Source organism: Candidatus Pantoea floridensis (assembly GCF_900215435.1).
GTDB classification, from domain to species: domain Bacteria; phylum Pseudomonadota; class Gammaproteobacteria; order Enterobacterales; family Enterobacteriaceae; genus Pantoea; species Pantoea floridensis.
Genome location: NZ_OCMY01000001.1, coordinates 3,391,496 through 3,622,181, shown reverse-complemented (window position 1 = coordinate 3,622,181; position 230,686 = coordinate 3,391,496). Strand labels below are relative to the sequence as shown.

208 protein-coding genes, 2 tRNA genes, 2 riboswitches and 1 other annotated feature (2 of these 213 cut by a window edge) are annotated in these 230,686 nt (G+C 53.1%); of the genes, 80 read left to right on the top strand and 130 right to left on the bottom strand.

Translation table 11 applies throughout. From position 1 onward, the window contains the following. The 3 genes from CRO19_RS16865 to CRO19_RS16855 form a co-directional block, all read right to left on the bottom strand. A protein-coding gene (locus CRO19_RS16865) for an ABC transporter substrate-binding protein (RefSeq protein WP_097096864.1) crosses the window boundary here: on the bottom strand, nucleotides 1-436 show its 5' end (the start). 503 nt of this gene lie to the left of the window's left edge; 436 of the gene's 939 nt are visible here — the first part of the coding sequence; the start codon lies at nucleotides 434-436; its stop codon lies beyond the left edge, outside the window. Nucleotides 437-604: 168 nt separating this feature from the next. Then, nucleotides 605-1,588 (bottom strand): ABC transporter permease subunit, encoded by a 984-nt coding sequence (locus CRO19_RS16860; RefSeq protein ID WP_097096863.1) that lies wholly within the window; start codon nucleotides 1,586-1,588, stop codon nucleotides 605-607. A gap of 10 nt (nucleotides 1,589-1,598) precedes the next feature. Then, nucleotides 1,599-3,104 (bottom strand): sugar ABC transporter ATP-binding protein, encoded by a 1,506-nt coding sequence (locus tag CRO19_RS16855; protein ID WP_097096862.1) that lies wholly within the window; start codon nucleotides 3,102-3,104, stop codon nucleotides 1,599-1,601. Between the two features lie 144 nt (nucleotides 3,105-3,248). On the opposite strand from CRO19_RS16855, the gene CRO19_RS16850 reads away from it, so the two are divergent. Beyond that, a complete protein-coding gene (locus tag CRO19_RS16850; RefSeq protein WP_097096861.1) occupies nucleotides 3,249-5,837 on the top strand; it encodes an ATP-binding protein in 2,589 nt (862 codons plus the stop codon). Here the strand turns inward: CRO19_RS16850 and phnE (CRO19_RS16845) are convergent. The 13 genes from phnE (CRO19_RS16845) to phnF all read right to left on the bottom strand — a co-directional run bounded on the left by phnE (CRO19_RS16845) (nucleotide 5,791) and on the right by phnF (nucleotide 16,683). Further along, complete coding sequence (phnE, locus tag CRO19_RS16845) at nucleotides 5,791-6,675, bottom strand: phosphonate ABC transporter, permease protein PhnE (protein ID WP_097096860.1); 885 nt, start codon at nucleotides 6,673-6,675, stop codon at nucleotides 5,791-5,793. The two genes, CRO19_RS16850 and phnE (CRO19_RS16845), sit on opposite strands and share 47 nt — an antisense overlap. Continuing rightward, the gene (gene phnE / locus CRO19_RS16840; protein WP_097096859.1) at nucleotides 6,672-7,535 is read right to left on the bottom strand and encodes a phosphonate ABC transporter, permease protein PhnE; all 864 of its coding nucleotides are present in this window, start codon (nucleotides 7,533-7,535) and stop codon (nucleotides 6,672-6,674) included. The genes phnE (CRO19_RS16845) and phnE (CRO19_RS16840) overlap by 4 nt, the downstream gene beginning before the upstream one ends. Nucleotides 7,536-7,618: 83 nt before the next feature. Beyond that, nucleotides 7,619-8,545 carry a phosphonate ABC transporter substrate-binding protein gene (gene phnD / locus CRO19_RS16835; protein ID WP_097096858.1) on the bottom strand — a complete coding sequence of 309 codons (927 nt, stop codon included), beginning with the start codon at nucleotides 8,543-8,545 and terminating at the stop codon, nucleotides 7,619-7,621. A 26-nt stretch (nucleotides 8,546-8,571) separates the two neighbouring features. Continuing rightward, a complete protein-coding gene (gene phnC, locus CRO19_RS16830) occupies nucleotides 8,572-9,402 on the bottom strand; it encodes a phosphonate ABC transporter ATP-binding protein (protein WP_097096857.1) in 831 nt (276 codons plus the stop codon). A 353-nt stretch (nucleotides 9,403-9,755) separates the two neighbouring features. Beyond that, on the bottom strand, nucleotides 9,756-10,286 hold the full coding sequence (phnN, locus tag CRO19_RS16825) for a ribose 1,5-bisphosphokinase (protein WP_097096856.1): 531 nt from the start codon (nucleotides 10,284-10,286) through the stop codon (nucleotides 9,756-9,758). Then, complete coding sequence (gene phnM, locus CRO19_RS16820; RefSeq protein WP_097096855.1) at nucleotides 10,286-11,422, bottom strand: alpha-D-ribose 1-methylphosphonate 5-triphosphate diphosphatase; 1,137 nt, start codon at nucleotides 11,420-11,422, stop codon at nucleotides 10,286-10,288. The genes phnN and phnM overlap by 1 nt, the downstream gene beginning before the upstream one ends. After that, complete coding sequence (gene phnL / locus CRO19_RS16815) at nucleotides 11,419-12,123, bottom strand: phosphonate C-P lyase system protein PhnL (protein WP_097096854.1); 705 nt, start codon at nucleotides 12,121-12,123, stop codon at nucleotides 11,419-11,421. Before phnL ends, phnM begins: the two co-directional genes overlap by 4 nt. Before the next feature lie 157 nt (nucleotides 12,124-12,280). Further along, nucleotides 12,281-13,042 carry a phosphonate C-P lyase system protein PhnK gene (gene phnK, locus CRO19_RS16810; protein WP_097096853.1) on the bottom strand — a complete coding sequence of 254 codons (762 nt, stop codon included), beginning with the start codon at nucleotides 13,040-13,042 and terminating at the stop codon, nucleotides 12,281-12,283. After that, complete coding sequence (locus CRO19_RS16805) at nucleotides 13,032-13,880, bottom strand: alpha-D-ribose 1-methylphosphonate 5-phosphate C-P-lyase PhnJ (RefSeq protein WP_097096852.1); 849 nt, start codon at nucleotides 13,878-13,880, stop codon at nucleotides 13,032-13,034. The genes phnK and CRO19_RS16805 overlap by 11 nt, the downstream gene beginning before the upstream one ends. After that, the gene (locus CRO19_RS16800) at nucleotides 13,873-14,949 is read right to left on the bottom strand and encodes a carbon-phosphorus lyase complex subunit (protein WP_097096851.1); all 1,077 of its coding nucleotides are present in this window, start codon (nucleotides 14,947-14,949) and stop codon (nucleotides 13,873-13,875) included. Before CRO19_RS16800 ends, CRO19_RS16805 begins: the two co-directional genes overlap by 8 nt. Further along, entirely contained in the window at nucleotides 14,949-15,524 is a 576-nt protein-coding gene (gene phnH / locus CRO19_RS16795) for a phosphonate C-P lyase system protein PhnH (RefSeq protein WP_097096850.1), read from the bottom strand. Before phnH ends, CRO19_RS16800 begins: the two co-directional genes overlap by 1 nt. Next, a complete protein-coding gene (phnG, locus tag CRO19_RS16790) occupies nucleotides 15,521-15,970 on the bottom strand; it encodes a phosphonate C-P lyase system protein PhnG (RefSeq protein ID WP_097096849.1) in 450 nt (149 codons plus the stop codon). Before phnG ends, phnH begins: the two co-directional genes overlap by 4 nt. After that, a complete protein-coding gene (gene phnF, locus CRO19_RS16785; protein ID WP_097096848.1) occupies nucleotides 15,967-16,683 on the bottom strand; it encodes a phosphonate metabolism transcriptional regulator PhnF in 717 nt (238 codons plus the stop codon). The genes phnG and phnF overlap by 4 nt, the downstream gene beginning before the upstream one ends. A gap of 305 nt (nucleotides 16,684-16,988) precedes the next feature. Between phnF and CRO19_RS16780 the strand changes: the two genes are divergently transcribed. Continuing rightward, the gene (locus CRO19_RS16780) at nucleotides 16,989-19,154 is read left to right on the top strand and encodes a putative bifunctional diguanylate cyclase/phosphodiesterase (RefSeq protein WP_097096847.1); all 2,166 of its coding nucleotides are present in this window, start codon (nucleotides 16,989-16,991) and stop codon (nucleotides 19,152-19,154) included. A 183-nt stretch (nucleotides 19,155-19,337) separates the two neighbouring features. Then, nucleotides 19,338-19,712 carry a transposase gene (locus CRO19_RS16775; protein WP_141400248.1) on the top strand — a complete coding sequence of 125 codons (375 nt, stop codon included), beginning with the start codon at nucleotides 19,338-19,340 and terminating at the stop codon, nucleotides 19,710-19,712. Between the two features lie 153 nt (nucleotides 19,713-19,865). On the opposite strand, the gene CRO19_RS16770 is transcribed toward CRO19_RS16775, so the two are convergent. The 21 genes from CRO19_RS16770 to flgB all read right to left on the bottom strand — a co-directional run bounded on the left by CRO19_RS16770 (nucleotide 19,866) and on the right by flgB (nucleotide 40,125). After that, nucleotides 19,866-20,708, bottom strand: a complete 843-nt coding sequence (locus tag CRO19_RS16770) for an oxidoreductase (protein WP_097096845.1) — start codon at nucleotides 20,706-20,708, stop codon at nucleotides 19,866-19,868. Nucleotides 20,709-20,873: 165 nt separating this feature from the next. After that, nucleotides 20,874-21,833, bottom strand: coding sequence for an HTH-type transcriptional regulator Cbl (cbl, locus tag CRO19_RS16765; protein ID WP_008109354.1), 960 nt, complete (start codon nucleotides 21,831-21,833; stop codon nucleotides 20,874-20,876). A 207-nt stretch (nucleotides 21,834-22,040) separates the two neighbouring features. Next, nucleotides 22,041-22,535 carry a chemotaxis protein CheW gene (locus tag CRO19_RS16760; protein ID WP_097096844.1) on the bottom strand — a complete coding sequence of 165 codons (495 nt, stop codon included), beginning with the start codon at nucleotides 22,533-22,535 and terminating at the stop codon, nucleotides 22,041-22,043. Nucleotides 22,536-22,582: 47 nt separating this feature from the next. Continuing rightward, a complete protein-coding gene (cheA, locus tag CRO19_RS16755; RefSeq protein ID WP_097096843.1) occupies nucleotides 22,583-24,514 on the bottom strand; it encodes a chemotaxis protein CheA in 1,932 nt (643 codons plus the stop codon). After that, nucleotides 24,501-25,418, bottom strand: coding sequence for a flagellar motor protein MotB (gene motB / locus CRO19_RS16750; RefSeq protein ID WP_097096842.1), 918 nt, complete (start codon nucleotides 25,416-25,418; stop codon nucleotides 24,501-24,503). Before motB ends, cheA begins: the two co-directional genes overlap by 14 nt. Next, entirely contained in the window at nucleotides 25,415-26,314 is a 900-nt protein-coding gene (gene motA / locus CRO19_RS16745) for a flagellar motor stator protein MotA (RefSeq protein WP_097096841.1), read from the bottom strand. The genes motB and motA overlap by 4 nt, the downstream gene beginning before the upstream one ends. A gap of 83 nt (nucleotides 26,315-26,397) precedes the next feature. Beyond that, on the bottom strand, nucleotides 26,398-26,976 hold the full coding sequence (flhC, locus tag CRO19_RS16740; protein WP_097096840.1) for a flagellar transcriptional regulator FlhC: 579 nt from the start codon (nucleotides 26,974-26,976) through the stop codon (nucleotides 26,398-26,400). Further along, nucleotides 26,969-27,331, bottom strand: coding sequence for a flagellar transcriptional regulator FlhD (flhD, locus tag CRO19_RS16735; protein ID WP_097096839.1), 363 nt, complete (start codon nucleotides 27,329-27,331; stop codon nucleotides 26,969-26,971). The genes flhC and flhD overlap by 8 nt, the downstream gene beginning before the upstream one ends. Nucleotides 27,332-27,684: 353 nt before the next feature. Further along, on the bottom strand, nucleotides 27,685-28,416 hold the full coding sequence (locus tag CRO19_RS16730) for an RNA polymerase sigma factor FliA (protein ID WP_097097683.1): 732 nt from the start codon (nucleotides 28,414-28,416) through the stop codon (nucleotides 27,685-27,687). A gap of 169 nt (nucleotides 28,417-28,585) precedes the next feature. After that, the gene (locus CRO19_RS16725) at nucleotides 28,586-30,223 is read right to left on the bottom strand and encodes a methyl-accepting chemotaxis protein (RefSeq protein ID WP_097096838.1); all 1,638 of its coding nucleotides are present in this window, start codon (nucleotides 30,221-30,223) and stop codon (nucleotides 28,586-28,588) included. A 77-nt stretch (nucleotides 30,224-30,300) separates the two neighbouring features. Continuing rightward, on the bottom strand, nucleotides 30,301-31,194 hold the full coding sequence (gene flgL / locus CRO19_RS16720) for a flagellar hook-associated protein FlgL (RefSeq protein WP_097096837.1): 894 nt from the start codon (nucleotides 31,192-31,194) through the stop codon (nucleotides 30,301-30,303). Nucleotides 31,195-31,204: 10 nt separating this feature from the next. Then, nucleotides 31,205-32,839, bottom strand: coding sequence for a flagellar hook-associated protein FlgK (flgK, locus tag CRO19_RS16715; protein WP_097096836.1), 1,635 nt, complete (start codon nucleotides 32,837-32,839; stop codon nucleotides 31,205-31,207). A 105-nt stretch (nucleotides 32,840-32,944) separates the two neighbouring features. Further along, nucleotides 32,945-33,880 carry a flagellar assembly peptidoglycan hydrolase FlgJ gene (gene flgJ, locus CRO19_RS16710; RefSeq protein WP_097096835.1) on the bottom strand — a complete coding sequence of 312 codons (936 nt, stop codon included), beginning with the start codon at nucleotides 33,878-33,880 and terminating at the stop codon, nucleotides 32,945-32,947. Beyond that, nucleotides 33,880-35,001: a flagellar basal body P-ring protein FlgI gene (locus CRO19_RS16705; RefSeq protein ID WP_097096834.1), complete on the bottom strand. Its 1,122-nt coding sequence runs from the start codon at nucleotides 34,999-35,001 to the stop codon at nucleotides 33,880-33,882. Before CRO19_RS16705 ends, flgJ begins: the two co-directional genes overlap by 1 nt. Nucleotides 35,002-35,008: 7 nt before the next feature. Beyond that, a complete protein-coding gene (gene flgH / locus CRO19_RS16700; protein ID WP_097096833.1) occupies nucleotides 35,009-35,710 on the bottom strand; it encodes a flagellar basal body L-ring protein FlgH in 702 nt (233 codons plus the stop codon). A gap of 59 nt (nucleotides 35,711-35,769) precedes the next feature. After that, nucleotides 35,770-36,552, bottom strand: a complete 783-nt coding sequence (gene flgG, locus CRO19_RS16695) for a flagellar basal-body rod protein FlgG (protein ID WP_097096832.1) — start codon at nucleotides 36,550-36,552, stop codon at nucleotides 35,770-35,772. A gap of 21 nt (nucleotides 36,553-36,573) precedes the next feature. Continuing rightward, nucleotides 36,574-37,311 (bottom strand): flagellar basal body rod protein FlgF, encoded by a 738-nt coding sequence (locus tag CRO19_RS16690; protein WP_097096831.1) that lies wholly within the window; start codon nucleotides 37,309-37,311, stop codon nucleotides 36,574-36,576. 11 nt (nucleotides 37,312-37,322) lie between these two features. After that, nucleotides 37,323-38,561: a flagellar hook protein FlgE gene (flgE, locus tag CRO19_RS16685; protein WP_097096830.1), complete on the bottom strand. Its 1,239-nt coding sequence runs from the start codon at nucleotides 38,559-38,561 to the stop codon at nucleotides 37,323-37,325. 29 nt (nucleotides 38,562-38,590) lie between these two features. Then, nucleotides 38,591-39,289 carry a flagellar hook assembly protein FlgD gene (locus tag CRO19_RS16680; RefSeq protein ID WP_097096829.1) on the bottom strand — a complete coding sequence of 233 codons (699 nt, stop codon included), beginning with the start codon at nucleotides 39,287-39,289 and terminating at the stop codon, nucleotides 38,591-38,593. Between the two features lie 11 nt (nucleotides 39,290-39,300). Continuing rightward, nucleotides 39,301-39,705: a flagellar basal body rod protein FlgC gene (gene flgC / locus CRO19_RS16675; RefSeq protein ID WP_097096828.1), complete on the bottom strand. Its 405-nt coding sequence runs from the start codon at nucleotides 39,703-39,705 to the stop codon at nucleotides 39,301-39,303. 6 nt (nucleotides 39,706-39,711) lie between these two features. Continuing rightward, nucleotides 39,712-40,125 carry a flagellar basal body rod protein FlgB gene (flgB, locus tag CRO19_RS16670; protein WP_097096827.1) on the bottom strand — a complete coding sequence of 138 codons (414 nt, stop codon included), beginning with the start codon at nucleotides 40,123-40,125 and terminating at the stop codon, nucleotides 39,712-39,714. 257 nt (nucleotides 40,126-40,382) lie between these two features. Here flgB and flgA point away from each other — a divergent pair, with 257 nt between their 5' ends. The 3 genes from flgA (at nucleotide 40,383) to CRO19_RS16655 (ending at nucleotide 41,922) form a co-directional block, all read left to right on the top strand. Next, nucleotides 40,383-41,087, top strand: a complete 705-nt coding sequence (gene flgA / locus CRO19_RS16665; RefSeq protein WP_097096826.1) for a flagellar basal body P-ring formation chaperone FlgA — start codon at nucleotides 40,383-40,385, stop codon at nucleotides 41,085-41,087. Nucleotides 41,088-41,159: 72 nt separating this feature from the next. Continuing rightward, nucleotides 41,160-41,453: a flagellar biosynthesis anti-sigma factor FlgM gene (flgM, locus tag CRO19_RS16660; RefSeq protein ID WP_097096825.1), complete on the top strand. Its 294-nt coding sequence runs from the start codon at nucleotides 41,160-41,162 to the stop codon at nucleotides 41,451-41,453. A 22-nt stretch (nucleotides 41,454-41,475) separates the two neighbouring features. Beyond that, on the top strand, nucleotides 41,476-41,922 hold the full coding sequence (locus tag CRO19_RS16655) for a flagella synthesis protein FlgN (RefSeq protein ID WP_097096824.1): 447 nt from the start codon (nucleotides 41,476-41,478) through the stop codon (nucleotides 41,920-41,922). Nucleotides 41,923-42,238: 316 nt separating this feature from the next. Here the strand turns inward: CRO19_RS16655 and CRO19_RS16650 are convergent, their stop codons facing one another. The 3 genes from CRO19_RS16650 to fliD are packed head-to-tail and all read right to left on the bottom strand — an operon-like array spanning nucleotide 42,239 to nucleotide 44,500. Continuing rightward, nucleotides 42,239-42,550 (bottom strand): flagellar protein FliT, encoded by a 312-nt coding sequence (locus tag CRO19_RS16650; RefSeq protein WP_097096823.1) that lies wholly within the window; start codon nucleotides 42,548-42,550, stop codon nucleotides 42,239-42,241. Beyond that, nucleotides 42,540-42,950, bottom strand: a complete 411-nt coding sequence (fliS, locus tag CRO19_RS16645) for a flagellar export chaperone FliS (RefSeq protein ID WP_097096822.1) — start codon at nucleotides 42,948-42,950, stop codon at nucleotides 42,540-42,542. The genes CRO19_RS16650 and fliS overlap by 11 nt, the downstream gene beginning before the upstream one ends. Before the next feature lie 44 nt (nucleotides 42,951-42,994). Next, nucleotides 42,995-44,500, bottom strand: a complete 1,506-nt coding sequence (gene fliD, locus CRO19_RS16640; RefSeq protein WP_097096821.1) for a flagellar filament capping protein FliD — start codon at nucleotides 44,498-44,500, stop codon at nucleotides 42,995-42,997. A 314-nt stretch (nucleotides 44,501-44,814) separates the two neighbouring features. Here fliD and CRO19_RS16635 point away from each other — a divergent pair, with 314 nt between their 5' ends. Continuing rightward, the gene (locus CRO19_RS16635; RefSeq protein WP_097096820.1) at nucleotides 44,815-46,275 is read left to right on the top strand and encodes a flagellin N-terminal helical domain-containing protein; all 1,461 of its coding nucleotides are present in this window, start codon (nucleotides 44,815-44,817) and stop codon (nucleotides 46,273-46,275) included. A 596-nt stretch (nucleotides 46,276-46,871) separates the two neighbouring features. Here CRO19_RS16635 and CRO19_RS16630 read toward each other — a convergent pair. After that, complete coding sequence (locus CRO19_RS16630; protein WP_097096819.1) at nucleotides 46,872-48,047, bottom strand: chemotaxis protein; 1,176 nt, start codon at nucleotides 48,045-48,047, stop codon at nucleotides 46,872-46,874. Between the two features lie 807 nt (nucleotides 48,048-48,854). Here CRO19_RS16630 and CRO19_RS16625 point away from each other — a divergent pair. Together CRO19_RS16625 and CRO19_RS16620 are read left to right on the top strand one after the other, a co-directional pair. Next, complete coding sequence (locus CRO19_RS16625; RefSeq protein WP_097096818.1) at nucleotides 48,855-49,676, top strand: winged helix-turn-helix domain-containing protein; 822 nt, start codon at nucleotides 48,855-48,857, stop codon at nucleotides 49,674-49,676. Further along, nucleotides 49,642-50,166, top strand: coding sequence for a hypothetical protein (locus tag CRO19_RS16620; RefSeq protein WP_097096817.1), 525 nt, complete (start codon nucleotides 49,642-49,644; stop codon nucleotides 50,164-50,166). Before CRO19_RS16625 ends, CRO19_RS16620 begins: the two co-directional genes overlap by 35 nt. 14 nt (nucleotides 50,167-50,180) lie before the next feature. Here CRO19_RS16620 and fliR read toward each other — a convergent pair whose 3' ends face one another. The 13 genes from fliR to fliF form a co-directional block, all read right to left on the bottom strand. Beyond that, nucleotides 50,181-50,960, bottom strand: coding sequence for a flagellar biosynthetic protein FliR (fliR, locus tag CRO19_RS16615; RefSeq protein WP_097096816.1), 780 nt, complete (start codon nucleotides 50,958-50,960; stop codon nucleotides 50,181-50,183). Then, nucleotides 50,960-51,229 (bottom strand): flagellar biosynthesis protein FliQ, encoded by a 270-nt coding sequence (gene fliQ, locus CRO19_RS16610; protein WP_097096815.1) that lies wholly within the window; start codon nucleotides 51,227-51,229, stop codon nucleotides 50,960-50,962. Before fliQ ends, fliR begins: the two co-directional genes overlap by 1 nt. 10 nt (nucleotides 51,230-51,239) lie before the next feature. Then, nucleotides 51,240-51,986: a flagellar type III secretion system pore protein FliP gene (gene fliP / locus CRO19_RS16605; RefSeq protein ID WP_097096814.1), complete on the bottom strand. Its 747-nt coding sequence runs from the start codon at nucleotides 51,984-51,986 to the stop codon at nucleotides 51,240-51,242. Continuing rightward, nucleotides 51,986-52,384, bottom strand: coding sequence for a flagellar biosynthetic protein FliO (fliO, locus tag CRO19_RS16600; RefSeq protein ID WP_097096813.1), 399 nt, complete (start codon nucleotides 52,382-52,384; stop codon nucleotides 51,986-51,988). The genes fliP and fliO overlap by 1 nt, the downstream gene beginning before the upstream one ends. Next, nucleotides 52,384-52,764: a flagellar motor switch protein FliN gene (gene fliN / locus CRO19_RS16595; protein ID WP_097096812.1), complete on the bottom strand. Its 381-nt coding sequence runs from the start codon at nucleotides 52,762-52,764 to the stop codon at nucleotides 52,384-52,386. Before fliN ends, fliO begins: the two co-directional genes overlap by 1 nt. Before the next feature lie 7 nt (nucleotides 52,765-52,771). Beyond that, a complete protein-coding gene (gene fliM, locus CRO19_RS16590) occupies nucleotides 52,772-53,770 on the bottom strand; it encodes a flagellar motor switch protein FliM (protein ID WP_097096811.1) in 999 nt (332 codons plus the stop codon). Nucleotides 53,771-53,775: 5 nt separating this feature from the next. After that, nucleotides 53,776-54,279, bottom strand: a complete 504-nt coding sequence (locus CRO19_RS16585) for a flagellar basal body-associated FliL family protein (protein ID WP_097096810.1) — start codon at nucleotides 54,277-54,279, stop codon at nucleotides 53,776-53,778. Nucleotides 54,280-54,407: 128 nt separating this feature from the next. Continuing rightward, on the bottom strand, nucleotides 54,408-55,514 hold the full coding sequence (locus CRO19_RS16580) for a flagellar hook-length control protein FliK (protein ID WP_097096809.1): 1,107 nt from the start codon (nucleotides 55,512-55,514) through the stop codon (nucleotides 54,408-54,410). Then, entirely contained in the window at nucleotides 55,511-55,960 is a 450-nt protein-coding gene (gene fliJ / locus CRO19_RS16575; RefSeq protein ID WP_097096808.1) for a flagellar export protein FliJ, read from the bottom strand. The genes CRO19_RS16580 and fliJ overlap by 4 nt, the downstream gene beginning before the upstream one ends. Before the next feature lie 4 nt (nucleotides 55,961-55,964). Next, on the bottom strand, nucleotides 55,965-57,329 hold the full coding sequence (fliI, locus tag CRO19_RS16570; RefSeq protein WP_097096807.1) for a flagellar protein export ATPase FliI: 1,365 nt from the start codon (nucleotides 57,327-57,329) through the stop codon (nucleotides 55,965-55,967). Next, nucleotides 57,326-58,048 carry a flagellar assembly protein FliH gene (locus CRO19_RS16565; protein WP_097096806.1) on the bottom strand — a complete coding sequence of 241 codons (723 nt, stop codon included), beginning with the start codon at nucleotides 58,046-58,048 and terminating at the stop codon, nucleotides 57,326-57,328. Before CRO19_RS16565 ends, fliI begins: the two co-directional genes overlap by 4 nt. Continuing rightward, entirely contained in the window at nucleotides 58,035-59,021 is a 987-nt protein-coding gene (gene fliG, locus CRO19_RS16560; RefSeq protein WP_097096805.1) for a flagellar motor switch protein FliG, read from the bottom strand. Before fliG ends, CRO19_RS16565 begins: the two co-directional genes overlap by 14 nt. Continuing rightward, nucleotides 59,018-60,718, bottom strand: a complete 1,701-nt coding sequence (gene fliF, locus CRO19_RS16555; protein ID WP_097096804.1) for a flagellar basal-body MS-ring/collar protein FliF — start codon at nucleotides 60,716-60,718, stop codon at nucleotides 59,018-59,020. The genes fliG and fliF overlap by 4 nt, the downstream gene beginning before the upstream one ends. Before the next feature lie 278 nt (nucleotides 60,719-60,996). Between fliF and fliE the strand changes: the two genes are divergently transcribed. Genes fliE through CRO19_RS16515 form a run of 8 tightly spaced genes read left to right on the top strand, consistent with a single transcriptional unit; the run spans nucleotide 60,997 to nucleotide 67,963 of the window. Then, nucleotides 60,997-61,320 (top strand): flagellar hook-basal body complex protein FliE, encoded by a 324-nt coding sequence (gene fliE, locus CRO19_RS16550; RefSeq protein ID WP_097096803.1) that lies wholly within the window; start codon nucleotides 60,997-60,999, stop codon nucleotides 61,318-61,320. 16 nt (nucleotides 61,321-61,336) lie between these two features. Further along, nucleotides 61,337-62,194, top strand: coding sequence for a CheR family methyltransferase (locus tag CRO19_RS16545; protein WP_097096802.1), 858 nt, complete (start codon nucleotides 61,337-61,339; stop codon nucleotides 62,192-62,194). Then, the gene (locus CRO19_RS16540; RefSeq protein WP_097096801.1) at nucleotides 62,191-63,279 is read left to right on the top strand and encodes a protein-glutamate methylesterase/protein-glutamine glutaminase; all 1,089 of its coding nucleotides are present in this window, start codon (nucleotides 62,191-62,193) and stop codon (nucleotides 63,277-63,279) included. The genes CRO19_RS16545 and CRO19_RS16540 overlap by 4 nt, the downstream gene beginning before the upstream one ends. Further along, nucleotides 63,269-63,655 (top strand): chemotaxis response regulator CheY, encoded by a 387-nt coding sequence (gene cheY, locus CRO19_RS16535; protein ID WP_097096800.1) that lies wholly within the window; start codon nucleotides 63,269-63,271, stop codon nucleotides 63,653-63,655. Before CRO19_RS16540 ends, cheY begins: the two co-directional genes overlap by 11 nt. Next, a complete protein-coding gene (gene cheZ / locus CRO19_RS16530; protein WP_097096799.1) occupies nucleotides 63,655-64,281 on the top strand; it encodes a protein phosphatase CheZ in 627 nt (208 codons plus the stop codon). The genes cheY and cheZ overlap by 1 nt, the downstream gene beginning before the upstream one ends. Before the next feature lie 18 nt (nucleotides 64,282-64,299). Continuing rightward, the gene (gene flhB, locus CRO19_RS16525; protein ID WP_097096798.1) at nucleotides 64,300-65,445 is read left to right on the top strand and encodes a flagellar biosynthesis protein FlhB; all 1,146 of its coding nucleotides are present in this window, start codon (nucleotides 64,300-64,302) and stop codon (nucleotides 65,443-65,445) included. Beyond that, the gene (gene flhA, locus CRO19_RS16520; protein ID WP_097096797.1) at nucleotides 65,445-67,547 is read left to right on the top strand and encodes a flagellar biosynthesis protein FlhA; all 2,103 of its coding nucleotides are present in this window, start codon (nucleotides 65,445-65,447) and stop codon (nucleotides 67,545-67,547) included. Before flhB ends, flhA begins: the two co-directional genes overlap by 1 nt. Continuing rightward, nucleotides 67,544-67,963, top strand: coding sequence for a flagellar protein FlhE (locus tag CRO19_RS16515; RefSeq protein ID WP_320204489.1), 420 nt, complete (start codon nucleotides 67,544-67,546; stop codon nucleotides 67,961-67,963). Before flhA ends, CRO19_RS16515 begins: the two co-directional genes overlap by 4 nt. A 15-nt stretch (nucleotides 67,964-67,978) precedes the next feature. Here the strand turns inward: CRO19_RS16515 and nac are convergent, their stop codons facing one another. The 4 genes from nac to CRO19_RS16490 form a co-directional block, all read right to left on the bottom strand. Then, complete coding sequence (gene nac, locus CRO19_RS16510; RefSeq protein ID WP_097096796.1) at nucleotides 67,979-68,896, bottom strand: nitrogen assimilation transcriptional regulator NAC; 918 nt, start codon at nucleotides 68,894-68,896, stop codon at nucleotides 67,979-67,981. Between the two features lie 591 nt (nucleotides 68,897-69,487). Continuing rightward, the gene (locus CRO19_RS16500) at nucleotides 69,488-70,519 is read right to left on the bottom strand and encodes an ABC transporter permease (protein WP_097096795.1); all 1,032 of its coding nucleotides are present in this window, start codon (nucleotides 70,517-70,519) and stop codon (nucleotides 69,488-69,490) included. A gap of 14 nt (nucleotides 70,520-70,533) precedes the next feature. After that, the gene (locus CRO19_RS16495; protein WP_097096794.1) at nucleotides 70,534-72,018 is read right to left on the bottom strand and encodes a sugar ABC transporter ATP-binding protein; all 1,485 of its coding nucleotides are present in this window, start codon (nucleotides 72,016-72,018) and stop codon (nucleotides 70,534-70,536) included. 32 nt (nucleotides 72,019-72,050) lie between these two features. Further along, nucleotides 72,051-72,974: a sugar ABC transporter substrate-binding protein gene (locus CRO19_RS16490; protein ID WP_097096793.1), complete on the bottom strand. Its 924-nt coding sequence runs from the start codon at nucleotides 72,972-72,974 to the stop codon at nucleotides 72,051-72,053. 507 nt (nucleotides 72,975-73,481) lie between these two features. Here CRO19_RS16490 and CRO19_RS16485 point away from each other — a divergent pair. Next, a tRNA-Asn gene (locus CRO19_RS16485) sits at nucleotides 73,482-73,557 on the top strand. 141 nt (nucleotides 73,558-73,698) lie between these two features. On the opposite strand, the gene proR is transcribed toward CRO19_RS16485, so the two are convergent. Together proR and CRO19_RS16475 are read right to left on the bottom strand one after the other, a co-directional pair. Next, a complete protein-coding gene (proR, locus tag CRO19_RS16480; RefSeq protein ID WP_097096792.1) occupies nucleotides 73,699-74,001 on the bottom strand; it encodes a transcriptional regulator ProR in 303 nt (100 codons plus the stop codon). Between the two features lie 14 nt (nucleotides 74,002-74,015). Further along, nucleotides 74,016-74,360 carry a type II toxin-antitoxin system RelE/ParE family toxin gene (locus tag CRO19_RS16475; RefSeq protein WP_097096791.1) on the bottom strand — a complete coding sequence of 115 codons (345 nt, stop codon included), beginning with the start codon at nucleotides 74,358-74,360 and terminating at the stop codon, nucleotides 74,016-74,018. 212 nt (nucleotides 74,361-74,572) lie between these two features. On the opposite strand from CRO19_RS16475, the gene CRO19_RS16470 reads away from it, so the two are divergent. Next, nucleotides 74,573-77,281, top strand: a complete 2,709-nt coding sequence (locus CRO19_RS16470) for a DEAD/DEAH box helicase (protein ID WP_097096790.1) — start codon at nucleotides 74,573-74,575, stop codon at nucleotides 77,279-77,281. Here the strand turns inward: CRO19_RS16470 and CRO19_RS16465 are convergent. The 5 genes from CRO19_RS16465 to CRO19_RS16445 all read right to left on the bottom strand — a co-directional run bounded on the left by CRO19_RS16465 (nucleotide 77,278) and on the right by CRO19_RS16445 (nucleotide 82,496). Beyond that, the gene (locus CRO19_RS16465; RefSeq protein WP_097096789.1) at nucleotides 77,278-78,579 is read right to left on the bottom strand and encodes an NtaA/DmoA family FMN-dependent monooxygenase; all 1,302 of its coding nucleotides are present in this window, start codon (nucleotides 78,577-78,579) and stop codon (nucleotides 77,278-77,280) included. The genes CRO19_RS16470 and CRO19_RS16465 overlap by 4 nt on opposite strands. Before the next feature lie 11 nt (nucleotides 78,580-78,590). Next, entirely contained in the window at nucleotides 78,591-79,790 is a 1,200-nt protein-coding gene (locus CRO19_RS16460; protein ID WP_097096788.1) for a M20 family metallopeptidase, read from the bottom strand. 95 nt (nucleotides 79,791-79,885) lie between these two features. After that, nucleotides 79,886-80,545, bottom strand: coding sequence for a methionine ABC transporter permease (locus CRO19_RS16455; protein ID WP_097096787.1), 660 nt, complete (start codon nucleotides 80,543-80,545; stop codon nucleotides 79,886-79,888). Further along, the gene (locus CRO19_RS16450) at nucleotides 80,526-81,656 is read right to left on the bottom strand and encodes a methionine ABC transporter ATP-binding protein (protein ID WP_097096786.1); all 1,131 of its coding nucleotides are present in this window, start codon (nucleotides 81,654-81,656) and stop codon (nucleotides 80,526-80,528) included. The genes CRO19_RS16455 and CRO19_RS16450 overlap by 20 nt, the downstream gene beginning before the upstream one ends. A gap of 12 nt (nucleotides 81,657-81,668) precedes the next feature. Next, on the bottom strand, nucleotides 81,669-82,496 hold the full coding sequence (locus CRO19_RS16445) for a MetQ/NlpA family ABC transporter substrate-binding protein (protein WP_097096785.1): 828 nt from the start codon (nucleotides 82,494-82,496) through the stop codon (nucleotides 81,669-81,671). Nucleotides 82,497-82,708: 212 nt separating this feature from the next. Here CRO19_RS16445 and CRO19_RS16440 point away from each other — a divergent pair, with 212 nt between their 5' ends. The 3 genes from CRO19_RS16440 (at nucleotide 82,709) to CRO19_RS16430 (ending at nucleotide 85,653) form a co-directional block, all read left to right on the top strand. Next, on the top strand, nucleotides 82,709-83,350 hold the full coding sequence (locus CRO19_RS16440) for a TetR/AcrR family transcriptional regulator (protein WP_097096784.1): 642 nt from the start codon (nucleotides 82,709-82,711) through the stop codon (nucleotides 83,348-83,350). A gap of 74 nt (nucleotides 83,351-83,424) precedes the next feature. Then, nucleotides 83,425-84,807 carry a D-arabinono-1,4-lactone oxidase gene (locus CRO19_RS16435; RefSeq protein WP_097096783.1) on the top strand — a complete coding sequence of 461 codons (1,383 nt, stop codon included), beginning with the start codon at nucleotides 83,425-83,427 and terminating at the stop codon, nucleotides 84,805-84,807. 18 nt (nucleotides 84,808-84,825) lie between these two features. After that, nucleotides 84,826-85,653, top strand: a complete 828-nt coding sequence (locus CRO19_RS16430) for a glycosyltransferase family 8 protein (RefSeq protein WP_097096782.1) — start codon at nucleotides 84,826-84,828, stop codon at nucleotides 85,651-85,653. A gap of 33 nt (nucleotides 85,654-85,686) precedes the next feature. On the opposite strand, the gene CRO19_RS16425 is transcribed toward CRO19_RS16430, so the two are convergent. From CRO19_RS16425 to CRO19_RS16415, 3 genes are all read right to left on the bottom strand, one after another. Continuing rightward, nucleotides 85,687-86,097, bottom strand: a complete 411-nt coding sequence (locus CRO19_RS16425) for a type II toxin-antitoxin system HicB family antitoxin (protein ID WP_097097681.1) — start codon at nucleotides 86,095-86,097, stop codon at nucleotides 85,687-85,689. Nucleotides 86,098-86,113: 16 nt separating this feature from the next. Next, on the bottom strand, nucleotides 86,114-86,302 hold the full coding sequence (locus CRO19_RS16420; RefSeq protein ID WP_097096781.1) for a type II toxin-antitoxin system HicA family toxin: 189 nt from the start codon (nucleotides 86,300-86,302) through the stop codon (nucleotides 86,114-86,116). 205 nt (nucleotides 86,303-86,507) lie between these two features. Then, nucleotides 86,508-87,530, bottom strand: coding sequence for an LLM class flavin-dependent oxidoreductase (locus CRO19_RS16415; RefSeq protein ID WP_097096780.1), 1,023 nt, complete (start codon nucleotides 87,528-87,530; stop codon nucleotides 86,508-86,510). A gap of 204 nt (nucleotides 87,531-87,734) precedes the next feature. Here CRO19_RS16415 and CRO19_RS16405 point away from each other — a divergent pair, with 204 nt between their 5' ends. Both CRO19_RS16405 and CRO19_RS16400 read left to right on the top strand, forming a co-directional pair. Beyond that, nucleotides 87,735-88,802 carry a fatty acid desaturase gene (locus tag CRO19_RS16405; RefSeq protein WP_097096778.1) on the top strand — a complete coding sequence of 356 codons (1,068 nt, stop codon included), beginning with the start codon at nucleotides 87,735-87,737 and terminating at the stop codon, nucleotides 88,800-88,802. Next, on the top strand, nucleotides 88,699-89,484 hold the full coding sequence (locus CRO19_RS16400; RefSeq protein WP_097096777.1) for a phosphate/phosphite/phosphonate ABC transporter substrate-binding protein: 786 nt from the start codon (nucleotides 88,699-88,701) through the stop codon (nucleotides 89,482-89,484). The genes CRO19_RS16405 and CRO19_RS16400 overlap by 104 nt, the downstream gene beginning before the upstream one ends. Nucleotides 89,485-89,548: 64 nt before the next feature. Here the strand turns inward: CRO19_RS16400 and CRO19_RS16395 are convergent, their stop codons facing one another. The 5 genes from CRO19_RS16395 to CRO19_RS16375 all read right to left on the bottom strand — a co-directional run bounded on the left by CRO19_RS16395 (nucleotide 89,549) and on the right by CRO19_RS16375 (nucleotide 94,972). Then, nucleotides 89,549-90,889: an LLM class flavin-dependent oxidoreductase gene (locus CRO19_RS16395; RefSeq protein ID WP_097096776.1), complete on the bottom strand. Its 1,341-nt coding sequence runs from the start codon at nucleotides 90,887-90,889 to the stop codon at nucleotides 89,549-89,551. A gap of 10 nt (nucleotides 90,890-90,899) precedes the next feature. After that, a complete protein-coding gene (locus tag CRO19_RS16390; protein ID WP_097096775.1) occupies nucleotides 90,900-92,507 on the bottom strand; it encodes a dipeptide ABC transporter ATP-binding protein in 1,608 nt (535 codons plus the stop codon). Continuing rightward, complete coding sequence (locus tag CRO19_RS16385) at nucleotides 92,504-93,337, bottom strand: ABC transporter permease (protein ID WP_097096774.1); 834 nt, start codon at nucleotides 93,335-93,337, stop codon at nucleotides 92,504-92,506. The genes CRO19_RS16390 and CRO19_RS16385 overlap by 4 nt, the downstream gene beginning before the upstream one ends. After that, complete coding sequence (locus CRO19_RS16380) at nucleotides 93,334-94,326, bottom strand: ABC transporter permease (protein ID WP_097096773.1); 993 nt, start codon at nucleotides 94,324-94,326, stop codon at nucleotides 93,334-93,336. The genes CRO19_RS16385 and CRO19_RS16380 overlap by 4 nt, the downstream gene beginning before the upstream one ends. 121 nt (nucleotides 94,327-94,447) lie before the next feature. Beyond that, on the bottom strand, nucleotides 94,448-94,972 hold the full coding sequence (locus tag CRO19_RS16375; RefSeq protein ID WP_097096772.1) for a GNAT family N-acetyltransferase: 525 nt from the start codon (nucleotides 94,970-94,972) through the stop codon (nucleotides 94,448-94,450). Between the two features lie 441 nt (nucleotides 94,973-95,413). Here CRO19_RS16375 and CRO19_RS16370 point away from each other — a divergent pair, with 441 nt between their 5' ends. From CRO19_RS16370 to CRO19_RS16355, 4 genes are all read left to right on the top strand, one after another. Next, nucleotides 95,414-95,929 (top strand): fimbrial protein, encoded by a 516-nt coding sequence (locus CRO19_RS16370; protein ID WP_176519163.1) that lies wholly within the window; start codon nucleotides 95,414-95,416, stop codon nucleotides 95,927-95,929. A gap of 88 nt (nucleotides 95,930-96,017) precedes the next feature. Then, nucleotides 96,018-96,704: a fimbrial biogenesis chaperone gene (locus tag CRO19_RS16365; protein ID WP_097096770.1), complete on the top strand. Its 687-nt coding sequence runs from the start codon at nucleotides 96,018-96,020 to the stop codon at nucleotides 96,702-96,704. A gap of 101 nt (nucleotides 96,705-96,805) precedes the next feature. Further along, a complete protein-coding gene (locus CRO19_RS16360) occupies nucleotides 96,806-99,376 on the top strand; it encodes a fimbria/pilus outer membrane usher protein (RefSeq protein ID WP_097096769.1) in 2,571 nt (856 codons plus the stop codon). Between the two features lie 9 nt (nucleotides 99,377-99,385). Continuing rightward, the gene (locus tag CRO19_RS16355; protein WP_097096768.1) at nucleotides 99,386-100,333 is read left to right on the top strand and encodes a fimbrial protein; all 948 of its coding nucleotides are present in this window, start codon (nucleotides 99,386-99,388) and stop codon (nucleotides 100,331-100,333) included. A gap of 77 nt (nucleotides 100,334-100,410) precedes the next feature. Here the strand turns inward: CRO19_RS16355 and CRO19_RS16350 are convergent, their stop codons facing one another. Together CRO19_RS16350 and fusA are read right to left on the bottom strand one after the other, a co-directional pair. Continuing rightward, entirely contained in the window at nucleotides 100,411-102,024 is a 1,614-nt protein-coding gene (locus CRO19_RS16350) for an ABC transporter substrate-binding protein (protein ID WP_097096767.1), read from the bottom strand. Nucleotides 102,025-102,223: 199 nt separating this feature from the next. Beyond that, nucleotides 102,224-104,320 (bottom strand): elongation factor G, encoded by a 2,097-nt coding sequence (gene fusA / locus CRO19_RS16345; RefSeq protein WP_097096766.1) that lies wholly within the window; start codon nucleotides 104,318-104,320, stop codon nucleotides 102,224-102,226. Between the two features lie 211 nt (nucleotides 104,321-104,531). Here fusA and CRO19_RS16340 point away from each other — a divergent pair, with 211 nt between their 5' ends. Next, the gene (locus CRO19_RS16340; protein ID WP_097096765.1) at nucleotides 104,532-105,443 is read left to right on the top strand and encodes a ketopantoate reductase family protein; all 912 of its coding nucleotides are present in this window, start codon (nucleotides 104,532-104,534) and stop codon (nucleotides 105,441-105,443) included. Between the two features lie 91 nt (nucleotides 105,444-105,534). Here CRO19_RS16340 and CRO19_RS16335 read toward each other — a convergent pair whose 3' ends face one another. Further along, nucleotides 105,535-106,302, bottom strand: coding sequence for a YdcF family protein (locus tag CRO19_RS16335; protein ID WP_097096764.1), 768 nt, complete (start codon nucleotides 106,300-106,302; stop codon nucleotides 105,535-105,537). A 99-nt stretch (nucleotides 106,303-106,401) separates the two neighbouring features. On the opposite strand from CRO19_RS16335, the gene CRO19_RS16330 reads away from it, so the two are divergent. After that, complete coding sequence (locus tag CRO19_RS16330) at nucleotides 106,402-107,466, top strand: LacI family DNA-binding transcriptional regulator (RefSeq protein WP_097096763.1); 1,065 nt, start codon at nucleotides 106,402-106,404, stop codon at nucleotides 107,464-107,466. 114 nt (nucleotides 107,467-107,580) lie between these two features. On the opposite strand, the gene tmaR is transcribed toward CRO19_RS16330, so the two are convergent. The 4 genes from tmaR to dacD all read right to left on the bottom strand — a co-directional run bounded on the left by tmaR (nucleotide 107,581) and on the right by dacD (nucleotide 111,081). Further along, nucleotides 107,581-107,901 (bottom strand): PTS system regulator TmaR, encoded by a 321-nt coding sequence (gene tmaR / locus CRO19_RS16325; protein WP_008110563.1) that lies wholly within the window; start codon nucleotides 107,899-107,901, stop codon nucleotides 107,581-107,583. A gap of 161 nt (nucleotides 107,902-108,062) precedes the next feature. Next, nucleotides 108,063-109,121, bottom strand: coding sequence for an FUSC family protein (locus CRO19_RS16320; protein WP_097096762.1), 1,059 nt, complete (start codon nucleotides 109,119-109,121; stop codon nucleotides 108,063-108,065). A gap of 240 nt (nucleotides 109,122-109,361) precedes the next feature. Next, nucleotides 109,362-109,826 (bottom strand): GyrI-like domain-containing protein, encoded by a 465-nt coding sequence (locus tag CRO19_RS16315; protein ID WP_097096761.1) that lies wholly within the window; start codon nucleotides 109,824-109,826, stop codon nucleotides 109,362-109,364. A gap of 88 nt (nucleotides 109,827-109,914) precedes the next feature. Then, the gene (gene dacD, locus CRO19_RS16310) at nucleotides 109,915-111,081 is read right to left on the bottom strand and encodes a serine-type D-Ala-D-Ala carboxypeptidase DacD (RefSeq protein ID WP_176519162.1); all 1,167 of its coding nucleotides are present in this window, start codon (nucleotides 111,079-111,081) and stop codon (nucleotides 109,915-109,917) included. Between the two features lie 202 nt (nucleotides 111,082-111,283). Between dacD and sbcB the strand changes: the two genes are divergently transcribed. Continuing rightward, entirely contained in the window at nucleotides 111,284-112,705 is a 1,422-nt protein-coding gene (gene sbcB / locus CRO19_RS16305; RefSeq protein WP_097096759.1) for an exodeoxyribonuclease I, read from the top strand. A gap of 118 nt (nucleotides 112,706-112,823) precedes the next feature. Here sbcB and CRO19_RS16300 read toward each other — a convergent pair whose 3' ends face one another. The 5 genes from CRO19_RS16300 to ltnD form a co-directional block, all read right to left on the bottom strand. Continuing rightward, complete coding sequence (locus tag CRO19_RS16300) at nucleotides 112,824-114,176, bottom strand: GntP family transporter (protein WP_097096758.1); 1,353 nt, start codon at nucleotides 114,174-114,176, stop codon at nucleotides 112,824-112,826. 118 nt (nucleotides 114,177-114,294) lie between these two features. Then, nucleotides 114,295-115,074: an HPr family phosphocarrier protein gene (locus tag CRO19_RS16295; protein ID WP_097096757.1), complete on the bottom strand. Its 780-nt coding sequence runs from the start codon at nucleotides 115,072-115,074 to the stop codon at nucleotides 114,295-114,297. Further along, nucleotides 115,074-115,700, bottom strand: a complete 627-nt coding sequence (otnC, locus tag CRO19_RS16290) for a 3-oxo-tetronate 4-phosphate decarboxylase (protein WP_097096756.1) — start codon at nucleotides 115,698-115,700, stop codon at nucleotides 115,074-115,076. The genes CRO19_RS16295 and otnC overlap by 1 nt, the downstream gene beginning before the upstream one ends. Continuing rightward, the gene (otnK, locus tag CRO19_RS16285) at nucleotides 115,697-116,956 is read right to left on the bottom strand and encodes a 3-oxo-tetronate kinase (RefSeq protein ID WP_097096755.1); all 1,260 of its coding nucleotides are present in this window, start codon (nucleotides 116,954-116,956) and stop codon (nucleotides 115,697-115,699) included. Before otnK ends, otnC begins: the two co-directional genes overlap by 4 nt. Before the next feature lie 2 nt (nucleotides 116,957-116,958). Continuing rightward, complete coding sequence (gene ltnD / locus CRO19_RS16280) at nucleotides 116,959-117,867, bottom strand: L-threonate dehydrogenase (protein ID WP_097096754.1); 909 nt, start codon at nucleotides 117,865-117,867, stop codon at nucleotides 116,959-116,961. A 258-nt stretch (nucleotides 117,868-118,125) separates the two neighbouring features. Here ltnD and ygbI point away from each other — a divergent pair, with 258 nt between their 5' ends. Further along, on the top strand, nucleotides 118,126-118,887 hold the full coding sequence (gene ygbI, locus CRO19_RS16275; RefSeq protein ID WP_097096753.1) for a DNA-binding transcriptional repressor YgbI: 762 nt from the start codon (nucleotides 118,126-118,128) through the stop codon (nucleotides 118,885-118,887). Between the two features lie 84 nt (nucleotides 118,888-118,971). On the opposite strand, the gene CRO19_RS16270 is transcribed toward ygbI, so the two are convergent. Further along, nucleotides 118,972-120,330, bottom strand: a complete 1,359-nt coding sequence (locus CRO19_RS16270; protein WP_097096752.1) for an APC family permease — start codon at nucleotides 120,328-120,330, stop codon at nucleotides 118,972-118,974. A 373-nt stretch (nucleotides 120,331-120,703) separates the two neighbouring features. Beyond that, the gene (locus CRO19_RS16265; RefSeq protein ID WP_176519214.1) at nucleotides 120,704-122,122 is read right to left on the bottom strand and encodes a type I glutamate--ammonia ligase; all 1,419 of its coding nucleotides are present in this window, start codon (nucleotides 122,120-122,122) and stop codon (nucleotides 120,704-120,706) included. Nucleotides 122,123-122,332: 210 nt separating this feature from the next. Here CRO19_RS16265 and puuD point away from each other — a divergent pair, with 210 nt between their 5' ends. Then, a complete protein-coding gene (puuD, locus tag CRO19_RS16260) occupies nucleotides 122,333-123,097 on the top strand; it encodes a gamma-glutamyl-gamma-aminobutyrate hydrolase (protein ID WP_097096750.1) in 765 nt (254 codons plus the stop codon). Between the two features lie 74 nt (nucleotides 123,098-123,171). Beyond that, nucleotides 123,172-124,449 carry an NAD(P)/FAD-dependent oxidoreductase gene (locus tag CRO19_RS16255; protein ID WP_097096749.1) on the top strand — a complete coding sequence of 426 codons (1,278 nt, stop codon included), beginning with the start codon at nucleotides 123,172-123,174 and terminating at the stop codon, nucleotides 124,447-124,449. Nucleotides 124,450-124,511: 62 nt separating this feature from the next. Here the strand turns inward: CRO19_RS16255 and CRO19_RS16250 are convergent, their stop codons facing one another. Continuing rightward, entirely contained in the window at nucleotides 124,512-125,339 is an 828-nt protein-coding gene (locus CRO19_RS16250) for an SDR family oxidoreductase (RefSeq protein WP_097096748.1), read from the bottom strand. Nucleotides 125,340-125,515: 176 nt separating this feature from the next. Between CRO19_RS16250 and hisL the strand changes: the two genes are divergently transcribed. The 15 genes from hisL to CRO19_RS16180 all read left to right on the top strand — a co-directional run bounded on the left by hisL (nucleotide 125,516) and on the right by CRO19_RS16180 (nucleotide 138,415). Further along, a complete protein-coding gene (gene hisL / locus CRO19_RS25790) occupies nucleotides 125,516-125,563 on the top strand; it encodes a his operon leader peptide (protein WP_100396937.1) in 48 nt (15 codons plus the stop codon). Continuing rightward, nucleotides 125,539-125,660, top strand: a sequence feature (His leader region). It overlaps the preceding gene by 25 nt. A gap of 53 nt (nucleotides 125,661-125,713) precedes the next feature. After that, the gene (gene hisG, locus CRO19_RS16245; protein WP_097096747.1) at nucleotides 125,714-126,613 is read left to right on the top strand and encodes an ATP phosphoribosyltransferase; all 900 of its coding nucleotides are present in this window, start codon (nucleotides 125,714-125,716) and stop codon (nucleotides 126,611-126,613) included. A gap of 4 nt (nucleotides 126,614-126,617) precedes the next feature. Continuing rightward, the gene (hisD, locus tag CRO19_RS16240) at nucleotides 126,618-127,925 is read left to right on the top strand and encodes a histidinol dehydrogenase (RefSeq protein WP_097096746.1); all 1,308 of its coding nucleotides are present in this window, start codon (nucleotides 126,618-126,620) and stop codon (nucleotides 127,923-127,925) included. Continuing rightward, nucleotides 127,922-128,998 (top strand): histidinol-phosphate transaminase, encoded by a 1,077-nt coding sequence (gene hisC / locus CRO19_RS16235; protein WP_097096745.1) that lies wholly within the window; start codon nucleotides 127,922-127,924, stop codon nucleotides 128,996-128,998. Before hisD ends, hisC begins: the two co-directional genes overlap by 4 nt. Then, a complete protein-coding gene (gene hisB / locus CRO19_RS16230; protein WP_097096744.1) occupies nucleotides 128,995-130,062 on the top strand; it encodes a bifunctional histidinol-phosphatase/imidazoleglycerol-phosphate dehydratase HisB in 1,068 nt (355 codons plus the stop codon). Before hisC ends, hisB begins: the two co-directional genes overlap by 4 nt. Beyond that, entirely contained in the window at nucleotides 130,062-130,652 is a 591-nt protein-coding gene (gene hisH, locus CRO19_RS16225) for an imidazole glycerol phosphate synthase subunit HisH (protein WP_097096743.1), read from the top strand. Before hisB ends, hisH begins: the two co-directional genes overlap by 1 nt. Further along, nucleotides 130,652-131,389, top strand: coding sequence for a 1-(5-phosphoribosyl)-5-[(5-phosphoribosylamino)methylideneamino]imidazole-4-carboxamide isomerase (hisA, locus tag CRO19_RS16220; RefSeq protein ID WP_097096742.1), 738 nt, complete (start codon nucleotides 130,652-130,654; stop codon nucleotides 131,387-131,389). The genes hisH and hisA overlap by 1 nt, the downstream gene beginning before the upstream one ends. Beyond that, nucleotides 131,371-132,147, top strand: a complete 777-nt coding sequence (gene hisF / locus CRO19_RS16215; RefSeq protein WP_097096741.1) for an imidazole glycerol phosphate synthase subunit HisF — start codon at nucleotides 131,371-131,373, stop codon at nucleotides 132,145-132,147. Before hisA ends, hisF begins: the two co-directional genes overlap by 19 nt. Continuing rightward, a complete protein-coding gene (hisIE, locus tag CRO19_RS16210) occupies nucleotides 132,141-132,752 on the top strand; it encodes a bifunctional phosphoribosyl-AMP cyclohydrolase/phosphoribosyl-ATP diphosphatase HisIE (protein ID WP_097096740.1) in 612 nt (203 codons plus the stop codon). Before hisF ends, hisIE begins: the two co-directional genes overlap by 7 nt. Before the next feature lie 118 nt (nucleotides 132,753-132,870). Next, the gene (locus CRO19_RS16205; RefSeq protein ID WP_097096739.1) at nucleotides 132,871-134,187 is read left to right on the top strand and encodes a type II toxin-antitoxin system HipA family toxin; all 1,317 of its coding nucleotides are present in this window, start codon (nucleotides 132,871-132,873) and stop codon (nucleotides 134,185-134,187) included. Beyond that, nucleotides 134,184-134,519 carry a helix-turn-helix domain-containing protein gene (locus CRO19_RS16200; RefSeq protein WP_097096738.1) on the top strand — a complete coding sequence of 112 codons (336 nt, stop codon included), beginning with the start codon at nucleotides 134,184-134,186 and terminating at the stop codon, nucleotides 134,517-134,519. Before CRO19_RS16205 ends, CRO19_RS16200 begins: the two co-directional genes overlap by 4 nt. Next, nucleotides 134,506-134,982, top strand: a complete 477-nt coding sequence (locus tag CRO19_RS16195; RefSeq protein WP_097096737.1) for a YbaK/prolyl-tRNA synthetase associated domain-containing protein — start codon at nucleotides 134,506-134,508, stop codon at nucleotides 134,980-134,982. Before CRO19_RS16200 ends, CRO19_RS16195 begins: the two co-directional genes overlap by 14 nt. 157 nt (nucleotides 134,983-135,139) lie before the next feature. Further along, nucleotides 135,140-136,285, top strand: coding sequence for an acyltransferase family protein (locus CRO19_RS16190; protein WP_097096736.1), 1,146 nt, complete (start codon nucleotides 135,140-135,142; stop codon nucleotides 136,283-136,285). A 107-nt stretch (nucleotides 136,286-136,392) separates the two neighbouring features. Continuing rightward, entirely contained in the window at nucleotides 136,393-137,190 is a 798-nt protein-coding gene (locus tag CRO19_RS16185; RefSeq protein ID WP_097096735.1) for an ABC transporter substrate-binding protein, read from the top strand. Between the two features lie 109 nt (nucleotides 137,191-137,299). After that, a complete protein-coding gene (locus tag CRO19_RS16180; RefSeq protein WP_097096734.1) occupies nucleotides 137,300-138,415 on the top strand; it encodes a succinylglutamate desuccinylase/aspartoacylase family protein in 1,116 nt (371 codons plus the stop codon). Between the two features lie 136 nt (nucleotides 138,416-138,551). On the opposite strand, the gene CRO19_RS26480 is transcribed toward CRO19_RS16180, so the two are convergent. From CRO19_RS26480 to wbaP, 28 genes are all read right to left on the bottom strand, one after another. Next, nucleotides 138,552-138,938, bottom strand: coding sequence for a GtrA family protein (locus CRO19_RS26480; RefSeq protein WP_097096733.1), 387 nt, complete (start codon nucleotides 138,936-138,938; stop codon nucleotides 138,552-138,554). Beyond that, nucleotides 138,938-139,879, bottom strand: a complete 942-nt coding sequence (locus CRO19_RS16170; RefSeq protein WP_097096732.1) for a glycosyltransferase family 2 protein — start codon at nucleotides 139,877-139,879, stop codon at nucleotides 138,938-138,940. Before CRO19_RS16170 ends, CRO19_RS26480 begins: the two co-directional genes overlap by 1 nt. Beyond that, the gene (locus CRO19_RS25880; RefSeq protein WP_141400247.1) at nucleotides 139,876-141,516 is read right to left on the bottom strand and encodes a DUF6311 domain-containing protein; all 1,641 of its coding nucleotides are present in this window, start codon (nucleotides 141,514-141,516) and stop codon (nucleotides 139,876-139,878) included. The genes CRO19_RS16170 and CRO19_RS25880 overlap by 4 nt, the downstream gene beginning before the upstream one ends. A gap of 49 nt (nucleotides 141,517-141,565) precedes the next feature. After that, nucleotides 141,566-142,972: an NADP-dependent phosphogluconate dehydrogenase gene (gene gnd / locus CRO19_RS16160; RefSeq protein ID WP_097096730.1), complete on the bottom strand. Its 1,407-nt coding sequence runs from the start codon at nucleotides 142,970-142,972 to the stop codon at nucleotides 141,566-141,568. Nucleotides 142,973-143,106: 134 nt separating this feature from the next. Next, on the bottom strand, nucleotides 143,107-144,222 hold the full coding sequence (locus CRO19_RS16155; protein ID WP_097096729.1) for a glycosyltransferase family 4 protein: 1,116 nt from the start codon (nucleotides 144,220-144,222) through the stop codon (nucleotides 143,107-143,109). Continuing rightward, the gene (locus tag CRO19_RS16150; protein WP_097096728.1) at nucleotides 144,219-145,385 is read right to left on the bottom strand and encodes a glycosyltransferase family 4 protein; all 1,167 of its coding nucleotides are present in this window, start codon (nucleotides 145,383-145,385) and stop codon (nucleotides 144,219-144,221) included. The genes CRO19_RS16155 and CRO19_RS16150 overlap by 4 nt, the downstream gene beginning before the upstream one ends. Continuing rightward, a complete protein-coding gene (locus CRO19_RS16145) occupies nucleotides 145,361-146,263 on the bottom strand; it encodes a GDP-mannose 4,6-dehydratase (protein WP_097096727.1) in 903 nt (300 codons plus the stop codon). Before CRO19_RS16145 ends, CRO19_RS16150 begins: the two co-directional genes overlap by 25 nt. 1 nt (nucleotide 146,264) lies before the next feature. Beyond that, nucleotides 146,265-147,305: a GDP-mannose 4,6-dehydratase gene (gene gmd / locus CRO19_RS16140; RefSeq protein ID WP_097096726.1), complete on the bottom strand. Its 1,041-nt coding sequence runs from the start codon at nucleotides 147,303-147,305 to the stop codon at nucleotides 146,265-146,267. Nucleotides 147,306-147,347: 42 nt separating this feature from the next. Beyond that, nucleotides 147,348-148,730, bottom strand: coding sequence for a glycosyltransferase family 4 protein (locus CRO19_RS16135; RefSeq protein ID WP_097096725.1), 1,383 nt, complete (start codon nucleotides 148,728-148,730; stop codon nucleotides 147,348-147,350). Continuing rightward, nucleotides 148,723-149,940 carry a glycosyltransferase family protein gene (locus CRO19_RS16130; protein ID WP_097096724.1) on the bottom strand — a complete coding sequence of 406 codons (1,218 nt, stop codon included), beginning with the start codon at nucleotides 149,938-149,940 and terminating at the stop codon, nucleotides 148,723-148,725. The genes CRO19_RS16135 and CRO19_RS16130 overlap by 8 nt, the downstream gene beginning before the upstream one ends. Before the next feature lie 3 nt (nucleotides 149,941-149,943). Continuing rightward, nucleotides 149,944-150,867, bottom strand: a complete 924-nt coding sequence (locus tag CRO19_RS16125) for an FkbM family methyltransferase (RefSeq protein ID WP_097096723.1) — start codon at nucleotides 150,865-150,867, stop codon at nucleotides 149,944-149,946. After that, nucleotides 150,864-152,093, bottom strand: coding sequence for an ABC transporter ATP-binding protein (locus CRO19_RS16120; RefSeq protein ID WP_097096722.1), 1,230 nt, complete (start codon nucleotides 152,091-152,093; stop codon nucleotides 150,864-150,866). The genes CRO19_RS16125 and CRO19_RS16120 overlap by 4 nt, the downstream gene beginning before the upstream one ends. Continuing rightward, a complete protein-coding gene (locus tag CRO19_RS16115; protein ID WP_370659817.1) occupies nucleotides 152,093-152,887 on the bottom strand; it encodes an ABC transporter permease in 795 nt (264 codons plus the stop codon). Before CRO19_RS16115 ends, CRO19_RS16120 begins: the two co-directional genes overlap by 1 nt. Then, nucleotides 152,887-154,266: a phosphomannomutase CpsG gene (cpsG, locus tag CRO19_RS16110; RefSeq protein WP_097096720.1), complete on the bottom strand. Its 1,380-nt coding sequence runs from the start codon at nucleotides 154,264-154,266 to the stop codon at nucleotides 152,887-152,889. The genes CRO19_RS16115 and cpsG overlap by 1 nt, the downstream gene beginning before the upstream one ends. A gap of 9 nt (nucleotides 154,267-154,275) precedes the next feature. Further along, entirely contained in the window at nucleotides 154,276-155,697 is a 1,422-nt protein-coding gene (locus CRO19_RS16105; protein WP_097096719.1) for a mannose-1-phosphate guanylyltransferase/mannose-6-phosphate isomerase, read from the bottom strand. Between the two features lie 537 nt (nucleotides 155,698-156,234). Then, nucleotides 156,235-157,248 (bottom strand): UDP-glucose 4-epimerase GalE, encoded by a 1,014-nt coding sequence (gene galE, locus CRO19_RS16100; RefSeq protein WP_097096718.1) that lies wholly within the window; start codon nucleotides 157,246-157,248, stop codon nucleotides 156,235-156,237. 49 nt (nucleotides 157,249-157,297) lie between these two features. Continuing rightward, nucleotides 157,298-158,191 (bottom strand): UTP--glucose-1-phosphate uridylyltransferase GalF, encoded by an 894-nt coding sequence (gene galF / locus CRO19_RS16095; protein WP_061717729.1) that lies wholly within the window; start codon nucleotides 158,189-158,191, stop codon nucleotides 157,298-157,300. 326 nt (nucleotides 158,192-158,517) lie between these two features. Then, nucleotides 158,518-159,858, bottom strand: coding sequence for an MOP flippase family protein (locus tag CRO19_RS16090; RefSeq protein WP_097096717.1), 1,341 nt, complete (start codon nucleotides 159,856-159,858; stop codon nucleotides 158,518-158,520). After that, entirely contained in the window at nucleotides 159,855-161,078 is a 1,224-nt protein-coding gene (locus CRO19_RS16085) for a glycosyltransferase (RefSeq protein WP_097097680.1), read from the bottom strand. Before CRO19_RS16085 ends, CRO19_RS16090 begins: the two co-directional genes overlap by 4 nt. Nucleotides 161,079-161,082: 4 nt before the next feature. Then, on the bottom strand, nucleotides 161,083-162,345 hold the full coding sequence (gene wcaK / locus CRO19_RS16080) for a colanic acid biosynthesis pyruvyl transferase WcaK (protein ID WP_097096716.1): 1,263 nt from the start codon (nucleotides 162,343-162,345) through the stop codon (nucleotides 161,083-161,085). Nucleotides 162,346-162,571: 226 nt separating this feature from the next. Continuing rightward, nucleotides 162,572-164,782 (bottom strand): phage tailspike protein, encoded by a 2,211-nt coding sequence (locus tag CRO19_RS16075; protein WP_097096715.1) that lies wholly within the window; start codon nucleotides 164,780-164,782, stop codon nucleotides 162,572-162,574. A 57-nt stretch (nucleotides 164,783-164,839) separates the two neighbouring features. Then, the gene (locus CRO19_RS16070) at nucleotides 164,840-165,874 is read right to left on the bottom strand and encodes a glycosyltransferase family 4 protein (RefSeq protein ID WP_097096714.1); all 1,035 of its coding nucleotides are present in this window, start codon (nucleotides 165,872-165,874) and stop codon (nucleotides 164,840-164,842) included. Nucleotides 165,875-166,028: 154 nt separating this feature from the next. Beyond that, a complete protein-coding gene (locus CRO19_RS16060) occupies nucleotides 166,029-166,781 on the bottom strand; it encodes a glycosyltransferase family 2 protein (protein ID WP_097096712.1) in 753 nt (250 codons plus the stop codon). Nucleotides 166,782-166,853: 72 nt separating this feature from the next. Continuing rightward, entirely contained in the window at nucleotides 166,854-167,771 is a 918-nt protein-coding gene (locus CRO19_RS16055) for a glycosyltransferase family 2 protein (protein ID WP_097096711.1), read from the bottom strand. Nucleotides 167,772-168,079: 308 nt separating this feature from the next. Continuing rightward, on the bottom strand, nucleotides 168,080-170,257 hold the full coding sequence (gene wzc / locus CRO19_RS16050) for a tyrosine-protein kinase Wzc (RefSeq protein WP_097096710.1): 2,178 nt from the start codon (nucleotides 170,255-170,257) through the stop codon (nucleotides 168,080-168,082). Between the two features lie 12 nt (nucleotides 170,258-170,269). Next, the gene (locus tag CRO19_RS16045) at nucleotides 170,270-170,704 is read right to left on the bottom strand and encodes an arsenate reductase/protein-tyrosine-phosphatase family protein (RefSeq protein WP_097096709.1); all 435 of its coding nucleotides are present in this window, start codon (nucleotides 170,702-170,704) and stop codon (nucleotides 170,270-170,272) included. Between the two features lie 9 nt (nucleotides 170,705-170,713). Next, on the bottom strand, nucleotides 170,714-171,844 hold the full coding sequence (locus CRO19_RS16040) for a polysaccharide export protein (protein ID WP_097096708.1): 1,131 nt from the start codon (nucleotides 171,842-171,844) through the stop codon (nucleotides 170,714-170,716). Nucleotides 171,845-172,147: 303 nt separating this feature from the next. After that, entirely contained in the window at nucleotides 172,148-173,581 is a 1,434-nt protein-coding gene (gene wbaP, locus CRO19_RS16035) for an undecaprenyl-phosphate galactose phosphotransferase WbaP (RefSeq protein ID WP_097096707.1), read from the bottom strand. A 791-nt stretch (nucleotides 173,582-174,372) separates the two neighbouring features. Here wbaP and CRO19_RS16030 point away from each other — a divergent pair. Beyond that, a complete protein-coding gene (locus CRO19_RS16030; RefSeq protein WP_097096706.1) occupies nucleotides 174,373-175,932 on the top strand; it encodes a TerC family protein in 1,560 nt (519 codons plus the stop codon). A 73-nt stretch (nucleotides 175,933-176,005) separates the two neighbouring features. Here CRO19_RS16030 and asmA read toward each other — a convergent pair whose 3' ends face one another. The 3 genes from asmA to udk form a co-directional block, all read right to left on the bottom strand. Next, the gene (gene asmA, locus CRO19_RS16025) at nucleotides 176,006-177,805 is read right to left on the bottom strand and encodes an outer membrane assembly protein AsmA (RefSeq protein ID WP_097096705.1); all 1,800 of its coding nucleotides are present in this window, start codon (nucleotides 177,803-177,805) and stop codon (nucleotides 176,006-176,008) included. A 144-nt stretch (nucleotides 177,806-177,949) separates the two neighbouring features. Beyond that, nucleotides 177,950-178,531 carry a dCTP deaminase gene (gene dcd, locus CRO19_RS16015; RefSeq protein ID WP_007888946.1) on the bottom strand — a complete coding sequence of 194 codons (582 nt, stop codon included), beginning with the start codon at nucleotides 178,529-178,531 and terminating at the stop codon, nucleotides 177,950-177,952. 72 nt (nucleotides 178,532-178,603) lie between these two features. Continuing rightward, nucleotides 178,604-179,242, bottom strand: coding sequence for a uridine kinase (udk, locus tag CRO19_RS16010; RefSeq protein ID WP_007888949.1), 639 nt, complete (start codon nucleotides 179,240-179,242; stop codon nucleotides 178,604-178,606). A 229-nt stretch (nucleotides 179,243-179,471) separates the two neighbouring features. Here udk and CRO19_RS16005 point away from each other — a divergent pair, with 229 nt between their 5' ends. The 3 genes from CRO19_RS16005 to yegD all read left to right on the top strand — a co-directional run bounded on the left by CRO19_RS16005 (nucleotide 179,472) and on the right by yegD (nucleotide 184,230). Beyond that, nucleotides 179,472-180,086 carry a phosphatase PAP2 family protein gene (locus tag CRO19_RS16005; RefSeq protein WP_097096703.1) on the top strand — a complete coding sequence of 205 codons (615 nt, stop codon included), beginning with the start codon at nucleotides 179,472-179,474 and terminating at the stop codon, nucleotides 180,084-180,086. A gap of 149 nt (nucleotides 180,087-180,235) precedes the next feature. Further along, nucleotides 180,236-182,800 (top strand): diguanylate cyclase, encoded by a 2,565-nt coding sequence (locus CRO19_RS16000; RefSeq protein ID WP_097096702.1) that lies wholly within the window; start codon nucleotides 180,236-180,238, stop codon nucleotides 182,798-182,800. 77 nt (nucleotides 182,801-182,877) lie between these two features. Continuing rightward, nucleotides 182,878-184,230 (top strand): molecular chaperone, encoded by a 1,353-nt coding sequence (yegD, locus tag CRO19_RS15995; RefSeq protein WP_097096701.1) that lies wholly within the window; start codon nucleotides 182,878-182,880, stop codon nucleotides 184,228-184,230. Between the two features lie 74 nt (nucleotides 184,231-184,304). Here the strand turns inward: yegD and CRO19_RS15990 are convergent, their stop codons facing one another. Further along, nucleotides 184,305-185,639 (bottom strand): carbohydrate porin, encoded by a 1,335-nt coding sequence (locus CRO19_RS15990; RefSeq protein WP_176519161.1) that lies wholly within the window; start codon nucleotides 185,637-185,639, stop codon nucleotides 184,305-184,307. A gap of 216 nt (nucleotides 185,640-185,855) precedes the next feature. Continuing rightward, complete coding sequence (locus CRO19_RS15985) at nucleotides 185,856-186,818, bottom strand: aldo/keto reductase (RefSeq protein ID WP_097096700.1); 963 nt, start codon at nucleotides 186,816-186,818, stop codon at nucleotides 185,856-185,858. A gap of 238 nt (nucleotides 186,819-187,056) precedes the next feature. Between CRO19_RS15985 and CRO19_RS15980 the strand changes: the two genes are divergently transcribed. From CRO19_RS15980 to yegS, 8 genes are all read left to right on the top strand, one after another. Further along, nucleotides 187,057-188,289 carry an MdtA/MuxA family multidrug efflux RND transporter periplasmic adaptor subunit gene (locus CRO19_RS15980; protein ID WP_097096699.1) on the top strand — a complete coding sequence of 411 codons (1,233 nt, stop codon included), beginning with the start codon at nucleotides 187,057-187,059 and terminating at the stop codon, nucleotides 188,287-188,289. Further along, nucleotides 188,289-191,411 carry an MdtB/MuxB family multidrug efflux RND transporter permease subunit gene (locus tag CRO19_RS15975; RefSeq protein WP_097096698.1) on the top strand — a complete coding sequence of 1,041 codons (3,123 nt, stop codon included), beginning with the start codon at nucleotides 188,289-188,291 and terminating at the stop codon, nucleotides 191,409-191,411. The genes CRO19_RS15980 and CRO19_RS15975 overlap by 1 nt, the downstream gene beginning before the upstream one ends. Beyond that, nucleotides 191,408-194,476 carry a multidrug efflux RND transporter permease subunit MdtC gene (gene mdtC / locus CRO19_RS15970; RefSeq protein ID WP_097096697.1) on the top strand — a complete coding sequence of 1,023 codons (3,069 nt, stop codon included), beginning with the start codon at nucleotides 191,408-191,410 and terminating at the stop codon, nucleotides 194,474-194,476. The genes CRO19_RS15975 and mdtC overlap by 4 nt, the downstream gene beginning before the upstream one ends. Nucleotides 194,477-194,560: 84 nt before the next feature. Further along, a complete protein-coding gene (gene mdtD, locus CRO19_RS15965; protein ID WP_097096696.1) occupies nucleotides 194,561-195,967 on the top strand; it encodes a multidrug transporter subunit MdtD in 1,407 nt (468 codons plus the stop codon). Further along, on the top strand, nucleotides 195,964-197,349 hold the full coding sequence (gene baeS / locus CRO19_RS15960; protein WP_097096695.1) for an envelope stress sensor histidine kinase BaeS: 1,386 nt from the start codon (nucleotides 195,964-195,966) through the stop codon (nucleotides 197,347-197,349). Before mdtD ends, baeS begins: the two co-directional genes overlap by 4 nt. Nucleotides 197,350-197,358: 9 nt before the next feature. Then, nucleotides 197,359-198,066, top strand: a complete 708-nt coding sequence (gene baeR, locus CRO19_RS15955) for an envelope stress response regulator BaeR (RefSeq protein ID WP_097096694.1) — start codon at nucleotides 197,359-197,361, stop codon at nucleotides 198,064-198,066. Nucleotides 198,067-198,211: 145 nt separating this feature from the next. Continuing rightward, nucleotides 198,212-199,579: a prephenate-dependent tRNA uridine(34) hydroxylase TrhP gene (gene trhP, locus CRO19_RS15950; RefSeq protein ID WP_097096693.1), complete on the top strand. Its 1,368-nt coding sequence runs from the start codon at nucleotides 198,212-198,214 to the stop codon at nucleotides 199,577-199,579. Nucleotides 199,580-199,810: 231 nt separating this feature from the next. Then, the gene (yegS, locus tag CRO19_RS15945; RefSeq protein WP_097096692.1) at nucleotides 199,811-200,710 is read left to right on the top strand and encodes a lipid kinase YegS; all 900 of its coding nucleotides are present in this window, start codon (nucleotides 199,811-199,813) and stop codon (nucleotides 200,708-200,710) included. A gap of 205 nt (nucleotides 200,711-200,915) precedes the next feature. On the opposite strand, the gene CRO19_RS15940 is transcribed toward yegS, so the two are convergent. After that, entirely contained in the window at nucleotides 200,916-202,037 is a 1,122-nt protein-coding gene (locus CRO19_RS15940; RefSeq protein ID WP_097096691.1) for a Gfo/Idh/MocA family protein, read from the bottom strand. 310 nt (nucleotides 202,038-202,347) lie between these two features. Here CRO19_RS15940 and CRO19_RS15935 point away from each other — a divergent pair. The 5 genes from CRO19_RS15935 to CRO19_RS15915 all read left to right on the top strand — a co-directional run bounded on the left by CRO19_RS15935 (nucleotide 202,348) and on the right by CRO19_RS15915 (nucleotide 207,383). Continuing rightward, nucleotides 202,348-202,423, top strand: a tRNA-Asn gene (locus CRO19_RS15935). A gap of 292 nt (nucleotides 202,424-202,715) precedes the next feature. Further along, complete coding sequence (locus CRO19_RS15930; protein WP_097096690.1) at nucleotides 202,716-203,726, top strand: Zn-dependent oxidoreductase; 1,011 nt, start codon at nucleotides 202,716-202,718, stop codon at nucleotides 203,724-203,726. An 83-nt stretch (nucleotides 203,727-203,809) separates the two neighbouring features. Beyond that, nucleotides 203,810-205,093 carry an MFS transporter gene (locus tag CRO19_RS15925; protein WP_097096689.1) on the top strand — a complete coding sequence of 428 codons (1,284 nt, stop codon included), beginning with the start codon at nucleotides 203,810-203,812 and terminating at the stop codon, nucleotides 205,091-205,093. 44 nt (nucleotides 205,094-205,137) lie between these two features. Continuing rightward, nucleotides 205,138-206,598, top strand: a complete 1,461-nt coding sequence (locus tag CRO19_RS15920; protein WP_097096688.1) for a mannitol dehydrogenase family protein — start codon at nucleotides 205,138-205,140, stop codon at nucleotides 206,596-206,598. A gap of 98 nt (nucleotides 206,599-206,696) precedes the next feature. Further along, the gene (locus CRO19_RS15915; protein WP_097096687.1) at nucleotides 206,697-207,383 is read left to right on the top strand and encodes a GntR family transcriptional regulator; all 687 of its coding nucleotides are present in this window, start codon (nucleotides 206,697-206,699) and stop codon (nucleotides 207,381-207,383) included. A gap of 90 nt (nucleotides 207,384-207,473) precedes the next feature. On the opposite strand, the gene fbaB is transcribed toward CRO19_RS15915, so the two are convergent. From fbaB to thiM, 3 genes are all read right to left on the bottom strand, one after another. Continuing rightward, nucleotides 207,474-208,526, bottom strand: a complete 1,053-nt coding sequence (gene fbaB / locus CRO19_RS15910; RefSeq protein WP_097096686.1) for a class I fructose-bisphosphate aldolase — start codon at nucleotides 208,524-208,526, stop codon at nucleotides 207,474-207,476. Nucleotides 208,527-208,673: 147 nt separating this feature from the next. Continuing rightward, a complete protein-coding gene (thiD, locus tag CRO19_RS15905; protein WP_097096685.1) occupies nucleotides 208,674-209,474 on the bottom strand; it encodes a bifunctional hydroxymethylpyrimidine kinase/phosphomethylpyrimidine kinase in 801 nt (266 codons plus the stop codon). Then, nucleotides 209,471-210,256, bottom strand: coding sequence for a hydroxyethylthiazole kinase (thiM, locus tag CRO19_RS15900; protein WP_097096684.1), 786 nt, complete (start codon nucleotides 210,254-210,256; stop codon nucleotides 209,471-209,473). Before thiM ends, thiD begins: the two co-directional genes overlap by 4 nt. 33 nt (nucleotides 210,257-210,289) lie before the next feature. Further along, nucleotides 210,290-210,384, bottom strand: a riboswitch (TPP riboswitch). Between the two features lie 266 nt (nucleotides 210,385-210,650). Between thiM and CRO19_RS15895 the strand changes: the two genes are divergently transcribed. The 12 genes from CRO19_RS15895 to CRO19_RS15845 all read left to right on the top strand — a co-directional run bounded on the left by CRO19_RS15895 (nucleotide 210,651) and on the right by CRO19_RS15845 (nucleotide 224,566). Further along, the gene (locus CRO19_RS15895) at nucleotides 210,651-211,160 is read left to right on the top strand and encodes a DUF4823 domain-containing protein (protein ID WP_097096683.1); all 510 of its coding nucleotides are present in this window, start codon (nucleotides 210,651-210,653) and stop codon (nucleotides 211,158-211,160) included. A gap of 1,739 nt (nucleotides 211,161-212,899) precedes the next feature. After that, nucleotides 212,900-213,874: a hypothetical protein gene (locus CRO19_RS15885; RefSeq protein WP_097096681.1), complete on the top strand. Its 975-nt coding sequence runs from the start codon at nucleotides 212,900-212,902 to the stop codon at nucleotides 213,872-213,874. Continuing rightward, nucleotides 213,868-214,065: a hypothetical protein gene (locus CRO19_RS15880; protein ID WP_097096680.1), complete on the top strand. Its 198-nt coding sequence runs from the start codon at nucleotides 213,868-213,870 to the stop codon at nucleotides 214,063-214,065. Before CRO19_RS15885 ends, CRO19_RS15880 begins: the two co-directional genes overlap by 7 nt. After that, nucleotides 214,055-214,246, top strand: a complete 192-nt coding sequence (locus tag CRO19_RS25875) for a hypothetical protein (protein WP_099686942.1) — start codon at nucleotides 214,055-214,057, stop codon at nucleotides 214,244-214,246. Before CRO19_RS15880 ends, CRO19_RS25875 begins: the two co-directional genes overlap by 11 nt. 148 nt (nucleotides 214,247-214,394) lie before the next feature. After that, the gene (locus CRO19_RS15875; protein WP_097096679.1) at nucleotides 214,395-219,173 is read left to right on the top strand and encodes a hypothetical protein; all 4,779 of its coding nucleotides are present in this window, start codon (nucleotides 214,395-214,397) and stop codon (nucleotides 219,171-219,173) included. A gap of 81 nt (nucleotides 219,174-219,254) precedes the next feature. After that, a complete protein-coding gene (locus CRO19_RS25870) occupies nucleotides 219,255-219,470 on the top strand; it encodes a hypothetical protein (protein ID WP_141400246.1) in 216 nt (71 codons plus the stop codon). A gap of 187 nt (nucleotides 219,471-219,657) precedes the next feature. Then, nucleotides 219,658-220,089: a hypothetical protein gene (locus CRO19_RS15870; protein WP_097096678.1), complete on the top strand. Its 432-nt coding sequence runs from the start codon at nucleotides 219,658-219,660 to the stop codon at nucleotides 220,087-220,089. 36 nt (nucleotides 220,090-220,125) lie between these two features. Next, nucleotides 220,126-220,599, top strand: coding sequence for a hypothetical protein (locus CRO19_RS15865; RefSeq protein WP_097096677.1), 474 nt, complete (start codon nucleotides 220,126-220,128; stop codon nucleotides 220,597-220,599). Nucleotides 220,600-220,698: 99 nt separating this feature from the next. Then, nucleotides 220,699-220,917 carry a hypothetical protein gene (locus tag CRO19_RS15860; protein WP_097096676.1) on the top strand — a complete coding sequence of 73 codons (219 nt, stop codon included), beginning with the start codon at nucleotides 220,699-220,701 and terminating at the stop codon, nucleotides 220,915-220,917. 11 nt (nucleotides 220,918-220,928) lie between these two features. Beyond that, a complete protein-coding gene (locus CRO19_RS15855) occupies nucleotides 220,929-222,764 on the top strand; it encodes a hypothetical protein (RefSeq protein ID WP_097096675.1) in 1,836 nt (611 codons plus the stop codon). Between the two features lie 148 nt (nucleotides 222,765-222,912). Continuing rightward, a complete protein-coding gene (locus tag CRO19_RS25865) occupies nucleotides 222,913-223,128 on the top strand; it encodes a hypothetical protein (protein ID WP_141400245.1) in 216 nt (71 codons plus the stop codon). An 898-nt stretch (nucleotides 223,129-224,026) separates the two neighbouring features. Next, on the top strand, nucleotides 224,027-224,566 hold the full coding sequence (locus CRO19_RS15845; protein WP_097096673.1) for a recombinase family protein: 540 nt from the start codon (nucleotides 224,027-224,029) through the stop codon (nucleotides 224,564-224,566). Nucleotides 224,567-225,032: 466 nt separating this feature from the next. On the opposite strand, the gene CRO19_RS15840 is transcribed toward CRO19_RS15845, so the two are convergent. From CRO19_RS15840 to CRO19_RS15830, 3 genes are all read right to left on the bottom strand, one after another. Continuing rightward, on the bottom strand, nucleotides 225,033-225,695 hold the full coding sequence (locus tag CRO19_RS15840) for a hypothetical protein (RefSeq protein WP_097096672.1): 663 nt from the start codon (nucleotides 225,693-225,695) through the stop codon (nucleotides 225,033-225,035). Between the two features lie 39 nt (nucleotides 225,696-225,734). After that, nucleotides 225,735-225,941, bottom strand: a complete 207-nt coding sequence (locus CRO19_RS15835; protein ID WP_097096671.1) for a hypothetical protein — start codon at nucleotides 225,939-225,941, stop codon at nucleotides 225,735-225,737. Nucleotides 225,942-226,105: 164 nt separating this feature from the next. Further along, complete coding sequence (locus CRO19_RS15830) at nucleotides 226,106-227,380, bottom strand: tyrosine-type recombinase/integrase (protein WP_097097678.1); 1,275 nt, start codon at nucleotides 227,378-227,380, stop codon at nucleotides 226,106-226,108. Between the two features lie 66 nt (nucleotides 227,381-227,446). After that, nucleotides 227,447-227,541, bottom strand: a riboswitch (TPP riboswitch). 235 nt (nucleotides 227,542-227,776) lie between these two features. Between CRO19_RS15830 and CRO19_RS15825 the strand changes: the two genes are divergently transcribed. After that, on the top strand, nucleotides 227,777-227,980 hold the full coding sequence (locus tag CRO19_RS15825; protein WP_097096670.1) for a hypothetical protein: 204 nt from the start codon (nucleotides 227,777-227,779) through the stop codon (nucleotides 227,978-227,980). A gap of 67 nt (nucleotides 227,981-228,047) precedes the next feature. On the opposite strand, the gene ahpF is transcribed toward CRO19_RS15825, so the two are convergent. Then, nucleotides 228,048-229,616 carry an alkyl hydroperoxide reductase subunit F gene (gene ahpF, locus CRO19_RS15820; protein ID WP_097096669.1) on the bottom strand — a complete coding sequence of 523 codons (1,569 nt, stop codon included), beginning with the start codon at nucleotides 229,614-229,616 and terminating at the stop codon, nucleotides 228,048-228,050. Between the two features lie 71 nt (nucleotides 229,617-229,687). Further along, entirely contained in the window at nucleotides 229,688-230,251 is a 564-nt protein-coding gene (ahpC, locus tag CRO19_RS15815; RefSeq protein ID WP_007889514.1) for an alkyl hydroperoxide reductase subunit C, read from the bottom strand. Between the two features lie 314 nt (nucleotides 230,252-230,565). On the opposite strand from ahpC, the gene CRO19_RS15810 reads away from it, so the two are divergent. Next, a protein-coding gene (locus CRO19_RS15810; RefSeq protein ID WP_097096668.1) for a GNAT family N-acetyltransferase crosses the window boundary here: on the top strand, nucleotides 230,566-230,686 show its start. The gene runs 332 nt beyond the window's last position; the window shows 121 of its 453 coding nt (coding positions 1-121); it begins with the start codon at nucleotides 230,566-230,568; its stop codon lies beyond the right edge, outside the window.

The following is a 230,686-nucleotide window of genomic DNA, read 5'->3' as shown; positions in this document are numbered from 1 at the left end:
GGCGATCGGAGATGTATTTACACGCCATCGCCCCGGCGGCGGTGTTATCGGAGGTAATGGTTGCGTTGGCGCCGTCAGCCGCCACGTCGACCGCCACCACCACAATGCCGGCGTCACGCGCACGTTTCACCGCCGGCGCAATGCCTTTGGAATCGGCGGCGTTAAGGATGATCATGTCCACTTTGGCGGCGATAAAGTTATCAATCTGGCCCACCTGCTGGCCAAGATCGTAGCCGCTGGACACCAGCGTCACATTGACCTTGTCGCCCGCCAGCTCCCGCGCCTTGAGCTCTGCGCCTTTGGTGATCTGCACGAAGAACGGGTTGGCAAGATCGCCCACCGTCACGCCGATAGATTTCAGTTCTTTTGCCTGAGCCACGCCAGCACTGAACAGCGTCGCCGCCAGCAGCCCGGTTACAATCGGATTAAAACGCATAGTCGATGTTCTCCTGCTTTTTTTGGTTTTTTACCCTCACCCTAGCCCTCTCCCGCCAGCGGGAGAGGGAATGATTAGGTGGAGCGGACTTTGAAATTTCAGCTTGCTCGGGCGGCCCCCTCTCCCGCCTGCGGGAGAGGGCTGGGGTGAGGGCCAGCACGCACAATCTCAACCCACGTGATGCCGTGTCCGATACTTATCGATCAGCACCGCGATAATGATCACCGCGCCCTTTATCACTAACTGCCAGAAATAGGAGACGCCCATCAGCGTCATACCGTTATTCAACGTGGCAATGATGAGCGCACCAATCAGCGTACCGGTGATGGTGCCGATACCGCCGACAAAACTGGTGCCGCCAAGGATCACCGCTGCAATCGCATCCAGCTCATAACCGACGCCGAGGTTGCCGTTGGCGCTATACAAGCGCGAGGCGCTCATCAGCCCACCGAGTCCGGACAGCAAGCCGCTCATGGCGTAGACAAACAGCAGCACCACGCTAACTTTGATACCGGTGAGGCGCGCCGCCTGCACGTTGCCGCCCACCGCGTAGATGTGTACGCCCAACGTGGTGCGACGCAGAATGAACCAGCACAGCGCAATCACCGCAAAGGCGATAACGATCAGCCACGGCACCGGCCCGAGATAGCCGTTGCCTATCCACTCAAAATTGATGTCGGAGTTAATCACCGTGGTGCCGTTGGCCAGCAGATAGGCCGCGCCGCGCATCGCGGTATAGGTACCCAGCGTAACAATAAAGGGCGGTAGCCCTGCCCACGCCACCAGAACGCCGTTGAACAACCCCATAATCAGCCCGGCACCCAAGGCCGCCGGAATAGTGAGCGACGCAAATGCCGGATCGAGCGACACCACCATCGCCACCACTGCCGTGGTGCCGAGCATCGATCCCACCGACAAATCAATGCCGCCGGTGAGGATCACAAAAGTCATGCCCGCCGCCAGCACGATATTGATCGAAGCCTGACGTGTGATGTTGAGCAGATTGCCCTCGGTGAAGAAGTTCGGCGTGACAAAGCCAAACACCGCCACGATCAGGATGAGAATCGGCAGGATGCCGACGGTTTGCAGCAGGTCGCTCATTAACGCGCGCTTGAGCGTCGGGCTTTTTACGCGTGCGGTTTCACTGGTCATTGCGGTCTCCTCAGGCCTGAACCGGCTGTGCGCCGGTGGCCAGTGTCATAATGTTTTCCTGGCTAATCTCTGCCCCACTCAGCTCACCGGCGATAGAACCTTCGCGCATCACATACACCCGATCGCTCATGCCCACCACTTCCGGCAGCTCGCTGGAGATCATTAATATCGCCACGCCCTGCTGCGCCATCTGCTGCATCATGCGGTAGATTTCGCTCTTAGCGCCGACATCCACGCCACGCGTCGGCTCGTCAAGAATCAGGATGCGGGGCGCAATCGCCACCCAGCGTGAAATCAGCAGCTTCTGTTGATTGCCGCCGGATAAACCACCGGCACGCACCTGAGCGTGCGGCACGCGAATGTTGAGCGAATCGATTGCTTCGCTGGCGATCTTCTGCCCTTTGCGCCGGTTCAGCAGGCCGTAGCTGGCATCGCGCTCCAGCGTCGCCATCACAATGTTGTCTTGCGCCGCCAGCTCGAGAAACAGGCCCTGCTCTTTACGGTTCTCGGTGAGAAAACCGATGCCGCGCGCAATCGCATCGCGCGGGGAGTGAATCTGCACCTTTTCGCCATCGATCCAGATCTCGCCGCTGCTGGGTTTACGCACACCAAAAATCAGCTGCGCCAGCTCGCTGCGCCCGGCACCGACCAATCCCGCCAGGCCGACGATCTCGCCGGCGCGCACCACCAGACTGCTGGGATGCACTTTGTGTTTGTCGCTCAGGTGATTGACGGCCAGGCGGATGTCGCCAGGCGGAATAGTGCGGTCTTTGTTGAACAGGTCGCTGAGCGGACGGCCCACCATCATGCGCACCAGCTCGCTGGCGTTGAGCTGTTCGCGCGTCAGGCTGCCCACATATTCGCCGTCGCGCAGGACGCTCACCCGGTCTGAAAGCTCATACACTTCCGCCATGCGGTGGCTGATATAGATGATGGCCATGCCTTCGCTGCGCAGACGTTTAATCAGCGCAAACAGCTGTTCGGTTTCGCGATTGGAGAGCGCCGCGGTAGGTTCATCCATCACCAGGATGCGGCTGTTACGGTGCAGCGCGCGGGCGATTTCCACCTGCTGCTGCTCGGCAATGCTGAGACGGCTCACCAGATCGGTGGCGTTGAACTGTGCGCCCAACCGATCGATCACCCGCTGCGCCTCTTCTGCCATCTGGCGACGTTTCACCAGCCCGCCGCGCGTGATTTCGCTGCCGAGGAAGATGTTCTCCGCCACCGTGAGATTGGGTGCCAGGTTGATCTCCTGATAAATCAGCGTAATGCCCGCCGCCAGCGCCTCTTTAGGGCCTTTAATCGCATAAGGCTGGCCGTCGATAAGAATTTCCCCACTGCTGGCGGTATAAGCACCGGCCAGAATTTTCATCAAAGTACTTTTGCCTGCGCCATTTTCACCCATCAGCGCATGCACTTCACCGGGCCAGACCGTGAGATCCACGCCCTTTAGCGCATAGAAACTGCCAAAGCGCCGGGTGATACCACGCATCGAGAGTATCGGTGTGCCGTCCATTGAGAGGCTCCTGCTGGCAAAGGTTGCAGCGAGTAAAGCCTGCCCAGATAAATGGAAAATGTCAGCGACCGTTCATATTTGTCATATTTCGCCCCGCTCGCGCTTCTATACTCGCCGGGAGTTGAGCGGTAAGAGGTGGCGAAAATGAGTCACGGTCTGCACTGGCACGCTGGCGCACGTAGTCGCCTGCTGCTGTTTAACCTGCTGGTGATGTCGGTCACGCTGGCAGTCGGCCTGGTGGCGATTTTTGGATTTCGCCACGCCGGTCACATTCAGGAACAGGCACAGGCACAAACTCTGGCCGATATGAATGGCAGCCTGGCGCTGGCGCGCGATACCGCCAATGTGGCGATTGCCTCAGTGCGCCTGTCGCAGGTGGTCGGCGCGCTGGAGTATCAGAGCGAGTCGGCTCGATTGCAGCAAACCCAACGGGCGTTGCAGCAGTCGCTGACGCTGCTAGCCCACGCGCCGCTGGCCGCTCAGCAACCGCAGCTGCTCACGCGGATTCGTGAACGCAGCCAGATGCTGGAACTGAGCATTAATCAACTGCTGCGTGAAGGTCATCAACGCCACTTGCAGCGCAACGTGATGCTAAGCGGCCTGTGGCAAGCGCAGCTGCTGCTTAATCGTATTGATCTCCTGACTCACGCCAATTCCCCTTCTGACGCGCTGCGTCAGCAAACCCACAGCCTGTTAAGCGTGGCGATTCAATCCACGGGGCCACAAGCGGCGGTGCAGCAGCTGCAAACGGTGCTGCGCCAGTGGCACGCGTTAGCACTGAGCGGCGTGTTAAATACCCAGGCACAACGGCTGATCGCGACCAGCAGCAGTTTGCTACCCGTGGCGCAGCAGCTTGAGCAGAGTGATATCGCTATCGCCTACGCCACCTACCGCATTAAAGCGCTGGTGGCGATGCTCAATGAAGACATCACCCATTACGTGCAGCTGGTGGCGCAGCAGAGCGATGCGCGCAGCGCAGTGACTCACGAGGAGCTGGATTCCATCATCGGCTTTATTGGCCTGTTTATGCTGCTGGCGCTGCTGATCACCGGTTACGCGGGTTACTACATTTACCGCAATCTCGGCTCCAGCCTGACGGCGATCGCCCACGCCATGACGCGGCTGGCACAGGGTGAAAAGAGCGTCAACGTACCCGGTCTGGCGCGGCGCGATGAGCTTGGCGATCTGGCGCGCGCCTTTAACGTGTTTGCGCGTAATACCGCCTCGCTGGCGCACACCTCGCGCCTGCTGAAAGAGAAAAGCAACCAGCTGGAATCCACCTTTCTGGCGATGCGCGACGGCTTTGCGCTGTTTGACAACAGCGGCCAGCTGGTGGTGTGGAATGCGCAATATGCCGAGCTGCTGGGTATCGCGCCGCGCGAACTGCATCGCGGCCTGCACTATCAGCAGCTGCTAACCCGCGTCAATATCCAGCTCAACGGGCTAGCGGATGCCCAGGAAGTGCGGCTGGATGATGGCCGCACGCTGGAGCTGCGTTTCAGCCCGGTGCCGCGTCGTGGCATGGTGAACACCGTGCTGGAGCGCACCACGCGCAAAGCGCTGGAAGAAGCGCTGCTGCACAGCCAGAAGATGAAAGCGGTTGGACAGCTAACCGGCGGACTGGCGCATGATTTCAATAATCTGCTGGCGGTGATCATTGGCAGCCTGGCGCTCACCGTCGATCAGCTGCCGCCCGGCACACTCGCCAACCGCATCGATCGTGCCCGTCAGGCGGCCGACCGTGCCGCACAATTAACGCAGCGCCTGCTGGCCTTCTCGCGCAAACAGGCGCTCTACCCGCGTGCGGTATCGGTGGTGGAGCTGGTAGACAATCTGCACTCGCTGTTGCAGCACGCGCTGTTACCGGGACAGCAGCTGGTGGTGGATGCACAGCGTCCCGGCTGGCCGGCGTGGATCGATGCCGGCCAGCTGGAAAATGCGTTGATGAATCTGGTGGTGAATGCGCGCGATGCCATGGAGCAACAAAGCGGAGAAATCCGTCTGCGCATCTGGAACCAGCGCAAGCAGGAAGCGGACGGCAAACGCGATCGCGTCACGATTGAGGTTATCGATCACGGTTGTGGCATGTCGACGGAGGTGCGTGAACAGGTGTTTGAGCCATTCTTTACCACCAAAGCGATCGGCAGCGGCAGCGGTTTGGGGTTATCGATGGTGTATGGCTTTGTGCGTCAGTCCGGCGGGCAGGTAGAACTGGAAACCGCGCCGGGGCAAGGCACCACCGTGCGCCTGCTGCTGCCACGCGCACCAGATACCGCGCAGCCGGTGGCGCTGCCGTCGGCCTTTACCCCGGAAATCAGCAGCGATCGGCTGGTATTGGTGCTGGATGATGAACCCACGGTGCGGCAAACGCTGTGTGAACATCTGCATCAGCTCGGTTACCTGACGCTGGAGTGCGGTGACGGCGAAAGCGCGCTGGCACTGCTGCGCCAGACGCCAGATGTTGAGCTGCTGATCAGTGATTTGATGCTGCCGGGCGGGCTTAACGGTGCGGACGTGATTCGCCAGGCGCAGGCGCAGTGGCCGCATCTGGCGACAATCTTAATCAGCGGTCAGGATCTGCGTCAGACGCAGGTCACGCTGCCGCTGTGTGAGCGGCTGGCGAAACCCTGGCAGCAGGCGCAGCTGGTGCAGGTGCTGGAGCGCGCCTGGCAACGCAGTGCACGGCTTAATCGCGCGCGGCAGGCTGCCACAGCGGCACCCCTTTCCCGGTGATATAGCGTTTGCGCAGCTTGCTGGACACCACGTCCATGATCATCACCACCGCCACCAGGATAATGGTCAGGAACATCACGACATCCCAGTTCCATAGACGCATGTTCTCGGCATAAACCAGCCCCACACCGCCGGCGCCGACGAAACCGAGCACCGCCGCCGACCGCGTGTTGGACTCAATCTGATACAGGCTGAGCGCGAGAAAGGTCGGGAACGACTGGGTGAAGATGCCGTAGCGATGTTTTTGCAGGCTGTTAGCGCCCACCGCGCTAAGGCCGCGGCTCGGTGAACGCTCCACCGCTTCGTGCCCTTCGGCATACAGTTTGCCGAGCAGGCCAACGTCCTGAACCACAATCGCCAACACGCCCGCCAGCGGCCCCATGCCCACGGCGCGCACGAAGATCAGCCCCCAGATCGCCATGTCGATGCCCCGCAATACATCAAGCACGCGACGCACCGCCAGTGAAATCGGCCGCGTCACGGGATCGTGCATCACGTTACGCGCCGCGAGGAACGAAACCGGCAGCGCAATCAGTGAGGCGGTTAGCGTACCGGAAAACACAATCGCCAGCGTAATCCCCACCTGGGTGAAGTAGTAGCCAAACGGCCAGTTGAGGAAATCCTGCCAGACAAACATGCGCAGGAAGTAGCGGCTAAGCTGCTGGCAGCCGATGAGAAAGCGGCTCCATTCAATGCCAAAAAATGCAAAAAAGAACAGGTAGTAAAGCACGATAGCCAGCGCCACCAGTGCCACGCGACGCAAATAGCGCTGCTGAGCGGCAAACAGGGCGGCATGCTCCTGTTTGATTTTGGCGACATCCGGTGCCAGCGTAATCATTGCATCTCTCCTTCCACCACGCGGCGACGCAGCCAGCCAGACAAGGTATCCAGCAGCGAAACCACCACAATAATCAGCAGCAGCGTGATGCTGACCTGATCGTAACGATCGAGTTTTATATTGGTCATCAGCTCCTGGCCGATCCCGCCCGCGCCAACCAGGCCAAGAATGGTCGAGGAGCGGAAGTTAACTTCCAGACGCATAAAGCTGTAGGAGAGGAACGTCGGTTTAACCTGCGGCCAGAAGGCGAAGCGCATGCGCTGCAGTTTGCTGGCCCCGCAGGCAGCGAGGCCGCGCACCGGTTTATCCGAGGCGCTCTCAATCGCTTCGTAGAACAGTTTGGTCAAACTGCCGACGGTGTGCAGCGCCAGCGCGAGGAAGCCGGGAATGGCGCCAATGCCGAATGCCATAACAAACATCACCGCCCACGCCAGCTCCGGCATGGTGCGCAGGAAGGCGACAAAGGCGCGGATCGCGATGCGCAGGCTGCGCGGCGTTTGCGTATTATCGGCGGCGAAAAACGCCAGCACGGCGGCAATGCCTACCGCCACGATGGTGGACGACAGCGCCAGCTGTAAGGTTTCCCAGATCAGCGGCAGCTGGAAGTGCAGACGGTAGCCCCAATAGGCCAGCGAACCTTCGGTTTTGCCATCGGCAAACAGCAACGGCAGGTGCAGCACCGGCAGGGTTGCGCCGATGTAATCAAAGAAGTGTGGCAACGATTGCCAGACGGTGAGCAGATTGAATTCCGCCATCTTGCCCGCGGCCAGATAGAGCGCCAGCAACAGCAGCGACCACAGCAGCGAGTCGCGCTTTTGCTGGCGGCGGATGCGTTGGTAGTAGTGTTCGAAATCGGTCAAGAGGGAGATTCCTGTGTAACCCGGTCGCCATGAATGGCGACCCTTCAATGTAGGGTGCGCATTAATGCGCACCGTTTTATCGCTTACCCGCGCGAACCCTTCATCAAATCACGCTTCATATCGATAATGTTCTGGTAATCCGCCACGGTTGCCGGGCCGATGTGCTGGGTTCCGCCCACCGCTTTAACAAAGCAGCCGTGATCGTCTTTATCCAGTTTCTTGATGGTGGCCACCACCTTCGCTTTGAAATCAGCGGGCAGGTTGTTGCTCACCAGAATGGGGCCGTTCGGGATCAGCGGCGACTGCCAGATAATGCGGATCTGCTTCATCAGGTCCGGATGATCCATACGAATCAGGCGACCAAACGCGCCGGAGGTATAGCCGCTTTCACGGTCGCCAATCAGCGATGTCCAGGTTACCGCGCCATCAAACTGGCCGTTGAGCACGCCGAGAATGTCCTGCTCGTGGCCGCCGGAGAAGGTGACGCTGGAGAAGGTGTTGTTGTACTTATCATCAACCGTGCCGCCAAACTCTTTCTTGAATGCCTGATTTGGCATCAGGAAGCCTGAGGTGGAATCCGGATCGGCCATGCCGAACGATTTGCCCTTCAGGTCTTCCAGTTTTTTATACGGGCTGTCGGCTTTGACGATCACCACCGAGTGATAACCCTGTGAACCGTCTTTGTCATCCACCACAATGCCAACTATATCTACCGCTTTCGGGTTCTGCAGGTAAACCGAGGCGTAAGAAGCAGGCGACATGCTCAGCACCAGATCAATCTTGTTGCCCAGCAGGCCCTGAATCACGCCGGAGTAATCTGAGGAGTTGCGCAGTTTGGTATCCACCTGCAGCTCCTTGTCGAAGAAATCTTTCACACACTGGTTATCGCCAATCTGCTGTGTGGCGTTCTGGCCGCCGAGAATACCGAGGTTCAGTTCTTTTGGTGCATCCGCAGCGTTAACGCCAAAAGCCATCGCCATAGTCAGTAAAGCTAAAGAGGTCAGTTTCATTGGTGGTTGTTCTCTTGCCGTGGAAGTTAGTGGAGCTGGTTAATTTCGTCGCCGTACAGCTCATGCATCAGGCCGTCGGTCAACTGGGAAGGATGTCCATCAAACAGCACTCTGCCGCGCTGAATGCCGATGACGCGGGTGCAGTAGCTTCGCACCAGTTCGATTGAGTGCAGGTTGACCATCACGCTGATGCCCTGCTCGCTCACCTGGCGCAGCACGTCCATGATGCGCTTGGTATTTTTCGGATCGAGTGACGCTACCGGTTCATCCGCCAGCAGGATGCGCGGGTTCTGCATCAGCGCCCGGCAAATCGCCACGCGTTGCATCTGGCCGCCGGAGAGGTTTTCTGCACGCTGTAGCGCCTGCGGCAGCATGTTCATCCACTGCAGCAGTTCAATGGCGCGAGCGCGGTCGGTTTCGGAAAAGACTTTGAAGAACGATTTCAGCGTTGAGGTCTGGCTTAAACGGCCGAGCAGCACATTGGTGATCACATCAAGGCGCGGCACCAGACAGAAATCCTGGAAAATCATGCCGCATTCGCTGCGCCATTCACGCATCTGGCGGCTGTTCAGCGTCACCACATCGCGATCCACTTCGCCCTGATGATTGCTGAGAATCGCGCCCTGTGAGGCGCTGATGGTGCCGTTCAACATATGCAGCAGCGTCGATTTGCCTGCGCCTGAGCGACCAATCACGGCCACCAGCTCGCCCGCATGCAGATCGAAGCTGACGTTATCCAGCACCTTGTTAGCGCCGTACGCTTTACACAATCCTTGCACCGACAGCACCTTGTTGCCCTGCCCGGTGATGGGCGGAAACGGATTGTCGACGACGGTTTTCAGTAATGCCTGTGCCATGATGCACTCCATCTCTGCTGAGTGGTTGATTGCCCGCTATTACGGGCAAATCGCATGAAAGCTTGATGACAGTAAAGTGATTAAACGGTGACAGCGTGGTACGGACGCGAAAAATGCACATTGGCCCGTCGTAGGGTCCCCATTCATGGCGACCTGCCGCGTCGGTGTGTATTAGGTCGCCATAAATGGCGCCCCTACAAAATCACATGCCCGTTGTCGTAGGGTCGCCATTCATGGCGACCTGGCGCGTCGGTGTGTATTAGGTCGCCATAAATGGCGCCCCTACAAAATCGCATGCCCGTTGTCGTAGGGTCGCCATTTATGGCGACCTGGTGCGTCGGTGTGTATTTCGGTCAATCAGCCAACAATTGCCGCAAATGCTCGAGCGTATCGCGCAATGCGCCATCGTTATTCAGCGCATAGCAGTGTGCCGGCAGCGGTTCGGCCGCACGCGCCAGACGTTTTGCGATCTCAACGTCTGACTCCCGCCCGCGCTGCCGCAGCCGCTTCGCCAGCACTTCCGGCGACACCTGCAACACCAGCGGCAGCAGCTGCGTACCATAATGCTGCTGCACTATCGGCAGATGCAGGCGCGAACCGTTGACCAGCACGTTAAGACCGCGCGCCAGCCACAGATCGATCTCCTCGCCCAGCCCATAATGCAGACCGTGCGCCTGCCAGCTCACGGCAAACAGCCCCAGTGCTTCACGTCGCCGGAACTCCGCCTCGCTCAGCGCCACATGATTCTCGCCGCCGGCATCGGCTGCGCGCGTGATGTAGCGATGGGCGATCAACAGATTATCCGGCGGCGCCTCACGCAGCGCGTTCAGCAGGCTATCTTTGCCCGCGCCCGAAGGCCCGGTCAGCCAGATGAGGCGCGCCATCAGAACACCAACTTGCCTTGCGACCAGACGTGGCGAATGTGTGAATGGCCATGATCGGTATGCGCCAGTACTAAATCGGCGCGCAGCCCTTCGGCGATGCGCCCGCGATCGTGCAGGCCAATCGCCTGCGCCGGATTGCACGTCACCAGCGCCGCCGCCTGCGGCAGCGTCAGGGTATTGCGTTCATCGGCGACCAAACGGAACACCGCGTCGAGCAAACTGGCGGGATAGTAGTCGGAGGAGAGAATATCCAGCAGGCCGTGACTGGCGAGTTCCGCCGCCGCTACATTGCCGGAGTGCGATCCGCCGCGCACGATATTCGGTGCGCCCATCAACACCTGCATGCCACATTCACGCGAGGCGCGCGCTGCTTCCCGCGTGGTGGGAAATTCGGCGATGGCGCTGCCAACATCATGCGATTCGGCGACGTGGGCCGCCGTGGCATCATCGTGGCTGGCCAGCGGAATGCCGCGCGAACGGCACAAACTGGAGATGGCGTTGCGGTTCGGCGTCGAGAACTCAGCGGCCAGCGCCAGCTGTTCGCGTTCAAACTGATCCATCTGCGCGTCGCTGAGCTGATATTTGCCCTGATAATAGGTGCGATACATCTCCAGCGAGGCGTACTGACGCTGGCCCGGCGAGTGGTCCATCAGCGACACCAGCGACAGCTCCGGCGTGTTCATCAGCGCCTCAAACAGCGGCAGCGTGGTGTTGTGCGGCAGCTCGCAGCGCAGATGCAAATGGTGATCGGCGCGGTTAATCCCTTTGCGATTGCTGTCCTGAATCGCGTCGATCATCTTTGTCAGATTATCCAGACGATGGCCGCCATCGCGCACGTCGCCAACGCTAATCGCATCCAGCACCGTGGTAATGCCGCTGGCGACCATTAGCGCATCGTGGCTGCTCATTGCCGAGTGCGCGGGCCAATCGACTTTCGGTCGCGGCGTGAAGAATTTATCGAGATTGTCCGTGTGCAACTCTACCAGGCCCGGCAGCAGAAAGGCGTTTTCGCCATCCAGCGCGCCCGCCAGCTGGCTACGACTGTCGCTGAAACTGGCAATGCGCCCGTCGCGGATCTCCAGCGATCCGGCCACCACTTCCTGCTCCAGCACCAGCCGGACGTTGTTAATAATCATGCTTCTGCTCCTGTGTTCACTGGCTGCATGACGTGCAGGCGATCGGCGACGCGTGCACGCACCGCTTCGTCATGGAAAATACCGACAATGGCGGCACCGCGGGCGCGCGCCTGTTCAATCAGTTCCACCACCGCGGCGCTGTTGGCGCTATCCAGCGAGGCGGTCGGCTCATCCAGCAGCAGCACCGGATAGTCGGCGATAAAACCGCGCGCGATATTGACGCGCTGCTGTTCGCCACCGGAAAAAGTGGACGGCGCCAGTGACCACAAACGCTCCGGCACGTTGAGGCGCGTCAGCAGCTCTTTGGCGCGCTTTTCGCAGAAGGCACGCTCGGTGCCGCGCTCCAGCAGCGGCTGCATGACGATCTCCAGCGTCGGCACGCGTGGAATGACGCGCAGAAACTGGCTGACCCAGCCGATGGTATGGCAGCGAATCGCCAGAATCTGGCGCGCGGGGGCATTAGCCATGTCGATCCATTCGCCCTGATGTTGCAGCCAGATATGCCCGCTGTTGGCCTGATAGTTGCCGTATAGCGCGCGCAGCAGCGTCGATTTTCCGCTGCCCGAACGGCCATGTAGCACCACGCATTCGCCGCCGCTGACTTCCAGATTGGCATCTTGCAATACCGGTAGCGCGGCGCTGCTCTGGTTGTGCAGCACAAAAGTTTTGCTGAGTTGCTCTACGCGCAATAAAGGTTGCATGTTGATGTCCTGATGTTGGTTGGTCGCCATAAATGGCGACCCTACAAGGCGTTACGGTTACATTTGGATATCGTGAGTTCGCCATAAATGGCGACCCTACATATGGCACGTCGTAGGGTCGCCATTTATGGCGACCTTATTGATGACCGCGTCGTGGTTAACTCAACACCGACGAAACCAATAGTTGGGTATACGGATGATGCGGATCGTCCAGCACGCGATCCGTCAGCCCGCTCTCGACCACGCGGCCCTGCTTCATCACCAGCAAACGATGCGCCAGCAAACGCGCCACGCCGAGATCGTGGGTGACAATCACCACCGCCAGATTCAGCTCACGCACCAGCGTGCGCAGCAGATCCAGCAGGCGCGCCTGCACCGACACATCCAAACCACCGGTCGGCTCATCCATAAACACCAGCGTCGGCTGCGTCACCAGGTTGCGCGCAATCTGCAAGCGCTGCTGCATACCGCCGGAGAAAGTGGTGGGCAGATCGTCGATGCGGTTGGCGGGGATTTCGACATCCTGCAGCCAGCGCATCGCCTCTTTACGGATATCGCCATAGTGGCGATTGCCCACCGCCATCAGGCGTTCACCGATGTTGCCGCCCGCCGTCACCTGCGGACGCAAACCATCCAGCGGATGCTGATGCACCACGCCCCATTCGGTGCGCAGCAGGCGGCGGCGATCGCTCTCGCTCAGCTGATAAAGATCCTGCGCACGGTAAAGAATGTTGCCCTGCTGCGGGGCTAACCGTGCCGACAGGCTGCGCAGCAGCGTGGTTTTGCCCGAACCGGATTCCCCGACAATGCCTAACACTTCGCCAGGATAGAGCTCAAAACTCACCTCTTCAAAGCCTTTGCCTGGCGCATAAAGGTGCGTCAGATTGTTGACCGCAAGCAGCGGCTGTTCACTGTGCATGCTGTTGTTCCTGCTGCTGGTGGCAAAAATCGGTATCGGAGCAGACAAACATGCGCGTACCGGCGTCATCCATCACCACCTCGTCGAGGTAGCTGTGGCGCGAACCGCACAGCGCGCAGGGTTCATCCCACTGCTGCACGCTGAACGGGTGATCGTCGAAGTCGAGACTTTCCACTTTGGTAAACGGCGGCAGCGCATAGATGCGTTTTTCACGTCCGGCACCAAACAGCTGCAGCGCCGGCATCATGTGCATCTTCGGGTTGTCGAATTTGGGGATCGGTGACGGATCCATCACGTAGCGATCGTTGACCTTCACCGGATAGGCATAGGTGGTGGCGATGTGACCGTAGCGGGCAATATCTTCATACAGTTTCACCTGCATGATGCCGTACTCCTCCAGCGCGTGCATGGTGCGGGTTTCGGTCTCGCGCGGCTCAATAAAACGCAGCGGTTCCGGGATTGGCACCTGGAAAATCAGGATCTGATCCTCTTCCAGCGGCGTTTCGGGAATGCGGTGCCGCGTCTGAATCAGCGTGGCATCAACCGTACGTTCGGTGGTTGCCGCGCCGCTGACGCGCTGAAAGAAGCGACGAATCGATACCGCGTTGGTGGTGTCATCGGCGCCCTGATCGATCACCTTCAGCACATCGGCATCGCCAATGATGCTGGCGGTGATCTGAATGCCGCCGGTGCCCCAGCCATACGGCATCGGCATTTCGCGTCCGGCAAACGGCACCTGATAACCGGGAATCGCTACTGCTTTTAATATTGCGCGGCGGATGGTGCGTTTGGTTTGTTCATCCAGATAACCGTTGTTGTAGCCGGTTAACTCACTCATGATTCTGCTCCTGATGCTGTTGGCGCAGCCGTTTCAGCAGCTCAAGCTCCGCCTGGAAATCGACGTAGTGCGGCAGTTTCAAGTGCGAGACAAAGCCCGCCGCTTCCACGTTGTCGGCATGCGACAGCACAAACTCTTCGTCCTGCGCTGGACCGGCAATCCGTTCGTTATACTCCGGTGCCTGCAGCGCACGATCCACCAGCGCCATCGCCATCGCTTTGCGCTCGGAGCGACCAAACACCAGGCCGTAACCGCGCGTGAAGTGCGGCGCGCTGGCGGTTTCAGTAGTAAAGCCGTTCACCATTTCGCATTCGGTCAGCAGGATTTCGCCGATCTCGATGTCAAAACCCAGCTCTTCCGGGCAGATCGAGACGCTGAGATAACCGGTACGAATTTCGCCGGCGAACGGATGGTTACGGCCGTAGCCACGCTGCGTCGAGTAGCCGAGTGCCAGCAGGAAGCCTTCGTCGCCGCGCACCAGCTGTTGCAGACGCGCCGCGCGCGTGGCGGGATAACCGGGCGGCTCGCGGGTGATGTCGCACGGCTCGCTGCCGTCATCCTCTTCGCGCGCCGCCAATCCTTCATGGGTCATCATGCTGAACACGTGCGGGCAACGTTCGGGTAGCGCCTGATCGTCACGCTGCGCCGCCGGCGTTTCACCATTGGCCAGCAGGGTGAAATCGAGCAGGCGATGGCTGTAATCGTAGGTGGGACCCAGCACCTGGCCGCCCGGCAGATCTTTGTAGACGGCGGAGATGCGGCGCTCAAGGCGCATCTCATCGGTTGCCAGCGCCAGGCTATCGGCGAGGCGCGGCAGCGTGGTGCGATAGGCGCGCAGCAGAAAAATCGCTTCCACTAAATCGCCGCTCGCCTGTTTGATGGCTAAGGCCGCCAGCTGCGGATCATAGATGCCGCCTTCGGTCATCACGCGATCGACCGCTAAACCGAGCTGTTGCGCCAGCTGGTCGCACTGCAACTCCGGCAGCGCGCGGTCGCCCCGCCGCAAATCGGCCTGTAGCTCATGGGCGCTGGCAATCGCCTTCTCGCCCCCTTTAACCGCAACGTACATCAGCACACCTCCACGTCGGTGGTGCGTGGCAGCGCCATCATCGCTTCACCGCAGGTGAAAATCAGATCCACGCCCTGCGGGAAAGGATGCGGACGCTCGCGCAGGTAGTGCAGAATCGCCTCCGGCAGCTGCGGTGCAATGGCGCGCGGTTCACGTAAACCTGGGCCCGAGAGGCGCAGCGTCAAACCGCCGCTCAATGATGGCACCTCAACAATCAGCGTGGTGCTCTTCTCTGGCGACATATTGTCGCCAGACGCAAACAGAGCCGGATCGGGATTGGCCGCCGCATGCGTCAAGGCGAACGGTGCATCGCGCTCAGCGACAATCGGCACGCCGGTATGAAAGCGCAGGTTGCTGCGCACCACCTCGTTATCGATACGACCATCGAGCCACAGTGCGCTCTCCTGATCGACCAGCGTCAACAGCACCGCCGTGGCCGCCGGCGACAGATCGCCCCAGCCCTGTTGCAGCGGCAGCGACACCAGCACGCCCGGCTCGCTCATCGCTTTGAGGATGCGGCGGAAAGCGCGCTGTGCATCGGCAACCGGATGGTTAAAACTTGCCAGTAATGTCATGAGTTATCTCCGCGAACCAGCGTAAAGAAATCCACTTTGGAGCTGGCGATTTCCCGCGCGCGCAGCTGACGCTGCTCTTCACGCAGCGCCGCCAGCGGGGCAATCACTTTTTCCTGTAACAGCGCCTGGGTTTCCGGCTGTTGCAGCAGTGCATCGATTAACGCGCAGCGCTCGGCGTGGGATTTATCGCGCCCCAGCACGTAGCTAAAACCGAGCGTGCCGTCGTGCAGTTTCACCACCGCGCGCGTTACCGTGGCATCGCCCATCACGAAGCGCTTGCCGCTGCCGCCCATACGCGCCTGCAGGCGGGTTAATCCGGTTTCCGCCGGACGCACGCGCTCAAAATCCGGGCTTAAGTGCAGCGGCTGCCAGTGCGCATTCAGGCTGCTAGCTTCGCTGTGGGCCAGCACCGAAAGCCAGTGCTGGCGGGCTGTTTGCTGTTTCATTCGTGCTCCAGAGTCAGTTCAATCATGTCGCCGCGCGTCAGGCTAACGGAGTATTCCGCCACCTTGCCGTCGCGGTGCTTATTCAGGGTGCGCACACACAGCAGCGGCGACTGCAGGGCAATCTCCAGCTGTTTGCACTCTTTCGCCTGCGCGCGGCGAGTGCTAATGCGGGTTTGGCTGCGCGTCAGGCTTAAGCCCAGGTGCTGCTGCATAAAGTCATGCAGCGAACCGCTGTGAAACTGCTGCAGCGCGGGCCACCAGCTGAGATCGGCGAGGAAGTGATTAATCACGCAAACCGCAACACCATTAACGCGGCGCAGCGTGCGCAGATGGATAACGTTGTCACCCTCACTGATGCCCAGCGCGCTCGCCACATCGCCGCTGGCCGGACGTATTACCGCCAGCAAACGCTCGCTGGTGGGATGACTGCCCTGCTCCATCAGGTTTTGGCTAAAGCGCGCCTGTGCATGCAGCGGATAATCGTAAGGACGCATCAGCACCAAAATGCCCACGCCGTGACGCCGTTGCAGCAGGCCTTTATTGACTAGCTCATCGACCGCGCGGCGCAAGGTGTGGCGATTGACTTCATAGTGGTCCGCCAACTGCTGCTCGGAAGGCAAATAATCGCCGCAGCGATAGCGCTCCTGCAGCGCCTGCTCCAGCTGGGCGGCAACGGCTTGGTACACAGTGGTCGGATGTCTGGATATCTCCATCACGCTCAATACCTCATGTGGTTGAGGAGTGCAGCGACGCTCGCTGCGGGATGGCGATTACATTGCGGGCGGTAGATGACAGCGCCGTGACGGCTCAATGACGCAAAGATGAATTTGCTTTACGGCAGGAGGAACGCGGGGCAAAGCGGGTTAATTCAATAAACTATCTTTAACTGTTTCCTTTGTGACCATATTCAAAAAATTTGCGCCCATTTTCACTGACTTATCGCTTCCCTTACTCCGTGCAGCCTGGGTAAGTTCTGCTAAGTTAAAAGATGAACCCTTCTTGTCAGGCGAATTTCAAAATGATTAACGCATTAAAACTATCGGATGGTTTTCGCCGTAACTTTGTCCGTGAAGTTATTTTGCCGCTGATGGCTATTTTACTCCTGACCTTTGCCGGCGCGGGGATGGGTCTGTTCTGGGGGACCTCGCTCACCAACAATGAAGCACGCGATCAGCAGCAGCGTATGATTGAGGCTTCCTTCGCGCAAAGTCTCAGTGAGCATCTGCGCCAGCTGCGCAGCCTGACGCGCTGGTCACCGCTGGCCGATCAGCTGGCGTTAGCGCATCCCGACCAAAGCTGGCTGACGCAAAATGTCGGCGGCTGGCTGTATGACATGTTTGACCACCAGCTGGTGATCTTACTGGATCGCGATAATCAGCTGGTTAATGTCTGGCGCAACGGCCAACCGGTGCCCGATAAGCGCGTGGGCCCTTATTTGCACGAGATGCTGCAGAGTCCGCTGGTGCTCAGCAGCGATGTGGCGGCGGGTCCTGCCGATCGCGCTGATTTTGTGCGCATCGGTCAACGCGCCGCCGCGCTGGCGGTGGGTGACATCAGCAGCACGAAACAGGCGGGACGCTATCGCCTGGTGAGCATTAAATTCCTTGATGATGGCTATTTGCGTAATCTCTCCGATCGCAGCCAGCTGCGGCAGCTGCACTTTAGCGACACTGAACCGGCGGGAAAAACCAAAGCGCGCTACCTGCTCAATTCTCAGCAGGGCAATCCCGTCGGCTATCTTAGCTGGCAGCCGGACAAGCCTGGCGCTCAGATGCTGCGCACCATCGGTCCTTCAACGCTGCTGTCGGTGATGTTAATCACGCTGCTGTGCCTGTTTATGGTACGGCGTATCTGGACCTCGTCGCTGAAACTGTCGCAGTCGTTATTGCAACTGGGCGCCAGTGAAGCGCAGGCACAGCATCTGGCGTTTCATGATGTGCTGACCGGTTTACCGAATCGTTCGCTGGTGGAAGATCGTTTAACCCAGGCGCTGGCGCTGGCCGGACGCCACGACCAGCGCGTGGCGCTGCTGCTGCTGGATCTGGATCGTTTTAAAAACATCAATGATACCTACGGTCATCACGCGGGCGACGAAATGATCATGGAGGTGGCGCGCCGTCTCAATGACATCGTGCGCGCCAGCGATACGGTCGGTCGTATTGGCGGCGACGAGTTCATTATTGTCATGCCGGATGTTGAGAATATTGGCCAGGTGCAATCGCTGGCGAACCGCATCATTGCTCGCCTCAGCGAGCCATATCAATGGGTGGGCAGTGAATTATGGGTCGGCGTAAGCGTCGGTCTGGCGCTGGCACCGAAGGATGGCATCGATCGGCTTGAGCTGATGCGAAAAGCGGATATCGCGCTGTATGAAGCAAAAAATCACGGACGCGGCCAGTATCGTCAGTTTGAGAAAGTGATGGATGAATCGCTGCGCACGCGCCAGCAAATGGCGGCGGATTTGCGTCAGGCGCTGGTGAAATGGGACGGTCTGGCGGTGTGGTATCAGCCGCTGATGGATATCAGCGGCCAGCGCGTGGTAGGCCTTGAGGCGCTGCTGCGCTGGCATCACGCCGAACGAGGCGATGTCTCGCCGGGTGATTTCATTGCCATTGCCGAAGAGACCGGCATGATTATTCCGCTTGGCGAGTGGGTGCTACGTGAAGCCTGTAAAACCGCGCTCAGACTGCCCGATATCGTTGTGGCGGTGAATGTTTCGCCGGTACAGTTTCGCGCCAGCAATTTTGTTGAGCGCATTGTTGAAATTGTGCGGGAAGAAGGTGCCGATCCCACACAAATGGAGCTGGAGATCACTGAAGGTGTGCTGATTGAGGATGAACATGAAGCGCGCAATAGCATTATCGCGCTGCGCGAAGCCGGTTTCCGCATTGCGCTGGATGATTTTGGTACCGGTTATTCCAGCCTCAATTACCTCAGCACCTTCCCGGTGGATAAGATCAAAATCGACCGTTCATTTACGCAGTCGCTCGGCGTGGCGCAGAACTCCACCGCGATTGTTGAATCGGTGGTGCGGTTGGGCCACGCCATGGGCTTAACGGTCACCGCCGAAGGAGTTGAAACCGAAGGGCAAAAGAATGCGCTGGCTGATGCCGGCTGCAACCAGCTGCAGGGGTATTTGTTCAGCCACGCCGTGCCGTTCGAAGAGATAGAGAAGATGGTGTGATCGCCAGAATACCAGGTCGCCATAAATGGCGCCCCTACGGTCTCGGTGTAGGGTCGTCATTTATGGCGACCTGAATAACCGCTCCACGCGCAATAAATTAACTCTGAATACGTCCCTCAAAATTAAACAACCTTCATCGCCTTCTCGCCGCAAATAAAATAATATTATGTCGGCAAGGAGGCCATGATGAAGAACCGTAAATATCCACGCTTGAAAAATCATGATTACCGCACCAACGGCGCCTATTTCATCACCCTGGTTTGCCATCGCCGCGCACCTTTATTTGGCCTATTCATCGCAACAGAATTCTGCCTCACGCCGATTGGGGATTATGCCATTAAAGCCTGGCAGGCCTTATCACAACGCGATACCGCGATAACCCTTGATGCCGTTGTCCTGATGCCGAATCACCTGCATGGCATTATTTGGCTAAATGAAAGCACACATCGGTCCCTGCTGAATATTGTTAATTGGTTTAAAGCGGAGATAACGCGTGAAACTGGGATAAAGGTATGGCAGCGCAGCTTTTATGATCGCGTAATTCGGGATGAACACTAATTACTGAACATCCGCAGATATATTGAAGAGAATCCCATGAAATGGGAACTGGACAGGTTGTATGTATCTGGAAAACCGTAGGGTCGCCATGAATGGCGACCACATTACCAGGTGCGCATTAATGCGCACCCTACAAGCAACGCAGAGATCTGTTTACGATGGAAAATCCGTCTCAATCGAGGTTTGTTTCCACGCTTCGATCTGCGTCAGGCGCTCTTTCAATTTATTGGTCACCGCGTCGTAACCCCATGCGCCCATCACCAGATGGCGCGGTGGATTGGCGTGTTCGGTGATGGCGATCATCGCACTGGCTGCGCGAGCCGGATCGCCCGCCTGGGTGCCGCTGTATTCTGAGGTGGATTTCATGCGCGCTGCCGCGGTTTCAGCATATTCCGGCAGCTTGCTGGGGGTTTGATGCAGCGAGCGACCGGCCCAATCGGTGCGGAACGGGCCAGGTTCGACGCAGGTAACGTGAATGCCCAGCGGTGCGGTTTCTAGCGCCAGCGAGTCAGACCACCCTTCCACCGCATGTTTGCTCGCCGAATAGTAGCCCGAGCTGGCGAAGCCAATAAAACCAGCGACCGAGGTGATATTGATGATATGGCCGCTGCGCGCTTTGCGCATGGCAGGCAGCACCGCGCGGGTTAGCGCGAACAGGCCAAACACGTTGGCATCAAACTGGGCGCGAATCTCTTTCTCTTCACCCTCTTCCACCGAACTTTGATACCCGTAACCGGCGTTATTAACCAGCACATCAACGCTACCGAATTTCGCCAGCGCTGCGTTCACGGCCTGTTCGATGCTGGCCTGATCGGTAACATCCAGCGCCAGCGCCAGCGCGTTATCGTGTCCGCTCACTAAATCCTGCACTTTTGATACATCACGTGCGGTAACAACCGTGTTGAAGCCGCGCGCAATGGTCTGCTGCGCCAGCTCGCGACCAAAACCGGTTGAACAGCCTGAAATGAACCAAACTGGCGTAGTTGTTGAAGCCATAGTAACGTCCCCTTCAATGTGAATAGGCCCAATGAAACCTCACCGGGCAAAGAGAGTAACTATGGCAAACCCGGTCAAGGGTGATTAGCGATGCGTGCGCCATGAACAGGCCGCAGGGCTTGGTTCCCTCTCCGGCCAGCCGGAGAGGGTGAGGGAAAAGTACAATCAGATCTGGAAATCGATGGCCGGTTCGTTCTCGGTTTCGTAGGAGAGCGCCTGACGCTTGATCTCCTCCAGCGACAGATTAGCGTTACACAGCTCGAGGAACTGCCACACGTAGTTGCGCTGTAGTTGTCCGCGCTTCAGTCCCAGCCATACGGTATTGGCATCAAAAAGATGGTGCGTATCGATTTTTACCAGATCTTCGCCTTCGTAAATATCACACGCCTGATCGGCGAGAATACCCACGCCAAGGCCCAGCTCAACGTAGGTTTTCACCACGTCGGAATCCTGCGCGCTGAGCACGATATCCGGCCTGAGTCCTGCCGCCTGGAAGGCACGATCGACGCGCGAACGGCCGGTAATGCCCTGACGATAGGTGATCAGCGGATAGCGGCTAAGGCTGGCAAGCGTCACCGGCTGATGCTGCAGCAGCTCGTGATCGTGCGGCACCAGCAGCGAGTGATGCCAGCTGAACCAGGGAAACGCCGCAAGGCTGCTGTTGTTCACCAACTGCTCGGAGGCAATACCGATATCGGCTTCACCGGCCAACAGCATGGCGACAATCTCCTGCGGCGACCCCTGATTCAGCTCGAGACGCACGTTCGGATAGAGCTGTCGAAACGCTTTAATCACGCGCGGCAAACTGTAACGCGCCTGGGTATGGGTGGTAGCGATAGTCAGCACGCCGCTGGTTTCATTGGTAAACACATCCGCTAAGCGGCGTACTTTGCCCGCTTCATCAAGGATGCGTTCAGCAATGGTCAACAACGCTTTGCCCGGCTCGGTCATGCCGAGGAGTCGCTTGCCACGACGAATAAAAATTTCCACGCCCAGCTCATCTTCCAGATCGCGAATATGGCGGCTTACCCCGGATTGGGAAGTAAACAGCGTATTCGCCACTTCAGTCAGGTTGAACTCGCAACGGGCCGCTTCACGTATAATTTTAAGTTGCTGGAAATTCACACCCTTTTCTCCTGATTCCTGCCCCTGTTTCGTCCATGTTATGAAGTTGGTGTGATTGCAACAAATAATAAAAAACGGTGTGTTATGCGGAATAGTAATAAGGGAAGGCGATGGGAGGTGAATAGCTGACAGGCATTACGCAGGGTAGCGGCGCACGGCATTGCGCCATAAATTGCGCCGCTACAGCGTAAGTAATGAACGTGTGACTTAGCGTGGCTGGCCGTCGACGAGGGAATCCATCAATTCCATCTCTTCGCGACTCAGCAGTTTACCAATGTTAACCAGGATGATCATGCGGGTGTCGATCACGCCAAGGCCCAGCAGATAATCACTGGAAAGCACCGAGGTGAAGTCGGGTGTAGGTCTGATCTGATCGGCTTCCAGTGACAGCACGTCCACCACGCCATCCACCACGATGCCCACAATGCGATCGCCAAAGTTCAGGACAATCACCACCGTGTCTTTATCATCTTCCGTAACGGGCAAATGAAAACGCAAACGTAAATCGATGATTGGCACGATGACGCCGCGCAGATTGGTCACGCCGGTAATAAAATCTGGCGAGTTGGGGATACGCGTGGCGCGATCGCAACCGCGTATCTCCTGTACCTTGAGAATATCAATGCCATACTCTTCGTCGCCGAGACGGAAAACTAAATACTCTTGCGCCACGGCGTCTTTGTTGGCCAGGGAAACTGACATGCTAAAACTCCTTCCACACCCGCGCGTTGGCGCGCGAGCGTTTGCTGCTAATCGTTAAGGGTCGAAAGCTCAACCACATCCAGAATCAGTGCCACGCTGCCGTCACCAAGAATCGTCGCGGCCGATACGCCTTTCACTTTGCGGTAGTTCTGCTCAAGGTTTTTCACCACCACCTGTTGCTGGCCGAGTAGTTGATCGACCCACAGCGCATAGCGGACGCCCGCGCTCTGCACAATCACCACAATGCCATCGTCGCTGTGCGCGTCGCCATTGACCGCGAAGCGCTGACGCAACAGCACCAGCGGCAGATACTCACCGCGCACCTGCAATAGGCGCTCTTCACCGACAAAGCGGCAGATCATCTCTTCTTTCGGCTGCAGGGATTCCATGACGGCGCCCAGCGGCAGCACATAGATTTCATCGGCCACTTTCACCAGCATGCCGTCGAGAATCGCCAGCGTCAGCGGCAGGAAAATGCTGATCGTGCTGCCTTCTCCGGTGCGGGAGTGAATATCCACATGGCCGCCCATCGCCAGAATATTTCGCCGCACCACGTCCATGCCCACCCCGCGTCCTGAGACATCGGTGACGCTTTCGGCGGTAGAGAAACCGGCAGCAAAAATCAGCATCCACACGTCGTCATCACTGATCGTCTCGCTGACGTTCATCCCTTGCGAGCGCGCCTTAGCGAGGATTTTTTCACGGTTCAGACCAGCACCGTCGTCCGTCACTTTTATCACGATGTTGCCACCGTGATGTTCCGCCGAAAGCGTTAAATTGCCGCACGCCGGTTTGCCTTTCGCCAGACGTTCTTCGGGGGATTCGATACCGTGATCGAGACTGTTACGCACCAGATGCGTCAGCGGATCGATAATGCGTTCAATCAGGCTCTTATCCAGTTCGGCCGATCCGCCCTTTAGCGTCAACTCCACCTGCTTATTGAGGCGCGAACCCAAATCGTGCACCAGGCGCGGGAAGCGGCTGAACACGTAATCCATCGGCATCATGCGGATCGACATCACCGATTCCTGCAGCTCACGCGTATTCCGCTCCATCTGCGCCACGCAGTTTTGCAACCTGTCGTAGCTGCCGGGCTCGAGCGAATTGGTGAGCTGTGACAACATCGCCTGGGTGATGATCAGCTCGCCAACCTGATTGATGATCTGGTCAACTTTACTGACCGCCACGCGAATGCTGCTTGATTCCTGATTCGCCGCACGCGGCGCAGCGGCAGCAACTGCTGGCGCAGGTTTTTCTGCCACCACCGGAGGCGGTGCGATAACGGGCGCTGGCGCGCTCACTTCCGCTGCCGCTGTCGATTCAATTAGGATCTGCGTGTCGTCCAGCACAAAGCAGAGCACCGCAGAGATCTCCTCGGCGGTGACGCTGGTGAGCAGATCCACGGTCATGCTGTTGCCGAGGCTTTCCACCTGCATGATTGTGCCAAGATGCTGCAGCTCTTCACGAAGCAGTGTCTGTTCACGGGGCTCAACCGCGCTGAGGGTAACGCGTAAAAGCGACTCATCACCGCTCTGCGCCGGAACGGGGCTGGCAGCGACCACCGCCGCCGCGGGTGGCGTTACCGGCTCGCCCTGCTCCAGCAAGGCAATCTCACGCAGCGCCTGACAAATATAGTGAAAACTCGCCTCATCGGGCTCCTGCGAAGACTGATACGCTTCCAGCTGCGCTTGCATAATGTCTTTACTTTCCAGAAACAGGTTAATGTGGTTACGGTTGAGCATCAGCTTGCCGCTGCGCGCCTCGTCCAGCAGGTTTTCCAGCAGATGGGTGGTTTGCTGCAGCGCACTGAAGCCAAACGTGCCCGCGCCGCCTTTCAGCGAGTGGGCCGCGCGGAAAATCGCGTTAAGCTGCTCTTTGTCCGGCGAAGCCAGATCCAGCTGGAGCAGATGCTGCTCCATATCCGCCAGCAGCTCTTCCGCCTCACTGAAGAAAATCTGCGAAAAATCATTCACGTCCATCGGTGTAACCCTGAACCTCTTTCAGCTGAGCGCCGTTAATTTCTGCCATTTCCGGCACCTCGGGTACCGGCTGCACGCTGCGGGTTTCGCTACGGATCGCCTGCTCTTTACTGCGGCTCAACACCAGAATACTGATGCGGCGATTGCGCGGATCGTCTGGTGCCACATCCTCTAACGGCAAGTGGCTGGCATTGCCGATGACGCGCAGGAAGCGTTCATCACTCAATCCGGCGCTCACCAGCACACGACGAACCGCATTGGCACGGCCGGTGGAGAGCTCCCAATTGCTATAGCCGCCGACGCCGCCCGAATACGGCAGTGAATCGGTGTGACCGGTCAGACTGATCTTGTTAGGCAGCTCATTCAGCAACGGCACCAGCGCTTGCAGGATGCCGTTCATATAGGATTCCGGTATTTCGCTACCAATCTTAAACATCGGTCGATTTTGCGAATCGGTAATCTGGATCAGCAGCCCATCGTTGGTAAGGGTGAGCAAAATATTGGATTTGAAGTTGTTCAGCCGCGGATCGGTTTGAATCATCTGCTGCAGCTTTTTCTTCGCCTGCCGCAGACTTTCCAGCGCCTGCTGGCGGCTCACCGCATCCATCTGCTTTTTAAAGACTTCGCCATCTTTTTTTACCAGATCGTCACCGCCGCCGGGGATCACGCTGTCGCTCAGGCTGGTTTTATTGCCTTGCGCCAGGGCGGGTTTTAACGGCACGCGAAAGTAATCGGCTATCTGCTCACGCTGCGTGGGATCGGATTGCGACAGCAGCCACATCACTAAAAAGAACGCCATCATGGCGGTCATAAAGTCGGCGTAAGCGATCTTCCAGGTGCCGCCATGGTGCGCGTGTTTATGCTTCTTGCGCTTGCGGACAATAATCGGCGTATCTTTTTTCATGCGGCAGCTGCATCCGAGGGTTTGGATTTCAGGCTGGCGTTCGATTTCACTTCGCGCACGTGCTCTTCCAGCTCTTCAAAAGAGGGACGTTCGCTGGTGTAAATGGTCTTACGGCCAAATTCCACCGCAATCTGCGGCGCGTAACCGTTCAGGCTGGAGAGCAGCGTGACTTTGATGCACTGCAAAATCTTCACCTGATCGCTACTTTTCTGGCGCAGCAGCGTGGCCAGCGGCAGAACAAAGCCGTAAGCAATCAGAATACCGAGGAAGGTCCCCACCAGCGCGTGGGCAATCAGCATGCCCAGCTCAGCAGCAGGACGATCGGCTGCGGCCAGCGCGTTCACCACGCCCATTACCGCCGCGACAATACCGAAAGCCGGAAACGCATCGCCGACGTTATTCAGGCTCTGCGCCGGGACTTCCAGCTCCTCTTCACAGGTTTCGATCTCTTCGTCCATCAACGCTTCGATCTCATGCGAATTCATGCTGCCGCCAATCATCAGGCGGAAGTAGTCCATGACGAAGTTGCTGAGCATCGGATCGCTCATCAGACGTGGATAGGCGCTGAGAATCTCGCTGTTCTGCGGATCTTCAATATCCTTCTCCAGCGTCATCAGGCCATGCACGCGGCTTTTGGTCAGCAGCAAAAACAGCATCGCCATCAGATCCATGTAGACCGCTTTGTTATAACGTCGACCTACGAAGAGCCTGGCAACCGCGCGACCGGTAGATTTGAGGGATTTAACGTTGTTACCAACAATGAAGGCGCCAACGCCAGCACCACCAATAATCAGCAGTTCTAGCGGCTGGAACAGGGCGGCAAGTTCACCGCCGGAGAGCACAAAACCACCAAAGACAGTGAAGATAACCACAAGATAGCCAATGATAACTAACACAACTTCTCCTTTCTGATTTTATCTCCGGCGCGGTAAAACCACGCCGGCTACTTGCCATCTTGTTAGCCGCACCTGTCAGGGGATCAGGCGTTTACCAACATAAAGTTGCTGGCAGCCAGCGGGCTCGACTCGCTAGCAAAATTCACCTGAGACTTCTTAAATGCACGCGATGGCGGACTACACAAACTGCACGTGAACGGATTTTTGATAAATTCCGTGGTCACAATAAAACCGCCCTGACATACGCTGCAGGCTTTACGCGAAATAATGCCGCAATCAATAAAGCGTAATAATGTCCAGGCACGCGTCAGCCCCAGTACCGGTTTATCACCCTCTCGTGATGGGCACTGTTCCAGATATAAACGATACGTTTTCATCAGCGTCTGGATGGACGGTGCCTTTTCGGTACTTTTTAAATAGAGGTAGATGTTATAAAACATCGACGAATGTATATTTTGTTCCCAGGACATAAACCAGTCTTCTGAGAACGGCAGCATCCCTTTCGGTGGCGGGCAGCCACGTAACTCTTTATATAAGCGCAACAGGCGACGACGGCTTAATGAGGTTTCCGTTTCCAGAATCTGCATACGCGCACCGAGGGTAATCAGCTCCATCGCAATATTTACTTCGTGTACTTCTTGCAGCAGGCTTTTCTCACACATTCCAGACACCTCGCTCTGCAACTTCTGCCGGTGCTTCACTGAGTGAATTAAGCAAATTGGTTGAAAGAATGATGCCAGTATGAATTTGCTGCAGTGCTTCTATACGTGAATCCTTGGTTAGGTTTTCGATGACCACTTCATCATCAACACGAAGTCGGCATATAAATTGATTGGTTGCCGCCAACTTCATTAACTGCGGCAGTGACAACTCTTTTAAGTTATCCATAGTTCCCTCGGATAATCCCAGACGGAAACCAGCAGCAAACTTATCCTGACGGATTATCTGCTGAGCAAGCAGTAGATATGACAAATTGATATCATGGATGTGTTGAAGATATTCATCGAAATTAGACACTGAGTAACACCTCAAAGTTTATTAATCATAAACAGGTAAAATCAAAAAGGTGATCATTGTTATCAGCTGGAAATTCGCATCTCTGCAACACCGCTCGTTCACATTTATTTCACACCAATGTGTAGAGTGGATAACCCATATTCCAGACTAATGAAAACCACCTCATCGGAAAGTGGAAAAAGCATAACTTCTAGGATTATTCCTGGCAATCAGTCGAAAACAGGCCTAATCCGATGTTATTCACTAACCTTATGATTAAACTATGATTATTGAGCTGTTAAACGTTCTTAAACCTTATGCGTTAATATTAAGCCTCTATTTTAACCGCTGTTAACATTATTAACACCCTGGCTTCATACCTCGAACGAGGTATCATCCATCCTGCTGCGTAAGCGTTTAATTGCCAGACTATGCAACTGACTAACGCGCGTTTCCGTCACGCCAAGAATCAAGGCAATCTCTTTCATGTTAAGATCTTGTTGATAATAGAACTGCAGGATACGCTGCTCGCGCTCCGGAAAAAAACGAATATGCTCAGCAATACTCTCCACCAGCTTATTCTGAATGGTTTCATATAGCGGATTGAGCGATTCATGTTCGTCGGTTGATGTTTCCCAGGCATCCGGAGACATTTCCTGCAACTCTTCTATCGAATACATTTGGCTGGTATTGGTATCGGCCAGCATTTGATGAAATTCGTTGAGAGAAATGCCCATGCGCTCAGCAATATCCAGCTCGCTGGCTTCACGCCCCTGCTCTTGTTCTATTTCACGAATAATGGCAACCATTTCACGTGAATGGGTTCTGACGCGACGCGGCACCCAATCACGTTCACGTAATTCATCCATTAATGACCAGCGCACGCGTTGTATTATCCAGGCGCTGAGCGTGACGCCTTTCTTTGGGTCGAACGTTTCAACAGCACCTAAAAAACCGATGGCACCAGCCTGAATAAGATCGTCCAGCTCGACACTGGCCGGCAATCGCTTTTGTAAGCGTAAAGCTTCCTGCCGTACCAGATAGTGGTATTTCGACCACAGCGCTGTTTTATCTTCCAGCCCTTCGGCTGTATAAATACCGTTCACGTTACTTTTCCACCCCATATTCTCAGTGAGAATTATCCGGTGAAAACGCCTTTTCAAATAGTGCAATAAGGCTTTATAACATGGCGCTTTCCGGTACTTAATTAGCCTGTTTGCGTAATTACGTTGAGAAAGCGCCAATCGGTGCGGCTATTTATCGCCTTTGAATAAATTAAAAGGTTTCCCACTGGGCGTGGTTATTATCTGGCTTCGCGTGTAAACGTGGCGCGTGCATTTTCATCGGCAGCAAATCGTGCTGACTGGTAACGCGTTCACCAAGCGCAAATTGCGCCACCAGTTTTTCCAGCTCGTCAGAATGCGCTTCCAGCTCACCTGCCGCCATCGCCGCTTCTTCCACCATCGCGGCGTTCTGCTGCGTCACCAGATCCATTTCGTTGACGGCCTGGGAAATCTGATTGATTCCGGCGCTCTGCTCATCGGATGCGGAGGTAATTTCACCCATAATCTGGCGCACCTGCGCCACGGACGTGACGATATCCTGCATCACTACGCTCGCCTGATTCACCTGACGTGAGCCGCTATCCATATTGCTTACGCAGGTATTGATCAGCGTGTTGATCTCTTTGGCCGCTTCGGCACTGCGTTTCGCCAGATTACGCACTTCTTCGGCTACGACGGCAAATCCACGCCCCTGCTCACCCGCGCGTGCCGCTTCAACCGCAGCGTTCAGCGCCAGAATATTAGTTTGGTTGGCAATGCTGTCGATGACGCCGTTGATGTCGGCGATCTGACGCGAGCTATCGGTAATTTGCACCATGATCTGCTCAAGGTTTTGCATCGCTTCACCACCCTGCTGCGCATTGCTGCTGGCGCTTTCCGCCAGCTGGCGTGCGGCATAGGCGTTGTCGGCATTTTGCCGTACCGTGGTTTTGATCTGTTCCATGCTGGCGGCGGTTTGCTGCAGCGCGGCGGCCTGCTCCTCGGTGCGAGAAGAGAGATCGTTATTGCCCTGGGCAATTTCTTGTGAATTGGTATGCATGCGCACTACGCCTTCACGAATGCTGAAAATCGTACTGCTGAGAGAGGCGCGCATCGCTTCCAGTTCGGCCAGCATGGCGCCAATTTCATCGCGATTGCCATGCTCAATGACGTTACTGAGATCGCCAGAACCCACGCGTTTCAGCACATCAATCGTCATATCCATGCGCTTCACCAGCGCGCGGCGCAGCCAGTAGCGCACCATGAACAACATCACCAGCGCAATCACCACCACCGTGCAGCCCAACACCATCATGGCGTTATAGTCCGCTTCTGCCGTCGCCACCGCTTCATCACTGTGTTGGTCAGCGATCAGGCTAAACTGATTGATTTTTTCACGTAGCGCACTGCGCAGCGACTGAAGGTTCGCTGGCGTATGACGGTATTCACGCGAGCTATGCACCGCATCCAGATTCGCCTGCACCGCCGTATAAAGATCGTTAAACGCGCTGTTCACTTCAGCGGCAGCCCGCTGTTCCTGGTCATTATTGAACGGGGAAGCCATATAGTCGTCCACGGCATCGAGAGACATTTTCAGCACATTTTTGGTGAGCATTTCGGTTTCCGGCGAAACGGTTTCACCGCGCATCACCATCATCATCATGTCGCCAATATTCGCCTGCGCGGCGCTAATGTTATAGGCGGCATCGCGCATCTGGTCGCTATTAGTTGCAGCCACTAAAATACGTTTAAAGTTAAGGTTATTGATATAGGTGTTATAGGTCGTGAACGCCGTCACGCCCATTAGCGTCACGGCGAAAACGCCAATCACCAGGCTCAACCTGGTATATATTTTCAAATTATTAAACATAGTTTGTGTTCTCTACCGCCAGCAGAGAAACGGCTGGCGGTAAGACGTCCTGGAAAGTGAATAAAGGAGTGAAGCGATTATTTATTGAATAAATTCATCTTCTGCATTGACTGGAATACCATCATCGAAGCCGTGAGGGAAAATTCCGACATTTTGGAATCCATCAACAGGCTGGTCATGGTTTCGTAATCAGAACCAATCGCCGTCTGCACCTGCACGGTTAGATCGTTGATCATCGTATCGCCGTTCATATCTAATGCGTCGATCTGCTGCAAATTAGTCCCCAGCTCAGCCTGCGCCTTACCCAGGCGATCAATGCCTGAATCGACTGCCTTGCTCGCAACACTAAGCGCCGCCTGCATGGCATCCGGGTCGAGGGGATCGCGCAACAGTTCGGTGATTGCTCCATCCAGGTCTTTGAACAGATCGCCAAACACGTCGTTGCCTAGATGACCCACCGTCATTTCGGTGCCGTCCGCAATCGTCAGCTTGCGCGCTTCCCCGCCACCGATATAGGTGCCGCTGCTATCAAAAGCCGGACTGTCGGTTTTAAAACCGGAGAAGATGTAGCGGCCGCTGCCGTCGCGGTTATTCGCCAGATCCAGCAGATTGGCACGAATACCCTGCAGCTCTTTCCCCAGCGCAGCGCGATCTTCTGCTGAGTAAGTATCGCTTTTCGCCGCAACGATTTTTTCTGTCAGGCTGGTGGTCATTAAATTGCCCACGCCGCTTAAAATATTATCTTCATGCTGCAATGCATTACGCGTCGATGAACGGACATTTTTGTACAGCTCCTGCTTCGCCAGCGCATCCTGCGATTTTACCGCGCTGGTGGCCGCACTCGGATCGTCTGAGGCGCGCAATAATGATTTCATATTAGAAAGGCGTAACAGCACATCATTATTATCACTTACGCGCTTCGACATACCTTCAGCGCTTTGTTTAAACATATAAAGCGTACTTAATCGCATTATATTTTCCTTATTTAATGGCTAACAGGGTGTCGAGTAACGACGTTGCGGTTTGCAACATCTGCGCGCTCGCCTGGTAATATTGTAAGAACATCGTCATATTGACGTTTTCTTCATTCAGATCGACACCCGAGAAGGCCTGCTTGGTTTCAAGTTTGGTGTCGGCATCAATTTGGGCTGACGTCATATTCGACTGCACGGCGCGGGCGTTGGAACCGATGGTGCCCACCAGGCTGGAATAGGCTTCGCTCAGCGTGCTTTTACCAATCAGTTTCTCGTCCTGGATTTTCAGCATTTTTTCCAGGTTGTTGTTATTGCTTGGGCCGCCATCTACTTTGTCGGACGCGGCAAAGTCTTGCGCGCTGGCCAGCGCACGGCTAATGCCGGTTGCGGCACCGGCGACCGGGTTGAGCGTAAAACTGTCGCCCGAAGCGGCACCCGCCGGCACATCAATCTCTACGCCGTCAAAGGCCAGGGTATCGCCGGAGAGCGTGGCTGGCACGGTGCGTCCGTCCGAACCCGTCACTGTCCACTGGCTACCGTCAAAGCTGATGCTGTAATCCTCAGCATTTACTTTGGTGTAATCCGTGACTTTGCCATTGGTGAGATTGCCCGTGCCGGTGTTTTTCGTATTGGCAAAGACCTGCATATCGGGCAGCTTGAACAGGTCGCCACCGGCGTCGCCCGCTGGCGTATAACCCTGACGATGCTGTTCGTTAAAGCGGCTGGCCATCTGGAACGCAATTTGATCCAGCTCGTTGCGCGCCAGCTCCAGATCTTCATTACGGAACTTGAACAAGCCCGACAGGCGGCCTTTGGTAAAGCTGGATTCGTTAATCGCCTCGCTTTTACCCTCTTTGTTCACGTAAGAGACAATGGTTTTATTGGGATCGCTCGGCGAAGGGGACGTGGCGAGTTTGTACTGCTCTTCACCAAACACCAGCGGGCGACCATCTGCCAGCGTGACGTCAACGCGGCCGGTGATTTTGTTCTCGGTGACATCAATGCCAACCTGCAAAGCCAACGATTCCAGCAGCGCATCACGCTGATCCAGTAGATCGGCCGGCGCAGAGCCATTCTGTGCCTGCACGCGCTCCAGCTGCTTGTTAATCTCCGCCAGCTGTTGGGTGTAGGCATTAATATCTTTGACGCTCAGATCGATCTGGCTGTTGGTGCTTTTTTCCAGATTATCCAGACGTTTGCCGCTTTCGTTAAAGCGCTGTGTTAACACGCCGAGTGAGCTATACACCGCCGCGCGTGCCGGGCCATCGGAGGCATCGCCGCTCAGCGTTGCCATCGATTTAAACAGGTTGTTCAGTGACACCGAAACGTTGTCCGACACATCGCCCAGCATGTTATCGATATCGGCCAACTGCTGATAACGTCCGTCCAGCGCCCCAAGTTTAGAGCCTGAATCCCGCAGCTGAGTATTGGTAAACGCATCGTAGACACGGCTAATATTGTTCACTCTGGCGCCGTAGCCGTAGAAACCCTGCGCCGTGGCGAGGCCACCCGATTCCCCAATAATCATTTCACGACGACTATAGTTCTGCGACGTAGCATTAATCATGTTGCTACCCACAACATTTAAAGCGGACTGACCTACATTCAGGCCACTTTTCGCTAAATTAAACAGGTTATTCATAAGTTCTCTGTAGATATCAAGATGACCTGCTAATTGCCGCCAGGCCAAAATATTCAGTCGGTATATAACTCATCGGTGATAGTAAAAATCTCTAAAACACCTTCTTCAAAATAATTGCGCCAGGTCAGTTTTATAGGCTGAAACGCCCTGCTGAATATCCCCTTTGACCTTTTGAATAATATTGATGAGTTTGGTTGCGTAGGCCGGATCGGTGGCATAACCGCCCGCCTGCAGCGCTTTCGCGCCCTGCTCCGCCGTGGTGGAATTCACCACACGGCTGTAGCGTGGATTGTTGGTCAATAACTTCGCGTAATCTGCCAGCGCATGTTCGTAGGAGTCGTATACGCGGAAGGCGGCTTTCACTTTCTGCTTCACGCCGTTGATATATTCGGTGGTGGTGATCTCAGCCGTTTTACCTTTCCAGTCGCCGGTCGCCTTAATGCCGAACAGGTTGTGGCTTGGGCTGCCATCGGCGGCCGGAATTTCACGCTGGCCCCAGCCCGATTCCAGCGCGGCCTGCGCCAGAATCAGATGCGGATGCACGCCACTCTGCTGCGCGGCCGCCTGCGCCGGACGCATCAGCTTGGCAATAAAGTTGTTGCCGCTGATGTTCTGGTTACCAAACGATACCGGTGCCGGTAAACGTACCGGTCCGGTGGCGGCACGCGCGAAGGCGGTGGGCTTGCCTGCCGCCAGTGACACCGGATCGCTGCCGGGTGCGCTGAGGTTATGTTTTTCACTCTCACCGCCGAGCTGGCGGACGATAAGATCGGCAAAGCCGAGCTGTCCTCCCTCGGCGATGTTTTGTGCAACTTGTTGATCGTGCATGGCGGTAAACATCTCCGACGACTGGCTATGCAGCAGATCGTCTTTGATGGTGGCATCGCGCATACTTTTCATCATCATCTGCACGAAAATGCCCTCCATCTGCTGCGCCGCGGCTTTTAAGGCGCCGGGCGACTGCCGCCCGGCCTCCCGTTTCAGCTTATCCAGCGAGCGCACATCAAAGGCTGGCCGATCAAACTTATCCATCGCATCCATTAATTGATCTCCAGTTTCGCCCGCAGGCAACCGGCGTTTTTCATCGCCTCAAGAATCGACATCAGCTCATTCGGCGTGGCACCCAGCGTGTTCAGCGCGCGCACCACGGTATTGAGATCGGTGCTGCTGCGTACGCTTTGCAATGAACCGCCGTTATCACGCACCGAGATATCGGTTTGCGGCGTGACCACCGTTTGCCCACCGCCAAACGGCGTGTCCGGCTGGCTGACCACATTGTTTTGCGTCACTTCCACCGTCAGCGCACCGTGCGCCACGGCGCAGGCATCCAGCGAAACATGCCGGTTCATCACCACCGAACCGGTGCGCGAATTTACGATCACTTTGGCATCCTGCACGCTAACGCGTACCGGAATATCCTGAACCGCCGCAAGGAAGCGTACGCGCTCTGGGCCGGTGGCCGGGGCAAACAGGCGAATGGTACGTGCATCTTCAGGAATGGCCGCGCCGCCGTTATAGCGACGGTTGATCTCATCGCTGATCAGTTGCGCCAGCGAGAAATCGGATTCATTCAGCTGCAAACGCACCACGTTCTGGCTGGCAAAATCATTGGGTATTTCGCGCTCAACCGTGGCGCCCGAGCTGATGCGCCCGCCGTTGAGCTGGTTAACCTGCACGCGGCTGCCGCCTGCGGAAGCACCCGCGCCGGAGATCAGCACGTTGCCCTGTGCGATGGCGTAGATTTGGTTATCCGCGCCTTTCAGCGGCGTCATCAGCAGCGTTCCGCCGCGCAGACTTTTCGCATTACCCAGCGAAGAGACCACGATATCCAGCTTATCGCCGGAACGAGCAAACGGTGGCAGCTCTGCCGTCACCATCACCGCCGCGATGTTTTTCAGCTGCATATTGGTACCCGGCGGCACGGTAATGCCGAGCTGCGACAGCATGTTATTCAGGCTTTGGCCGGTAAAGGGCGCCTGCATGGTCTGGTCGCCCGTGCCATCCAGACCCACAATCAGGCCGTAGCCCATCAGGGCGTTAGAACGCACGCCCTGCACCGTAGCCAGATCGCGCACGCGTTCTGCCTTCGCCGCACCCGGCAGCATCACCGTACAGGCGATGAGCAGGATGCTAAAAAATACAAACAGGGATTCTTTTTTCATTGCCGTATCAGAATGGAGAAAGGTTCAGGAAGAAGCGCTGCAGCCAGCCCATATTCTGCGCTTCGTTGATATAGCCGTTTCCGACATATTCGATACGCGCATCGGCCACCTGGGTCGATGGCACGGTGTTATTGCCGCTGATGGTGCGCGGGTTAATCACGCCAGAGAAACGAATGAACTCGGTGCCCTGATTAATGGCGATCTGCTTTTCGCCCACCACTTGCAAATTGCCGTTCGGCAACAGCTGGTTGACCGTAACGGTAATGGTGCCGGTGAAGGTATTACGCGCTGCCGCGCCGCCTTTACCGGAGAAATCGTTGCTGCCGCTGGCGTCAAAATCTGCTTTGCCATTACCCAGCCAGCCTTTGAGCTTACCCGGCAAGGCGGTGAGGCCCGCACCGGCAGAGCCGTCACGATTGGCGCTGGCAGAAGAGCTTTTGCTGGCGCTGACGTTTTCCTGCAGCAGCACCGTCAGCGTGTCGCCGACGTTACGCGGGCGGCGATCCTCAAACATCGGCTGATAGCCATAATTCATCGACTGGCCCGCCTGGAACAGCGAACCGCTGGTGACCGTCGTCGCCATCGGCGTCGGCGCGGCCGAGGTGGGGCCGGTGACCAGCGGTTTCTGCATGATGTGGGCGCAACCGCTCAGCAGCAGTGCACAGGCGATGACCGCAACCGGCGGCAAGGTATAGAAAGAAGTTTTCATTTCAATGTCGTAATAGTCCGGGCGTGGCGGATGTTGCAGGCCGCGCCCGGAGAGGGAAATTACAGCTGAGAAAGACGCTGCAGCATCTGATCCGAGGCGGATACCGCTTTACTGTTGATCTCGTAAGCGCGCTGAACCTGAATCATGTTCACCAGCTCTTCGGCCACGTTGACGTTGGAGGTTTCGATGTAGCTCTGCTTCAACGTACCGGCATCTTCCAGGCCCGGGTTCAGCTCATTTGGCGCACCGGACGACTGGGTTTCGCGGTACAGGTTGCCGCCAATGCTCTCCAGACCGGCGTCATTGACGAAGGTCGCCAGCGTCAGCTGACCAATTTGCTGTGGCTGCGCCTGGCCAGGCACGGTGGCGCTGACAATACCGTCGGCGCTGATTTCCAGTTTCTTGGCATCCGCCGGTACGGTGATGCCCGGCTGCACCGGGTGGCCTTCGGCATTCACCAGCTGGCCGTTCTCATTTTTATCGAAATGGCCATCGCGGGTGTAAGCGGTGCTGCCATCCGGCAACTGCACCTGGAAGAAACCTTTACCCTCGATCGCCACATCGGTCTCATTGCCGGTCTGGTTCAGTCCGCCCTGCGTGTGAACACGCTGGGTCGAGACGGGACGCACGCCGGTACCAAGCTGCAGGCCGCTTGGCAGCGAACTCCCTTCAGAAGCCTGCGCGCCAGGCTGACGCATGGTTTGGTACAGCAGATCCTGAAATACCGCACGCTGACGCTTAAAGCCGTTGGTATTCACGTTCGCCAGGTTGTTGGAGATAACGTCCATGTTGGTCTGCTGTGCTTCCAGACCGGTTTTTGCGATCCATAAAGAACGAATCATGTTGATGCTCCTTGGCGCGGCTTAGCCGACGCTCAGTAACTGGTTAGCCTTTTGGGCATTTTCGTCGGCGGTACGAATCACTTTCATGTTCATATCGAAGCCACGCGAGTTAGCGATCATCTCTGCCATCGCCTTAACCGGGCTGACGTTGCTGCCTTCCAGTGCTTCGGGGCTGAGGCGCAGCTGCTCATCCTGCGCCAGCGCGCCCGCCGCTGCGGAACGGAACAGGCCATCATCGCCGTGCAGCAGGCTGCTCATTTCCGCATTGACCATTTTCAGGCGGCCGACCTGCACCAGCGCGGTGGCATCGTCACCGCCGCCCAGCGCGGAGATGGTGCCGTCCGCGCCAATGGTCACTTCCGACTGCGGCGGCACGGTTAACGCCGCGCCATCGCCCATCAGTGGACGACCACCGACGCTCAGCGCGCCCTGGTTATCCACCTCAATGGTGCCGTTGCGGGTATAGGCTTCGCTGCCGTCCGGCATTTCCACCGCCAGCCAACCGTTCTGTGGCAGCGCCACGTCCAGGTTGCGTCCGGTGTGGGTGATGGGGCCCATGCTCTCGTCGTGGAACGGCGTTGATTCCGCCACCAGCGCACGGGTGTTGAGGCTTTCGCCTGCCACTGGAACAGCGCGGAACGCCGCCAGCTGCGCGCGGAAACCGGCCGTTGAGCTGTTCGCCAGATTGTTGGAGGTAACCGCCTGGCGATTGAGCGAGGCGTTGGCGGCGCTCATGGCGGTATATATTGCGCGATCCATTCAGGCCGTCCTTAACGCAGGTTAACCAGCGTCTGCAACAGCTCAGACTGGGTTTTAATGGTTTGCGAGTTCGACTGGTAGTTACGCTGATAAACGATCATGTTGACCATCTCCGCGCCCATATCGACATTCGACTGCTCCAGCATGCTGCCGTTGACGTCACCAAAACTGCCGGTGCCGGACGCGCCGAGGAACGGCTGACCTGAGCTCGATGATTCTGACCAGACGTTGTTACCTTCCGACTGCAAACCGCTGGTATTGGGGAAATCGGCCAGCACGATCTGCGCCACGGTTTGACGCTTACCGTTGCTGTAGGTGGCAACCACTTCGCCGTTATCGCCAATCTTAAAGTTCTGGTATTTACCCGGTGCCTGACCATCGATTTCGCCGAGTTTCACCAGGCTGTCACTGGCATTTTTCGTCAGCGCTTTTAAATCAAGCTGCAGATTAAGTGCGTTGGCGCCGTTGAGCGCAGCACCCGTAATGTTCATGACGCCGCCAGCGGGGACGGTGGTGCCAGGGATCAGGTTGCCGCTGGCATCAAACTTCAGCTGCATCTCTGAATAGATAGGCTTCGGCGGTGAACCCGTGTCCATCCGGGGTGACGTTTCATCACCCGCATAGGCTTTCCACTCACCCGGCGAGGTCTGGACGAAATAGACTTTGACGGTGTGCTTGCTGCCCAGGCTGTCGGTGGCTTCGATCTGGCTGACGAAGTTATAGGTGCTTGGGTCTTCCGCATTAAAGGCGCTGGCGATCACCTTGTCGTCATCGGCTTTCAGATTGCCCGTGAGCGTGCCGGCGGTTGAGGCTTCTGGCTGCATATCATCGGTAGGAATGCGGATCGGGCCAATCGGCGCGCCTGGCTCAATTTTCGGCGGTGTGCCCGTGGCCTGGTAGCCGGTCAGGTACATGCCGGAACTGTTGATGACGTTGCCCTTTTCATCGGTATTGAACTGGCCATTACGGCCGTAGAACACGCTGCCACCTTCGTTCACAAAACGGAAAAAGCCTTTGCCATCGATCGCGATATCCAGATCGCGTCCGGTTGATGCGAGGCTGCCGCTGTTGAAGTCCTGGTTGATGCCCGCGACCTGCACACCCAAACCGGTGGTACCGGCGAAGATGTCGGCAAATGAAACCGAACCGGCTTTGAAACCAACGGTCTGGGAGTTGGCGATGTTGTTGCCTACCACGTCCAACGCTTTAGATGCTGCATTGAGGCCGCTCAGGCCCTGAGAAAAACTCATAATGAAATTCCAGAAAGTAAGAGGGATTATTATTGGATGACAAAAATATCGGCCAGCGTAACCATGTCGTCGCGACCCACCAGGTGCAGGTACGGGCCTGCGTCGGTTAAGGTCACACCCGCGACCGTCTCTGCCGTCAGGCCAGTGACATCAACGGTGTCCTCACCTTTTTTGGCGCTGAAAGTGACGGTGTACTCGGTATCAGGTGCGGGTTCAGCCGGTTTGAATTCTTTCAGATCGTCGAGGCTGAATTTCTTGGTGCCCGCCTTAACGTTTTTCAGATCTGCGGTGTAGGCATTGCCTTCCGCATCGGTCAGCGTCACGGTGACGGTGTCAGCATCGTTCTTCAGGTAGAAGTTGAAGTCTTGAGACTCTGGCGTCGCGTTCGTATCGGCGATCGGCAGAATTTCGTTATTGCGGCCCACGGTCACCTTAGGATCCCCTTCCATCAGCACGCTACGCCCAACCCATGACGCCGCATTCATGCTTCCCAGCGAAATCATCGTCTGCTGCATATTTTGCGCTGCGGTATTCAGCTTCTCGATGCCCGCTGCGGTATTGAACTGTGCCAGCTGTGAAGTGAGCTGGTTGTTGTCCATGGGATTGGTGGGATCCTGATTTTGCATCTGTGCCACCAACAGCTGCATAAAGCTGTCGGATAAATCGGCGGCGGCGCTGCCGTTGCCCGATGATGCTGAGTTAACGCTGTTATTTACTGCAGAAACCATGTGCTCAGTCCTTACTGGCCAAGGGTTAAGGTTTTCAGCATCAGGCTCTTAGCAGAGTTCATCACTTCTACGTTGGCTTGATAGCTGCGTGAGGCGGAGATGGTGTTCACCATCTCATCCACCACGTTGACGTTGGGCATGCGCACATAGCCCTGCTGGTCGGCCAGCGGATTACCCGGCTCATACACCATGCGATCCGGCGCGCTGCTCTCCACAACGTCACTCACCCGCACGCCGCCGACATCCTGACCGGCCTGTGCCTCCACCGAGAACACCACCTGACGTGCGCGATACGGCTGGCCGTCTGGACCGACGACGCTGTCGGCGTTCGCCATGTTGCTGGCGCTAACGTTGAGGCGCTGTGATTGCGCCGCCATCGCCGAGCCGGAAATATCAAATATGCTGAAAAGTGACACTGATCATTACCCCTGGTTTAATACCGTCATCATTTTCTTAATATCCGCGCCAAGGAAGGTCAGCCCGGATTGATATTTCACGCCGTTATCCGCGAAATTAACGCGCTCGCGGTCCATATCCACGGTATTACCATCGGCACTCGGCTGATCCGGAATGCGATACATTAATTGATCGTCGTCAATTAATTTTCCTTTGGCTGCAATATGCCGGTCTGACGTTAATGCCAGTGAGACCGGTGATTTCGCCATTTGTTGATTATCCATGGCGTTTTTTAACTGCTTTGTAAAATCAATGTCACGCGCCTGATAACCCGGCGTGTCGGCATTGGCAATATTTGATGCCAGGATATCCTGGCGGCGCGAGAGTAAACCCAGCGCTTGCTGCTGAAAACGAAACGCGTCGTCCAGTTTATTGACCATTAAAGATGGCTCCTGCTACAGATTATTTTACCGGCGATAGTGTAGACAGCAGCGGTGAATTATCACACTGCGAAGAGTCGACAGAAATAAACGCATTTAGACTCATAAAATAAAGCAATGCGGGTTGAGAGGAATGAAGCGAGTAAATGGCGACAAAGGTGTTGCCATTTACCGCATTAAAAGCAACGCATCAGCGGTTATAATTTAATCACGCTGAATACAGCACACGTTTTCTTTTTATATTTAAGGCACCCCGGATGAAAATCCCTCTTGTAAAAATCTTCGCTACCGCGTTGGCCTGCTGTTCGCTGCCGTTAATCGCCAGCGTGCCGGATACGCCCTCCGCCATTGAGCGGCTGCAAACGCGCCTGGATGCGCTGCTTTCACCTCAGGTGGAAGTGAACACTGACATCGTGCGCACCGTGGAGCTGCTGGCCACGCCACAGCAGCTGGCGGCGTTATGTGAAAACCCGGAGCTGCGACTGGCGGGACACGATACGCGCCTGACCGGCAAGCGCACGGTGATCGCCAACTGCGGCAAGCGCAATCACTACCTACCGGTGCGCATCAGCGCCCAGGGCAGCTGGTGGGTGGCCGCCCACGATCTGGCCGGTGGTGACATCATCCAGCCAGGCGATATTAAGCGCGTAACGGGAAATCTTGAGGGGCAACCGCTGGGACTTGTGTTTGAAGCCAATGAGATTGTGGGTCAGCGTTTGACCCGGGGGTTAGCGCTGGGAAAGCCGTTAGTACAGAGTCAGTTGCGCCAGCAGTGGCGCTTGCGCTCAGGACAAACCGTTGACCTGGTCACCACCTCGGCGGGCCTGCGTATTCGCAGCCAGGGCAAGGCGATGAACAACGCGGCGGTCAACGATACGTTAAAAGTTCGGCTCAATAATGGTCGTACAATCAATGGCAAAGTGAACGAAGACGGCCAGGTGACGATTTTTTTACAACAATAATTTTAGTTTTTTCGCCAATCACCGATGACTAGTTTATACGCAGTGGCACACCTAAAACTGGCGAGGATGAATATGAGTATTGAAAGCACCAAAGCAACCGCAGCGATTAACACGATCGCCGCCACGCAGGATATGCGCACCCGCTCACAGACGCAGAATAATGAACCGTCATCTGCTGGCCGCGCAAAAGCGGATAAAACCGAAGTCACCCTGAGTGCGCTGACCAAACAGATTCAAACCAACGACAGCCGCGACGTAAATTATGCGCGCGTTGCTGAAATCCGTGCCGCATTAGCCGCAGGCGAAATGCCGATTGAGCCCGAGAAAATAGCGCAATCGCTGGTGCAGGAACTCTTTCAGTTTTAATAATTGCAGGCCTTTTTAAGTTATGGAAAAGCTTTTTCCTATTTTGACACAGATGAAAACGTCTCTGGACGAACTAGAGGCGATTATGATTGAGGAAGTCAATCAGCTAAATCGCACGCAGATAAACCCGGTTTCACTGCAAATCCTGACCGATAATAAAAGTCAGCTGCTGTCGACCATTCAATATTATGATGAACTGCGTCGCCAGCAGGAGCAGCAGTCTGCGCTTGAAGCGCCCTACCATCAACACAGCAAATTATTTGCCTGCTGGCAATTGGTAAGCGAACGCGTGCGCATTACCAAATCACTTAATCTACAAGTGGAACATCTGCTGCAAGGCCATATGAAGAAGAATCAGCAAATGCAAAAAGTGGTAGAGAAAGTCGGCCACAATACCAGCACACTTTATGGCCCTGCAGGAGAATCCAATAATCTGCCGAGCGGACGCAAATACAATATTAGTATCTGATTTCCTGACCTCTGGATGTTTATTTACTCGCCTTCACGGCGAGTTTTTTTTGCCCGGCGTAAAAGAATAATCACTATCCCGGTAGGCAACGCGCGCAATAAATTGCGTATATGCAGGTGCGCATGAATGCGCACCCTACGAAACTTTAGGGTCGCCATTGATAATAAGCCATGAAATTACCGAGAGCACCTTCCGTAGTGGCGCAATTCATTGCGCGATAAATCGCGCCGCTACGGAAGGTGCGGTGATTTGATACGGCGCTAACCGGTCGGCATTACGCCATCAACGGCGACCGCACGCCGGTAACTGACAAGAATTAAACGGCGTTATACGCCTGGGAAGAGCTGCGCGATTTGCGCATTGCGGACATATCCTGGCTGAGAATAGAGAGGCGGGATTTGATAAGAGTGCGCAGCTGGGCATCTTCTGCCAGCAGCGCCGAAAGCTGCTGCGCAGTGAGCGTCTCCGGCTCCTGCGTAAAATCGCGTTGGCATAACGCCTGCATCTGCGCTAAATAGGCACCGATCTGCTCGCTGAAGGCCTCCCAATCTTCTTTACTGGCCAACGCTTGCAGCTGCTGGTTTACCTCCTGCAGCTGCATAATCTGCACCATTATCTTATTTTGCATGGCTCACCTGACGTGCTTGCGGTTCGATGGCTTTCCACGTCTCAGACAAATCAACCATCAGCGTGATCAGGTGCGGCAACTGTTCGCCTGATTTATTGACGCTGGCTTCCAGCAGGCTGCGTGAAACGTATTCATATAAACGCTCAAGATCGGCGGAAATCTGGCCACCGATTTCGTGGTCGAGCCCGGAACGCAGGCCGTTGTCGATAATGTTGATCGCGCGTGAAATCATCTCTCCGCGCCGCGCCACGTTGCCAGTTTGAAAATAGATTTCAGCGCGGCGCATGGCATTTATCGCACCGTCCAACAGCATGGTGATGAGCTGGTGCGGCGTGGCGCCAGAAACCTGGCTGTCGAGGGAAACATCAGAGTAGGCATTCTTGCCGGTTTTGCTGTACATCATTTTGTCCTGCCGGGCAGACGCGCTGCCCGGGAATTAGGGGATTAACTGTTCATCATACCGAGCAGCGCAGACTGCAGCTGGGTACTCATGTTATTCATTTCTGTCATCGCTTTATCAAGACGGATGAACTCTTTCTGGCTGCGCGCCAGGCTTTGCTTGATCAGATCTTCAATACGGCTGATCTGCTTTTCATTACGCTTATCCTGGGCCTCAATGCCTTTTTTCGCCGTGGCGATAGCGCCCTCAACTTTAGGGTAACCTTCGTTATCGCCCAGATAGGTTTTGAACAGTCCATCCATCTTGCCTTTCAGGCCTTCGGCGCCATCTTTGCCGAGGAACAGCGCTTCCACCTCTTTCGGGTTGTTTTTCAGCGCTTCTTCGAGCTTTTTGCTATCGATGGTGAGCGTGCCCATCGTCCCGGTGCTCTCCTGGCCCGCTTTAAATTCATCAAATTTAACGCTAATGCCCAGGCTACCCAGCGAAGGGAAAACTTTGCTGATATCGCTATAGCTCCCCACTGTCGTAGATTTTATCTGGCTGCTTAAGCGGCGCAGCGTGCCATCACCAAATAGCGCGCCGTTGTTGGGGTTTTGCTGTGCTAGCTCGTCGGCGTTCTTGATAGGCTCTTTATAAACGCTCACGCTGGAGACGGTACTGAGGAAGGCGTTGTACTGCTTGACGAACTCCTCAATCATGCTTTTGACTTTGGAGGTGTCGGCGGTTACCGCGAGGGTTTCAGGCTTATATTCGTTCTTTTCAACGTCGCCTTCATCTTTGATAATTTCGGAGACTTCACGCAGTTCAAACGTAATGCCTTCAATGGCATCGGTAATGGTGTTTGAGCTGCGTACTACAAGCTCTCCGTCAATGTACATCTTGGCGTTAAGCGCTTTGGTCATTTCTTGCATGCCGGAGGTTTTGCCTGGACCATAGTCCAGCACGCCAGCCAGCTTATCATCTCCGCTGACTTCCATCTTAATCTCGCCATCGCTACCGGTTTTCTTGGAAGTGACAACCAGTTTGAAGCTGCCGCCTTCCGCCGCCATCACCGTGGCGTTGACATCACCGTTCTGGGCGTTGATTTTTTTCGCGATCTGCACCAGCGATGTCTCATCATTTTTGAGCGTCACTTCCATCGGCTGACCTTCACCGACGGTGATTTTTAAGGTGCGCGTGTCGCTGCCGTCACCCAACTGCGCATCGTTGGTGTCCTGCGCGGCTGAACCAATTTTGTGCGACTTGGCCAACTGCGCCACCGCCACAGAGTAGCTGTTAGGAATGGCGCCTTTACCTGCGGTGGCTTTAAAGGCTTTGTTATCGCCAATGCTGACGCCGTTAAAACCTTCATCCTGCAGTTTACCCAGGTTGGTTTTTAATGCGTCCAGCGAGCTGGAAATCTTGCTCCAGGCAGAGAGCTGACCGCTATAACTGCTTTGTTTCTGTAAATAGGGGTTAAGCTTTTTACTTTCTGCGGCTTCAAGCTGGCCCAGCAGTTGTTGAATATCGAGTCCGGATCCACCCAAGCCAGAAATTGGTGCAATCGCCATAATAAGGTTCCTGTAAGCAATATAAGAAGTGTTCTTCTTTTCCCATCGGAATTTCAGGGAATAAGTTTAATTTTTTACATTCGCGGCAACAACGCTATCGTCGATAAAATACACACTTTGCCGCTTATTGCCGAATTAGCTGGCGCTAGTCGTATAATTGGCGGCATTTCTGTTGCTATTTATTGGCATTAATAAAAAATTCAAAAAAATATTTATGTGATTTTCCTGCCCACCGATGAATGGAGTATGCGCAACAACAGACGCATATTTCTCAGCAGCAGTTCTTAAAATTAACTTTATAAAGGAATTCGATCATGGCCCAGGTCATTAATACCAACTCACTGAGCTTGATGGCTCAAAACAACCTGAACAAATCACAGACTTCTCTGGGTACTGCTATCGAGCGTCTCTCTTCAGGTATGCGTATCAACAGCGCGAAAGATGATGCCGCTGGCCTTGCCATCTCTAACCGCTTCACCTCTTCTATCCGTGGCCTGACTCAGGCTGGTCGTAACGCCAACGACGGCATCTCACTGGCGCAGACCACTGAAGGCGCGCTGAACGAAGTGACCGAAAACTTGCAGCGTATCCGTGAACTGACCGTACAGGCGAAAAACGGCACCAACTCTTCTGATGACCGCGCGTCAATCCAGAAAGAGATTACTGCCCGTCTGGACGAAATCAAGCGTATCTCTGAAACCACCAACTTCAACGGCGTTAACGTGCTGGACGGTTCTAAAGATGCACTGACCATTCAGATCGGCGACAAAGATGGCCAGACCATCAACATCGACCTGACCAAAATGGATCTGGAAACCCTGAACCTGGACGACTTCGACGCTGAGTTCGCTAAGCTGCAGTCTTCTGCGGTGAAAGGTTCACAGTTCAAGGCGGCGGGCGATCTTAACGCAAATGGCTCTGAAATCGATGTCGGTGCAAAAACTCCTTATAAAATTGTTGCAGGTGATATTGATACAATCGCTGGTAAAGCGGGTATTGCTAATGGTAAAGGGGAAATCAGAACGGTTACCGAAGGTACAACTACACGCATCTTTGCGGTAGATAAAGATAGCGGTAAAGCGTATGAGATGAAGCTTACTACTACTCCAGGGACGGATCCTCTTGTCGATCCTGTAGAATTAGCAGATGCGTCAGTAATTAGTGAGCTGAATGAACTGGATTCAGACGTGCTGGTCAATGGCCCAAGCACCCTGACCAGCCTGAGCAACGTGAAAAAAGGTGACGACCTGGTTGAAGCAGGCGGCAAGAAATTCAAGCTGGATGCGGCGATGCTGAACCAGATTTCCAATGATGCATTTGGCTCAGACGCGAAAGCCAGCGGCATTAAAATCGTTGCTGATGATAAAAACCCGGGTACTTACTACGCAGTTAATAAAGATGGTGACGTGCATCAGTTCACCATGGACGATACCGGTGCAGCGACTGTAGACACCAACTTAGCGCGTGCGGCTGATGCTCAGGCAGTGCAAGTTGCGGCGAACGATTCTCTGCTGGAAACCCTGGACGGCGCACTGACTAAAGTGACCAACTTCCAGGCGGATCTGGGTGCGATTCAGAACCGTTTCAGCTCTATCATCGCTAACCTGAACACCACCGTGATCAACACCACTGAAGCACGTTCACGTATTCAGGATGCAGACTTCTCTGTTGAAGTTTCAGCAATGAGCCGTTCTAACATCCTGCAGCAGGCCGGTGTTTCCGTACTGTCCCAGGCTAACCAGGTTCCACAGAACGTACTGAGCCTGCTGCGTTAATAATAAAATAACGCTGTACACCTCACATTAAGTTGCACTTACATGCATCTTTTGCCCTCCCGTCGCGGAGGGCTTTTTTTTGCGCGCTGATTATGGGATTTTGCTGGTGCGCATGAATGCGCCCCTACGAAACAACCGTGACTGATATTACTGCGCGCTGCCTGGTGCGCATTAATGCGCACCCTACGAAACAACCGTGACTGATATTACTGCGCGCTGCCTGGTGCGCATGAATGCGCACCCTACGAAACAACCGTGGCTGATATTACTGCGCACCCTACGAAATGCCCATGCCTGATACGGCGGTGCAACCGGCGATAACGATAATGACTGCAGGAGCACGACCTGATGGCGCAATGCATTGCGCGATAAATCGCGCCGCTACAGAAGGTGCGGTGATGTAAAATGGCGCCTAACTGCACGGCTTTACGCCATTGATGTGCGACCAGGACATAAGCGCACCCATCCCCCGCACGAAACCTTTCATTGATTAAAGGAAAACGGCTATTGGACGAATTGCGCCCATAAAAAAACCCTCCGCTGGAGGGTTTTTAATGCAACACGCGCGCAAACCTATTTAGCGCTGGCCATGGTCTTTAGCCGTTGGTGCGCTGCAGCAGCGTATTCGCCGAGGAATACACCTCCTCAATCAGCACACTGTTATTCTGCAGCGGCGTATCGCCCTGCGCCTGCATAATGGCATCGGTAATCAGTGCGCGCAGCTCTTTCGAAGAGCGGGCGCAGCGCTGCGCCAGATTGCGTGCTTCCACGGCAAAAATGCTCTCTTCCTGATGCAGTGAGTAACTGTAAGCCCGGCTGGCAAGTTGCACCAGCGCGCCGGAACTGTCTGCAATCACCGAGGCGGCTTCCTGCAACCCCTGCAGCGTCTGCACAATGCCGGCAACGCTGTCGGCCAGCATCGCCACTCGATTGGCGTTGGCCTCCGGTGTTTGTAGCAGGCTTTCATTCTGCTGGCCAACGCGGATCGCCGCGCGCGCCATAACGGCCATCTGCTCGCCAATCTCCTGCATCAGCGGTGGCAGCTGGGCGCTTTGATCGCGCACCGCCGGCACCTCATGGCGCAGCAGGGTCGGCAACTCATCATTCATACGCGCCAGATGCAAATTGAGGCTGCGCAGCAGCGTTAAGGTCGAGACTAATACCATCACCGCCAGCGGCCACGGCTTGTGCAGCGGGATGTCGGGCCGCTCGCCAAGGCGACGCGTCGGCACATCGATGGCTAGCATCCACGGCGTTTCAACGATCGGCTGCACAATCAGCGTGTGCTCACCACTGGCACTGCGAAAAGTGGTGTGGCGCAGCGCCTCACCGCTTTGCGCCAGCAGCGAACGTAAGGGAATCGCCATCGGCAAATCACCTTCACTGAGTGAGTGCTGACCTGCGGCGCCTGCGGCATCGCCTACAATGCGGCCGGTATCTTCAACAATCCAGATACGACCGCCGAGACGATCGCTCAACTCACGCACCAGCGCATTAAAGAAGTGGCGTTCGCTACCGGAAACATCATCCAGCAAGCCATTGCCCGCCAGCGGCTTATCCAGCGTGTAACTTCTCAGTGTCACCACGCTCTCGGTCACAGAGCGCTGCTGGGCCTCAACGCGATCGAGTTGGCCGCGCAGTTGCTCGGCTAACTCATCGACCTGGGAGCGCAGCCGCTCACCTTCAGACTTAATAAAGCGCGGAATAATCCCCGCCTGAACTAACACCAGCAACGTAATAAGGATAACAACCAGGATAAGTGCAAAGATCATGGAATCAATACCTGTAATACCACGGCAGCAGGACGCCGCCAGCCTGGGCCTATTTTATTACGGCTGGTGGCGGAAGCCTCGGCTAAATAGCGGATTCAAAGGGTTGATAAGCGCGCAATATTGATGCGTCAGAAGGGATAATGTGATGAAACAAGCATTTCAGAGTATTAATCCGCTAAAGCGTCCATAAATAATAACGTAAATCATAATCGGACCCGTTAAAACTCCATTAGAATTCCGCACCATTTTTGCCAACTCATTAGCGGTGAAAGAGTTTTTAGCATTGATAATGTCCAGGCAAATAGCGGGCCTCAGCGGAAAGGGAGTTATGAGAAACCATTAATTAATATTAATGACATTTCTGGTAAAAAATGCGTAAGTACTGATATAATCGCGGCCGCAAATCAACTCGGACTTTTCCGATTTGTTAGTCAGTAGTGGATGGGAAGTTTGCGCATATTCATGCCACAGTGCGCGAAGCCAGTGTCTATAGTTAGTAGCAGGTAGGTGCAGCCGGGTGAGTTTTATCGCAGCCAATTCTGAGTGGTCTTTGGCTGCTATCAGCGCCCGCGTTAATGTTATTAAATGCCCCTGACGCTTAATGAAAGGGGCGTCATGTTTGATTAGCAGGTGATTAATAATATTAATTGTGCCAATTCATACCCCCCATGCTGGTTGAAAAAAACAGGCTTTGGGCTTAAAAAACTGGCACCTTTTCATACGCCCCTGAAACTGGCGAAGTTGTGAACGTTAATAAAAACAATTATTAGATTGTTCCCTCTAAAAACACAGAAGAATCAATTATCTATGTTGAATCACATTGCGATCGGATCGTCAATGACGCTGGATGTACAGACGCGAACGCTGACACGGCTGTCCGACGGGGAAAGTGTTAATCTACCGGCCAGCGCCAGCCTCTGTTTACAGGCGCTGGTTGAGGCGGAAGGTGAAGTGTTATCTCAGGAGCAGCTGATGGATATCGGCTGGCGCAGTTCGGGAGTAGAAGTCACTGATAACAGTGTGCGGGTGATGATCAACAAGCTACGGCGTGCCCTACACACCCTGGCGTCACAGCAGGAGATTTCTCTGTTAGCCGTCACCCGCAGCGGTTACCGTCTGCTGATCCATGAACCCCAGGCAACACCCGCGCCTCCTTACGCTACCGATGCTCCTCCGCAACCCACTCGTGCACCGCAGGTCACGCTTTCAGAAGCGTTGCCACTTGCCGCAGTCCAGCCGAAACCCCGCAACCGGCGGTGGCTCAGATGGAGTGCGGCAGGCTGCTGCGGCGTGATACTCGGTTTGATCGTCGCCTATACGCTGTACGGTCAGTTTATGGCCCGGCTGGATCACATCCAGTTCGTGCCCTGGAGTGGTCCCGGCGTGCCTGCCGATACGCAGGTATTCGTGCCCCAGGATCGTCAGGATCAGCAGGCGCTGATTGAGGCAACCCTTAGCACTTATGAGAATCATGTCATTAGCAAACGCCCGTTAGAAAAACCGGCGAAAGTGCTGTATATCACGCTGGGGGCCAGCCCATCGACGCATCATCAGGGCCTGATTGCCTGCCAGCAACCCTTCCAGGACGCAGAGAATGACTGTGAATCGTTCTATTTTAAAATTTATTAACCTGCCGATGATGCTGCTGTTTATTGGCGGCTTCGCGGCGGCGATTGGTGGTTTTGTCATCCACACGATGTACACCTCACCGCTGAAATCGCAGTGCGTAATGCCGGTGTCGTTTTATGACATCAAGCAAGGCAAAGACGTGGCGCTGCTGCGCGGCAGCTACCGCAGCTACCGCGACAGCATTAGCCGTGGGCATGTCACCTTTGTCGGTAGCCTGTCGCGTTTCAGCGACGGGCAGCGCGTAGGACAGCCGGTGACGGTGAATCGTGAATTGCGTTTTGAGGGCAGCATCACCCACAACCTGCTGCAGATGACCATTACCGGCCATAACCGCCGTATTGGCGACCAGAGCAGCGATGACGATGTCTCAACCTACGTCTTCCCGGCGCTGCATAATGGTGAAAGTGGTACCACTTCGCTCTATTTATTGGATGGCAAGGTGATGGCGACGGGCGTCGAAACGGTGGCGCGTATTGCCTGCATGAATTGAGGCTGGCGCGGCGATTAAAACAGCGCGAGCACTAACTCTGCCAGCGTATCGAATCCCCGCTCCATCAGACGTTCAAAGAAAGGTGCCAGCGTTTGCGCCAGCAGGAACAGCGCCACCATACCGATGCTGAGCGTGAGCGGGAAGCCGATAACAAAAATGGAGAGCTGCGGCGTCAGGCGATTCAGCAGCGCCAGAATAAAGTTAATGCACAGCAGCAGCGCGATGATCGGCAGGCCGAGCATTAATCCCTGGCTGAAAACCATCCCGGCGCTTTTCACCACGTAAAGCAGGCCGCCGCTGTGCAGCGGCGTTGCATCTACCGGCAGCGCATGAAAGGTTTCCGCCACGAAGGCCAGCAGCCATAAATGGCCGTTAAAGGTGAGAAACAGCAGCGTAACCAGAACGTTGAGGAAGCGTGAAATGACCGGGCTGTTGCCGCTGCTGGGGTCAAAAAAGGTCGCGAAAGAGAGGCCCATCTGCATGCCGATGATCTCCCCTGCCAATCGTACCGCGGCAAACAGCAGCTGCATGGTCAGCCCGAGCGCCGCGCCAATCAGCAGCTGCTTTGCCATCACGCCAACGCCGCTCCACGAGTAAATGCCAATGCCGGCATCCGGAATGCTGGAACCCAGCAGCAGCGCAATCAATAAGGCTAAACAGAGCCGCAATCGCGCGCTCACGCTGCGCTCGCCAAACACCGGCGCCACCTGCAGCACCGCGCCAATGCGCACCATAATCAGGAAATAGTGGCTCATCCAGGCGTAGAGCTGCTCGAGCGGGATTCCGAACGCCATTAGCCAATCACAAAGGGAATGCTGGTAAATACCGTACGGGCATATTCAATAAAGATCTTCATCATCCACGGTCCTAATACCACCGCGATACCAACAATCATCAGGATTTTGGGGATGAAGGTCATGGTCATTTCATTAATCTGCGTGGCGGCTTGCAGGATACTGATAATCAAACCGGTTACCAGGGCGGCCAGCAGCAGCGGCGCGGAGATCATTAATCCCACTTTGATCGCCTGCATGCCCATCGCCATTACGCTTTCGGGAGTCATTTCCGTGTCCTTAGCTAAAGAAGCTTTGCGCCAGTGAACCGATGATCAGCTGCCAGCCGTCAACCAGCACAAACAGCATCAACTTAAACGGCAGCGCGATTGTCGTGGGCGGCACCATCATCATACCGAGCGCCATCAGGATACTGGCCACCACTAAATCGATGATCAGGAACGGAATAAAGATGGTGAAGCCAATCTGGAAGGCAGTTTTCAGTTCGCTGGTGACAAAAGCGGGCACCAGAATACTGAGCGGCACCTCTTCAGGCGTGGCGATGTTCTCTTTTTTGGCGATAGTGGCAAACATCGCCAGGTCACGTTCACGCGTCTGATCCAGCATAAATCCGCGCAGCGGTTTCACCCCTTCAGTCAGCGCCTCTTCCATGGAAATCGCATTGCTCTGCAGCGGCAGCCAGGCTTTGTCATAGATTTGGTTGAACACCGGCGACATCACAAAGAAAGTGAGAAACAGCGCCAGACCGACAATCACCTGATTCGGCGGCGCCGTGGGCGTGCCGAGCGCATTACGCAGCAGGCCGAACACGATAACGATGCGGGTGAAACCGGTCATCATCAGCAACACGCCGGGGATAAAGGTAAAGCCACTCAACAGCACCAGCGTTTGCACCGGCAGTGACCAGCCCTCTTCGCCCGTTGGACGTGCGAGAGTGATATCGCTGTTGGCCGCCAGCGCGCTGACGACGGGCAATAGTAGCCCGGTGGCCAGCAACAGCAGCTGACCGGATTGACGACGTTTCATTAGCGGTTTTCCTTGCGGTATTTCTGCAGGAAAGATTCCAGCATGTGCGGAAAGGTGTTGCCGGCCGGTGGCGTAGCAGCAGGTTCGGTTTCCGGGCGCGGTTGCGTGTTCAGGCAGGCGATCTGCGTGGCCGTGACGCCCAGCACCAGACGCTGATCGCCGACATCCACCAGCACCAGGCGTTCACGGTTGCCGAGCGACTTGGTCGCCACCAGCGTCATTACATTTTGGGTGTCGTGTAAGCGACGGGAAAGACCGCTTCGCCGCACAATCCAGGCCAGGATCACCATGGCGAGAATAATCAGCGCCAGCGCACCGGTCACCGTCATCAGTACAGAGTCGGTCGCCAATACGTCGCTGGCAGGTGCAGCCTGGACAAGCGGGGCAGCGGTATTCATTAGCGGCTCAAACGATGCATGCGTTCAGAAGGCGTAATAATATCGGTGATACGGATACCGAATTTATCGGAGACCACTACCACTTCGCCCTGCGCAATTAAATAACCATTAATCAGAATATCCAGCGGCTCACCGGCCAGACCATCCAGCGAGACCACCGAACCCTGGCTTAAACGCAGCAGTTCTTTAATGGTCATCTTGGTACGGCCCAATTCCACGGTCATTTTTACCGGAATATCGAGGATCAGATTCATGTCATCTGAAAACGGAGAGCTCGCCATGTGTTCGCTTATTCCCGCCGAGTGTTGCTCGCTCAGTGCGTCACCCCAAAGGTTGTCGATACTCTCTTCACCGCCTGACGAGTTGTTCATATCACTCATAGGGAAATTAGTCCTTAGTTAATGATGATAATGCTGGCTGAACCATCTGTTCGACCTTTAGAGCATATTGATTATTTACGGAGCCATATTTCGCTTTCAGCACCGGCACGTTGCCGACGCTGGCTTCAATAAGCTCTTGTTTGTCGAAGGCAATGACATCACCTTTCTTCATTTGCATCACATTCGAAAGCCGCGTTTCCACACCCGCAAAGCTGGCAACCAGCTCCAGCTGGGTTTCACGCATCTGACTGGCAAGTAATCCGCGCCAGTTAGCATCTTCATAACGTGAGTTATCCATCGGCGGATTACTCAGCAATTCACGTAAAGGCTCAATCGAACTGAAAGGAATACAGATATTAAATTCGCCACGATGTGAACCAATTTCCACCGAGAACGGTGTGGTCACCACCACATCATTGGGTGACGAGGTGATATTGGTAAACTTCACCTGAATTTCAGAGCGAATGTATTCCGTTTTAATTTTATAGATGGTGCTCCAGGCGAATTCATAAGCTTCACGCGCCATTGACAGCATGCGATGAATAACGCGCTGTTCGGTCGGGGTAAATTCCCGCCCGTCGGCCTTGGTGGGGAAACGGCCATCGCCACCAAACAGATTGTCCACCGCCATAAACACCAGCCCTGGCGAAAACGCCATCAGCGAGGTGCCGCGCAGCGGATTCAGATGCAGCAGATTCAGGTTGGTTGGCACCGGCAGGTTACGGGCAAACTCATGGTATGGCTGAATCTGAATATTGCCCGCAGTGATATCCGGGCTACGGCGCAGTAAATTAAACAGTCCCATACGGAACTGTCGGGCAAAGCGTTCATTAATTATTTCTAGCGAATGAAGTCGTTCACGAATTACCCGGCGTTGCGTATGCGGATCGTAGGGTTTAATGCCCCCGTCCACTTCGCCACCGGCATTTTCGTTGCTGCTACTGCTACCGCTATCGGCATTAAGCAGCTGATCAATTTCATCCTGTGATAAGAAGCTATCCACCATAATATTTACCGCAGAATAAATTCATTAATTAAAATATCGGTAGGTTTCACCGCCAGGTTTTTACCGATGGGCTTTGCCATCTCTTCTTTCAAACTTGCAATCAGCTGCGTCTTGCCTTCATCGGTGGATAACGCTTCATAGGTCTGCTGGGTTAATAACATAAACAGACGACTGCGATATTCCGGCAAATATTTTTCCAGCAGCAGCAGCGATGGCTGATCGGCCACGCGCACCGATATGCCAATAAATAACACGCGATCGGCTTCATTGCTGGTTGGCTTAAGGCTGACGGTAAAGGTATTCAGCGATAAATAAAGCGGATTAATTTCTACCGCCGGCTGGACGACTTCTGCCTGCTCAGCCTCTTCCGTCACCGGTTTAGCTGACTTCATTTGCCAGAATAAATATCCCGCCGCGCTACAGGCGGCGACGGAAATTAGCAACAACAGGGGAACCAGCAGCGAGCGTGATTTTCCACCCTGCGTGGCATTTTGCTTTTTCTTACTCATTGATTGTTAGCTCTAAAATAAAGAAAGACGGTTCACAGCCCTGTCATTCGCATGGCCGGTATTGTAGTCCAGGTTATCCGCTGAATAATCAGGCGATAAAATTTCATACATGAAGCTATTTCAGCACTTCAGGCAAAGGTATTGATTCCGTGGATATTTCCCGCGGTTTGGTTGATCACAACAGGCGAAGTTTCTTCTTCTACGCTGTTTTCATCCCCCTGCTGCGGTGCCGGATGCTGATTTTCTGACGATTCGCCCTGCGCACCTGCGCCGGCATAGGGGTTATCAGCGCTGACGCTCGCCTGCGAAAGCTGCAATCCTGATTCCGCCATGGCGGCACGCAGCTGCGGCATCGCCTGCTCCAGAGCATGACGTACCTGCGCATGTTCACTGACGATATGAATCTGCGCCTGCTCCTGATGCAAACGCAGGCTGATTTGTAACGAGCCCAGCTCTTCAGGATGAAGACGAATTTCGGCGTTGTGCACGCCGTTACGGCTGAACATCACAATCTGCTGGCTAACTGCCTGCTTCCATTCGGGTGTTTGCGGCGCATAAGGCACGGTAGCGACGGCGCTGATGCTAACGTTGTTACGGACAGGCGCGGATACGGGAGCCGCCACTGCGGCTACCACGCTGGCTTCATTGCCAGGCAGCGTCTCGCTGTGCTGTGGCGCGGCACTGCTGCTGGCGATCATAGAAGCCAGAGAAGGCTCTTTGCCCGGTCCGGGTGTCTTCGTCTCGGTAGCGGCGGCTTTTGCCAATGCGCCAAACGCTTCGGTTAACGGCGCGGGGTCTTTTGCGGCCTTCACGGTGATGCCATTATCCGCTGCCGAGGCAACGTTGTGGCTCACCAGCTGCTGAAGCTGCCATTGTGGATTGCCCGGCACCAGCGTTTCGAGCAGCGCCAGCGGGTCTGCTTCCCGCTCAGCCTGCTCCACCAGCGTCTCGCCCTGTTGCGGTACGAGGCTGTCCAGCGCGGCGGCGAGATCGCTGGGCAACGCGTCACTCAGTTCTACTGGCAACACGGCTGCTTCGAGCTCGGGCATCAGATCGGCAAGGGCCACATCGCCAGGCAATAGCATCGCTGGCCCCGTCGGCAACGCGGTGTGCACCAGGCCCAGGTTCTGCAGCTTATCGTCCAGGGCGACAGCAAAGTCCGCGCCGGTAAATTTCCCTTTCGCTGGCAGCAGATCTGCACCGCCGCTGAGCAGTGCAGTAACGTCAATATTCATAGTCTCTCTCGTTTCTGTCCGGCCCGTTGGGCGAACTCATCCATCAACTTCTGTTCCTGCCGTGTTTCCACCTGAGCACGCGCGGTTTCACGTCGCACAATCAAGGTTTCAAACGCGTTCAAGCGCTGTTTGTCATGCACCCAGCTGGCCTTTGCTTGATCCACCGCCTTTTCACAGCGGTTAACGTGGGTAGCGTGCTGCTTCACCACCTGGTTAAGGGATAAAACAAAGGATTGGTGATTCACCAGATCGGCCATCGACATGCCGCGCTCCATCATTCCCTGGCGCAGCGAGTGCTGATACTCCCGCTCATAGTGCTGTAACTGCTCATGCTGCTGAACCGCATCCTGCAAGCGCTGCTGCACGCCACCCAACGCGCGAGTGGTATCCGTCAGCTTCTCTTCTGCCATATCCCGCAGCAGGGTCATCGGGTTTTTTACCTTCATCAGCTTATTCCGTTAGGGTGGGAAACAGGTGGTTCAGCGCGCCGATCGCGTCGTCATAGCCGCTGCGTTCATGGATGGCCTGATGGAGAAAGGCCTCCAGGTCCGGATATTGGCTAATCGCCTGGTCGAGCAAGGGATCGCTGCCTTTTACATAGGCACCTACGCTGACCAAATCGCGGTTACGTTGATAGGCAGAGAGCAGCTGTTTAAAACGCTGCACTTTGCGGTACTGCGCGTGCGGGATCAGTTCGGTCATGGCACGACTGATTGACGCTTCAATATCAATCGCAGGATAATGCCCCTGCTCTGCCAGCCGGCGCGACAGGACGATATGGCCATCCAGAATGGCGCGCGCCGAATCGGCAATCGGATCTTGCTGGTCGTCGCCTTCGGTCAGAACGGTGTAAAACGCGGTGATGGAACCGCCGCCAGGCATACCGTTACCGGTGCGCTCAACCAGCGCGGGCAAACGGGCAAAGACCGACGGTGGATACCCTTTGGTCGCCGGTGGCTCACCAATGGCCAGCGCCACTTCACGCTGCGCCATGGCGTAACGCGTCAGGGAATCCATAATCAGCAGCACGTTCATGCCCCGATCGCGGAAATCTTCGGCGATGCGCGTCGCGTAAACGGCACCCTGCATGCGCAGGATCGGCGAGACATCGGCAGGCGCGGCAATCACCACCGCGCGCTCACGTCCCTCTTCACCGAGAATGTTCTCGATAAAATCTTTCACTTCACGGCCACGTTCACCAATCAGCCCCACCACGATCACATCGGCGGTGGTGAAGCGTGCCATCATGCCTAGCAGCACACTCTTACCCACGCCCGATCCGGCGAACAGGCCCATACGCTGGCCACGACCGACCGTCAGCAGGCCGTTGATGGCGCGTACGCCCACGTCCAGCACGGTTTTAATAGGATCGCGATGGAGCGGATTGAGTACCGGCGTGAACAGGCTGGCGGCTGGTTTACCGGCCGGTGGACGACCATCCAGCGGCCGCCCTTGCGCATCCAGCACGCGGCCTAACAGGTGCGGCCCAACCGGCAGCTGTTTGCCCTGGCTGGTATCGGCTTCGGGCGCGTACACGCGTGCGCCGGGCAGAATGCCATCTACCTGCTCAAGCGGCATCAGGTAGAGCGTGGAGCCGTTAAAGCCCACCACTTCGCTCTCTACCGCGCTAATGCCCTGACTGGTGCGACGCTCAACAACGCACAGCGCGCCAATCGGCAGTTTGAGCCCAACGGCTTCCATCACCAGACCGGTGGCGCGCGTGAGTTTGCCGTACTGGCGGAAACAGGGCATGTCGCCCAGCTTCTCTTCCACGCGATCCAGCGCCTGCAGCCAGTTTTTCAACTGCTGACTCATTGTGACAGCTCCTCGCGCGCCAGCTGGCACAGCGCCTGCCAGCGTGTTTCCAGGCTGGCATCAAACTCCACTTCCGGCGAGATGATGCGGCAGCCGCCGGGGGCCAGCTGCGCATCGCTGTGCAGCTCCCATCCCAGCTGTGCCAGGGTGTCACCCATGGCGGCGGCGACATTCTGCCGATCGTCTGGATGCACGTAGAGTTGCATGGTGCCGTGCAGCAGCGCGTCCTGTTTCATTAGGTTGCGGATCTGCTTCAGCAGCGCCGTGTTGTCCGCCACGCTGGCCGATCCGTACAGCTGCTGCACCGCCATTAATGAAAGCTGCACCAGACGCCCCGGCACCAGGCTCTCCAGGCTGTCCATCGCCAGTTTAAAATTGCTGACCCAGCCCTCGGCCTGACGCAGCAGCTGTTGCTGCTGAGCGACGGCATCGGCTTTGCCTTGCGCCAGTCCGGCTTCGCGGCCTTCGCGTACGCCCGCGTCAAAACCCTGCTTGCGGCCCTCTTCCTGACCACTGCTTAGCCCCTGCTGATATCCCTGCTGTTCGGCCTGCTTGCGCAAGCGGGCCAGTTCGGCCTGAATGTCCTGTTCGCTTTGAAGGCTATCCAGCGTTGGCAGCGGTGCGGCCACGGCGCTGGTATCACTCAGCAGGTTATCAGGCTGCCAGCTGCGCCACTCCGTGCCGCTGGCCTGCTCAAACTTTTTATCAAACGTAGGCATCGTCGCTGCCTCCGATGATGATTTCGCCAGTTTCGGCCAGGCGGCGCACCACGTTGAGGATGGTTTTCTGCTCCGCTTCCACCTGCGACAGGCGTACCGGTCCGCGCGACAGTAAATCTTCTTTCATCAGATCCGCCTGACGACGCGACATATTGAAGAAGAATTTCTCGCGCAGCGGCTCGTCGGCCCCTTTCAGCGCAATCAGCAGGGTTTCGTTCTCGATCTCCTGCAACAGGCGCTGGATGCTGCGATCTTCCACTTCGACCAGATTTTCGAACAGGAACATCTCGTCGATGATCTTCTGCGCCAGTTCGCCATCGAACTCACGCACGGCCTCAATGGCCAGCTCTTCCTGCTGCGATTTCATCAGGTTGAGAATCTCTGCGGCAGGTCGTACCCCGCCCATTTTGCTGCGTTTGAGATTCTGACCGTGCAACAGGTTATTCAGCACTTCGGTCAGCTCCTGCAGCGCAGCTGGCTGAACGCCGCCGAAGGTGGCAATACGCAACATAATGTCGTTACGTTCGCGATCTTCGAATTTGCCCAGTACATCAGCCGCCTGGTTACGCTTAAGGTGCACGAGGATGGTGGCGATGATCTGCGGATGCTCTTCGCGGATCAGGTCAAACACCGACTGCGGCTCCATAAAGTTCAGCGTTTCGATACCGTTGGTGCCCTGATGGGTATCCAGCAGATCTTCCAGCAGCGAGGTCGCGCGCTCTTCGCCCAGCGCCTTGACCAGCACGCTGCGCAGATAATCGTTGGTGTTGAGGCTGAGCGCAGCGTACTCGGTTGAGTCTTTCTTGAACTCACGCAGTACCGCAGCCATCTGGTCATGGGTGAATCCCGCCATGTTGACCATAGAGCTACTGATCTGCTTTACCTCATGGGCATTGAGATGCTTAAACACCTCAGCGGCCAGTTCATCGCCCAGCGTCAGCATGACAATGGCGCTTTTATCTGAGGCCTTCATTTAGTGTGTTCCTTATTCATCCACTGACGGATAACCAGAGCAATGACGCGTGGCTCCTGCTCCGCCAGTTCACGCAGCTGTTGGCTGTTGATTTCGGTATCGACGCGCTGCTGCGCCCGATCGCTGGCTTCCTTCTCGGCGGCACGTTTTTTCGCCGCAATCTCTTCCTGACGCGTCTCTTTTTCAATCTCAAGACGGCGCAAGGTGATCTCGTGGTGGCGCAGCCACGCTGGCTGAACCAGCTTGCGCCACATCACCCAGGCAATAAGCGCAATCATCAGATAGCGGGCCAGCGTCATCATCAGTGACTGGAATCGCTCTTGCTTCCAGATCGGCGGCAGCGGCTCTTCCACAATGCCGTTGAACGGCGAGTTCATGATATTGACGCTGTCGCCACGGCTTTCGCTGTAGCCGATCGCCTCTTTCACCAGCGCGCTAATGCGCGTCAGCTCCGTCTCACTCAGCGGCTGCACTTTGCCCTCTTCGCCCTGCGGTAGATGATTAATCACCACCGCGACCGAAAGACGTTGAATGCTGCCCATGTTGGATTTGATGTGCGTCAGCGTGCGATCCAGCTCGAAGTTGGTGGTTTCGTCACTGCGGTTGTTAAAAGGCTGTCCGCTGCTGGCAGGCGTGGACGTTGACGTCGTGGTGCTATTCGCATTGGTGCCTTTCTTCGCCTCCGCTGCCGCCGTGTTCAGCGGTTGGGTAATCGGTGCCGACGCCGGCGTTGGTGGCGAGTTGCTCAGCGCACCAGGCACGCCGCCGGTGGCGCGACCATTGCCCTGCTCAGCAAGGCTGGCCTGACGGCTACGAATCGCCATTTTTTGTGGATCGGCGTTCGGCTGATACTGTTCCTGCGTTTGCTCTTGCTGGGTGAAATCAAGCTGCGCGGTGACCTGTGCACGCACATTACTGTCGCCCACCAGCGGCGCCAGGATGCGCTGGATGCGCTGCTGATAATCATTTTCCAGTTCACTGGTGTATTTCAGCTGTGAAGTTTGTAGGCCACCCACGCCACGTTGCGTCAGCAGATTGCCACGCTGATCGACGATGGTGACGTTCTCTGCGGTCAAACCCGTGACCGCACTGGAGATCAGATGGGTGATCGCCACCACCTGCCCTTCATCCAGCGACCGGCCTTTAATCAGGTTGACGGTCACCGATGCCGTTGGCAGCTTTTGGTCGCGCACAAACATCGAGGGCTTCGGTACCGCAAGATGTACACGTGCCAGCTGAATAGGGCCGAGGTTTTCGATGGTGCGAGCCAGTTCGCCTTCCAGCGCGCGCTGGTAATTCACCTGCTCGCTGAACTGGCTGGTGCCGAATTTCTCCTGGTCCATCAGCTCAAAGCCTACCTCGCCACCTTTCGGCAGCCCCTGCTGCGCCAGCTTCATGCGCACTTCATGCACCTGGGCTTCCGGCACCATAATCACCCCGCCCGGTGTATCAATGCGATACGGGACGTTGAGCTGAGACAGCTGCGCGACAATGGCACCGCCATCCTCATCGCTGATGTTGCTAAACAACACTTTATAGTCCGGCTCTTTCGCCCAGAACATCAGCGCGATAATCACTGACAATGCCGCGGCGGCGCAAATCACCAATAGCAATTTCGGGCTGCTGCGCAGCCATGATATTGCCGATTTAAATTGCTCAGCCGGGTTGTTGGTTAAATCATTCAATGTGGCACTCATGCCTGATCCTGTAAGAAATATCATGTATCGATAATGCGTGCCGGCTGACGCCTGAGCGTATACCGATAACGACAAATTCAAATTCGTGGGAGAATTTTCAGGCAGGCATTATCGACGCATTAGGGGAAAATTTAATCCCGGATAAGCTCAAAGTTCTGTTCGCTTATCGGATTTTCTTCAGGTTTTATATACATGTTAAGCTGCTGACGTTTAAAAGATGTGCAATTAACTCAGTATTAACAAATAGCGTTTTATTTTACTCACTCAGGACGTAAAAAATGTCAGCAACACTCATGCGTGGCGTGCTTGATCAGATCCAGACCCAGGCGCAGCAGCTTTCAGGCGCACCGAAAGCCAGACTGGACGCGCCCGAGAAAGGCTTCTCTTTTTCAGATGCGCTATTTAACAGTATCAATGAAATAAACAAAACTCAGCTCGATGCGAAGAATACCACGCAGCAATGGATGTCTGGCTCTAGTGATATTGGCCTGAATGACGTTATGCTCTCTATGCAGAAGTCATCAATTTCATTTAGCTTCGGCATGCAGGCGAGAAATAAGATGATTAGCGCCTATCAGGAAATAATGAACACGCCGGTTTAAGGCTTGTTAATATTCTATGAGCCTAATTACTAGCAACTCTGCGCGCTTATTACGTCATCAGCTGATTTTATCGGATGGCGAATTAGCGCGCTTTGGCAAATTAATTTACCGCCGCGCCGGCATTGTGGTTAATGCCCATAAACGCGAGATGATTTTTAATCGTCTTTCGCGTCGTGTGCATGAACTGGCGCTGAATAACTTCAGCGAGTACGCGCAGATTCTTGAATCCCATCCGGAACATCCGGAGTGGCAAACATTCATTAATGCGCTGACCACTAACCTGACCTCCTTCTTCCGTGAGGCACACCATTTTCCGGTGCTGGCGCAACACGCGCATCAACGCCGGAACGGCTACCGCGTGTGGTGCACCGCCGCCTCTACCGGTGAAGAGCCCTGCTCAATCGCCATGACGCTAAATGAAACGCTCGGCGCCTCCCTTTCCGGACCGCGTATCTGGGCCTCGGATATTGATACCGACGTGTTAGCCCGGGCCGAAGCGGGCGTCTACCGTCTGAGCGATTTAGACACGCTGTCGCTGATGCAGAAGCGCCACTATTTTTTACGCGGCTCGGGTGAGAACAGTGAAATGGTGAAGGTGAAGCGTGAACTGCTGGCGAGCATCAACTATCTGCAGCTCAACCTGCTGGATGCCAACTGGGCAAGCGTGCCTGAGTCTGTCGACGCGATTTTTTGCCGTAACGTGATGATCTACTTTGATGCACCTACCCAGGAGCGTCTGCTGCAACGCTTTGCCCGCATGCTGAAACCCGGTGGGTTGCTGTTTGTCGGCCATTCCGAGCATTTCAACTATCCGAATATCCCGCTGCGTCTGCGCGGACAGTCGGTATATGAAGTGCTGGAGAGCCGCGCGTGAAGCGGATTCGCGTCATGGCCGTGGATGATTCCGCACTGATGCGCAACATGCTCAGCGCCATCATCAATCAGCAGCCGGATATGGAAATGGTGGCCACCGCACCGGATCCGCTGGTGGCGCGCGAGCTGATCAAGAAACTCAATCCGGATGTGCTGACGCTGGATATCGATATGCCGCGCATGGATGGGCTGGAGTTTCTTTCCCGCCTGATGCGGCTGCGCCCAATGCCGGTCGTGATGATCTCATCCATGACCACGCAGGGTTCACACACCACTCTGCGTGCGCTGGAACAGGGCGCGGTGGATTTTATCGCCAAACCCGATGCGCACACCAACAGCGACTGGCAAGAGTGGGGCGAACGCGTGGTGGAGAAGATTCGCAGTTCGGCAAAAGCCCGGGTGGGCCAGGGTCACACCAGCCCGCAGCAGCGTCAGCCCATTTTTGACGCGCGCGTGGGTCACGAAAGTCTCATTGCCATCGGCTCCTCCACCGGCGGCACCGAAGCACTGCGCCGGGTGCTGGTGCAGATGCCGGTCAATTGCCCGGGGATTGTGATTGCCCAGCATATGCCCGCGGGCTTTACCCGCTCCTTTGCACAGCGCCTCGATTCGCTATGCGCGATCAACGTGCGTGAAGCGCAGGATGGTGAGCGCGTGCAGATGGGCACCGCGTTGATTGCGCCAGGCGATTTGCACATGGAGATCGTGCGTCAGGGCAAAGGTTATGCCGTTCGCCTGAGCAACGCGCTGGAAGTGAATCGCCATCGTCCTTCGGTGGATGTGCTGTTTCACTCGGTGGCGTTGCATGCCGGTCGACACGCCAGCGCCGCCATTCTCACCGGCATGGGCCACGACGGCGCGCGCGGCATGCTGGCGTTATACAACGCTTGCGCTTACACCCTGGCGCAAAGCGAAGCCACCTGCGTGGTGTTTGGCATGCCGCGCGAAGCCATTGCGCGGGGCGGCGTGAAAGCGGTGGTCGATCTCGATGATATCAGCCAGCACCTGCTGGACAGTTTTAGCCATAACAAACAACGAAACAGAACGTCTGCCGGACGTTCAGGAGACAACTCACATGACGGATAAAAGCCTGCGTTTTCTGGTGGTCGATGACTTCGCCACCATGCGACGCATCGTACGTAACCTGCTGCAGGACCTGGGTTACAAGAACATTGAAGAAGCCGAAGACGGACAGGATGCGCTGAATAAGCTGCGTGCTGGCGAATTCGATTTCGTGGTCAGCGACTGGAACATGCCGAATATCGACGGTCTGGAACTGCTGAAAACCATTCGCCTCGATCCCGCTATGGCGAAAATGCCGGTGCTAATGGTTACCGCTGAAGCCAAACGCGAAAATATCATTGCCGCCGCCCAGGCCGGTGCCAATGGATACATCGTTAAGCCGTTTACCGCTGCCACGCTGGAAGAGAAGCTCGGCAAAATTTTTGAAAAACTTGGGTAATGAGCATGGCTTCGGATAACACGAAAGATCTCTTTTTACGCATCGGCCAGCTGACTCGCCTGCTGCGTAATAGCATGGCCAATCTCGGGCTAGAGCAGGCGATTATGGAAGTGGCCGATGCCTTTCCCAATACCCGCGATCGCCTTAACTATGTGGTGGGTAAAACCTCACAGGCCGCCGATCGTGCGTTAACCAGCGTTGAAGTGGCCCGTCCGCTGCAGGATACGCTGAGCGAAAATGCAACGCAGCTGAGCGCACGCTGGGATGCCTGGTTCGCCAATCCACAGCCGCTGGACGATGCGCGCGAGCTGGTTAAAGAGACGCGCGGCTATCTGCAACAGGTACCGGAATTAACCCAGCTGACCAATCGCCAGCTGACCGAAATCATGATGGCGCAGGATTTCCAGGATCTCACCGGCCAGGTGCTACAAAGCCTGATGCATGTGATTGAGACCGTGGAGAAAGAGCTGATTAATGTGCTGGTTGAAAACATGGGTGAACGTGAAGCCGTCGCGCCGCCTGAGATGGAAAATCTGAAAAACGGTCCGCAAATCGATGCCATGGCAGAAGGCATCGCCACGTCTCAGGATCAGGTAGATGACCTGCTGGAGTCGCTCGGCTTCTAACCCGGCCTGGCGAAACCTATGTCCGAAGAGAGTGAAAACGACAAAACGGAAGACCCCACACCCCACCGAAAACAGAAGGCCAGGGAAGAGGGACAGATTCCGCGCTCGCGTGAGTTAACCACGCTCGCGATGCTGCTGGTTGGCTGGGGATTGATGGTTTCCGGCGGCGATCATCTGGCGCGCAAACTGATGCATATGCTGCATAACGGTTTGGTGTTTGACCGGCTATTGGTGAGCGACCCTCAACATATGCTGCATCACGCCGGTGCGCTACTCGGCAGCGCCTTTCTGGCGATGCTGCCGTTTGTCGGCGGCCTGTTTATTACCGCCCTGGTGGCGCCTTCCATTATTGGCGGCCTCAATCTGAGCGGGAAAGCGATTAAGTTCAGCGCGAAGAAACTGAACCCGATCAGCGGTATCAAGCGCCTGTTCTCCTCGCAGATGCTGTCTGAAATGACTAAAGCGATTCTGAAAGTATCGCTGGCGGGGATCGGTGGCGGGCTGTTTCTCTGGCTCAACAAGATGAAGTTTATTGGGCTAGTGTTTGAACCGCTCGGCATGGCATTAGGTGACATTAGCCGCCTGCTGCTCGGCTGCATGCTGGTGATCATCCTGTCACTGATCCCGATGGTGGCCTTCGATGTGATTTACCAGCTGTGGAGCCACTTTAAAAAGCTGCGTATGAGTCGTCAGGAGATCAAAGACGAGTTCAAAAATCAGGAAGGTGATCCGCAGCTGAAAGGTCGCGTCAGGCAGCTTCAACGCCAGATGGCGCAATCACGCATGATGAGCGATGTGCCCGCAGCAGACGTGGTGGTGAACAACCCCACCCACTATTCGGTCGCGCTGAAATATCAAGAAGGCAGTATGGGGGCACCGATTGTGGTGGCCAGCGGTAGCGGTCTGATTGCGCTACGCATCCGTGAATTGGCGGACGAAAACCGCGTACCCATGCTGGAAGCGCCGCCGCTGGCGCGTGCCCTTTATCGCCATTGTGAAACGGGACAACCGGTTCCCACTGAATTGTATAACGCCGTAGCTGAAGTGCTGGCCTGGGTTTATAGCCTGCGTCGCTGGCGAAAAGGCTTAGGTCAACGCCCGCAGCTGCCGAAAGACCTTCCGGTTCCGGCCGCGCTGGATTTCGCACAAGAGAGTAAAGAGTGATGGCTAATCTCGCCACAAAATTACGTTTGCCCAACATGAAGGAAACCCAATGGCAGGTGCTGGCGGGGCCAGTGCTGATCATGACCATCCTCGCGATGATGATCCTGCCGCTGCCAACTTTCGTGCTGGACCTGTTGTTCACCTTCAACATCGTGCTGTCGATCATGATTCTGCTGGTGGCGATGTTCACCCAGAATACGCTGGAGTTCTCGGCCTTCCCGACGGTGCTGCTGTTCTCTACCCTGCTCCGCCTGGCGCTGAACGTGGCCTCAACGCGTGTGATCCTGATGCACGGCCATACGGGTGCCGGCGCGGCTGGCCAAGTGGTGGAGGCCTTTGGCCACTTCCTGGTGGGCGGCAACTTTGCCATCGGTATTATCGTCTTCGTGATTCTGATCATCATCAACTTTATGGTCATCACCAAAGGTGCCGGCCGTATCGCTGAAGTGGGTGCGCGCTTTACCCTTGATGGGATGCCGGGCAAACAGATGGCGATTGATGCGGATCTGAATGCCGGCCTGATTGGCGAAGATGAAGCCAAGCGTCGCCGTAAAGAGGTAACGCAGGAAGCCGACTTCTACGGGTCGATGGACGGTGCCAGTAAGTTTGTGCGCGGCGACGCCATCGCCGGTTTGATGATCATGGCCATCAACATTATCGGTGGACTGATTATTGGCGTGATGCAGCACGATATGTCTGCGGGCATGGCGGGCGAAACCTACACCCTGCTGACCATCGGTGATGGTCTGGTGGCACAGATTCCGGGTCTGGTGATCTCTACCGCTGCGGGTGTGGTGGTGACACGCGTGGTTAACGACCAAGATGTTGGCGAGCAGATGGTGAGCCAGCTGTTTACCTCTCCGCGCGTACTGCTGCTGGCCGCCGCGGTAATTGGCCTGCTCGGTCTGATTCCGGGCATGCCAAACTTTGTCTTCCTGCTGTTTACTGCCGTGCTGCTGCTCACTGCATGGTGGCTGCGTGGCCGTCAGGCTGAGCAGAAGAAATCTGGCGCATCAGGTTCTGTCTCACACGATCCGATGATGGCGGAAGCTGAAGCGGCGCAGGTGAATGAAGCCACCTGGTCGGACGTACAGATGGAAGATGAGCTGGGGCTGGAAGTGGGCTACCGCCTGATCCCCATGGTGGATCAGGAGCAGAACGGACAGCTGCTGACGCGCGTACGCGGCATTCGTAAAAAGTTTGCTCAGCAAATGGGCTTCCTGCCGCCGGCGGTGCATATTCGTGACAACCTCGACCTGCCGCCGACGCGTTATCGCATCCTGCTGAAAGGCGTGGAGATTGGTCACGGGGAAGTTCAGCCCGATCGCTGGATGGCGATCGATCCCGGCTGCGCGGAGGGTGAAGTTCCCGGCACCGCCTGTACCGAGCCAACCTTTGGACTGCCTGCTCGCTGGATTGATGAAGTACATCGCGAACTGGCGCAGACGCTGGGATATACGGTGGTGGATCCGAGCTCCGTGGTGGCCACGCATCTTAATCACTTAATCTCTACCCATACGGAAGAGCTGTTTGGCCGTCAGGAAGCGCAGCAGCTGCTCGATCAGCTGACGAAACATGCGCCAAAACTGGTGGAAGATCTGATTCCAGCGGTCATTAGCCTGACCATGTTGCATAAGGTCTTGCAAAACCTGCTGTCTGAGCGCGTACCGATTCGTGATATGCGTACCATCATCGATACGCTGGCCGAGTTTGCCGGCCCGAACAGCGATACCGACGATCTGACCGCCCGCGTGCGCGCCCGACTGGCTCGCGCCATCACGCAGCAGTGGTTCCCAGGCGAAGAGGATATTCAGGTGATTGGGCTGGATATGTCTCTGGAGCAACTGCTGGTGCAGGCGACCCAGAGCGGCAGCGCCATCGAGCCGGGTATTGCGGAAAACCTGATGAAACAGACGGAGAAAGCGTTGATGCATCAGGAAGGACTTGGCGCACCGCCGGTGCTGCTGGTTAACCCATCGCTGCGTCTGATGCTGTCACGCTATCTGCGCCGCATGTTCCCACAGATGGCGGTGCTCTCCAGCCAGGAGATCAACACGCAGCGTAATGTGCGCATGACGTGGATGATTGGTAGTAAAGCATGAAGTGTTTGATGCTGGGAATGGGGATGCTGCTACTGGCGGCATCCCCGCTGGCCGGTGCGGCGAGCGGATCGTGGAGCAGCGCAAGCTACGGCGGCACGCTGACGCACGGCAAGCAGTGGCTGAAAAGCCGTCCCGTTCAGAGCACCGGGGCGCTGCCCCAACATGCCAGCGCGCAGACGTTGCAATGGCAGATCAAAATGGATGGCCCGGCGCCGCAAGGGTTGCGCCTGCAATTTTGCAGCGTCAGCCGTTGCGTACCTTTGCCCGCACAACAGGGTGAGATTACCCTGCCCGCCGGTTTTCCGGCGGCTGGGCCCTTCCACTTCGAATACTTCTCGATACGTCGTGGGCCCTTACAGCCGCCGCTCACGGTGCTCAGTAACCAGGTCACGATAGGTTACCAGGTTAAGCGTTAACGGCTGGCTGCGATTTTACCCCACCAACATCAATTCACGATCTTCCACCATCGGCTTATTCAGCAGTGACAGCAGAATGTTTTTCACTGCCTGCGCCGATGGCGACAGCGGCAAACGCGCCGAGATATTCAGTGACAGCGGCAAATTCAGCGACGGGCTGTTAATCCGCGCCATCCAGGCATGTGTTGAACTGACCAGCGCCCGCGCGGCGGATTCAGGCAATACTGTAACGCCCATGCCGCTCGCTACGGCGGCGGTCAACGTCGAGATCGACTCAATCTCACCAATAATGCGAGCGCTGAGGCGGCGCAGCGAGAAGGCTTCGTCCACACGTTTGCGCACCGCACTGTAATCACGCGGCAGGAACAGACTCATCTGCGCGACGTCTGCCAGATCGACCGTGGTGCCCGGACACGCCGTGGCGCCCACCAGGTAAAGCTCCTCTTTCATCAGTGGAATGCTGTTGATGCCTGCCGTCGGCGCGCGATCGTACAGCACGGCCATATCCAGCTGGCCGTTCATCACTTTTTCATTCAGCGAGGTGCCGCTGTTTTCATGCAGATACACCAGCACATCGGGGAATTGCTCGCGCACCGTGTGCAGCAGCGGCATGGTAAGTGACGATGCGGCGGTACCCGGCGCTAAGCCAATCGATACCTGACCATTTAATGCCTGCCCGGCATTGATCACCGCCGTCTGCGCTTGTTCGCACTGACGCAAAATAGTACGGGCGTGGGCATAGAGAATTTTACCGGCCTCGGTTGGCGTCACGCCGCGCTTGGTGCGGATCAGCAATTGCTGATCGAGTTCATTTTCCAGCGTAGCGACCTGCTGGCTAAGCGCAGGCTGCGCGATGTGCAGCACTTCTGCTGCCTGAGTCAGGCTGCCGATATCGACGATTTTTACAAAGTACTTGAGTCGTCTTAAATTCATGTTGCCTCCGTCAATCCCCGAATACCCAGGTTGGGCGTCTCAGCCTGCTGGCTTGTGTAGATGAAGTTGCAATATGCAGGCCAGGTTTATTCAAGCGGTAAAAAAGCATGGCCGGATTTTTCCTAAAGGCACGGAAAATAAGCGTTTGTGATTACCTCGAACGGGTTAATAAGCGCGGGCGATGACGCAAAAGGATTAAGGACGCATCAGGTTGCACTGCGATGGTGCGGAAAATGCGAGGCAGGCGTGCAAAAAAGTGATGACGCGATGAGCGGGTATGGTGCAGAAATAGCCGATAAAGGGCAGAAATAGCGTTAATGAAACCAAACGAGCGGGAAAGAAGGGGATTAACCAGCAGGAAAACTTATGTGGTGGGGAGGGTGCGCGCTGTCCCTCACCCTAGCCCTCTCCCGCTCGCGGGAGAGGGAACCGACCGAGAGAATTTTTGTGTTAAATGCACGGTGTCGATACGCAAAATACTTCGCGCTGTAGCAAGGCGGCAAGCCCGTTTAGCCCTGGGAGCATAGACAACTATGTGACCAGGGTAAACGGGCGCAGCCAACGCCGCTACAGCGCGAAGTATGAAGCGTATCAGCGTTTTTTGCGGTTGCGGTGCATATCTATTGAAACCGCGGCAACGATGATGATGCCTTTAATAATGTCCTGCACGTACGCATCGACACCAATAAAGGTAAAGCCGCTCTTAATCAGTCCGAGGATCACCGCGCCAATCAGCGTACCGGTGATGCGTCCAACGCCGCCCATCAGGCTGCTACCGCCGATAACCGCTGCGGCGATGGCGTCCAGTTCGTAGGCCATGCCCATACTTGACTGGCCGCTACTCACGCGCGCCGCCAGCACCACACCCGCCAGCCCTGAGAGCGCACCGGCGATGGTATAGACGATGATCAGGTACTTGTTAACGTTGATGCCGGACACTTTGGCGGAGGTCATGTTGCCGCCAATCGCGTAGACATATTTGCCGTAGCGGGTGTGCTTCAGCGCAATGTGGAACAGGAACGCCACCACCAGGAAAATAATCACCGGCATTGCGCCCTGGCCGATGGAGGTAAAGCCATCTGACAGGAAGCTGATCGGATTACCCTGCGTGTAGTACTGCGCCAGACCGCGCGCGGAAACCATCATGCCGAGGGTCGCGATAAACGGAGGAATCCCGGTTTTGGTAATCAGTACACCGTTCATCACGCCGCACAACAGCCCTACTCCGATGCCGGCGACAATCGGAATCACGGCGGGCAGGTTGACCAATGAGGGATACATTGGCGTAAGGCTATCGGAGGTCTGCGCCAGGCTCGCCGCGACGACGGCAGTTAAGGCGATAACCGAACCGGACGATAGATCGATACCGGTGGTGATAATAACTTGCGTCACGCCCACGGCAATAATCCCGATAATCGCCACCTGCAACACAATCAGAACCAGGCGGTTGGTGTTCATCAGGAAGGATTGGTCACGCACGTACCAGCCTGCGATTTCAAAGATCAGGGCAATGCCCACCATCACAACAAAAATACCCGTATCTTTAGGCAGCTTATGACGCAGGTTGCTGAAGAAAGAGGGTTGTTCTGCGGCCTGCGGGGCCGAAATTTTTACATTACTCATAGGTGTCTCACGCCTCACTCGGATGCCAACGACAAAATGGTTTCCTGATTGGCCTCTTCTTTATCGAGGATGCCGGTTATACGTCCGCCGTGCATTACCATCACGCGGTCGCTCATGCCGAGAATTTCTGGCAGTTCGGACGACACCATGATGATGGCGACGCCACGGTTTGCCAGTTCACTGATCAAACGATAAATTTCTGCTTTGGCCCCAACATCAATACCGCGCGTCGGTTCATCGAGGATCAGGATCTTCGGTTGCGCCAGCAGCCAGCGCGCAATCAGCACCTTCTGCTGGTTACCGCCGCTGAGGTTATTGATGATCTGATCCATGGTGGGGGTTTTGATGTTGAGTTTGCGAATCTGATCCATGCAGTCCTGCGCCATTTTGATATGGCTGACAAAACCGCTTTTGTGGGTGTAATCCGGCATGTTGACGATGCTCATGTTCTCCATCACCGACAGCACCAGGAACAACCCGGACTTTTTGCGATCTTCGGTGAGAAACGCCATGCCCTTCTCAATCGCCGTGGAGGGAGAATCAATCTTCACCGGGACGCCATCAATCAGGATTTCACCGCTGTCGAAGCTCTCCATGCCGAACAGGCTTTCCATCACTTCGCTGCGCCCTGCACCTACCAAGCCGGCAACGCCAAGAATTTCACCCTTGCGCACCGTAAAGTTGATATCGGTAAAACGGTCTTTGCAGGTTAAATTACGCACCGTCAGCACATCTTCGCCGATTTCCCCATTAAATTTCGGGAACAGCTGCGTCAGTTCGCGGCCCACCATCTGGGTAATCAACGATTGGCGGGTATAGTGGCTGGTGTCATTACTGCCCACCCAAGAACCGTCGCGGAAGATACTGATCTCATCGGTAATGGCAAAGATTTCATCCATTTTGTGGCTGATATAGATGATGGCTTTGCCCTGCTCGCGCAGGTCACGGATGATGGTGAACAGATGCGCCACTTCGGTTTCTGTCAGTGCCGAGGTCGGTTCATCCATGATCACGATGTCTGAATTCCACGATACCGCTTTGGCAATTTCAACCATCTGCTGCGAGGCGATACTAAGCTCACCGACCATACGATCCGCTTTCAGACGGATATTCAGCCGGTTCAGCAACGCCTGCGTTTGCTTATTGAGTTTGCCGTGATCGACAAAGCCGTACTTCATCGGTTCGCGACCGAGCCAGATGTTTTCGGCCACGGTCATGTAAGGCACCAGATTGAGCTCCTGGTGAATCATGGAGATGCCAGAACGCAAGGCATCCATGGTGTCCTGAAACTGCACCGGCTCCCCTTTAATGCGAATGGTGCCCTTATCGGGACGATACATCCCGATAAGGCATTTCATTAAAGTGGATTTGCCCGCGCCATTTTCACCCATCAGGGCATGTACCGACCCCGGTTTAATACGCAGTGAGACATTGTCGAGTGCCTTCACTCCGGGGAAGAACTTGCTGATGCCTTCGGCTTCAAGCGCAAAAGCGGTCATACATCACCTCCGTACGGCTAAGTCGGGAACGGTTATTTTTGATTCTGACTGACGAACTTTTCGTAATTGTCTTTGGTGATCAGCTGGAACGGGATATCGACGACTTTTTGCACTTTCTCGCCATTAATCAGTTTGACCGCCGTTTGTACCGCGCCTTCACCCTGGCCTTTAGCATCCTGGAACACGGTGGCGACCATTTTGTCGTTCTTGATCATTTGCAGCGCATCGGGGGTGCCATCAACACCGGCAACCAGGATGTGGTTCGGGTTTTTACCCAGCGCCTGCAGTGCACCAATCGCCATTTCATCGTTGTTAGACGCAATGGCCTGGATGTCATCACCGGCGGTTAACCAGTTGCTCACCACGTCTACCGCATCGTTACGCATGAATTTAGCGGTCTGTTTCTGTACCACTTTGATGCCAGGATATTTCGCGACGACCGCTTCAACACCTTTGGTGCGCTCGCGGGTCGATTCGTTGGCGAGGTCACCCAGCAGAATCGCCACGTTGCCTTTGCCGTTCATTCTTTTCGCTAACGCTTCCATTTGCAGACGACCGGCCAGTTCAGAGTCGGAACCGACAAAGGCCATTTTGTCTTTCAGTTCACCCGCCGGTTTGCGGTTAACAAACACCAGCGGCACGCCCGCTTTCGCCGCCGCATCCACCAGTGGTTTTACCGCGTTGGTGTCTACCGGGTTAACGATGATGGCGTCAACGCCCTGACCAATGAAGTTCTGAACCTGCTGCAGCTGCTGTGAAACGTCGCCTTTCGCGTCTTCGACCTGACCTTTGATGTTGTCTTTCTGCATCTCTTTCTGCATTGCGGTGCGCAGAATGGTGAGGAAGTTGTCATCAAACAGCGCCATAGAGACGCCCACCTGAAGGTCTTTTGCCATCACTGCGGCAGGCAACATGCAAGCTAACAGGGAAGTCACTAACGCTTTTTTGAATTTCATAGGTAACCCTTCTTTTTCGTTAACATGCTCAGGTTGGCTGAGACGACGAATGAAAAATATCTTTTACATTCACTCAACATCGCTGGCGTTTTTTTTGTGGTTGTAGAGGTAAGGCTTCTGGTCTAACGCTATTGGCTTACTGCATCTGTTTATTACAACCTAATAATTATCAATGTGTTATTTTCTCAATTCTGTTTTAGCTGCCTGCGCGCGTTTCGCAGGTGGTGATGAGCAGTTCATTTATTTCATCCAATCCACATTTGAAACTTTCATCATAAAAGCACTGAAACGATTGTTTTAAAATCGGCAAATAACAAAACTTTGACACGCCTCTAACATCTCAAAGGAATTGCGTTTAAAGTGAGATCCTGTTGGCAGTTTAGAATCTGATCGTTCAAGGCAAAAAAGCGTCATTCCGCTGCTTTTACGCGCACTTAAACCAGAAGTGTGCAGTCGGGCTTTGACAATGGGGATCGGCATCGCTAATATGCGCCTCGTTCACACGATTCCTCTGTAGTTCAGTCGGTAGAACGGCGGACTGTTAATCCGTATGTCACTGGTTCGAGTCCAGTCAGAGGAGCCAAATTTAAAAAGCCCGCTCAGGGAAACCTGAGCGGGCTTTTGTGTTTTATGCACTTAGTAAGGTCGTAACTTTATGGCGACCACCTTCATGGTGCGCATAAATGCGCACCTTAAGGGATTTCAGAACATAACTTGCTGATGGTTACACCACAAATTCGTAATGCGAACCGTCTGGTAATTCGATATCCACCCGCAATTTTCCACCCGCCGCTTCGATATAGCGCTTCAGCGTAGAAAGCTTAAGGTCGCGGCCCGGCTTTTCCATGCCCGCAACGGTAGGTTGTTTGATGTTGAGCGCCTGCGCCATTTCCACTTGGGTTTTCTGCACTTTCTCACGCAGCTCCGCTAAATGAATGTTGAGCAAGGTCTCTTCCGCCAGAGCCTTGGCACAGGCAACCACTTCAGGCTTTTCATCAGCGAGGATCTGTTCTAGCGTTCTGCCCATCGCCTCTCTCCTTTTCATCTCTTGTTATCTAAATGCCTGGCAAATTCTCGCTCGGCCAGCGGGACCATCTCAGCATAAAAGCGCTTTTCATTGCCTACTTTGCATCCAGCACAAAGTACAATACCTATTCGCCATGGATCGAAGGCGAAAAATGCTCGAATGGGATCGCCTTTACTTTGTACTCGCAGTTCTTTCAGGTTGCTATAACGTGAACCTTTAATCGTATCGGCATAAGGCCTGCTTAGAGCCGGACCTTTTTCTCGCAAAACGATAAGCCCTGCCAGTACACAAGCCCGGTCAACATCATCAAGCGACATTAGCCAGCGATAAAATCTGTCGGTTGTCTCTATCTTCCACACAATGCCTCCTTGCCAATATAGGTCAAATGCTATATAGGTGTAAAGCGATAAGTGGAGTGTGCACAGATGTAGAAAATGGTGCATTAAGCTTGAAGCAAAGTGTGGAGACGGGTTCCAGAAGAGTCATAAGAAAGAATGGCTGAGAAAACTTCACCCACATCACGTCTGCGGTTATAGTCCTTCAATCATTAACGCTACTCATGGATGGGGAAATGACGACGATCATAGTGAACGGTGAAGACCGCACCGCTCAACTTAAAGACTGGAAGTTGAAATACAATAATAATAAGCAATTGGAACTTAAAGGGATTTTTCACTCCGGTAAATCGTATTCGTGGCCATTCACTGAATGCCAAATTGAGCCAATTAGCCCTATTAGCGGTACGCTATTGCGTAAGAAAGGCACCACTACATTTCAGGAAATTGAAAATGCCGTGATGGTCGGTAATAAATATGTACTTTACACCTACCCCGGTAATAGCTATCGCTACCTCATGATGGCTGATAAGGCGGAAATTTATCACCCTGCGGACTATAAAGATAAAGCGTTATTTTCCTATCTGGTCGAAATGGCACAGGCTCGCGTCAAAAGTGCTTCCACCGATCAAACGGTGATTGCTGAAAACCTGGCCCATCAGCTATCGAAAATAATTCCGATAAATGATACTGCTTTACATGCTTACCTCGCGGGCAATAATGCCAGGCGCAATTTTTCACCTCAGCTAATCTACCCGTTTGGCATGAATCACAGCCAAATACAGGCCGTAGAGCAGGCATTTAGTTCGCAACTTTCCGTCATTGAAGGTCCTCCAGGCACCGGAAAAACCCAAACCATTCTTAATATTATTGCTAATATTCTTATGGAGAATAAAAGCGTTGCCGTTGTGTCCAATAACAATGCTGCTGTAGAGAATGTCTATCAGAAACTCGAAGAGTATGGATTAGGGCATGTGGTGGCGAAACTCGGTAGCAACGATAATAAGGCGAATTTTTTTGCCCGACTCCCTACTTTGCCAAATTGCTGGAAAAATATTGCACCGCGAAAAGAAGAGATCGCTAAAGCGGTTACTGAGATTAAATCCCATCTGCATGCACAGTGTGATAAAGCACGCTACCTGGCCGAGATTGAGGAATTAAAAATTGAGGAAAAATACCTCTCGCAATGGATGAGCAACCACTCTATTTCCTCAGGATGGCCGGTTGATAAATATCGCCTGACACCGCAAAAAAGCACGGATTTGATGGCATTATTGCAATCTATGAAGCGTGAGAAAATAGGCTTAGCGCAGCGTTTTACACTGTTCTTCCGCTTCGGCATTATTGATACCCGGCCACTTAAGACACCGGAAAAACGTCTGGCCTGTTTCTATGCTCTACAACGCCACTACTATCGCCAGCGCCTCACGCTGGCAAAAGAGAAGCTTGCCCATGCTGAAAAGCAATTAGTTCATCGCGATGTTTCGCAGTTGATTAAAGCCATTTCGCAGGATTCGCATGACTGTTTACAGGCGCATCTGAGCCAACATCTCAGCCCGGTGGAAGAGATCAACGAAGGCAATTACCGTAGAAACTTCAGCGCGTTTTTACAGCGTTTTCCTGTTATTGGTAGCACAACTTACTCAATTATCAGTTCCGTTGGCTCTGATAACCCGCTGGATTACGTGATTATTGACGAAGCATCGCAGCAGGATATTTTACCCGGCGTCTTTGCATTGGCATGTGCGCATAATGTTGTGATTGTCGGTGACCGCAAGCAACTTCCACACGTACCGGCGAAATTACCGTTTGATATTACAGCGCCCGAGGCAGCTTACGACTGCCAACGTAATAGCCTGCTGGATTCAGTTTTGAGCGTATACGGCAAGAACCTCCCTGTCACGTTATTGAAAGAGCATTACCGATGTCATCCTAAAATCATTCAATTTTGTAATAAACAGTTCTACGATAATCAATTAATTGCCATGACACGCGATCGGGGTGAAAAAGCTTTATCTTTAGTGATTACCGCTAAGGGTAATCATAATCGCGATAATAGTAATCTACGTGAAATCGAGTCAATGAATGCTCTGGACTGGCAGGAACAATCTCAGCGCGGCTTTATTGCCCCTTATAATGCGCAGGTTGATCTCTCTGAAGGCTATTTAGGTCAGGATTTTGTCAGCGCAACCGTGCATAAGTTTCAAGGGCGGGAGTGTGATGAAATAGTATTTTCGACGGTACTCGATAAAAAAGCCAGCTCACAATCCCTGGCATTCGTTGATGACCCGCAACTGATTAATGTGGCAGTATCGCGCGCTAAACGTCATTTTACTTTGGTGACGGGTGATAATGTGTTTACCCAAAACAACCAACACATCGCCGCACTGATTCGCTATATGCAATATTATGCAGATAACGATAACGTTTATCAAAGCCCGGTCGTTTCTGCTTTCGACCTACTTTATGAAGAGTATGACCAGTCTCTTGATACGTTAAAAGCACGACTTAATCCTGAGGATTCAAATTATAAATCTGAGCAGATTGCCGCACGTTTAATTAAAGATGCGCTAAAACTCGCGCAATTTTCTTCGATCCAGCTGCATAACCAGATTCCACTCAAACAGTTAATTATTGCGCCGAGTAGCCTCTTCACGTCGCGTGAAGAGCAGTTTATGAATCAAGGCGCGAGCTGCGATTTTGTACTTTATTATCGCGTGGGTAAACAGCCGCTTGGCGTTATTGAAGTTGACGGTGGTCAGCACGCCGAAACGCTACAAGCGGAACGTGATCAATTGAAGCAGTCAGTGCTCGATAAATGTGATATCCCGCTTCTCCGTTTGCGCACCATAGATAGCCACATTGAAGAGAAAATTGCGGACTTCCTGAACAAAGCGCTGCACCGGGAACAAACTGGTCTTCTCGTAAGTCCGCAATCGGCTTAATTAATCACAGGTAACGCCGCCAGCTCAAGGCTGCTACGGAAATCACTGCCCACATAATCCGTATCAATCAGCTGGCGGCGGCGCAGTTCCGGCAGCAGGCCGTTGAGCAGCAAATCCTGTTGGTCCGGCTGCCCGAGGCCATGCAGTGAAATCACATCCAGTACACCAGCCTGGTAACGTTGTTCGATGGCATCCGCCAGCGTTGCTGGCGTGCCGGCGACAAACCAGTGGCCGGTCTCTTCGGCTTTGATGATTAGCTCGCGCAGCGTTAATCCTTCCAGCGCATAGCCACGGAAGATGGCGGCACGGCCCTGAAGACGATGCACCTGCGTCACTTCAGGAATCAACGCCGCCGGTAGCGGCTGGTCAAGCGGCACATCGTGGAGATCCACTTCGCCTCCTAACATATCCGCCACGCGTAAACGCCCTTGATCATAGTTGATGCGTTCATGTTTTTCGCGCAGGCGACGCGCAACATCAGCGTCGCTCTCACCAATGATGGCGTGGAAGGAATTCATGATCAGTGGAGGATTATGCTCACGACCAAAACGTCGTGCGCGTTGCTGCACCTCAGCCACAAACGTCTGCGCGGCCTCAAAGGTCGGCTGCGAGGTGTAAATCACTTCGGCATAGCGCGCGCCCAGCGTCACGCCCGCCTCGGACTGTCCCGCCTGGAATTGTACCGGACGGCGCTGCGGCGGTGGCGGCACGTTAAGCGGTCCGGCAACCTGAAAATAGTCACCGCGGTAGTTGATCGGATGCAGTTTAGTATGATCGAGACGAATGCCGCCGCTGGCGGTGCGCTGCACCGCCGCGCGCTCGTTGGCGTCATACAGCGCGTTCATCACTTCGATAAATTCGGTGGCACGCGCATAGCGCTCCTGCGGTGGCGGCAGCGGGCTTTCGCCAAAGTTTTCCTCGCCAACGGAGGAGGTCACCGCATTCCAGCCCGCACGCCCGCCGCTAATGTGATCGAGCGTGGCGACCTGACGCGCCAGATTGTACGGATGCAGCCAGCTGGTGCTGACGGTGGCGATCAAACCGATGTGTGACGTCACCTGGCTCAGCGCGGCGAGCGCAATCAGCGGATCCTGAGTGCCGGTGGTGCCCGCTAAGCCCGCCGGATCGGCCTGCAGCAAATCAGCGGTGAACAGCCCGGTAATTTTTTCGCGTTCGGCAATCTTCGCCAGTTCGATAGCACGCGCGATCCCCACTCCCGGCTGGCTGTCGTTAGCCGCGGAGATCACGCTGCTGGCACCGACCAGCGTTTTCAATTTTCTGCGATAGGTTTGCGACACAACACTCTCCTTTATGGTTGTCGCGCGAAATCCGCTTTGACATGGTTTAATGCGTCCGCGTCGGTCAGCAGGCGCAATCCGGTGCGCGCTAACACGCGTGCACCTATCAGCAGCGCCTGATAACCGCGCGCTGAGTTAGCGGCTTCGCGGAACGGCACGGTGTGGAAAATCAGATCGTCAGGGCCGATTTTCAGCCACGGATGCGCTGTCGGCACCGCATGGCTGATGTCGCCGGCATCGGTAGAGACTTTGTTCTTCTGCGGTGACAAATCGACCTGTTCGCCTGCGGCGATGAACTCATCCAGCAGCAGCGCATCGAGTGCCGGATTGAGTTTGAAATCGCGCGGGCCAATTTGATGATCAATTTCAACGCGCGCACCGGTCGCCAGCGCCACGCCTTCGGCTATGGCGCGCAGACGTGGTTCGAGCGATTCGACCACTTCACGGCTGTCGGCACGGATGTAGTAGTGCGCCGAAGCGTATTCCGGGATAACGTTCGGCGCCTGGCCACCGTTGGTGATGATACCGTGCACGCGCACGCCGTCCGGCAGCTGCTGACGCAGCACGCTGATGCCGTTGTAGAGCAACACCAGCGCATCCAGCGCATTGATACCTTCATGTGGCGCGCTGGCGGCATGTGACGGTTTGCCGTAAAAGTGGAAGTAGAGGTGATTATTCGCCAGTGTCGATTCAGTTAAGCGCGTTTTACCGGCGGGATGCACCATCAGCGCCACATCGACATCTTTCAGTAATCCGGCTTCGACAAAACGTTTCTTCACGTTGCCCTTGGGCCCGCCCGGCCCGGCTAAGCCGCCCTCTTCGGCTGGCGTACCCAGCACCACCACGCGGCCGCCGGTTTCCTCCAGCGCCTGGGAAAGCGTGATGGCCGCAGCCACGCTGGTGGTGCCAATCAGATTGTGGCCGCAAGCGTGTCCGATGCCGATCAGCGCGTCATACTCCGCCAGAAAAGCGATAGTTGGGCCGGGTTTGCTGCTGGTCTTTACCGCATAAAAAGCCGTTTCGTGTCCGGCGACGTTACGCGTGACGTCAAAGCCCTGCGCCGTCAGCAGCTGCGTCAGCTGTTCGCTGGCGAAATACTCGTTGTTGCCGGTTTCCGGGTTTTGGAATATCGCCTGCGAGACCTTGAGATAGGCGGCGCTGTGCTGTTCGAGGCTGTTTTCCAGGGTGAGCTGAAGGGCATTCAGCGACATAGATACTCTCCTTTTGCTATGCGGCGGTCGCCATAAATGGCGCCCCTACAAAAATTTGCACCGGCCTTCGTAGGGTGGCCATTCATGGCCACCGATTAGGCATGACGCTTATCAATACGCTGCACCAATCGGTCACCGACCCACTGAATGCCGCAGACCAGCACAATCAGTACCGCGATCACCGCAATCATCACCGAGGTTTCAAAACGCTGATAACCGTAACGAATTGCCAAATCCCCCAATCCGCCCGCGCCAATCGCACCGGCCATCGCCGAAGCGCCAATCAGTGCCACCAGCGTCACCACAAAACCCGAAAGAATGCCGGGCAGCGCTTCTGGGATCAGCACGTCCCAGACAATGCGCAGCTTGCTGGCGCCCATGGCGCGCACCGCATCGATCAGCCCGCGATCGACATCGCGCAAGGAAACTTCGGCGACGCGCGCGAAGTAAGGCGTCGCGGTAATCGAAAGCGGCACAATCGCCGCCCAGGTGCCGAGCGACGTGCCGACCAGGAAGCGCGTGAAGGGAATCAGTGCCACCAGCAGAATAATGAACGGCAGCGAGCGGAAGCCGTTGATGATGAGCCCCAGCACGCGATTAACGCCGCGATGTTCGGCAATCCCGCCCGGGCTGGTCATCACCAGAATCAAGCCGAGCGGCAAACCTGCCACCAGTGAAAACAGGCCAGAGATCGCGGTCATTAATACCGTCTCACCCAGCGCATTCAGCAAAAGATCAATCATGACTGGCGACATAACCCACCAACTCCACGTGTGCCTGCTGCGCATGCAGCCAGCTGAGAATCTGCTGCTCATCGGCCGCGTTTGCCGCCGGGAGCGCAATAAAGAAACGCACTACCGCGTAATGCTGGATGTGATCAACACCGCCCTGCAGCAGGCGGAATTTACCTGGCAGCGCGGCCGCAAAGCGGGTTAACAGATCGCCCTGCGCATCGTCACCGGCAAAATGCACGCTGTAGATGGCGTCGCCCTGCTTCTGATCGCTAATGCGTGCGGCCAGGTTTTCTGGCAGCTGTGGCAGCAATCCCCGCAGCAGCATGCGGGTCAGATCCGATTGCTGATGGGCAAACACCTGCCACACCGGACCTTGTTCGATAATTTCTCCGGCATTGATGACTGCCACGCGATGCGCCACGGATTTGATCACCTCCATCTCATGGGTGATCAGCAAAATGGTGATGCCGAGTTTTTGATTAAGCGATTTGAGCAGCGCCAGAATCGAGCGCGTGGTTTCCGGATCGAGCGCGGAAGTGGCTTCATCACACAGCAGCAGCGCCGGACTCGCCGCCAGCGCGCGCGCAATGCCGACGCGCTGTTTCTGACCACCGGATAACGCCGCCGGATAGCTTTGCGCTTTGTCCGCTAATCCCACCAGATCCAGCAGTTCCGTCACGCGCTGCTGGCGCTGCGCTTTATCCATGCCGGCGATTTTCAGCGGCAGCGCCACGTTCTGCGCCACGGTTTTGGCCGAAAGCAAATTGAAGTGCTGAAACACCATGCCAACGCGGCTGCGCACCGTTTGCAGCTGCTTTTCTGACAGGCCGGTGATGTTCCGGCCTTCAATTTCAATAACGCCTTCATCAGGTTGTTCCAGCCCGTTAAGACAGCGAATCAGCGTCGATTTACCGGCACCGCTGCGCCCAATCAGGCCAAGAATTTCGCCTTTCTGCACTGTTAGCGAGATAGCGTGCAGCGCCCGGGTTTGCCCGAAGCGACGTGATACTCCCTGCAAGCGCACTACGCTGCCGCTGTCGCGAAACGTTACCTGCGCTTCGTCATGCGCGCTGTCGACCACGCCGCGTTGCAACGTGCTGAAGGGGGTTTCGGCTCCAGAGAATAACGTCATCTTTTTCGTTCCTTACCAGGCCGTTTCGCCCGTACCCTTGTAGACTTTGTCAAACACGGTCTTCACGGCGTCGTTCTGATAGGAAGCCACCAGCGTTTTCACCCACGGTGCGCTCACGTTCTCTTTCTTCACCGCGATGAAGTTGTTGTACGGGTTATCTTTTACCGGCTCCTGGGCAATGCGATCGGCGGTTGTCAGGCCACTCTTCAGCGCCCAATCGGTGTTCACTACCGCAGCGTCGAGGTCAGGAACGGAACGGCCAATGATGCCGGAATCCAGCTCTTTGATTTGCAGATGATGCGGGTTCGCGGTGATATCGGCGGTGGTGGCCGCAATACCCACGCCTGGCTTCAGCTTGATGAGCCCCTGCTGCTCCAGCAGCACCAGACCGCGCGCTTCGTTAGAGGGATCGTTTGGCACGCCAATCACCGCGCCCTCTTTCAACTCTGCCGCCTTTTTTACTTTCTTCGAGTAGAGACCAATCGGCCACACCGCGGTATCACCCACGCGCACGATGTCGTAATGATTCACCTTGATCTGGTTATTGAGGAACGGCTGATGCTGGAAGGCGTTGGCATCCACTTCGCCATTTTGCAGTGCTTCGTTCGGCTGGTTGTAATCGTTGAAAATCACGGTTTTCACCGTCAGACCTTTGGCTGCCGCCTGTTTGATCACTTCGCGCCAAACATCTTCATCTTCGCCGCTGATAATGCCGACTTTAATCGAGGTTTTGTCGGCAGCGTGGGCCAGAGACAACGGCGATAGCGCCGCGCTGGCCAGCAGCAGCGCGCCAGCGGATAACAAGAATTTATTTTTAACGGATGCCAGACGTGTGTGCATAAAATATTTCCCAATCGTTATAATTGCGCGAGTCAAAATAAGCTGTCGTAATGACAGATGACCGCAGTATACGCAGTTGCTTATTCCTGCATTATGATTTATTCGGGAATGCTATTCCTGAAAAGCATAAAGCTGCACGCCGCTCACCTCGTCACAAGCGAGAAAATGGCTGTGTTACCATCCCCCTTTTGAAAAACCTGTTATTGAGCGCTATGTCGGACACTACAACGAAACGGAAAAATGACCCTGAAGGGCTTAAGAAACGCATCCTTGCCGGTGCCCTGAAAATGTTCGCGGAGTTCGGCATGCAGGGCGCGCGTCTGGAGCAGATTGCAGATCATGCGCAAACCACCAAACGCATGGTGGTCTATCACTTCGGCAACAAAGAGCAGCTCTATATTGAAGTACTTGAACAGGTATACCAGGCAATACGTCAGCATGAAACCGGGCTGAATCTTGCCGAAATGGAGCCTGAGCTGGCAATGACCAAACTGGTGGAGGCTAGCTTTGATTATCACGTCTCACATCCTGACTTTATGCGGCTGGTATGTACTGAAAACCTGCTGCGCGGGCGCTACATCATTCAGTCTGAACGCATCAAAGCGTTGAATAAAAGCGCGCTTGATCTGCTTGATGACATCCTGACGCGCGGCCAACGGCAAGGGCTGTTTATCGATGAGCTCGACACCGTTGATGTGCATCGTCTGCTGAGCAGTATTTGTGTGCACCACGTCTCCAATCGCTACACCTTTCATACGCTGTTCACCCCGAACGATAGTGAGGAGGACAGCATCCGCCGTAATCGGCAGTTAGCGGTCACCGCCACGCTACGATATGTGCGCAAAGCCCCGTAGTCTGCGGCTTCGCTGTTATGGTCTACGCTTAAACTCTTGGGACCGTCACAGACCTCAGACTAAGGAACGCCGTAGTGAACAAAGACCCCCACCTTTATCCCTTACGCCATACGCACAATACCGACCAGGACAGCGCACTGTGGAACTGGGCGCAGAACACGGTGGTTGGTCAGCGCAATCAGTTACAGCAGCCGCAAAATGAGGCGGAGCTCCAACAGCTGCTGCGCGCCGCCAACGGCAAAGTACGCGTGCTCGGCAGCCGCCTGTCACCGGGCCGCATGCTGGGGGTGCATGAGCAGGATCTGCTACTGGATCTCAGCGCCTTTAACGGCGTAATTGCGCATGATGCTGATAGCGTGACCTTTGCCGCCGGCACGCCGCTGGAGCAGGTTTACAGCCAGCTTACCGAGATGGATCGCATGCTGGCCTCCTCGCCGGGCGTAATTGCGGTTCAAACGCTGGCCGGGGCTATGGCAACCGGCACGCACGGCCAGGGCCTGGCACAAAGCTCGCTGGCCGATGAAGCGTTGCGCATTCGCATGGTGCTGGCCGACGGCAGCGTGCGTGAATTGGTACGCGGCGAGCCCGATTTCGCTGCGGCGCAGGTGTCGCTCGGCACGCTGGGTATTGTGACCGCGGTGACGCTGCGCACGCGTCCTTTCCGCCTGTTTACCTGCCACAAGTTTGCCGTCTCCGCCGATACGCTGGAGCAGGATTTGGTGGCGTGGAATCAGCAGTATGAGATGAGCAAAGCCTGGTGGTTTGTCGATGACAACCTGATGCATGTGTGGAACGCGCATGAAGCCAGTGAAGCGGAGTCACAAGCCTGGTACGCCAATCAGCGTGAAGTGATTGAGCACGGCGATGATACCGACAGCAGCCTGAATGAGACCATCGATCAGACGCTGGCACAGATGCATCGCGATACGCAGATTCACGGCAAAGGCGGCAAGCAGTTCCGCACCGTGACGCGCTTCCGCGATTTCACCGACATCAGCGGCGATATCTATCAGCTATTTTGCCGCGGCATTGCGGTGCCGCAAATCAACGTTGAGATCGGCGTGCCGCTGGAGAAAACGCCGCAGATTATCAGCAAGATCAAAGCGTGGTATGCCGAGAACCATCCGCATATGCACTATCCAATTATCCTGCGTTGTACTGGCGCGTCTGAAGCCTGGCTCAGCCCGGCGTATCAGCACGCGACCTGCTTCTTCGGCTTTGTGGTGTATTACGCCGACGATGGCTCACTGTCGGAAGATGGCCTGCACTTTCTTACTGAAGTGGAGAAGCTATTAGCGGCAGAAGGTGGACGTCCGCACTGGGGCAAATATTACGATCCGCAGCGCTACCAGTGGCGCGATATCTATCCGCAATGGGACGCCTTCCACGAAGTGCGTAACCAGCTCGATCCGCAACGCCGTTTTAGCAATGACTATGTCACTGCTTTGTTTGATTAAGTTTGAAGGGGAGAAGCCATGTTTGCATGGGTAACGCTGTTAACGCAGCCTGACTATTTTATTGGTGTGAAAGCGCTACACCGTTCGCTGAAACGCAGCGAAACGCGCTGGCCGCTGATTGTGATGGTGACAGACGCTATCGATCTGGAAACGCGCGAAGCGCTGCAGGCGCTGGGCTGCGTGATCCATCCGGTGAAGCCACTGATGCCGAATGCCGAGCTAGAGCAGCATTACGCTTCCGCGCAGTTTGGTGAAGTATGGAGCAAGCTGCGCGCGTGGGAGCTGGTCGACTGCGAACGCGTGGTGTTTCTGGATGCCGATATGCTGGTGCTGCGCAATATGGACGAGCTGTTTACGCTCGATCTCGGCAAACATGCGTTGGCGGCATGTCACGCCTGTCGCTGCAATCCAAATAACATCGCCAGCTATCCGGCCAGCTGGCAGCCGGAGAATTGTCATTACACCTGGCAGGATCGCGGCGAGGCGGCTCCCGCCACGTTGGATCGCTATTTGAACGGCGGTTTCCTGGTGCTAAAACCTGATTTGTCGGTGTTTAAGTGGTTACAAGAGAAAGTGGCGGCGATTAGCGATCTGCGCCGTTATCCGTTCTCCGAGCAGGATTTACTCAATGAAGTGTTCGAGAATCGCTGGCTGCCGCTGCCGTATATTTACAACGCGCTAAAAACGTTACCGTTCCAGCACAGTGCGATGTGGCGCGAAGAGGATGTGAAGAACCTGCATTTCATTCTGGCCAAACCGTGGAAGCGCGATTTGAACCAGCCCGCAGCTGAGCGCGACCGTTATTACGCGCTGGATAAGCTGTGGTGGGAGCTGAGTGCGGATTGATAAATAAGGTGCGCATTGCTGCGCACCGGTTAATCAGCGGGTTTTCGCAATACGTTCCAGCGCCACCTGCGCCAGAAAACCTGAACGGGTTTTGAATTCGGGGTGTGTCGCTACGCAACGGTCAATACGATCAATCAGCAACTTCGGTAAGGTAACGTTGATTTTCTCAGACCCACCAAGAATCCGCGTGACATCCACATCAATCAGCACCCAAACATAACCGGCATATTCCGCATCTTTCATCAGCGTTTTAAGATCGGAAACCGCCGGAATATCCTGCTCGAGTTCTACCATCAACTCTAAATGACCGATAATCGCCTCTTTGGCGTTTTTCACTGCTTCTTCTAAGGTATCACCGGCCGAGAAACAGCCCGGCAAATCCGGTACGGTAACGCCAAATGCTGTCGATTGATCGCCAGCTTCAATCGCAATAGGATAAAACATATTTACCTCTTTCAATTTAATGGACAATCAGTCCGGCTTGTTTCCTGATACTTTTCACCGTTTTTATCGGCAAATCCTTTTTTGGGTGCGGTATCGTCACCAATCCTTTTTTTACGGGATGGACGAAATGGTGATGGCTACCGTTAATGCGTATCAGTTCCCAACCATCGGCCTTAATCTCAGCCATTAATGATCTGCTATCCATGCACTTGCCTTACTGCATCCTGAAAACATAAAAATAACCCCAATAACTCCGCATTGCAAGGTTTGGAGTTATTGGGGTTATTTTATGGATCGCTATGAATGGCGTAATGCTCGTCAGTTAAGCGTGAATCGGTCGCCATGAATGGCGCCCCTACTAAAGACCGCGCAGTTTCAGGTCAGGTGCGCACTGCTGCGCACCTGGAGACTTAACGCCAGCCCAACTCGGGTGCGACGTGGGTGAGGATGCTTTCAATTACGTGCGCACAGTAATCCACGCCCAGCTGGTTCGGGATGGTGAGCAGCAGCGTATCGGCTTCGGCAATCCCTTCATCCTGCGCCAGCTGTTGGATCAGCTTATCCGGCTCGGCGGCGTAGCTGCGCCCGAAGATCGCACGGGTTTTCTCATCGAGGAAACCAACCGAATCCTGATCCTGTCCGCTGCGGCCAAAGTAGGCGCGGTCGGTGTCGTTGGTCAGTGCGAAAATACTGCGGCTTACCGAAACGCGCGGCGTGCGTTGATGTCCGGCGGCTTCCCAGGCTGCGCGATAGGCACGAATCTGTTTCGCCTGCTGCACGTGGAAAGGTTCGCCGGTTTCATCATCTTTTAGGGTGGAGCTTTGCAGGTTCATGCCCTGCTGTGCCGCCCAAATCGACGTGGCATTGGATCCGGATCCCCACCAGATGCGCTCACGTAAACCGGCTGAGAAGGGCTCAAGACGCAGCAGGCCCGGCGGGTTCGGGAACATCGGCTGTGGATTGGGCTTGGCAAAACCTTCACCGCGCAGCACTTCCAGCAGCGCTTCAGTGTGACGACGCCCCATATCAGCATCGCTCTCACCGTTCTGCGGATTAAATCCAAAGTAGCGATACCCTTCAATCACCTGCTCCGGTGAACCACGGCTCAGCCCCAGCTGCAGACGACCGTTGGAGATCAGATCCGCCGCACCGGCATCTTCCGCCATATAGAGCGGATTTTCGTAGCGCATATCGATCACGCCGGTACCAATCTCGATTTTTTTAGTCCGCGCCCCCACCGCCGCCAGCAGCGGAAACGGTGAGCTAAGCTGACGCGCAAAATGATGCACGCGGAAATAAGCGCCATCCGCGCCTAACTCTTCAGCAGCAACTGCGAGATCAATCGATTGCAGCAGCACATCCTGCGCGGAGCGGGTGGCCGATTGTGGTGATGGGGTCCAGTGACCGAAAGATAAAAAGCCAATTTTTTTCATGTTGAAATTCTCCCCGTGGGCCGCATTGGCCCGAGCGTTTTCGATACAGCAAGGTTACGCCACAGACGAGGTGACTGATAGCCAATAGATTTCGCGCGCATCATCAACTTTTTTGCATAACTAAGAAAAAGAGATTCTTTGTGATCGTCACGCAGATCAATCATCTTCGCTGTCATATTCCCGTTTGGCAGGTGCAATTTCTTCATGAGTAAAGGGACAGCGGCTTATCTCAATGCGCAACAGCGCGAGGTGGTACATCAACTGGCACGCAGCTGGCTGTGGCGCAGCGAGCTGCCGACGTGGCTATTAATGGTGGTCGTTTATGGCGGCTGGTTTGCCTGCGTCATCTACTGGCAAACGCTGGGGTTAGCCCTCAGCACGCTGCTGCTGATCCTCTTTACCACCTGGTATCTTTCGCTGCAGCACGAGCTGATTCACGGTCATCCGACGCGTTTGCCGCGCCTCAACCAGCTCTTCGGTACGCTGCCGCTGGCGGTGTGGTATCCCTATGGTTTGTATCGTGATTCGCATTTGGCGCATCACCGCAATCACACGCTGACCGATCCCGACGAAGATCCTGAAACCTATTATCTTTCACCGCAACGCTGGGCACAGCTCAAGCCGTGGCAACAGCAGATCGTTCATCTGCGCAACACCTTTCCGGGACGCTTACTGCTGGGTCCGCTGTTTGATATGGCGACGACCATCAACACCCTCATTACGTCATTTATCCAGCGCGATAAACCGGCCATGGCGATGTGGATCAGCCATCTCACGCTGCTGAGCGGACTGTTTTACTGGATGACGCAGCAAGGCTTTTCGCCGCTGTGGTTCGTGCTGGCGGTAAGCTACCCGGCGCTGATGCTAACGAAGGTGCGCTCTTTCTACGAGCATCGTGCTGAAGAAGAGCCGCTGGCGCGCTCGGTAAATAATGAAGCTGCCCTGCCCTGGCGTCTGTTGTTCCTCAATCTCAACTATCATTCTGTACATCACGATCTGCCCGGTTTGCCGTGGTATGGCCTGCGCAAAGTCTATTTGCTGTATCGCGATGGCTACCACCAGCGTAATCACGGTTTTCGCGTCGCCGGTTATGGCGAATGGTTAGCGCGCTTCTGGCGCAAATCAGTTGATGTTACCGCCCATCCGGGCACGCATAAGGATGCACAGAATGCCCATCATTTCGTTACCGATGTACCACATCAATCATCAGGCGACGATCGGCCTGACCTCAGCGCTAACGACGCTGCTGCTGCAACGCGGCGTGCAGGCTGAGGTTACGTGGCCGCAGAATTTACTGCCGCACTGGCGCGATGACGCACTGCTGCTGAGCCAAACCTGCGGCTATCCGCTGGTAGAACTGCTGCCGGATGTGCAGCTGGTTGGCACCTTTCAGTCAAGTGCACAGGGCTGCGACGGCCCGCGCTATCGCAGTTGGCTGGTGGCGCGCAGCGAAGATGAGCACCTGACACTCAGCGATTTTCGTGGTCGACGTGCAGTGTGCAACAGCAACGATTCGCACTCCGGCTTTAACGCGCTGCGCTACGTGATTGCGCCGCTGGCGCAGGATGGAAAATTCTTTAGCGAGACGCATTTTAGCGGCAGTCATCGCCAATCGCTGGCGGCGCTGCGTGCCGGCCACGCGGATATCGCGGCGATCGACTGCATCACCTGGGCGCTGCTGCGCCGCAACTTCCCTGACGAGCTGGCAGGGCTGGAGATCATCGGCGAAACGCCGCTGTGTGCTGCACTGCCGCTGATCACCTCAGCCAAAACCGATGCGGCAACGCTGGTGATACTGCGCAGCGCGCTGCAAGAACTGACCAGCGATCCGCGTTATCAGGATCTGCTGCATGAGAATTTGATTGGCGGCTTCAGCGTCACCGAAAGGGCGTTTTATGACGAAGTTAAAGCGTGGAAGGATGCTGCTGCGGCGCTGGGCGTAACGGCTTTGTAATGTCCAGGTGCGCATGAATGCGCACCCTACAGTAGGGTCGCCATTTATGGCGACCTGGCGAACATCACGCCACCTGCTGACTCTGGCGCTGTGCAACGAACTGGTTCTCTGGCTCGGCCAGCCCGAGATTTTCCCGCAGCGTCTCGCCTTCGTACTCATGGCGATAGATACCGCGCGCCTGCAACAGCGGAATCACCTGCGCCACAAAATCATCAAACGCCGTTGGCGTGCCGCCGCGCACGATAAAGCCGTCGGTGGCGCCGGCCAGGAACCAGTTTGCCAGCCCGTCCGCCACCTGCTGTGCCGTGCCAAGGAAACTCGGGCGCGGCGTGGCCTCCTCCAGCGCGGCCTGACGCAGCGTCAAACCGCGTTCACGCGCGTTCTGTTTAATCTTATCGGTGGTGCTGCGGAAGCTGTTGCTGCCCAGCTCGCCAATCTCCGGAAAGGGTTCATCCAGTGCATATTGGCTGAAATCGTGATGTTCAAAGTAGCGGCCAAGGTAGTCGAGCGCTTTATCGATGGTCACCAGTTCGGCGGTTTGCTGATAGCGCCGTTCGGCGTCCTGTTCCGTTTCCCCGATAATCACGCTGATGCCCTGAAACACGCGAATCTCGTCGGCATCACGGCCGCGCGCCACTAGCCGACGGCGCACATCTTCGCGGAACTCGCGCGCCTGCTCCAGCGTCTCCTGTCGCGTGTAGATAGCATCGGCAGCTTCTGCGGCAAAAGCTTTCCCCGCTTCGGAGGCGCCCGCCTGGAACACAATCGGCCGTCCCTGCGGTGAGCGCCCCACGTTTAGCGGCCCCTGTACCGAGAAGTAGTGGCCTTTATGGTTCAGCGTGTGCAGCTTATCAGCAGCAAAAAATTCTCCGCTCTGCTTGTCACGCACAAAGGCATCGCCTTCCCACGAATCCCACAGTCCTTTCACCACCTGCAGATATTCGCTGGCCACGCGATAGCGCTCATCGTGTTCCGGATGGCTGCTGCGTGAGAAGTTTTTCGCCGAGCCTTCCAGCGGCGAGGTCACCACGTTCCAGCCGACGCGGCCGCTGCTAAGATGATCGAGGCTGGCGAACTGGCGCGCCACGGTAAAGGGTTCGCTGTAGGACGTTGAGAGCGTGGCGACCAGGCCGATGTGTTTCGTCACCAGCGACAGCGCCGACAGCAAGGTAATGGGTTCGAAGCGATTGAGGAAGTGCGGAATCGACTGCGGCGTAATGTACAAGCCGTCGGCCACGAACAAGAAATCGATCTTCGCCTGCTCCGCTTTGCGCGCCAGATCCAGCACGTAATCCACATTAATGCTGGCATCCGCGACCGCATCGGGATGGCGCCAGGCCGACATGTTGCCGGATACGCCCTGAATAATCGCGCCCAGCCGCAGCTGGCGTTGTGTCTGACTCATTCTGCTCTCCTTAGTATGCATTTGCCGGCTGCCAGTCGGGAATCGCCGGCAACGCCTGTAACAGTTTTTGCGTCCACGGATGCTGCGGCGCGGCGAACACCTGCTGCAGCGCCCCGCTCTCCACCACTTGTCCGTTTTGCATCACCAGCACGCGATCCGCCAGATGCTGGATCACGCCGAGATCGTGCGAAATAAACAGCAGCGCGGTGCCGTGCTCGGCCTGCATATCGGCCAGTAGATCCAGCACCTGCGCCTGCACGGATACATCCAGCGCGCTCACCGGCTCATCGGCCACCAGCAGCGCTGGATTGGGGGCAAAGGCGCGCGCAATCGCCACGCGCTGACGCTGGCCGCCGGACAGCTGCTGTGGATAGCGCTGCAGAAAGCGATCGCCGAGCTGCACTTCGTCCAGCAGCTGGCGCACGCGCTGACGGCGCGCGTCGCCGTAAATACCGGCGCTGTCGAGGCTTTCGCCGATGATTTTTTCCACCGTGTAACGCGGATCGAAGGAGCTGAACGGGTCTTGCGCGATCAGCTGTAGGCGCGCACGCCGGGCGCGGCGCGCTTTCTCCGGCAGACGATCCCAGCGCTCACCTTCCAGCAGCAGCGTGCCGCTGTCCGGCTCGGTTAAACCCATCACCACTTTCACCAGCGAGGTTTTGCCCGAGCCGGATTCACCGACCACGCCAAGCGTTTCGCCGGCATGCAGCGTGAAGTTGATGTCATTCAGCACCAGACGATCGCCATAGGCTTTGTGCAGACCGATGCCTTCCAGCAGCGGCGCGTGGCTACGCTGTGGGCGCGGCGGCAGCGGCGTTGGCTCGGCGGCGCTGAGCCGCAAACCGCGCGTGGCGGGCGTCGGCACCGCGCGCAGCAGGCGCTGCGTCCAGGCTTGTTGTGGACGTTGCAGCAGCGGGCCGCTGTGGCCCTGCTCCACCACTTCGCCATCGCGCATCACCAGCACGCGATCGGCCAGCTCCGCCACCACCGCCAAATCGTGGCTGATCAGCAGCAGGCCGTGGCCGTCACGCCGCCGCTGTGCCAGCAGCTGCAGAATCTGGCGCTGCACCGTCATGTCCAGCGCGGTGGTCGGTTCATCGGCAATCAATAACGTCGGCGTCCCCGCCAGCGCGGTGGCAATCAGCGCACGCTGACGCTGGCCGCCCGAAAGCTGATGCGGATAACGTTCCAGTCGGCTTTCCGCATCGTGAATGCCCGCGGCTTGTAACAACTCGATGCTTTTATCGTGCAGATTGCCGCGATGGCCGGCGGCGCTTAACGCATCGCCCAACTGCTGACCAATGCGGCGCAGCGGATCGAGCGACACCAGCGCGTCTTGCAATACGTAGCCAATGCGGCGACCGCGCAGCGCACGCCAGTCGCTGCGGCTGGCATGGCGCATATCGCGTCCGTCGATGGTAAAACGATCGGCAGTGACAATGGCCCCTTCCGGCAGCAGGCCGAGCAGGCTGCGCGCGGTGAGGGTTTTGCCGGAACCAGATTCCCCGACCAGCGCCACCGATTCTCCCGCCGCCACCTGCAGGCTGAGATTCTTCACGACCTGCTGTGGACCGAAGCGAATTGAGAGATTATGGATATCAATAAATGGCTGACTCATGTTGAACGCCCTTCAAAACGTGCCTGCCAGTAACGGCCCAGCGTGTTAACCGCAATCACTGTCAGCGTGATAAACACGCCCGGCCACACCGCAATCCACCAGGCATTACGCAGATAGTTGCGCCCTTCCGCCAGCATCAGGCCCCATTCCGCGGTTGGCGGCTGCGGCCCCATGCCGAGGAAACTTAATCCGGCGGTGCCGATAATCGCGGTGCCAAGTCCGAGCGTGGCCAGTGCCGGGACCTGCGCAATGGCGTGCGGCAGAATGTGGCGCGTAATCAGCGTGAAGCGCGACAGGCCAAAAGTACGCGCCTGCTCAACGTAGCCAGAGGTCATCACGCTGTAGGTTTGTGCGCGCACCACGCGGGCAAAACGCGGCACCGAAGCCACACCGAGCGCGATAATCAGGTTATTGGTGCCGGGCCCGGTGAAGGCGATGAGCATCAGCGCCAGCAGCAGATCGGGAAAGGCGGAAATCACATCCACCGCACGGCTGAGCAGCTCATCTACCACGCCACGCGCCAGCGCAGCCACCAGCCCAAGCAAGGTGCCAAACACCACCGCCAGCGCCATCGCCGCCACGCTGATCAGCAGCGAATAGCGGCTGCCGTAAATCACTCGCGTTAACAGATCGCGTCCCAGCTGATCGGTGCCAAGCCAGTGCTGCGCCGAAGGCGGCAATTGAGCATTGAGCGGATCGGCCAGCAGCGGATCGCTGTGCGCCAGCCACTGCGGCGCAATCACCGCGATAGCTAAGACAATAAGAAACAGAATCGCAGCCCACACGGCGGCGGGCAGTGAAACAGGGTGACGTTGCAGCGCGGCAATCATGATTTCGTTTCCCCACGCAGGCGCGGATCGATCCACAGCGACAGGATGTCGACTACGGTGCTCATCACCACGTAAATCAGCGCCGATAGAATCGCCACCGCCAACACCACAGGCAGATCCTGCGCCAGCACCGCATCCACCGTTAATTTACCGAGGCCGGGACGGCCAAACACCTGCTCGGTAATCACCGCGCCGCTGAGCAAGCCGCCCACCAGCCAGCCGGTTAAGGTCACCGCTGGCAGCGCCGCATGCCGCAGCGCGTGACGCAGCCGAATGGTGGTTTCACCCACGCCCCACGCACGCAGCGTCAGGGTGAACGGCGCATCCAGCGCGCGCTCCAGTTCGCGGCGCAGCAACTGGGCAATCACGGCGCCCTGCGCCAGGCCTAGCGCCAGCGCCGGCAGCACCAGAGACGACAGCGAGCGATCGCCCGCCACCGGGAACCAGCGCAGCGTAAAGCTGAAAATAAACAGCAGCACAATGCCCATCCAGAACGATGGCGTGGAGGCCAACAGCAGTTCAAAACCGTTGGCAATGCGGCGTCCGATGCGGCGATGTGCGGTGCCGACGGCAATCGCCACCGCAAAAAGGATGCTGACCAGCAGCGCTGCCAGCTTCAGTTTGATGGTGGGCCACAGCTGCGTCGCCAGCAGATGGCTGACTTCAGTATTGAGCATGTAGGAGCGGCCAAAATCGCCGTGCAGCACACGCCACATATAGTGCAGATATTGCCACCACAGCGGCTCGTTCAAGCCCCATTCAGCGCGGATCGCTGCTTCAATCGCCGGCGTGCGCAGCTGTTCGCCAATCAGCAGGCTGACGATATCGCCTGGTGCCAGATGCACGCCGAGAAACGCCAGCGAAACCGCTGCCCACAACACCAGTACGCCGCCCAACAGGCGGCTGACGATACGGCGCGTTAGGTCGCTGCGCCACATCGATGGCCGAGGTGCGCGTGGCGTGCGCGTGACAATGCTTTCCAGACTCATCTTCGCCTCCTGATGAGTGAGGAATAACGACGCGCTTCCGGCAGGCAGGCCACACCCAGCGCGAGAGTGAATGAATTCGCTTGCATAAGATCCCTCAACGTTGCAGGTGCTTTTCGGTTATTCAGGCGATTTTGGCGACGGGTTGCTCAACTGGCGGGGTAAATTCCTTTTTCAGAAACACCAGCGCCTCGCCTAAAGGATTAATGCGGTGATGGAAAGGTTGATAGCCACGACGCAGATAGAGCTCGCTCAACCACGGATGTTTGGTGGCAGTGGCCAGATAGACGCCCGGTGCTTTTAGCGTCTGCTTCAGCAGTGTCTCTTCGGCATAGGTGATGATGTCGCGGCCGTAACCCTGCCCTTTGTAATCGGGATCGACGGCGAACCAGTGGATGAACGGCCACGATGAGGGCGCATGTTCATCCTGCTGCCACGTAAAACGCACCGTGACGGTGGCGACCGCGCGTTTCCACTTGCGCAGCACCAGCACGGTTTCCTGTTCGATAACGCGGCGAACCTGCTCGACGTTGCCCTGCGAAATGGTGAAATGCACATCCAGCGCCACCAGCGCCGCATAGGCGCGCTGCAGCAGAGCAAAAATTTCTTCGGCATCGTCGGCGGTAGCGACTTCAATCAGCTGGCTCATAGTGACCCTTTCCGTAATCATGGTTGAGGAAAGTATTAAAATCCGACGGATTAAAGTAAAACGAGAATAGTGGCAATCGATGTGTAGAATATGGGAATAATAAATCCGTTCATCCTTACTACGCAGATGGCTGCCGGTCAGGCTTCACACCGCGCCTCAGCATAAAATAATATCCATTTATTTTTAAAATAAATTTAATTATTCATCACATTGTGTCGTCTTGCCGGACAAATATTGATTAAAGTCATTATTTAACGGGATCGGAATTTTCCTACAAATCACTAAGAATTCACTCCATTGCCGCCATCTTATAAATAAATTTTAATGGGACCACATCATTTACGGAACAATTTCAACGCTCTGCAAATGATGTACTTACATTAAAAAAATTATTAACTAATTGCTCAGATGATTAAATGGTTGAGCATGGAGAGCAACACCATGATGAAAAAAAGTCTTATTTTAGCGGTTCTGGCGGGATCCGCCCTGGTCTCTACGGCGCATGCAGCCAGTGGCACCCTTAATTTTACCGGTACTGTCTCGGCGGATGCCTGCACCGTGAGTCCGACAACAAAATCTCAGAATATTGACCTCGGACGAGTCGCAACCAGCGATTTCAGCGCAATCGGCGCCACCAGCGGTAGTCGCCAAATTTCAATCGATCTGACCGCCTGCCCGGCCGCAATCACTGCGGCTGCCGTTAACTTCACCGGTCCGACTCACGCAGATAACCGTAAACTGCTGGCGTTAAGCGGAGCGAGCACGGCGAAAAACCTCGGTATTGCCCTGTTTGAAGATGATGGCGTAACGTTAATCCCAATTGGGAGCACATCAAAATCCCAAAATCTTACCACCACCGCGACCCTGACTTACTTTGCAAAATATCAGTCCACCGCGGCAACCGTGACTGACGGGACAGCAGAAGCCGCAGCCGACTTCACCATTGTTTATAACTAATCTTCTCTCTTCAATTTAAATAATCCGCCTGGTCGGCGGGTTATTTTTAATGAGGAGATATTTAAAAATCACAAGCAGAGGAAATAAAATGACTCGTTTATTAGCTGCATTTTGTTGTGTCACGCTTTCAGGGGTAATTTCACTGCATTCAGCGCAAGCCAGCGTTGTGGTTGGCGGTACGCGTATTATTTACGATGCCGGGAAACAAGAAACCTCAATTCCGGTTAAGAACACCGATAAAAAAGCCCCATTCCTTGTTCAGTCGTGGGTTGAATCTTATCCGCAGGCTAATGAAGAGAAACCGCCTTTTATTATTACACCACCGCTTTTCCGCCTGGATGGAGGTAAAGAAAACATTCTGCGTATCGTTCGCACCGGCGGCAATCTCCCCGACGATCGTGAATCGGTATTTTGGGCCAACATCAAAGCGATACCGGGTTCGGAAAGTACAGACACTAACCGCCTGCTCATCTCAGTCAAAACCAAGATCAAGTTATTTTACCGCCCAGCCGCCTTAAAAGAGGGTGCCGCACTGGCGTATAAACAGCTGACCTTTAGCAAGCAGGGCGACCATCTTGCCATCAACAACCCAACGCCCTATTTCCTCTCTTTTAACAGCCTCACGGTGGGGGGTTTTGCCCTCAAAGATCCTGGCATGATTGCCCCGAAATCGTCCATGACGCTGCCGCTGGATAACCCTAAGAGCAGCTCAGTCACCTGGCAAATGATCAATGATTTTGGCGGGATTACCGCCGCAGAAACCCGTTCATTCTAACCCTTTGCAGCAATTTTAATGTCTCCTGCTGGTGACGAAGAGGAGGCGTTGTTGAGCACCCTTTTCGGTGCATGTCATCTTCACACGCGGAACTATGAGTCATGAAGTCTACAATCACCCTAAAACAGCCTCGACATGCACTCATTCAACGCGCCGGCGCGCCACGTAATATTCATGATTTTACTTATTCCAAAGCGGCTTATTGCGTTGCTCTGACCCTTGCAGTCGGTGTGTCTCTGCAGTGTCGCGAAGCCGCAGCGGAAGTCTATTTTAATCCTGCAGCCCTTGAAATTTCAGACAGCGGCCAGGCTGCCAGTGATCTTTCACAGTTTTTGTCTGGTGACAATCAGCTACCCGGCAAGTACCGGGTAGATATCTATGTGAATGGTCAACATTTAGCAACCCGGGATGTCAATTTCATCGCCAGTAAAGATCAACTGTTACCGGAATTTACGCCGGCTCAGCTCAGCGCGATGGGTGTGAAGACAGAGGCCTTTCCCGGTCTTGCCTCTCTTCCTCAGGATCAACCCGTCAGTGATTTGGCCAGCGTGATTCCAGATGCCGCGAGCCACTTCGATTTTAACCAGCAGCGCCTTGATGTCAGTATCCCGCAGGCCGCGTTAAACGTTGCTGCCCGCAGTACAACCGATTCGGCACTTTGGGATCAGGGAATGACATCGGCACAGTTGAACTACCGCTACAGCGGTGCAAATACCCAATACGGTAACGCCCGTCTCAACAGCAATTTCCTCAATCTGCGCGGTGGCCTAAACCTTGGTGCCTGGCGGCTGCGTAATTACTCAACGTTCTCAAGCAGCACGCAGCAGGCAGCCAGCTGGCAGAGCATTAGCACCTATCTCCAGCGCGATATCCAGTTTCTCAAAGGCCAACTCACCCTGGGAGACAGCGCCACGCCAGGCGATGTGTTCGAGAGCGTGCAATTTCGCGGTGCGCAAATCACCTCAGATGAAAATATGCTGCCTGATAGCCTGCGCGGTTTTGCCCCGGTGATCCGCGGTATTGCCCAGTCGAATGCGCAGGTTACGGTGCGTCAAAATGGCTACGTTATTTACCAAACCTATGTTGCGCCAGGCGCCTTTGTTATCCGGGATTTATACCCTACCGCTTCCAGCGGTGATTTGGAGGTCGTCGTGCGCGAGGCAGATGGCTCAGAGCGGGTCTCCGTTCAGCCTTTCTCTGCTGTTCCCATCATGCAGCGCGAAGGCCAGTTGAAATACTCGGCCACGACGGGCCGTTATCGTTCCACTTACGCAAGCGGCAGTCCCCCGGGTTTTGCTCAGGCAACGGCACTTTATGGCCTGCCGGGATCTAATACGCTGTACGGTGGTGTACAAGGTGCCAACCACTATCACTCGGCAGCGTTGGGGGTAGGCCATAGTTTTGGTGATTGGGGATCGGTTTCGGTGGATGTCACCCAGGCCCAAACCCAGCTGCGTGATGGATCGGCGCACCGTGGTCAGTCTTATCGTTTTCAGTATGCCAAAGAGATTGCGGCAACCGGCACCAGCTTCACGCTGGCAGGCTACCGTTATTCCACGTCGGGTTTCTATAGTTTGCAGGAAGCCAATGAGGTGAATGCCAGCCAAAATGATGTCTGGCGTTTACGCTACAACAAACGCAGCCAGGCAATGCTGAACATTAACCAATCCTTTTTTGGCATCGGCAGTTTCTATGTTGCGGCCTCCCAGCAGGATTACTGGCAGCAAAGTGGTAAAGAGCGCAATATTTCAGTGGGTTATAGCGCAACCCATCGAGGGATCAACTACGGTTTAAACTACACCCATAGCCAGACGCCGGGAGTAGCGAAAGACGATCGCCAGATCGCTTTTAATTTGCAGATCCCGCTGGATAAACTCCTTTCCGGCAGCTGGGCACGTTATGGCATGAGCCACAGCCAAAATAGCGGCACCTCCCACAGCGTGGGCCTGGCCGGGACGACGTTGCAAGATAACAACCTGAATTATCTGGTACAGCAGAATTACGATCGTCGCGGCCAGGGATATGGCGGTGATGTAAATGCGACTTACAAAGCGAGCGTTGGCGAAATAGATGCAGGCTACAACTACAGCCGTAACTCACGTCAGGTGAACTACGGTGCGCAGGGCTCAATCGTCGCGCATCCGTACGGAGTAACGTTAGGACAAGCCATTGGCGACAGCGCTATCGTGGTACGCGCACCGGGAGCCAGTGGCGTGAGTGTACAAAACAATACCGGCGTAAAAACGGACTGGCGCGGCTACGCCGTTATCCCCTACGCCACTCCGTATCGCTATAACCGCGTAGCGCTTGATACCAATACCTATGGCGAAGAACTCGATATTGATAGCGCCACGGCAACCGTGGTTCCGACGAAAGGCGCGCTGGTATTGGCAGAGTTTAAAACCCGCGTCGGCAGCCGAGCGTTAATCACTCTGACACGCCATGACGGCCTGGTGCCATTTGGTGCCTCGGCGCATATTCTTGGTGACAACGACAACAGCAGTATTGTTGGCGAGGGTGGTCAGGTGTATCTGAGCGGCGTAGCACAACGTGGCGTGCTGGAGGTGAAATGGGGGAATGGAGCCACGCAACAATGCCAGGCAGATTTTACTTTGCCCTTAGATAAACAGCAAAACAGCGCAATTAAGCATGCTGTTGCGCGCTGTAAATAAGGAATAACCATGCTCCCTAACAATAAAAATACATTCTTATTAGGGTTAATCATCTGCTCACTCTTCTGGGTATCCCATACGGTATCCGCAGCTTGCGCATGGGGAGTGGCAGGGAAAGAGATCATTAGTAATATCAGTTTTGGCAATGTCATTGTACAACGCGATTATCCAGCAGGCGCTTTTATCACCTCAGCGTTTACGGGGCAAATTAGCGGCGGATCCACGCTGTTTCGTTGCACTCAAGCCTGGAATTATAGAGGCGTACCGGTGCTATTTACTCGCGCCAGCAGCTTTGGAAATACGATTTATGAAACCAATATTCCCGGAATAGGCATAGAAATTCACCAGTCACTTAACAATGTTCCGTTTAGCAAACCTATGGCCGCAAATGCCTCTCTTTCAATGCCCGATCCGTTAAGCGCTACATTAATAAAATTATCCACCGGGAGTGTCGGTGCGGGCGATTTAACCACCGGTACGCTCGCCTATTTTTATGCTGAACCCGAACCAAAATATCGCACTACGTTGGCGCTGACAGGTACGAATACTATTATCCCCGTAGCCTGCACGCTGATGACTAAAACCGTTAACGTGAAACTTGATAATGCGGTCATCTCAGATTTTAAAGGTAAAGGGACAACCGCTAAGCCGAAAGACTTTACGATTGATCTTAATTGCGATGCAAAAACCAAGATTAAACTGTCGCTGGAAGGTACGTCTGCAGGCCCGGCGGGTGTTCTTGCTCTCACTGCCGGGAAAAACCAGGCATCTGGCATCGGTATTCAAATACTCAAAGGTACCCAAGTGGTGGCATTAGGGAAGCAGCTTAACTTTGGTACCGCTAATGCGGCCGGTTTAAAACAACTTGCTCTCACCGCTCGCTATTATCAAACCGCAGCAAACATTGAGAGCGGAACGGCGAATACCACGGCGACGTTTACGATGACATACAACTGAAATAAATAGCCTCTGGCAATTTAAATCGAGCGGACAGCGTGATGGCTGCCCGCTGCAATCTTTGCCTTTTCGCACGATTAATGTTGACTCAACCACACATCGTAAACGCTTTCCGGCATCTGCTTATAGCTGCGGAAGCCGTAGCCGTGCACATAACTGGCAGTGGCTAACTGATCTTCCGGTTCATACAGCGGCACGGCCAGCGCCAGCTGCGACAATGCCACCTGCTGCAGCTGGCTGTAGTCATCGCGGCGCTGCGGCAGATCCAGCGTGCTGGCAGCTTTATCTAGCAGCCCATTGATCTTCGCATCGTTGACGCGGCTGTAGTTAATCGCCCCACCTTGCGCTATCGGACGATAGTGGTTTTCAATATCCACGCCATCGGTGGGCGTGTTGGAGTTAGCAATGGTGCCGAATTTACCGCTCTTACGTACATCGGCATAGGTTCCCGAATCAACATAGTTCAGCTTAAGATCGACGCCAAGACGTTGACGCGCCTGCGCCTGAATCGCCTGCAGCAGCACGTCTCGCTGATCGCGCACCGTGGCCTGCGCCTGAATCAGCTCGATACGCAGACGCTGGCCCGCTTTGGTACGGAAGCCTTCGCTATCACGGGTTTGCCAGCCCGCCTCATCCAGCAGCTTGTTGGCGGCAGCCGGATTGTTACCGTACTTGCCTTCCAGCTCATTATTATAAAGCGGATCGATCGGCGAGGTGATGCCCCACGCGCGGGTGCGTTCGCCGCGATAAACCGACTTCAGCAGCGGGTCGATATCCAATCCCTGCAGCAGGGCCTGGCGCACCTTCACATCCTGCGTCGGGCCATATTCCACGTTGAGGAACAGTGAATACGGCGTACCGGTGTTCAGCGCGTGCTGGTAGGTAAAATCGCTATTGTCTTTAAATTCGCCGGCATCGTTGCCCGAAATGCCCTCGATCGCATCCACCTGCCCGGAGAGCAGCGCGCCGGTGCGTACCGATGATTCCGGCAGGAAACGATACGTCACGCGATCGAGATACGCCGGACCCTGATGTTTAGCAGTGGCTGGCGCCCAGTTATATTTCGGGTTTTTAACGTAAGTCACCTGCTGGCCTTTCTCATAGCTCTCGAGAATAAACGGCCCGGTGCCAGCCAAATCTTTGCCGCCCGATTTCAACTGCGGTGATTTCCAGCTGGCGGGGGCCAGAATTTGCAGCCCTGCGGCGAAGGAGAGAAACGGCGAATAGACCGCTTTCAGGGTGATCACAACGGTGTGATCGTCTGGGGTTTCAATCTTATCGATGTGCGAACCCATCAGGCACAGGCTGGTGCCCGCGCAGTATTGCGCCACCTGGGTTTGGCGGAAGTTCTCGGCCACCGCGTTGGCATCGAACTTCTCGCCGTTGGAGAAGGTGACGTCGCGCCGCAGATTGAAGCGGATGACTTTGCCCTCCTGGCTGGCTTGATAACTCTCAGCCAGCCACGGCACAAAGCTGCCGTCCGGACGGCGTGCCAGCAGCGATTCCCAGAAGTTGCGCAGCGTGATTTCCGCTCTGTCCTGGCCGTTGAGCTGCGGGTTAAAGGTGGTCGGTTCGGTTTCCACGCCGACAGTGAGCGTGCCGCCGCTGACGGGCTGATCGGCAGCCAGCGCGCTAACGGTGTTTCCCAGCAGGCTAAAGCCTAAGGCCAACGCTATTGACGTTAATTTCATATTGTCCTTGGTGAATGCAGGTAAATATTATTGATGGCCGTCATCTGGCCCGTATTTAATTCCCGCTGAATTATTAAAATCCGGACAAATAAAAGTAAAACGACAATAGTGACAATGGATTTGTTAAATACGAGAAAGGTCGCCGTTATTGGCGACCTTTATTTACCCGGTGCGCATTAATGCGCGCCCTACGACATAATTACGTGCGAGCCGCGATGATGCTTTCGGCCACATTACGCGGCGCTTCGGCATAGTGCGCAAACTCCATGCTGTAGGTGGCGCGGCCTTGTGACATCGAACGCAGCGTCGTGGCGTAGCCAAACATCTCGGACAGCGGCACTTCGGCGCGAATAATGCGGGCGCCAAAGCGCTCATCCATGCCTTGCAAGGTCCCGCGCCGCGATGAGAGATCGCCCATCACGCCACCGGCATACTCTTCCGGCGTTTCCACTTCCACCTGCATCAGCGGTTCAAGGATCACCGGATCGGCCAGCTTCGCTGCGGCTTTAAAGCCAAAGATCGCCGCCATACGAAACGCCATTTCTGACGAATCGACGTCGTGATACGAACCAAACGTCAGCGTGGCTTTGATGTCCACCACCGGATAACCGGCCAGCACGCCGCTGTTCAGCGCCTCTCGAATCCCCTTCTCTACCGAAGGAATGAACTCGCGCGGTACCACGCCGCCTTTGGTGGCATCTTCAAAGGCAAAACCGGCACCCGCCGTTTGCGGCTCCAGCGTCAGCACCACGTGGCCATACTGGCCTTTACCGCCGGACTGACGCACAAACTTGCCTTCCACCTCGCGCACCGTTTTACGAATGGTTTCGCGATAAGTCACCTGCGGCCGACCAATGTTGGCTTCCACGCCGAACTCGCGCTTCATGCGATCAACGATAATCTCCAGATGCAACTCGCCCATACCGGAAATAATCGTCTGGCCGGATTCCTCATCGGTATGCAGGCGGAACGACGGATCTTCCGCCGCCAGCCGCTGCAGCGCCAGGCCCATTTTCTCCTGATCGCTCTTGGTCTTCGGCTCTATCGACAGCGAAATCACCGGGTCGGGGAACTCCATGCGCTCCAGCGTGATTACCGCGTTGGGATCGCACAGCGTTTCACCGGTAGTGACCTCTTTTAGGCCAACGCAGGCGGCGATATCGCCTGCGCGAATCTCTTCAATTTCAATGCGATCGTTAGCCTGCATCTGCACGATACGGCCGATGCGCTCTTTGCGCCCTTTCACCGCGTTCCACACGCTGTCGCCCTTACGCAGCACGCCGGAGTAGACGCGCACAAAGGTTAACTGGCCAACGTAGGGATCGCTCATCAGCTTGAACGCCAGCGCCGAGAACGGTTCGCTGTCATCGGCATGACGTTCGTCGTGTTCGCCCTGCTCATTGACGCCGCTCACCGCCGGTACGTCGAGCGGCGATGGCATCAGCTCAATCACCGCATCCAGCATGCGCTGCACGCCCTTGTTTTTGAACGCGCTGCCGCACAGCATTGGCTGAATTTCACCCTGCAGCGTGCGCTGGCGCAAACCGGCAATGACGTCGTCTTCGCTAAGATCGCCCAGCTCAAGATAGCGATCCATTAGCGCGTCGCTGGCTTCTGCCGCCGCCGCGACCATGTTCTCACGCCACTCGGCCGCTAGCGCCTGCAATTCAGCGGGGATCGGCGCATAGCTAAAGCTCATGCCCTGGCTGGCATCGTCCCAGTAAATCGCGCGCATTTTGTTGAGATCGACCACGCCGCTAAAATGCTCTTCGGCGCCGATAGGAATCACAATCGGCACCGGATTGGCGTGCAGGCGATCTTTCATCATCTGCACCACGCGGAAGAAATCTGCGCCCTGCCGATCCATCTTGTTAACGAAGGCGATGCGCGGCACACGGTATTTGTTGGCCTGGCGCCACACGGTTTCCGACTGCGGCTGTACGCCGCCAACCGCGTCATACACCATCACCGCGCCGTCCAGCACGCGCATTGAGCGCTCGACTTCAATAGTGAAATCAACGTGACCGGGGGTATCGATGATGTTGATGCGGTGCGGCGTAAAGCTGCCGTCCATACCCGGCCAGAAGCAGCTTACCGCCGCCGACGTGATGGTGATGCCACGCTCCTGCTCCTGCGCCATCCAGTCGGTGGTTGCCGCGCCATCGTGCACTTCACCTAACTTGTGGCTCATTCCGGTGTAAAACAGGATGCGCTCAGTGGTGGTGGTTTTACCGGCATCGATGTGCGCGGAGATGCCGATGTTGCGATAACGTTCGATGGGGAGGGTTCGGGGCATGATGCGTCCTTAGTCTTCTCGACTGGAAAGAGCGGCGCGCACCATTGCCCGCCGCTGCGCAACAGCCTAAACCCATTGTACGAATAAATACGAACAGTTTGAGCCTTTTTTACTCATCGTTAAAAACTTGCATGTGATTCAGCATTTACGGGCTGGAAAGCCATCGCCCGGCACTTTAAGGTAAGGCTTTCACTCTGACAGGGTTTGAATCATGCGCATTCTGGTGGTCGGTGCCGGTGCAACCGGCGGTTATTTCGGTGCGCGTCTGGCGCAAGCAGGACGTGATGTGACATTTCTGGTGCGCGAGCGCCGTTTTCAGCAGCTGCAGCAAACCGGGCTGGTGCTGAAAACGCCTGATGGCACGGAAGTTTTGCAACCTCAGCTGGCGCAGGCGGATTCGCTTAACAGCCATTATGATCTGATTATTTTGACGGTGAAAAGCTTCGCCCTGGAACAGGCGATGAACGATATCGCCCCCGCCGTGGGTCCTGACACGCTGATCATGCCCATTCTTAACGGGATGCGTCATATCGACACGCTGCGGGCGCGCTTTGGTGACAAGGTGATTGGCGGCCTGTGTAAAATCAACGCCACGCTGGGTGAAAACGGCGAAGTGGTGCAGATGACGCCGCTGCATATGCTCTATTACGGCGCGCTGGATGGCAATAACGATGCGCGCCTGCAGCGAATAGATGAAACCCTGCGCGCGGCGCAGTTTGACACCCTTTTCTCCGACAACATTATCAGCGAACTGTGGGAAAAATGGCTGCTGCTGAGCACGCTCGGTGCGGTGTGCTGTATCGCGCGCGGCAATACGCAGCAGGTGTTGAACGCACAAGGTGGCGAAGCGCTGCTGCAAACAATTTTTGGTGAAGTACTGGCGGTTTTAAGCGCCGAAGGTTATCAACAGCGCCCGGCGGTGACGGCGAAGATTTATGAGACGCTGAATAATCCCAAAGCGGCGATGACCTCATCGATGTACCGGGATTTAGCCCAGGGCTACGAGATTGAGGCCGATCAAGTGATTGGTGATTTGCTGGTGCGTGGTGCGCGCAGTGGCGTGGTGACACCATTGCTGAACGCGGTGTATGTCAATTTGCAGGTGTATGTGCAGGGTCGTTAACGTGGGTCGCCATGAATGGCGACCCTACGGTTGTTTGGCGCGATTGGCGTGCGGTCGTGTCGTAAGGTCGCCATTGATGGCGACCGAAATATCATAAGCGAGACTGCACGCCCGGCAGCTGCTTCAACCGCTGCCAGCCCGCTTCCACCTCTTCCGGTATATCTACATGACCGAGGAAACCTTTGCCGCGTGGACCGTAGCCATTTTCGTCGTCGCGCAGGCGCTGGATTTCCCCCATCAGCAGCGACAGAAAACGTTCCATCGACCACAAGCCCTGCGGCGGCGCACCAATAATGCGTAGCATGCCCGCATCCATCATCACCTGCGGCACAAACACCGGCCAGCTGATAAATTCCGGCGCATCGGCGCGGTCGCGCCACTGATAGCGGAAGGTTTCCCACGTGCGCCGCTGCATCAGCGGGTCCTGTACCAGCAGCACGCGCTGCGGCTGCCAGCTGTGCTCATCCAGTAATTTCTGACTGAAAGCGGCATTTTCGCCACAGTTGCGAGAGGCGGTTTCCAGCAGCAGCTGATCGTCCGGCAGCGCGGCAAACACGCGCGCTACGTCGCCCAGCAGTTCTGCTTCGCTTTTGCCTTGGGTCTCAATCTGGCGATACAGCGGATGTGTGCTCAGCATCTCTGCTAATAACGATGTAGAGTGGCCAATGCCGCCGCTTACCAATAACGGCAGCTGATACTTTTTCGCCAGGGCGATGACCGCCTCCACGTTCGGCAGCACCGCGTGGCCGGCCAGAATGGCTAAATCGACGTCGAGCGTGCCCGTTTGCGGCATGTGATCCAGTGCCAGCCAGGTCGCCAGGGTATTGATATCCTGAATGTGATCGTTGTTAAGCTGCATGCCTTTCTCCTCATTTTCACTTTGGCAGTGTAGCGGCTTAAGCGCGCGTCGGCAGGGAAAAATTTGCTACACTCGCCGCTTAATCTTCAGGAGAGATCCATGACTGCGCGTTCCGTAACCCTTGATGATGTTGCCCATCTGGCGGGGGTTTCCTACCAAACCGTCTCCCGCGTTCTCAACCACTCCGAGCAGGTTTCGCCGCGCACCCGCGCCAAAGTAGAAGCGGCGATGCAGCAGCTCAACTATGTGCCGAATCGGGTCGCGCAGCAGCTGGCGGGTAAAAACACCCGCACGCTGGGTCTCGCCACCAGCGATCTCGCATTGATGGCGCCCGCACAAATTGCCTCGGCAATTCAGCAACGTGCGGCGGCGCAGGGTTATCACCTGGTGATTGCCATGGCGAATGCCAGCAGCGCGCCGCAGGACACGGTAAATGAATTGCTGGCGCAACGGGTTGATGCGCTGCTGATCAATCTGCCGCTGGATGCGCAGCAAGCCGAACAGATTCAGCTGCAGTGCGGTAATAAACCGACGCTGTTTTTGGATGTAGAGCGCAGCGCCACGGTGGCGCAGTGCCAATATCAGAGCGAATCGGGGGCGAAACAGGCCGTGGATCATCTGGTGGCGCTCGGCCATCAGCAGATTGGCGTGTTGAATGGGCCTGAACGCTCGGCATCGGCACGTGCGCGTTTCACCGCGTGGCAGCAGGCGCTGTCAGCACATCGGCTCACGCCGTTCTGCGTGCTGAGCGGTGACTGGAGCGCGGCATCGGGCTATCAGGCCGTGCTGGCGCAGTTGCCGGATAAGCTACCGCAGGCGCTACTGGTGGCCAACGATCAGATGGCGCTTGGCGCGATGCGGGCGCTGCATCAGCACGGCGTGAATATCCCCGCAGAGATTTCGCTGATTGGCTACGACGACACGGCAGAAAGCGCCTGGTATCAGCCGCCATTAACCACCGTGCGCCAGGATTTGCAGCAGTTGGGCGCGATAAGCGTCGATCGCTTAGTGGCACAGCTGGAAGGCGGCACGTTAGCGAATGAGAGACTGGAAACCGAGCTGGTATTGCGTGAAACCACGGCGGCACCGCAGCAGGGTCAGGTGAATGTAAGGGAGATTGCACAGCAGCTGCAGGCGCTGGCGCGCAGATTGAGCAGCACATAACTGCACATTTGGTAGCGGCGCGATGTTGAAACGGGCATAAAAATAGCGCAATCAATTGCGCCGCTACAGGTTGGTGTTGCTTCCTGAAATTTGGGGCCTTTCGGCCCCTGAGAATTACTGCGCTTTAGGCTCGCCCATCGCTTTCAATTTTTTCGACAGCTCGCGACGCTCTTTGGAGAGATCAGCGTTTTTAATGATGTACTCATCCACGCGGTCTTCATAATCCACACGCATGCTGGCGATAATTTCCTGCACCGCTTCAATGCTCATGCCAGGTTTGATGTATTCGCTCAGGTTGTCCAGCAGCAATACACGTTTCTGGTTATCACGGACTTTCTTCTCGTTATCCACGATTTCGCGCTGCAGTTTGTTTTTACGACGGAACATACGCACAAACTCCAGTACGTCCTGAAATGATTGCTTGGCATTTTCCATGTTGGCACCTTTCTTAAGGCCTGCATCGGCAGGCGGAATAGTCATAACGTTTAGCTTAGCGGTTTGACCGCAAGGGTTGCAATTTTCACAGCTAAATTCGGACTGGCGCTTATCTTAGCGCAAAGAAAGCGTGATTCACATTAAGTCATTGCCTGAGAAAACTATTTGCGCAACGCCAGGCGCACTAAATCGGTCATCCGTTCCAGCTGACGCGCCTGCTCCAGGCTCAGCCAGACGTAACCGTAAATTGCCGTCGTTTCTGGACGTCCGCTGCGATTAGCGATGAGCTGTTCCAGCTCCTGGGTGATCTCCTCCAGTACGAGGCTGTTAGCGGTGATCTCTTCGGTTTCCCCTTTCACCACCAGCGTGGCCAGCGCATTAAGCGTGTCTTCCGTCATCTGCTGGGTGCGGCGCAGCGTTGGCGCATTGAGCATAATCAGATGACTTTCACGCGACGACCACCACGCATCAATTTGCATCTGCATGGTGTTTACCATATTGCGATTGATAGTTTGGATCGCTTCAAACACCGATTTCGGAATTCGCGTCTCTTTGCTTGACGGATCCAGCAGCGAACGCATTTTGATGACGGCACTTAGCAGCTTCTGGAAAGGTTTATTCAGGCGCGGTTTTTCCAGCAAATTGGCAGAAAAACCGGTGTGATGCAGTTTCGCCATGGCGATGAAAGCATCTGACAGCTGGATGCGCCAATGAGTGTAAGCGCGTTGAGCCCAGATGGCACTAAACAGCAGCGCCATCAGCGACCCCAGAATCACATCCCCGCCGCGCCACATGGCGATAGTGAAATCACCGGCCGGTGCGCCCACCACCACGCCAAGCGTGATGCCGATCAGCAACGCCATATAGGGATGTTTTCCCAGCGTCAGGTAACCGCAAACCACCATCACGATGGCGCACCACACCAGCATCACCGGCAGGGAAAACAGCTCCAGCTTCAGGGCAATCAAGCCGGAAAGTAAACCGGCGAAGGTGCCGCTGATGCGCTGGACTACGCGCGGCAGCACGTTGCCCCAGGTTGAAATTGGCCCCATCACTACCACCAGCGTAATCAGCGGCCAGGTGCCTTCAGGAATATCGGTGAGGCGTACAAACAGGAAGCACAGCACAAAGGCGATAGCGATGCGTACACCATGCATGATGCGATAGTGGCGGTAGAACCAGAACTCAATCGGCGAGATGGGCTTGTCGGCGCGTAACATGGTTGTCCGGGAACGGTAACGATTTGCGCGCTATGTTACCCTGGCAAGACGCGAACCATCAGGGTTGAACGCAATCTTTTTCGTCTTTACGTGAAATAAAACATGCATGTTACATCTGGTTTTCTCAATAGAAACATTGATGTAACGCATCGGGTTTTGTGCGGTGATTGAATCGGTCACCATAAATGGCGACCCTACGGGCGTGTTTTGTAGGGTCGCCATTCATGGTGACCGCGTATTTTATTCAGCCGCACGCACCGGAATGAACATATCCACCAGCCAATTGCCGCTGTCGGATCCGTCGGAAAGGTACTGTTCGAAACAGGGACGATTATCGACTTGCCATTCACGCTGCTTGTTTAACTTATCGAACAAACTGCACCACGCCTCATAAAATTCGTTATTACGTACCTCGACGCGGGCATGGAAATAGCGTCCGCCGGGCAACAGGCCTTTTTCGATATCGTCACCGGGGGCGGGAATAACCGCTTCCGCTGCAGTAATCACCGTTTCAACCCGCAACTCTTCCGGCGACAGCTCTCGCGGATTACCGTAATAAATAGCCAGCCATTCACCTTTCGCATCATGCTCACTGACCCAACGTTTCAGTCGGTCAAAGCCACGCGGCACGGTCTCCTCCCACGGTCCTTGCAGGTGATAGCCAAGCCAGCTTTGCGGATGACGTTCAACAATCCATGCTTTCATACTTTGCCTCAGATCAGCAGCAGAAAGCTCGATTGTGCCATCACCGCCGTGTAGCGGCGATGATGGCAACGCTAAAATACGCGATGGATTACAGTTTCTTTTTCAGGTAATCACTGATGCGCGTGATGATGCCTGCCTGATCAACCGCTTGCAGCGTGTAGAGCGGATAGCTTGCCAGCTGCTTATCTTTGTCCATCACCTGGATTTCACCAATCTGCTCGCCCGCTTTTAACGGTGCTTCCAGGTCTTTGCGATCAATCACATACTTGGCCATCACATTGGAAACTTCAGTGCGCGGCAGTGACAGATAGATATCCTGGGTAGTGCCGACATCCACCTGGTGCGGATTGCCGTACCAGACGTTTTCCGTACCGATTTTCTTGCCCGCGTGGAACAGCTGCACGGTATCAAAGTTGTTTTGGCCCCACACCAGCAGTTTACGTGCCTGATCTTCACGCCCTTTCGGACTCTTGCCGCCCATAATCACCGCGATCAGGCGATGACGCCCTACCACATTCGACGCGATGATATTGAAGCCAGCGCTTTCGGTATGACCGGTTTTCAGGCCATCGACGTGCAGATTCTGGTCCCACAGCAAGCCGTTGCGGTTGTTTTGGGTGATACCGTTCCAGGTCAGGGTTTTCTCGCCGTACATGGCGTAGAAATCGGGCTCGCCGCTGATGATGGCACGTGACAGCACGGCTAAATCGCGTGCGGTAGTGTGTTGACCCGGCGCATCGAGGCCGTGCACGGTTTCGAAGTGGGTGTGCGTTAAACCAAGCTTCTGCACGTAGCTGTTCATCATGGTGACGAAGCTGGCTTCGCTACCGGCGACATGATCCGCCAGCGCCACACAGGCATCATTACCGGAATCGATAATCACGCCACGCATCAGATCGCGTACCGTAACCTGATCGCCCGGTTTAAGGAACATCAGTGAAGAGCCCTTGAACACCGGATTGCCTGCGCCCCACGCATCTTTACCGATGGTGACTTTGTCATCGCGGCTGACTTTATTCTGATCGATCGCGCGATCGACCACATAGCCGGTCATCAGTTTTGTCAAACTTGCCGGGTTGCGCTCTTCGTCCGGATTACCGGCGGTTAGAATCTGGCCGGTAGTGGCGTCCATTAGCACCCACGAAGCCGCATCAATCGGCGGTGGCGTCAGGGGAAACGGCATGCTGTCGTCGGCCTGCGCCAACGATGCCCAAACAATCATTCCAGATACAGTTACCAGCAGACGCCTTTTCAACACTTCTTCCTCGAAATCAAAAAAATGAATTTACCGCCGCACGTTTTACGGCAAATAGCGCTTACAGATCTGAATAAATTGAAAAAAAGTATGAACTGCGCCTAAATGCTGCGCGCCCGCTCGCAGCGAGGATGATCAAGGTTGTACTGCCACCCAGGGACGACTATCCTGTGCGTTGATTCTCCACAGCCAGGATAATGCCGTGCCCGCCTCTGAGTTCACCTTCTTATTTCACGATTATGAGACCTTCGGTAAAAGTCCTTCGCTGGACCGCCCGGCACAGTTTGCTGGCCTGCGTACCGATAAAGAATTCAATGCGGTAGGTGAACCGCAGGTGTTTTACTGCCAGCCCGCGGACGATTATTTGCCGCAGCCAGAAGCGGTGATGATCACCGGCATTACGCCGCAAACCGCCAAAGCGCGTGGCGTGACAGAAGCGGCATTTGCCGAGCGCATTCACGGCCTGTTTAGCGAGCCGCAAACCTGTGTGATTGGTTACAACAATGTGCGTTTTGACGATGAAGTGACGCGCAATATCTTCTATCGCAACTTCTTTGATCCTTATGGCTGGAGTTGGCAAAACGGCAATTCGCGCTGGGATCTGCTGGATGTGATGCGCGCCTGCTACGCGCTGCGTCCGGAAGGCATTGTCTGGCCGGAAAATGATGACGGCTTCCCGAGCTTTAAGCTGGAGCATCTCACTAAGGCCAACGGCGTGGCGCACGAACAGGCGCACGATGCAATGTCTGACGTGTATGCCACGCTGGCAATGGCGAAACTGGTGAAAGAGAAGCAGCCGAAGCTGTTTGAGTTTCTGTTTAGCCATCGCAACAAGCAGAAATTGATGACGCTGATTGATATCCCGCAGATGAAGCCGCTGGTGCACGTTTCCGGCATGTTCGGCGCGGCGCGCGGCAACACCAGCTGGATTGTGCCGCTGGCGTGGCATCCGGATAACCGCAATGCGCTGATTGTCGCTGATTTGGCCGGTGATATGTCGCCGCTGCTTGAGCTGGAATCTGACGAACTGCGCGAGCGTTTATATACGCGTAGCAGCGAGTTAGGCGATCTTCCTGCCGTGCCGATTAAGCTGGTCCATATCAATAAATGTCCGGTGCTGGCGCCGGCGAGCACGCTGCGTCCGGAAGATGCTGCGCGCTTAGGTATCGATCGCCAACGCTGCCTCGCGAACCTAAAAGTGCTGCGCGAGCATGCGGAAGTGCGGGAAAAAGTGGTGGCGCTGTTTGCTGATGCTGAGCCGTTTACGCCTTCAGATGATGTAGATGCGCAGCTGTATGAGGGTTTCTTTAGCGATGCCGATCGCGCGGGTATGAACATTGTGCGCCAGACGCCGCCGCAGAATTTGCCGGCGCTGGATTTAACCTTTGAAGATAAGCGCATTGCCAAACTGCTGTTCCGCTATCGGGCGCGTAATTTCCCCGGCACGTTGGATGATGCCGAGCAGCAACGCTGGTTGCAGCACCGCCGCGAAGCGCTCAATGCTGAGCGTGTGCAGGCGTTCCTGCTGGAGCTGGAGTCACTGGCGAGTTTGCATGAGGGTAATGCAGAGAAGATGGCGCAGCTGAAGGCGCTGTATTTGTATGCGCAGGAGCTGGTGTCTTAGTCCTCTGCGGTCTGGTGAGAGGTCGCCATGAATGGCGACCCTACGCAATGCCCGCATGAATGGCGACCGTACGCAATGCCCGTTTGTAGGGTCGCCATTCATGGCGACCAGGGAACCCTTAAATTATTTCCCACACCAGCCACGTCAGCGCGAAACCGCTCAGGCCCATCACGGTTGTCAACACTGTCCAGGTCTTCAAACCGTCGGCGACCGATAAGCCCAGATAGCGCGTCACCACCCAGAAACCCGCATCATTGACGTGTGACAAACCTAATCCGCCGAAACAAGCTGCCAGCGTCACCAGTACGCGCTGCATATCCGTCACATCGCCCACCGCCTGACTCAGTAAGCCGCTGGTGGTGAGAATCGCTACCGTGGCCGATCCCTGCGATGCACGCAACGCCAGCGACAGAATAAAGGCTGCGGGCACCAGCGGCAGATGCAGTGTTTCCAGCGTTAGCGCCAGCGCTTTACCCACGCCGGACTCCACCAGCACTTTACCAAATGCTCCACCTGCGCCCGCTACCAGAATCACGCTGGCAGAACTGGGGATGGCGCGGCCAGTCAGATCTTCCAGCTTCTCTTTGCTCCAGCCGCGACGCACGCCCAGCAGCCACGCCGCTAGCCCAAGCGCAATCAGTAACGCAATCGCCGGCGTACCTATGACCGTCATTACCGAGCGCAGCACGCTGCCCTCTGCCAGCGTGGTGTGAGCCAACGTTCCCAGGACGATTAACAGGATCGGCACGATGATCAGCCCGGTAATGGTCAGCGCACCCGGCGGTGGCGCGTCGTTTTTCGCCGTGCCTTCGGGTTTCGCCAGCTGCAGTTGTTCCAGCACATCAACCGACAGATGATACTGACGCAGGTTCATCGCTTTCGCGACGAAGTAGCCGACAATACCAACCGGAATCGAGATCATAATCCCCAGCATCATCAGCCAGCCCATGTCGGTATGCAAAATACCGGCGGCCGCCGCTGCGCCTGGATGCGTCGGCAGCGCCACGTGCACCGTTAACATCACGCCCGCCATCGGCAAGCCAAACTTGAGCGGCGAGACGCGCGCCACTTTGGTGAAGCCATAAATCAGCGGGATCACGATGATAAAACCAACCTCAAAAAACACCGGAATGCCGAGGATAAAGGCTGCCATGGTCAGCGCCGCGACGGTGCGTTTGATACCCAGCGATTTACTAAAGCGCTGCGCCAGCGATTCCGCCCCGCCCGAGGCTTCAATCACCGCGCCGAGCATCGCACCCAGCACGATGATAATGGTGATATGCCCCAGCAAATTGCCCATCCCGCTAAAGATGGTTTCCATAATGTTGTCCGCCGGAATGCCGGTGGCAATGGCGACCAGCAGGCTGACAATTATCAGCGCCACGAAGGGGTGCACTTTGGTTTTAATTACCAGCAACAGCAAGATCACGATGCTGGCGGTAGCAATGGCGAGTAACAACGCGGTAGACATGGTAACCCTCTATCTTATAAGTATTTTTTAGGTACAGATTTCTCTGGTGTTGTCGGATTAAGGTATGACTTGCCCAACACAGCGCACAAAAGCCCTGTGTTGAGCGGTAAAACCCGGGTTATTTTGCGTAGGGCGCGAACCAGCCAAGACCGGCTTCGGTGCGGCCGCGCGGGATATATTCACACCCCACCCAACCGTCGTAGCCCACTTCATCCAGCAGGTTGAACAGATACGAATAGTTGATTTCGCCTTCGTCAGGCTCGTGGCGATGCGGCGCCGAGGCAATCTGGATATGGCGATAACGCCCGGCGTATTCACGGATAAGATGGGTCAGATTGCCGTCCACCAGCTGCGCATGAAACAGATCGAGCTGGGTAAAGACGTTAGGACGATCGATTCGCTCCATCATCAATAACGTTTGATACTGGCTAGAGTAGAGGTAATTCGGCTTGGTCACGGGATTGAGCGCCTCAAGCAACAGGCGAATGCCGTGCGGCGCAAAACGCTCGGCAGCGTAGTGCATATTCTGCACAAAAGTCGCTTCATACTTTGCGCGATCGGCGCCGTTGGGTAGCGTGGCTGCCATCACATGCACCTGCTGGCAATTCAAAGCCAGCGCGTACTCTAGCGCACGGTCAATATCGCCACGCGCTTGCTCTTCACGGCCCGGAATGGCGGAAACGCCCCATTCGCCCGCCTGCACGTTGCCCGCCGCGGTGTTGAACAGCACCAGCTCCAGCTGATGTTTTTCCAGCTCCGCTTTGATGATGTCTGCTGGGAAATCATACGGGAACAAAAACTCGACGGCGCGAAAACCGGCGTTAGCTGCGGCGGCAAAACGCGCGATAAACGGCTGTTCACCAAACTGCGTAGATAAATTGGCTGCAAACTTAGGCATTAGACATTCCTCAATTCCGCCACTTCGTTAGCGGTGAGATAACGAATTGAGCGGTCGCCGAGCGTAAACATCAGACGCGCGGTCTCTTCCAGTTCTTCGGTATTATTGGCGGCTTCGCGCAGTGATTTGCCCACCACCACCGGGCCATGATTCGCCAGCAGGAAGGCGTTATAGCGCGAGGCCAGATTAGCCAGATCCTCAGCTAAACGCGCATCGCCCGGCTTGTAATATGGCACCACCGGCACATCTCCCACGCGCATCACCACGTACGGCGTGAACGGGCGAATGCAATTTTCATTGTCGAGATCGTTGAGACAAGAGAGCGCGGTCAAATAGTGGCTGTGCAGATGCACCACCGCTTTGCACTCCGCATTGTTCAGGTAAAGCGCGCGGTGAAACGCCACTTCTTTCGATGGCTTGTCGCCGGAAAGCCATTCGCCCTGCAGCGTCACTTTTGACAGGCGATCGGCCTGCAGCTCGCCAAGACACGAACCGGTAGGCGTGGCCAGCAGATTGCCGTCCTCTAACAGCAGCGACAGATTGCCCGCCGAGCCGGTGGCGTAGCCGCGCTGAAAGAAGGAGGCGCCGAGCTGCACCATCTCATCGCGTGCTTGTTGTTCGGTCATAGTGAAAACTCCGTTTGTGCGCGGGAAAAGAACTGTTCGTCACCAAAGTTGCCGGATTTCAACGCCAGCGACAGCGGCTGATGGATGTCACGCACCCAGGGCACGCCCGGCGAAATCATCGGTCCGATGTGGAATGCGGTAACGCCCAGGCTCTGCGCTACCACGCCCGAGGTTTCGCCGCCGGCGACGATAAAGCGCTGCCAGCCGCGCGCTTTTAGTTCACGCGTTACCGCCGCAAATAACTGCTCGACCGCTTCGCTGCTGCGCGCGGCACCGTACTGCTGCTGAATCGCCTGCAGCTGCTGCGCATCGGCGGTGGCGAAGAGCAACGGTGCTAGCCCAGGCTGATGATGTGCTGCCACCCAATCGCACAGCGTTTGCGCATAACCTTCGGCGTCTTCCAAACAGCGTTCAACCAACACTTCATGCGATGGCGCTTGCTGGCGGTACGCCTGCACCTGGCGGTTGGTCATTTGCGAGCAAGAGCCAGAGATCACCACCGCGCGTTCGCCCTGCGGACGTCCCGCCTGCTCGGCATCGCGGTTCTGCTGCTGGGTCGCCCAGGCGCGGGCAATCCCGATCGCCAGTCCTGAACCGCCAGTCACCAGACGCATCGCTTTGAGCGCTTCGCCCTGCGTCAGCAGATGCTGCTCGTGCAGCGCGTCCAGCACCACATAGTTGATGCCCTGCGCTTTCAAGCTCTCCAGCTGCATACGCACCGCGTCGGCACCTTGATCAAGCAATGCTGCATTGATCACCGCCGCCTGACCTTTGGCCTGACGCGTCATCAGGCGCACCAGATTGCTGTCGGTCATCGGCGTTACCGGATGGTGGCGCATGCCGGATTCAGACAGCAGTTGGTCGGCGACAAACAGATAGCCTTGATACACGGTGCGGCCGTTGACCGGCAGCGACGGCGAGATCACCGTTTGCGTTTCACCTAACGCCGCCAACAGCGCATCGGTCACCGGGCCGATGTTGCCCTGCTCGGTGCTATCGAAGGTGGAACAATATTTGAAATAAAAACGATCGCAGCCCTGCTGTTGCAGCCACTTTAGCGCCGCCAGCGACTGTGCGATCGCCTGCTGCGGCGGGCACGATCGTGACTTCAGGCTGATCACAATCGCCTGCGCGCTTACTTCATCCTGACCTTGTGGCACGCCGTTAAATTGAATGGTCGGCAGGCCGTGCTGAACCAGGAAGCTGGCAATGTCGGTGGCACCGGTAAAGTCGTCCGCAATGACGCCTAAACGCATGATTACTGCTCCTTTGCCTGAGGCAGCGTGATGCCGCTGAAAATCTTGATCACCGCGCTGTCATCTTCGCGACCGTGCCCGGCATTGCTGGCCTCGGTGAACATGTTGAGCGCGGTCGAGGCCAGCGGCAGCGGGAAGTGCAGCGATTTAGCGGTATCCGCCACCAGATTGAGATCTTTCACGAAGATATCCACGGCGGATTTCGGCGAGTAATCGCCATCCACTACGTGACGCATGCGGTTTTCAAACATCCATGAGTTACCCGCCGCGTTGGTCACCACATCGTACATGGTGTCCAGCGGAATACCGGCGCGCGCGGCCAATGCCATCGCTTCGGCACCCACGGCAATGTGCACTCCCGCCAGCAGCTGGTGAATGATTTTAACGGTGGATCCCAGACCGATTTCGCTGCCAACGCGATAGACTTTCGCCGCCACCGCATCCAGCACTGGCTTGAGCCGCGCAAACGCCTCATCGCTACCGGAAGCCATGACCGTCATTTCCCCGACCGCGGCTTTGGCTGCCCCGCCGGAAACCGGCGCATCCAGCATTAAAAGTTGATGCTGTGCCAGCTGCTGTTCAATCGCCTGCGCATCCTGTGAAGAGATGGTAGAAGAGACCATCACCACCGTGCCCGGCTTGAGCTGCGCCGCCACACCGTTTTCACCAAATAGAATGGCCTTCACCTGCGCGGCGTTAACCACCAGCAGCAGCACCGCATCCAGTTCGGCCGCAAAGCGGGCGGCGGAGGCTTGGGCATCGCGTGCACCGGCCTGGCGCAGGGTTTCCAGCGCCTGCGGATTGAGATCAACTCCCCAGGTATTTAATCCTGCACGGATGCAAGACTGCGCGGCACCCATGCCCATGGAACCTAAACCAATCACGCCGATGTTATTCACGGTTGCTGACACAGCAGACCTCCATTGTTAATTTAAGTGATAATTTGTTCATTGGTGTTAAGTCTGCCGCAGATATCGGGCAATAAACGTGCGTAACATCACAAAAATTAACTTACCTGCTTAAGGATTAACAGGGATTCACAACGCAATAATGGCGGAAGTAAATCCCGTCAGCCGCGCTTTTTACTGAAATTTCGGCAACATAAATTGTGCTGCGGGCTGTGAATCGATGATCTACAATGTGAAAAAATGATAATTCGGGAGAGGCGTGTGATTCCGGTAGAACGTCATCAGCAAATTTTAGCGTTGGTTGCCGAGCGCGGCGTCGTGAGCATTGCCGAGCTAACAGAACGATTGGGCGTGTCGCACATGACGATTCGTCGCGACGTACAGAAGCTGGAGGAGCAAGGCGCGGTGCTGTCGGTTTCGGGTGGTGTGCGCTCGGCGGATCGTTTAGCGGCCGAACCGTCGCATCTGGCAAAAACCAGCATGTACAGCAGCGAAAAGATGGCGATTGGGCAGTACGCCGCACGTCATATTCCGCGAAACAGCTGCATTTATCTGGATGCCGGCACCACGACACTGGCGCTGGCACGGGAACTGGCGGAACGTGACGATTTGCTGGTGGTGACCAATGATTTTGTGATTGCACGTTTGCTGATGGAGAGCAGCGGCTGCAAGCTGATCCACACTGGCGGCACGGTGTGCCGGGAGAATCGCTCGAGCGTTGGTGAAGCCGCGGCGCGCAATTTACGCCAGCTGGCGATCGATATCGCCTTTATCTCGGCCTCCTGCTGGGGTCCGCGCGGGCTGTATACGCCGGACGAGGATAAAGTGCCGGTAAAGCAGGCGGCGAGCGATGTCAGCAGCAAACGCGTGTTGCTGAGCGACAGCTCGAAGTACAACAAGATTGCGACGTATCTGGCGCTGCCGCTGGAGCGGTTTGATACTTTGATTACCGATGCGGAGTTGAGCAAAGCGGGACGTGAAGCGTTGAGTGCGGGGAAGTGGGAGTTGGTGATCGCGGGATGAGTTTGCTGGGATTATCGACCAGGTCGCCATGAATGGCGACCCTACGTTGTAGGGTGCGCATTCACGCGCACCTGGTCATTTAAATCACACTTCTTCGCTGAACTGCGGAACCGGATTGCGGAAGGTACGGGTGACAAACGCGAGGTAAATAATACCAATCGCCGCCCATACCAGGCCGAGAACCATTGAGGTTTCTTCCAGGTTAATCCACAACGCACCTACCGTCAGAGCGCCCATGATTGGCAGCACCAGATAGTTGAGGTGATCTTTCAGCGTCTTATTACGCTTCTCACGGATCCAGAACTGGGCAATCACCGACAGGTTGACAAACGTAAATGCCACCAGCGCACCAAAGTTAATCAGCGCGGTCGCTGTCACCAGGTCGAAGTTGATTGCCAGCAGCGCCACGCCACCCACCAGCAGCACGTTCAATGACGGCGTGCGGTATTTCGGATGCACGAAACCAAAGAAACGCTGCGGGAACACGCCGTCGCGGCCCATCACGTACATCAGACGTGAAACACCGGCGTGTGCGGCCATACCAGAAGCCAATACCGTCACCACCGAGAAGATCAGAATGCCAATCTGCAGCGCTTTACCCGCCACGAACAGCATGATTTCTGGCTGTGAAGAGTCCGGATTCTGGAAACGCGAAATGTCCGGGAAGTACAGCTGCAGGAAGTAAGAAACCCCAATGAAGATCACACCACCAATCAGCGCGGTGAGGAAAATCGCGCGTGGGATAGTGCGTTCAGCATCTTTGGTCTCTTCCGACAGCGAGCTGATGCCGTCAAAGCCGAGGAACGAGAAGCAGAGAATCGTCGCACCGGTAATCATCGGCACCACGTGTGCATCCTGAGACCAGAACGGTTTGCTGCTGACCAATGTCCCTTCGCCCACACCGTGTGCCACACCGTAAACCACCATGCCGGTGATCACGACCATCACCACCACTTGCAGCACCACGATCACGCTGTTGAAGTTGGCAACGGTTTTGATTCCACGCAGGTTAGAGATGGTCATAAAGGCCACCAGCAGCACCACGAAAATCCACGACGGAATACCCGGCACCAGCGTTTCAAAATAGCTTTTCGCCAGCAGGATGTTGATCATCGGCATGAACAAGTAGTCCAGCAGTGATGACCAGCCAACCATAAAGCCGACGTGCGGACTGATTGCCTTCTGAGCATAGGTGTAAGCGGAGCCCGCAGATGGGAAGCGGCGTACCAGCTTGCCGTAGCTCACGGCAGTAAACAGAATCGCGATCAGGGCGAAAGCATAAGCGGTGGCGACGTGGCCGTCGGTTAATCCAGACACGATACCGAAAGTATCAAACAGGGTCATTGGCTGCATATACGCCAGGCCCATCATGACAACCGGGATCAAGGTCAGAGATTTTTTCAGGTGTGCACGCTGAGGTGCGGCAGAGGTGTTAAGCGACATTGTTCAGTCCCCCGCAAGCGACAACCGCGATCGGTTGGGCTACAGGGATACTGCGCAATTTGCTGCAGTGAGAAGTGATTTTTGTGTTTGCGATTGTCGCCGCGCCGTAATCATCACGAAAGCGAGAACCAGCCTGAGCTGGTGCAATGTTAAACAGTCCCATCTTTGTTTTCCTCAAATCTCACGCACAACGCGTGTTTGTCAGTATCTATCTATCCGGATGCGTGTCCGGCCTCGTTTAAATGTCAGTGAGTACATCATGCAAAAAAATAACCGACGTGGTTAACGTCGGTTAGTTTCTCATTTTGCAGGGCGCGTATTTTGCCCCAACTTATGCCATCGGCACAAGACGTTAGATCAATTCTTCAGGCGGTTAAGCATTCTTGAGCATCCAGTCGATCTCTGTGGCGGTGATCAGGCGCTCAAACTGCATCAGTTCATACTGTTTGCAGCTGTGCCACACCCCGCTAAAACGCTCACCCAGCAGCTTTTGCAGCGGATAGCTATTCTCGAATTCATACAGCGCATCGCTCTGCCGAATCGGTAACGCCAGCCCTTCTGCCTCATGTCCATTGCCCTGCACCGCATGCGGTAAGGGTAGCTGATTATCTAAACCGTGCAAAATTCCGGCAAGAATTGTTGACACCACCAGATAGGGATTTGCATCGGCTCCCGCCACGCGATACTCAATGCGGTGATTATCCATATCCCCGCAGGGTACGCGCAGTGCTACGGTACGATTATTGTGCCCCCATGACGCTTGCAGCGGCACATAGGCTTCGGGCAGAAAACGGCGATAGGCGTTAACGTTTGGCGCCAGTAGCGCCATCGAAGCCGGCATCAGATCGATCATGCCCGCCAGCGCGCGTTTCATCAGCGGTGAATCGCTGCCGTCATCCAGCGCAAAGGCGTTGTGATCGGCGGCGTCCAGCATGCTGATGTGCACATGCATACCGCTGCCCGCATACTCTTCATAAGGCTTCGCCATAAAGGTGGCGGTCATGCCGTGATTTTCCGCCACCTGACGCACCAGGCGTTTAAGCTGGATGGCATGATCGCAGGCTTTGAGCACATCGCGCGTGTGATGCAGGTTGATTTCAAACTGTCCGGGCGACGCTTCCGCCAGTGCGCCGTCAGCGGGAATGCCCTGCAGCTTCGCCAGAGTGTCGATATCACGCAGCACGTCGGCGAAATGATCGAGATTATCTACCGAATAAACCTGGCTCTGCATGTTGCGCTCATCGCTGCCCGGCGAGCACGGCGGTTGAATAAATCCTTCCGCATCACGCTTCTTATCCACCAGATAGAACTCCAGCTCTACCGCTACCACCGGGAACAATCCTCGATTACGCAGCTGTTGCCACAGCCGATTGAGGACATTACGGGGTTCAACGTCAAAGGGAGTGCCATCTTGGTTACACATGGTGAGCAGCAGCTGCGCAATGTGCGTAGGGTCGGCGGCTGAGGGGATTAAGGTTCCGGGAACCGGTATGCAGAGGTGGTCGGGTTCGCCTAATGACTGTCCTAGTCCGGCTTCTTCGACGGTATTACCGAGAATATCCATGGCGAAGACCGAAGCAGGGAAATAACACCCTTTTTCCAGTTTTGCCAATGCGGCGATGGGAATGCGTTTACCGCGAAATACCCCATTTAAATCATTAAGAAGAATATCGACATACTGCGTTTCAGGATGGCGTTCCAGCCAGGTTTTTACCTCCAGCTGGAACGCGCTTGTTCGTTTCTCTTCACTATGTCGCGTGAAGTCTTCTACTTCTACGAGGTTCGTCATGATCCCACCCGCCCTTTACCGTTTAGAATTGGTGCGCGCAATGCTCAAAATAACAGCCATTCCTCTAACATAGCGCTAACGCAAAAAGTGTGCAAATGTAACAAATCTGTTTGAAGAACGAACACGCGGTTGCTAGATTGACAAAACATTGCACACTTTTAACGCCAGCCGTGCTATTTCGGCGAAAATATTGAACAGCAGCGCGGAGACGTTATGGGCATTATTTTTGACAAGCCTTTGATTGGTGTAGTGATGTGCCAAAATGTTATTGGCAACCATTCAGCACAAACGGTTCACAACAAGTATCTCGACGCGGTCGTTTTGGCCGGTGGCGTGCCGCTGCCGTTGCCCCACCAACTGATGCATTCTCCACATCTATTAGAAAACAGTATGACGGTGCTGGATGGCATTTTGCTGACCGGCAGCCCCAGCAATATCGAACCCTGGCACTATGGCGAGGATGGCAAAGAGGCGCATGCCGATCCGGCGCGCGATCGTCTCGCCTTCGGGCTTATCACACATGCGGCGGGTAAAAAGATGCCGATGTTTGGCATCTGTCGCGGCTTGCAAGAGTTGGTGGTCGCGAACGGCGGCGCGCTGCATCGCCAATTGCATATGACACATCTTTTCCAGGAACACCGGGAAGACGACACGCTGTCACTGGATGAGCAATATGCGCCGGTGCATGAGGTGCAGCCAGAAATTGATGGCATGCTGAGCCAGCTGCTCGGCAGCAGCGAGGCGTTTGCTGTCAATTCATTACATGGTCAGGGCATTCGCGAGCCTGGCCCGCAATTGCGCGTCGAAGCACGTGCGCCCGACGGGCTGATTGAGGCGGTAAGCCTGCGCCAGCACCCTTTCGCGCTTGCCGTGCAGTGGCATCCGGAATGGCACTCCGATCGCGATCCGATTTCGCGCCAGTTGTTTGCGGCCTTTATCCAGGCCGCTATCCATTATCACAACGAAAAACAGCCATGAATCATGCCACTTTGGCATCTGGAAAAGTGCATACGTCTGCTCATTTCTAAGGTTGCGCGCTTAAGGAGGATGTTATGCAACATGTGGGAAGTTATTACGCGGCCACCGCCAACGCTCACGCGCCGTGGCCTGAACTGCAAGAATCGGTGCAGTGTGACGTCTGTATTATTGGTGGAGGCTTTACCGGCCTCTCTTCCGCCCTGTTTCTGACCGAGGCCGGTTACGATGTGGTGGTGTTAGAGGCGGCAAAAATTGGCTTCGGCGCCAGCGGTCGTAACGGCGGCCAGGTGGTGAACTCCTACAGCCGGGATGTGGATGTGATTGAGCAGCGTTACGGTAAAGAGACCGCACAACTGCTCGGCAGCATGATGTTTGAAGGCGCGGAGATTATTAGCGATCGCATCGATCGTTATGCCATTGCCTGTGATTATCGTCCCGGCGGGATTTTTGCGGCGTTCAATCAGCGACAAATGGGCCACCTGCGCAGCCAGAAAGCCAGCTGGGCCCGCTATGGCAATCACGATTTGGAACTGCTGGATGAACGTGCTATTCGCCGCGAAGTCGCCACCGATCGTTATGTGGGTGGATTACTCGATAAGCGCGGCGGCCACCTGCATCCGCTGAATCTGGCGCTGGGTGAAGCGGAAGCCATTCGCCGCCATGGCGGACGCATCTATGAGCAATCGGCGGCAATTGAAGTGCAATATGGCGCACCGCATCGAATAAAAACCGCCAAAGGAGCAGTCTCCGCCACCTTTGTGATTTTTGCAGGCAATGCCTATTTACCTGCGCAACTCGAACCGCGCCTAAGCCGCAAAAGTATGCCGTGCGGCTCGCAAATCGTCACCACCGAACCGTTAACGCGCGATCAGGCGCTAGGGTTGTTGCCAAACAATTACTGCGTGGAAGATTGTAACTATCTGCTCGATTACTTCCGTCTGACTGCCGACAACCGCCTGCTGTATGGCGGTGGCGTGGTGTACGGTGCGCGCGAGCCGGATGATATCGAAGCGCTGATTCGTCCTAAACTGTTGCGTACGTTCCCACAGCTGCGCGATATCAAAATCAGCCATCGCTGGAGCGGCAATTTCCTGCTGACCTTGTCGCGCATGCCGCAGTTTGGCCAGGTGGAGAAGAATGCCTTCTTTATGCAGGGTGACAGCGGCCACGGCGTTACCTGTACGCATCTCTCAGGGAAGTTGATTGCTGAAGTGCTGCGTGGGCATGCGGAGCGTTTTGATGCGTTCGCGAAACTGCCGCACCTGCCATTTCCGGGCGGACGAAGATTCAAAGTGCCGCTCACGGCGATGGGCGCGGCCTGGTATGCGTTAAGGGATCGGTTTGGGGTGTGACCAGGTCGCCATGAATGGCGCCCCTACAATGTAGGGTGCGCATCAATGCGCACCTGAAAAACCTACTCCAGCGGCATTTTCATCGGGTCATCGTAGGTGTACTCAAAGCCCAGCTCATTGGCGATTTTTGAGCCATCCACCACTTTTCCGGCCGAGCGCTCCGCCTCCGCCACAAACGTTGGCGGCTCTAGCCCTAACTGCTTCGACACGCTGGGGTAAAAACTGTCGCGCGACGGATGTTTCGAGGCACACAGATTGTAAACGTGGCCGCCCTTTGGCGTTTGCAGCAGCAGCACAATCGCGTCCACTACGTCGTCGAGATGCACCAGATTCACCGCGTGGCCGCCATTTTCCAGCCCGGTTTTGCCCGCCAGGAAACGCCCCGGATGACGATTCGGTCCCACTAATCCCGCGAGGCGTACAATGTCCACGCTGGTGCCCGGCAGATCGTGCAACCAGTTTTCCAGTTCCACCAGCGTCTTACCGGCCACCGTTTCCGGCTGCAGCGGGCTGTTCTCTTTCATCACGCCCTCGCCACTGCCATAAACTGACGATGAGCTGGTAAAGATGATGCGCGGCACTTTTTTCGCCAGCGCAGTATCCACCACGTTCTGTACTGCCTGCATGTAATCTTCCGCGCCTTTCACCGTGCGGCTGGCGGGCAAGGTCACCACCAGCGCATCCACTGCCATCAGCGTATCTAATTCTTCGGCTTCACACTCCAGTTCGGGCGTCAGCACCAGCTGAAACGCCTCAATGCCGCAGCGGCGTGCGGCATCCACGCCATCCGGCGAGGTTTTACTGCCGGTCACCTGCCAGCCGCGTGTCGTTAGCGCCATCGCCAGCGGCATACCCAGCCACCCCAGACCTACAATCGCGACCTTTTTCATATCGACTCCTGCTATGGGCTCAGACTTCATCTTAGTGCCGGTAGATGTGCCAAACCAGCGCAAACTGTTTCGGGAGATTCCGGAAATTGACGCTTAAAAAAGGGTTGCCAATTGTCACCATCTTCGTTAGGTTAATCAGCACGCAAATGAATACTCATTCAGCAACGGAATTTACTATGACACGCGTTCAGTTCAACCACCATCATCACCATCATCCTGACTAGTCTTTCAGGCGATGTGTGCTGGGAGACGATTAGGATCTTCCAGTGGTGCGAACGCAAAGAGAGCCCCCGGAAGATCTTCTTCCGGGGGTTTTTTTATGGGCGGACGCAACCCAATACGTTCAGACAGGATTGAATAAGAGGACAGGAACCATGTTAGATAACACCCGAATTCGCATAGCTATGCAGAAATCTGGCCGTTTAAGCGATGAATCACGCGAACTGCTGGCCCGCTGCGGTATCAAAATCAACCTTCAGCAGCAGCGTCTGATTGCGTTTGCGGAGAACATGCCCATCGATATCCTGCGCGTGCGTGATGACGATATTCCTGGCCTGGTGATGGATGGCGTAGTGGATCTCGGCATCGTCGGTGAGAACGTACTGGAAGAAGAGCTGCTGAACCGCCGTGCTCAGGGCGAAGATCCGCGCTACTTCACGCTGCGTCGTCTGGATTTTGGCGGTTGTCGCCTGTCGCTGGCGATGCCGGTTGATGAAGAGTACACCGGCCCGCAATGCCTGAATAACGCCCGCATCGCCACCTCTTATCCGCACCTGCTGAAGAAATATCTCGATAAACAAGGCGTCGCTTTCAAATCCTGTCTGCTGAACGGTTCTGTCGAAGTCGCACCACGTGCTGGCCTGGCCGATGCGATTTGTGACCTGGTGTCTACCGGCGCCACGCTGGAAGCCAACGGTCTGCGCGAAGTGGAAGTCATCTATCGCTCTAAAGCGGTGCTGATTCAGCGCGACGGCGAACTGCCTGCCGCCAAGCAGGAACTGGTTGATAAAATGATGACGCGCATTCAGGGCGTGATCAAAGCGCGTGAGTCTAAGTACATCATGCTGCACGCGCCAAGCGAGCGTCTGGAAGAAGTGATTGCCCTGCTGCCGGGCGCCGAGCGTCCAACCGTACTGCCGCTGGCCGGTGACGTGAGCCGCGTGGCGATGCACATGGTGAGCACCGAAACCCTGTTCTGGGAAACCATGGAAAAGCTGAAAGCGCTGGGCGCCAGCTCAATCCTCGTACTGCCAATTGAAAAAATGTTGGAGTAACACGATGAGCAACCTGATGACACCGATTGATTGGCAACAGTGCAGCGCAGAGCAGCAGCAAGCGCTGCTGATGCGTCCGGCGATGTCGGCTTCAGAAAGCATCAGCCACATCGTGCGCGACGTGCTGGTGAAAGTGAAAAATGAAGGCGATGCAGCGCTGCGCGAATTTAGCGCGCGCTTCGACAAGGCGCAGGTGGATAATTTGCGCGTCACGCCAGAAGAGATGCAAGCCGCCAGCGATCGCCTGAGCGACACGCTGAAGCAGGCAATGGCTGCCGCAATGGCTAATATTGAAACCTTCCACAACGCACAGATTCTTGCCGAAGTGGATGTCGAAACTCAGCCCGGCGTGCGCTGCCAGCAGATTACGCGGCCGGTGAAATCGGTGGGTTTGTACATTCCTGGCGGTTCCGCCCCGCTGTTCTCAACCGTGTTGATGCTGGCGACGCCTGCGCGTATCGCCGGTTGCGGCCGCGTGGTGTTGTGCTCGCCGCCGCCGATTGCCGATGAAATCCTTTACGCCGCGCAGCTGTGCGGTGTGAAAGAGGTGTTTCAGGTTGGCGGATCACAAGCCATCGCCGCCCTCGCCTTCGGCACCGAAACCGTGCCGAAAGTGGACAAGATTTTTGGCCCGGGCAATGCCTACGTGACTGAAGCGAAACGTCAGGTCAGCCAGCGTTTAGATGGCGCGGCAATTGATATGCCTGCCGGTCCATCGGAAGTGCTGGTGATTGCGGATGAAGGCGCAACGCCGGCATTCGTGGCATCCGATTTGCTGTCGCAGGCGGAGCACGGCCCGGATTCGCAGGTGATTTTGCTGACGCCGTCGTTGCAGCTGGCTGCAGATGTGGCACAAGCGGTTGAGGAACAGCTGGCACAGCTGCCGCGTGCCGCTACCGCGCGCCAGGCGTTGGAGAGCAGCCGTTTAATCGTGCTGCGCGACCTTGATCAGTGCATCGAGATCTCCAACTTGTACGGCCCGGAGCACCTGATTATTCAGACGCGTCAGCCGCGCGATCTGGTAGACAGCATCACCAGCGCCGGTTCCGTGTTTCTTGGCGACTGGTCGCCGGAATCGGCGGGCGATTACGCGTCTGGCACCAATCATGTGCTGCCGACCTACGGTTACACCGCCACCTGTTCCAGCCTTGGACTGGCCGATTTCCAGAAACGTATGACGGTGCAAGAGTTAACGCCACAAGGTTTCCTTAATCTTGCCACGACAATTGAAACCCTGGCCGCCGCCGAGCAGCTGGAAGCCCATAAAAATGCCGTTACCCTGCGTGTTGCTGCGCTGAAGGAGCAAGCATGAGCCTGAATATTGAAGAGTTAGCGCGCGCCAACGTGCGCGCGCTAACTCCGTATCAATCGGCGCGTCGTCTGGGTGGCAACGGTGATGTGTGGCTGAACGCCAACGAATTCCCGCTGCCGGTACCGTTTGAACTGTCGCAGCAGACGCTAAACCGCTATCCGGAATGCCAGCCGAAGTTGGTGATTGAGCGTTACGCCGCTTACGCCGGTTTAACGCCGGAGCAGGTTCTGGTGAGCCGCGGTGCCGATGAAGGCATCGAACTGCTGATGCGCGCCTTCTGCGAGCCGGGCAAAGATGCCATTCTGTTCTGCCCGCCAACCTACGGCATGTACAGCGTCAGTGCCGAAACCATCGGCATTGAATATCGCACCGTAGCCGCGCTCGACGACTGGCAGCTCAATCTGCCAGCGATTGCCGAGCAGATCGACGGCGTAAAAGTTGTCTATATGTGCAGCCCGAACAATCCCACCGGCAACCTGATCAATCAGGATGACATCCGCGAGCTGCTGGCGATGACCGCCGGTAAAGCGCTGGTGGTGGCTGATGAAGCCTATATCGAGTTCTGCCCGGAAGCGACGCTGGCGAGCTGGCTGCAGGATTATCCGCACTTAGTGATTCTGCGTACGCTGTCAAAAGCCTTTGCGCTGGCTGGTTTGCGCTGCGGCTTCACCCTGGCGAACAAGCCGGTGATCGATCTGCTGATGAAGGTGATTGCGCCCTATCCGCTTGCCACGCCGGTGGCCGATGTCGCCGGGCAGGCGCTGAGCGAGCAAGGCATCGCGCTGATGCGCCAGCACGTCGCCGAACTGAACGCCAATCGCGCCTGGCTGTTTGAGCAGTTACCGCAGATTAAGGTGGTGCAGCAGGTGTTCCCAAGCGAAACCAACTACATTCTGGCGCGCTTCACGGATTCACCAAAAGTGTTTAAAACGCTGTGGGATCAAGGCATTATTCTGCGCGACCAAAACAAAAACCCCGGCCTTGCGGGATGCCTGCGCATCTCCATCGGCACCCGTAAAGAGTGCGAGCGCCTGATCGCCGCGCTGCAAGCCTTATCAGTGGAGCAAGCATGAGTCAGAAGATCCTTTTTATCGACCGCGACGGCACCCTCATCTCTGAGCCACCAACTGATTATCAGGTGGATCGTATGGAGAAGCTGGCGTTTGAGAAAAACGCCATTCCCGCACTGCTGGCGTTGCAGGCGGCGGGCTATCAGCTGGTGATGATCACTAATCAGGATGGCTTAGGCAGCGACAGCTTCCCGCAGGCCGATTTTGATGGTCCGCACAACCTGATGATGCAGATCCTCAGCTCGCAAGGCGTGAACTTCAGCGACATCCTGATCTGCCCGCACATGCCGGAAGATAACTGCGACTGCCGTAAGCCGAAAACCAAAATGGTGGAAGCCTGGCTGGCCGCTGGCGCGCTGGACACCGCCAACAGCTATGTGATTGGCGATCGTCTCACCGACATTCAGCTGGCGCAAAACATGGGCATTCAGGGCCTGCGCTACGGCGCGGAAGGCGAAGATTGGGATGCGATTCAGGCTCGCCTGACTAAGCGCGATCGCTACGCGCTGGTGCAACGCAACACCAAAGAGACGCAGATTAAAGTCGAAGTGTGGCTGGACCGCGAAGGCGGCAGCAAAATTAACACCGGCGTCGGCTTCTTTGATCACATGCTGGATCAGATTGCGGTGCACGGCGGCTTCCGCATGAACATTGATGTAAAAGGCGATCTCTATATCGACGATCACCACACGGTAGAAGATACCGGTTTGGCGCTCGGCGAAGCGCTGCTGAAAGCGCTGGGCGACAAACGTGGCATCGGCCGTTTCGGCTTCGTGCTGCCAATGGATGAGTGCCTGGCGCGCTGCGCGCTGGATATCTCGGGCCGCCCGCACATCGAATTCAAAGCCGAATTCAGCTATCAGCGCGTCGGCGATCTCAGCACCGAGATGGTTGAGCACTTCTTCAGCTCGCTCTCCTACGCCATGATGAGCACGCTGCACCTGAAAACCAAAGGCCGCAACGATCACCATCGCGTGGAGAGTCTGTTCAAAGCCTTTGGCCGCACGCTGCGCCAGGCAATTCGCGTGGAAGGCAACACCCTGCCGAGCTCGAAAGGAGTGCTGTGATGAACGTGGTGATCCTTGATACCGGCTGCGCCAACCTGTCGTCGGTGAAGTGGGCGATTGAGCGCCTTGGCTACACGCCGCAGGTTAGCCGCGATCCGGACGTGGTGCTGCATGCTGACAAACTGCTGTTGCCGGGCGTAGGTACCGCGCAGGCGGCGATGAGTCAGCTGCAGGAGCGCGATCTCATCGACCTGATCAAAGCCTGTACCCAGCCGGTGCTCGGCATTTGCCTCGGTATGCAGCTGCTCGGCCGCGGCAGCGATGAGAACGGTGGCGTGACCACGCTCGGTTTGATCGATGAACCGGTGTCGCTGATGGATACGCAAGGTTTACCGCTGCCGCACATGGGCTGGAATCAGATCACCGCCAAAGCGGGTCATCATCTGTTCCGCGATATTCCCGATGGCAGCTACTTCTATTTCGTGCACAGCTACGCCATGCCGGTGAATGCGGCGACCATCGCCCAGTGCGACTACGGCCATCCGTTCACCGCGGCCCTGCAGAAAGATAACTTCTTTGGCGTGCAGTTCCACCCGGAGCGTTCGGGCAAAGCCGGCGCGCAGCTGCTGAAAAATTTCCTGGAGATGTGATGATTATCCCCGCATTAGATTTAATCGACGGCAAAGTGGTGCGCCTGCATCAGGGCGATTACGGCCAGCAGCGCGATTACGGTAGCGACCCGCTGCCACGCTTGCAGGACTACGAACGCCAGGGCGCCGAGGTGCTGCATCTGGTGGATTTAACCGGCGCGAAAGATCCGGCGAAACGCCAGATTCCCCTGCTCACCACCTTGCTGCGCGGCGTAAATGTGCCGGTGCAGGTGGGCGGCGGCATCCGCAACCGTGATGACGTGGCGGCGCTGCTGGCTGCCGGCGCTACGCGCGTGGTGGTCGGTTCCACCGCGGTGAAGCAACCGGAAGAGGTGAAAAGCTGGTTTAGCGAGTTTGGCGCGGACGCCATCGTGCTGGCATTAGATGTGCGCATTGATGCCAATAATCGCAAAGACGTGGCGATCAGCGGCTGGCAGGAAGCGGCGGGCGTCACGCAGGAAGAGGTGATTGGCTGGTATCTGCCGGTTGGCCTCAAGCATGTGCTGTGTACCGATATTTCTCGCGACGGCACGCTGAGCGGCTCTAACGTCGCGCTGTATAAAGAGGTGTCTGCGGCCTTCCCGGATATCGCTTTCCAGTCTTCCGGCGGCATCGGTTCGCTGGATGACATTGCCGCTTTACGCGGCAGCGGCGCCCAGGGCGTGATCGTTGGTCGCGCTTTACTGGAAGATAAATTCACGGTGGCGGAGGCGATTGCATGCTGGCAAAACGGATAATTCCTTGTCTCGATGTGCGTGACGGGCAAGTGGTGAAAGGCGTTCAGTTCCGCAACCACGAAATCATTGGCGACATCGTGCCGCTGGCGCAGCGTTATGCGCAGGAAGGCGCGGACGAGCTGGTGTTCTACGATATCACCGCCTCATCGGATGGCCGCGTGGTGGACAAAAGCTGGGTATCGCGCGTAGCGGAAGTGATTGATATTCCTTTCTGCGTGGCGGGCGGCATTAAGAGTGAGGAAGACGCGGCGCGCATTCTGCAGTTCGGCGCTGACAAGATTTCTATCAACTCCCCGGCGCTGGCCGATCCTACACTGATTACGCGCCTGGCCGATCGCTTTGGCGTGCAGTGTATTGTGGTGGGCATTGATACCTGGTTCGACGACGCGAGCGGCAAGTATCACGTTAATCAGTACACCGGCGACGAAGCGCGCACCAAAGTCACCACGTGGGAAACCCTCGATTGGGTGCAGGAAGTGCAGAAGCTGGGCGCAGGTGAAATCGTCCTCAATATGATGAACCAGGATGGCGTGCGTAACGGCTACGATCTGGTGCAGCTGAAGAAAGTGCGCGATGTCTGCAAAGTGCCGCTGATCGCCTCCGGCGGCGCAGGCACCATGCCGCACTTCCTTGAAGCCTTTGAGCAGGCAAACGTCGATGGCGCGCTGGCGGCTTCGGTGTTTCACAAACAAATTATCAATATCGGCGAGTTGAAAAACTTCCTGATCGACAACGGTGTGGAGATTCGCGCGTGTTAACTGCAGAACAACTGAGCAAGCTGGATTGGGTCAAAACTGCGGGCATGATGCCTGTTATCGTCCAGCACAATGTTTCCGGTGAAGTGCTGATGCACGGTTATATGAACGAGGAAGCGCTGCAAAAAACCCTCAGCGAGGGCAACGTGACGTTCTTCTCTCGCACCAAAAACCGTTTGTGGACCAAGGGCGAAACCTCGGGCCACTTCCTGCAAGTGGCGAGCATCACGCCGGATTGCGATAACGACACGCTGCTAGTGCTGGCGAATCCGATTGGCCCAACCTGTCATCTCGGCACCTCAAGCTGCTTCTCGCCGGCGGCGCCAGACTGGACTTTCCTCTACCAGCTGGAGCAGCTGCTGGCTTCACGCAAAACCGCCGATCCGGAGAGCTCGTATACCGCAAAGCTCTACGCCAGCGGTACCAAGCGCATTGCGCAGAAGGTGGGTGAAGAAGGCGTGGAAACCGCGCTGGCAGCCACGGTTAACGATCGTCACGAGTTGACCAATGAAGCGTCTGATCTGCTGTATCACTTGATGGTGCTGCTGCAGGATCAGGAGCTGGATTTGAGTATCATCATTAATAATCTGCGCGCGCGGCATAAATAACCGATTGTGCAATATGCTGCTCAAAATTGGCTGATGAAGCTAAAATTGAGCAGCATACTTCTCAAAAAAAGCAAAACAAACTAGAATTGAGCAACATACTGCTCAATTGAGGTTTGCCATGCTTACTCTACAGATCTATCTAGATGGATGCTGGCATGATGCTGCGGTGCTTGATTTTAAAGAGCCGTACAAAGGCCGCGACGGTGAAGCCCTGCTTGCATACGACTTCAACTATGCCGTTGAACATTTAGACCGCAACGATTTGGTCAGCTGTAGCATCAACTATCCGGTCATGCTGATTGGCAGCCATTTTGCTAAACCTTGGTTTGGTTTTCTTGATGACATCATTCCCGCTGGAGCCAGCAGACGTTACTGGATTACGCAGTTAGGTCTGCAAGGTAAAGCCGCTAACGAGCAGGATTACTTGCTACTTAAGGCCGGAACCATTGCGCCAGTCGGTAACTTAAGAATCAAAGAGTCCTTACCGCAACTGCCGCCTGACAGCCAGCTCAAAAGCCGCCGTTTTCCCGCAGAATGGGCGATTGAACGTGATACCGATTTTCTTGAGTACGCGCAGCAAATGGGTGCCGCAAGCGGCGGAGCAACGGGCGCAGGCGGTGAAGCGCCAAAATTATTGTTGCGTCTTAATAACAACAGCGAAGTGTGGATCGATACCTGGCAAGATGATCTGCTGAATCAAGACACACCTTATCTGGTCAAATATCCTCGCGGCGCACGCACGCCAATTGATTGCGACATCCTGCGAGCGGAATACCATTTCTATCACGAACTCACAGCGCTTGGGGTTGCAACCATCGACACGCAACACATGTTGCTGTGCGAAGGCGAGCGCTACCCTTCTCTCTGGCTGCCGCGTTTCGATATTGATTTTATCGCCGGTAAAAAAACCCTATACGGGCTGGAATCCGTTTACTCAATCATGCAAAAAGCGCCGGGTAGCTATCTCAACCATTTTGAGGTGATACGTTGTCTAGTGCGTGTGCTGAAATTGAATACCGAGCAAACGGCTGAAATGGTTATTGAGTGGGTGAAACGCGACATGCTGAATATCGCCTTTGGTAATTCCGATAATCACGGCCGCAATAGCGCCATTCTGAAGAAAATAGGCTGTATGTGGCTGGCGCCTGTTTATGATTTCGCCCCCATGAAAGCCGATCCAGAAGGTGTTGTGCGCACCACACAGTGGGGTTCACCCCATGAGGAGGGCGGCAATTATCAATGGCATCTTATTGCGCAGCAACTTAATGACCTGGTATCTGAAAGTGTTCTCCTGCAAGAGCTAAGCGTACTAGCGAATAAGCTGAAAGGATTGAAGGCTCGATTGGAGACTCGCGGCGTACCGGCATCGATATTGGAGATGCCTGGCATCGGCTTTAACCACCTGGATGAGCGCATTGCCGGATGGAAATTATGAATAAAAACCTGTCGCCATTTGAGCGAGAAGCCATGTTATTAGATTTGCTGCAGCAGTTTATAGAAGAGAAATTCACCCAAGGCGTGTTACTCATGCAACTGCGCAAAAAAGTGTTGGGGTTTTCCCAGGATCGCTATGCCGCACTCGCAGGGATTAGCCGCCGCACATTATCGGATATTGAGCAGGACAAAGAGAGTGTTACGTTAAGTACGTTGAATCGGGCATTTAAGCCGCTAGGTTTAAAACTCGGTTTACTGCCACGTCAAACGCATATGATGCGAGCCCTGCTCACCCAACTCACCCAACCCGGAGAAAGCCATGACCACGCATGAAAAACTGCTCGCCCTGCTCGACCAGCATCGGGCGCGTTATCGCGTGATGACGCATGAAGCGACTGGCAAATGTGAAGCGGTGGCGGAAATTCGCGGTACCGAAGTGGGACAAGGCGCGAAAGCGCTGGTGTGTCATGTGAAAGGTAACGGCATCAAACAGCATGTGCTGGCGGTGTTGCCCGCCGATCGACAAGCCGATCTCAGCAAAGTGGCAGCGGCAGTTGGCGGCCGTCGTGCGTCGCTGGCCTCGCCGGCGGAAGTGGATGCGCTAACCGGCTGCGTGTTTGGTGCCATTCCGCCGTTTAGTTTCCATCCGGATTTACAATTAGTGGTGGATCCGCTGCTGTTCGAACGCTATGACGAAATCGCCTTTAATGCAGGCTTGCTGGAGCAGTCGGTGGTGCTGAATATCGCGGATTATCAGGCGCTGCATAATGGTAACGTGATGAAAATAATCCTATAAATGGTTTACGAGAAGGTGAGCAGCAGTTATTGTCTTTAATAATTACTCGACACACGTTAAGCGCTTCACCTTTAGAAGTGAAAATTCACTTCAATGACTAAATGATTTGTTACGTCAAATCAAATTAAAAAATTGAAAATCGCATAAATGGGCTGATATGCAATCTTACAAAGCAAGTACTAAAGATGAAGCTGCGGATGGACTTAGAGGAGTTGCTTCATTATCTGTTTTTTTATGTCATTTCCTAATTTCATTTTACCCTTTAGGGTTTGACAAAATTTACCCAAACTCCGCTTTCGATTATGCAAATGATGGCATCATTTCAAAAATCCTACGCCTCCCTTTATTGTCAGTATTCTGGAACGGCACCTTAGCTGTGAGTATATTTTTCGTACTAAGTGGATACGTATTAACCAAATCTTTTTACGAAACAAACGAATCTTCCATTTTAAAATCGAGAATAGCTAAGCGCTATTTTCGATTTTGCATTCCAGTTTTAATGAGTGTTTTATTATCATGGGTAATAATTGAATCAGGCGCAGGATACTGGAAGGATGCAGCCCAAATTAGTGGTTCAAAATGGCTAGGAAGTTTTTGGAACTTCGAACCATCCCTTATTTATGCTTTAAAAGATGGTTTGTTTGATTCAATATTTTTAGGACATTCGATATACACTCCCACTTTGTGGACTATGAGAATAGAAATAATCGGCTCTTTTATTGTTTTGTCTTATGTTGGGTTAATTAACAAGGGGATAGCCGAAGTCATTTTTCTTATAATATCATCCTTATTTATTTGCGTTATCGCTTCTGATTCTGCACCATATTATCTTGCTTTCATTGCGGGTTTTTATATTAACAAATGTAGAATGGAAATATCAGGCTCAGTAAAAATAATAATTATCCTTATTTCCATTTACCTTGGGTCATATGATCACACAAACAATTACAGTTGGATCAGGTCTCTTTTTGGTGACAGTATTTTCACCCGAAACCTAATGTCCGTAGTGAGTGGGTTTCTGATAGTTTTCTTGATGGCAAACGGTGTTATGCGTACTTTTTTTGAAAGCAAGCCAATGAAATATTTAGGGAGAATATCATTTTCAATATATCTTGTTCATTTTCCAATAATACTAAGCTTATCGTCTTTTTTATATGTTAAATCACATTTTATAGATAAAACTCCATTACTTATTTTCGGCATTTTCATTATTACACTTGTAGCGGTAATCTTTTTTGCCCATATATTTATGAAATTATTTGACGAAAGCAGTACGAAACTTGCAAGTATTCTTATGAAATAAATGTAATTATCAACTGTAACATAATGCAAATAATCCTCTAATTGCCATGCCCGACGGTGAGCGGTACTCTTCGTGATTCAACATCACAACACAAGAAGACCGATATTATGGCAAGTTCTCGTTTTACCGCCCGCCTGCGTCAGACGCTGGCGCTGGCTGTGCTGGCAGGTTGCGCATTCGGCGCACAGGCGAAAATTGATCAGGTGCGTTTCGCGGTTGATCCAACCTATCCCCCATTCGAATCCAAAACGCCGCAGGGCAAGCTGGTCGGTTTTGATATCGATCTCGGCAATGCGCTGTGCGAACAGATGCAAACCAAATGCGTCTGGGTAGAGAGCCAGTTCGATGGCATGATCCCGGCGCTAAAAGCGCGTAAGTTTGATGCCATTCTGTCTGATATGGGCATCACCGAAGAGCGCCTAAAGCAGATTGATTTCACCGTGCCGCTGTATGACACCCATACTCAACTGATTGCGCGTAAAGGTTCCGGCCTGCTGCCAACCGCCGAATCACTGAAAGGCAAAACCGTGGGCGTCGAGCAAGGCACGGTGCAGGAGCGTTATGCGCTCGCTAAATGGCAACCACACGGCGTGCAGGTGGTGCCTTACGGCGATCAGGCGCAGGTTGAGAGCGACTTGATTTCAGGCCGACTTGACGTGGTGTTCACCGATGCGGCACAGGCGGCCAATGGCTTCCTGAAGCATCCGCAGGGTAAAGATTTCGAACTGGCGGGCCCGATTGTGCAGGATCCGATTATCGGTCCAGGCACCGCCATTGGTTTGCGTAAAGGTGATACCGAACTGAAAACCGCGCTGGATAATGCTTTCGCGGAAATCAAAAAGAATGGTACCTTCGATAAGATTCAGAAAAAGTACTTCGCCACCGATATCTCCATTCAGCAGTAATCTTTTGGGCGGCTTTTTGCCGCCCTTTTCACAGCAGCACTTATAATTCCAATCATGAAATTTGCAGGTGCGATGGCAACCTGCCTTAAAACAGGACATCGATAGCGTTATGCAACAACAACATCATCCACTCTTGAGCGCCTCGCTGGGCACGCAACGCGAAATTGTTAGTTTCCACTTTGGTACTGATTCGCAGCAGCGCGTTTATATTCAGGCCGCTCTGCACGGCGATGAACTGCCAGGTATGGCGGTGGCATGGTATTTGAAGCAAAAGCTATTAGCGCTGGAATCTGCTGGCAAGCTCAAATCCAAAATTACACTGGTGCCGGTGGCTAATCCTCTGGCGATGGGCCAACACTGGCACGGCAGCCATCTGGGCCGTTTTCATACTTTATCGGGTCAGGACTTCAATCGCCGCTTCCCGGCACTGGGAGAAGCCCTGATTGATGAGCTGGCAGACTCGCTCACGCAGAGTGAATACGAAAACAAACGTCTGATACGCGAGGCGATCGATCGTCACTATCGCAGCCTGATGGCGCGCACCGAGCTCGATTCTCAGCGCTTTACGCTGATGCGCATGGCCAGCCAGGCAGATTTGATGATTGACCTGCACTGCGATTGGGACGCGCTGCCGCATCTGTACACCACGCCGCATGCGTGGCCGGATATCGAACCGCTGGCGCGCTGGCTGGGAAGTGAAGTGCAGCTGCTGGCGCAGATATCAGGTGGTGAGCCGTTTGATGAAGCCTGCTGTGAGCCGTGGCTAACCCTGGCTGAGCGCTTTGGCGACGAGTACCCTATGCCGCGCGGATTGCTGCCGGTAACGCTGGAGCTGCGCGGTTTGGCAGATGTATCGCCAGAGCAGGCGGAAAAGGATGCCGACGCGATCATCAATGCGCTGATTGAAGGCGGCTATATCACCGGTGAATTGGGCGATTCCCCTGCCCTGCTCCATCCAGCGACTCAGCTGGCAGGCTGTGAGTATATCCATGCGGCGCATTCGGGGCTGGTGCTTTATCGACGCAAGCTGGGTGAATGGATTAAAGCTGGTGAAGTTGTCGCGGAGGTCGTAGATCCGATTACCGACCAGGTAACACCGCTGGTGGCTGAGTTTGGTGGCGTGCTGTATGCAAGGAATCTGACTAAGTTTGTCACGGCTGGGATGCTGGTGGTGCGGCTGGCTGGGGAGAATGCGGGGAGACGGGGGGAGCTGTTGGTGGGTTAATATTTTACTGAAATAATCATACTAAAATGTTAAAAAAACAACAGGGTATTTCCCTTACCCGGTTGTTATGATTGTTAATAGTTATAGTTAATCAATTTCTTTAAATTGAAAATAAAAAATCTCATAACAGCTGGAATTAATTTCTAAAAGCCCATAGCTTCATCATAAAATAAGAAATTACTGGAACTAACAAAATAACGAATAAAAAACCTATTAAGTAATGATAGCCCATATATCCAACTAAGGCAGATATAGCTAGTGTAAGAATCAATGCCAAAAGCGATGACGATAGAAACTTCGCATAACCTCTCAACCCAGGTCTAACTTTGAAAGTGAAATTGCAATTCATAAAATATGAAAAAACATTAGCTATTAAGAAGGCGAAGAAATTAGCAAAAACAACATTTATGAATACCGACTCCATAAGACATGTTAAAATTATAGCATGTAGAAGTGTATTTACCCCCCCTACTAAAGCAAAACGTAAAAACTCACTGCTAATAACCGCCTTGAGCAACTTCATTAGAATATATCTTTAATAATATAAATTGGCCTATTACGAACTTCATTAGAAATCCTGGCAATATATTCACCTAGAATACCTATCCCAATCAGTTGGACACCCGAAAAGAACAGAATTGCGACCATTAGAGAGGCATATCCCGGCGTAGGATTTCCAAAAAACATAGTTTTGACAACAAGAAAAACAGCATAAACCATTGAGAAAATGGAAATAATAACACCTATATAAGACCATATCCTCAAGGGAATTGTACTGAAGCTCGTGATAGCCTCAAGTGCAAAATTCCATAATTTCCATGTATTAAAACTAGTTTTACCGTGTTGTCTTGGTTCAACATTATATTCAACATATGTGGTTTTAAAGCCAACCCATGCAAACAAACCCTTCATAAATCGATTTGTTTCTCTGAGCTTTCTCAATTCCAACGCAACAGATTTATCAAACAACCTGAAATCACCAACATCTGCAGGAATATTAGTATGCGAAATTTTACTTGATAAACTATAGAATAAATTCGCAGTTACTCTTTGTATTTTTCTGTCTGTAGCCCTGCTTTTCCTTTTGGCTAAGATAACATCAAACCCACTCTCCCATTTATTTATCATTTCTAAAATTAATTCAGGAGGATGTTGCAGATCAGAGTCAATCGGGATAAAAGCATCTCCATCGGCAAAATCAATGCCCGCAGTAACAGCAGCTTCTTTACCAAAGTTTCTTGAGAAGTTGATTATTTTCAACATTGGGAATGATTCATTCTTTAATCTTATCAATTCATTTAGCGTGTTATCATTACTTCCATCATTAATGCACACAACTTCATAATTATATTTCTCTTTAATATTTTCGAAAACTTTATCTACACGTTCAAAAAAAAGATGTGCATTTTTTTCTTCGTTATAGAAAGGTGCTATTAAGGAAATTTTTTTCTTTGAAACGCTCATTGTTTTTCTGCTCCTTTCGTTAAACGACATATGTATGCAAAATCTCTTCTGTTACAGGATAGCGCTGGCTCATTAGCAACAAATTCAGCAACATCTTTTTGATTGTATGCATTGCTATCGAATACGTAGAGACTATTTTCTTTTGAGGAATTCTTAATTTCAGTACTGATATTGCCACAATCAGGCATATATCTAGCTATATAACCGGTGTTAAGCTTAACATTATATTTTGAGGATAGGTTCATTATTGGTAAAAGAGCTTTCATAGGATCTCCACCACAACGGAACTTAGGATAAAAATAAATAAACTTAATATTATTATTTTTAATATCTTCTGACCAGATCTTATAATTTATCTGCTCAAGCTGTTCCCTCTTTGATCTATCTTTGAATAAAGATATTTGATTTTGAAGATCAGCTCCTTGAACAATCACTACAAATGCCAATAACAAGTAGCGATATCTTTTTGACTCAATTTTAAAAAGCTTATAGACACCATAAATAACCAAGCAATAGCCTACGGGCCAGAAGAATCTCCCGCTAGCTCTAAACTGTGATGTAACGGCTTCGGTAATAGCTGGATAGTATAATTTCAACACTAATACATTTGAGAAATATACATCTCCAGATAGCGAGTAAATTGTTAGCAAGCATAAGGTAGAAAAAAGGTAAATATTTTCTTTGATAGATATTTTAATTGTATCTCTGAAGAAAATTATGCATGAGGCTAATAAAAAAATGACACCAAGCCCAAGATAGTTAAATCCTTCATATTGTCCAGACATAACAGGAAGGCGTATATCAAAAAGTGTTCCACCTACGAATGGAGAAAGCAGATTCATTGAATAAAAACCAAACCCACTATCTCTAGCCCCTCCACCGGGAGGTAGAGGGAATAAAAATATCAACATAGATATTAGTACAAAGAAAAATGGTAACACTGACAACAATATTTTTTTTAATGAGTAACATCTTGATAGCATCATCATAATAGAAGATGCATATATTAATGATGCCATAACAAATAAATAAATATTAATATAAAAAGATACAAATAATAATATAGTAATCCCTGCAATGGATAAGGACCCAGTTCTTTTTGCCCTAAAATAAAACGCTAATGAAAACAATAAAATCCAATGAGACATTAAGGAAATATGTCCCAACCTAAATAACAACGCAGGAAAAGAAGTGAGCAGAGCAGATAATGCTAAAGAAGTAAAAAGGCAATTAATTTTAAGTTCTTTTGCGATAAACCAGGCTCCAACACCTTGCATAATAAAACAAAATGCAACCCAATAGCCAAAAGGATTAAAAGGATATAAGGAGTTGGGTAAAAAAACTTTCAATAAAAATGAATATAATGGAATAACATCAACGAATGTTGCTCTTGTACCGTCTGGATAGTTTAATGAATCAAATGCTAGCAGTGGGAAATGCCAATCCGATATAAAATAATAATTAAATCCAGCAATATATTGCGTTACATCTTCAGCATCGGTATGCCAATAAGAAGAAGTCCCAAGAATAAACCCTTTAGGAGTTAATAGGAGTATAATTAAAAACGAAAGGCAAGCACTAAATAATAGGGTAAGTAAATTACCACTTCCATTTTTATTGTATAACGGATATTTCATTTTTTTATCCTAAAAAAAAGCCCCATCCAAGGGGCTAATTTGGAAAATTTTACAACCATTCTGTGTGGTACACGCCATCTTTATCGATGCGCTTATAAGTATGCGCCCCGAAGTAGTCACGCTGAGCCTGGATCAGGTTAGCTGGCAGAACTTCTGAACGGTAGCTATCGTAATAAGCGATCGCCGCTGAGAAGGTTGGCGTCGGGATACCATTCTGAATTGCATAAGAAACAACATCACGCAACGCCTGCTGGTATTCATCAGCGATATTCTTGAAGTATGGATCCAGCAGCAGGTTAGCGATGTCTGCATCGTTCGCGTAAGCATCAGTGATTTTCTGCAGGAACTGAGCACGGATGATGCAACCCGCACGGAAGATTTTAGCAATCTCACCGTAATGCAGATCCCAGTTGTTCTCTTCCGATGCAGCGCGGAGCTGAGAGAAGCCCTGAGCGTAAGAAACGATTTTGCCCAGATACAAAGCGCGACGCACTTTTTCTACGAACTCAGCTTTATCACCAGTGAAGGCTTTCGCCTGCGGGCCGCTCAATACTTTGGAAGCCGCAACGCGCTGGGTTTTCAGGGAAGATAAATAACGGGCAAATACAGATTCAGTGATCAGTGAAAGCGGCTCACCAAGATCCAGTGAGCTCTGGCTGGTCCATTTACCGGTACCTTTATTCGCTGCTTCATCAAGAATCACATCAACCAAATATTTACCGTCTTCGTCTTTCTTGGTGAAGATATCTTTAGTGATGTCGATCAGGTAGCTGCTCAGCTCGCCGTTGTTCCACTCGGTGAAGGTTTCAGCCAGCTCTTCGTTGTTCAGACCGAGCGCGCCTTTCAACAGCGCATAGGCTTCTGCAATCAGCTGCATGTCTCCGTATTCGATGCCGTTATGCACCATCTTCACATAGTGACCAGCGCCATTCGGGCCGATGTAAGCCACACAAGCTTCGCCATCTTCCGCACGCGCAGCGATCTTATCCAGAATAGGCGCAACCAGTTCATATGCTTCTTTCTGGCCACCAGGCATGATAGATGGCCCTTTCAGTGCGCCCTCTTCACCACCGGAAACGCCGGTACCGATGAAGTTGAAGCCCTGGTCAGAAAGCTCTTTGTTGCGACGAATGGTGTCTTTATAGAAGGTGTTACCGCCATCGATCAGGATATCGCCCTTATCCAGGTGCGGAGTCAGGGAAGCGATAGTTTTATCAGTTGCTTCACCAGCCTGTACCATCAGCAGGATACGACGTGGTTTTTCCAGCGATTCAACAAACTCTTCAACAGTATAGAAAGGAGCGAGTTTCTTACCGTGGTTCTCAGCGATGACTTCATCAGTCTTTTCGCGTGAACGGTTGAAGATTGAAACAGTGTAACCGCGGCTCTCAATGTTAAGAGCCAGGTTGCGCCCCATCACTGCCATACCTACAACGCCGATCTGTTGCTTGGACATTACATACTCCTGTCTGTGGTCTCGCACAGTGTTACCAGTAACACCATACAGTTAGTGACCGATATGTTAACTCAGGATAGCCGATAAGAGGTAATGATTGGTGCGATTGCGGCCAGAAACAATCTGAAAAAAATCTATATATTTAATAATGACTTATAAAGATTTGTGTAACTTTCAATCATTCTATCAGCAGTAAACAATGATTCAAACCGCTCATGGGCAGCTTCGCCGTATGTTTTGGCTTGCTCTGGATGGTTCCAAATCCTATCCATAGCCTCTCTTAATGCTTTTGGATTAGACGGTGGCACGACCAATCCAGTAACGCGATCGATATTGATATACGTCGTCCCTGTCCCTATCTCACTTGATATAAGCGGCTTAGAGTACAAAGCGCCTTCTAATAACGAAATACCAAAAGCTTCAGAACGTAGGTGCGAGGGGAATACCAGGCAAGTGCAGAGCTGTAACAGTGCCGACTTATCGCTATCTTCTAAGGCACCAAGGAAATAGATATTATCCACTTTCAAATGCTGAGCTTGCGCCTTGAGTTCAGCCTCAATAGGGCCAGCGCCTACTATAACAATAGGGTAGCGGCTATTTTGTGCCGCTTCGATGAGAATATGTAATCCTTTATAATAACGAAACGTACCAATAAAAAGGAAAAATCCATCAGGGAAACGTGCTAGCCACTTTGCAACTATGGCTGGTTCATTATTATGATAGAAATTCTTTTCTAATCCGTAAGGAATCACTTCGACTTTACTTTTAAATTGCTGAAGGATCGGACTACTTTCTACATAGTTTGGAGACGCAGCAATGATACGGTCAACACTTTTCAGAAAACGATTCATCAGTGGAGTATAAAGTTTTAGTAAAGCTTTTTGTTTTACTATATCCGAATGATAGCTCACCACTGACGGTTTTCTAATTCCAGCTGCAAAATGCATAAAATCCATATAAGGGTACGGGAAATGGTAATGAATGATATCTGCTTGCTTAGCAAGTTCTTTAAATTCTTTTATTGCGGAAAACGAGAAGGGTGTGGATGCTAATTCACAAAGTGCTTTTACTCGATAAATAGAGTGACTTGCATGCTTGGTAATTTTATGATCAAAATTAGGGCTATGGGTAAAAACGGTTGATTGAATTCCTTCTTTTACCCCACCCTCAGCAAGTTGATAAATAACTTGTTCGATACCACCAAAAGTATCCGGATAGTAGGTCTTGTAACAATGTAGAACCTTAATCATATAAATTCAGCAACCTTTTTATAGGCTTCGATCGTTTTATCTGCGCATGCAGACCAAGAGAAATGCTTCGCTTGTACGAGCCCTGCATCTATCATTAACTGCTTTTTTAAAACATCATCTATCATCATTTGAAGATAGCTAGTCAAGACATCAACATCCTCAGGATCATGCATTAGCGCAGTATCACCTACAACTTCGGGAAGCGAAGTTGCGTTAGAACAGATCACCGGCGTGCCTGATGCCATTGCTTCAAGGGCAGGCAAACCGAAACCTTCATAGATTGAAGGAAACACAAAGCTAGTCGCAGCACTATAGAGAATTGGCAAATGTTTGCCGGGAACGAATCCGAGGTATTTCAACCACCCTTCTCGTTCTCCCTTAGAGAACAGTTTAAAGAGTTCAGCATTCTCCCACCCTTTATAACCACTAATAACTAGAGGGAAGTTGTTTTTAGCAATCATTGGTAAGCGGTCATAAGCTCGCAGCAAAGTGATAATATTCTTTCTAGGCTCGATTGTACCTGTATACAAAAAGAAGCTACGCCACTCAAGCTGGTATTCATTTAACACATGCTTAACGTCGAAAGCGCTTCGCGGATGGAATTGTTCGTTGTAAGCAAGTGGGGCAACCGTAACATTTTGCTCTTCAAGCCCAAAAAACTCGACCAACTCACGTTTGGTATATTGCGAATCGGTAATGAGCATTTTTGCGCGAATAACCGTATTCCGTAACTCTTTTTGCATCAGATGTACACGACCAGCAGGATGGAACTGTGGCCAATGAAACACGGAAAGATCATGAAATGTTGCGACGCAGTGTGGGACTCTTGGAGGTAAGTAATAATTAGGACTATGGAAAATATGTTCTTTGAATTTGCGTAATGCTAAAGACTTCATGACAGGAAAAGTGAGTCGGTAAATTTCGCTAGCAGTTTTACTATTTTGTAGTTTACGTTTAAAAGATTGAACTGATTGAGCTGACTCACTGGCAACTGCCAGTGAGTCTCGTACTTTAGTTCCATGAAGAAAAGTTAGCTTTATCTTATCGTCACGCTGCTGGAGTTGCTTTGCAAGCTCGTATGCATAACGTCCAATTCCCGTTAGTGGATATTTAATACAATCCGTAGAAAAAATGACGTTTAGCTTTGTATTTCCAGCATCCATTTCAGAGTATCTCTTAGTGGTATTTTTGTTGTCTGTTCTTCCGTCAAAATATTCAACAAGCTAACATCACCACATAGCTCTTTGATCTCATTAGCTCTAACGAAATGAGGATTGACTTCGATGCGAATTTTATGATCAGTTAACTCTTCACAAATTTCTATTACTTCTCGTAAAGAATACATTACGCCAGATGCAACATTAACAGTTTTACCAAATGCGGCAGAGTTTAGAAGCATGGCATAGTTTTTAACCAGAAATCGCACATCAGAAAAATCGCGCCATACATCTATGTTTCCGAGCTCAATAATTGCTTTGCGTTCCCTGAAATGCTTGACAATTTTCGGAATAAGGAAATTATCAGCCTGTCCCACCCCGGTATAGTTAAAGGGCCGTGTAATAACAATGGGCAGTTTATCCATAAACAATTTGGCAACATACTCCATCGCTAATTTACTGACTGCATAATCATTGGCAGGATTAGCTGGTGTTATTTCACTTAGTTTTCCGGGTGTATTGTTACCATATATATTAGCACTACTGGCGATTAATACTGCCTCAGCCTTTACAGCTGTATCCGCCAATGCCTGAAGTAAATTTCTCGTTCCGGAAAGATTCACTTCATAAAATGCGGTTGGATCAGCATGACCAACAAAGGCAATAGCAGCAAGGTGTACCACGATATGAGGGGAAATAGCATCAATAGCGAGTTTTACTTTCTTCGCATCCGTAAGGTCAACTTGAATATAATTATCAACATATTGATCAGGCGTTGAGCCTAGGCCATAAACTTCATATCCGGCAGCGGATAATTCCGCTGCCATATAATGGCCAGTAAAGCCCTTGATACCAGTGATCAATGCTTTTTTGCCATTAGTCATATTAGAATGAAAACCCTTGTTTATTACGACGCAGATCTTCTTCAACCATCATTGCGCACAGCTCTTCCAATGTGGTTTTGGGTTCCCAACCGAGAATATCTTTAGCGCGCTGGGGATTACCAATCAGTAATTCAACTTCAGCTGGACGGTAGAATTTAGGATTGACCTTCACAACAACTTTGTTGGTAGCAACATCAATTGCTACTTCTTGGTCGTCTTTCCCTTCGAAGCGTAACTCAATGCCTGCAGCTTTAAACGCCATGGAGACGAAATCACGTACTGTCTCGGTACGATTAGTTGCTAAAACAAAGGTGTCTGGCTCATCAGCTTGTAGCATCAGCCACATACCTTCTACGTATTCTTTAGCGAAGCCCCAATCACGCTTAGCATCCATGTTACCCAGCTCAAGAACATCAAGCTTACCGAGCTTAATTTTGGCAACAGAATCGGTAATTTTACGTGTAACGAACTCTTGACCACGCAGTGGAGATTCATGGTTAAACAAAATGCCACTAGAGGCAAAGATGTTGTAACTTTCACGATAGTTAATCGTCATCCAGTGCGCATATAGCTTTGCCACACCATATGGGCTACGCGGATAGAAGGGAGTGTCTTCTTTCTGAGGGATAGCCTGGACTTTACCAAACATCTCTGATGTTGAAGCCTGATAGAAGCGGATCTTCGGGTTAACGATGCGGATGGCTTCAAGTAAGTTCACCGGGCCAATACCGGTAATTTCTGCTGTAGTCAAAGGCTGCTCGAACGAGACACCTACAAAGCTTTGAGCAGCTAAGTTGTAAACTTCCGTTGCTCCGCTTTGTTGCAGGAGACGAATGCTTGCAGAAAGGTCAGTAAGGTCATATTCCACTAAATGCAGGTTAGGATTGTTTTTAACACCCAATTCTTCAATGCGCCAAAAGTTAACTGAGCTTGTACGGCGATATGTACCATAAACGACATAATTTTTGTTCAGGAGTAGCTCAGCAAGATAGGCTCCATCCTGCCCAGTTATACCAGTAACAATTGCAATTTTAGAGCTCATAAATAATTCCACTTTCTATTAGTTTAAAGAAAAAAATTTTTGCTATTTAAAAATTGAGGCAGCAGTATCAGACCACTTGGTAGATTTATACTCAAATTTAATTCGTTCTTCACGTTCATGTATTGCACTTGGATTCTCAATAAAATATTTTATCTTATCTGCCCATCCAAGCACATCCCAAGGGTCAATGTAATCCAAAAGATCTCCAGCGACTTCAGGAACTGATGCAGCTGAAGAAGCTAAGCAATATTTACCAAAAGCTAAGCTTTCAGCTACAGGCAATCCCCACCCCTCATATAATGAAGGATAAACGGTAAACCAACATCTTCTATATAGCTGAGTTAACTCAGGATCTGATACATTGTTCAACTGTATGATCTTGCCCTTAACTCTGGGATCAAGGTGTAAATCAGTAATAAAGTCATTCATTCCCCAACCAGGCATACCGACAAATACTAATGTAGGGATGTTATCAACTTTTTGGTCTATCAGCCTTGTATACGCCTTATATAAAACCTCATGATTTTTACGTCTTTCTATTGTTGAAACAAACAATATATATCTTTCTTCTAATAAATTTTTAACATCATTTGAAATTTCAGAATCATTTTCAATTTCAGGAAGTTCGCAGCCTAACTTAACAATAGTCAGTTTGGGAACAGGTGTTCCTAGCTGTTTAAGTAATTCATTTAAATCATCGCGTGAGCATTTTGAAATACAAAATATTTCATTAGCACACCAGGCCACATTCGAAAAATAATGAGCAAATTTCCCAGCAACATCCCCTACGCAAAGATGTGGTAATTTTACAGGTATTACATCATAGCAGAAAAGCTTAACTTTTAAGTTTAATTCTTTTTTTAACTCATATAAGTATTGAAAGTCTTTTTGATCCCAATCCAGTCCAAGAGAAATATATTCATCATTTTGACAAAAAGGATATTTAGCACCATCACTTACCGTGCTTCCAACATTCTGAAAATGAGGAACTGATACATTTGGTTTGAAAAATTGCTTAAAAGCTAATTTACCATGTCTTAAAGAAGTTAATAAGCTATTAGCAGCAACCCGACGTGGTAAAAGGTAGTTTATAACTTTACGCTGCATTCGGGTTGGCAGCAGCCTTATACATTTTAAGACTGATGTTTTGCATTTAGTCTTAAAATCAACTTGTTGGACTACGATATTTTGCGAATCAATTTCTTTTTTCTTAACATGCCCATTAATTCTTTCAATAGTCTGTTCAACAAGTAATCTGTTAATTTCATAATACCCTTTTGAAGGGGTATACGCACAGAATTTAATACAATTCGATGAGTGCATTTTTAAAGCAAATGTAGCACATTCAACCTCTGTTCTAACAATACCAACAGCAGATCGTTGCCAGCCTAAAATTGTTGTGACATCAATCCAAGTATTATGCATTTACAGAGGCCTCATAATAATTCTGAACATCAGAATACAACTTGTCTAATGTTTTATCCCAAGTTAAGTTTTCTAAATTGACACGTTCTTGTTGTTCTAAAACTGGCTGCGGATTAGAAAGTACTTTTCTTGTTACCTCGAAAAATTCCTCTGGTGTTCGAATCACATTCACGCGTGGGCTGTCAGAGTATTTTTCGAAGCCTCTAAAGGAAGAAATCGTACCAATGATTGGTTTTCCTGAATAGAGGGCTTCAGCTGTTTTAAGATTTGAACCACCGCCATGTTCAATGGGCAGAAAATAGGCATACGCTCTATTTTTTACCTCTGCAAGATCAGCATCATCAAGTACATATAAAAATTCAAGACGACTCATATTAATGCTGGCCCACTTAGATTTTAATACTTCTTTGTAAATATGTTCACATACACTTCCAGCGATTACAAGCTTACTATCAGGCGGAATGCAAGCTAAGCTTTCGCCAATAATTTTATTAAAACTAGTAAAGTTTGGTGGATGAGCACTGGCTATATAGAGTAGCCAAGGTGCTTTGGGTAATCTCTTTTCCCACTTATCGGTTAAGATATTTGATTCCCAAGGTTCAATACCGTTTGCAGCGAGTTTTATTTCTCTACGATGCCATTCCCTCATGAATTCAACATCACATTCAGTGACAGCTGCTACAATATCGGCTTCAAGCACAGCTTTCAGTTCAAGAGCTTTAATATCCTGAATAACGTCATCCCTATCGTTGACATGATACTGTTCTAAAATTTCATCTTTTAATATGTATTCAATATTTTGCGAGCCAAACACTACAATTACATTCTTATACTTTGGCAGTGATTTTATTTTTCCAACTAATGGCCAAAGCCAACACTGTTCCACATGTATTATATCTATCTGCGGTGGAAGGTTAGCAATTATTTTATCTAAACCATCATCCTCTGATATTGCAAACTGTCCTGTTAACAGATCATTAATTAGTGGGACATACTTCCCTTTATACATTCTATATTTTGAGTCAACTGGGAATGGAACATCATAAGCTCCAAGCTCATCACCTAAATAGCTTTCTTGTTCATATACTGCAATTGAACGAGTTGTCCAACCATTTCTCTCAAATTTTTTAACAAGTTGATGAAGTCTAATCTGTCCACCGTGCCTTGGCTTAGAAAATGGATATGTACTTAAAAAAAGAATACTCTTCATTTCTTATTTCCTTCTAAGAAAAAACTTCTTAAGTTTCACATTTATTTTCCAAGCAAAACTAGTTTCAAACTTTTTCATTTCCATACGCAACTTGTTAAAATTTATTTTAGTTGCATCCAACTCATTTTGCAAAGTAGTATGAATTACATTTAACTCTAGAAGCTTTTTATCCAAGTTCGCCACTGTATCCTTGAATGAATTAACCTCATTTTCTAAAGATTTTATTTTTCCATCCTTTATTATTTCTTTATTTTGAATGAAATTATCGAAAACATTTGGAGGAAATCGAAAGTGGTGTTTGAGTTCATTGTGCTCTTTCGCAAGATAGAACCTGTTAAGACCGTCATAATAAACACATGCATAATCATTATTACTAAGCATATATTCCCAATCAACAAAGTTTTCCTCCTGAGATAGCGGTACTGTAGATTCTACTACAATTATCCACGGCCTGACCCCCTCCCAGTTCATACCTAGTAATACATTTTTCTCGAGGCCTTCAACATCAATTTTTAAGAAATGAATTTCTTGTCCTTTGTGAACATACCTTTGCATTACTTCAGCCAGTTTTTTTACTACTACTCTTTCGGAAAAACTTTCGAAACCTAATTCAGTATGTTTTTTAGCAATATCATCCTTTAATGTTGATAAACCAGTATCATTAATAAAGTTAATCTCACTAAATCCATCAAAGTCCGAAATTGCGATCTGCAAATTAATATCACGCTTACGTTCTTTTAAATATAGCTCGGCAAATGAAGGATTAGGCTCAATATTGATACCAGTCCATCCCGAATCATAAAAATGTTTAGTAACTGAATCATGCTCAGGCCACGCTGCCCCAACATCAATATAAAAACCATTCTCAATGTGCTTAAGAGCACGCCATAACATCACATCTTCATAGTTCTGAGCATAGCTAATCACAATATTATTGCCTTAATTTTAATCTCAGGATCAATCCAAGCACAACCTGTAAATTGGGTTTTATTAATATTTAAAACATTAAAAACAAGGGCTAAATCTCGCCATTCATAGTTATTTACCAAATGCGTATCAGTACTTACTAACGCTGTTTGTATAGAATAACTACCCGGGCCTAGGTTTGCATCAAAATGTATAGTCAATATATATTTAGACCCTTTCTCAGCGTTATCAATCGGCATTTTTTTGAGTTCAGTATTTGTCCCATAAATAACCTGCCCTAGCCGGTCCTTTATACCATACCCAAAGATCAGCCTTGGAATATATTCATTAACTCTAACCGTTACCTTCAAGCAGACTTTTTCACCAACGTTTAAGAACTCGATGGTTTCACCTTGTTCATTAAGAATTCGAATATCTTCAACAACCGCTTCACCATTTCCAGAAATAGTTTGGATTGAACCATCACTTAATTCTACTTGCTCAATTTTTTGATTTTGTTTGTCTGCAAGAAGAGCATTATAATAATCCATCACAGATTCAGGATCACCTTCCATTTCAAGTTTTCCCTTATTTAACAAAATGGCTCTATCACAAATACTCTGAATTGATTGTTTATCATGTGATACAATAAGAAGTGTCGTCCCTGCCCTACTAAACTCTCTAATTCGGTTAAAGCTTTTATGCTGAAAATAAGCATCTCCAACAGATAATGCCTCATCCACTATCAAAATATCGGGCCTAACGGCGGTTGCAACTGAAAAAGCTAATCTCATTTGCATGCCGCTAGAATAAACTCTTACTGGTTGATCTATATATGTTCCTATCTCTGCAAATTCTTCAATAGCTGGCATTAATCGGGATATATCTTCTAAACTATACCCTAACAGCTGCCCTGACATAATAGCATTTTGCCTACCAGTAAAATCAGGATGGAATCCCATTCCTAATTCCAGCATCGCCGCTACGCGCCCTTCTAGTTTGATATTTCCTGTAGTTGGCTGAGTGGTACCAGTAATCATTTTTAATAACGTACTTTTACCAGCACCGTTAATACCTATTATACCAAGAGCCTCTCCAGCATTCACTTCAAAAGATATATCTTCTAAAACCCATTTTAATTTATGAAAATTTCTTTTACCTGGCAAAAACCACTCAGCCAATCTACTCCAGCGAGTAGGATACTGTTTATATGCTTTTCCTACATTTTTTACTGATATCTTTCCCATTATAATTCATCCACCATCTCACCAGAATGCTTTCGGAACAACTTCAACCCGATAACACACAAGAGCAATCCAATAATAAAAGCAGGTAAAAGTTGATAATATTGAGGGATAATTCCCTTAACAAGGATATTTTGAGCTGCAGTAATTACTCCAAACATTGGATTAAACGATAAATAGTGTTGAACTTTAGCTGGCAAAATTTGTGCGGGATAGATAATCGGGGTTAGCCAAAACCAGAACTGTAATACTATTCCAAAAAATTGCCCAACATCACGAAAAAACACATTAAGTACACCCAAAGTGATCCCTAATCCTATGGCAAATACCATCATTACAGCAAGCACAGGTACTAAAGCAAAGTAGCTAAACCCAGGGAAATTACCTGAGAATATGAGAAATATTGTAAACAAGCCAAATACGATTGAAAAATTTAGCAGTGCATTACATATAATCGTTACTGGGAGACATAATCGAGGAAAACTAACTTTTTTGAGGAGATTAGCATATTCTAAAAAGACATTTTGGCCGCGCCCCACTACTTCAGCGAAAAGACCCCAAGTTAAAATCCCAGAACATAGATAGATGCTGTATCCAAAACTATTTGAAACGCCGGGCATTCTTGAATGCATCACCTGAGAAAAAATAACAGTATAAACCACTATCATTGATAGTGGGTTCAATACATTCCATACTGCACCGAGGAGTGAATTTTGATATTTAGACTGGAACTCTCGCTTGACGTTGCCTAACACAAATCCACGATAACTCCACAATGACTTAAACAGGGAGGAAATCATTCACAAGCCTCAATTAAATATGAAATGGTTTTTAATTTATCACTAACCAATTCTAAATCTGACTTTGATTCAATATTCAATCTCAATAGAGGTTCAGTATTAGATGCTCTAACATTGAGTCTCCAGTTATCGAATTCGAAACTTAAGCCATCTATATCATCCGACTTAATGGCACTGTTTCCTATTTCATTTTTTAATTCAGAAAGCACACTATTAGAGTCACTCACTTTGTAGTTAATCTCACCACTACAAGGAAACGCCTTCATTCTTTCCTCAACTTGCTGAGATAATGTCTGTCCTTTAACAGCCAACAATTCAGCCACCAGCAACCACGGAATCATGCCGCTATCACAATAGGCAAAGTCACGGAAATAATGGTGCGCGCTCATTTCACCGCCATAAATCGCATCTTCTTCACGCATACGTTCCTTAATAAACGCATGGCCTGTCTTAGACATAACAGGAATCCCGCCGGCTTTAGTCACGACATCAATAGTGTTCCAGGTCAAACGCGGATCGTGAATAATTTTTGCGCCCTGCTCTTTCTTGAGGAATGCTTCAGCAAGTAAGCCTACGATGTAATAGCCTTCAATAAATTCCGCATTTTCATCAAACAGGAAGCAGCGATCAAAATCACCATCGAAGGCAATACCCATATCTGCTGTATGCTCACGCACTGCATCAGACGTATCTTTGCGACATTCAGGTAACAGAGGATTAGGAATACCGTTCGGGAAGTGACCATCTGCCTGATGATGAACCTTGAAGAAACTAACCGGAGCATTAGCCTGCTGGAAGCGCTTTTCAATCTCGTCAATCACATGACCAGCGGCACCGTTACCTGAGTTAATCACCAGCTTCATTGGCTTTTTAAAATTAGCCAAATCAATGTAACCCATCAAATGATCAACATAGGCATCCAGAACGGAAATCTGCTTATAACTACCACGCTTGGCAGGATCAATTTCTGCAAATTGATTAGCTTCCGCGAGGCGCTGAACATCACGCAAACCAGTGTCACCGCTTATAGGGCGTGCACCTTCACGAACTAATTTCATTCCGTTGTAATTCATAGGATTATGGCTGGCCGTTACTTCAATGCCACCATCAATTCCCAGATGGAAAGTGGCAAAGTAGATCTCTTCTGTGCCACTCATACCAATATCCAGCACATCGGTGCCGGCATCCATTAAGCCATTTGCCAGCGCCATTTTAAGCGGTTCGCTTGTCAGGCGGACATCGCCTCCAACCACAATGGTTTTGGGTTTGATAAATTCGCCGTAAGCGCGGCCAATCCGATAAGCGATATCTTCATTGAGCTCTTTACCGAGCTCACCGCGAATGTCATACGCTTTGAAACAAGTCAGTGATTCCATTTTTTCTTATTATCCTTCTTTGCGAGCAAACTGTTCTTTAATCAAGATAAGATCATCATCACCAAGGTAAGAACCAGACTGGATTTCGAGGAGTTCTAATGGAATTTTGCCCGGATTCTCTAACGTATGCTGGTGGCCAATCGGGATGAAGGTCGATTGGTTTTCCGTCAGCAGCAAGGTTTTATCCTGAATAGTAACTTTGGCCGTTCCGGAAAGAATGACCCAGTGCTCAGTTCGGTGGTAATGCATCTGCAGATCAAATGCTTCACCTGGTTTCACCGTAATACGGTTTACGTTAAATCGACCGGTATTTACGATTAAATCGCAGCGTCCCCAAGGCCAATACGTTTCGCGGTGGCGGCGATATTCGCTACGACATTCACGCTTCAGGAATTCGACCACGCGTTTAACGTCTTGTACCTGATCCTTACGCGCAACCAGCACTGCGTCTTTGGTATTAACGATGACCAAATCTTCCACGCCAATAGCAGCGACTAATTGATCTTCGCTATTGATGTAACAATTTTTGGTGTTATGCAGGAAAGTGTCACCTTTGAGCGAGTTGCCTGCAGCATCTTTGTCGTTTACTTCCCACAGCGCTGACCATGAGCCGACATCGCTCCACCCAGCATCAAGTGGCACAACCACCGCAGCATCAGTTTTTTCCATCACGGCATAATCAATCGATTCATCTGGACAGGCGGTGAAGTCTTCTTTATCAATGCTGATGAAGTCGCTGCCTTCATTAACATTAGCCATTGCTCGATGGCAGGCTTCCAGAATATCGGGACGGAACTTCTCAAGCTCTTGCAGATAGCGCTTGGCACGGAACATAAACATACCGCTGTTCCAGTAATATTCACCGGACGCTAAATAATCTTCTGCGGTTTTAAGATTTGGTTTCTCAACAAAGCGCTGCACGCCAAATGGCGCATCTTCGGAACCGGCAATCTGTGCACCACGATGAATATAACCGTAACCGGTTTCGGGGCCTGTCGGCACAATGCCAAAGGTAACTAAATGCCCCTGTTTGGCATATTTAGTAGCCGTTGAAATAGCTTGATGAAATGCCTCGCAGTTTTCGATCACATGATCAGCAGCCAGAACCAGCAGCACAGGATCATCACCCTGTTCAATCGCATTAATGGCCGCGAGAGCTATCGCCGGAGCGGTATTACGGCCGACCGGTTCGAGAATAATGTTGTGTGAAAGTTTGTTGATTTGACGCAGCTGCTCTGCAACCAGAAAACGGTGCTCTTCATTACAAATCACCAGCGGAGCACGGGCTTCCACGCCGTTAAGGCGATTTACCGTTTCCTGCAGCATTGAGTGCTGTCCATGCAAGCTGATGAACTGCTTGGGATAGAGTTCGCGTGAAAGGGGCCACAAACGACTGCCGGTTCCTCCGGCCATGATTACGGGAAGTAACATTCCACAACCTCTAATGTGTCTCTTTTAGACTGCTATATCATTTATCAGCGGGTTATTTTTTCATCAAAAATAAAAAACAGCCACGCTACCGCCCTTGGCTTGCAGCAACCACTTTGCTGTGTAACAAGTCAATCCTGTGCTTTTTATCTCAGACTGTTAAGCGCTCAATTATTCTGCAAAAACTGACTCAGTCTGAGACCACCGCAAATAATACATTTTGTGCTGCCGAATTAACATGGTTATTGTCTCATGGATTAGCCTGGAATCTTCACAGTGGCTTATCGGATGAGCTGAACCCAACCAAATGATTCAAAAGAATATAGTCTATTTTTCAGACAATTAAAGCCTCGATAATTTTCATGCTAAAACAGCAAGATGGATAGCGCTGCTGGATATTTTATACCGATTTGCGTTTAGGAGTTTTCCTGCTATCAAAATGATTTTGGCGAATAAATTTCAATCAATTTAGATGCAGGATGAATTATTCAGACGTAAAAAAACCCGGCATTTGCCGGGCTTCTAATTATACATTCAGCTTTACTTAAATCCATTCGGATTCTTCGACTGCCAGTTCCACGTATCGCGCATCATGGCATCAATCCCGCGCGTCACGCGCCAGTCCAGCTCTGTATTGGCGAGACTTGCATCCGCCCAGAACGCCGGCAAATCACCATCACGGCGTGGCTTGAACTCGTACGGAATCGGCTTACCAGACGCCTTCTCAAACGCCTTGATCATCTCCAGCACGGAGAAGCCCACGCCGCCGCCGAGGTTGTAAGCTTTGTAGCCTTTAACCTTCGTCAGATGGTCCAGCGCCTTCAGGTGCCCTTCCGCCAAATCAACAACGTGGATGTAGTCACGCTGTGCGGTGCCGTCTGGGGTGTCGTAATCGTTACCGAATACGCCCAGCTTATCCAAACGTCCAATCGCGACCTGTGCGATATACGGCAGCAGGTTGTTAGGAATGCCGGTTGGGTCTTCACCGATTTCGCCAGATTCATGTGCGCCAACCGGGTTGAAGTAGCGCAGCGCGATGGCTTTGAAATTCGGGTCGGCTTTCGCGAAATCGCGCATCACTAATTCAACCATCAGCTTAGAGGTGCCGTAAGGGCTAGTGGTACCGCCGATTGGTGTGGTTTCCACATACGGCACCGGCGCATCTGCACCATAAACGGTAGCGGATGAGCTGAAGATGAAGCTCCACACGCCAGCAGCGCGCATCTCTTCCAGCAGCACCACGGTACCGGCGACGTTGTTCTCATAGTATTCCAGCGGCATGCGCGTGGATTCGCCAACGGCTTTCAGCGCGGCGAAGTGAATCACGGCGCTGATATCGTTGGTGGCAAACAGGTCACGCAGGCAGGCGCGATCGCGGATGTCGCCTTCAACGAAGACGGCTTTTTTACCGGAGAGCTTCTCTACGCGGTTGATAGCTTCGCGTGAGGCATTGCAAAGATTATCCAGCACCACCACGTCGTCGCCGCGCTCTAACAGCGCCAGCACCGTATGGGAGCCGATATAGCCTGCCCCGCCCGTTACCAAAATAGCCATGTGTACTCCTTTAAAACCGCGCGATGGGCGCGGTAGAGAATGAGAAAGCTTATTTCGCCAGGATTTTCTGGATGGATTCGCGGAAATCACGACCCTGTGCGTTGTTACGCAAGCCGTAAGAGACGAATGCCTGCATGTAACCCAGTTTACGGCCGCAGTCGTAGCTGGTACCGGTTAGCAGTTGCACGTCCACAGGCTTCTTCTTGCTGAGGGAGGCGATAGCATCGGTCAGCTGAATGCGGCCCCATGCGCCTGGCTCAGTACGCTCAAGCTCTTCCCAGATATCCGCAGAAAGCACGTAGCGGCCAACCGCGGTCAGATCGGAATCGGTTGAGCCCGCTTCTGGCTTCTCAATAAAGCTGGTGATGGTGCTGATATCGCCTGGGTTATCAATCGGCTCTTCGGTGGTCAGCACGCCGTATTCGGTCAGATCTTCGCCCGGCATGTGTTTTGCCAGTACCTGGCTGTGGCCAGTATCTTCGAAACGCGCAACCATAGAAGCGAGGTTGTAACGCAGGTGGTCAGCGGTGGAATCATCCAGCAGCACGTCTGGCAGCACAACCACAAACGGGTTATCGCCAATCATCGGACGCGCGCACAATACGGAGTGGCCCAGACCCAGCGGGTTAGCCTGACGCACGTTCATAATGGTCACGCCTGGCGGGCAGATTGACTGCACTTCGCTCAGCAACTGGCGCTTAACGCGTGCTTCAAGCAGCGCTTCCAGCTCGTAGGTGGTATCGAAGTGGTTTTCCACTGCATTTTTGGAAGCATGCGTGACCAGCACAATCTCCTTGATGCCAGCCGCGACGCATTCGTCAACAATGTATTGAATCATTGGTTTGTCGACGATTGGCAGCATCTCTTTCGGAATGGCTTTCGTCGCCGGAAGCATATGCATACCGAGACCTGCAACGGGGATTACTGCTTTAAGCTTGGTCATATTTATTCCATTTCATGAAGTGAATGCGTGAGGTCGATTATGCAGGATCGGCCGGTCGAGCAAGTATAATCTTAATCTGAAAATCCGACACTAACTCTCTGTCACGACATCAGAAATCGCCATTTTGGCCGGTAAAAACGCCGAAGTCCCAATGGAAAACGGATGCCCTAAACCGCTGAAAAAACGTGAAAGGATTTGTGATGATGAGACCAGAGATGGATAGAAAGGTGTGCCAACATCGCGCCATAAATGGCGCCGCTACGGACCGTGAAAATGTTGCGTCAGCTGTAGCGGCGCGATTCATCGCGCGTGTTTGAAGTTAATGACTACAACATGCCTTCAAACCACTCTGGCATAATAAACAGATTGAAGTGGTTCACCAGCATCATCAGGCCAACGAACACCACCGATACCGATACCCACTGGCGCGCATAAGGCAAAAAGCGAATGCCAATCACCGGCTTGATGAAGAACGGATGCGCGAAGGCAGAGATCAGCACCTGCGAAATCGACAGCGTCAGCGCCACGTACAGCACATTCGGCCAGATATAGGTCGTCGCAAGAACGGCTACCACCACCAGGCTCGCTACAATGTTCCAGTAAAACTCAACGTTGGTGCGCCCGTTCGCCTGCGAAATCGCGCCGGTTAAGCCGCCCATCGGACGCAGCATGCCAAACAGCAGCATCAGCGGAATCAGATGGTAAACCTGCTCGTGCGAAGCGCCGTACAGCACGCGCACAATCACCGGTGAAAGGATACCAATCGCCAGATACATCGCGCTGCTGAACAGCATGATGACGAAGGTGCCTTTCAGGAACAGCTTTTTCAGCTGCTCGGGATCCTGCTGCTTCTCCGCAAAGCGCGGCAGAGCCAGACGGTTAATCACCGGCGAAACCAACTTCAGCGGCTGCAGAATCAGCTCTTTTGCCAGCGAGTAAATCCCCAGCATCTCCGCACCCATCACTTTACCGACGATCAACGCATCCGCCTGAGTACGCAGCTGGTTAATGGTCTGCGAACCAAGCTGATAGATGCCGTAACGCACGGCGCTAACAAAGGTTTTGCCGTCGAATTCCCAGGTGGGACGCCACGATTTCTCGCCGAAGTAGATCATGCAAAGAATGCGCGTAAAGGCATTGATAAAGAGACCAAGAATCGCTGCGGCGACCGTCAGAGAGGTGAAATACAGCATCGCTACGGTGCACAGGAACGCAAACAGCTTGGTGGCCATCTCAATCTTCGCCAGCGTTACCATGCGTTTGGTTTTCACATAGTGCGCCTGATACTGCGACAAATGTCCCAGCACCAGGAAGTTGAGGCTGGTGAGCATAATCAGCCCCACCAGTTCCGGCAGGTGATAGAACCACGCCACCGGATAGGCAATCGCCAGCATAATCAGGCCAGTACAAAAACTGAGCGAGACGTTCACCCAGTAAATAGTGCTCTGTTCACGGCGATTGATATCCTGACGGTGCACGATGTAGCTGCTCATGCCCATATCCTGCAGCACGGTCGCTACCGCCAGAATCGCATTGATGATCGCCAGTAACCCCAGCTCGTGGGTTTCCAGTTTGCGCGCCAGTACGGCGAGCTGTAACACCTGAAGCAATGCGGCAAAACAGGTACTACCAAACAGCCAAACGGCCTGTTTTTTTAATCCGCTCACACCATGCGCTCCAGAATTTTCGCCAGCTCACCGTAAGCGATGTGCTGATTGAACTCAGTTTCCACTTTCTGTCGCGCCGCCGCGACCACCGGTGCCACATCCACATCGCCGCGTGACAAACGCAGCAGCGTCGCCGCCAGCTCGTCCGGATCGTTTTCCGCTACCAGCCAGCCGCTCACGTCATTCTCAATCAGCTCGGGAATGCCGCTGTGATAGGTGGACACCACCGGCAAGCCAACCGCCATCGCTTCCATCAGTGCCACCGGGATCCCTTCCATATCGCCATCCGCCGCGGTTTTGGACGGCAGCAGGAAGATGTCTGCTTCGTTCAACGCCTGACGAATCTCATCCTGCGGTTTAAAGCCCGGCATGGTGACGAACTCCTGCAGTCCGGCGCGCGCAATATGCTCGCGCATCATGCCATCCTGCTCGCCGTTACCGATGATGGTGAACTGGAACTGGCCGCCGTTATTGCGCAGAATTTCACTGGCTTTCACCGCCACATCCAACCCTTTTTTCTCGGTCAGACGCGCCACCGAAACGATACGCAGCGGTTGATGGAACGCGTCGCGCGGTCGGAAGTTAAACTTCTCCGGCTCGATGCCCATACGCGTCACGCGCACTTTTTCCCGCGGGCAGCCCATCTCAATCAGCTTGTTTTCCCACAGGTGGCTGATGGGCAGCATCAGTTCGCTCTGTTTGAACAGGTTGATGTAGTCGAGCTTATGCTCCTCAAGAATATGACGACGTGAAATGTCCGCGCCGTGGAACACTGTCGCCTGTTTACCTTTCAGCACGCCGAGTTCGCGCAGCTTATTAGCCAGCGCGCCGGCATAACCAAAGTGCACCAGGAAAACATCGGCGGTGTAAGGCTGCTTAGTGTTGGCGACAATCGCCGGCAGCAGTAATTTGCTGGCCTGTGCGCCATAGCGGCGCACGTTTAGCGACTTAAGTAACGCGCCCTTGGTGATTTTCGGCAGTATCAAACCGATACGCTGCGTCAGCTTATCAAGGTTGGATACCTTCTCTTCCGGCAGTAAATAGTGGGTTTTCGCTGCCAAATTGTAGTCATCGAACGCGGCGTGGCGATTGATCATATCGCCTGGAAACACGGAGATAATCTCCACGTCGTAGCCTGCGTCGATGAAATGCGTCACCTGATTGAGCACAAACGTCTCAGAGGCAACAGGAAAACGCATGGTGAAAAAGGTCAGCTTCATCACTTCACCCCAGGACGTTGAGAATTTCTGCTGTAATGCGGTTGCCAATCTCACGCTCCTGCGCCACCGCGGTATCAACTTTGCGTTTCACATTGTCGTAGTCGGCCAGCACCGTCTGCACTTTATCGATGAGCGATCCATCCATTAAGCTCTGCACATCGGTGGCCATCTGCGGCAGGCCGAGCTGCTTCATCACACCAAGCGACTTGTGCTCATAATTGATAGCCACGGCCGGCGTACCGAAGTTCATGGAGATGATGGCAGAGTGCAGGCGGGTACCAATTGTCAGATGACAATGGCTCAGCAGGATGCCGAGTTCGAGGTCGTTGAATTCGTCCATGATGACATGGTAATGCTCAGGATGCTCGACATGATCGCGCAGCGTCAGCGCCACCATGCGGTCATCTTTGGCGTAGCTGTCGATACCGGTGCAGGTTGAAAATGCAACCACCTGATAACCCTCAGCAATCATCGCATTGATGACGCGCCCAAAGGCAGCTTCATACTCTTTCTGCGTCACGCCAAGACGTTTATCGAACGGCGCCAGTTCACGAACGGTGATGGCAATGGTTTTGCGCGCGCTGATAATTGCCTGCCAGTGCAGCAGATTGTGGCTGGGATTCTCCACTTCGCGAGCCTGCACCAGGAAGGCGGTATCGACGCCCTTCTTCACTTTGCTGGTGGTAACGCCGTCTTGTTTCAGGCGATCGTGGCTCACCTCCTCGCGCAGCACCAGGCTATCGACGCGATCGAACACGAAGTTGGCCAGCGCGTTGACGCGTGGGTTTTCAAACGGCCCCACCGAGTGGCCTACCATATGCAGCGGCTTTTTCGCCATCAACGCACAGAGCGCGTGGTCGAATTGCGTGACGCCATACAGATCGACGAAGAACGAGCCGCCAACCTGAATGATCGCGTCATATTGCGCCAGACTTTTAGTGAACGCCGCCAAATGCGGTGGCACCGAAAATGATTTGTACAGGCCGCCTTTTCCCAGATGCGCCATCATGATGTCGGGCATCAGACGGTTCGCCACTTTGCGTTTCAGGCTGCCCACTAAACCCTTGCCAGATTTGCTGTTATGCAGGAACAGGGAATCCTGCTGAATATCCTGCTGCAATAAATAGCCAGAGCTTGTCGGATAACGGCTGATGACATCGATCTGCAAATCCGCGCGCGCAGAGTTGAGTGAATCAATCAGCCCACGTAAAATCGCGCCATCCCCACGATTTCCACAGGTATGGTTTCCTACCAATAAAATTTTCATAAAAAAACTCCGGAAAAATTTTTGTAATTTTTACAAGCCGCCAACTATCGAACTGGCAAAGTGAACTCTGTGTTAAATGACTGCAATGGGATCAAAACCCAAAAAGTAGTGCTAAACAGCGGTACTGCTATCCGGTGCGCATCAATGCGCACCCTACAAAACCATCATCAAATGCTGAGTCAAGGTAGGGTCGCCATTAATGGCGACCGGTTTTATCCATCACTGATTACGATTTAATGGCGAAATACGGCATAGCCACCTGCTCACCATTAATGACGACGGAAATAAATCCCTTCGGCTCACGCGTATCCACCTGTTCCGGCTTCAGCGCGCGCGATGCCAGCAGCAAATCGCCCTGCTCGTTGCCACCGACGCCCGCTTTACCATTGTGCAGGCTAAAGCGCTGCGGAGCCTGCTGGGTGCCGCTCCCCGGCGCGCCTTTGTCCATCACGGCATCCACGCGCGCACAGCGACCGGTCAGGAAGCGATCCTTGGCGGTACTTTTAATCAGCACCGCGGTGGTCGGCGTCCAGCCCGCCAGCTTGACGAACACTTTGGTATCGGTCTCGGTGCGTGGCTCAATACGCACCTCAACCACAGGCGAGCTGCCTTCGGCTGACCAGCTGGCTTCAGCTTTGCTCTTCTTGCGCTGCAGATGGATCACCGCGCGTCCACCCGTGCCTTTGCCGTCGATAACCTCCATCAACGGCTGATTAGTGGTGCCGTTGCTGAACTGCGACTGGCCAAACACTTCGATTTCCCAACTATCGCCCACCGTCGGCGAATAGAAGTTGCCCAACTCAAACCAGGTTTCCTGATTGGTGTTGTTGGTCAGACGGAATCGCGAAGTGATGTAGTTGTATTTCAGGCTGCCATCAATCGCCACGCCGTAAGATTCAACGCGCGTTGAGCCCATCTCCCAAATGTTCAGCCAGCGATCGCCTTCAAGCGAGTTATCAATCCAGCTGCCCGACTGCAAATTGGTCTGACGCATATTCAGGCGCGAGTTGCGTGCATTGAGCGGGTTCTTACAATCCTCGATGCTCAGCGCATCAATAATCCACTGTCCGTTCGAGATATCGCCAGGAAAATCACTGTGTTCAATCCAGCCGTTATGAATGATCGATTGGCTGCAGCGCGGCAGATTCAGCACCATGCCGCCTTTACAGTGCTGAGCATTGAAGTTAGAGAGCTCAATCGCGGTGCTGTGATCCCAGGCTCCCGCCTTTTGTCCTGACCAGCTGGCTTTAATCACATCACCCGTACAGGCGTTGGCGTACCACTGATCGATTTTGCAATCCAGCGTATCCAGCAGGCTGAGCGAAACACCGCCGACCTGATTGAAGCGCAGGCAGGCACCGCGGAAGAACTGGCCACCCGGGCAGGTATTGCGGAACAAGCCCTGCTTGTTGGGACGCTTATCGTTGTTACCGTTGAAGTTGAGGTTGGAGATTTCGGTCCAGCGCGCATTCACCTGGAACAAAAATTCAGAACGTCCATCCGAGACCAGCGTGGTCGCCGGGAAGTATCCGAAGTTGACCATGGCGCCGGAAATGCGGAAGAAGCGACGTCCTTCGTCACCAAAATCACATTCGGTGACGAAGAAGGTCCCCGCCGGGAACTGCACGCAGATTTGCTGGCTGGCATCAATCGACCATTGGTACATGGCTTTAATTGCTGGTGCCGTATCGGTTTTGCCATCGGCAATCGCACCGAAATCAAACAGCGTCAGGCGGTTAAAATCTTCTACCACGCGGCGCCAGGTAAACCCGTTGCCGCTGAAGTTCACGCCGCCATCATCTTTGCCATCGCCGAAGGTGCCAACGAATTCGCCGCCGCCCACTTCCAGCCCTTCGTGCCAGCTTTTCAGCTTAATTTTGGCACCGGCGAACAGCGGACGCGTTTTGCGCAGCTCTTCGACCGACGGGATTTCACCAATCAGCTGATAGCCGTTCGGCTGCGCCAGACGCTGGCTGAAGTTGCTCTGATTGGGACGAGAGACATCGCTGATGGAAAACAGCGTATTGCCCTGATTATCTTCCACCACCATTGAGTGAGCAGGATCGGCAATTAACGCGGCGTTATCATGAATAAATTGCGCAAAGTTGCCCTTATTCAGCGCGATAGGCTGGCTGATTTGTGACACTTTGCCGTTGGCGTCGCGCAGGAAAACCGGGATTTGATTACCGGACTGACTGGCATCGCTACCCGCCTTGCCAATCCACAGTTTACCTTCAAAGTTCTGCCAGAACTGTGGCGGCATGGTGTAAACGTTTTCTGGCGTTAAAATCGGTACATCGCCCGGCGGTACGCTAGAGGGATCGACCGCTTTTAAGGCCGGTTGGCCGCTTTTTGCGGCGTAGCTGGAAAACGCACTCACCGAGAGCGCGGCAACAATGGAGGAGGCTGCGGTCTGCAAGACTTCTCTTCTTTTCATGCTTCAATTCCCGTGGTTATACGGCCAAAAAGGATTCCCGAGGCACGATAGTTGTCGCTAAACAAGCGCGAGCCAGCTCTGTTTGATCTGGTTACCGTCAAACTTGAGCGCGGTTTCTTTGGTTTTTTCACTCATCGCGTAGAACAGGGCATCATCACTGGCCAACTGTTCCATGCGCTTTAAGAACTGGGTTTTGTCATTCATCGGCACCAGGAAACCATCTTCACCATGATTGATGATCTCCTGCGGGCCGGTTGGGCAATCGTATGCCACCACCGGCAGCGACCAGGATTTCGCTTCCAGCAGCACCAGCGGCAAGCCTTCGTAGCGCGAGGTCATCAGCGCCATGTCGCTTTCGCGATAGTAATCGTTGATATTGCTGACTTTGCCAACAAAGTTGACGCTGTTGGTGATCCCCAACGCCGCAGCCTGGTCGTGCAGCTGCTGACGCAGTTCACCGTCACCGGCAATCACCAGCGTCCACTCTGGATGTTTCTTGCTGAAATCCGCCCAGATATCCAGCAGCAGGTCGAATCCTTTCTGGTTATCAAGACGCCCCACCGCTAATGCCTGGCGGCTGCGCGTCTGGCGCTGAAACGCCTTATAAACCACAGGATTGGGGATTTGCTGGCTGGCGATGTTCCAGCGATTAAACACCTGATGATCTTTGTCGGTTAAGACGATCACCTGGTCGTAATAGCGCAGCATCAGCCATTTCAGCAATTTGATTGGCTTGCTGAAGGAGTTAATCGCGATATGTTCGCAGGCATAGGCTTTAAAACGCTTTTTCTTCAGCGCCATCAGGTTCCAGAACGCAAACATCACGCTCAGGCGGCCCATACTGATCAGAAATACGCTGTCGAAGCCTTCCTGATGAATGCTAGCGACGGCGCTTTTAATCGGGTTGCTGTGGCCTTCAAAGCTGACAATCTTCTTCACCCGTTCAAACGGATAAAAGGTTTTGCCGCTGCCTTCCAGCGAGTAAATGGTGACGTCATGCTGCTCGCCGAGGCACTCAGACATAAAGTTGCAGATGTTTTCCGTGCCCGCATATGAGTAGGCATCTTTAATCACCAAAACGATCTTTTTCATTAATCCTTTCCACCTCAACGACTGTTTAATTGAGACCCAAATCATTCATGCTGCAACAAGGCGGCAAGTGCGACCATCCCCCGGAGCTTACTGAAGTAAGTGGCTGGGGTGGACGTGCGCAGCCAACGCAGTTGCAGCGCGAAGGATGCCGGGTCTAACGATGCTTAAGAGCGAAAAGGACGCCATTCACCATGTACCACGTGTAATAGTAATATACTTTTAACGGATTGTTTTTATAGATAATTCTTAATAGTTCGAGGTGCCACTTCGCCGCTTTATTCTTGTTACGTGACAGGGAATCACCCAGCTCGTAATAGTTGACCAGGATGTTCTGGATCACGCGGGCTTGTTTGTAGCGCTGGAACAATTCATAGAGGAACAGGAAATCTTCGTGACCTTTACGTTGGAAGAAGATGCCCTGAGGAGGACGGCGGAAACACACCGATGAGAAGCACACGCGATACTGCTTCTTCACGAAGTTTTCCTGCTGCAGGTAGGGTTTGCTGTAAGTAATGTCGTGATCGGCGGTTTTGGTTTTGTAGTGATAGTGCGTAATCACAAAATCGTCGCCAGCGGCGATGGCCGCTGCCTGCTCCGCCAGCTTTTCCACGTGCCATTCATCATCGCTGTCAAGAAACGCGATGATCTCTTCTTTTGCCGCGCGCAGCCCAACGTTACGGGTCTCGGCGGCACCAAGATTCATCTCGTTATCCAGGATGGTGATACGCGTGTCCTGACAGTGTTCACGCACCAGGGCAAGTGAATCATCGGTCGATTTGTCGTTGATCAGGTAAAGATGCCAGTCGCTGTAGGTCTGGTTGCTGATCGACTCAACCGCGCGCAATACGGTATTCCGCGCGTTATACATCGGCATCACAATACCGATGGTGCCAACATGATTTGTCATTTATCTACCCGGAGTTTCAGGAACCAAAAAATTGCCCCCGTTATGGGAGCAAGTGAAAGTCAAATAAGTGAATCAGGAAACGGCTCTTCTACCCGTGAAGCGTGACTTGACCTTATCGAGCAGGCGATTCATGAAGTAAGCGCGGTTGTCACGATTGGTCAGAAAGAAGTAGCGCGCGAAACTGAGGCTGGCCTGTAGCGATTTGCCATCCATCTTGTAGCGCAGCGGTAGCTTGAATGCCTTATAAGTATGGATATCGCGCGTGGTCAGATGCGGCTTCATGGTATCGAGCCAGAAGAACGAGTATTTCACCGACTCGCCTTTGTGCTTGGAACCAAATTTGGTCACCAGATGGTACGTTGCCAGCGGCTTGTCGATCATCACGAAGTCATAACCCATGCGGTCGGCACGAATACAGAAATCGTAATCCTGATGGCGGATATAACGCGCATCAAACTGGATTTTCGCTGCATCCTCACGCTTCAACACAATGGTGCTGGTCTGGATAAAGCCATAACAGCCGAACAGATACTCAGCCACGGTTTCGTTTTTACCGGGCGGTTGCATCGGCATCACCTTGAGGAAGCTGCCATCCTGATGGATGTTCACCTGACTAAAGATGACGTAGCGTGACTTGCCCTGCGCGTCGAGCCTGGCGATGGTTTCACTGACTACCCGCAGTTTATCGGGATGCCACTCATCATCGGCATCAAGGAAGCTGATAAAATCGCCCGTTGCCAATTCGATGCCTTTATTACGGGCACCCGCGCCGTTGAGTTTCACCTCAGACAGCTCAAGTTTGATATCCAGATCCTGATAACGCTCGCCGCGTACTACCTGCGCCAGTTCGGCTGCATCAGCCGATTTGTCATCCACAATGATGACTTCAAAATTGCGATAGGTTTGCGCTTTGACGCAATCAAGCGTCGTAACAATCGATTTCGACGCGTTATACGCGGGAATTACAATTGAGAAGCGGATGTCCTGCATTGCCAGCACCTCTTAAACAGCTGTTCCAGATTCAACGGTATCGCGTTCGGCCCCGAGAAAGGAATCGGCTTTGCTCTGAAAAATCATGCCGTTAGTATCTTTTCTCATTAGGACTTTACGTACCATCACGGGAATACCTAAGACTGTGCTGTGTGTATGTGTTTGGGCACAAAATGCACCCGATAAAAATTGCACCGGTCGCCCTGTATGGCGCCTCTACAAGACGTAGAGTGCGCATTTTTGCGCACCTGGCGTAAAGCGTCTTTGCCATAAAAAAGGGGCGGTAAACCGCCCCTTTTGTTTACTGCTTAGCTTTTGGTTTCTTTGCCGTATTCGTAGTTGTAGTAGTCGTAGCCATAACCATAGGCATTCGACGCTTTACGTACGACGGCGTTGAGGATGACGCCTTTGATCTCGATGCCATTCTGCGCAAAGCGCTTGTAGCTGACATCCAGTTCTTTGCTGGTGTTGGTTTCGAAACGCGCCACCATCAGCGAAGTGCCGGCCAGCTTACCGATGATAGAGGCATCGGTGACGGCCAGAATCGGCGGCGTATCAATCAATACCAGGTCATAGTTTTTGCTCGCCCAATCCAGCAGCTCACTCATACGACGGTGCATCAACAGCTCAGACGGGTTCGGCGGTACCTGACCGCGCGGCAGGAAGTCAAAGCCGTAAACGCCTTTCTGAATCATCGCAGGCGAGAACTCGCTTTTGCCTGACAACACGTTTGACAGACCGGATTTGTTATCCGCACCCAGCAGTTCGTGGGTATAGCCGCGGCGCATATCACCATCAATGAACAGCACGCGCTGACCCGCTTTTGATACCAGCGTTGCCAGGTTGGCACAGATAAAGGTTTTACCAATACCAGGGCTTGCACCGGTGATCATCAGGATGTTGTTTTTCGCTTCCATCATGGCGAAGTGCAGACTGGTACGCAGGCTACGAATCGCTTCAATTGACAGATCGGTGGGATTACCCAACGCCAGCAGCGTATTGTGCGGGTCACTTTTCTCTTTATGACCGCGACGCGCCAACGCTTCGGTATCTTTCTTACGTTGCCATTCAGAGAGCGGTACGCTGGCATAGACGTTCATGCCCAGCTCTTCCAGCTGCTCTGGATTTTCGATGCCGTGGTGGAACAGCGCTTTCAGCAGAATCAGACCTACAGAGAGCATCAAGCCGAGAATCAAGCTAGCAGCGATGATCAGCGGCTTCTTCGGCGCCACCGGGCTACCGGCCGTTTCGGCGCCATCGATAATACGCACATCACCGACGGTGCTGGCTTTACTGATGCCCAGCTCCTGCTGACGATTCAGCAGCTGCATGTAGATTTCCTGACCTGACTGCACATCACGCGTCAGACGCAGAATCTCTTGCTGAGTTTGTGGCATACCTGAAATGCGTTTATTCAGTTTTGCCTGCTCATCTTCCAGCGTTTTGCGTTTTTCCAGCAGGGCGCGGTACGTTGGGTGATCTTTGGTGAACAGCTGGGAAACTTCCGCTTCTTTGAAGGTAAGTTCGTTCAGCTGGCTCTGCACGCTCACAGAAGAGTCGAGTGCCGATTTGGCTTCCAGCGACATATCCACTGACTCATTCTGACGACGGAACGTATTCAGCTTATCTTCAGCCTCATCCAGGTTGCTACGCACCTGTGGCAGCTGAGTGCGCAGGAACTCAAGGCTCTTCTCTGCCTGCTCTGATTTGCGCTCAACGTTCTGCAGCAGATAGTTGTTAACGATCTGGTTCAGTACGCGGCTGGCCTGCTCTGGATCTTCATCCTGATACTCCAGACCAAGGACGCCAGTGGTTTTGCCTTTATCCGCCACGGTCAGTGCACCCAGAACGTTTTTAATCGCCTGCAGTTCGCTGAGTTTCGTTACGTTGAAGCTGGTGCCTTCGTCCGCCTGAATACCACTGACCAACATGGTCACGTCGCCGTGGTTTTCCAGTTGTCCAACCCGACCTTTAAACAGCTCGTCGCCATTGTTGGTGACGGTGTAGGTTTCTGGGCCAGTCACTTCCAGCTGCACGGTGCGTTTGTCGATAGAATGCGGAATTTCCAGACGTGAGATAGCGATTTGCGCCGGTTTGTTGCCCATCAGGCGCGACATACCTTTACCAATCACCGGGAAGTACTTTTGCTGCACCACCGTGTCCAGACCGAGGTCGGCAACCGTTTTACCAATTACCATGCGGGATTCAACAATCTGAATCTCGGTATCGGAAGCTGGCGTCGTCGGCAATACATCCTGCAGCTCGTTCAGAACCGAGGCGGTGTTCTTCTGCTCAACCTGCACCATGGCATCGGCGCTGTAGATTGGCGTGGCAAACAGTGTGTAGAGGGTCGCCACCAGCATAAAGAATGCGGTAACGGCAACAATGATCCAGCGATGATCAATCAGCTGTCCCACAAGATGCGCCAGATCCCATCCATTCGAATCTTCCTTTGGCGCGGTCATAACCTTGTTTTTGATATTCATGGATAATCCCAACTATCGGCTTAATACGTTGACCCATTTCTGGGTAGCGTTTTCCAGTAACCCGTAGACCTCTTCAAAGGCCTCGCGACTTTTTTTGTACGGATCCGCAATTTCCTGTTGGTTGAGCCAGTGCCCAAGCAGCATGGTTTTTCCGCGTGCGGCTGGATCGATGCGATTCACCTGCTCAACATGACGCTTTTCCATCACCAGAATCAGGTCAAAGTCACGGCACATGCTGGCCGTTAACTGTTGTGCCTGATGGCCCTCGAGCGACACGCCATGTTCGGCGGCCACATCAAGCGCGGTCTGATCGGCCGGATAACCTTTCAGAGCGCCCAGCCCTGCAGAAGCAACCCGGATATTCGGAAGTGCGCGTTTGAACAGACGCTCCCCGGTAGGGGAGCGGCAAATGTTGCCGACGCAGACGACTAACACGGACTTAATCATGGCGAAACCTTAGTTACCCCAGGTGCGGAAACGGAGTGCCGCGGAGCTGGCGTCGTCCACACCGACGATGGTCGGCAGCAGACCTGAAATCACACGGTTCCAACGGGTAATTGGGGTGGCGGTGACGTAGACGATGTCGTACGGCTCCAGTTGGAATTCGGTACCCATCACCATGGATGCCGCATCTTTCGTGTTCAGCTGATAGATGTTGGCAATCTTAGTGCGATTGGCGCCGCGAATCGGACGAATCACGAACACGCCGGTAGCATCAGAGGTGGTCTGATCCATACCCTGCGAGTTGCCCAGTGCTTCAGCCAGCGTCATGCCGCTGCGGTCCATCTTCAGCGTTGACTGCTGCTTCACTTCACCCATCACGAAGACTTTCAGGTCATCGTTACGAGGTACGTAAAGGATATCGCCCGGATAAAGCAGGTGGTTCTGGCTCAGGTCGCCGTTTTGCATCAGCGCCTGCAGCGAAATACGTTGTTCTTTACCGTTGTGCGTCAGCACCACGTTGCGCCAGTCAGCGTCGGCGGCTAAGCCACCTGCGGCGTTCACGGCATCCAGTACGGTCAGCGGTACGTTGGTGATCGGCTGTTGTCCCGACGTCGTCACAGAACCGGTGATGTAGGCTTTCTGCGAACGGAACGAGGCGACGTTAACGTCAACCTGCGGGCTCTCGATGAACTGTGCCAGACGGCGCGCCATCTCGGTGCGGATCTCTGTCACGGTACGACCGGCTACGCGCACTTTACCGATATACGGGTAGAAGATGCTGCCATCGGCCTGTACCCAGTTACCGGTGTCGCTGGCGCTACGGTACTGACCGGCTGGGGTGGTCAGCTCGGGGTGATCCCAAACGGTGACGTTAAGCACGTCGCCCACACCGATGCGATATTCATAGCTTTGGATTTCATTTTGCAGCAGCGGGTTAGCCTGCGCGACCAACGGCTTCGGACGCATCTGCTCAACCAGACGCGGCGTGAGCGGGAAGACGTTTACATATTTGTCGATGTCATAGTTGCTATCCTGTTGCTCAATGACATCTTTTCCACTGGTGGAAAGGTGAGAACCCGGCTCAATGGTACATCCGGAGAGAAAAGTCGCGGATACCAGTAAAGGTATCAATTTAGTTTTCATTATCATCTGATTCTTCGCTATCAGTTAATGATTGATAGAGGCGAAATCGCCCGCTGTGTAAGCGTCTTACAAAAAATTAATGTGACGGGTTAAACACTGAAACTGTGGGTCATTATTATGCGCTCCCTTGGTTTTATGTTGTCACCGTGCCATAAGACGACATCAATTAAAGTGGGTAATTCATCAGCCGGCAAATAACCCGTTTAATCAGGCGCATTGACGGCAGTTGTTTTTATAACGACACGCCCAGCGCCGGCAGTTTATAGGCGAGGACGCCACATCCGTCCCCTGCCCCGCTGTCTATCAATAGGCGCCATCGCGTTTGAGTACTACGCCAACCGTCTTGAACAGAATCGCAATATCGTTCCACAGCGACCAGTTCTTGACATACCACGAGTCGAAATAGACGCGCGTTTCATAGTCAACGTCGTTACGACCGCTAACCTGCCACAATCCCGTCATGCCTGGTTTCGCCATCAGGTAATAATCGACATCACCGGCATAACGGCAGAGTTCATCTTCAATCACCGGGCGAGGGCCAACCAGGCTCATATCGCCACGTACCACGTTCCACAGCTGCGGCAGCTCATCCAGGCTGGTTTTACGGATGAAATGGCCGACTTTGGTAATGCGCGGATCGTTCTTCAGTTTGAAGTCTTTATCCCACTCGGCGCGCGCCACCGGATCGGTACGCAGTACCTCTTCCAGCACCTCTTTCGAGTTGATCACCATTGAGCGGAATTTCAGGCATTTGAATTTGCGGCCGTTGAGCCCCACACGTTCGTGACCATAGATAGGCGGTCCACCATCGCGACCCACCATAAAGCCAAGCACCAGTAACGCCGGGGACAACGCCAGGATGATGCTCAGCGCGCCGACGATATCGAAAGTACGCTTGAGGAAACGCGAGGTGCGCTTCGCCAGGTTGTTATTCACACGCAGAATCATCACTTCATGGCTGAAGATATAGGCCATGTCAGTGCCGTAAAGCGGTACGCCGCGCAGCGTGGGGATCACCGATACGGAACGGCAATTATGCATGGCTAAGGTTTTCAGCCAGTGATCGCGATGTTGGCTCTGCTCAAACTCCACCGCGACGATGAATTGGGTTTCACTGTTGGTCAGCTGCCACAGCTCTTGCTCGTTGTGCAGCACCGGCACGCCCGAAATGCTGGCTTGTGGGCAGCTTTTGTCCACGTCGAAAAAGGCAATGACATCAAAGCCCATCACTTCTTCGCTCTGCAGTGCCTGCCAGGCTTCCTGTGCATTGCGGCTGCTGCCGATAATGATGGTCTGCTTCTTCCACATGCCGTAATGATTCAGCACGCGCTTGGAGATGGCACGCGCCAGCGGCAGGAGAATCAGCGCCAGGATCCAGGTAGTGACCCAGACGAAGCGAGACATTTGCCATTGTGAAAGTGCTGAAATTGACAAATCAATGACAGAAAATATAAGAATGGTACGAAAGATCTCTTTAAGCTCGAACCAGAATGGCTTGCGGTAGGTATAATGACGCAGGCGAACCCAGAACCAGCCTACACAAATAACCGACAGCGCAATGTGCGTGGCTATTTTTAACTGCAGATATTTTTCAGATATATCTGCCAATGGTGAGTCGGTGAACGAATTAATCAGCGCCATAGCAATAAACAACGCCGCGTTGAAACAAATTAAATCCGAGCACGCCAGTAAAATTTTGGTCAGAAGACTTTTATATGTAATTTCGTTATCGCGCATATTTAACTCTTTTATATTATTTCTCTAATCCCTAACGCCTCAATGCTGTTTAATAAATGAGCGATATATTCACTGCATTCGTTGAGGCAATCTGCGGCAAATTCTCTGAGGCCAAACCAATTCTTACTTTAGTAAGCAAGAGAATTATGATTAATACCAACAGATTAGTCTGACTTCCCTTGCCACAGTGACAGACTTTATTACCGAGTAAAAACGCGCTTCAGGCACGCTACCGCCCTTGGCTGTCGCTGCCAATGCCGCTTTCATCATCCTATTTACAGCCTGTTTTATGCGGCATTTATGCGCTAATTACTGGCCGTGGTCCGCGTGCGATCACAATTCACAACATTAGGAGGCTGAAGAGCACGCTATTAACAACATTGGCGCAGACATTTACTAACACGTTGCTATACTAGTTATTACTGGCTTGTTTACAAGTAGGCCCCGTCTTCCCTGCACTATTTTAGGAAAAAGACTACCAGCGATAAGTATTGGTGCCAGCGCTTTCAGGCCATTCCCCGCTAAAATTCAGATTAATTCGATACTCCCCGCATCATTATTTTGCATTAAAAATGCACGTGCTTAGCTGCGGATAAGAAATAATAGTGGCCTTCACTTTGCTGCGTTGTTTATCCATACTTTCGTCTTATCTTTCGCGGACAACCAACATGAATATTGTGCATGCTTGACCTATTGCGCGAATTCAACGCGCTGGAAGGTATTTGTACCCTCTTCGACGATTCACTATCATCAGATAAAGCTCAACCCCTAGACATTAAGGTGATTAACACATGTTGGAGTGGATCGTTGATCCATCGCTCTGGGCTGGATTAGTAACGCTAATCGTTCTGGAGTTGGTATTGGGCATTGATAACCTGGTTTTCATTGCCATCCTCGTAGAAAAGTTGCCGCCGACGCTGCGCGATCGGGCGCGCATATTTGGCCTGCTGCTTGCGCTGATCTCGCGTTTAGCGCTCCTCGCCTCACTTTCCTGGCTGGTTACGCTGACTCAACCGCTGTTAACGCTGTGGCAACACGACTTCAGCGCGCGCGATCTGCTGCTGCTCGCCGGAGGATTCTTTCTTCTTTATAAAGCCACTACCGAGCTGAACAGCCGCCTTGAAGGCGGTGATGAGGAAACGGGTCAAAATAAGAGCGGTGCTAAATTCTGGCCGGTGGTGGCGCAAATAGTGGTGCTGGATGCCATTTTCTCTCTGGATTCGGTGATCACGGCCGTTGGCATGGTGAATGAGCTACCGGTGATGATGGCCGCCGTCACCGTCGCGATATTGCTGATGTTGCTGGCGAGCAAGCCGTTAACGCGTTTCATCAATGGCCATCCCACCATTGTGATTCTCTGCCTGAGTTTCCTGCTGATGATTGGTTTCAGCCTGGTGGCAGAAGGTGTGGGTTTCATTATTCCAAAGGGCTATCTCTACGCCGCTATCGGCTTCTCAATATTGATAGAGATCCTTAACCAGCTGGCAATTTTCAATCGCCGTCGTTATCTCTCTGCAGGCCGCCCGCTGCGCCAACGCACATCGGAAGCGGTGTTGCGCATTCTGCGTGGCGAGGCACAGCGCGCAGAACTGGATGCCGATACCGCTTCATTAGTGGGCGACAGCGAAGAAGGCGCGCTGTTTAATCGTCAGGAGCGACGCATGATTGCGCGCGTGCTGGGACTGGGCCAGCGGCAGATTAATAGCATCATGACCTCGCGCCATGACGTTGAACACATCGACCTCAGCGAAGATCCCGCGGAGATTATGGCCAAGCTCGATCGTAATCAACATACGCGCATTCTTATTACCGAGCAGGGACGCGACCCGCTTGGCGTGGTACACGTCATTGATCTGCTTCATCAATCACTGCATAGCAAATCACTGGATTTACGCGCGTTGGTTCGCCAACCGTTGATCTTCCCTGAGCGCGTTACGCTGCTGCAAGCGCTGGAGCAGTTCCGCAATGCTCGTACTCATTTTGCCTTCGTGGTCGATGAGTTTGGATCGGTCGAAGGGGTGGTTACGCTGAGCGATCTCATGGAAACCATTGCGGGTAATCTGCCCATTGAAGGGGAAAAAGTGGACGCGCGCTACGATATACAGCCGCTGCCAGATGGGGGTTGGGTGGCGAATGGGCATATGCCGCTGGAGGATTTAGCGGTTTATGTGCGCCTGCCGCTGGATGAGAAACGTAATTATCACACGCTGGCGGGATTACTGATGGATAGCCTGCAGCATGTGCCGCAGGAAGGGGAAGAGTTACAGATTGGCGATTATTTGCTGCGGACGCTGCAGGTGGAAAACCACCGCGTGCAGAAGGTAGAGATTGTGCCGGTGGCATCGATATAACAAGGTTGAATATTAGGTAGGGTGCGCATTAATGCGCACCAGGTCGCCACCAATGGCAACTCTACGAATATTGTTACGGCTGCTTCGGCGGTTGCTGGCGATCCAGCCATTCATTCAGGCGGGATTTAGCTTGGTTCTGCAGCTGCTGACGCACCACATCATCCACCGGTAACGAATACTGCAAATTATTCCATCCGCCATACATGCGCAGCGGAATGGTTTGCTGATTCAACAAATTGGCGAGCTTATCGTCACCCTTCCAGCCGCGCAGCATCATATTGACGGTGACATCCAGCTGCTGTTTCACCAGATCGACACTGCCTTTAGTTTGTACCGCCAGGCGACTGTTGCCACCTTGCAAGTCCGGCATGGAGATAATGCCCTGCTTAAGGCTGACTCTTCCGCTCAACTGCTGAATGCCCTGATCGTCAGGCTGATCGTTAGTTACGCGATTACTGACGCGCGCCACCGCACGACGCACCATCTGCTGCAGATTCAGCTGTGCCAGTTGTAGATTGGCCGCTTCCAGATCTGCACTGCCCTGCCAGTTGCGTTTGCCCTCTTCAATGCTCAAGCCTGCTCCGCTGAGATCGCCCTGCAGAGAAATGGTACCCTGTAAGGTTTCCGGCAGCTCTAACGCTCTGAGCAATGGCGCAATCGCGATGTTCTCCAGTTCTGGCTGCAGCGTGACTTGCGTCACCGGATTGCGAATGTCGACCGTTCCCGGCAGAGAGAAATGGCCTTCACCGAATTTCCCCTGCAGCTTACTCAGCGTCATTAACCCCTGCTGATTGCTGGCGGCGATCTGTAAACTGGTGAGCGTTAAGCCGCGCCACACGCTGCTATCTGCAGTGAGGTTGAGCATCAGATCCATTTGATTAAGCGGCGAGTCACTGTTATCGCGCATGCGCGGCTCGGCGATCACCGGGGTCCGCATAACGCTGGCGTGCTGTGTGGCGCTGCTGTCAGTCGCGGGCGCGCTGGCCATCAAATTATCGAGATTTAACGTGGTGGCATGCAGCGCCAGATTGAGCTGCTGCGGTAATGCCAAACGCCCCTCAGCGTTGCCGTCTAGCGCACTGTCATTGGCGATAAGCTGCATGTTTTGCAGTGAGAAGTGCTGGTTATCACCGTTCCATTCGCCCTGAGCGCTCAAGGTCCCTTTAATCCCCTGCGGCGGTAGATTGGCACCGTCCAGCGCATAGTTCAGCTCACTAAACTGTCCAACCAGACGATGTGGATACTGCGCCACATTCATTTGCCCTTTGAGATTTACGCTGAAGTTGCGCTGGTTGCGCGAGACACGCGTAGCGAGTTCGATATTCGCCTGCTTGCTGGCATCCTGATCGAGATTGAGATTGAGGTCGCGGAAGTTGTACTCATCGCCACCCTGCTGTTGCCAAATCAGCAGGCTGTCTGCCAGACGCAGTTTGCCGATATTGAATGACCAGCCATTATTAACGCTGCTGACCGGTTCCGCGTCACCCGGCCCCACCGGCGCACCGCTTGGCTTCTGCGCGTCGCTTTCGGGTGTCACACGGATAATGGCATTTTTTAGCATCACCTGGCTGACGCTGAGCTGGTGTGATAACAGCGGCCAAAGATTGACATCCAGCCGCATATTATCGGCTGTGACCATTGGCTGTGTGGCGCCGGGTGCCGTTAAGCTCATGCGCCCGGCAAGGATGCTCAGCTGCGGCCAGACATGCCAGCGCAGATCGCCGCTTACCTGAAGCTGATAACCACTGCGCTGCTCAACCTGCTGCACCATATAGGTACGAAAGTCGTTGGGATTGACCAGTAACACCAGTGCCGTCATGCCCGCTACGACCACCACTAACAGGATGGCCAGTGTTGTTATCACTCTTCTCATCAAATCCTCATTGCCTTGATACTTCAAGTTGCAGCAGCCTTGGCTGCGCTCGCTCATCCCAGTCACTTACTGATGTAAGCTCCCGGAGATTGACTCGCTTGCCGCCTTGCTGCACCTCGACGTATTTTGGCAAGCCTTTTTTAGTCAGTCTTTGTCGATGCGGCTGGCATCCGCGCCCTGCTGACCACGATATTTCGCATCTTCGCGGCGGTTATACGGGCGTGCCGCCGGGCCTGATAATGGCTCAAAGCTCAAAGCACCAATTAACATGCCCGGACGCAGCGCCAGCGGCAGTTTGCCCGAGTTGTAGAATTCCAGCACGATACGGCCTTGCCAGCCAGGGTCGATGCGGTGTGCCGTCACGTGCACCATCAGACCAAGACGCGCCAGCGAAGAGCGTCCATCCAGCCAGCCGACCAAATCGTCTGGAATGGTCACCGATTCCAGCGTCACCGCCAGCGCCAGTTCGCCCGGATGCAGGAAAAAGGCTTCGCCTTCCGGCAGCACAATCTCATCGCTCATGACGCGGTCCAGCGCGGCACTGACTTCGTGCTTCGGACCACTCAAATCGATAAAAGCTGCCGTGTGGCCGCTAAACGTACGGAACTGATTGCCAAGACGGACATCTACCGTCGCGCCGTTAATACGTTCCACTGGCGGGCGCGGCTCAATCGCCAACTTTCCGTTGTCCAGCCAGGCTTCAATATCGCGATCGCATAATCTCATCGCTGGTACTCCCTGATTTAAGTGTAGCGAAAGGCTACGACAGCGCGTCACGCTCATCCGGACGCCGTGTCGTTAAAGATACTGATTAATCTTGGCCTTAAGGATATCAATCGCGATACGGTTTTTCCCGCCGCGTGGCACAATGATGTCAGCGTACTGCTTAGAAGGTTCAATAAATTGCAGGAACATAGGGCGCACCGTCTTCTGATACTGACTCATCACTGAATCCATCGAACGTCCGCGCTCATTCACATCGCGTTTCATGCGGCGCATCAGGCAAATATCCAGCGGCGTATCGACGAAGATGGAGAAATTCATCTCCTGACGCAGGCGCGCATCGGTTAACAGCAGAATGCCCTCAAGGATGATCACTTTCTTGGGTTTGAGATGAATGCAATCGCTGGTGCGGGTGTGTTCAACGTAGCTGTAAACCGGCAACTCAATATCCTGTCCTGCCTTGATCGCACGCAGATGCTGCAGTAGCAAATCGTGATCCATCGCACTCGGATGGTCGTAATTGGTTTTTACCCTCTCTTCCATGGTGAGGTGGCTCTGATCTTTATAGTAGGCATCTTCGGGGATCACACCGATATGCTCGTCACCGACCTGGTCACGGATTTCACGATAGAGCGTGCTGGCGATAAGACTTTTTCCGGATGCGGATGCACCTGCGATGCCAACGATCACGCACTGATGAGACTTGTCAGTCATACTTTTTTAAGACCTGATAACTGGAGCCTGCCTAAGCCGAAGCTGCAACGGGCCGAATGAGAGGGTTAGTTGGCGGCAATTATAGGTATTTCACCGGTTTGATGCCAGAGAAATGGGCCAGCGGCTTTTCAGAATATCCCCTTTTGCAGCCAGACGCTTAATCGATACACTGTTCATCTGCCAATACTGTAACCGTATTGGCTATCGAATAAGAGCCGCAAGGAAAAGTATGAGCTGGAAAACCCTGACCTATTTTGGCGACAGCATGTTGCTGATCCCCACCGCGGTGATTATCGCACTCGTTTTACCCTGGAAAAGCGACAACCGCCAAACCGTTTGGTATTGGGTGTTAGCCTTTGGTCTCGCCGGCCTGCTGGTGAGCATCTCGAAAATTATGTTCCTTGGCTTTGGCATTGGTAGCGCCAGATTCAACTTTACCGGTTTTAGCGGCCACAGCGCCATGTCTGCCACGCTGTGGCCGGTCATGATGTGGCTGGTCTCCGGGCGCTGGTCGCCGCGCTGGCGCGTGGTCACTATTGGCATTGGCTACCTGATCCCGCTGATGGTCGGTTTATCTCGCCTGGTGATTCATGCCCACTCTAAAAGCGAAGTGCTGGCTGGACTGATGTTGGGCTTCATGCTCAGCACGGCTTTCTTACTGAGCCAGCGCCACACTGCGCTAAAAGGCTTCAGCCTGGCGCAGATCAGCGTGGCATTATTGGTGCCGCTGTTACTGCTCGGTCATGGGCGTGTAGCAACCACACAACAGTTTCTTGAACGTTTCTCGGCCAACCTTGCAGGTTTGGAAAAACCTTACACCCGCGCCGATCTTTTTCGCCATTAATCGTTGGCCCTTGGTGCGCAAAGAGCCAATTAATTCAGGGAATAAGCCGTAAAATAGATTTCCCCGCAGAGATCTTAAACAGATGTGCTAGCATGAAAAATAGAGATTAGATTGGCGCATTTTCCAATGTGGCGCAGCTGGATTCCTGCATGACCCTCGAAATATTAACCTCACAGGATCGACCGCAAAATACCTGGCTTCATGCGCTAATTTTTGGCGCCCTGGCCTTTCTGCTGACACTGTTTTGTCTGGAACTGATTGTCATTAGCGGACGTATTTCCCCGCTGTGGTACTCCACCGCGCTGATGACCGTCATTGTGTTTCGGGCGCCTTTAAAATATGTGCCGTTATTGCTTATCGCGTGCGTGATTGGCACTGCGTTAGCGAGTCTCATCATTATTGGTCCCGCCCTCAGCAACATTAAATTTGCCATCTTAAATATGTGTCAGGCCATCCTGGGTGGCCTGATGCTGCGCGCGCTGCTCGATCGCCGCGCGCCGCTCAATTCGCTGCTGGACTGGGTGCGTTTTGCGTTATGCGCTGGCCTGCTTGCGCCGCTGCTCGGTGGGTTGCTGGCGTTATGGATGTTGCATGTCGAAGGTCACGCTTCCCTGCCCTTTTTCTCAACGTGGGTTATTTCGGAAGTGATTGGCGTACTGGCTTTTGGCCCCGTTTTGCTGCTCTGGCCCAACAAACCGCTGCGCCAGTTGATTACGCCCGGCCGCCAGCTGGAAACATGCCTGACCTTGTTCGGCACCCTGCTGGCAAGCTATTTATCGCTGCGCTTTCTGCCCTGGCCCTTTACCTTTATCGTAGTGATCCTGTTCTGGTGTTCGGTACGCCTGCCGAAATTTGAAGCTTTCCTGCTGTTCTTCCTGAATGCCAGTTTCATCTCGATACTGCTCGCCTTTAACTGGGTGAATCTGACGCAAAATGGCCTGCTGCTGGGCCAGGTCAGCACCTGGCTACCGTTCCTGCTGGTGCTGCTGCCCAGTCATGCTATGGCGCTGGTGATGGATGCTTTCCAGCGTGAAAAGCGCCATATCAGCGAGAGTGAAACGCGCTTTCGCAATGCCATGGAGTATTCGGCCATTGGCATGGCGTTGGTCTCTCCCAACGGTGGGTGGCAGCAGGTTAATCAGTCGCTGTGCCGGACGCTGGGCTTCCCGGCGGATGAGTTAAAAAAGCTGACCTTTCAGCAAATTACGCATCCTGACGATCTCAACAGCGACCTGCAGCAGCTGGAACGTTTGGTGGCCGGTGACATCATGACGTACACCATGGAGAAGCGCTATTTCCGCAAAGATGGCGAGATCGTCTGGGCGCGGCTGACCGTCTCTATGGTGCGCGACGCCGCGCTGCAGCCGCATTATTTCATCGCGCAGATTATCGATATTTCCGAACTGAAGCAGAGCGAGCAGATAAATCGCCGCCTGATGGAGCGCATCACGCTGGCGAACGAAGCCGGCGGCATTGGCGTCTGGGAATGGAATTTGCTAACCGGCGAAATGCTGTGGGATAAACGCATGTATGAGCTGTTTGCGCTGGCTCCTCACCAAACGCCAACCTATGATTTGTGGCTGCATCTGCTCGACCCGGCAGAGCGCGAAAGCGCAGCGTTGATTGTTCAGCAGGCCATTGAGCGCCGCAGCGCCTTCCAGATTGAATACCGTATTAATTTGCCCGAAGGCCCGCGCTATGTGCGCTCTGAGGCCAACCGCATTCTGAGTCAGGATGGACAGATTGAACGCATGTTGGGCATCTGTCAGGACATCACGCCGCTGCGCGCGCTGAACGAAGCGCTATTCCAGGAAAAAGAGCGCATGGCAATCACCCTGGATTCTATCGGTGAAGCGGTCATCAGTACCGATGATGAAATGCGCGTTACCTTTATGAATCCGGTGGCAGAAACGCTCAGCGGCTGGTCACAAGAGAAAGCCGCAGGCGTGCCGATTACCGAACTCCTTAATATTACCCGCGGCGAAACCGGGCCGCGCGTGGATAATCTGCTGCTGTGCCAACTGCCCGGTGAAAAAATCTCACCCGATCTTGATGAAGAGCTGGTGCTGCACACGCCGGATGGCGCATTAGTGGAGATCCACTACAGCATTACGCCGCTGAAAACCTTAGCGGGTAGCAGCATCGGCGCGGTGATGGTTATTCAGGACGTCAGCGAATCCCGCAGAGTGATGAAGCGCCTGAGCTACAGCGCTTCACACGACATGCTGACGCGCCTGCCGAATCGTCATAGCTTTGAGCAGCGGCTGAAACGCCTGGTCAACGATGCCGCGACCCACCACACCCAGCATGTCCTGGTGTTTATCGATCTCGATAAATTTAAAGCGGTCAATGATACCGCCGGACACGCCGCGGGTGATGCGCTACTGCGCGAGCTCGCAGAACTGATGCCACATTATTTACGCTCCAGCGATATGCTGGCGCGCTTAGGTGGCGATGAATTTGGCCTGCTCTTACCGAACTGTGAAGTGGATCAGGTGCGGGATGTGGTACAGCAGATAGTTGCGGCGGTTAGCGAACACCGTTTTATATGGCACGATACACCTTATTACGTCGGCGCAAGTGCAGGCATTACGCAAATCGATGAACACAATTGCATCAGCACCGTAGTGATGTCACAGGCGGATGTTGCCTGCTATAGCGCAAAACATGCCGGCCGTGGCCAGTATCACGTTTATCAGGAAGTGCAGATGTAATCTGCCACGTCTACCCATTGCCAGCCCGCGCTGGCTGCGCTAAAGTCGCCCCCTTTTTTCCGGCATGGGGGATAAATATGTTTATCGGATTCGATTACGGCACGGCCAACTGTTCAATTGCAGTCAGTGATAATGGCACGCCGCGTCTGCTGACGCTGGAGAATGGTCAGCGACTGCTTCCCTCCATGATTTGTGCACCAACGCGCGAAGCGATCAGTGAATGGCTACATCGCCATCATCAGGTGCCAACGCCAGACAGTGAAGGCACGGCATTATTGCAGCGTGCGCTGCGCTTTAACCGCGAAGAAGATATTGATGTCACGCCGGGTAGCGTGCAGTTTGGCTTAACCGCCTTGCAGCAATATATGGTCGATCCCGAAGAAGTGTGGTTTGTGAAATCACCAAAATCCTTCCTCGGCGCCAACGGCCTGAAACCGCAGCAAATCGCCTTCTTTGAAGATCTGGTGTGCGCCATGATGCTGCACATCCGCCAGCAGGGTGAAACCCAGCTCGATCGCCCGATTGAGCAAGCGGTGATTGGTCGCCCGATTAACTTCCAGGGATTAGGTGGCGAAGACGCCAACCAGCAGGCGCAAGGCATTTTGCTACGCGCGGCACAGCGTGCGGGTTTCCGTGATGTGGAGTTTCAGTTTGAACCGGTGGCAGCGGGTCTGGATTTCGAAGCCACGCTGGAGAAAGAGACGCGCGTGCTGGTGGTGGATATCGGCGGCGGCACCACCGACTGCTCAATGTTGCTGATGGGTCCGGAGTGGCGCAATAAAACCGATCGCCGGGAAAGTTTACTGGGACACAGCGGCTGCCGCGTGGGCGGTAACGATCTCGACATCATGCTGGCGTTCAAAACCCTGATGCCACTGCTTGGTCTGGGAGGCAATACCCAGAAAGGGACCGCGCTACCTGCGTTGCCATGGTGGAACGCGGTGGCCATTAACGATGTGCCAGCGCAAAGTGATTTCTACTCCGCCGCCAGCGGCAAGCTGCTGCGTGATTTAATTCGTGATGCCGAGCAAGGCGACAAGGTGGCGCATCTGCTGAAGGTGTGGCAGCAGAAGCTGAGCTATCGTTTGGTGCGCGCGGCTGAGGAGAGCAAAATTGCGCTGTCGGAAGTCACCGAAAGCGATGCCTCACTGGCGTTTATCGCCGCCCAGTTACAGGCCCAAATCAGCGCGACACAGCTGGAAGAAGCCATTAATCAGCCGCTGGAGCGTATCCTTGAACAGGTGCATCTGGCCCTTGCCACCTGCGAAACCCAACCCGAAGTGATCTACCTTACCGGCGGCAGTGCACGTTCTCCAGTCATTCGCGCCGCATTACAGCAGGCGCTTCCCGATACGCCGATCGCCGGTGGCGATGATTTCGGCTCGGTGACGGCCGGTTTAGCCCGTTGGGCCGAGGTGATGTTCGGTTAAGCTAATTGGGCGGCATAAATGACGCCCCGACAATCGGATGTAGGGTCGTCATTGATGGCGACCCACATTAAATATCAGAAATTCACGTTCGCACTAATCCCACCAACAAACGCATCTTTCACTTCGCTGACGGCGCCCGGCGCCACCACATACTGCAGGTTCGGACGCAGCTGCAGCCATTTGGTCAGCTGGGCGTTGTAGTAAATCTCATAGTTGTACTCCGAGCCATCCTGAATCGGCAGATAGGTTGGGCTATCGAAGTTGGTTTCACCGTTGGCATCGTTCTGGTCACGCAGCGAACGCGTATAGGCGCTGTTGACGTGAATACGCGCCGCACCCACGCCAATCTCATCCTGTGGACGTGCATCGAACGGCCCTTTCCAGGTAAAACTAACGGACTGATAGTTGTCTGTTTTTGAGGTTTTGTGGTCATTCATCACCGCTTGCACGGTTACGCCCAGGCCGCGGCTGACATCGCCGCCTTGCGCGGTCAGCTGTTGTTGCAACAGCACGTAACCGCCGTAGGCGTGATCCTTACTCTGGTACGCACCATCACGCCAGCTGCCGTAGTTATCGCCGTTAGCTGACGAGTAGTAATAACCAATACGGTAATTACCCGGCAGCTTGTCTGCGCCTAAGGTCGGTTTCCAGCCCAACTCCACCGGCACCAGATTCCCTTCAGAGTTACTGGTGTCGAGACGGAAGCCATCGCCGCGATCGTAGTTCGCGCGGTTTTGGTTATAGAAGCCTACCTGGAAGAATACTTCCGGCGTGAAGTTCACTTTCACACGGCCGCCCCACTGGGAAACAGGCCAGTTGAACCAGCGATCGCCACGCCAGTTACCGGCCTGGCCGCTACCAAATGCCAGGTTCTGGAACTTGCTGTCAAAGTTATCGAAGTCTTCACCGACGGTCACGCGACCACCTTTCAGGTTCACGGTGTTATCAAACAAACCTTTGCTCAACCAAAACTGGGTTAAGCGCCAGGTTTGTCCACGTCCGTAAACTTCCTGGGTGGAAGAGAGCATACCGGTACGACGATCGGCAACCTGATCGGAGATGTTCTGACCGTTACGATCGGTAATCGTTACCTGGAACTGCGCATCCTGCCAGTCAAGTAGCTTTTGCAGATCGAAGTTCGCGCCAAACGCCCACTGATCGCTATAACGCATGGAGGTATTGGTATCGGCACCACCGCCGAGGTTAGAGGCGCTTTCCATGGTGTAGTTGACGTCAAATTTAATGCCGTCATTTTCCAGCTGCGATCGGTATCCGCCCCAATCGCCAAACATGTAGGGTGAGTCGTAACTGAATGCATCAGCGGCCATCGCTGAGGCACTCACCATCGCAAACATCAAGGTTCCCGCTGCCAGGCGAGGTAATTGCTGCACTGCTTCTTTTCTGTTCATGATAATTTTTCTTATATGAGTGACTGAAAGGGATCGAACAGAGGATAGTGCTGGAGATATGTCAGTTTTTGCAAATATGTGCGCAGTAAGGGTAATATTGCCAGTGGGTTAGCGCAATTGTGACGACGATCGATGAATGGAAATTTTTTAGCATGAATGGCATTTTTTGCGTGGCAAAAAATGAAAATAAAGGGACGCCGTAACGCCCCTGAATCATTACAGTTTACTGGCACTCGCCAGTTCTTCGATTTCTTGCTTACTCAACTCAAGCTGAGTTGCTTTTACCAACTCATCCAGTTGCGCCAGCGATGTGGCGCTAACAATCGGCGCGGTAATGCTGGGACGCGCGATTTGCCACGCCAGCGCGACCTGCGTTGCCGAAACATCGTGTGACGCAGCAACATCTTCTAAAGCTTCAATAATGCGCTTGCCGCGTTCGTTCAGATATTTATCCACGATGCCCTGCCCGCGCTTACTTTTGCTGGCGTCTTCCGGTTTTTTGTATTTGCCACTGAGGAAACCACTGGCCAGCGAATAGTAGTTAATCACACCCAGGCCATTTTTCACCGCCACCTGTTCCAGTCCGCTCTCGTACTCCTGACGATCGTACAGATTGTACTCCGGCTGCAGAGTTTCATAACGCGCTAGCCCGTGTTGCTTGCTCACATCCAACGCTTCCTGCAGACGGTTGGCGCTGTAGTTAGACGCACCAATAGCGCGCACTTTGCCCTCTTTGATCAGCGAATCGAAAGCTTTGAGCGTATCCAGCAGCGGCGTGGTGTCATCATCGCGGTGCGCCTGATAGAGATCGATGACGTCAGTTTGCAGACGACGCAACGAATCCTCTACCGCCTGGCGAATGTAGGCGGGCTTCAGCCCGGTCTTCTCGGGTGACAACTCCATGCCCACTTTGGTCGCCAGCACGATGCGGTCGCGCTTGCCGCTTTTCTTCAGCCATTTACCGATAATCGTTTCCGACTCACCGCCTTCATTGCCCGGTGCCCAGCGCGAATAGACATCGGCGGTATCAATGAAGAACAAGCCTTTCTCCACCAGCGCGTCCAGTAGTGAAAATGAGGTCTTTTCATCTACCGTCCAGCCAAATACATTGCCGCCAAACGTAAGACGGGGAACCTCAATACCACTGTCGCCAAGCTGGCGGAGTTTTTGTTGACTCATTTTGTTCTCCTTTATTCAAACGAGACATGCCTGTTATTGAGCTTAGCAAAGTAAATCGATGCGCTTATGCGTATTACTGCCAGAATATTTACAGAATATGAATACTTAGCCTCGCCGGGGCGATATTCTTATTTCCTTCAAATTTTGCCCAATTCGGGCGACTACAATCATTTCGTTTGCGAAAAGGCTTTTTTGTTTTCGCATTTGGGGAAAACGAAACCGCTGGAGAGGACACACATTGAGCAATCGTCGACTAAAAACAACCTTGCTAGCCATCACTGTCATCGCCGTGCTGGCAGGAGGATATTTCTGGTGGCAGCATCCAGCAGAGCCAAATAAACAGGCGCAGGCGGAAGGCCAGCAGCATCGGGGACGCGGGGCTGGCGGCGGTTCAGCTCGTCGTCCGTTAGCACCGGTGCAGGCAGCCACGGCCACCACCCAAAGCGTGCCCTATTACCTGAGCGGCCTTGGCACGGTGACCGCCGCGAATACCGTGACGGTGCGCAGCCGGGTTGATGGGCAGCTGATGGCGCTGCATTTCCAGGAAGGTCAACAGGTCGCCGCCGGCGCGCTGCTGGCGGAAATCGATCCCCGTCCCTATCAGGTAGCGCTAACGCAGGCGCAGGGTCAGCTGGCAAAAGACCAGGCCACGCTTGCCAATGCGCGTCGCGATCTCAGCCGCTATGAAAAACTGGCGAAAACGTCACTGGTTTCGCAGCAGGAGCTTGATACGCAGCGCTCGCTGGTCAGCGAAACCCTCGGCACCATCAAAGCCGATGAAGGCAATGTCGCTAGCGCCCAGCTTAATCTCACCTATAGCCGTATTACTGCGCCAATCGGCGGACGCGTCGGGTTGAAACAGGTTGATGTCGGCAACTACATCACCTCTGGCGACACCACCGGTTTAGTGGTGATCACTGAAACGCACCCGATCGACGTGGTATTCAGCGTCGCAGAGAACAACATCAGCCAAATTCTCAAGGCGCAGAAAAGCGGCCAGCCGCTCATCGTCGAAGCCTGGGATCGCAGCAATAAAACGTTACTGACCACGGGCGCATTGTTGAGTCTGGATAACCAGATTGATGCCACCACCGGCACCATCAAGCTTAAAGCGCGCTTCAGCAACGAAGATGACACGCTGTTTCCCAACCAGTTTGTTAACGCCCGTTTGAAAGTCGACACCTTGCAAGATGCGGTAGTGATTCCGACCGCTGCGCTGCAAATGAGTAACGATGGCCACTTTGTCTGGGTAGTGAACAGCGACAATAAAGTGAGCAAAAAACGCGTCACGGCCGGGTTGCAGGATAGCCAGAAAGTGGTGATTAGCGCCGGACTTGAAGCGGGCGATCGCGTGGTGACCGACGGCCTCGATCGTCTGACCGAAGGCTCAACGGTAGAAGTGGTCGCCCCGCAAAGCACCGCAACGCACAGCACGCGCGCCGCGCAGCCGGCACGTGGAGAGCGTCAATAATGCAGGTCATGCCTCCAGACGCCAGCGGCGGCCCATCACGCCTATTTATTCTGCGCCCGGTTGCCACCACGCTATTAATGATCGCCATTCTTTTGGCAGGCGTACTCGGCTACCGTTTTCTGCCGGTCTCCGCGCTGCCGGAAGTGGATTATCCGACGATTCAGGTGGTAACGCTCTATCCTGGCGCCAGTCCGGATGTGGTGACCTCATCCATCACCGCCCCGCTGGAACGCCAGTTTGGCCAGATGTCCGGCCTGAAACAGATGGCATCGCAGAGTTCAGGCGGAGCTTCGGTGGTGACGTTACAGTTTCAATTGAAGCTGCCACTGGATGTGGCCGAGCAGGAAGTCCAGGCGGCGATCAACTCCGCTACCAATCTGCTGCCGAGCGATCTGCCTAATCCGCCGGTTTACAGCAAAGTAAACCCGGCAGATCCGCCGATCATGACGTTAGCGGTGACGACCACCAGCATGCCGCTTACGCAGGTGCAGGATATGGTGGAAACCCGCGTAGCGCAGAAAATCTCGCAGGTGTCTGGCGTCGGTTTAGTGACGCTCTCGGGCGGACAACGCCCAGCGGTACGGGTGAAAATGAACACCCAGGCGCTGGCCGCACTCGGTTTGACCAGCGAATCCGTGCGAACTGCCATCACCAACGCCAACGTGAACTCGGCGAAAGGTAGCCTTGACGGTCCAACCCGCTCAATTACGCTGTCGGCCAACGACCAGATGACCTCGGCGGAGGACTACCGCAAGCTGATCGCCAGCTACAACAACGGCGCACCGGTGCGGCTTGGCGATGTCGCGACCATTGAACAAGGGGCGGAGAACAGCTGGCTTGGCGCCTGGGCTAACCGCCAGCAGGCAATCGTACTCAATGTGCAGCGCCAGCCGGGCGCCAATATCATCGCCACCGCCGATAACATTCGCGCGATGCTGCCAACGTTGACCGCCACGCTGCCGAAATCGGTGGATGTGAAGCTGCTCACCGACCGCACCACCAACATCCGTGCCTCAGTCAGCGATACGCAGCACGAGCTGATGCTGGCGATGGGTTTGGTGGTGATGATCATCTATCTGTTCCTGCGTAACGTGCCGGCGACCATTATTCCTGCGGTCGCCGTGCCGTTATCGCTGGTCGGCACCTTTGCCGCGATGTATTTCCTCGGCTTCTCGATCAACAACCTGACGCTGATGGCGCTGACCATCGCCACCGGTTTTGTGGTCGATGACGCCATCGTGGTCATTGAGAACATTTCGCGCTATATCGAAAAAGGCGAAAAACCGCTCACCGCGGCGCTTAAAGGTGCGGGGGAAATAGGCTTTACCATTATCTCCCTCACCTTCTCACTGATTGCCGTGCTGATCCCGCTGCTGTTTATGGGCGATGTGATTGGTCGCCTGTTCCGTGAATTTGCCGTAACGCTGGCGGTGGCGATTTTGATCTCCGCCGTGGTGTCGCTGACGCTGACGCCGATGATGTGCGCCCGCATGCTGAGCGTCGAATCGCTGCGCAAACAGAACCGTTTCTCCCGGGCGAGCGAAGCGCTGTTTGATCGCGTGATCGCCAGCTATGGCCGCGGATTAACGCGCGTGCTGCGTCATCCGTGGCTCACCCTTTCCGTTGCGCTGGGCACCTTGGTGATCACCGTGCTGCTGTGGGTGGTGATCCCCAAGGGCTTCTTCCCGCAGCAGGATAACAGCATCATTCAGGGCACGTTGCAGGCTCCGCAGTCGGTCTCTTATGCCAACATGTCTGAACGCACGCGCGATGTTGCCTCAATCATCATGAAAGATCCGGCAGTACAAAGCATGACGTCATTCGTCGGCGTCGATGGCACCAACGCTGCGCTCAACAGCGCACGGCTGCAAATCAACCTCAAACCGCTCAACCAACGTGACGATCGTATTCCAGCGGTACAGCAGCGCCTGCAGCAGGCGTTAGCGCAGGTGCCGGGCGTCTCGCTATGGCTGCAGCCGGTGCAGGATTTGACCATTGACACTCAGGCCAGCCGCACGCCTTACCAGTTCACCTTGCAATCCGGATCGCTGGATTCGCTCAGCACCTGGGTGCCAAAGCTGCTGGAACAGCTCAACACGCTGCCGCAGCTGCGTGATGTCAGTAGCGACTGGCAGGATCAAGGCCTGGAAGCCTTTGTGCGCGTCGATCGCGACAGCGCCAGCCGGCTAGGCATTAGCATGGCCGACGTCGATAACGCACTGTATAACGCCTTTGGCCAGCGGCTGATCTCTACCATTTACACCCAAGCCAACCAATATCGCGTGGTGCTGGAGCAGAACAACGATGCCACGCCAGGGCTGGCAAGTCTCGACGGTATTCGGCTCAACAGCAGCGATGGCGGCAGTGTACCGCTGAGCGCCATTGCGCAGATCGAGCAACGTCACGCGGCGTTAAGCATTAATCATCTCGACCAGTTCCCCTCCGCCACCTTCTCATTTGATGTCGCGGAGGGCTATTCGCTGGGTGATGCGGTGAAAGCGGTGAGCGCGGCGGAAGATCAGGTCGGCATGCCCGCAGAAATGATGACGCAGTTCCAGGGCAGCACGCTGGCATTTGAAGCCGCATTGTCCAGCACCGTGTGGCTGATTGTGGCCGCGGTGGTGGCGATGTATATCGTGCTTGGCGTGCTGTATGAGAGTTTTATCCATCCGATTACCATTCTCTCAACGCTGCCGACGGCGGGCGTGGGTGCACTGCTGGCGCTGATGCTGAGCGGCAACGAGCTGGATATCATCGCCATCATCGGCATTATCCTGCTCATCGGCATTGTGAAGAAAAACGCCATCATGATGATCGACTTCGCCCTGGCGGCGGAACGTGAGCAAGGCATGCCGCCGCGCGAGGCAATTTATCAGGCGTGCTTACTGCGTTTCCGCCCGATCCTGATGACCACTCTGGCGGCACTGCTCGGTGCGCTGCCGCTGATGCTGAGTACTGGCGTGGGTGCCGAACTGCGTCGTCCGCTGGGGATTGCGATGGTTGGCGGCCTGGTTGTCAGCCAGGTATTAACGTTGTTCACCACGCCGGTGATCTATCTGCTGTTCGATCGTCTCGCCCACGCTACGCGCCGCCGCTTTAAGCGCTCGGAGGCGGCATCGTGAAGTTTTTCGCCCTGTTTATCCATCGTCCCGTTGCCACGACGCTGCTGACGCTGGCGATAGCGCTGGCCGGTATTCTGGGCTTTCGCCTGCTGCCGGTCGCGCCGCTGCCACAGCTGGATTTCCCGGTGATTTTGATCTCCGCCTCCCTGCCCGGCGCTTCACCGGAAACCATGGCGGCCTCGGTGGCGACGCCGCTGGAACGTTCGCTCGGCCGCATTGCTGGCGTAAGCGAAATGACCTCGACCAGCTCGCTCGGCAGTACGCGCATCATTCTGGTCTTCGATTTTGATCGCGACATTAACGGCGCAGCGCGCGACGTGCAGGCGGCAATCAACGCGGCACAAAGCCTGTTGCCCACCGGTATGCCGAGCCGTCCCAGCTATCGCAAAGCCAACCCGTCCGATGCGCCGATCATGATTCTGACGCTGACCTCGGATATTTATAATCCCGGTCAGCTGTATGATTACGCCTCAACGCAGCTGGCGCAGAAGCTCTCGCAGATTGAGGGTGTCGGCGACGTCACGGTGGGCGGCAGCTCGTTGCCGGCGGTGCGCGTCGACCTGAATCCGCAGGCGCTGTTCAACCAGGGCGTGTCGCTCGATGCGGTGCGCACCGCCATCAGCAATGCCAATCAGCGCCGTCCGCAGGGTGCGATTGATGATGTGCAGCAGCGCTGGCAAGTGCGCACCAACGATGAGCTGCAAACGGCGAGCGAATATCAGCCGCTGGTGGTGCACTACAATAACGGTGCAGCGGTACGGCTCAGCGATGTCGCCAACGTGCAGGATTCGGTGCAGGACGTACGCAACGCCGGTATGACCCAAGGTAAACCGGCGGTGTTACTGGTGGTGCGGAAATCGCCGGAAGCCAACATCATCGATACCGTCGACCGCATTCGCAGCGAGCTGCCGATGTTGCATGAGGTTATTCCCGCCGCCATCGATCTGCAAATCGCCCAGGATCGCTCACCGACTATTCGCGCCTCGCTGCATGAGGTGGAGCAGTCGCTGATTATCGCCGTGGCGCTAGTGATTCTGGTGGTGTTTGCCTTTCTGCGCGACTGGCGCGCCACGCTGATCCCCGCCGCTGCGGTGCCGGTGTCGCTGATTGGCACCTTCGCCGCCATGTATCTGTGCGGCTTCAGCCTGAATAACCTGTCGTTGATGGCGCTGACTATCGCCACCGGCTTTGTGGTGGATGACGCCATCGTGGTGCTGGAGAATATTGCGCGCCACGTTGAAGCGGGGATGAAACCGTTGCAGGCAGCCTTAACCGGCGTGCGCGAAGTGGGTTTTACCGTGCTGTCGATGAGCCTGTCGCTGATTGCCGTGTTCCTGCCGTTGCTGATGATAGGCGGCATTATCGGCCGCTTCTTCTCTGAATTTGCCATTACGCTGTCGGTGGCCATTCTTATCTCGCTGTTTATCTCGGTCACGCTGACGCCGATGATGTGCGCCTACGTGCTGAAGCCGCAGGAAAAGCGCAGCCAGCCGCGCACGCGCGGTTTTGGCAAACTGCTGCTCAAGGTACAAAACGGCTACGCGCGATCGCTCGGCTGGGTGCTGAATCACGCCATTTGGGTATTAATGCTGCTGCTTGGCACCGTAGCGCTCACCGTCTGGCTGTTTATCGCGATCCCGAAAACCTTTATGCCGGAACAAGATACCGGCCGCCTGCAAGGCTTTATTTCGGCGGATCAGAGTATTTCGTTCCAGGCGATGCGCGGTAAGCTGCAGGATTTCATGAATATCATCAAGGCCGATCCGGCGGTGGATAACGTCACCGGCTTTACCGGCGGATCGCGCACCAACAGCGGCTCGATGTTTGTCTCGCTGAAACCGCTCTCTGAGCGCAGCGAAAGCGCACAGCAGGTGATTGCGCGACTGCGCATCAAGCTGGCGAAAGAGCCCGGCGCGAACCTCTATCTTAACGCGGTGCAGGACATTCGCATCGGCGGCCGCGAATCAAATGCCAGCTATCAGTACAGTTTACTGTCCGATAACCTGAATGATTTACGTGAATGGGAACCGAAAATACGCCAGGTCTTTGCCGCGTTGCCGGAGCTGGCCGACGTCAATTCGGATCAGCAGGATAACGGCAGCGAAATGAATCTGACTTACGATCGCGAAAGCATGGCGCGGCTAGGCATTGATGTCTCGGCAGCCAATGCCTTACTGAATAACGCCTTTGGTCAGCGTCAGATTTCCACCATTTACCAGCCGCTTAATCAGTACAAAGTGGTGATGGAAGTCGATCCGCGCTACACCCAGGACATCAGCTCACTGGATCAGATGTTCGTGATCAATAACGACGGTAAAGCGATTCCGCTCAGCTGGTTTGCTAAGTGGCAACCGGCCAATGCGCCGCTTTCGGTGAACCATGAAGGCTTGTCGGCCGCCTCCACCATCTCGTTTAACCTGCCGGAAGGCGTATCGCTGTCGCAGGCGTCCGAGGCGATTGATCGCGCGGTGACGGCGATTGGCGTGCCCTCCACCGTACGCGGCAGCTTTGCCGGTACTGCGCAGGTGTTCCAGCAGTCGCAATCCAACCAGCTCTACCTGATGCTGGCGGCGATTGCTGCGGTGTATATCGTGCTGGGCATCCTGTATGAGAGCTACGTGCATCCGCTGACCATTCTCTCTACCCTGCCGTCGGCGGGCGTTGGTGCACTGCTGGCGCTGGAGCTGTTCAGCACGCCGTTCAGCCTGATTGCCTTGATCGGTATTTTGCTGCTGATCGGTATCGTGAAGAAAAACGCCATCATGATGGTCGACTTTGCGCTTGAGGCCGAGCGCAACGGCAATCTGTCGGCGCGCGACGCCATTTTCCAGGCATGTCTCTTGCGCTTCCGCCCGATTCTTATGACGACGCTGGCCGCCCTGTTTGGTGCTTTGCCACTGGTGTTAACCAGCGGTGACGGCGCTGAACTGCGCCAGCCGCTCGGTATTACCATCGCGGGCGGTTTGGTGATGAGCCAGCTGCTGACGCTCTATACCACGCCGGTGGTGTATTTGATGATGGATAAGCTGCGGCGGAAGAAGAAGAGGGTATTGGTGACGGATTAAGGGAGGTCGCCATGAATGGCGCCCCTACGCCCCCCACATTTGTAGGGCCGCCATTTATGCTGACCGTATAACAGAGGAGATTCAGTGGACACCAAAAACGCTACCGTGCGCTGGCAGCTGTGGATCGTCGCGTTTGGCTTCTTTATGCAGGCGCTGGACACCACCATCGTAAATACCGCCATCCCCTCGATGGCGCGCGATCTCAACGTCAGCCCGCTAAATATGCATTCGGTCATCGTCTCCTACGTGCTGACGGTCGCAGTGACGCTGCCCATCAGCGGCTGGCTGGCCGACCGCTTTGGCGTGCGCAATATTTTCTTCTGCGCCATCGTGCTGTTCAGTATTGGTTCGCTGCTGTGTGCCTTCTCCAGCACGCTTGATGAGCTGATCATGGCGCGCGTGGTGCAAGGCATTGGCGGCGCAATGATGGTGCCGGTTGGGCGATTAACAGTGATGAAAATCGTGCCGCGTGAGCAATACATGTCGGCGATGACTTTTGTCACCACGCCGGGACAGATTGGTCCGCTACTCGGTCCGGCGCTGGGCGGCATTCTGGTGCAGTACGCCAGCTGGCACTGGATCTTCCTGATTAACATCCCGGTTGGCATCATTGGCGCAATTGCCACGTTGACGCTGATGCCCAATTACACCATGCAAACGCGGCGCTTCGATTTTCTCGGCTTTGTGCTGCTGGCGGTAGGCATGGCAACGCTGACGCTGGCGCTCGACGGGCAGCGCAGTTCGGGCGGTTCCCCACTGCTGCTCGGCTTACTGATTTTAGTTGGCGTGTTTTCCCTGCTGTTCTATCTGATGCATGGCCGCAACAATGACAACGCACTCTTCAGCCTGAAACTGTTCGATAACCGCATCTATTCCATTGGGCTGCTCGGCAGTTTTACCGGGCGCATCGGTAGCGGCATGCTGCCGTTTATGACGCCGATTTTCCTGCAGGTTGGCCTTGGCTACAGCCCTTTCCACGCCGGTTTAATGATGATTCCGATGGTGCTCGGCAATATGGGGACGAAACGCGTAGTGGTCCGCATTGTGAATATATTCGGCTATCGCCATGCGCTGGTGGGTGCCACGATCGCGCTGGCGTTGGTGGTGCTGCTGTTCCCGCTGGTGGCGCTGCTCGGCTGGATCTGGCTGCTGCCGGTGGTGCTGTTACTCCAGGGTATGGTCAATGCCATCCGCTTCTCCTCCATGAATACTCTGACGCTGAAAGAGCTGCCGGACGATCTCGCCTCCAGCGGCAACAGTTTGCTTTCAATGATTATGCAGCTATCGATGAGTATTGGCGTGACCGTTGCCGGTTTACTGCTCGGGGCCTTCGGCCATGGCGTCATTACCGATAGCGCGGCCGCCCATCAGACCTTCATCTACACCTATCTGTGCATGGCGCTGGTGATTGTGCTGCCTGCGCTGGTGTTCTGGCGGGTGCCAAAAGATGTCAGTAAAAACGTTGATTTAAGAAGCAGGAGTAAAGGATGAAACGGCCGGTAAAACTGGGCATTGGCGCCAAACTGTTTGCGGCGATTTTCTCTACCTGCATGCTGGTGATCATCACTATGCACTGGGGCGTACGTCTCAGCTTTGAACATGGTTTTGTGGATTACATCAAAAAAGGCAACGAGCAGCGCTTAACCTTGCTGAGCGATGCGCTGGCCGATCAATATGAGCAGCACGGCAACTGGGATTTTCTGCGCACCAACGATCGGCTGGTGTTCTCGATTCTGTGCTCATTAGAGCAGAATCCCGGCAGCAGCAATCAGCTACCGCCACACGGCTGGCGCACACAATTCTGGATTATCGATCAGCAATATAAAGTATTATCCGGCCCGCGCCAGCCGGTGCCGCCGGAAGGCACGCGGCGTAATATCACCCTCAGCAACGGTAAGATTGTCGGCTGGGTGATTGCCTCACCTGCCGAACGGTTGACGCGCAGCACCGATATTAATTTTGATCAGCAACAGCGGCGCACCAGCTGGATGATTGTCGCGCTTACGGGATTATTGGCGGCGCTGGTCACCTGGCTCTTAGCACGCGGCCTGCTGGCGCCGGTGAAACGTCTGGTGGATGGCACGCATCATCTGGCGGCGGGCAATTTCGCCACGCGCGTGGAAGTGGGCAGCAGTGATGAGTTGGGCCAGTTAGGGCGCGATTTTAATCAGCTCGCCAGCTCGCTGGAAAAGAACGAAAGCAACCGCCGCGCCTTTATGGCTGACATTTCCCACGAGCTGCGTACCCCGCTGGCGATCCTGCGCGGTGAACTGGAAGCGATGCAGGATGGCGTACGCAAACTCACGCCCGATGCTATTAGCTCGCTGCAAAGTGAAGTTTCGCTACTCACCAAGCTGGTGGACGATCTGCATCAGCTTTCGCTCTCCGACGCGGGCGCTCTTGCTTATCGCAAGCAGCCGGTAGATTTAGTGAATCTGCTGGAAGTGGTGGCGGGCAGCTTTGGCGAACGCTATCGCAGCCGCGGTTTAACCCTCAATCTGGCCATTCCTCCTCAGGCGGAGAGTTTTGGCGACCCCGACCGCCTGATGCAGCTGTTCACTAATCTGCTGGAAAACAGCCTGCGCTATACCGATGCCGGCGGCGTGGTCCAGCTCAGCATGCAGCAGGTGGGCGATTACTGGCAGCTGACCTGCGCGGATAGCGCACCGGGTGTTGATCCTGCTCATCAGGAAAAACTGTTTGAGCGTTTTTTCCGTGCCGAAAGTTCACGCAATCGCGCCAGCGGCGGCTCTGGGCTTGGCCTGGCGATATGTAAAAATATCGCTGAAGCGCATAACGGCAGCATCAGTGCAGATCACTCTGATTTAGGTGGACTGCAAATCAGGCTAAACTTGCCGTATGTTCCTCACTAGACGCAACTTATGAGCCCGGAAAATAGCGATCCTCTGATCCTTGTCGTAGAAGATGAGCCCAAACTGGCGCAGCTGATGATTGATTATCTGCAGGCGTCCAACTACCGCACGCACCATATTGCTGATGGCAACGAGGTGCTGAACTATGTACAGCAAACGCCACCTGACCTGATGCTGCTGGATTTGATGCTGCCAGGCCGCGATGGCTTGACGCTGTGCCGTGAAATTCGCCGCTTCTCTGAGCTACCGATCATCATGGTTACCGCGCGTACCGAAGAGATCGACCGCCTGCTTGGGCTGGAAATTGGCGCCGATGACTATGTCTGCAAGCCGTTTAGCCCGCGTGAAGTGGTGGCTCGCGTTAAAACCATTCTGCGCCGGGTCAAACGCTCGCCGGAGGAGGCGCAACAGGCATCGCCTCTGCACATTGATGAAAGTCGTTTCCAGGCCAGCTGGCGCGAACAGCAACTGGAACTGACGCCCGCCGAGTTTCGTCTGCTGAAAACCCTGGCGCTGGAGCCGGGAAAAGTCTTTTCGCGCGAGCAACTGCTAAATAACCTCTATGATGATTATCGCGTGGTCACCGACCGCACCATCGATAGCCATATTAAAAACCTGCGCCGTAAGCTGGAAAATCTGGATGCGGAACAGCCGTTTATCCGCGCGGTGTACGGTATGGGTTATCGCTGGGAAGCGGACGTTTGCCGCTTGTTGTAGCCCGTAACGGGTTACATTGATCCAGGTCAATTTACATCGGGTGTGGCCCTGCCTACAATTCCCCACCTTTTGCAGGGCCGCCTGACGCGGCCGCTGCACCTGCCATCCACGATGGCATGCTGACCTGACATCAGTGAGACATTCCATGTTTAAACCTGAACTGCTTTCTCCAGCGGGATCGCTGAAGAATATGCGTTACGCCTTTGCCTATGGCGCTGACGCGGTCTATGCCGGGCAACCCCGTTACAGCCTGCGCGTACGTAATAATGAATTCACCCATGAGGTACTGGCTGCGGGCATTCATGAAGCTCATGAGCTGGGTAAGAAATTCTACGTGGTGGTCAACATTGCCCCGCATAACGCCAAACTTAAAACGTTTATCCGCGATTTAACGCCGGTGGTGGCGATGCAGCCGGATGCGCTGATCATGTCCGATCCTGGCCTGATTATGCTAGTGCGTGAAGCCTTCCCGGAAATGCCGATCCATCTGTCAGTGCAGGCCAACGCGGTGAACTGGGCGACGGTGAAGTTTTGGCAGCAAATGGGTTTAACCCGCGTCATTCTGTCACGTGAACTGTCGCTGGATGAGATCGCCGAAATTCGCCAGCAGGTGCCGGAAATGGAGATTGAAATCTTCGTGCACGGTGCGTTGTGCATGGCTTATTCCGGTCGCTGCCTGCTCTCCGGTTACCTCAATAAGCGCGACCCGAACCAGGGTACCTGCACCAACGCCTGCCGCTGGGAATACAAAGTGGAAGAAGGTAAGCAGGATGAGGTCGGTAATATTGTCAGCTTCCATGAGCCGGTCAACGTGCAGGCGCCAACGCTCGGCCTCGGCGCTAATACCGATCGCGTATTCATGCTGGAAGAGAAGAAAAACCCGGGTGAAATGATGAGTGCCTTCGAGGACGAACACGGCACCTATATCATGAACTCCAAAGATCTGCGCGCCGTGGCACACGTTGAACGGCTAAGCCAAATGGGCGTGCACTCATTAAAAATTGAAGGCCGCACCAAATCCTTCTATTACTGTGCACGTACCGCCCAGGTTTATCGGCGTGCCATTGATGATGCCGCTGCGGGTAAACCTTTTGATCCCGCGCTGCTGGAGACGCTGGAAGGTCTGGCGCATCGCGGTTACACCGAAGGTTTTCTGCGTCGTCACACCCATGACAGTTATCAGAACTACGAAAACGGATTTTCTATCTCAGAGCGCCAGCAGTTTGTTGGTGAATTTACCGGTGAACGTCGCGGTGACTGGGCGCAGATTGCGGTAAAAAACAAGTTTATGCTGGGGGATTCCGTGGAGATCATGACGCCGGAAGGCAATCTCAACTGCCGACTCGAAAGCATGCAGAATGATAAAGGCGCGGCGGTTGACGTTGCTCCGGGCGATGGGCATCGCGTTTGGATCCCGGTGCCAGAATCGGTCAATCTGTCCTTTGCCCTGTTGCTGCGTAACTTCACCGACGGCAACAGCACTTACGATCCGCACGGCAAAAATCGCACATAATGAAAAGAAAGCGGTGAAGTTAGAACAGGATCACAGACCGCCGCATCGTCCCGCTTTAGAATCCCGCCTGCTGCTAACGAGTAACAATAATCAGCAGGTTGTAACAGGAACCACCTCATTCACCCGCCCGGCTCCCCCGTGCGGGTTTTCTTTTTTCATCGCCCGCCGATAAAGTTCTCGCCGCAGCTATGCTATAACCACTTCTCTTTCTCTGGCATCAAGGAACTGATAATGCAAAATAAACCGCTGGCGCTGTTGATCCTCAATGGGAAAGGCGCAGGTAATGAAGATTTGCGCGCTGCGGTGCAAACGCTGCGTGACGAAGGCTTTAATCTGGCGGTGCGCGTCACGTTCGAAAAGGGTGATGGCGATCGCTATGTGCAGGAAGCGGTCGATTTGCAGGCAGAAACCGTGGTGGCGGGCGGCGGCGATGGCACGATTAATGAAGTCGCGACGGCGCTGGCACAGCTGCCGGAACCGCAGCGCCCGGCGCTGGGTATTTTACCGCTCGGTACCGCCAATGATTTCGCCACCAGCGTGGGTATTCCGGAAGGTATGGAGCCGGCGCTGCGGCTGGCGCTGGTAGGAAAAGCTACCGCGATTGATTTGGCGCGCGTCAACGGCAATCGCTATTTTATCAATATGGCGACCGGCGGTTTTGGCACCCGTATTACCACCGAAACGCCCGAAAAGCTGAAATCAGCGTTGGGCGGCGTGTCGTACTTTATTCACGGTTTGATGCGTGTGGATGCCCTGAAGCCGGACAGCTGTGAAATTAGCGGCCCCGGTTTCAACTGGCAGGGCGATGCGCTGGTGATTGGGATTGGTAATGGACGTCAGGCGGGAGGCGGCCAAAGGCTTTGCCCGGATGCGCTGATTAATGACGGGCAACTGAATTTGAGCATCGTCACCGCGCAAGAGTTATTGCCGACGTTGCTGCATTCGCTGACGCGTGATGATGAGAATCCGAATATCGTTTCAGCGCAGCTGCAGTCATTGACCATTCGCTCACCGCATGAAATGACGTTTAATCTGGATGGCGAACCGCTCAGCGGCAGCGCGTTTGACATAGAAGTGATGCCGGGTGCGCTGAGCTGTCGTTTGCCGCCGCAGTGCCCGTTGCTGGCTTAACGCACATTACCGTAGCGGTGTAATAAATGCGTAATGCCGCTCACTTAAGCAAAAAAGCCTTTTTATGCAGGTGCGCATGAATGCGCACCCTACGAAAAGCCGGTTATAGCCATGTAGGGTCACTATTCATGGTGACCCATTCACGCTTAACTGACGAGCATTACGCAATAAATTGCGCCGCTACGATTGGGTATAAATCTCGTCATTACACCTTCATCCAGCGGCGTTCCAGCGCTGAAACAGCCACGGCTTCCAACACTTTCTGCACCTGTAATCCTTCGGCGAAATCGGGCCACATACGATCGCCTGCCGCAATCCCGTTAATTAAATCGCGAATCTCAACGGTCTTCTGATCGTTAAATCCGATGCCGTGCCCGGCTGAGACGCAGAAATTGGCGTAGTCCGGATGCGCAGGACCGGTCAAAATGGTTTTGAATCCCTGGCGCCCTGCCGGTTCATCATGGATATACAGCTCCAGCTCGGCCATGCGTTCCTGGGTATAGCGCAGCGTACCTTTGGTGCCGGTAACCACATAGGTCAGGCCCATTTTACTGCCACAGGCGATGCGGGATGTTTCAAACACACCGTGCGCACCGTTTTTGAAACGCAGCAGCGCGCTAGCCTGATCTTCGTTTTCCACCGGCAACAGGCGCGAAGTATCTTTCGGATCCGGGCGCTGCTGAATTACCGTCATCATATCGCCACTGACTTCATCAATATCGCCAACCAGGTAGTGCGCCATGTTGACAATGTGTGCGGCCAAATCGCCGAGCGCGCCCAATCCTGCCAGCGCTTTCTGGCAGTGCCAGTCGAGCGGGGTTTCCGGACGCGCCAGATAATCTTCATTGTGCGTGCCATAGAAGTGCACCACATCGCCGATTTCACCGCGAGCAATAATCTCGCGCGCGAGCTGGCTGGTGGGATTCTTCATGTAGTTAAAGCCGACCAGCGTTTTCACACCGGCCTGCTGCGCCGCCTGAACCATCTCTTCCGCATCCGCCACCGACAGCGACAGCGGTTTCTCTGAATAGACGTGCTTGCCGTTACGGATTGCTTCCAGCGCCATCTCTTTGTGCAGGAAATTCGGCGCGCAGATATCAACAACATCGATGTTGGGATCGCGTACCAGCTCGCGCCAGTCGCCGGTAGATCGCGCAAAGCCAAAGGTAGCCGCCTGTTTCGCGGCCAGGTCTGGACTCACTTCCGCCAGCATTTCACGCACGATTTCTCCTTTCAGAGCAAAAACCGTGGGGGCCTGCGCATAGGCTATCGCGTGACAACGACCAATATATCCACTGCCAATCATACCGATTCTGACTTTGTTCATGATGATTCCTGCGTTCGTTCGAGTATCAAGTGATATGGAATATATGTTTCGCTTTTTGGCGCGACAACGACGAAATGAAATATCTGTGATCATGCATGCGAGGTATCTGACAAAAACGACAAATCAGAATGTAATTTTGCATAACATTGGTGATAACCATCACAAATACGGCTGCGGCTGACGCTATTTTTCGGCTTTAAAGCAGCATCAACACTGGAATTGACGCTTTATTCAGCAGTCAGAAAAAATTGTGAAAAAGAGTTTTGACAAGGTGCAGCCTGCTCGTTAATATGCGCCCCGTTCAAACGATTCCTCTGTAGTTCAGTCGGTAGAACGGCGGACTGTTAATCCGTATGTCACTGGTTCGAGTCCAGTCAGAGGAGCCAAATTTAAAAACCCGCTCAGGGAAACCTGAGCGGGTTTTGTCTTTTTCAACGGCACCATTTAGCCTGCCTTGATATCACGATCGCCATAAATGGCGTCCCTGTAAAAGAGTTCCTGAGTGATGGAACAACTTACGCACTGCAATCATCTCTCCCTGTTTCACGCTCTGTGACTTTCTTCACAACTCTGCAACGCCGACTTGTATGGTAGTATTGGTGCGCGTATTTTTTCAGCATTGCTTTCCCATTGATGCCGGCTTCACAACTTAGGTTGGCAGCAGGCAAGGAGTAAATGATGAAAAGTGTGGTGATTGAACAACCCGGTGAATTAGTTTTGGCAGAGCGCCCGCTGCCGCAGCCCGCTGCAGGTGAAGTACGCGTTAAAGTGCAATATGCCAGCATCTGCGGTTCTGATGTGCATATCTGGCATGGGCATAATCCTTTTGCGAAATATCCGCGCGTGATCGGTCACGAATTCTTTGGCCTGATTGATGCCGTAGGTGATGGCGTGGCAAACAATCGCATTGGTGAACGTGTGGCTGTCGATCCGGTGGTGAGCTGTGGTCACTGCTATCCCTGCTCTATTGGCCGCCCTAATGTGTGCAAAGAGCTGCAGGTGATTGGGGTACATCGCGACGGTGGCTTTAGTGAGTATGCGGTGGCACCGGCGAAAAATGCCTACCGTCTGCCCGATAGCGTTCCCGATAAACTTGCCAGCATGGTTGAGCCTTTCACCATTGCCGCTAATATTACCGCCTTTCTCAAACCGCAGCCGAACGATGTGGCGCTGATTTACGGTGCCGGCCCGATGGGCCTTACCGCTATTCAGGTGCTGAAAGGCGTGTACGGCGTCGAGCAGGTGCTGGTGGTCGATCGTCTGCCGGAGCGTCTGGCGCTAGCGCAGGAAAACGGTGCCGATGGCGTGTTTAACAACAGCGAAATCCCGTTAGCAGCCCAGCTTGAAGGTGTGCAACCCACGTTGATTATTGATGCCGCCTGCCATCCGTCTATTCTCGCTGAAGCCGCGGCTCTCGCCTCACCTGCGGCGCGCATCGGTCTGCTCGGCTTCTCCGGCGAACCTTGCAGCATTACGCAGCAAAGTCTCACCAGTAAAGAGCTGTCGCTGTTCACCTCTCGCCTCAACAGCAATCGCTTTCCACAGGTGATTGAGTGGATTGAGCAAGGTCAGATCCAGCCGGAAAAGCTGGTAACACACTATTTCCCGCTGGCGGACGTTGAGCAAGCCATGACGCTGTTCGAAAAAGATCCCCGCACCTGCTGCAAAGTGATCCTACAAATGGGTTAAGTTAACCCGCACACCAGGTGTCCCCATGCCGGTCATAACCCGCCGGCATTATTACTATAAAAAATGACGATGACGGAGTTTCTATGTTTAAGAACCTGCGCTGGACCCTCGTACTGCTGTTGTTCCTGGTGTTTATGATCAATTACCTCGATCGTATCGCCCTCTCGCTGACCGTACCTTTGGTGGAAAAAGACCTGACGATTAACGCCGAACAGTTCGGCATGATTTTCGGCAGCTTCTTCTTTGGTTACGCCCTTTTCAACTTTATCGGTGGCTTAGCGACCGATAAATTCGGCCCGACCATCGTACTCGGCACCGCCGTCGGCATGTGGTCACTGTTCTGCGGCCTGACCGCCATGGCAACCGGTTTCTGGTCAATGATGATTCTGCGCGTGCTGTTTGGCATGGCGGAAGGGCCGATTTCTGCCTCAGCGAACAAGGCCATTAACGGCTGGTTCCCGAAAAAACAAGCCGCGACGGCGATGGGTTTACTGAGTTCGGGTTCACCGCTGGGCGGCGCTGTTGCTGGGCCGATTGTCGGCTATCTGGCGCTGTCGTTCGGCTGGCGTCCGGCGTTTGTCGTCATCGCCGCAATTGGTTTCGTGTGGCTGGCGCTGTGGTTCTTCTTTGCTGCAGATAACCCGGCGAAAAGTAAACGCGTATCCCCAGAAGAGCGTGCGCTGGTGGAAAAACTGAAAGCCGAAGAACCGGCTGACGTTATCGACCCGAGCGGCAACGCGCACGGACTGGGTTTCTACCTGCGCCAGCCGATCATTCTGGTCACCGCGTTTGCCTTCTTCTGCTACAACTACATTCTGTTCTTCTTCCTGAGCTGGTTCCCGGCGTATCTGGTGCAGGCGCATGGCCTCGATATCAAAGCGATGAGCATCACCACCATGATCCCGTGGATTGTCGGATTCGTGGGCCTGGCGCTGGGTGGCTGGATTTCCGATAAGATTTTCAACCTCACCGGTAAACTGCTGCTATCACGCAAAATTGTGCTGGTGGTTTCACTTACCGCCGCCGCTATTTGCGTAGCGCTGGCAGGTACGATAAAAGAGGTCAACTCGGCGGTGATCATGATGTCGATCTCCATCTTCTTCCTCTACATCACCGGCGCGATTTACTGGGCAATCGTGCAGGACGTGGTGCACAAAAGCCGTGTCGGCAGCATCAGCGGCTTTATCCACCTGATTGGTAGCTTGTCAGGCGTTATTGGCCCTGTCGTCACCGGCTTCATCGTACAGCACTCGGGTAAATTCGACAGTGCGTTTATCCTGGCGGGTGCAGTGGCGGGTGTCGGTGCCCTGCTGGTGCTGCTGGTGATTCGTGAACCCAAGGCCAACAACAAACCAGTTTCGGTGTAATTCTCGTGGGGCGCTCAGCGCCCCATTTGCTAAAAGGAATGATTATGTTAGAGCTTGAACGCCTCCCCGCTGATGTACAACGCCCTTCTTACGATCGCACACAACTCAAAACCCGTATGGTGCACATTGGCTTTGGTGCGTTTCATCGTGCGCATCAGGCGCTTGCGACCGATAAACTGGCCGCACAGGGCAGCGACTGGGGCTATTGCGAAGTGAATCTCAACAGCGGCGAGCTGATTCAGGCGCTGCGTCAGCAGGATTTGCTCTACACGCTGACGGAAATGGCCGATGAGACGTTGCACACGCGCGTGATTGGCGTGGTGACGCAGGCGCTGCACGGCAAAAGTGACGGCATTGAGGCGGTGATTGAAGCCATGAGCCAGCCGGAAGTGGCAATTGTCTCGATGACGGTGACCGAGAAAGGCTATTGCTATATGCCCTCCAGCGGCAAGCTGAATCCCGATCATCCGGATATCGTGCATGACCTCGCACATCCAACGGCACCACGTTCGTTACCGGGGCTGATTCTGGCGGCGATTATTCGCCGTCGTGAACGTAATCTACCGCCGTTTAGCGTGATGTCATGCGACAATATGCCGGAAAACGGCCACGTCACGCGCAATGTGGTGACTCAGCTGGCGGAGCGCCATAGCCCGGCACTGGCGGCCTACATCCAGACGCACATCACGTTCCCTTCAACCATGGTGGATCGCATCGTTCCGGCCATGACCGATGCGGCATTCGACACGCTGAGCGCACGTTTAGGCAGCCGCGATCCGGTGGCGGTGGAAGCCGAACCGTTCTTTCAATGGGTGATTGAGGACAACTTCGTAAACGGCCGCCCGGCCTGGGAAAACGCCGGCGCGGAATTGGTCAGCGACGTATTACCGTTCGAAGAGATGAAGCTGCGCATGCTGAACGGTAGCCATTCGTTCCTCGCCTACCTTGGCTTTCTGGCCGGTTACGACCACATCAGCGATTGCATGGCTGATGCCAGCTATCGCCAGGCGGCTCGTGCATTGATGTTGCAGGATCAGGCACCTACGCTGCGTACGCAAGGCGTCGATCTCGAGGCCTATGCCAACTCACTGATTGCACGCTACGAAAATCGCGCCATTAAGCATCGCACTTATCAGATCGCCACCGACGGCACGCAAAAACTGCCGCAGCGTTTGCTCGATAGCGTGCGCTGGCATCTGCGCAACGGCACCTCATGCGATTATCTGCTGCTGGGTGTGGCTGGCTGGATGCGCTATGTCAGCGGCGTGGACGAGCAAGGCGCGCCGATTGAGATCCGCGATCCGCTGAAAGATCGGTTGGCGGACATCGTGGCCAACAGTGAGGAAGGCGCAGCGCGCGTCAAAGCGCTATTGGGGCTGAAGGCGGTGTTCGGCGACGATCTGCTGCAGCACACCGCCTTTGTCACCCGTGTGACCGAGCTCTATCAGCAGTTAGTGAATCAGGGCGCGCGCGCCACGGTGCATGCCCTTGTCACACAAGGCTAAGCGCCTTCATAAATGAGTAGCGCAGACGCAGCGTGCTGATTAGACTGAACCTTTCTCATCGGGCTGGCACATGCCAGCCGTAATACGGATATTGCTGCATGTCGACTGCCTATACCATAACCACCAGCGAACCGGTAAATCAGCAGATCTATCGTTACCTGCGTAAAGATATCGTGACCTGTGTCATTCATCCGGGCTCGCTGCTGTCGGAGAAGGAAGTGTCGGCGCGCTTTAACGTTTCCCGTCAGCCGGTACGAGAAGCTTTTATTAAACTGGCCGAAGCTGGATTGGTACAGGTTTTACCGCAGCGCGGCACTTTCGTGCGCAAGATTTCCGCTCAGCGCGTGGCCGACGGCCGTTTTATCCGTGAAGCGGTAGAGATTGCTGTCGTCCGCCGCGCCGCGCAGGAGATTGATGCAGCGGGACTGATGGCGCTGGAGCACAATCTGCAGCTGCAGCGTTTGGCCGCCGAACGGCATGACAGTCAGGCTTTTTTAGCGCTGGACGATGAGTTCCATCGCTTAATTGCCGAAGGGATCCATTGCCTGCTGGCATGGGAAACGGTGGAAAATATTAAAGCCACCATGGATCGCGTACGCTTTCTGACGCTGAGTGAAGTCTCACCGCCGGAACGGTTGATTCAACAGCACGAAGATATTTTCAATGCGTTGAAAGCGCATGACGTTGAAGCCGCTGAAAGCGCGATGCGCCGCCATTTACAGGAAATGATTTTGACCATCACGCCCATCGCCGAGCGCAACAGCGAGTGGTTTGAGGCGCCTTGATGCTAAGAGGTCGCCATGAATGGCGACCCTACGATATGCATAATATTCAATGTGTTGTAGGGTCAGCATTTATGCTGACCTTTCACGCAATCACGCAATCGACACATCCTTCGACAAATAGACATCTTGCACCGCATTAATCAACTGCACGCCCTCTTTCAGCGACTTCTTAAACGCTTTACGGCCAAGGATCAGCCCCATACCGCCCGCACGCTTATTGATCACCGCCGTACGCACCGATTCAGCGATATCTGTTTCACCGGCAGAGGCGCCGCCTGAGTTAATCAAACCTGCGCGCCCCATATAGCAGTTCGCCAACTGATAACGTACCAAATCAATTGGATTTTCCGTGGTCAGTTTGCTGTACACGCGCTCATCGGTGTGACCAAATTTCACGGCGTTATAGCCACCATTATTCTCAGCCATCTTCTGCTTAACGATATCCGCACCGATGGTGGCCGCCAGATGATTGGCCTGGCCGGTCAGGTCGGCGCTGGCGTGATAATCTACCCCCTCCTTCTTGAATGCATCATTACGCAGATAGGCCCACAGCACCGTCACCATTCCCAGCTCGTGTGCGCGTTCAAACGCCGCAGAGATCTCTTCAATCTGCCGACGTGATTGCTCAGAGCCGAAATAGATGGTGGCGCCAACGGCTACCGCACCTAAATTAAACGCCTGCTCCACGCTGGCATACAGCGTTTGATCGTATTGCGTTGGATAGCTCAGGGTTTCGTTATGGTTCAGCTTCACCATAAACGGGATACGGTGCGCGTAGCGACGCGAAACCGAAGCCAAAACGCCATATGTGGACGCCACGCAGTTGCAACCGGCTTCAATCGCCAGTTCAACGATGTTTTTCGGATCGAAATAGGCAGGATTGGCAGCAAACGATGCGCCCGCCGAGTGCTCCACGCCCTGATCGACCGGTAGAATGGATAAATAGCCGGTGCCCGCCAGACGTCCGGTGTTGTACAGGGTTTGCATGTTGCGTAATACGGTAGGAGAACGATTGTTGTCGATCATCACACGATCTACATAATCCGCGCCGGGTAAATAGAGGCTGTCCGCTGGAATGGTCATGCAGCGATGTTGAAGAAGGCTATCCGCCTCTTTGCCCAATAACTGTACGATGTCCGTCATGTTCGCTCCTGATAAATGGCTGGATTGGAACCGACACCTGTCGATTCCCCCCCAACAGCCTGGACCGGAATGCCGCAGGCTGGCAAATTGCTGACTCCATTTTTCAGACGGATTCGCAGTGAAAAAGCGGCAATCTGGCGTTACGCCCTACCACCACTGATGGAAATGGTGCACTGGCCCAATGCCTTTGCCCACTTCCAGCGAATCGGCATGCAGCAGCGCCTGCTGCAGCCAGGCTTTGGCTTCAGCCACCGTCGCCGCCCAATCATTATGCCGTGGCCGCAGTGCGGCCAGCGCCGCTGAGAGTGAACAACCGGTGCCGTGCGTGTGTTGGGTATTGACGCGCGGCGCGGTAAAACGCTGGCGTCCCGCGCGGGTGATCAGCCAATCCGGGCTCTCGGCATCACTAAGATGTCCCCCTTTCATCAGTACCGCCTCACAGCCAAGATCCAGCAGCGCATCGCCCTGCTGCAGCATGGTTTTTTCATCCTGCGCCATAGCGCACCCCAACAGTGCTGCGGCTTCCGGCAGGTTCGGCGTGATCAACGAGACCTGCGGCAGCAGCAGTTCGCGTACGTTGGCTACCGCATCCGGCGACAGCAGCGCATCGCCACTTTTGGCTATCATTACCGTATCCAGCACCACAAACGGCAGGCTGGCGCGTTTCAGCCGCTCGGCCACCACTTCAACGATCGCCGTTTCTGCCAACATGCCGATCTTTGCGCTATCAATGCGCACATCGTCCAGCACCGAATCGAGCTGCGCGGCAACAAAATCGGGTTCGATACGATAAACCGACTGCACGCCGCAGGTATTCTGCGCCACCAGCGCAGTGATGACGCTGGTGCCATACGCGCCCAGCGCGGAGAAGGCTTTCAAATCGGCCTGGATACCGGCGCCGCCACTTGGATCGGTACCGGCGATAGTTAATGCGTTGATGCGTTTCATACTGTCATCTCCAGCGTCCAGAGCGCATCAAGAAAAGCCGACGCAAAACTGCCCGGCCCCTCGACTTGACGCGCCGTGATTTCACCGGCTAGCGACATCACACGACAGGCAGCGGCCACATGCAGCAAACGCTCGCCCGGTAAGCTGGTGAAAGCCGCCACCACCGCCGACAACGCGCAACCGGTGCCGACCACCCGCGTCATCAGCGGACTCCCGCCGGGGATCGCCAACGTTTGAGTGCCATCGGTAACGTAATCCACTTCGCCGGTTACGGCGACGACAGTGTCATAGTCACGCGCCAGCTGTTGCGCAGCGCTCAGCGCGGCATCGGCCTGATGCAGACTATCCACGCCACGACCGCCCGTTGCCTGATTAGCCAGGGCGAGAATTTCTGAGGCGTTACCACGAATCGCCGCCGGATGCAGACCAAGCAGCTGCTGGCAGAATTCGGTGCGCAGCGTTAATGCGCCGACCGCAACTGGATCCAGCGTCCACGGCGTGCCGGCTTTTTGCGCGGCCTGCACCGCCGCTAACATCGCGTCTCGACGATCGCGCGTAAGCGTGCCGACGTTTATCAATAACGCATCGGCAAACCCGGCAAACTGCGCGGCCTCTTCAGCATCAATCACCATCGCCGGAGAAGCGTGCAGCGCCAGCAATACATTGGCGGTAAAGGTTTGCACCACGTCGTTCGTCATACAGTGCACCAGTGGCGCTTGCTGTCGCAGGAGGAGCAAGGATTGCGCGAGTTGCGCAGTGGAGAGAAGGTTAGGCTGTGTCATAAAGCTCCCAACCGGCGATCAAGAAGGCGAATGCGGTCAGGCATCTGACTTCCCTACGCTGGCATTATCCAGATCAGGTCAGCGGGTGTATCTCAGCCCTGTTTACAGGGGCACCCCGAGTCATATAGATGTATTACTTCCATCTATATAGCAGCTTACGGGAAGTGACTTGTTGGCACAAGCCGGGCTCAGATGCCTGACCGCATTCTTTTACGCGTTGGAGATTTATCACAGTTTTATACCAGCTTTATCACACCCTTTATCTCACCTGTCCTCTCTTCATCTATACAGGGTGGTTAATAATCCGCTTGCTATAAGAGAAGCGGCAGAGCAATAATTAGGAACATTCTTAGGAAGGTTTAAGCAACATTTATTTAACTATCTGGGGAAAGGGATGAAGGGAGTTTTATTAATAATGGGGGCGTTAGCTCTCACAGGATGCTCAGCACATTATAAAAGCACTGATGTGAAGACCAGCACAGAGAAATTAAAACAGGATATGCCTGTTTCTATCGCTGTTCCTAAAGATGGTTTCTATGGCACAACTTTTTACCATGGCTCAGGACAGGAAACGGCTAGCGTTCTACAAGCTGCATTTGTACGTTACTCTGAAAAGGTGAGGATCTCTAACAACTGCGGAGATGTTGAATGCTTATCTAAGGCAACTACAACAGAAGGCTATTTAGTTGTCCCTCAAATATTGCATTGGGAAGATAGAGCTACAGAATGGTCTATGAAAAGAGATAAGCTTGAAGTTAAAATTTCGGTTTATAAAGCTTCCAATTTAACTTTAATCAATTCAACCATTCTCAATGGCGAGAGTAAGTTAGTAACTTGGGGCGGAGACCATCCGCAAGATCTTCTTGCTGAACCCATCAATAATTACGTTTCCCAGCTATATTGATTGTCTTAAAAACTATTTGGCTACATCATTCTATAGGGAAACAAAATGAGCTTAATTCCAAGGTGCGGTGAAGTTATAACGGGAAATGTTGTATCGTACTACGGTGATTGGGGTGAGTGCTCATTCAACTACGGGAAGCAAGCTTGTATTGGAGAATTCATTTCTCATTTGCTGTGCTTCATTCTGTGGCTTAGTTTCAACCAGATGTATCACTCAATTACTCCAAGCTTCTTGGGGCCTGTTCTAAGCGGGATTGCATTCTTAGGGGTGTTCTTCTCAACAATGGTGATATGCGTTTTGTTGAATTCTGTACTGAGCAAGGCTATTGTTAATCTTGTACGTCTGAGGGTATTGAGGCAACAATCAACTAGCTTGAAATTAAATATTCAGTGATACCCTCTGTAGCGCTCTAGAATCAATCCTGAGCGCTTTCACCTTCTCCCAATATATTCCGTTACCTTTTGCATTTAAACTCAGCAGAACGCTTCCTGTGAAGCCTGAGGCCATTCTACGAATGCTATCATAATCATAATAGAATTAAGAAAGTGATATGTAAGATTTCTCCCCAATTAAAAAAAAACTAAAAGCATTCGCTCGCCAGCTCACTCACAAGGACAATTCCTCCCGCTACTTCGTTCGTCTGTCTTGCTCGTGCCCCTTCAGCAGAGCGTGAAAGGGGACACATCGCGACAGCCATCACTTCGTTGACGCGTTAGGAAATCGGAACCATGCCCCATAAACATTTCATGTAAAAACGTGACAGAGAAATTGAGGAAAGTAGAAAAAAGTGAAAAATAAATTTCCTTATTTTTCAAGCATAAGACTTCTGGCCTAAAAATAATTTGTCACAAAAGTCTGAAAAACCCCTCAATGTTAGTAGGAACATAAAAAATTCATGGGCAGTTCATACAGACTAATTAATTTTGTCACATAACTAAAGTTAGACCCCTCAATAATAATTATAGGGTAATGAAAAAGTAGAACGCATTACTTCCCTTTCTTCCTCCTCTGGCATATGGGATGAAGCTCAACAATCTGCTGAGTTTCCTTCGACAAGAAAACAAGACTACTCGCATAGTCGAATATGCCCCTCAAGAGCTGGGTAACTCCTTTATCCTCAGCTCTTTCTAATTACTGCGTAATGGCCCCTTCCATTACGTAATGTACGTTGTTCTGTTAGAGCATGGATGCTCACTCCTACAACAGGCAATATTAAGGGCCTTTCCTGATACACCTCATCTGGCGTACAGGTTACTTAATCCTTCACAGGAACTTGAAACTATGGCTAACGCATCTAAGAATGCATCCGCATTCGAATCAAGAATAAATCCATACCACTTTCACGCAGTAAGACACTTCACACATAGCACAGAAGTATGCCGCTTTAGCGGAGATATGAAATTAGTGTTTTCTCATATTGCTAATCTTCAGAATAGGTTTGGCAGAGTGTACCTGAGTTATCAACGCATAGACGAAATGTTAGGGCTGGGCACAGACCTATTTAACAATTCTCAATTCATCATTCAAAAGTTTATGCAGATGGGAATAGTGAATAAGTACGAAGATGGGAGCAGAAGTTTTTACATTGTAAACACCCCAGCTCTGGAGGTGGTTTAATGGATGTATTCTTGCTCTATCTTATTGCTGCGTACACTTTCACTTTTTGGCCTTAACTACACCAATTCGTTTAATCCTTACAATACCTAATTCGTTAATTCAAAATAATAATAAGGTTTCATATGATTAAGATGATGATGATTGATGGACAGATGAACGCTGTTGATACAGAGACGGGAGAAATTGTTAATCATTCCCTGCCCTGCCTTCCTGATGCGTATGATGTTTCTTCAGCAGTTGACTTGGCACTATATGGAGATATGGGCAATGAAGGGGTAATACTACCTAATTCGTTTAATCAGGAAGCACCAAAGACCAAACGTGGTCGCCCCAGCAAAGCTATCCACAATCCTTACGCGTCAATTTTTGCTAATGCGGCATATAACGAAGATACAAATGAGTGTTCATTAGGCGCCAAGATGGGTGACCTGCTCTATTCAGCGGCTAATGCGACCACAACCTCTACGCGTATTCCTGTAGCTCAGTTAATGTTTATCCTTAAAAGCGATGAGATTACCACAAAGCGTACTATGGAAAACCTGAACAAGCGTAGAGCGTTTTATGTTGGGCAGACTGTTGAGGAACGCTATGCGCAGATTGTTAACAAAGCAGCCGAGAGCGTAATTAACCGCCTACAACAGCCAGAGAACGCAGATATAATTAAATTTGATTCTGGTATGGCTTTTTGCTTTGAAGCTGACAGCGGGGCTTACAAGATCTCTGATGGCCTCTCTAACGCTGTGATGTGTCCTGTGGAATTCACAGAAGGCGATAAGGAAGTATTACGCGGATTAGCTTTAGCTCATAAAGATGTTGAAGCACAGGCTTATGTTAATCAAGTGAAGGAGCAATCGGGCCGTATGCTGGAACGCATTGAAGCAATCAAACTTCCTGCTGAATGCGAAGTGCTAGAGGCAATAGATAACGAATTCCCATTCTCTCCTTACGAGCAAGAGGAAGTATTCCAAGATGCCGATGATGCGTGGATTGATTCAGTAGTTAACAAGAAAGAAAAACATTCTGATGCTGAACCTGATTGGTGGAATATTCCCGTACAGGTAGGCACTTACACAAATGAGGCGGGAGAGCCATGGTAAATAAAAATGGTAAAGAATATTTGAAGAAGCCACAAGGTTGCCTGCTCCCTGTTGAGCTGGCTAGACGTGTGGATGCAATTAAAGGGGACATCAGCCGAAACGCTTATATGGTTCGGATAGTCTCCCATTATTTAAATCTGGTAGATGGCGGTCATATTAAACCAGCGGGGAACAAAGCAAATGAACAATAAGAAACCCTCCGCTGTTGTGGCTACACATTTTACCCCTGAGACAATTGCTTGGTTAGACAAAGTGAGAGGAAAGAAAAGCCGTCAGGCTTGGCTTGCCCGTCTGATTAAAGACATGAGACTTGATTACGAGCTGGAGCTTATCATTGAAGAACATATTAACTCGCCTTCACAGCAAGCTTAAAACCCTTAAAGGGGCATTAGAGCAACACACTAAGGATTTTGGGGAGCCTCAAGTGTGGCACTGGCTTATGTTCTTCTTTGTGCTGGGACTATTAAAGCTAGCGATGCACAGCGCTTAATAAAAATAATAATAAGGAAAACAGAATAACATGGCATATACCTTAGACGACTTCTTAGATAACACACCTGCTTCTCTCAACGATTTCTCAGACACCACCACAGGCACACCGGCACCAGCTCAGGCTGTCGTGTCGAGTCCATCAGTGAGGAACAGCGCAGCCACTACCGCCCTTCTGAATGCACCAACTGACCCAAATCAGGTAGTTCCAACCTACGATGCTATCTCCTCTGAACATTCTCAGATGGGCTACAGCCCCACACAGAATCAGATATTAGATGCGCGTAAAACACAGGAAGCCTCAGCTTTCCAGCAGGCTATGTATGAATCTCTTGCTGACCCACAAGTACCGGACATGACCAAGCAGGCTATTCTCCAGAACCATCAGGAAGGCCGTATTGCTCAGAGCAACCTATTAACAGCTCAGGGAATGCTGGGTACACAGGAAGCCGGTGAAACCAATTCTAACGAGACCGCAGAAGCCACTGTAAGCCGCGATTTGTTTGCTGCTGGCATGGATAAGGCTATTCAGTTTAAACGACAGCAGCAGGCCATTTATAACGCTACAGCAATGGCACAGGAAGAGAATGGGCTAACAGCCACAGCAACAGGAATGGCTGAGAATATCATTCCGGGCGTGTCCTCAATTAAATCTAGCCAGCTCTACTCTAGCCTTAGTAATGATACTAAAGGCGTGATTGCCTCCTTCTTCCTGCAAGGCTCCTCTAAGGCAGCACTTGCTGATAAATTCAATACGCTCCCCCTTGACCAGCGTATGGCTGTGATGGATGGAATTGCTACAACGATTAACAGTGAAGGCCGCACTATTCTCCTCCCCTCAGAGAAAGACAACGCCAACCTCCACGCTCTGCAAGCTGTTACACAGTCAGGTGCTTACACAGTTACAGATGAAGTGATTGATAACTTAGGCGGCCTACTGGATATGTCGGGCTTAGCTCTGCCATTCCGAGCGCTTGGGAGAGCATTGGGCGTGGGAAAAACTGTAAGAGAAGCAGATGCAGCAGCTAGCGCCGCGCGTGCCTCAGAGGGCCTTACAGACGCGGAGAGATCTATTCAGCAACGCCAGCTTATGGCACAACAACAGCCCTCCGCCCCTATGGATATTCTTAAGGATGCAAACCCAGATAAAGCACGCCGTGTTGTGGCTGGTATTGCTCAGGATGAAACAGATGAATTCGCTTTAGCGATGACAGGTACAGGGAAAGACAATGCTTTTGCAGGTTACATGGCTGCACAGCCTAAAGTGGCTGATGGAACAGTACAGAGTAAAGTGTATGACCCTTCACGCTATGACGACTTCCAGTACATGCCAGACAATGACACGCTGGATTTAGTGCGCTCAGCTGCTTATCCAAACCTCTCCACTGTTGAGAAGCGCCGCCTTGATGCTAATGTCACCCACGATTTCCAGAATGCAACAGGCTTAGTCACCCGCAAGGAAATGACAACGGTTGGTGCAGCAGACGATGGCACAGGCTTAGACATTGCAGCAGTGTATGGGCCCTCTGACAATGGCTGGACAAGTGTTAAGGATGCAGCAGAGCAGGCTCAATTTGCTTTACGTAAATACGGCATTGATGAGAAGGACATCAACATCCTTGTACGTGATGGGGACACATATCACCCGGTTCCCTATTCTCAGGTTAAGAACGCTGAGGGGGATTTAGGTGGTGACTACCTGTTGCAGATTAAGCAAAACTACAAATACAGCGCCGGAGATTTAGACGACAGCCAATTTCAGCTGTTTGATGTGAAGCGTAATCTGCTTAACTATTCGGACGTAGGCTATGGCACATCAGGGCGCGGCTCTCTTACTTCTACCTTCGTAGCGCCAGAGGCCATGTTCCACCCCGAATACATGAAGGGCGCTGTGCTCTCTGATTTGAAAAAGGATGTGTTAAGCGAGAAGCTTGTAGAGGTAGCCAAAGGCTTCACTGACTCCCTACAGCCAATGGCTATGGAGCGCAAGAATGCTATCATTGACGCCATCAAAGAAGCCAACGTTAAGGGGATTAGCTACAACTATTCCGACTTAGCCGGTCGTGGTTTTAATGATGCCGAAATTCGCACCTTCGAACAATTCAAGAAGACACAAGACACCCTCTGGCACCTTACTAACGCAGATATGGTGAGAAGCTACAAGACCCTCGGCTTTGGTCGTATGGTGTATAAGGATGCTGGCTTAGATGTTGTAGCACGCCCTGTCTCTCTCAATAGTGTACGCAATAACACTTCTGTATATGACGCAGCAAAGGACATAGTGCGCATCCTCACACCAGAGGAGCGTGCAGCTTTAAGTTCTCGTAATGCAGGAGTGGCAGAGCTTGCTCATCCAATTGAGATTGATGGTCGTAACATCCTCCATGTGCTCAATGATAATGACGCTCGTGGGACATACCTCCGTGCTCTGTCTGATGACGATACAGTCATGTCCTACCGTAAAGGCTATTACTCAGTTCGCTATGCTAATCCCCATTTCATTGAGCGTAAGCTCGTAGATGCTGATGGTGTTCCTGTAAGGGATGAGCATGGGCAAGACATCTGGCAGGCATTTGCAACAGCCCCTGACAGCTTATCTGCTGCTAAAGCCATAGAGCGTTATCAACGAACACGCCCCTCTGAATATCGTGTAAGGGGAGATTTAAAAGGGGGAGACTACGACAAGGCGAACACTCAGGCAATGAGCGCAGGTGGCTTATCAGCTCAACGTGTACGTGGTAAGCGCCTTGAGGATGCTATTGGCTCTAACACAGAGCTTGATGGCGCTCATATCCAATCTCCTATTCAGGCAATGAACAGCAGCATTGAGAGTGTCTCTTCTCGTGTGGCCTATCGTGACTGGATTGAGACGAGCAAGCAGCGCCTGCTTTCCACTTACAGCGATGTGATGCCTAAACGAAATGGTCGCCCTGACTATCCTTCTAATATCTCTGAGATTACAGGAAGCGGTAAACAGAGAGCAGCAGCCCGTGCTATGTACGAGCATATCAGGGCAATGGAGAATGGTTATGTCAACGCTATTGACGATGTTACAAAGAAAATCTTCTCACAATCTGCTGATTGGTTAGGCGGGGCGGCTGTTAAGTTCGACAGTAAGGCGCTGGCATTAGGGGAAAGAGCAGTAAGGGCCGGGGAAACATTCTCTCCTACTGGCTTCCTTCGCTCCCTTTCATTCTACACAATGATTGCCCTCAATCCCTTACGACAATTAGCTGTTCAGTTTGCCCAAGCGTCTATGTCACTAGGACGCCATCCAACATACATTGCTCATCTGTTCGATGATGCAACGCTCTTGATGATTGACAAGTTTAACCCTAACGCCCCTGATGCTTACTACCGAATGTTTGGCAGGAGTAAGGCAGAATTCAAGGCCATGAAGGATGCCATGGAGAAATCGGGGATTACGAAGGGGATTAACCGGCATGAAATGATTGCTGGGATGTTGAGGACGAATACGGATTTATCTGTAGGGTATGCCAGCCGGGCCGCTAATGCTATTACAAAGGGAACGAAAACCACACTTTCTGCTCCTCGTAAGATTGGCTTTAGCGCCGGTGAGTATTTCGTACAGGCTTCTTCCTACTTCGCTCACTATGACGCAGCATTGAAGGCAAGTGTTAAGGCCGGTAAAGGGACAACCCTCCCCGCTGACCTGCTGAAACAAGTAGCCTCTGATGCCCGTCAATTCACTGGTAACTTCTCCCGCTCTGGGCAGGTTGCGCTTAACCATAATGAGCTGTCTGTTATTGGGCAGTATGGACAAGTTCCTTTGAAAATGATTGGCGTGTTGTTCAATCGGGCTATCCCTGCTAAAGCACGAGTAGGCATGGCAACGTTTGCTGTAGGCATGTTTGGGGCCCCAGATTGGCTTGCACAAATGCTTTCTGAACACTTGCCAGAAGATGAAACACAACGCGAATTGATTGTAGGTGGCTTATCTAACGTCCTAACCAATGGAATGATTGAGGCTGTATGGGGCCAGAAATCTCAAGTTGATTGGGGTGGCGGTGTAAACCCTTATGATCCTCAAGGGGTGGTTGACATGGTGAAGCACATCTTTAGCGACGGTACAGGGGAGGCTATTGCTAATAGCCCTGTAGGCTCTCTGATGATGGGGAGCAATCCACGCATCACCAATCTTATCCGTGACTTTGGCTATGCTTCTGGTTTAGTGACAGACCCGTCATCTGATACCAGCGTAGACAAATGGCACACAGTGATGATGGATGTAGGAAATCTCTCCTCTGGATTCTCTAACGGCTACAAAGCCTGGCTGATGCTCAAGTACCAGCGCGAATATTCAGCAACAGGAGCCATGACCCGAGACAACGTTACAACACCAGAAGCATTTGCCAAGCTCTTAGGCTTCCAGAGCCTTGCTCAGGCACGTAGCTTTGCGGTGATGGATGACATTAAGGCGGAGCATGACAAATACAACGCAGACATTGACCAATATTTCGGAGATGTGTCACGGCGTTTAGTAGCTGAGGGGCTTACAGCTGAGCAACAAGACTACCTCATCCGTATGTCACAATATGGGATGTCCGCTTTCCCTAACAATGTAGCAGCTCATAAGCGTTGGATGGCTAATATGATGAAGCAAATCGAAGGTGGGGACCGCCGCTTATTCGATGCCATCATGAGTGCTTCTGGATGGGCTACACGCGGAGATGTTATTGGCTGGATTAACCAAGCTACTCTAAAGCCTGAACAGCGTGAAGCTCTCCTATCTATTGCTAAATGGAGCTTCTCAGAAGAAGAAGTTAAAGACATTAATAAATTTAAATAATAAAAAAGAATATGGGCAGTTTCTAGGGCTGCCCTGTTCTCCTCCCCTCTAAAAAATAATAAAAACATCGAGAAAAATACTATGCGACATACAGGAACTTCATTTGCTGAGGCTCGGGCTAACCGTACCCGTAAATATGATGAAAAGATTAAGCCAGTGGTAGAAGACCTATTAGATTATGGCTTAGGGAGTGCAGCCTTGGCTAATGCTCTAAATACTAAAGGTCATGTTACTGTCACTGGTAAAGAATACACAACAGCAAGCGTTGTAGCGCTCTTAGCGCGTTTATTTAAATAATCCGGGGGAATGTATGGCTCGCTATTCAAAAAAGGCTGTAGAGGCGTTTAAGGCAGAGAGAGCGCGACATAATGCCTATTGGCTGCAAGAGCTGGAATACTCATTCCGTTATACTTTCTCATGGACACAAACAATTTTACATGGCGCTTACCGCCGTAATTATAAATAATAAAAAGGAAAAAGAAGAATGTCTACATCACTATTTGACAACAGCCAATCAGCTAACACCCCTTCACCTTCAGAACACAGCACGGATGTTAATATTCAGGAAATCATGCAGCAATTAATGGCTCAGACAGGCTGTAATGCTGAGGAAGCAGGGGCTGCAATTCTTCGCCAATTGGCAGCTAAGAAGAAAGCCAGCGCCCTCCCCGATGTCCCCTATTCCAAACTGGAAACAGAAGCACAGCGTGCGGAGTATATGCGCCGTATTCGTGAGGGTACAGAAGCAAGAACTATGGACAAGCGTATGCGGGAGGAACATAACTCAGAACTCCGCACTATTGAAGCTCAGAAACAATTTGCTCAGCGTATGCGTGACCGTTCTAAGGCGCAGGGGCCAATGCACAGTACACAGGCTGCTATTGATTTCTTCCGCTCTCGTAAAGAACAAGAGTGATTTAATTCGGAAGTAGGTAGTTAAGGAGTCGCAGAGATGAATAAGAATTGGAGCTTAGGGGCTAGCCAACAGCGGCATAACAGGCAGCAGCGGCTGAGAGCGGAGAAGAGGCGAGAGAACGCCGAGGGGATTTATCTTCCCTCTCAAAATGTAATTAATTTCTCATACAAGGGAATTATTCTCCGCAAGTCTGGCAACGAATACACTATAGATAAGCAGATAATGATTAGTGGCTGTGATACATCCAAGGTGCAGGGAATGTGGAATGATGGCCCTATGCTCGCCCGCGCTATTGATTACATGCTTGAGACAGCTAAGCCAGAGCGACTAGCTGAAGTGAGAGCAGCCCATATCAACTGGACGTGCCAGCGCTGTAAGGTTACATGCCTGTACGATAAAAGCTTTGAAGACCATCGGGACGAGAATCATCCCCTGTCACATTGTAAGTATTGTGGCTTTAACACACCAAGGGATGAGCTGGTTACAGCCTCAGATGAGGTTATGCGCTAGTGATGGAACTGTCCTATTTTCTGCTCGTTATCTTAAATCTCCTCCTCCCCCATATATCTATAAAAACAATAAAAAATCTATTCAAGGGAAAACAGAACGATGAACACAAAACAATTATTGAAAGATACCTCAGCAGCTTTGACAGAGGCTGAATACGAGATTAGCCGCTGGTGCTCCATTCTCCGTGCTACAGATATTTCAGATGTGCCAATGCTGAATGTATGCCGTGAGGCTCTGGCTATGTGGGATAAGAAACATAACGAACTGCTCAGCAATATAAGCTATCTCACCACCTCTACCAAAATTAATCTGCACTAAGGGGAATTATTATGGCTCAAGGCATCTTCGAGACACAGGATGTAGGCGCTCCACAATTCAACGCCTCTCCACAACAGGCAGTAGCACCAGTTAGTAATGCGGGTACAGTGGCAGCAGTAGGACAGGGACTAACCCAGCTACTTTCAACTGGCTTGGGTATGTACGTTAACAACCAGAAACAGGAAGCGGTTAAGCAGAAGAACCAAGCCACCGCAGGGTTTGCTTCTTACATCACCCAACTTAATGCCGCTGTAGACCAAGGCTCTCTCAAGCAAACTGATGCACAACGTTTACAGCGTGCCAAGTTTAATCAGCTCATCGCCAATCATCCGGAAATGACAGAAGATCTTATTCAGCTTAATAGCGGCTTAGCTAAGAGCGCTGGCTTGGGCGATACATTGGCGCAGGGCACCGCAGTTGAGCAGCAATATCAAGCAGACCTTAAGAAAGCTACCGCTTCTGGTTGGATTCATGCAGGCATGACCGCTGAGCAGCAACAGCAGCAAGTAGATGGGATGCGGCAACAGGAACATGCCGCACAGCAGATGGATTTCTATGGGAAGCAACTATCCATACAGAACCAGAAACTTTCCCTACAAGAGAAGACAGCTAACATTGCTAATGCTAATGCACAGCGTGCCAATGCTGTGATGGAAGCAAAGATGAAGACTAACCAGTTGCAAGTGCGTAATGGCCTTAATAGCGCTGTACAGTCTGAATATGACCGACAGAGGGCACAAATTACATCTATCCAGCAAAACGCGGTAATGACTCCAGAGCAGAAAGTTAATGCCATCACAGAGCTACAGCAGCAGTTTCAAAGCCAGCTCATGCAATATCGCGGTATTGCGGGAAGTGATTATGTAGATGGATTAACAAAGCCATTCGGGGACCTGTATAAGGCCAGCTCTGACTTAGCGTCAGGCAAGATCTCAGCGGATGTATATCAGCACCAGATTGACAGCGCTCAGGCTAAAGCCCTCCTTCCTTTTGCTGCCGACCCTAAGTATGCCACTCCTTTAGCGCTTGCTAAGACGCTTGGCCCAGCTGGGGCCAGTGTGATTAACCGTGTAACTCCGCAGCTAATGGATAAGTACGATGAAATCATGAAGGGGTACAATTATAATCCCACCTCTAACAGTGCGGCAGATAAGGCTGATACTAAAACCCATACTGACATTCTTAAATCCACTATTGACGCCCTCTCCAGCAAATCCCCTATTGTGGATGATGTTAAGGGAACCCAGAGCGAACTCCATCAGCATGTAAATGCTATTCTGTCTGGCACTGTAGATTTCGCATCTTCACAAAAGACGCCTAATCAGCTCAACAATGTAATGGATTTCTTAGCCTCCCCTCAATTTTTGAAATATAAGCAGCTGGGCGGCACTGTGGATGAAAGTGTATCGGCTAACATTGAGAATGTCATTGGAACCAACTACACGGATAAGCTCTCTCCTGTTATTCAACAGGCTTGGAAAGATGCACAGGTAACTACTGGCTTCACAGTGGATACGGCTAAAAAATCTCAATACAACGTAGGCTTTGCTAATGTGGAGCAACAGCAGAGCGCAGCCGATGGCGCATTAGAATATACCTTCCGCAATGGCTCTCTCACATTCCGCCCTAAAAAGGGGTATGAGGGAAACCCGGCTGTAATTGCGAAAGCGAGCGATTTAAATCAGAAAATATCTCCTCTGGTTAACAAGACCGTTCGTGCTGCTGCGCATCTGGAAGGGAATGAAGATTTTGATAAACAGTTTAAACGCTACGAATCAGATTTCTTTGGTGAATCGAATAGCAACCCCACCACCACAAATAATGGCGCAGAGGCAAATGGGCGCTAAATCGTTCCCTAACGATCTATAAACCACCTTAGGTTCTTCTAATGCATCTGCCCCACTAAAGGCGTAATAGTGGCTCACAGATCGTCTGGGGGCCTTTTAATCGATATATTGCATAATATATAACAATAATCAAAGGAGCCTTATAAAAATGGCAGATATACAACATTCATCTTTAACAGGAGTAGATTTGCATGAATGCAAAGGGGCTGCTTCTGCAACCGCTGGTCAATTCTTAATAGCTAACGGTAATGGAACAGCCACGTTCCAAGCCCTCTCTTCAGTTCCTGCATCAGTCACGGTTAACGGTATTACTCTGGCGGCCCTGATTGCTCGCATTGTTGCACTGGAATCTAAAGCAGGCTAAATCAGGAGGCGTATGTCGTCTCCGACGGTTACGGCTTTAGATGCGTTATTAGCCCTTGTGGGTATAGCGCCCTTGAAATTATTGCTTCAATGGTATTACAGCAGGAGGAAGAGGAACCGGGAAGGAAGGCTTCTCAAAATATTGAAGAGCTCTTCATTTAAGCCCGAAAATAAAATATAAAAAAACCCTCGTCAGAGGATGGCGAGGGGAACAATCAGTAAGGAATGGCTTTTGTAACACCATCATTTTAGTCAAACAGAATAAGAGTGCCAAATAATTTCATAAATTTTTCAATTATTCTTATTGGAATCCTGCACCTAATGCTTCACTCTCTATCTCATCCTGGACTTGATTATGTTAAGCGTGAGGTGAATGTGTCGATTTTGAGTAAGCAACTTGAACAGAATTTTGATGATGCATGTCAGATAGTTGGACAGGTTGCTATCCAGAAAGCTGCGAGAGGTGAAGAAACTAGCCGGAGCTTATTGGTGGAGGAGATAAGTAGGCTAGCTACGAGATACAAAGCGTTAACCGGTGAAGAGCATCTTGCCATGAGAATGGCAATCGAATCTCTAGAGCATCCGCCCTGAATAATAAAAATCCACTTCGGATGTAAGGCTTAGCATACTCCCGTCACGGACATAGAGAGCAAGTCTCTTGGATTATGTCCAATTTATGTGAGCTAAAAATGAGGGGCTATGCAAGTAGTCAGCACCCACCGTAGCCCCCCCTTATAGCCACCAACGAAGCAGGTAGGATAATTTCAAAGGGAGGGGCAATCTTTTAGTAGATCAATATTGCCACCCTACGTCAAGCAATTTAATTTGTGCACACAGTCTTGTGAAAAAGTGAACACTAAATCACAATGAATACTTAATTAACGAATTAGGTATTAGTGATGAAATACGGATACGCCCGCGTAAGTACGCAGGAACAGAATACAGGGTTACAGGTAGCCGCATTGACTGAGCTTGGCTGTGAGCGCGTATTTCAAGAGAACATCTCAGGTAAGAATGCTGAGAGGCCTGAGCTAATGCGTATGCTTGCTGATGTACAAGCAGGGGATACAGTGATTGTGATGAAGCTAGACCGCTTAGCGCGTAATACACGTGATGCACTGTCTATTGCTGATGAGCTGAAGGCTAAGGGTGTTGGCTTAGTGTGTATGGACTTGGGCCAGACAGATATTAATTCTGATATAGGCCGTGTTATCTACACTGTAATTGCTGCTGTTGGTGAATTTGAACGTAAGCGTATTCTAGAGCGTACTAACGAAGGTAAGAGAGCAGCAATGGAACGTGGGGTTACCTTTGGCCCTAAACCTGATGAACAGCTTCACGCCTCTATCCGTAAGTTATACGCTGAAGGAATGAACAAACTAGCCATTAGTAAGCAGCTCTCTATCTCACGCACCACTGTGCACAAGGTATTGAGCTGATTAATTAACGAATTAGTATATACACAGATACTAGCGTTAGTCAGGATAAGGGGCAGTTTGAGAATTAACGAATCAGGTAGTATAAGTAAATAGCGAATTAGGTTTTAATTTATGCATAGGGAACGAACAGCCCTAGCTGTGAGAGAGCCTTGGCGCATATGCAACTCTGCTGCGTGTCCTATGATAGCATTATTAGGTTAGTCAAAGCGATAAACGCCAGCGCCCTCCCGTGCACCTTTCCATTCATGCACCCTTCATAGACCATTCAAATCCCCCCCTGAATTTATATACTTTTAAATACCCCCTCGTTCATACTATTGTTCACTTCTCTGTACATGCGTACATATTCACTTACGTATAGCAGAGTGTTAATGATGCTATACACTGACTCCAACACACTTGTTCACAGGAGTGAACGGGAGTCATTTTAACAGCGAACGCAGCTTTTGCTGCACGCTCTATAGCATTAACGCTCTTCAATAAATCTAAGGAAATTGTCACCCAATTGAGTGGTAAATTTTTGCCCTAACCCTTGCGACGAGAGCCCACCTTGAAGAGAATCGACAGATATCAAACCAGAATTATAAAGTTCTTTCCATATTTGATTCACTAACCCTTCCTTTCTATCAAGTTCAGGATATGTTGATATAAGAATAGGCTTTAACGATCCCATCATAATATTTGGTGAAACTTTCCTACTTAAAGCAAAGCGAAGGATTTTCACATGAAGAACAGTAAACTGGTCGATGTAATTTAAATAAATCTGCTGTATTGACTCATCTATTTCAAACCCTTGCGCTATATTCATGATAGCATTTTTGAGAGCTTGCAACTTTTCTTCTTGATGGGTCTTCATAGCGAGATGAGATGCGTAGAATACAGCGGAGATAAACTGTTCGTTTTCTCTTAACTCATCTACTTTAAGCCCTTTTTCTTGAAGCTCTTCAATTGCATCTACAACTCTATGCATCCATTCTATTTTTCTTTTCTGAAATGGGGACTCTATAACTGCTGAGAAAATTTCAACTAAAGCGCCTCCAGCTAAAGGCACCTCACCTAAAGCTGTTTTGAATGCTGTGTGGACGTAGTCTTTGCCAGTCTCTTTAGGTACTTCAAGATCTTTAGACATATTGAGTCTCAATAAGTGGGAATCCTTTCCCTTTTCAAATCACTCTAAAAGAGCAAGTCTGTTTTTCACATGCTGATATAATTGGCTATGGGTGAGGGTGGCCCTACCTAATTGATTTTTGAGCTCAGCACCGAGCTTACGAAGGGCGGCACGATTAGTCTCTGTCTGGCGCTTTCCTACTTTATTTAATACATAATTTAATTCGTAGTCTTGAGAAAAGTTAACTAACTCATGGTCACTTGGCATTTCTTAATTCCTTCTAAAAGTAACTTTCTTTAAGCATTAAATGACGATCTTCCATGAACAAACATCCCAAACAACAATTAACATTACCTAACATTTAGAGATGCTTTGCAAGATTATTTTCTAATCAACTATCACTATCTACTTCAAACGTGAGCTTAATCAAATCACATGATCATCCAGTTAAGTTTATCAATGACATGGCTTACGGTGTTCAATGGGAAGGTATGCATGTATCTAGCTGTGATGCCTGTCCCCGTCTTCTCGTGCCCTATTACCTGTTGTAAATGAGCAATGTTATTCACCCATCCAGAGGCAGCAGTGACAACACTATGTCTGAAGCTGTGCACTATGCGGCGCTGATTGTGTATGTCCCTGTATGGAATGTTCAGCCTCTCCCTAAGCACCGCCATCTCCTTACTAATCTTATTCATGTTCGAGCCTGACACTTCAAGGAATAAATGGTGGTCGCGCCTTTCGACAAACTCAAGGAAACCAAGCTCAATAAGATGTTGATGTATGGGAACTTGCCTAGCTGCGTTATCAGTCTTACCGTCAGTAATGAGAAGATAATGTCGAATGCTATCATCATCAAAACAAACCTGAGATTTAGTGAGCGTTGCAATCTCTCCACGTCTAGCGCCAGTGTATGCCAGCAATAAGATGATCCACTTGAGCCATCCATCAGCATGATTGATTGCGTAAGAGACAAACGAGCGCATCTCTCCAACTGAATAGGCACCAAATCTTTTAGAGGATGGAGGAGCTGTTACACCGTCAGTGGGAGATTTTGTTAATATCCCCTTCTCATCTGTCAGGAACGTTTTGAACAGAGATTTATACAGCTTGAGATGTTTGTGTATTGCTTCAGTGCCTATCAGATCCTCCTGTGCTACATCGTCACAGGCTAATAGCTGCTGAATAGTCATGGCCCTGTAAGGCTGTACAACTCGTTTAGGCAGCCCCTCCACTGCTTCCATCACGTTATTTATATCCCGTTTACTAATCCTCTCTACATCGCTCCCATCACCTAATACAGCCAGTAATGGCTCAATGTACCGGTCATTAGCTGAAGCTATGGCTATTGTCCAATTGCTCCCTCGCTGGGCTTTGTATTGATTCCATGCAGCACCAAGCGTGAACGCTGGAGGTTCAACAATAATGGGAGCTGGCTTAGCCACTGGAGGAGGAAGCGCTCTGTCTGCCCTCTTGACCATCCTATTTTTAATCAACGAACTGATGGCAATGTTGAACTCTTCAGAGGAAGACAAGCCCCCCTTAACCATTAGGAGCTGAGGCATTAAAGCTATCATCAATGCGCTAGCTTCCCTGTGGCTATCAGTGTCCAGAGATCTCCTAAACATCTTTCCTTCCGGGAGAGAGAATTGAACGTAGTAGATTGAGCTGCGTTTGAAGGTGTAACGAATACGTTTAGATAACAAAGCTGTTCCTAATCTTGTATCAGTAGTGAATGAAAACAAGATGGAAATATCTTTATCTATATGAAGGGAAAGGGAAAGTAGCCCCCTACGCTGGCATTATCCAGATCAGGTCAGCGGGTGTATCTCAGCCCTGTGTTACAGGGGCACCCCGAGTCATAGCATGAATGTATTGCTTCATGCCGCAGACAGGATAATGGGAGCATCGGAGCTTGTAAATCAGTGGATGCCTCGTTCATTCATCCTGACCAAACGAGGACGTTCCACGCCACACCACCTTAAAATCGAGACCTGTCTGAATAACGCTTGATAAATATCAAGCCCATCTCGCGTGAAAATCGGCCTAATGGCATCCCGGATTTAAAGACAGACACCGCCCACCCCAATCCGGTAGCGATAATGAAATTAAAATTCTTCAGCTTTATTCCGCATGCACATCGATGGCGCAACGTCCAAATATCCCGTAAAGGCGCAATTTCGCCAGCGGGTCGCCACTATTTTTCTACTCATGTAGAAGCACAATGCAAAAGCTGCGGTGAACGACTGCATAAAGTCTATTACCGCGATATCAGCGATGCCGAAGCAAAACGCTGGTTAGGCTAAGGACGTATAAAGATAAAAAAAGCCCCGCAACACAGGTTACGGGGCTATTGCGTGGCTATCGCAAAAATTATTCAGCCGGTTTAGTACGAATCAGATAATCAAAGGCGCTGAGTGAGGCTTTCGCACCTTCACCGCTGGCGATGATGATCTGCTTATATGGCACCGTGGTGCAGTCGCCGGCGGCGAATACGCCTTTCAGGCTGGTTTCGCACTTGGCATCAATAATGATTTCGCCCATTTTAGTGCGCTCAACCGCTCCTTCCAGCCAGGTGGTGTTTGGCAGCAGGCCAATTTGCACGAAGATACCGCTCAGCGCGATTTCATGGCTGGTTTGGTTATTACGATCGATGTAGGTCAGGCTGGTAACCTTACTACCGTCACCTTTCACTTCCGTGGTCTGCGCATTCAGAATCACGTCGACGTTTTTCAGACTGCGCAGTTTGTCCTGCAGCACTTTATCGGCGCGCATTTCGCTGGCAAATTCCAGCAGCGTGACGTGCTCAACAATGCCGGCCAGATCGATCGCCGCTTCAACGCCTGAGTTACCGCCACCGATCACCGCCGTGCGTTTACCTTTGAACAGCGGACCGTCGCAGTGCGGGCAATAGGTGACGCCCTTGGTGCGATACTGTTCTTCGCCCGGTACGCCCATGTTGCGCCAGCGCGCCCCGGTGGCAATGATAATGCTGCGAGATTTCAGTACCGCGCCGGATGCGGTTTCAATCGCGTGCAGACCGCCCTCTTTCGCCGCAGGAATCAGCTTAATGGCGCTCTGGGTATCAATCACATCCACATCGTAATCATCAACGTGAGCGCGCAATGAACCAGCCAGCTTGGCGCCTTCGGTTTTCGGCACGGAGATGTAGTTTTCAATGTCGACGGTGTCCAGCACCTGGCCACCAAAGCGTTCGCCCATCAGGCCAGTACGGATGCCTTTACGCGCCGAGTAAATGGCCGCTGCTGCGCCCGCTGGGCCGCTGCCGACGATCAACACTTCATAGGCATCACGTTTGTTCAGCTCTTCCGCCGCGCGTTTATCGGAGTTGGTGTCCACTTTACCGACGATTTCCGCCAGGCTCAGACGGCCCTGACCGAACTCTTTGCCATTCAGAAATACCGCTGGCACGCCCATCACGTTGCGTTCGGTGATTTCGTTCTGGAACATACCGCCATCAATCGCGGTATGGCTGATGCGCGGATTCAGTACCGCCATCAGGTTCAGCGCCTGTACCACGTCAGGACAGTTGTGGCACGACAGTGAATAATAGGTTTCGAAATGGAAGTCACCTTCCAGCGCTACCACTTGATCCAGCAGGCTCTGCGCTTCTTTCGATGGGTGTCCACCGGTTTGCAGCAGGGCTAAAACCAGTGAAGTGAATTCATGGCCCATTGGCGAACCGGCAAAGCGCGGACCGCTCTGGCTGCCTGGGTTAGTAATCAGGAAAGAGGGTTTACGCACCGGACGATCGTTCTCTTCACGGAAGCTGACTTTATCTGACAAGCTCGCGATATCGACCAGCAGAGTACGGATCTCTGCCGATTTAGCGCCATCATCCAATGTGGCAATCAACTCAACTGGTTTCGTTAGTTTCTCAAGGTAAGCCTTGAGTTGGGTTTTTAAATTGGTGTCGAGCATAGTGAGTTCCTGTCATGAAAATCGGGTGCCGTAGCACCCGATAGAGAAAGATCGAATGGCGTGATGTTGGCTTAGATTTTGCCAACCAGGTCCAGTGATGGAGCCAGCGTTGCTTCGCCTTCTTTCCATTTTGCCGGGCAAACTTCGCCTGGGTGAGAAGCCACGTACTGTGCTGCTTTCACTTTGCGGATCAGGTCTGATGCGTCACGGCCAATGCCTTCTGCGGTGATTTCGATCGCCTGGATGATGCCTTCCGGGTCAACGATGAAGGTACCACGGTCTGCCAGGCCTTCGTCTTCACGCATGATTTCGAAGTTACGGGTCAGCGCGCCAGTTGGGTCACCGATCATCGCGTATTTGATTTTTGCGATGGTGTCAGAAGAACCGTGCCAGGCTTTGTGGGTAAAGTGCGTGTCGGTAGAAACAGAGTAGATATCTACGCCCAGTTTCTGGAACTCTTCATGATGGTCTGCAACGTCACCCAGTTCGGTTGGGCATACGAAGGTGAAGTCAGCCGGGTAGAAGAAGAAAACACTCCATTTACCTTCAACGTCTTTCTCGGTGACTTCGATGAATTCGCCGTTTTTGAACGCTGCGTTTTTAAATGGTTTGATCTTGGTATTAATGATGGACATGGTGACCTCCGTTAAAAGATGTGATGCAAGTTACAGAATTTTCGGGCCAACTTCTAATATGCAGACGTTATCAATCAGATAACCAAAAGCTATCAAAGCGCCGACGCCAGATTTCATGCGGCTCGCGCGGGCATTCTACACAAAAAAGCTGTTGTTCTGACAGGCTTTATCTTTTCAGGGTGAAACTGCTACTTTTGACTGATGGCTTAATCATTAACTGGTCGCCATGAATGGCGCCCCTACATTTGACCCGTGAGGATTTCGTAGGGTGCGCATTTATGCGCACCTGCAAATCACGAGAATGGAGTTGTTGAGTGCAAATACGTTCTTTTGAAGAAACCGATCGCCCTTTTCTGCGCACGCTGTATCTGGCCGCGCGTCGCCATAACTGGACGTGGCTGGCTGGCGATGATTGGCAATTAGAAGATTTCGATG

Bases quoted from the DNA above. Each gene is read 5' to 3' on its own strand.
- CRO19_RS16860 (WP_097096863.1), bottom strand. From the start codon at position 1,588: ATGACCAGTGAAACCGCACGCGTAAAAAGCCCGACGCTCAAGCGCGCG.
- CRO19_RS16130 (WP_097096724.1), bottom strand. From the start codon at position 149,940: ATGAAGAGTATTCTTTTTTTAAGTACATATCCATTTTCTAAGCCAAGG.
- CRO19_RS16135 (WP_097096725.1), bottom strand. From the start codon at position 148,730: ATGCATAATACTTGGATTGATGTCACAACAATTTTAGGCTGGCAACGA.
- CRO19_RS16800 (WP_097096851.1), bottom strand. From the start codon at position 14,949: ATGTACGTTGCGGTTAAAGGGGGCGAGAAGGCGATTGCCAGCGCCCAT.
- CRO19_RS16655 (WP_097096824.1), top strand. From the start codon at position 41,476: ATGGAAAAGCTTTTTCCTATTTTGACACAGATGAAAACGTCTCTGGAC.
- proR (WP_097096792.1), bottom strand. From the start codon at position 74,001: ATGGGCAGAACGCTAGAACAGATCCTCGCTGATGAAAAGCCTGAAGTG.
- yegD (WP_097096701.1), top strand. From the start codon at position 182,878: ATGTTTATCGGATTCGATTACGGCACGGCCAACTGTTCAATTGCAGTC.
- hisH (WP_097096743.1), top strand. From the start codon at position 130,062: ATGAACGTGGTGATCCTTGATACCGGCTGCGCCAACCTGTCGTCGGTG.
- CRO19_RS16455 (WP_097096787.1), bottom strand. From the start codon at position 80,545: ATGTCGCCAGTCATGATTGATCTTTTGCTGAATGCGCTGGGTGAGACG.
- wzc (WP_097096710.1), bottom strand. From the start codon at position 170,257: ATGAATATCAAAAACAAGGTTATGACCGCGCCAAAGGAAGATTCGAAT.
- CRO19_RS15835 (WP_097096671.1), bottom strand. From the start codon at position 225,941: ATGCCAAGTGACCATGAGTTAGTTAACTTTTCTCAAGACTACGAATTA.
- CRO19_RS16400 (WP_097096777.1), top strand. From the start codon at position 88,699: ATGCCCATCATTTCGTTACCGATGTACCACATCAATCATCAGGCGACG.
- CRO19_RS15925 (WP_097096689.1), top strand. From the start codon at position 203,810: ATGTTTAAGAACCTGCGCTGGACCCTCGTACTGCTGTTGTTCCTGGTG.
- CRO19_RS16805 (WP_097096852.1), bottom strand. From the start codon at position 13,880: ATGAGTGAGTTAACCGGCTACAACAACGGTTATCTGGATGAACAAACC.
- CRO19_RS16375 (WP_097096772.1), bottom strand. From the start codon at position 94,972: ATGAGCCAGCTGATTGAAGTCGCTACCGCCGACGATGCCGAAGAAATT.
- fliI (WP_097096807.1), bottom strand. From the start codon at position 57,329: ATGAGTCAGCAGTTGAAAAACTGGCTGCAGGCGCTGGATCGCGTGGAA.
- CRO19_RS15990 (WP_176519161.1), bottom strand. From the start codon at position 185,639: ATGAACAGAAAAGAAGCAGTGCAGCAATTACCTCGCCTGGCAGCGGGA.
- flgB (WP_097096827.1), bottom strand. From the start codon at position 40,125: ATGGTCAATAAACTGGACGACGCGTTTCGTTTTCAGCAGCAAGCGCTG.
- CRO19_RS16200 (WP_097096738.1), top strand. From the start codon at position 134,184: ATGAATAAAAACCTGTCGCCATTTGAGCGAGAAGCCATGTTATTAGAT.
- phnF (WP_097096848.1), bottom strand. From the start codon at position 16,683: ATGGAGATATCCAGACATCCGACCACTGTGTACCAAGCCGTTGCCGCC.
- CRO19_RS16380 (WP_097096773.1), bottom strand. From the start codon at position 94,326: ATGAGTCTGGAAAGCATTGTCACGCGCACGCCACGCGCACCTCGGCCA.
- CRO19_RS16060 (WP_097096712.1), bottom strand. From the start codon at position 166,781: ATGACAAATCATGTTGGCACCATCGGTATTGTGATGCCGATGTATAAC.
- flgM (WP_097096825.1), top strand. From the start codon at position 41,160: ATGAGTATTGAAAGCACCAAAGCAACCGCAGCGATTAACACGATCGCC.
- flhB (WP_097096798.1), top strand. From the start codon at position 64,300: ATGTCCGAAGAGAGTGAAAACGACAAAACGGAAGACCCCACACCCCAC.
- flhA (WP_097096797.1), top strand. From the start codon at position 65,445: ATGGCTAATCTCGCCACAAAATTACGTTTGCCCAACATGAAGGAAACC.
- flgL (WP_097096837.1), bottom strand. From the start codon at position 31,194: ATGCGATTAAGTACGCTTTATATGTTTAAACAAAGCGCTGAAGGTATG.
- nac (WP_097096796.1), bottom strand. From the start codon at position 68,896: ATGAATTTAAGACGACTCAAGTACTTTGTAAAAATCGTCGATATCGGC.
- otnK (WP_097096755.1), bottom strand. From the start codon at position 116,956: ATGCGTTTAGGCGTCATTGCGGACGACTTTACCGGTGCCACCGACATT.
- CRO19_RS16005 (WP_097096703.1), top strand. From the start codon at position 179,472: ATGAGCTGGAAAACCCTGACCTATTTTGGCGACAGCATGTTGCTGATC.
- CRO19_RS16850 (WP_097096861.1), top strand. From the start codon at position 3,249: ATGAGTCACGGTCTGCACTGGCACGCTGGCGCACGTAGTCGCCTGCTG.
- CRO19_RS16300 (WP_097096758.1), bottom strand. From the start codon at position 114,176: ATGTCTACCGCGTTGTTACTCGCCATTGCTACCGCCAGCATCGTGATC.
- CRO19_RS15920 (WP_097096688.1), top strand. From the start codon at position 205,138: ATGTTAGAGCTTGAACGCCTCCCCGCTGATGTACAACGCCCTTCTTAC.
- CRO19_RS16775 (WP_141400248.1), top strand. From the start codon at position 19,338: ATGATGAAGAACCGTAAATATCCACGCTTGAAAAATCATGATTACCGC.
- thiM (WP_097096684.1), bottom strand. From the start codon at position 210,256: ATGACACAGCCTAACCTTCTCTCCACTGCGCAACTCGCGCAATCCTTG.
- hisA (WP_097096742.1), top strand. From the start codon at position 130,652: ATGATTATCCCCGCATTAGATTTAATCGACGGCAAAGTGGTGCGCCTG.
- thiD (WP_097096685.1), bottom strand. From the start codon at position 209,474: ATGAAACGCATCAACGCATTAACTATCGCCGGTACCGATCCAAGTGGC.
- fliG (WP_097096805.1), bottom strand. From the start codon at position 59,021: ATGAAGGCCTCAGATAAAAGCGCCATTGTCATGCTGACGCTGGGCGAT.
- CRO19_RS16180 (WP_097096734.1), top strand. From the start codon at position 137,300: ATGCAACAACAACATCATCCACTCTTGAGCGCCTCGCTGGGCACGCAA.
- cheA (WP_097096843.1), bottom strand. From the start codon at position 24,514: ATGGACGTGAATGATTTTTCGCAGATTTTCTTCAGTGAGGCGGAAGAG.
- CRO19_RS16075 (WP_097096715.1), bottom strand. From the start codon at position 164,782: ATGAAAAGAAGAGAAGTCTTGCAGACCGCAGCCTCCTCCATTGTTGCC.
- CRO19_RS16585 (WP_097096810.1), bottom strand. From the start codon at position 54,279: ATGAGTAAGAAAAAGCAAAATGCCACGCAGGGTGGAAAATCACGCTCG.
- CRO19_RS16270 (WP_097096752.1), bottom strand. From the start codon at position 120,330: ATGTCGCTTAACACCTCTGCCGCACCTCAGCGTGCACACCTGAAAAAA.
- CRO19_RS25865 (WP_141400245.1), top strand. From the start codon at position 222,913: ATGGCAGATATACAACATTCATCTTTAACAGGAGTAGATTTGCATGAA.
- CRO19_RS16855 (WP_097096862.1), bottom strand. From the start codon at position 3,104: ATGGACGGCACACCGATACTCTCGATGCGTGGTATCACCCGGCGCTTT.
- CRO19_RS16395 (WP_097096776.1), bottom strand. From the start codon at position 90,889: ATGAGTCAGACACAACGCCAGCTGCGGCTGGGCGCGATTATTCAGGGC.
- CRO19_RS16545 (WP_097096802.1), top strand. From the start codon at position 61,337: ATGAGCCTAATTACTAGCAACTCTGCGCGCTTATTACGTCATCAGCTG.
- wcaK (WP_097096716.1), bottom strand. From the start codon at position 162,345: ATGAAAATTTTATTGGTAGGAAACCATACCTGTGGAAATCGTGGGGAT.
- CRO19_RS16330 (WP_097096763.1), top strand. From the start codon at position 106,402: ATGACTGCGCGTTCCGTAACCCTTGATGATGTTGCCCATCTGGCGGGG.
- fusA (WP_097096766.1), bottom strand. From the start codon at position 104,320: ATGCCCCGAACCCTCCCCATCGAACGTTATCGCAACATCGGCATCTCC.
- fliD (WP_097096821.1), bottom strand. From the start codon at position 44,500: ATGGCGATTGCACCAATTTCTGGCTTGGGTGGATCCGGACTCGATATT.
- fliF (WP_097096804.1), bottom strand. From the start codon at position 60,718: ATGAGTGCCACATTGAATGATTTAACCAACAACCCGGCTGAGCAATTT.
- CRO19_RS16430 (WP_097096782.1), top strand. From the start codon at position 84,826: ATGTTTGCATGGGTAACGCTGTTAACGCAGCCTGACTATTTTATTGGT.
- phnD (WP_097096858.1), bottom strand. From the start codon at position 8,545: ATGAAACTGACCTCTTTAGCTTTACTGACTATGGCGATGGCTTTTGGC.
- tmaR (WP_008110563.1), bottom strand. From the start codon at position 107,901: ATGGAAAATGCCAAGCAATCATTTCAGGACGTACTGGAGTTTGTGCGT.
- phnE (WP_097096860.1), bottom strand. From the start codon at position 6,675: ATGATTACGCTGGCACCGGATGTCGCCAAAATCAAACAGGAGCATGCC.
- CRO19_RS16365 (WP_097096770.1), top strand. From the start codon at position 96,018: ATGACTCGTTTATTAGCTGCATTTTGTTGTGTCACGCTTTCAGGGGTA.
- baeR (WP_097096694.1), top strand. From the start codon at position 197,359: ATGAGCCCGGAAAATAGCGATCCTCTGATCCTTGTCGTAGAAGATGAG.
- CRO19_RS15855 (WP_097096675.1), top strand. From the start codon at position 220,929: ATGGCTCAAGGCATCTTCGAGACACAGGATGTAGGCGCTCCACAATTC.
- CRO19_RS25870 (WP_141400246.1), top strand. From the start codon at position 219,255: ATGCGACATACAGGAACTTCATTTGCTGAGGCTCGGGCTAACCGTACC.
- phnL (WP_097096854.1), bottom strand. From the start codon at position 12,123: ATGCAACCTTTATTGCGCGTAGAGCAACTCAGCAAAACTTTTGTGCTG.
- flgH (WP_097096833.1), bottom strand. From the start codon at position 35,710: ATGAAAACTTCTTTCTATACCTTGCCGCCGGTTGCGGTCATCGCCTGT.
- flgJ (WP_097096835.1), bottom strand. From the start codon at position 33,880: ATGGATGCGATGGATAAGTTTGATCGGCCAGCCTTTGATGTGCGCTCG.
- CRO19_RS15865 (WP_097096677.1), top strand. From the start codon at position 220,126: ATGAATAAGAATTGGAGCTTAGGGGCTAGCCAACAGCGGCATAACAGG.
- CRO19_RS16620 (WP_097096817.1), top strand. From the start codon at position 49,642: ATGACTGTGAATCGTTCTATTTTAAAATTTATTAACCTGCCGATGATG.
- CRO19_RS15930 (WP_097096690.1), top strand. From the start codon at position 202,716: ATGAAAAGTGTGGTGATTGAACAACCCGGTGAATTAGTTTTGGCAGAG.
- CRO19_RS16680 (WP_097096829.1), bottom strand. From the start codon at position 39,289: ATGGTTTCTGCAGTAAATAACAGCGTTAACTCAGCATCATCGGGCAAC.
- ahpF (WP_097096669.1), bottom strand. From the start codon at position 229,616: ATGCTCGACACCAATTTAAAAACCCAACTCAAGGCTTACCTTGAGAAA.
- CRO19_RS15880 (WP_097096680.1), top strand. From the start codon at position 213,868: ATGGTAAATAAAAATGGTAAAGAATATTTGAAGAAGCCACAAGGTTGC.
- CRO19_RS15975 (WP_097096698.1), top strand. From the start codon at position 188,289: ATGCAGGTCATGCCTCCAGACGCCAGCGGCGGCCCATCACGCCTATTT.
- phnN (WP_097096856.1), bottom strand. From the start codon at position 10,286: ATGGCGCGCCTCATCTGGCTGACCGGGCCTTCGGGCGCGGGCAAAGAT.
- CRO19_RS15875 (WP_097096679.1), top strand. From the start codon at position 214,395: ATGGCATATACCTTAGACGACTTCTTAGATAACACACCTGCTTCTCTC.
- CRO19_RS16340 (WP_097096765.1), top strand. From the start codon at position 104,532: ATGCGCATTCTGGTGGTCGGTGCCGGTGCAACCGGCGGTTATTTCGGT.
- CRO19_RS16170 (WP_097096732.1), bottom strand. From the start codon at position 139,879: ATGAGCGTTTCAAAGAAAAAAATTTCCTTAATAGCACCTTTCTATAAC.
- puuD (WP_097096750.1), top strand. From the start codon at position 122,333: ATGGGCATTATTTTTGACAAGCCTTTGATTGGTGTAGTGATGTGCCAA.
- otnC (WP_097096756.1), bottom strand. From the start codon at position 115,700: ATGACCGAACAACAAGCACGCGATGAGATGGTGCAGCTCGGCGCCTCC.
- CRO19_RS16515 (WP_320204489.1), top strand. From the start codon at position 67,544: ATGAAGTGTTTGATGCTGGGAATGGGGATGCTGCTACTGGCGGCATCC.
- fliM (WP_097096811.1), bottom strand. From the start codon at position 53,770: ATGGTGGATAGCTTCTTATCACAGGATGAAATTGATCAGCTGCTTAAT.
- galE (WP_097096718.1), bottom strand. From the start codon at position 157,248: ATGGCTATTTTGGTAACGGGCGGGGCAGGCTATATCGGCTCCCATACG.
- CRO19_RS16405 (WP_097096778.1), top strand. From the start codon at position 87,735: ATGAGTAAAGGGACAGCGGCTTATCTCAATGCGCAACAGCGCGAGGTG.
- CRO19_RS16580 (WP_097096809.1), bottom strand. From the start codon at position 55,514: ATGAATATTGACGTTACTGCACTGCTCAGCGGCGGTGCAGATCTGCTG.
- CRO19_RS16650 (WP_097096823.1), bottom strand. From the start codon at position 42,550: ATGCAAAATAAGATAATGGTGCAGATTATGCAGCTGCAGGAGGTAAAC.
- flgA (WP_097096826.1), top strand. From the start codon at position 40,383: ATGAAAATCCCTCTTGTAAAAATCTTCGCTACCGCGTTGGCCTGCTGT.
- phnK (WP_097096853.1), bottom strand. From the start codon at position 13,042: ATGCACAGTGAACAGCCGCTGCTTGCGGTCAACAATCTGACGCACCTT.
- CRO19_RS16155 (WP_097096729.1), bottom strand. From the start codon at position 144,222: ATGATTAAGGTTCTACATTGTTACAAGACCTACTATCCGGATACTTTT.
- hisG (WP_097096747.1), top strand. From the start codon at position 125,714: ATGTTAGATAACACCCGAATTCGCATAGCTATGCAGAAATCTGGCCGT.
- CRO19_RS16725 (WP_097096838.1), bottom strand. From the start codon at position 30,223: ATGTTTAATAATTTGAAAATATATACCAGGTTGAGCCTGGTGATTGGC.
- CRO19_RS15940 (WP_097096691.1), bottom strand. From the start codon at position 202,037: ATGAACAAAGTCAGAATCGGTATGATTGGCAGTGGATATATTGGTCGT.
- CRO19_RS16440 (WP_097096784.1), top strand. From the start codon at position 82,709: ATGTCGGACACTACAACGAAACGGAAAAATGACCCTGAAGGGCTTAAG.
- cheZ (WP_097096799.1), top strand. From the start codon at position 63,655: ATGAGCATGGCTTCGGATAACACGAAAGATCTCTTTTTACGCATCGGC.
- cheY (WP_097096800.1), top strand. From the start codon at position 63,269: ATGACGGATAAAAGCCTGCGTTTTCTGGTGGTCGATGACTTCGCCACC.
- CRO19_RS16630 (WP_097096819.1), bottom strand. From the start codon at position 48,047: ATGATCTTTGCACTTATCCTGGTTGTTATCCTTATTACGTTGCTGGTG.
- CRO19_RS16690 (WP_097096831.1), bottom strand. From the start codon at position 37,311: ATGGATCGCGCAATATATACCGCCATGAGCGCCGCCAACGCCTCGCTC.
- CRO19_RS16045 (WP_097096709.1), bottom strand. From the start codon at position 170,704: ATGATTAAGTCCGTGTTAGTCGTCTGCGTCGGCAACATTTGCCGCTCC.
- flgK (WP_097096836.1), bottom strand. From the start codon at position 32,839: ATGAATAACCTGTTTAATTTAGCGAAAAGTGGCCTGAATGTAGGTCAG.
- gnd (WP_097096730.1), bottom strand. From the start codon at position 142,972: ATGTCCAAGCAACAGATCGGCGTTGTAGGTATGGCAGTGATGGGGCGC.
- CRO19_RS25875 (WP_099686942.1), top strand. From the start codon at position 214,055: ATGAACAATAAGAAACCCTCCGCTGTTGTGGCTACACATTTTACCCCT.
- phnG (WP_097096849.1), bottom strand. From the start codon at position 15,970: ATGAAACAGCAAACAGCCCGCCAGCACTGGCTTTCGGTGCTGGCCCAC.
- fliQ (WP_097096815.1), bottom strand. From the start codon at position 51,229: ATGACTCCCGAAAGCGTAATGGCGATGGGCATGCAGGCGATCAAAGTG.
- CRO19_RS16145 (WP_097096727.1), bottom strand. From the start codon at position 146,263: ATGACTAATGGCAAAAAAGCATTGATCACTGGTATCAAGGGCTTTACT.
- fliO (WP_097096813.1), bottom strand. From the start codon at position 52,384: ATGAATACCGCTGCCCCGCTTGTCCAGGCTGCACCTGCCAGCGACGTA.
- CRO19_RS16450 (WP_097096786.1), bottom strand. From the start codon at position 81,656: ATGACGTTATTCTCTGGAGCCGAAACCCCCTTCAGCACGTTGCAACGC.
- CRO19_RS16040 (WP_097096708.1), bottom strand. From the start codon at position 171,844: ATGAAAACTAAATTGATACCTTTACTGGTATCCGCGACTTTTCTCTCC.
- CRO19_RS15840 (WP_097096672.1), bottom strand. From the start codon at position 225,695: ATGTCTAAAGATCTTGAAGTACCTAAAGAGACTGGCAAAGACTACGTC.
- CRO19_RS16250 (WP_097096748.1), bottom strand. From the start codon at position 125,339: ATGAAAAAGGTCGCGATTGTAGGTCTGGGGTGGCTGGGTATGCCGCTG.
- hisB (WP_097096744.1), top strand. From the start codon at position 128,995: ATGAGTCAGAAGATCCTTTTTATCGACCGCGACGGCACCCTCATCTCT.
- ahpC (WP_007889514.1), bottom strand. From the start codon at position 230,251: ATGTCCATCATTAATACCAAGATCAAACCATTTAAAAACGCAGCGTTC.
- CRO19_RS16780 (WP_097096847.1), top strand. From the start codon at position 16,989: ATGATTAACGCATTAAAACTATCGGATGGTTTTCGCCGTAACTTTGTC.
- CRO19_RS16105 (WP_097096719.1), bottom strand. From the start codon at position 155,697: ATGTTACTTCCCGTAATCATGGCCGGAGGAACCGGCAGTCGTTTGTGG.
- fliE (WP_097096803.1), top strand. From the start codon at position 60,997: ATGTCAGCAACACTCATGCGTGGCGTGCTTGATCAGATCCAGACCCAG.
- CRO19_RS16490 (WP_097096793.1), bottom strand. From the start codon at position 72,974: ATGAAATTCAAAAAAGCGTTAGTGACTTCCCTGTTAGCTTGCATGTTG.
- CRO19_RS16255 (WP_097096749.1), top strand. From the start codon at position 123,172: ATGCAACATGTGGGAAGTTATTACGCGGCCACCGCCAACGCTCACGCG.
- CRO19_RS16355 (WP_097096768.1), top strand. From the start codon at position 99,386: ATGCTCCCTAACAATAAAAATACATTCTTATTAGGGTTAATCATCTGC.
- CRO19_RS16470 (WP_097096790.1), top strand. From the start codon at position 74,573: ATGACGACGATCATAGTGAACGGTGAAGACCGCACCGCTCAACTTAAA.
- CRO19_RS16030 (WP_097096706.1), top strand. From the start codon at position 174,373: ATGTTGGAGTGGATCGTTGATCCATCGCTCTGGGCTGGATTAGTAACG.
- baeS (WP_097096695.1), top strand. From the start codon at position 195,964: ATGAAACGGCCGGTAAAACTGGGCATTGGCGCCAAACTGTTTGCGGCG.
- CRO19_RS15915 (WP_097096687.1), top strand. From the start codon at position 206,697: ATGTCGACTGCCTATACCATAACCACCAGCGAACCGGTAAATCAGCAG.
- CRO19_RS16335 (WP_097096764.1), bottom strand. From the start codon at position 106,302: ATGCAGCTTAACAACGATCACATTCAGGATATCAATACCCTGGCGACC.
- CRO19_RS16190 (WP_097096736.1), top strand. From the start codon at position 135,140: ATGCAATCTTACAAAGCAAGTACTAAAGATGAAGCTGCGGATGGACTT.
- fbaB (WP_097096686.1), bottom strand. From the start codon at position 208,526: ATGACGGACATCGTACAGTTATTGGGCAAAGAGGCGGATAGCCTTCTT.
- CRO19_RS16425 (WP_097097681.1), bottom strand. From the start codon at position 86,097: ATGTTTTATCCTATTGCGATTGAAGCTGGCGATCAATCGACAGCATTT.
- CRO19_RS16625 (WP_097096818.1), top strand. From the start codon at position 48,855: ATGTTGAATCACATTGCGATCGGATCGTCAATGACGCTGGATGTACAG.
- fliN (WP_097096812.1), bottom strand. From the start codon at position 52,764: ATGAGTGATATGAACAACTCGTCAGGCGGTGAAGAGAGTATCGACAAC.
- CRO19_RS16420 (WP_097096781.1), bottom strand. From the start codon at position 86,302: ATGGATAGCAGATCATTAATGGCTGAGATTAAGGCCGATGGTTGGGAA.
- flhC (WP_097096840.1), bottom strand. From the start codon at position 26,976: ATGTGTGAGAAAAGCCTGCTGCAAGAAGTACACGAAGTAAATATTGCG.
- hisD (WP_097096746.1), top strand. From the start codon at position 126,618: ATGAGCAACCTGATGACACCGATTGATTGGCAACAGTGCAGCGCAGAG.
- phnM (WP_097096855.1), bottom strand. From the start codon at position 11,422: ATGATTATTAACAACGTCCGGCTGGTGCTGGAGCAGGAAGTGGTGGCC.
- yegS (WP_097096692.1), top strand. From the start codon at position 199,811: ATGCAAAATAAACCGCTGGCGCTGTTGATCCTCAATGGGAAAGGCGCA.
- CRO19_RS16315 (WP_097096761.1), bottom strand. From the start codon at position 109,826: ATGAAAGCATGGATTGTTGAACGTCATCCGCAAAGCTGGCTTGGCTAT.
- CRO19_RS15895 (WP_097096683.1), top strand. From the start codon at position 210,651: ATGAAGGGAGTTTTATTAATAATGGGGGCGTTAGCTCTCACAGGATGC.
- CRO19_RS16185 (WP_097096735.1), top strand. From the start codon at position 136,393: ATGGCAAGTTCTCGTTTTACCGCCCGCCTGCGTCAGACGCTGGCGCTG.
- flgG (WP_097096832.1), bottom strand. From the start codon at position 36,552: ATGATTCGTTCTTTATGGATCGCAAAAACCGGTCTGGAAGCACAGCAG.
- fliJ (WP_097096808.1), bottom strand. From the start codon at position 55,960: ATGAAGGTAAAAAACCCGATGACCCTGCTGCGGGATATGGCAGAAGAG.
- CRO19_RS16150 (WP_097096728.1), bottom strand. From the start codon at position 145,385: ATGGATGCTGGAAATACAAAGCTAAACGTCATTTTTTCTACGGATTGT.
- flgE (WP_097096830.1), bottom strand. From the start codon at position 38,561: ATGAGTTTTTCTCAGGGCCTGAGCGGCCTCAATGCAGCATCTAAAGCG.
- CRO19_RS16770 (WP_097096845.1), bottom strand. From the start codon at position 20,708: ATGGCTTCAACAACTACGCCAGTTTGGTTCATTTCAGGCTGTTCAACC.
- galF (WP_061717729.1), bottom strand. From the start codon at position 158,191: ATGACCAAGCTTAAAGCAGTAATCCCCGTTGCAGGTCTCGGTATGCAT.
- udk (WP_007888949.1), bottom strand. From the start codon at position 179,242: ATGACTGACAAGTCTCATCAGTGCGTGATCGTTGGCATCGCAGGTGCA.
- fliS (WP_097096822.1), bottom strand. From the start codon at position 42,950: ATGTACAGCAAAACCGGCAAGAATGCCTACTCTGATGTTTCCCTCGAC.
- CRO19_RS16085 (WP_097097680.1), bottom strand. From the start codon at position 161,078: ATGAAGCTGACCTTTTTCACCATGCGTTTTCCTGTTGCCTCTGAGACG.
- CRO19_RS26480 (WP_097096733.1), bottom strand. From the start codon at position 138,938: ATGAAGTTGCTCAAGGCGGTTATTAGCAGTGAGTTTTTACGTTTTGCT.
- CRO19_RS16705 (WP_097096834.1), bottom strand. From the start codon at position 35,001: ATGAAAAAAGAATCCCTGTTTGTATTTTTTAGCATCCTGCTCATCGCC.
- CRO19_RS15870 (WP_097096678.1), top strand. From the start codon at position 219,658: ATGTCTACATCACTATTTGACAACAGCCAATCAGCTAACACCCCTTCA.
- CRO19_RS16500 (WP_097096795.1), bottom strand. From the start codon at position 70,519: ATGAGTAATGTAAAAATTTCGGCCCCGCAGGCCGCAGAACAACCCTCT.
- CRO19_RS16390 (WP_097096775.1), bottom strand. From the start codon at position 92,507: ATGAGTCAGCCATTTATTGATATCCATAATCTCTCAATTCGCTTCGGT.
- CRO19_RS16000 (WP_097096702.1), top strand. From the start codon at position 180,236: ATGACCCTCGAAATATTAACCTCACAGGATCGACCGCAAAATACCTGG.
- fliR (WP_097096816.1), bottom strand. From the start codon at position 50,960: ATGGCGTTCGGAATCCCGCTCGAGCAGCTCTACGCCTGGATGAGCCAC.
- cpsG (WP_097096720.1), bottom strand. From the start codon at position 154,266: ATGGAATCACTGACTTGTTTCAAAGCGTATGACATTCGCGGTGAGCTC.
- CRO19_RS16295 (WP_097096757.1), bottom strand. From the start codon at position 115,074: ATGCCTAAGTTTGCAGCCAATTTATCTACGCAGTTTGGTGAACAGCCG.
- CRO19_RS16370 (WP_176519163.1), top strand. From the start codon at position 95,414: ATGATGAAAAAAAGTCTTATTTTAGCGGTTCTGGCGGGATCCGCCCTG.
- CRO19_RS15825 (WP_097096670.1), top strand. From the start codon at position 227,777: ATGAAATTAAAATTCTTCAGCTTTATTCCGCATGCACATCGATGGCGC.
- phnC (WP_097096857.1), bottom strand. From the start codon at position 9,402: ATGGCACAGGCATTACTGAAAACCGTCGTCGACAATCCGTTTCCGCCC.
- CRO19_RS16360 (WP_097096769.1), top strand. From the start codon at position 96,806: ATGAAGTCTACAATCACCCTAAAACAGCCTCGACATGCACTCATTCAA.
- CRO19_RS16415 (WP_097096780.1), bottom strand. From the start codon at position 87,530: ATGAAAAAAATTGGCTTTTTATCTTTCGGTCACTGGACCCCATCACCA.
- gmd (WP_097096726.1), bottom strand. From the start codon at position 147,305: ATGAGCTCTAAAATTGCAATTGTTACTGGTATAACTGGGCAGGATGGA.
- CRO19_RS15885 (WP_097096681.1), top strand. From the start codon at position 212,900: ATGATTAAGATGATGATGATTGATGGACAGATGAACGCTGTTGATACA.
- CRO19_RS16495 (WP_097096794.1), bottom strand. From the start codon at position 72,018: ATGACCGCTTTTGCGCTTGAAGCCGAAGGCATCAGCAAGTTCTTCCCC.
- CRO19_RS16320 (WP_097096762.1), bottom strand. From the start codon at position 109,121: ATGTTACGCGCCGACAAGCCCATCTCGCCGATTGAGTTCTGGTTCTAC.
- wbaP (WP_097096707.1), bottom strand. From the start codon at position 173,581: ATGCGCGATAACGAAATTACATATAAAAGTCTTCTGACCAAAATTTTA.
- CRO19_RS16460 (WP_097096788.1), bottom strand. From the start codon at position 79,790: ATGTCGCTGAATGCCCTTCAGCTCACCCTGGAAAACAGCCTCGAACAG.
- phnH (WP_097096850.1), bottom strand. From the start codon at position 15,524: ATGACATTACTGGCAAGTTTTAACCATCCGGTTGCCGATGCACAGCGC.
- motB (WP_097096842.1), bottom strand. From the start codon at position 25,418: ATGAAAAAAGATACGCCGATTATTGTCCGCAAGCGCAAGAAGCATAAA.
- CRO19_RS16195 (WP_097096737.1), top strand. From the start codon at position 134,506: ATGACCACGCATGAAAAACTGCTCGCCCTGCTCGACCAGCATCGGGCG.
- CRO19_RS16205 (WP_097096739.1), top strand. From the start codon at position 132,871: ATGCTTACTCTACAGATCTATCTAGATGGATGCTGGCATGATGCTGCG.
- CRO19_RS16760 (WP_097096844.1), bottom strand. From the start codon at position 22,535: ATGTCAGTTTCCCTGGCCAACAAAGACGCCGTGGCGCAAGAGTATTTA.
- CRO19_RS15985 (WP_097096700.1), bottom strand. From the start codon at position 186,818: ATGAGTCAACAAAAACTCCGCCAGCTTGGCGACAGTGGTATTGAGGTT.
- CRO19_RS16445 (WP_097096785.1), bottom strand. From the start codon at position 82,496: ATGCACACACGTCTGGCATCCGTTAAAAATAAATTCTTGTTATCCGCT.
- hisF (WP_097096741.1), top strand. From the start codon at position 131,371: ATGCTGGCAAAACGGATAATTCCTTGTCTCGATGTGCGTGACGGGCAA.
- CRO19_RS15845 (WP_097096673.1), top strand. From the start codon at position 224,027: ATGAAATACGGATACGCCCGCGTAAGTACGCAGGAACAGAATACAGGG.
- CRO19_RS16055 (WP_097096711.1), bottom strand. From the start codon at position 167,771: ATGCAGGACATCCGCTTCTCAATTGTAATTCCCGCGTATAACGCGTCG.
- CRO19_RS15860 (WP_097096676.1), top strand. From the start codon at position 220,699: ATGAACACAAAACAATTATTGAAAGATACCTCAGCAGCTTTGACAGAG.
- CRO19_RS16635 (WP_097096820.1), top strand. From the start codon at position 44,815: ATGGCCCAGGTCATTAATACCAACTCACTGAGCTTGATGGCTCAAAAC.
- asmA (WP_097096705.1), bottom strand. From the start codon at position 177,805: ATGAGAAGAGTGATAACAACACTGGCCATCCTGTTAGTGGTGGTCGTA.
- CRO19_RS25880 (WP_141400247.1), bottom strand. From the start codon at position 141,516: ATGAAATATCCGTTATACAATAAAAATGGAAGTGGTAATTTACTTACC.
- CRO19_RS16385 (WP_097096774.1), bottom strand. From the start codon at position 93,337: ATGATTGCCGCGCTGCAACGTCACCCTGTTTCACTGCCCGCCGCCGTG.
- dcd (WP_007888946.1), bottom strand. From the start codon at position 178,531: ATGAGATTATGCGATCGCGATATTGAAGCCTGGCTGGACAACGGAAAG.
- fliP (WP_097096814.1), bottom strand. From the start codon at position 51,986: ATGAAACGTCGTCAATCCGGTCAGCTGCTGTTGCTGGCCACCGGGCTA.
- CRO19_RS16350 (WP_097096767.1), bottom strand. From the start codon at position 102,024: ATGAAATTAACGTCAATAGCGTTGGCCTTAGGCTTTAGCCTGCTGGGA.
- trhP (WP_097096693.1), top strand. From the start codon at position 198,212: ATGTTTAAACCTGAACTGCTTTCTCCAGCGGGATCGCTGAAGAATATG.
- hisC (WP_097096745.1), top strand. From the start codon at position 127,922: ATGAGCCTGAATATTGAAGAGTTAGCGCGCGCCAACGTGCGCGCGCTA.
- CRO19_RS16120 (WP_097096722.1), bottom strand. From the start codon at position 152,093: ATGGGAAAGATATCAGTAAAAAATGTAGGAAAAGCATATAAACAGTAT.
- CRO19_RS16565 (WP_097096806.1), bottom strand. From the start codon at position 58,048: ATGCCTACGTTTGATAAAAAGTTTGAGCAGGCCAGCGGCACGGAGTGG.
- CRO19_RS16070 (WP_097096714.1), bottom strand. From the start codon at position 165,874: ATGAAAAAGATCGTTTTGGTGATTAAAGATGCCTACTCATATGCGGGC.